This is a genomic window from Alteromonas lipotrueae, from assembly GCF_019249255.1.
Classification (GTDB): Bacteria; Pseudomonadota; Gammaproteobacteria; order Enterobacterales; family Alteromonadaceae; genus Alteromonas; species Alteromonas lipotrueae.
This window is the reverse complement of the sequence record NZ_JAESDJ010000008.1, coordinates 1-209,930: the sequence shown is the minus strand read 5'-3', so window position 1 is coordinate 209,930 and position 209,930 is coordinate 1. Positions and strand designations below refer to the sequence as shown.

The 209,930-nt window shown below is 44.4% G+C and carries 184 protein-coding genes and 1 tRNA gene; 130 read left to right on the top strand and 55 right to left on the bottom strand.

What is annotated here, in order from left to right; genetic code table 11:
* The 3 genes from KYS23_RS13135 to KYS23_RS13125 form a co-directional block, all read left to right on the top strand.
* Positions 1-1,123: AAA family ATPase (locus KYS23_RS13135; protein ID WP_218419003.1), on the top strand; the 1,123-nt coding region annotated here is incomplete at its 5' end.
* 44 nt (positions 1,124-1,167) lie between these two features.
* Positions 1,168-2,052: a DNA adenine methylase gene (locus KYS23_RS13130; RefSeq protein WP_218419002.1), complete on the top strand. Its 885-nt coding sequence runs from the start codon at positions 1,168-1,170 to the stop codon at positions 2,050-2,052.
* Positions 2,053-2,242: 190 nt separating this feature from the next.
* A complete protein-coding gene (locus KYS23_RS13125) occupies positions 2,243-2,902 on the top strand; it encodes a hypothetical protein (protein ID WP_218419000.1) in 660 nt (219 codons plus the stop codon).
* 34 nt (positions 2,903-2,936) lie between these two features.
* On the opposite strand, the gene KYS23_RS13120 is transcribed toward KYS23_RS13125, so the two are convergent.
* Together KYS23_RS13120 and KYS23_RS13115 are read right to left on the bottom strand one after the other, a co-directional pair.
* Entirely contained in the window at positions 2,937-3,617 is a 681-nt protein-coding gene (locus tag KYS23_RS13120; RefSeq protein WP_218418998.1) for a spermidine synthase, read from the bottom strand.
* 183 nt (positions 3,618-3,800) lie between these two features.
* Positions 3,801-5,306: a S10 family peptidase gene (locus KYS23_RS13115; RefSeq protein WP_246604388.1), complete on the bottom strand. Its 1,506-nt coding sequence runs from the start codon at positions 5,304-5,306 to the stop codon at positions 3,801-3,803.
* A gap of 386 nt (positions 5,307-5,692) precedes the next feature.
* Here KYS23_RS13115 and KYS23_RS13110 point away from each other — a divergent pair, with 386 nt between their 5' ends.
* The 4 genes from KYS23_RS13110 (at position 5,693) to KYS23_RS13095 (ending at position 7,492) form a co-directional block, all read left to right on the top strand.
* Positions 5,693-5,911 carry a hypothetical protein gene (locus KYS23_RS13110; RefSeq protein WP_159533941.1) on the top strand — a complete coding sequence of 73 codons (219 nt, stop codon included), beginning with the start codon at positions 5,693-5,695 and terminating at the stop codon, positions 5,909-5,911.
* Positions 5,908-6,330 carry an RNA polymerase-binding protein DksA gene (gene dksA, locus KYS23_RS13105; protein ID WP_218396886.1) on the top strand — a complete coding sequence of 141 codons (423 nt, stop codon included), beginning with the start codon at positions 5,908-5,910 and terminating at the stop codon, positions 6,328-6,330. The genes KYS23_RS13110 and dksA overlap by 4 nt, the downstream gene beginning before the upstream one ends.
* Before the next feature lie 99 nt (positions 6,331-6,429).
* Complete coding sequence (locus tag KYS23_RS13100; RefSeq protein WP_218418995.1) at positions 6,430-7,032, top strand: ZrgA family zinc uptake protein; 603 nt, start codon at positions 6,430-6,432, stop codon at positions 7,030-7,032.
* Between the two features lie 40 nt (positions 7,033-7,072).
* On the top strand, positions 7,073-7,492 hold the full coding sequence (locus KYS23_RS13095; protein WP_218396881.1) for a MerC domain-containing protein: 420 nt from the start codon (positions 7,073-7,075) through the stop codon (positions 7,490-7,492).
* Positions 7,493-7,731: 239 nt separating this feature from the next.
* On the opposite strand, the gene KYS23_RS13090 is transcribed toward KYS23_RS13095, so the two are convergent.
* The 3 genes from KYS23_RS13090 to KYS23_RS13080 are packed head-to-tail and all read right to left on the bottom strand — an operon-like array spanning position 7,732 to position 9,550.
* Positions 7,732-8,487, bottom strand: a complete 756-nt coding sequence (locus KYS23_RS13090) for a DUF3299 domain-containing protein (protein ID WP_218418993.1) — start codon at positions 8,485-8,487, stop codon at positions 7,732-7,734.
* A gap of 16 nt (positions 8,488-8,503) precedes the next feature.
* On the bottom strand, positions 8,504-8,959 hold the full coding sequence (locus KYS23_RS13085; protein WP_218396878.1) for a hypothetical protein: 456 nt from the start codon (positions 8,957-8,959) through the stop codon (positions 8,504-8,506).
* Between the two features lie 3 nt (positions 8,960-8,962).
* Positions 8,963-9,550: a DUF3299 domain-containing protein gene (locus KYS23_RS13080; RefSeq protein WP_218396876.1), complete on the bottom strand. Its 588-nt coding sequence runs from the start codon at positions 9,548-9,550 to the stop codon at positions 8,963-8,965.
* A gap of 203 nt (positions 9,551-9,753) precedes the next feature.
* On the opposite strand from KYS23_RS13080, the gene KYS23_RS13075 reads away from it, so the two are divergent.
* The 4 genes from KYS23_RS13075 to KYS23_RS13060 all read left to right on the top strand — a co-directional run bounded on the left by KYS23_RS13075 (position 9,754) and on the right by KYS23_RS13060 (position 14,300).
* A complete protein-coding gene (locus KYS23_RS13075; protein ID WP_159533927.1) occupies positions 9,754-10,497 on the top strand; it encodes an ABC transporter ATP-binding protein in 744 nt (247 codons plus the stop codon).
* Positions 10,497-11,732, top strand: coding sequence for an ABC transporter permease (locus tag KYS23_RS13070; RefSeq protein WP_159533925.1), 1,236 nt, complete (start codon positions 10,497-10,499; stop codon positions 11,730-11,732). The genes KYS23_RS13075 and KYS23_RS13070 overlap by 1 nt, the downstream gene beginning before the upstream one ends.
* A gap of 143 nt (positions 11,733-11,875) precedes the next feature.
* Positions 11,876-13,213: a serine hydrolase domain-containing protein gene (locus KYS23_RS13065; RefSeq protein ID WP_126874010.1), complete on the top strand. Its 1,338-nt coding sequence runs from the start codon at positions 11,876-11,878 to the stop codon at positions 13,211-13,213.
* 94 nt (positions 13,214-13,307) lie between these two features.
* Positions 13,308-14,300: an LLM class flavin-dependent oxidoreductase gene (locus tag KYS23_RS13060; protein WP_159533921.1), complete on the top strand. Its 993-nt coding sequence runs from the start codon at positions 13,308-13,310 to the stop codon at positions 14,298-14,300.
* A gap of 111 nt (positions 14,301-14,411) precedes the next feature.
* Here KYS23_RS13060 and KYS23_RS13055 read toward each other — a convergent pair whose 3' ends face one another.
* The gene (locus KYS23_RS13055) at positions 14,412-14,927 is read right to left on the bottom strand and encodes a cupin domain-containing protein (RefSeq protein ID WP_201299285.1); all 516 of its coding nucleotides are present in this window, start codon (positions 14,925-14,927) and stop codon (positions 14,412-14,414) included.
* A gap of 407 nt (positions 14,928-15,334) precedes the next feature.
* Between KYS23_RS13055 and KYS23_RS13050 the strand changes: the two genes are divergently transcribed.
* From KYS23_RS13050 to KYS23_RS13040, 3 genes are read left to right on the top strand one after another with little or no spacing between them, the layout of a single operon-like run.
* Entirely contained in the window at positions 15,335-16,357 is a 1,023-nt protein-coding gene (locus KYS23_RS13050) for an ABC transporter substrate-binding protein (RefSeq protein WP_159533916.1), read from the top strand.
* 19 nt (positions 16,358-16,376) lie between these two features.
* Positions 16,377-18,278 carry an ATP-binding protein gene (locus KYS23_RS13045; RefSeq protein WP_159533914.1) on the top strand — a complete coding sequence of 634 codons (1,902 nt, stop codon included), beginning with the start codon at positions 16,377-16,379 and terminating at the stop codon, positions 18,276-18,278.
* A gap of 47 nt (positions 18,279-18,325) precedes the next feature.
* The gene (locus tag KYS23_RS13040) at positions 18,326-19,414 is read left to right on the top strand and encodes a diguanylate cyclase (protein ID WP_218396874.1); all 1,089 of its coding nucleotides are present in this window, start codon (positions 18,326-18,328) and stop codon (positions 19,412-19,414) included.
* Between the two features lie 23 nt (positions 19,415-19,437).
* On the opposite strand, the gene KYS23_RS13035 is transcribed toward KYS23_RS13040, so the two are convergent.
* Positions 19,438-20,436: an NADP-dependent oxidoreductase gene (locus tag KYS23_RS13035; RefSeq protein WP_159533910.1), complete on the bottom strand. Its 999-nt coding sequence runs from the start codon at positions 20,434-20,436 to the stop codon at positions 19,438-19,440.
* 335 nt (positions 20,437-20,771) lie between these two features.
* Here KYS23_RS13035 and KYS23_RS13030 point away from each other — a divergent pair, with 335 nt between their 5' ends.
* Positions 20,772-22,094, top strand: coding sequence for a porin (locus KYS23_RS13030; protein WP_159533908.1), 1,323 nt, complete (start codon positions 20,772-20,774; stop codon positions 22,092-22,094).
* Positions 22,095-22,168: 74 nt separating this feature from the next.
* Here KYS23_RS13030 and KYS23_RS13025 read toward each other — a convergent pair whose 3' ends face one another.
* Positions 22,169-23,053: a LysR family transcriptional regulator gene (locus tag KYS23_RS13025; RefSeq protein ID WP_159533906.1), complete on the bottom strand. Its 885-nt coding sequence runs from the start codon at positions 23,051-23,053 to the stop codon at positions 22,169-22,171.
* 353 nt (positions 23,054-23,406) lie between these two features.
* On the opposite strand from KYS23_RS13025, the gene KYS23_RS13020 reads away from it, so the two are divergent.
* Positions 23,407-24,414 carry a 5'-methylthioadenosine/S-adenosylhomocysteine nucleosidase gene (locus KYS23_RS13020; RefSeq protein WP_218396870.1) on the top strand — a complete coding sequence of 336 codons (1,008 nt, stop codon included), beginning with the start codon at positions 23,407-23,409 and terminating at the stop codon, positions 24,412-24,414.
* A 134-nt stretch (positions 24,415-24,548) separates the two neighbouring features.
* Here KYS23_RS13020 and KYS23_RS13015 read toward each other — a convergent pair whose 3' ends face one another.
* A complete protein-coding gene (locus KYS23_RS13015; RefSeq protein ID WP_159533902.1) occupies positions 24,549-24,992 on the bottom strand; it encodes a DUF2721 domain-containing protein in 444 nt (147 codons plus the stop codon).
* Between the two features lie 279 nt (positions 24,993-25,271).
* Between KYS23_RS13015 and KYS23_RS13010 the strand changes: the two genes are divergently transcribed.
* On the top strand, positions 25,272-27,377 hold the full coding sequence (locus KYS23_RS13010) for a TonB-dependent receptor (protein ID WP_218418992.1): 2,106 nt from the start codon (positions 25,272-25,274) through the stop codon (positions 27,375-27,377).
* Between the two features lie 241 nt (positions 27,378-27,618).
* Entirely contained in the window at positions 27,619-28,911 is a 1,293-nt protein-coding gene (locus KYS23_RS13005; RefSeq protein WP_218418990.1) for an NAD(P)/FAD-dependent oxidoreductase, read from the top strand.
* A 95-nt stretch (positions 28,912-29,006) separates the two neighbouring features.
* Here the strand turns inward: KYS23_RS13005 and KYS23_RS13000 are convergent, their stop codons facing one another.
* On the bottom strand, positions 29,007-29,573 hold the full coding sequence (locus KYS23_RS13000; protein WP_218418989.1) for a YceI family protein: 567 nt from the start codon (positions 29,571-29,573) through the stop codon (positions 29,007-29,009).
* A gap of 22 nt (positions 29,574-29,595) precedes the next feature.
* Entirely contained in the window at positions 29,596-30,123 is a 528-nt protein-coding gene (locus tag KYS23_RS12995) for a cytochrome b (RefSeq protein ID WP_218418985.1), read from the bottom strand.
* Between the two features lie 262 nt (positions 30,124-30,385).
* Here KYS23_RS12995 and KYS23_RS12990 point away from each other — a divergent pair, with 262 nt between their 5' ends.
* The 4 genes from KYS23_RS12990 to KYS23_RS12975 all read left to right on the top strand — a co-directional run bounded on the left by KYS23_RS12990 (position 30,386) and on the right by KYS23_RS12975 (position 32,429).
* Entirely contained in the window at positions 30,386-30,679 is a 294-nt protein-coding gene (locus KYS23_RS12990) for a hypothetical protein (protein ID WP_218396864.1), read from the top strand.
* A gap of 51 nt (positions 30,680-30,730) precedes the next feature.
* Complete coding sequence (locus KYS23_RS12985; protein WP_159533890.1) at positions 30,731-31,294, top strand: CBS domain-containing protein; 564 nt, start codon at positions 30,731-30,733, stop codon at positions 31,292-31,294.
* 173 nt (positions 31,295-31,467) lie between these two features.
* Positions 31,468-31,917 (top strand): hypothetical protein, encoded by a 450-nt coding sequence (locus KYS23_RS12980; protein ID WP_159533888.1) that lies wholly within the window; start codon positions 31,468-31,470, stop codon positions 31,915-31,917.
* Between the two features lie 86 nt (positions 31,918-32,003).
* A complete protein-coding gene (locus tag KYS23_RS12975) occupies positions 32,004-32,429 on the top strand; it encodes a hypothetical protein (RefSeq protein WP_159533886.1) in 426 nt (141 codons plus the stop codon).
* 43 nt (positions 32,430-32,472) lie between these two features.
* On the opposite strand, the gene KYS23_RS12970 is transcribed toward KYS23_RS12975, so the two are convergent.
* Positions 32,473-33,429: an alpha/beta fold hydrolase gene (locus KYS23_RS12970; RefSeq protein ID WP_159533884.1), complete on the bottom strand. Its 957-nt coding sequence runs from the start codon at positions 33,427-33,429 to the stop codon at positions 32,473-32,475.
* 138 nt (positions 33,430-33,567) lie between these two features.
* On the opposite strand from KYS23_RS12970, the gene arfB reads away from it, so the two are divergent.
* The 4 genes from arfB to KYS23_RS12950 all read left to right on the top strand — a co-directional run bounded on the left by arfB (position 33,568) and on the right by KYS23_RS12950 (position 36,793).
* Positions 33,568-33,981, top strand: a complete 414-nt coding sequence (gene arfB, locus KYS23_RS12965; protein ID WP_159533882.1) for an alternative ribosome rescue aminoacyl-tRNA hydrolase ArfB — start codon at positions 33,568-33,570, stop codon at positions 33,979-33,981.
* Positions 33,982-34,131: 150 nt separating this feature from the next.
* Complete coding sequence (locus tag KYS23_RS12960) at positions 34,132-34,809, top strand: hypothetical protein (RefSeq protein ID WP_159533880.1); 678 nt, start codon at positions 34,132-34,134, stop codon at positions 34,807-34,809.
* A gap of 173 nt (positions 34,810-34,982) precedes the next feature.
* Positions 34,983-35,636 carry a hypothetical protein gene (locus tag KYS23_RS12955; RefSeq protein WP_159533878.1) on the top strand — a complete coding sequence of 218 codons (654 nt, stop codon included), beginning with the start codon at positions 34,983-34,985 and terminating at the stop codon, positions 35,634-35,636.
* A gap of 152 nt (positions 35,637-35,788) precedes the next feature.
* Positions 35,789-36,793 (top strand): hypothetical protein, encoded by a 1,005-nt coding sequence (locus KYS23_RS12950; protein ID WP_218418983.1) that lies wholly within the window; start codon positions 35,789-35,791, stop codon positions 36,791-36,793.
* Between the two features lie 29 nt (positions 36,794-36,822).
* Here the strand turns inward: KYS23_RS12950 and KYS23_RS12945 are convergent, their stop codons facing one another.
* Positions 36,823-38,169 carry a S8 family serine peptidase gene (locus KYS23_RS12945; protein WP_218418982.1) on the bottom strand — a complete coding sequence of 449 codons (1,347 nt, stop codon included), beginning with the start codon at positions 38,167-38,169 and terminating at the stop codon, positions 36,823-36,825.
* Between the two features lie 247 nt (positions 38,170-38,416).
* Between KYS23_RS12945 and KYS23_RS12940 the strand changes: the two genes are divergently transcribed.
* Genes KYS23_RS12940 through KYS23_RS12930 form a run of 3 tightly spaced genes read left to right on the top strand, consistent with a single transcriptional unit; the run spans position 38,417 to position 40,261 of the window.
* Positions 38,417-38,905 (top strand): RNA polymerase sigma factor, encoded by a 489-nt coding sequence (locus KYS23_RS12940; protein ID WP_159533872.1) that lies wholly within the window; start codon positions 38,417-38,419, stop codon positions 38,903-38,905.
* On the top strand, positions 38,902-39,750 hold the full coding sequence (locus tag KYS23_RS12935; protein WP_159533870.1) for an anti-sigma factor: 849 nt from the start codon (positions 38,902-38,904) through the stop codon (positions 39,748-39,750). The genes KYS23_RS12940 and KYS23_RS12935 overlap by 4 nt, the downstream gene beginning before the upstream one ends.
* A complete protein-coding gene (locus KYS23_RS12930) occupies positions 39,740-40,261 on the top strand; it encodes a CC0125/CC1285 family lipoprotein (RefSeq protein WP_218418981.1) in 522 nt (173 codons plus the stop codon). The genes KYS23_RS12935 and KYS23_RS12930 overlap by 11 nt, the downstream gene beginning before the upstream one ends.
* Positions 40,262-40,375: 114 nt before the next feature.
* Here KYS23_RS12930 and KYS23_RS12925 read toward each other — a convergent pair whose 3' ends face one another.
* Together KYS23_RS12925 and KYS23_RS12920 are read right to left on the bottom strand one after the other, a co-directional pair.
* The gene (locus tag KYS23_RS12925) at positions 40,376-40,567 is read right to left on the bottom strand and encodes a CsbD family protein (protein WP_126874026.1); all 192 of its coding nucleotides are present in this window, start codon (positions 40,565-40,567) and stop codon (positions 40,376-40,378) included.
* A 196-nt stretch (positions 40,568-40,763) separates the two neighbouring features.
* Positions 40,764-41,543 carry a siderophore-interacting protein gene (locus tag KYS23_RS12920; RefSeq protein WP_159533866.1) on the bottom strand — a complete coding sequence of 260 codons (780 nt, stop codon included), beginning with the start codon at positions 41,541-41,543 and terminating at the stop codon, positions 40,764-40,766.
* 491 nt (positions 41,544-42,034) lie between these two features.
* Here KYS23_RS12920 and KYS23_RS20845 point away from each other — a divergent pair, with 491 nt between their 5' ends.
* From KYS23_RS20845 to KYS23_RS12900, 5 genes are all read left to right on the top strand, one after another.
* Positions 42,035-42,166 (top strand): hypothetical protein, encoded by a 132-nt coding sequence (locus KYS23_RS20845; protein WP_258544374.1) that lies wholly within the window; start codon positions 42,035-42,037, stop codon positions 42,164-42,166.
* A gap of 690 nt (positions 42,167-42,856) precedes the next feature.
* Entirely contained in the window at positions 42,857-45,442 is a 2,586-nt protein-coding gene (locus tag KYS23_RS12915; RefSeq protein WP_218418979.1) for an efflux RND transporter permease subunit, read from the top strand.
* A gap of 1 nt (position 45,443) precedes the next feature.
* Positions 45,444-46,370, top strand: a complete 927-nt coding sequence (locus tag KYS23_RS12910; RefSeq protein ID WP_218418978.1) for an outer membrane lipoprotein-sorting protein — start codon at positions 45,444-45,446, stop codon at positions 46,368-46,370.
* A gap of 83 nt (positions 46,371-46,453) precedes the next feature.
* Positions 46,454-47,914 carry a hypothetical protein gene (locus KYS23_RS12905; RefSeq protein ID WP_246604386.1) on the top strand — a complete coding sequence of 487 codons (1,461 nt, stop codon included), beginning with the start codon at positions 46,454-46,456 and terminating at the stop codon, positions 47,912-47,914.
* 92 nt (positions 47,915-48,006) lie between these two features.
* Positions 48,007-48,225 carry a YgaP family membrane protein gene (locus KYS23_RS12900; RefSeq protein WP_218418977.1) on the top strand — a complete coding sequence of 73 codons (219 nt, stop codon included), beginning with the start codon at positions 48,007-48,009 and terminating at the stop codon, positions 48,223-48,225.
* A 70-nt stretch (positions 48,226-48,295) separates the two neighbouring features.
* Here the strand turns inward: KYS23_RS12900 and KYS23_RS12895 are convergent, their stop codons facing one another.
* A complete protein-coding gene (locus KYS23_RS12895) occupies positions 48,296-49,120 on the bottom strand; it encodes a 5'-nucleotidase, lipoprotein e(P4) family (protein WP_246604384.1) in 825 nt (274 codons plus the stop codon).
* Positions 49,121-49,291: 171 nt separating this feature from the next.
* Positions 49,292-49,681, bottom strand: a complete 390-nt coding sequence (locus KYS23_RS12890) for a YybH family protein (RefSeq protein WP_218418975.1) — start codon at positions 49,679-49,681, stop codon at positions 49,292-49,294.
* A 570-nt stretch (positions 49,682-50,251) separates the two neighbouring features.
* Between KYS23_RS12890 and KYS23_RS12885 the strand changes: the two genes are divergently transcribed.
* The 7 genes from KYS23_RS12885 to KYS23_RS12855 all read left to right on the top strand — a co-directional run bounded on the left by KYS23_RS12885 (position 50,252) and on the right by KYS23_RS12855 (position 55,241).
* Positions 50,252-51,391, top strand: coding sequence for an FG-GAP repeat domain-containing protein (locus KYS23_RS12885; RefSeq protein WP_218418973.1), 1,140 nt, complete (start codon positions 50,252-50,254; stop codon positions 51,389-51,391).
* Positions 51,392-51,469: 78 nt separating this feature from the next.
* Positions 51,470-51,628 carry a hypothetical protein gene (locus KYS23_RS12880; protein WP_013786451.1) on the top strand — a complete coding sequence of 53 codons (159 nt, stop codon included), beginning with the start codon at positions 51,470-51,472 and terminating at the stop codon, positions 51,626-51,628.
* A 39-nt stretch (positions 51,629-51,667) separates the two neighbouring features.
* Positions 51,668-52,261 carry a GNAT family N-acetyltransferase gene (locus tag KYS23_RS12875; protein WP_126874032.1) on the top strand — a complete coding sequence of 198 codons (594 nt, stop codon included), beginning with the start codon at positions 51,668-51,670 and terminating at the stop codon, positions 52,259-52,261.
* A gap of 33 nt (positions 52,262-52,294) precedes the next feature.
* Positions 52,295-52,801, top strand: a complete 507-nt coding sequence (locus KYS23_RS12870) for a P-loop NTPase family protein (protein ID WP_218396850.1) — start codon at positions 52,295-52,297, stop codon at positions 52,799-52,801.
* Positions 52,802-52,817: 16 nt separating this feature from the next.
* Positions 52,818-53,219 carry an MmcQ/YjbR family DNA-binding protein gene (locus tag KYS23_RS12865; protein WP_218418970.1) on the top strand — a complete coding sequence of 134 codons (402 nt, stop codon included), beginning with the start codon at positions 52,818-52,820 and terminating at the stop codon, positions 53,217-53,219.
* Between the two features lie 120 nt (positions 53,220-53,339).
* A complete protein-coding gene (efpL, locus tag KYS23_RS12860; protein ID WP_013786447.1) occupies positions 53,340-53,906 on the top strand; it encodes an elongation factor P-like protein EfpL in 567 nt (188 codons plus the stop codon).
* A 234-nt stretch (positions 53,907-54,140) separates the two neighbouring features.
* On the top strand, positions 54,141-55,241 hold the full coding sequence (locus tag KYS23_RS12855; RefSeq protein ID WP_159533844.1) for a M14 family metallopeptidase: 1,101 nt from the start codon (positions 54,141-54,143) through the stop codon (positions 55,239-55,241).
* A 102-nt stretch (positions 55,242-55,343) separates the two neighbouring features.
* On the opposite strand, the gene KYS23_RS12850 is transcribed toward KYS23_RS12855, so the two are convergent.
* Both KYS23_RS12850 and KYS23_RS12845 read right to left on the bottom strand, forming a co-directional pair.
* A complete protein-coding gene (locus KYS23_RS12850) occupies positions 55,344-55,790 on the bottom strand; it encodes a DUF3015 family protein (protein ID WP_218418968.1) in 447 nt (148 codons plus the stop codon).
* A 22-nt stretch (positions 55,791-55,812) separates the two neighbouring features.
* On the bottom strand, positions 55,813-57,642 hold the full coding sequence (locus KYS23_RS12845) for an Lnb N-terminal periplasmic domain-containing protein (RefSeq protein ID WP_218418966.1): 1,830 nt from the start codon (positions 57,640-57,642) through the stop codon (positions 55,813-55,815).
* Positions 57,643-57,897: 255 nt separating this feature from the next.
* Between KYS23_RS12845 and KYS23_RS12840 the strand changes: the two genes are divergently transcribed.
* Entirely contained in the window at positions 57,898-58,668 is a 771-nt protein-coding gene (locus tag KYS23_RS12840) for a sulfite exporter TauE/SafE family protein (RefSeq protein ID WP_218418965.1), read from the top strand.
* A 126-nt stretch (positions 58,669-58,794) separates the two neighbouring features.
* Here the strand turns inward: KYS23_RS12840 and KYS23_RS12835 are convergent, their stop codons facing one another.
* The 3 genes from KYS23_RS12835 to KYS23_RS12825 all read right to left on the bottom strand — a co-directional run bounded on the left by KYS23_RS12835 (position 58,795) and on the right by KYS23_RS12825 (position 62,735).
* A complete protein-coding gene (locus tag KYS23_RS12835; RefSeq protein WP_218418963.1) occupies positions 58,795-60,888 on the bottom strand; it encodes a TonB-dependent receptor in 2,094 nt (697 codons plus the stop codon).
* Positions 60,889-60,966: 78 nt separating this feature from the next.
* The gene (locus tag KYS23_RS12830) at positions 60,967-61,389 is read right to left on the bottom strand and encodes a hypothetical protein (RefSeq protein WP_232370704.1); all 423 of its coding nucleotides are present in this window, start codon (positions 61,387-61,389) and stop codon (positions 60,967-60,969) included.
* An 83-nt stretch (positions 61,390-61,472) separates the two neighbouring features.
* On the bottom strand, positions 61,473-62,735 hold the full coding sequence (locus KYS23_RS12825; protein ID WP_218419010.1) for a sigma-54 interaction domain-containing protein: 1,263 nt from the start codon (positions 62,733-62,735) through the stop codon (positions 61,473-61,475).
* A 212-nt stretch (positions 62,736-62,947) separates the two neighbouring features.
* Between KYS23_RS12825 and KYS23_RS12820 the strand changes: the two genes are divergently transcribed.
* From KYS23_RS12820 to KYS23_RS12795, 6 genes are all read left to right on the top strand, one after another.
* Entirely contained in the window at positions 62,948-63,565 is a 618-nt protein-coding gene (locus tag KYS23_RS12820; protein ID WP_159533836.1) for a Tll0287-like domain-containing protein, read from the top strand.
* A 412-nt stretch (positions 63,566-63,977) separates the two neighbouring features.
* Positions 63,978-65,558 carry a cytochrome ubiquinol oxidase subunit I gene (locus KYS23_RS12815; protein ID WP_159533834.1) on the top strand — a complete coding sequence of 527 codons (1,581 nt, stop codon included), beginning with the start codon at positions 63,978-63,980 and terminating at the stop codon, positions 65,556-65,558.
* Entirely contained in the window at positions 65,555-66,691 is a 1,137-nt protein-coding gene (cydB, locus tag KYS23_RS12810) for a cytochrome d ubiquinol oxidase subunit II (protein WP_218418962.1), read from the top strand. Before KYS23_RS12815 ends, cydB begins: the two co-directional genes overlap by 4 nt.
* Positions 66,692-66,701: 10 nt before the next feature.
* A complete protein-coding gene (gene cydX, locus KYS23_RS12805) occupies positions 66,702-66,815 on the top strand; it encodes a cytochrome bd-I oxidase subunit CydX (RefSeq protein WP_013786436.1) in 114 nt (37 codons plus the stop codon).
* Positions 66,816-66,948: 133 nt separating this feature from the next.
* Positions 66,949-68,589, top strand: a complete 1,641-nt coding sequence (locus tag KYS23_RS12800; RefSeq protein WP_159533830.1) for an ABC transporter ATP-binding protein/permease — start codon at positions 66,949-66,951, stop codon at positions 68,587-68,589.
* Positions 68,586-70,343: an ATP-binding cassette domain-containing protein gene (locus KYS23_RS12795; RefSeq protein WP_159533828.1), complete on the top strand. Its 1,758-nt coding sequence runs from the start codon at positions 68,586-68,588 to the stop codon at positions 70,341-70,343. The genes KYS23_RS12800 and KYS23_RS12795 overlap by 4 nt, the downstream gene beginning before the upstream one ends.
* Before the next feature lie 108 nt (positions 70,344-70,451).
* Here the strand turns inward: KYS23_RS12795 and KYS23_RS12790 are convergent, their stop codons facing one another.
* Positions 70,452-72,842: a TonB-dependent receptor gene (locus KYS23_RS12790; RefSeq protein ID WP_218418961.1), complete on the bottom strand. Its 2,391-nt coding sequence runs from the start codon at positions 72,840-72,842 to the stop codon at positions 70,452-70,454.
* Positions 72,843-73,375: 533 nt separating this feature from the next.
* On the opposite strand from KYS23_RS12790, the gene KYS23_RS12785 reads away from it, so the two are divergent.
* A complete protein-coding gene (locus tag KYS23_RS12785) occupies positions 73,376-74,677 on the top strand; it encodes an alpha/beta hydrolase family protein (protein ID WP_246604394.1) in 1,302 nt (433 codons plus the stop codon).
* 149 nt (positions 74,678-74,826) lie between these two features.
* Here KYS23_RS12785 and KYS23_RS12780 read toward each other — a convergent pair whose 3' ends face one another.
* The 5 genes from KYS23_RS12780 to KYS23_RS12760 form a co-directional block, all read right to left on the bottom strand.
* The gene (locus KYS23_RS12780; protein WP_218418960.1) at positions 74,827-77,808 is read right to left on the bottom strand and encodes a TonB-dependent receptor; all 2,982 of its coding nucleotides are present in this window, start codon (positions 77,806-77,808) and stop codon (positions 74,827-74,829) included.
* 66 nt (positions 77,809-77,874) lie between these two features.
* On the bottom strand, positions 77,875-80,547 hold the full coding sequence (locus KYS23_RS12775; RefSeq protein WP_218418958.1) for a glycoside hydrolase family 16 protein: 2,673 nt from the start codon (positions 80,545-80,547) through the stop codon (positions 77,875-77,877).
* Positions 80,548-81,057: 510 nt separating this feature from the next.
* Positions 81,058-84,204, bottom strand: coding sequence for a carboxypeptidase-like regulatory domain-containing protein (locus KYS23_RS12770; RefSeq protein ID WP_218418957.1), 3,147 nt, complete (start codon positions 84,202-84,204; stop codon positions 81,058-81,060).
* Between the two features lie 104 nt (positions 84,205-84,308).
* A complete protein-coding gene (locus KYS23_RS12765; protein ID WP_159533818.1) occupies positions 84,309-85,085 on the bottom strand; it encodes a fimbrial biogenesis chaperone in 777 nt (258 codons plus the stop codon).
* 63 nt (positions 85,086-85,148) lie between these two features.
* Positions 85,149-85,658, bottom strand: coding sequence for a hypothetical protein (locus KYS23_RS12760; RefSeq protein WP_159533816.1), 510 nt, complete (start codon positions 85,656-85,658; stop codon positions 85,149-85,151).
* 466 nt (positions 85,659-86,124) lie between these two features.
* On the opposite strand from KYS23_RS12760, the gene KYS23_RS12755 reads away from it, so the two are divergent.
* On the top strand, positions 86,125-87,069 hold the full coding sequence (locus tag KYS23_RS12755) for a cation diffusion facilitator family transporter (RefSeq protein WP_159533814.1): 945 nt from the start codon (positions 86,125-86,127) through the stop codon (positions 87,067-87,069).
* A 25-nt stretch (positions 87,070-87,094) separates the two neighbouring features.
* Here the strand turns inward: KYS23_RS12755 and KYS23_RS12750 are convergent, their stop codons facing one another.
* The 3 genes from KYS23_RS12750 to KYS23_RS12740 form a co-directional block, all read right to left on the bottom strand.
* Entirely contained in the window at positions 87,095-88,819 is a 1,725-nt protein-coding gene (locus KYS23_RS12750; RefSeq protein ID WP_218396827.1) for a solute:sodium symporter family transporter, read from the bottom strand.
* 16 nt (positions 88,820-88,835) lie between these two features.
* A complete protein-coding gene (locus KYS23_RS12745) occupies positions 88,836-90,938 on the bottom strand; it encodes a glycoside hydrolase family 31 protein (RefSeq protein ID WP_218418955.1) in 2,103 nt (700 codons plus the stop codon).
* Between the two features lie 162 nt (positions 90,939-91,100).
* The gene (locus KYS23_RS12740; RefSeq protein WP_159533808.1) at positions 91,101-91,862 is read right to left on the bottom strand and encodes a sulfite exporter TauE/SafE family protein; all 762 of its coding nucleotides are present in this window, start codon (positions 91,860-91,862) and stop codon (positions 91,101-91,103) included.
* A gap of 101 nt (positions 91,863-91,963) precedes the next feature.
* Between KYS23_RS12740 and KYS23_RS12735 the strand changes: the two genes are divergently transcribed.
* The 6 genes from KYS23_RS12735 (at position 91,964) to KYS23_RS12710 (ending at position 97,801) form a co-directional block, all read left to right on the top strand.
* A complete protein-coding gene (locus tag KYS23_RS12735) occupies positions 91,964-92,713 on the top strand; it encodes a GntR family transcriptional regulator (protein ID WP_159533806.1) in 750 nt (249 codons plus the stop codon).
* A 304-nt stretch (positions 92,714-93,017) separates the two neighbouring features.
* Positions 93,018-93,980 carry an aldo/keto reductase gene (locus KYS23_RS12730; protein WP_218418953.1) on the top strand — a complete coding sequence of 321 codons (963 nt, stop codon included), beginning with the start codon at positions 93,018-93,020 and terminating at the stop codon, positions 93,978-93,980.
* Between the two features lie 9 nt (positions 93,981-93,989).
* A complete protein-coding gene (locus KYS23_RS12725; protein ID WP_218418951.1) occupies positions 93,990-94,982 on the top strand; it encodes a TauD/TfdA family dioxygenase in 993 nt (330 codons plus the stop codon).
* Between the two features lie 5 nt (positions 94,983-94,987).
* On the top strand, positions 94,988-95,989 hold the full coding sequence (locus KYS23_RS12720) for a YeiH family protein (RefSeq protein WP_218418942.1): 1,002 nt from the start codon (positions 94,988-94,990) through the stop codon (positions 95,987-95,989).
* 63 nt (positions 95,990-96,052) lie between these two features.
* Positions 96,053-97,432, top strand: a complete 1,380-nt coding sequence (locus KYS23_RS12715; RefSeq protein WP_218418941.1) for a sulfite oxidase — start codon at positions 96,053-96,055, stop codon at positions 97,430-97,432.
* A gap of 3 nt (positions 97,433-97,435) precedes the next feature.
* The gene (locus tag KYS23_RS12710; RefSeq protein WP_218418940.1) at positions 97,436-97,801 is read left to right on the top strand and encodes a hypothetical protein; all 366 of its coding nucleotides are present in this window, start codon (positions 97,436-97,438) and stop codon (positions 97,799-97,801) included.
* A gap of 171 nt (positions 97,802-97,972) precedes the next feature.
* Here the strand turns inward: KYS23_RS12710 and KYS23_RS12705 are convergent, their stop codons facing one another.
* Both KYS23_RS12705 and KYS23_RS12700 read right to left on the bottom strand, forming a co-directional pair.
* Complete coding sequence (locus KYS23_RS12705) at positions 97,973-100,546, bottom strand: glycoside hydrolase family 3 protein (RefSeq protein ID WP_218418938.1); 2,574 nt, start codon at positions 100,544-100,546, stop codon at positions 97,973-97,975.
* 14 nt (positions 100,547-100,560) lie between these two features.
* Positions 100,561-101,805 (bottom strand): sugar MFS transporter, encoded by a 1,245-nt coding sequence (locus KYS23_RS12700; protein WP_159533793.1) that lies wholly within the window; start codon positions 101,803-101,805, stop codon positions 100,561-100,563.
* A gap of 338 nt (positions 101,806-102,143) precedes the next feature.
* On the opposite strand from KYS23_RS12700, the gene KYS23_RS12695 reads away from it, so the two are divergent.
* The 12 genes from KYS23_RS12695 (at position 102,144) to KYS23_RS20925 (ending at position 117,951) form a co-directional block, all read left to right on the top strand.
* The gene (locus KYS23_RS12695; protein WP_218418936.1) at positions 102,144-104,087 is read left to right on the top strand and encodes a TonB-dependent receptor plug domain-containing protein; all 1,944 of its coding nucleotides are present in this window, start codon (positions 102,144-102,146) and stop codon (positions 104,085-104,087) included.
* 176 nt (positions 104,088-104,263) lie between these two features.
* Entirely contained in the window at positions 104,264-105,418 is a 1,155-nt protein-coding gene (locus KYS23_RS12690) for an HmuY family protein (protein ID WP_159533789.1), read from the top strand.
* 3 nt (positions 105,419-105,421) lie between these two features.
* Positions 105,422-106,528 (top strand): heme/hemin ABC transporter substrate-binding protein, encoded by a 1,107-nt coding sequence (locus tag KYS23_RS12685; protein WP_218396807.1) that lies wholly within the window; start codon positions 105,422-105,424, stop codon positions 106,526-106,528.
* Between the two features lie 98 nt (positions 106,529-106,626).
* On the top strand, positions 106,627-107,778 hold the full coding sequence (locus KYS23_RS12680; protein ID WP_159534738.1) for a FecCD family ABC transporter permease: 1,152 nt from the start codon (positions 106,627-106,629) through the stop codon (positions 107,776-107,778).
* Positions 107,765-108,583: an ATP-binding cassette domain-containing protein gene (locus KYS23_RS12675; protein WP_218418925.1), complete on the top strand. Its 819-nt coding sequence runs from the start codon at positions 107,765-107,767 to the stop codon at positions 108,581-108,583. The genes KYS23_RS12680 and KYS23_RS12675 overlap by 14 nt, the downstream gene beginning before the upstream one ends.
* 21 nt (positions 108,584-108,604) lie before the next feature.
* Positions 108,605-109,333: a HugZ family pyridoxamine 5'-phosphate oxidase gene (locus tag KYS23_RS12670; RefSeq protein ID WP_218418923.1), complete on the top strand. Its 729-nt coding sequence runs from the start codon at positions 108,605-108,607 to the stop codon at positions 109,331-109,333.
* Positions 109,334-109,680: 347 nt separating this feature from the next.
* Positions 109,681-111,036, top strand: a complete 1,356-nt coding sequence (locus KYS23_RS12665; RefSeq protein WP_159533781.1) for a GH1 family beta-glucosidase — start codon at positions 109,681-109,683, stop codon at positions 111,034-111,036.
* 52 nt (positions 111,037-111,088) lie between these two features.
* Entirely contained in the window at positions 111,089-112,435 is a 1,347-nt protein-coding gene (locus tag KYS23_RS12660; RefSeq protein WP_218418921.1) for a glycoside-pentoside-hexuronide (GPH):cation symporter, read from the top strand.
* 56 nt (positions 112,436-112,491) lie between these two features.
* The gene (locus KYS23_RS12655; protein WP_159533777.1) at positions 112,492-113,493 is read left to right on the top strand and encodes a LacI family DNA-binding transcriptional regulator; all 1,002 of its coding nucleotides are present in this window, start codon (positions 112,492-112,494) and stop codon (positions 113,491-113,493) included.
* A gap of 79 nt (positions 113,494-113,572) precedes the next feature.
* Entirely contained in the window at positions 113,573-114,655 is a 1,083-nt protein-coding gene (locus tag KYS23_RS12650; protein WP_159533775.1) for a methyl-accepting chemotaxis protein, read from the top strand.
* Positions 114,656-114,714: 59 nt separating this feature from the next.
* Positions 114,715-116,220 carry a sensor histidine kinase gene (locus tag KYS23_RS12645; RefSeq protein WP_159533773.1) on the top strand — a complete coding sequence of 502 codons (1,506 nt, stop codon included), beginning with the start codon at positions 114,715-114,717 and terminating at the stop codon, positions 116,218-116,220.
* A 150-nt stretch (positions 116,221-116,370) separates the two neighbouring features.
* A complete protein-coding gene (locus KYS23_RS20925) occupies positions 116,371-117,951 on the top strand; it encodes a methyl-accepting chemotaxis protein (protein ID WP_218418919.1) in 1,581 nt (526 codons plus the stop codon).
* 88 nt (positions 117,952-118,039) lie between these two features.
* On the opposite strand, the gene KYS23_RS12635 is transcribed toward KYS23_RS20925, so the two are convergent.
* Entirely contained in the window at positions 118,040-118,327 is a 288-nt protein-coding gene (locus KYS23_RS12635; RefSeq protein WP_129740309.1) for a YebG family protein, read from the bottom strand.
* 327 nt (positions 118,328-118,654) lie between these two features.
* On the opposite strand from KYS23_RS12635, the gene KYS23_RS12630 reads away from it, so the two are divergent.
* From KYS23_RS12630 to KYS23_RS12605, 6 genes are all read left to right on the top strand, one after another.
* Entirely contained in the window at positions 118,655-119,827 is a 1,173-nt protein-coding gene (locus tag KYS23_RS12630) for a GAF domain-containing sensor histidine kinase (RefSeq protein WP_218418918.1), read from the top strand.
* Between the two features lie 339 nt (positions 119,828-120,166).
* Positions 120,167-120,565 carry a 30S ribosomal protein S6 gene (gene rpsF, locus KYS23_RS12625; protein ID WP_013786398.1) on the top strand — a complete coding sequence of 133 codons (399 nt, stop codon included), beginning with the start codon at positions 120,167-120,169 and terminating at the stop codon, positions 120,563-120,565.
* 11 nt (positions 120,566-120,576) lie between these two features.
* Positions 120,577-120,804: a 30S ribosomal protein S18 gene (rpsR, locus tag KYS23_RS12620; RefSeq protein WP_013786397.1), complete on the top strand. Its 228-nt coding sequence runs from the start codon at positions 120,577-120,579 to the stop codon at positions 120,802-120,804.
* A gap of 26 nt (positions 120,805-120,830) precedes the next feature.
* On the top strand, positions 120,831-121,283 hold the full coding sequence (gene rplI / locus KYS23_RS12615) for a 50S ribosomal protein L9 (RefSeq protein WP_159533767.1): 453 nt from the start codon (positions 120,831-120,833) through the stop codon (positions 121,281-121,283).
* Between the two features lie 392 nt (positions 121,284-121,675).
* On the top strand, positions 121,676-124,816 hold the full coding sequence (locus KYS23_RS12610; RefSeq protein ID WP_218396796.1) for an efflux RND transporter permease subunit: 3,141 nt from the start codon (positions 121,676-121,678) through the stop codon (positions 124,814-124,816).
* A gap of 14 nt (positions 124,817-124,830) precedes the next feature.
* On the top strand, positions 124,831-125,907 hold the full coding sequence (locus tag KYS23_RS12605) for an efflux RND transporter periplasmic adaptor subunit (protein ID WP_159533763.1): 1,077 nt from the start codon (positions 124,831-124,833) through the stop codon (positions 125,905-125,907).
* On the opposite strand, the gene KYS23_RS12600 is transcribed toward KYS23_RS12605, so the two are convergent.
* Positions 125,904-126,545, bottom strand: a complete 642-nt coding sequence (locus KYS23_RS12600; RefSeq protein ID WP_218418916.1) for an MOSC domain-containing protein — start codon at positions 126,543-126,545, stop codon at positions 125,904-125,906. The two genes, KYS23_RS12605 and KYS23_RS12600, sit on opposite strands and share 4 nt — an antisense overlap.
* Positions 126,546-126,676: 131 nt before the next feature.
* Between KYS23_RS12600 and KYS23_RS12595 the strand changes: the two genes are divergently transcribed.
* From KYS23_RS12595 to dnaB, 5 genes are all read left to right on the top strand, one after another.
* Positions 126,677-127,252 (top strand): RNA polymerase sigma factor, encoded by a 576-nt coding sequence (locus KYS23_RS12595; RefSeq protein ID WP_159533759.1) that lies wholly within the window; start codon positions 126,677-126,679, stop codon positions 127,250-127,252.
* Positions 127,245-127,805: a hypothetical protein gene (locus tag KYS23_RS12590; RefSeq protein WP_218418914.1), complete on the top strand. Its 561-nt coding sequence runs from the start codon at positions 127,245-127,247 to the stop codon at positions 127,803-127,805. The genes KYS23_RS12595 and KYS23_RS12590 overlap by 8 nt, the downstream gene beginning before the upstream one ends.
* Before the next feature lie 11 nt (positions 127,806-127,816).
* Positions 127,817-128,797, top strand: coding sequence for a DUF4097 family beta strand repeat-containing protein (locus KYS23_RS12585; RefSeq protein ID WP_246604382.1), 981 nt, complete (start codon positions 127,817-127,819; stop codon positions 128,795-128,797).
* A gap of 270 nt (positions 128,798-129,067) precedes the next feature.
* Positions 129,068-129,538, top strand: coding sequence for a hypothetical protein (locus KYS23_RS12580; RefSeq protein WP_218396788.1), 471 nt, complete (start codon positions 129,068-129,070; stop codon positions 129,536-129,538).
* A gap of 189 nt (positions 129,539-129,727) precedes the next feature.
* Positions 129,728-131,113, top strand: a complete 1,386-nt coding sequence (gene dnaB, locus KYS23_RS12575) for a replicative DNA helicase (protein WP_013786388.1) — start codon at positions 129,728-129,730, stop codon at positions 131,111-131,113.
* 134 nt (positions 131,114-131,247) lie between these two features.
* Here the strand turns inward: dnaB and KYS23_RS12570 are convergent, their stop codons facing one another.
* The 5 genes from KYS23_RS12570 to rsd all read right to left on the bottom strand — a co-directional run bounded on the left by KYS23_RS12570 (position 131,248) and on the right by rsd (position 134,404).
* On the bottom strand, positions 131,248-132,429 hold the full coding sequence (locus KYS23_RS12570) for an OmpA family protein (RefSeq protein WP_159533751.1): 1,182 nt from the start codon (positions 132,427-132,429) through the stop codon (positions 131,248-131,250).
* A gap of 90 nt (positions 132,430-132,519) precedes the next feature.
* Complete coding sequence (locus tag KYS23_RS12565) at positions 132,520-132,966, bottom strand: secondary thiamine-phosphate synthase enzyme YjbQ (protein ID WP_218396787.1); 447 nt, start codon at positions 132,964-132,966, stop codon at positions 132,520-132,522.
* Complete coding sequence (locus tag KYS23_RS12560) at positions 132,956-133,420, bottom strand: chemotaxis protein CheX (protein ID WP_159533747.1); 465 nt, start codon at positions 133,418-133,420, stop codon at positions 132,956-132,958. The genes KYS23_RS12565 and KYS23_RS12560 overlap by 11 nt, the downstream gene beginning before the upstream one ends.
* The gene (locus KYS23_RS12555; protein WP_159533745.1) at positions 133,410-133,883 is read right to left on the bottom strand and encodes a transcriptional repressor; all 474 of its coding nucleotides are present in this window, start codon (positions 133,881-133,883) and stop codon (positions 133,410-133,412) included. Before KYS23_RS12555 ends, KYS23_RS12560 begins: the two co-directional genes overlap by 11 nt.
* 74 nt (positions 133,884-133,957) lie before the next feature.
* Entirely contained in the window at positions 133,958-134,404 is a 447-nt protein-coding gene (gene rsd, locus KYS23_RS12550) for a sigma D regulator (protein ID WP_159533743.1), read from the bottom strand.
* A 170-nt stretch (positions 134,405-134,574) separates the two neighbouring features.
* On the opposite strand from rsd, the gene nudC reads away from it, so the two are divergent.
* The 3 genes from nudC to KYS23_RS12535 all read left to right on the top strand — a co-directional run bounded on the left by nudC (position 134,575) and on the right by KYS23_RS12535 (position 137,330).
* On the top strand, positions 134,575-135,408 hold the full coding sequence (gene nudC, locus KYS23_RS12545) for an NAD(+) diphosphatase (protein ID WP_159533741.1): 834 nt from the start codon (positions 134,575-134,577) through the stop codon (positions 135,406-135,408).
* A gap of 243 nt (positions 135,409-135,651) precedes the next feature.
* Positions 135,652-136,743, top strand: coding sequence for a uroporphyrinogen decarboxylase (hemE, locus tag KYS23_RS12540; protein ID WP_013786381.1), 1,092 nt, complete (start codon positions 135,652-135,654; stop codon positions 136,741-136,743).
* A 56-nt stretch (positions 136,744-136,799) separates the two neighbouring features.
* Positions 136,800-137,330, top strand: a complete 531-nt coding sequence (locus KYS23_RS12535; protein WP_159533739.1) for a hypothetical protein — start codon at positions 136,800-136,802, stop codon at positions 137,328-137,330.
* Between the two features lie 44 nt (positions 137,331-137,374).
* Here the strand turns inward: KYS23_RS12535 and queG are convergent, their stop codons facing one another.
* Positions 137,375-138,526, bottom strand: coding sequence for a tRNA epoxyqueuosine(34) reductase QueG (queG, locus tag KYS23_RS12530; RefSeq protein ID WP_159533737.1), 1,152 nt, complete (start codon positions 138,524-138,526; stop codon positions 137,375-137,377).
* 6 nt (positions 138,527-138,532) lie between these two features.
* On the opposite strand from queG, the gene KYS23_RS12525 reads away from it, so the two are divergent.
* The 15 genes from KYS23_RS12525 (at position 138,533) to KYS23_RS12455 (ending at position 156,336) form a co-directional block, all read left to right on the top strand.
* The gene (locus KYS23_RS12525; protein ID WP_218418913.1) at positions 138,533-140,032 is read left to right on the top strand and encodes an NAD(P)H-hydrate dehydratase; all 1,500 of its coding nucleotides are present in this window, start codon (positions 138,533-138,535) and stop codon (positions 140,030-140,032) included.
* A gap of 75 nt (positions 140,033-140,107) precedes the next feature.
* Positions 140,108-140,590 (top strand): tRNA (adenosine(37)-N6)-threonylcarbamoyltransferase complex ATPase subunit type 1 TsaE, encoded by a 483-nt coding sequence (tsaE, locus tag KYS23_RS12520; RefSeq protein ID WP_218418910.1) that lies wholly within the window; start codon positions 140,108-140,110, stop codon positions 140,588-140,590.
* A gap of 65 nt (positions 140,591-140,655) precedes the next feature.
* Positions 140,656-142,035 (top strand): N-acetylmuramoyl-L-alanine amidase, encoded by a 1,380-nt coding sequence (locus KYS23_RS12515; protein WP_218396784.1) that lies wholly within the window; start codon positions 140,656-140,658, stop codon positions 142,033-142,035.
* A gap of 35 nt (positions 142,036-142,070) precedes the next feature.
* Positions 142,071-143,831, top strand: a complete 1,761-nt coding sequence (mutL, locus tag KYS23_RS12510) for a DNA mismatch repair endonuclease MutL (RefSeq protein ID WP_218396782.1) — start codon at positions 142,071-142,073, stop codon at positions 143,829-143,831.
* Positions 143,824-144,780, top strand: a complete 957-nt coding sequence (gene miaA, locus KYS23_RS12505) for a tRNA (adenosine(37)-N6)-dimethylallyltransferase MiaA (RefSeq protein ID WP_159533727.1) — start codon at positions 143,824-143,826, stop codon at positions 144,778-144,780. Before mutL ends, miaA begins: the two co-directional genes overlap by 8 nt.
* Before the next feature lie 77 nt (positions 144,781-144,857).
* Complete coding sequence (gene hfq, locus KYS23_RS12500; RefSeq protein WP_013786373.1) at positions 144,858-145,109, top strand: RNA chaperone Hfq; 252 nt, start codon at positions 144,858-144,860, stop codon at positions 145,107-145,109.
* Positions 145,110-145,126: 17 nt separating this feature from the next.
* Positions 145,127-146,416, top strand: coding sequence for a ribosome rescue GTPase HflX (gene hflX, locus KYS23_RS12495; RefSeq protein ID WP_057795589.1), 1,290 nt, complete (start codon positions 145,127-145,129; stop codon positions 146,414-146,416).
* 71 nt (positions 146,417-146,487) lie between these two features.
* The gene (gene hflK, locus KYS23_RS12490) at positions 146,488-147,639 is read left to right on the top strand and encodes an FtsH protease activity modulator HflK (RefSeq protein ID WP_159533725.1); all 1,152 of its coding nucleotides are present in this window, start codon (positions 146,488-146,490) and stop codon (positions 147,637-147,639) included.
* A 5-nt stretch (positions 147,640-147,644) separates the two neighbouring features.
* Positions 147,645-148,526: a protease modulator HflC gene (gene hflC / locus KYS23_RS12485; RefSeq protein WP_013786370.1), complete on the top strand. Its 882-nt coding sequence runs from the start codon at positions 147,645-147,647 to the stop codon at positions 148,524-148,526.
* Between the two features lie 287 nt (positions 148,527-148,813).
* The gene (locus tag KYS23_RS12480) at positions 148,814-150,415 is read left to right on the top strand and encodes an AbgT family transporter (RefSeq protein WP_220100310.1); all 1,602 of its coding nucleotides are present in this window, start codon (positions 148,814-148,816) and stop codon (positions 150,413-150,415) included.
* A gap of 157 nt (positions 150,416-150,572) precedes the next feature.
* Positions 150,573-151,652, top strand: coding sequence for a ferrochelatase (gene hemH, locus KYS23_RS12475; RefSeq protein ID WP_159533723.1), 1,080 nt, complete (start codon positions 150,573-150,575; stop codon positions 151,650-151,652).
* A gap of 36 nt (positions 151,653-151,688) precedes the next feature.
* Positions 151,689-152,102: a DUF4112 domain-containing protein gene (locus KYS23_RS12470; RefSeq protein ID WP_159533721.1), complete on the top strand. Its 414-nt coding sequence runs from the start codon at positions 151,689-151,691 to the stop codon at positions 152,100-152,102.
* A gap of 95 nt (positions 152,103-152,197) precedes the next feature.
* On the top strand, positions 152,198-153,076 hold the full coding sequence (locus KYS23_RS12465) for a dioxygenase family protein (RefSeq protein ID WP_159533719.1): 879 nt from the start codon (positions 152,198-152,200) through the stop codon (positions 153,074-153,076).
* A 179-nt stretch (positions 153,077-153,255) separates the two neighbouring features.
* Positions 153,256-154,896 (top strand): acetolactate synthase large subunit, encoded by a 1,641-nt coding sequence (locus tag KYS23_RS12460; protein WP_159533717.1) that lies wholly within the window; start codon positions 153,256-153,258, stop codon positions 154,894-154,896.
* 9 nt (positions 154,897-154,905) lie between these two features.
* Positions 154,906-156,336, top strand: coding sequence for an aldehyde dehydrogenase family protein (locus KYS23_RS12455; protein WP_218418901.1), 1,431 nt, complete (start codon positions 154,906-154,908; stop codon positions 156,334-156,336).
* Between the two features lie 57 nt (positions 156,337-156,393).
* On the opposite strand, the gene KYS23_RS12450 is transcribed toward KYS23_RS12455, so the two are convergent.
* Positions 156,394-156,753: a DUF2237 family protein gene (locus tag KYS23_RS12450; protein ID WP_159533713.1), complete on the bottom strand. Its 360-nt coding sequence runs from the start codon at positions 156,751-156,753 to the stop codon at positions 156,394-156,396.
* 167 nt (positions 156,754-156,920) lie between these two features.
* Here KYS23_RS12450 and ubiG point away from each other — a divergent pair, with 167 nt between their 5' ends.
* The 5 genes from ubiG (at position 156,921) to KYS23_RS12425 (ending at position 161,421) form a co-directional block, all read left to right on the top strand.
* Entirely contained in the window at positions 156,921-157,733 is an 813-nt protein-coding gene (ubiG, locus tag KYS23_RS12445; RefSeq protein WP_159533711.1) for a bifunctional 2-polyprenyl-6-hydroxyphenol methylase/3-demethylubiquinol 3-O-methyltransferase UbiG, read from the top strand.
* A 346-nt stretch (positions 157,734-158,079) separates the two neighbouring features.
* Positions 158,080-159,021 carry an esterase/lipase family protein gene (locus KYS23_RS12440; RefSeq protein ID WP_420838758.1) on the top strand — a complete coding sequence of 314 codons (942 nt, stop codon included), beginning with the start codon at positions 158,080-158,082 and terminating at the stop codon, positions 159,019-159,021.
* A complete protein-coding gene (locus tag KYS23_RS12435) occupies positions 159,021-160,031 on the top strand; it encodes a lipase chaperone family protein (protein ID WP_159533709.1) in 1,011 nt (336 codons plus the stop codon). The genes KYS23_RS12440 and KYS23_RS12435 overlap by 1 nt, the downstream gene beginning before the upstream one ends.
* A gap of 113 nt (positions 160,032-160,144) precedes the next feature.
* A complete protein-coding gene (locus tag KYS23_RS12430; RefSeq protein WP_159533707.1) occupies positions 160,145-160,762 on the top strand; it encodes a glutathione S-transferase family protein in 618 nt (205 codons plus the stop codon).
* Positions 160,762-161,421: a glutathione S-transferase family protein gene (locus KYS23_RS12425; protein ID WP_218418899.1), complete on the top strand. Its 660-nt coding sequence runs from the start codon at positions 160,762-160,764 to the stop codon at positions 161,419-161,421. The genes KYS23_RS12430 and KYS23_RS12425 overlap by 1 nt, the downstream gene beginning before the upstream one ends.
* A gap of 4 nt (positions 161,422-161,425) precedes the next feature.
* Here KYS23_RS12425 and KYS23_RS12420 read toward each other — a convergent pair whose 3' ends face one another.
* A complete protein-coding gene (locus KYS23_RS12420; RefSeq protein ID WP_338081883.1) occupies positions 161,426-162,367 on the bottom strand; it encodes a homocysteine S-methyltransferase family protein in 942 nt (313 codons plus the stop codon).
* A gap of 31 nt (positions 162,368-162,398) precedes the next feature.
* Positions 162,399-163,622, bottom strand: a complete 1,224-nt coding sequence (locus tag KYS23_RS12415) for an ROK family transcriptional regulator (RefSeq protein ID WP_246604380.1) — start codon at positions 163,620-163,622, stop codon at positions 162,399-162,401.
* Between the two features lie 340 nt (positions 163,623-163,962).
* Here KYS23_RS12415 and KYS23_RS12410 point away from each other — a divergent pair, with 340 nt between their 5' ends.
* Positions 163,963-164,928 (top strand): carbohydrate kinase family protein, encoded by a 966-nt coding sequence (locus KYS23_RS12410; protein ID WP_159533701.1) that lies wholly within the window; start codon positions 163,963-163,965, stop codon positions 164,926-164,928.
* Positions 164,929-165,035: 107 nt separating this feature from the next.
* Here the strand turns inward: KYS23_RS12410 and KYS23_RS12405 are convergent, their stop codons facing one another.
* From KYS23_RS12405 to KYS23_RS12395, 3 genes are all read right to left on the bottom strand, one after another.
* Positions 165,036-165,830 carry a PEP-CTERM sorting domain-containing protein gene (locus tag KYS23_RS12405; protein WP_218418895.1) on the bottom strand — a complete coding sequence of 265 codons (795 nt, stop codon included), beginning with the start codon at positions 165,828-165,830 and terminating at the stop codon, positions 165,036-165,038.
* A 157-nt stretch (positions 165,831-165,987) separates the two neighbouring features.
* A complete protein-coding gene (locus KYS23_RS12400; protein WP_218418886.1) occupies positions 165,988-167,601 on the bottom strand; it encodes a cisplatin damage response ATP-dependent DNA ligase in 1,614 nt (537 codons plus the stop codon).
* 2 nt (positions 167,602-167,603) lie between these two features.
* Positions 167,604-168,686, bottom strand: coding sequence for a ligase-associated DNA damage response exonuclease (locus KYS23_RS12395; RefSeq protein WP_220099905.1), 1,083 nt, complete (start codon positions 168,684-168,686; stop codon positions 167,604-167,606).
* A 222-nt stretch (positions 168,687-168,908) separates the two neighbouring features.
* Here KYS23_RS12395 and KYS23_RS12390 point away from each other — a divergent pair, with 222 nt between their 5' ends.
* On the top strand, positions 168,909-171,392 hold the full coding sequence (locus KYS23_RS12390; protein WP_218419006.1) for a ligase-associated DNA damage response DEXH box helicase: 2,484 nt from the start codon (positions 168,909-168,911) through the stop codon (positions 171,390-171,392).
* 308 nt (positions 171,393-171,700) lie between these two features.
* On the top strand, positions 171,701-172,435 hold the full coding sequence (gene pdeM, locus KYS23_RS12385) for a ligase-associated DNA damage response endonuclease PdeM (protein WP_159533693.1): 735 nt from the start codon (positions 171,701-171,703) through the stop codon (positions 172,433-172,435).
* Between the two features lie 102 nt (positions 172,436-172,537).
* Here the strand turns inward: pdeM and KYS23_RS12380 are convergent, their stop codons facing one another.
* Positions 172,538-173,431 (bottom strand): carbon-nitrogen hydrolase, encoded by an 894-nt coding sequence (locus KYS23_RS12380; protein ID WP_218418884.1) that lies wholly within the window; start codon positions 173,429-173,431, stop codon positions 172,538-172,540.
* A complete protein-coding gene (locus KYS23_RS12375; protein ID WP_159533689.1) occupies positions 173,418-174,482 on the bottom strand; it encodes an agmatine deiminase family protein in 1,065 nt (354 codons plus the stop codon). The genes KYS23_RS12380 and KYS23_RS12375 overlap by 14 nt, the downstream gene beginning before the upstream one ends.
* Positions 174,483-174,875: 393 nt before the next feature.
* Here KYS23_RS12375 and KYS23_RS12370 point away from each other — a divergent pair, with 393 nt between their 5' ends.
* The 4 genes from KYS23_RS12370 (at position 174,876) to folE (ending at position 177,701) form a co-directional block, all read left to right on the top strand.
* Positions 174,876-175,538, top strand: a complete 663-nt coding sequence (locus tag KYS23_RS12370; RefSeq protein ID WP_218419004.1) for a CsgG/HfaB family protein — start codon at positions 174,876-174,878, stop codon at positions 175,536-175,538.
* Between the two features lie 28 nt (positions 175,539-175,566).
* Positions 175,567-175,917 carry a DUF4810 domain-containing protein gene (locus KYS23_RS12365; RefSeq protein WP_159533687.1) on the top strand — a complete coding sequence of 117 codons (351 nt, stop codon included), beginning with the start codon at positions 175,567-175,569 and terminating at the stop codon, positions 175,915-175,917.
* 4 nt (positions 175,918-175,921) lie between these two features.
* Entirely contained in the window at positions 175,922-176,599 is a 678-nt protein-coding gene (locus KYS23_RS12360) for a DUF799 domain-containing protein (protein ID WP_218418883.1), read from the top strand.
* A gap of 418 nt (positions 176,600-177,017) precedes the next feature.
* Complete coding sequence (gene folE / locus KYS23_RS12355; RefSeq protein WP_057795639.1) at positions 177,018-177,701, top strand: GTP cyclohydrolase I FolE; 684 nt, start codon at positions 177,018-177,020, stop codon at positions 177,699-177,701.
* A gap of 55 nt (positions 177,702-177,756) precedes the next feature.
* Here the strand turns inward: folE and KYS23_RS12350 are convergent, their stop codons facing one another.
* The 4 genes from KYS23_RS12350 to KYS23_RS12335 all read right to left on the bottom strand — a co-directional run bounded on the left by KYS23_RS12350 (position 177,757) and on the right by KYS23_RS12335 (position 181,872).
* Positions 177,757-177,966: a hypothetical protein gene (locus KYS23_RS12350; RefSeq protein ID WP_159533683.1), complete on the bottom strand. Its 210-nt coding sequence runs from the start codon at positions 177,964-177,966 to the stop codon at positions 177,757-177,759.
* 250 nt (positions 177,967-178,216) lie between these two features.
* Positions 178,217-180,166: an alpha-amylase family glycosyl hydrolase gene (locus KYS23_RS12345; protein ID WP_159534725.1), complete on the bottom strand. Its 1,950-nt coding sequence runs from the start codon at positions 180,164-180,166 to the stop codon at positions 178,217-178,219.
* Positions 180,167-180,487: 321 nt separating this feature from the next.
* Complete coding sequence (gene gloA2, locus KYS23_RS12340) at positions 180,488-180,871, bottom strand: SMU1112c/YaeR family gloxylase I-like metalloprotein (RefSeq protein WP_159533681.1); 384 nt, start codon at positions 180,869-180,871, stop codon at positions 180,488-180,490.
* Between the two features lie 50 nt (positions 180,872-180,921).
* A complete protein-coding gene (locus KYS23_RS12335; RefSeq protein ID WP_218418882.1) occupies positions 180,922-181,872 on the bottom strand; it encodes an aldo/keto reductase in 951 nt (316 codons plus the stop codon).
* A 179-nt stretch (positions 181,873-182,051) separates the two neighbouring features.
* Between KYS23_RS12335 and KYS23_RS12330 the strand changes: the two genes are divergently transcribed.
* The 6 genes from KYS23_RS12330 to KYS23_RS12305 all read left to right on the top strand — a co-directional run bounded on the left by KYS23_RS12330 (position 182,052) and on the right by KYS23_RS12305 (position 187,479).
* A complete protein-coding gene (locus KYS23_RS12330; protein WP_159534723.1) occupies positions 182,052-182,549 on the top strand; it encodes a lipocalin family protein in 498 nt (165 codons plus the stop codon).
* Positions 182,550-182,633: 84 nt separating this feature from the next.
* On the top strand, positions 182,634-183,191 hold the full coding sequence (locus KYS23_RS12325) for a PhnA domain-containing protein (protein ID WP_159533677.1): 558 nt from the start codon (positions 182,634-182,636) through the stop codon (positions 183,189-183,191).
* Between the two features lie 28 nt (positions 183,192-183,219).
* Positions 183,220-184,269 carry a dihydroorotase gene (pyrC, locus tag KYS23_RS12320; RefSeq protein WP_159533675.1) on the top strand — a complete coding sequence of 350 codons (1,050 nt, stop codon included), beginning with the start codon at positions 183,220-183,222 and terminating at the stop codon, positions 184,267-184,269.
* A complete protein-coding gene (locus tag KYS23_RS12315) occupies positions 184,236-185,609 on the top strand; it encodes a substrate-binding periplasmic protein (protein ID WP_159533673.1) in 1,374 nt (457 codons plus the stop codon). The genes pyrC and KYS23_RS12315 overlap by 34 nt, the downstream gene beginning before the upstream one ends.
* On the top strand, positions 185,606-186,988 hold the full coding sequence (dbpA, locus tag KYS23_RS12310; protein WP_159533671.1) for an ATP-dependent RNA helicase DbpA: 1,383 nt from the start codon (positions 185,606-185,608) through the stop codon (positions 186,986-186,988). Before KYS23_RS12315 ends, dbpA begins: the two co-directional genes overlap by 4 nt.
* 89 nt (positions 186,989-187,077) lie before the next feature.
* On the top strand, positions 187,078-187,479 hold the full coding sequence (locus KYS23_RS12305) for an ACT domain-containing protein (RefSeq protein ID WP_159533669.1): 402 nt from the start codon (positions 187,078-187,080) through the stop codon (positions 187,477-187,479).
* Positions 187,480-187,564: 85 nt separating this feature from the next.
* On the opposite strand, the gene KYS23_RS12300 is transcribed toward KYS23_RS12305, so the two are convergent.
* The gene (locus KYS23_RS12300; RefSeq protein ID WP_159533667.1) at positions 187,565-188,260 is read right to left on the bottom strand and encodes a lysoplasmalogenase; all 696 of its coding nucleotides are present in this window, start codon (positions 188,258-188,260) and stop codon (positions 187,565-187,567) included.
* A gap of 174 nt (positions 188,261-188,434) precedes the next feature.
* Positions 188,435-190,495: a M13 family metallopeptidase gene (locus KYS23_RS12295; RefSeq protein ID WP_159533665.1), complete on the bottom strand. Its 2,061-nt coding sequence runs from the start codon at positions 190,493-190,495 to the stop codon at positions 188,435-188,437.
* A 285-nt stretch (positions 190,496-190,780) separates the two neighbouring features.
* Here KYS23_RS12295 and KYS23_RS12290 point away from each other — a divergent pair, with 285 nt between their 5' ends.
* From KYS23_RS12290 to KYS23_RS12220, 15 genes are all read left to right on the top strand, one after another.
* On the top strand, positions 190,781-191,395 hold the full coding sequence (locus KYS23_RS12290) for an RraA family protein (RefSeq protein ID WP_159533663.1): 615 nt from the start codon (positions 190,781-190,783) through the stop codon (positions 191,393-191,395).
* Between the two features lie 88 nt (positions 191,396-191,483).
* On the top strand, positions 191,484-193,325 hold the full coding sequence (locus KYS23_RS12285; protein ID WP_218418880.1) for an ABC transporter ATP-binding protein: 1,842 nt from the start codon (positions 191,484-191,486) through the stop codon (positions 193,323-193,325).
* Between the two features lie 210 nt (positions 193,326-193,535).
* Positions 193,536-193,612, top strand: a tRNA-Trp gene (locus tag KYS23_RS12280).
* A 58-nt stretch (positions 193,613-193,670) separates the two neighbouring features.
* A complete protein-coding gene (gene secE, locus KYS23_RS12275) occupies positions 193,671-194,048 on the top strand; it encodes a preprotein translocase subunit SecE (protein WP_057795659.1) in 378 nt (125 codons plus the stop codon).
* A 3-nt stretch (positions 194,049-194,051) separates the two neighbouring features.
* Positions 194,052-194,600 (top strand): transcription termination/antitermination protein NusG, encoded by a 549-nt coding sequence (gene nusG / locus KYS23_RS12270; protein WP_013786334.1) that lies wholly within the window; start codon positions 194,052-194,054, stop codon positions 194,598-194,600.
* Positions 194,601-195,336: 736 nt separating this feature from the next.
* The gene (rplK, locus tag KYS23_RS12265; protein WP_159533659.1) at positions 195,337-195,765 is read left to right on the top strand and encodes a 50S ribosomal protein L11; all 429 of its coding nucleotides are present in this window, start codon (positions 195,337-195,339) and stop codon (positions 195,763-195,765) included.
* A gap of 4 nt (positions 195,766-195,769) precedes the next feature.
* Positions 195,770-196,465: a 50S ribosomal protein L1 gene (gene rplA, locus KYS23_RS12260; protein ID WP_159533657.1), complete on the top strand. Its 696-nt coding sequence runs from the start codon at positions 195,770-195,772 to the stop codon at positions 196,463-196,465.
* 302 nt (positions 196,466-196,767) lie between these two features.
* A complete protein-coding gene (rplJ, locus tag KYS23_RS12255; protein WP_013786330.1) occupies positions 196,768-197,286 on the top strand; it encodes a 50S ribosomal protein L10 in 519 nt (172 codons plus the stop codon).
* A 59-nt stretch (positions 197,287-197,345) separates the two neighbouring features.
* Positions 197,346-197,720 (top strand): 50S ribosomal protein L7/L12, encoded by a 375-nt coding sequence (gene rplL / locus KYS23_RS12250; RefSeq protein ID WP_013786329.1) that lies wholly within the window; start codon positions 197,346-197,348, stop codon positions 197,718-197,720.
* 322 nt (positions 197,721-198,042) lie between these two features.
* Positions 198,043-202,071, top strand: a complete 4,029-nt coding sequence (gene rpoB, locus KYS23_RS12245) for a DNA-directed RNA polymerase subunit beta (RefSeq protein ID WP_061093608.1) — start codon at positions 198,043-198,045, stop codon at positions 202,069-202,071.
* A gap of 81 nt (positions 202,072-202,152) precedes the next feature.
* On the top strand, positions 202,153-206,319 hold the full coding sequence (gene rpoC / locus KYS23_RS12240; protein WP_013786327.1) for a DNA-directed RNA polymerase subunit beta': 4,167 nt from the start codon (positions 202,153-202,155) through the stop codon (positions 206,317-206,319).
* A 307-nt stretch (positions 206,320-206,626) separates the two neighbouring features.
* Entirely contained in the window at positions 206,627-207,001 is a 375-nt protein-coding gene (gene rpsL, locus KYS23_RS12235; protein ID WP_013786326.1) for a 30S ribosomal protein S12, read from the top strand.
* Positions 207,002-207,075: 74 nt separating this feature from the next.
* The gene (gene rpsG, locus KYS23_RS12230) at positions 207,076-207,546 is read left to right on the top strand and encodes a 30S ribosomal protein S7 (RefSeq protein ID WP_013786325.1); all 471 of its coding nucleotides are present in this window, start codon (positions 207,076-207,078) and stop codon (positions 207,544-207,546) included.
* A gap of 27 nt (positions 207,547-207,573) precedes the next feature.
* Positions 207,574-209,679 carry an elongation factor G gene (gene fusA / locus KYS23_RS12225; protein WP_159533653.1) on the top strand — a complete coding sequence of 702 codons (2,106 nt, stop codon included), beginning with the start codon at positions 207,574-207,576 and terminating at the stop codon, positions 209,677-209,679.
* A gap of 63 nt (positions 209,680-209,742) precedes the next feature.
* Positions 209,743-209,930: GTP-binding protein (locus KYS23_RS12220; protein ID WP_246604378.1), on the top strand; the 188-nt coding region annotated here is incomplete at its 3' end.

Sequence of the window (209,930 nt, the reverse complement as noted above, 5' to 3'; positions counted from 1 at the left end):
ATTGGTTGAACTGTATAGTAAGCTAATAGGTATAAGCATTGACAATTTGGGTACTGAAAAATCGAATGATATAAAAGTAAGGAGTAACTTCACTACGACATATGAGGGCATTGATTCAAATACAATTTCAGCAGGTGAAGACAACGTATTCATAATTTTAACAGCTCTTACTTGTTTGAAGTGGCTATTTGAAACGACAGAACATGCTAGTACACTTTTAATAGACGAAATAGATGCAACTCTACACCCGTCTCTGCAATATAAACTTGTTTCGATTATCGAAGAGTATTCTTTGAAATATAAAATCCAAGTTTTCTTCACAACCCATAGTCTTTACCTTTTAGAAAAATTATTGAAGAAAAAACATAATGTTCTGTATTTAACAAATAGCACTGGTAACAAGGTAAGGCTATTGGAAGATCCTGATATCTACCGCATAAATATGTTTTTAAAAAGTGAGTTACGAAAAGAAGCACTTTCAGATAAAAAAATAGCTATCTTTACTGAAGATGCTGAAGCTAGAATTCTGCTAATGGAAATATTTAGTAATTTAGCTGGGCATTGTACTAATTTTGCGAAAATACAGCATTACTTCCACCTTGTTGATATCAACCTTGGGTCTGATAGCTTACGAGACCTTTTTAAAGATAGATTTCTCAATAAAACAACTCTCAAATCAATATGCATACTAGATGGTGATAAAACCGACACTGCCAATAACAAGGATGGCAGAATTTTATCTTTACCGGAAGAGGGGGCTCCTGAGCAAATCGTTTTCAAACACCTAGTTGATATGAACTATGATCCAATGTTAACTGGAGATTTTTGGGAACAGCATCAGGTTGAAATGGAAGGGTTTAGCCTTACTTGGCTTCAGCATGAAGAATTAATTAGCAAAGCTAATACATTGCTCGATTCTTATGATCGGGAAAAAGCAAAAAAACTTTTTAATCAATACTTGGACTTTTTTATCCTTATATTCAGACACTGGTTAATCAATAAACGGGAAACCCACATCTATAGAAAATTTGTTAGGGCTCTTAATATAGCTTTTAAAGCAACTGCGACTGAAAATGGTATCAATCCTCATCTTTGGAATCTGGGCAATGTTAGCAGTCAATGATAAAATAGAGGATGCGATCATCTTTAACTCAACTAAGGAAAACAGTGTCTATTTATAACTCACCTTTACGCTACCCAGGTGGTAAGACAAAGCTGGTCGCCTATGTTCTTGAGACTCTTGAGATAAATGAATTAGTAGGTGGTACTTACATTGAGCCATTTGCTGGCGGTGCTGGTATTGCCTGGTATTTGTTGCTCAATGAAAAAGTTAAACATGTATGCATAAATGATATTAACCCCTCTATTTACTCTTTCTGGTATTGTGTTTTGTACAATACTCAAGAATTGAAACAACGTATCATTAACACACCCGTAACCATTGATGAATGGTTTAAACAAAAGCAAGTTCAAGAGTGTCAGGATTCTTCTATATTGGACTTAGGCTTTTCTACTTTCTTCTTAAATCGTACTAATCGCTCCGGTATTATCAAGGGCGGAGTCATGGGGGGTAAAAACCAAGAGGGAAGGTATAAATTAGATTGTCGATATAACAAGGACAAGTTAATAGAACAAATTGAAAATATTGCAAAACTCAGTGATAGAGTTACGTTGACAAGAAAAGACGCAAGAGAATTTTTGATTCGTGATATTCAAAAAATTGAAGAAAAATGTTTAATTAACATTGATCCTCCTTATTATGTGAAAGGAAAAGGGTTATATCAAAACTTTTTTGAACACCTCGATCACTGTGAACTGAGTGATGTAATCCGAACTTTAAACCGCCCTTGGATTGTCACTTACGATAATGCTCCTGAGATTAATGAAATATACGGAGACTTAAAGCCATCGTCTTTTGATTTAACCTACACAGCTCAAGTTAAAAGGAGAGGGTGTGAGGTGATAATTTATTCGCCAATGATTAACAAAAGCCCTCTGAACCCAAACATATCACTAAGTGAGTTAAAGAAAGTTAAGCGTCTACAAGCCTAGGTTCTAGCGATAAAAATATAAACAACTCGTGTGTATTTTTAAGTCAAAGAGGCCATTTGTTTACGTTTTTTGATATAAATTTCTGTCTTGTTGCCAGCAGCTTTTATGCCTCAAAGGCTCGAATATATGTTTACGTTAAAACAAGTCTCATAAGTCGAGTAGTTCTCTATAAGCGGCTGAGGAGTCTCTTTTGTTGTACCATATTTTAGGTACCGTGAGCGCAGCCGCTTTTTTGCTGACGTGGTACGGGTTGGCAAAGCAAATCGCTAATATAGAGACGCTTCGTAAAAGTCATTTGCCTGCTACTCAAAGCTTGTCGGTAAACCAGTTTGCCTCAAGCTTTTTTGCGTTTTATGCCAATTTTATTTTCGGTATTGCGATAGAGCCGCTTAGTCATTATCTCGTCTGGACTCGCTTTGGTGCGCTCCTTCTGATATTGGCAATCCTTTATCAGATTTGGCGAGACAGGCGGTCAATCTCAACTGGTTTTATCGTCAGTTTGTGTGCCGTTGCTGTGGTGATTGGGCTCTGTTCTATAGGCTTTCGTCCTTACCCCAATCTGGCCAAACTTGGGGCTAACAGCCTAATGTTGGTAGTAACAGTGCTACTTATGCAGGGCACACTACACCAAATAATGGTGTTAAGACGCAGTCGCGTTATCGGTGCGCTGTCGCCAACCTTATTTCGCAGTATTCTAATTAAAGATGTCACTACACTCGCGTTCGCGTTTACGATGCCTATTGCCGTCGCTTGGCCACTTATTCTTCTTAATGGGGCCAGTGTAATGACACGTGGCGGCTTACTCATTCAAATGAGTAAAATCAAAAATAATGGGGCCAGATTTAGTTAAAAGGGCGAGTTAAAGGGCTAATTAAATGAGTGAGCTAACCGGCTTTTCTAGCCAAGAATATGGTGTGCTTACTTCCTTTACCCTTGCGGGCTCTGGCAATGCGAGTGGACACTTCATAGCCTACGTTTTTTAGGCGAACAGAAAACAAGTAATCAGGCCCAGCAGACCATATGGCTAGCATGCCATTGGGTTTTAGCACTTCATAAATATCTTCTAAGCCGTCGATTGAATAAATCCAATTATTGTCAGAATGGGTTAACCCTTCAGGGCCATTGTCTACATCAAGTAATATGGCGTCGTAGGTGGGTGTTTTAGTATTTAAAAGGTGTTTTACATCACCTACTTTAACATTCGTTCTAGGGTCTTGAAGTGGGTTTTTAGCGCAGTTACCCAGTGGGCCTTTGTTCCATTCAACCACCTCAGGAATTAATTCGGCCACAGTGACTTGTGAACTAGGTGTCACTGCTTTTAGCGCCGCTGCAAGGGTGTACCCCATTCCTAAACCGCCGACTAAAACGTGTGCGTTAGGTGTGGATTTAAGATGCTCGCAGCCCATTTGAGACAGCTCTTTTTCTGAGTTGTATACACGGCTATTCATCAACTCGCCACGAATACCGGATAGGCGAATACTGAATTCTTCATCTCGCTGAGAAAACGTTAATTCACCACCGTTATTTGGAATTTGAGCTGTACCTAATTTAACCCATGGAACCATGTGAAGGCTTTTCCTTTTGACCGCAATTTGTTGCTTGAACTGAATCTAGGCGCGCAGAATAGCACATTTGCCGAGCATTGATGGAGTTAGCGCCTTTAAAGGCGCAAAGTGAAAATTGAGTAAATAGGGTCAGTGTTAATTAACCTTAAAAGTACACTGACCCCATATTCTTTTTATCGCCTTTTATCGGCGATACATCGCGGGTTCACCCTTTTTAGGTGTGCTGTTATTGATAAACTCACGTAAGTCTTGATTAGACTGTTTTAAATCGTCTCGTCGCAAGTACATCATATGCCCGCTTCTATAGCCTTTAAAGCTTAAACGGTCTTGCAAAATGCCGCTTTGATCAAGCTGCCACATAGTATATTTGGCATCAAAATAGTTGGTGGCGCCGTCGTAGTAACCTGCTTGAATCATCACATTCAAGTATGGGTTTTGTGCCATGGCAAGACGCAGGTTTTCGCCAGATTTATTGCCACTTCTGTCCCACGGGTGAACATCGCCAAACATATTATATTTGGTGTCAGTTTTGTAATTTAACTCTTCTCGCAAGTAGTAATTAATGGCGGGAGTAAACGAATGCAGCCATGAAGTAAGCTCTGCCCAGTAATCTGGTCTATCGCCGCTTTGCTTGGCATCTATACCTAAATAGCGGCTATCTAATCGGCCGAGTGTTTTACCTTCATCACGCAGTAGCGATTTCCAAAAATAGGCGGTGCTGACATCAAGGTTGTTTTGTGAAATCGCGTCTTCTGATAACCCCGAATAGCGCGCCATTTTTTTTAGTACAACTCGTTTTTCCTCAGCACCAATAAAGCCACCTTTTGCTAGCGCTGGAATAAGCGTGTTGATGGTGAAATCTTCCACTTCGGGAAGCAGTTCAGTTAAATCTTTATTTTGGAGTTCACGGTCTAACTTTTTGTGATACCAAGCAGTAGCGGCAAAATAAGGTAGGCGATTCGCGGCTTTTACTGGGCCATTGCGTTCAATACCAATATCGGTAGGTGATACTAATATTACGCCATTTAAATACATCCACTGGCGGTTTTGTAATTCAAGGGCTAAACCCGAAACTCGAGTAGTACCATAGCTTTCACCAATGAGGTATTTAGGCGAACGCCAGCGATTATGGCGAGTGACAAAGGTATTTACCCAATCTGCCAGGTAACTGATATCAGCGTTGACGCCAAAAAACATGCTCTTCTGTGCGTCCTTTGAAGGCATTTCACCTTCTTCATTCTTAAGTACGCGGCTGTACCCAGTATTAACGGGGTTAACAAATACGATGTCTGCTACATCTAATATTGAATATGGGTTGGTTTGCACGCCGTACGGCTGTAAGGGGTAGCCTTCATCATCAATATTTAAAATTCGAGGGCCTGTATAGGCCACGTGCATCCATACTGATGCTGAACCGGGGCCACCATTAAAAGAGATAACAAGCGGGCGAGACTCATTGTCTTTTATATCAGTGCGCTGATAGTAGGTGTAAAACAAGGTGGCGACCGCGTCATCCTTGCTATTCCACACCGGTTGCGTACCTGTTGTAGCGCTGTATTTCACGCGCTTACCTAATATTTTGGTTTCATGCTCGGTTACTACACTACTATCGATATCGATGGTGCGTTTATGTGTTTCTTCTGCTGCATTAGCGGTAATAGCGAACAATGCCACTAAAACAAACCACATAGCTTTGCTTTTGATTATTGAATTTATTGAGTTCATCGCGTTTTCTTTTCGTTGTTATTCATTTAATAAATGCCACGTACCTCACTATACCTTGCCGCAGAGGTATAGTGATATTTGCACGACAAAATAGCTAATATTTCCGACTTATACCTATGAGCCTTCCAGCTGAATAGAAAGTGATGGCATAAGCGAGTGTAGCTAGGAAAGGCGCGAAATCCCAAATACTCGCGCTAAGAAACTCAGCACTAAACTGAGCGAGAAGCTAATTTGCACATTCTACCGATGTGATGTTATAACATAATCAGTGCGGATTGATAAATAGTAAGGCTCTATTAAATGGACCCTTTGAAATCATATTCTTAGTTTACTGTTAATAAGGTAATCGAATGAAAACGCCAATCATTCCATCAAATTACGGGCAATGGGAACATTGCATTATAGAAGAGTGTGGTATTCCACTGACGGTATCTTTTGTCGATGAGCGCATCGCAGCAATGAGCGATGTGAAGAATGAGTACACACGACATTTTTTGAATTGCTACGGTAAAAATCATTACGACAATACGATGCGTTGGTTGATGCAAGCGAAGGAAACATTGTCATGAATCAGATAGTCGATAAGCAACAGCTTTTAGATGCCCCTACAGAAGAATATATGAACGAGGCCCAGCTTGATTTCTTCAAAACGCTACTTACCGATTTAAAGAGGAAAACAATGTTGCATATAGAGGAAATGAAGGTTCAATTAAGTGATCCTCCTGAGATAAATGATGATGTAGATCGAGCGCAATACGAGGAGGATTCGCGCATCGGTTTGCGCATTATGGATAGAGAAAGAAAGCTCATACGTAAAATAGACAAATCACTGAAGCGTATTTCAGATGGTGACTTTGGTTATTGCAAAGAGACGGGTGAACCTATTGGCATACCTCGGCTTTTGATTAGACCAATTTCAGAATATTGTGCAGACGTTAAACAAGTTAATGAAGGAAAAGAGCGCCATTTTCAACGAGAGCGAAAGTAACTTAAAAGGCCATTTATGGATGGCCTTTGTTTATTTTAAAAGCGCTAAGCGTTAGTGTTCACACGTTATGTAGATCAAAATTTATAAAAAGGTATATTCATGAAAAAGCCCTATTTAGCGGTCTCTTTACTCTTTTTTTCTAGTGTAGGGTTTGCAGTAAATGCACAGCAGCATGTGCACGGGCAAGGCGAGCTTTTAGTTTCTCAAGAGGGCAGCATGCTTCACCTTCAGCTTGTATTACCTGCCGCAGATGCCCTTGGTTTTGAGCACGAGCCTGAAACGACCGAGCAACTAAGTAGTCAAAATTTGCTTGCCGAAAGGTTCACCTTAAATACCAACGTGATAGATGTGGAGGGTAAATGCGAGTTAGTGGGTGTTGAGCACACATTAGAAGCGCATGATGACCATCATAAGAGCGACCATGAAGATGCTCACGAAGCGCACTCGGGTGATCACGACGAGGCGCACGAGAGCGAGCATGCTTTGCACAAAGAACATGACGAACATGAAGGGCACGAAGAAGAAAAGCATCAAAATATTGAAGTTGAATATCAATTTCACTGTGATGATGCGGTGTATGGCATTACCGTTACCCTATTTGAATCAATGCCATCGCTAAGTGCTATTCAAGCTCAGTGGATCACTGAACGTGGACAAGGTCTTTCTGAGTTATCTGCCCGTCAGCCAACGTTACGTTGGTAAGCTAAGAATCTGGTAGGTTAAAAATAAGGAACCATACTGAATGAATTTTCAAAAAATAAGCGATAAAACTGCCATAGCACTGTCTATGCTATGCGTGGTGCACTGCTTATTATTGCCTGTTTTATTACTTCTTCTCCCACCGCTAGCGGGTGTATTAGCTTTAGATGACGAGTTGTTTCATAAAACGTTGCTTTTCTTCGTTGTGCCAATCAGTGTTATTGCTCTCATGATGGGGTACTTTTATCACCGAAATCACACCATGCTTTTGGTGGGTGGTGTAGGGCTATCATTGCTTATTTTAGCCGTAGTGTTAGGACACGACGTGTTGGGTGAATACGGCGAAGTGGCGTTAACGATTATAGGGTCTAGCTTTATTGCATTTAGTCATATTCGAAACCTAAGACTACGCCGTCAAACAGATAATGAAACCGATTACCCGCACATCATCACACATAAATAACGGCGTACAGGAAGGGTGTGTATTACAACAAGTAAGCTTGAAAAATTAAGTGCTATTCCAACCAATATTATCAGTGGTTTTTTAGGTGTGGGAGCAACAATTAGTTGCATGCCAGCTAGATGAAAACCAAATGCCCTCTGTACTAAATGCTCACTAAATTCCCTTTAAATGCCTAGGATAATAGCTAACGCATACCTGTCAGCGTTTGTGAAAAATAGCGTCTATTATTCTTGATAAACCTAGTGAGCACGAAAGTCATCAGGCTGACCATGGTAAGCCTCAATGTCGAATACATTTAAGATGTACGCTGAGGTACCAAGGGGGTCTTCAAACATACCCTGTTCTAAAATACCCGTTAACGTAAATGCATCGGCCAAATTGTGATGGGCAAATCCATCGGGCAGTTGTACAAAAACAATTTGATTGGGTGGTGGAGGGGGAAGGTGAATACAAGCGCCGTAGTAAGGCACCACGAAAAAGCTCTGTAATGTGCGATCTTCATTCACTTCTATCGGTACAATAAAGCCGGAAATAGAAATCGCTTTGCCTAAAATGGTGTGTACTATATTGGTTGAGTGAAGGGCTGAAATGTAATTTTCATCGCTACTGGCTTGAATAGATAACAGCAGTTGATTCGTTATAGACTGGACGGTGCCGATTTGGGTAGGCGATAAGTCACTTGTGTCGTTCCCTGATTGATATTGACGTAAGGTGGCTGCTTCTTGTTCTGGCAGTAAGTCTTGCCAACCTAAGCGCATTACACCTTTTTGTTCAACTTCTTGGCTGAATAAGGCCTGTAACTGAGGGTTGCTGGTCTGATAAAGTGCTTCGCTAGTGTATAACTGATGTTTTATACTGGGCCAATATAGTTGAACTAGCCTAGTGAATACACTACCAGCCACTAAGAAAACGAAAAGAAGTAGTACTATCTTCAATGGTTTGCGCTTAGCGATAACTGCAGCCGGCTCGTTTTCTTTAGCAGCGACTTTACTCACTCCCTTATCCACTTTTTTATGCTGAGCGTAGTTCAATTTTCTGACTCAGTGAAAAAGGCTTCCCGTCACTTAACCCATTTATTTGGATGGAAATGTGCGATTGGCCTGGGCGCTTTACCGTAAACGTTAAGTTATAAACGCCAGCGTCTTGTTCCAGTAACACAGCGCTATTTCCCACTATTTCTACGCCATCGCTACCTATAAAACTAACGTTTACATCACGATAGCGTAGCGGTATCACGTAAGATATTTTCGCTGTGGCGGCTTCATCAACAACAACGTCTACCTGTTTAGCGTGTTTAACCGACAGGGTTTGGAAAGCCGACACCTGATAATGTTGCTGAGCAAGGGGGTGTAACCGATTAAAGCCAAAGCCCAAATTACCACCGCCATGCAGGCCGCAAGCATGTGCGGCAGAAACCACTGTCAAAGAGGCTAGCAGGGCAGATAATAGTTTATTAAATCGTGTCATCAATTATCCCTCGTATGGTTTCACATTGACGTGATCTAAACGGTACGCCGCGGTGCCCATCGCATTTTCAGTGGTGTCGATAGCCAAGGTGCCTTCGAACCAGAAAGGATCGTACAAACTTTCTAGTTCAACACCTTGCTCAATACTCACATATATAATCTGATTCGGGGGCGGTGGAGGCATATGAATGCATGCACCGAAGTAAGGTACGATAAAAAATTCTGTGACCATTTGCGATTCGCTGCTTTCAAGAGGAACAATAAAGCCAGGAATACGGATAGGCTTATTCTCAAAGGTTTTAACGACTTGCGTTGATGTCAGCGCTTGCTGAAAGCGGTTGGTAGCTTCGTTATCAAACTCTTGATTACCAAAGGCTTCCACAGAATCTTCTTGAGAGCCGTCTTCAATACCGGCTAAATAATCTGGTGGATTTAGCAGCGCAGCTAAATCTTCTTCAGGCATTAACTGTGTCCATTCCACCTCTTGGTAGTCAGATGCTTCGATATCTTCAGCATATGTTGTAGGATAAAAAAGCATGCCTGCTATCGCGACAAAAATACCAATGCGGGCGCGTAAGAAGAGGTTCATCATTTTATTTAGCCAAGAATTATTATAACAATTAGTGTAAAACGTTATAACATAACATGGTTAAGTTGTATATTTGAAGTCTGGCTGAGCGTACTCCTACAGCAAAGTAGGCTTAGTTTGGCTTGCATGGCGGCCTAATAGAATTAGAGTCAGCGACATCCACTTTTACGCAAGCATCGCGTAACGCATAAAGGAGATGATTCACATTGTCAGCAGCACCAGAGCAACCATTGAAAAATGAAGCACACTCCAAAAACACAGCGCCTAACCAAGGCAATGCTTTTGCGCTTAATGACGTTAAATATCATTATGCAGATTCAAACAGCAGTGGGCTGCATATACCTACGTGGAAGGTGAATTACGGTGATCGTGTTTTCCTACATGGTCATTCAGGCTCTGGCAAAACCACCTTGCTTAATTTGTTAGCAGGGGTGCTAACGCCACAAAGCGGCGAGTTATCGTTACTCGGCAAGCCATTTTCCGCCTTGTCAGCCAGGCAGCGCGATAAGTTTCGCGCGCAGCATATTGGCGTGGTATTTCAGCAATTCAATTTGATTCCCTACCTAAGCGTGCTTAAAAATATTGAGCTGGCCACATATTTCGCAAAAGCTGGCAAAACCAATGTGGCCGATGCGGCCGAAGCGTTGCTGATAGGGCTTAAATTGCCTGCTACTATTCTTCAGCAACCCGCTAATACGCTAAGTGTAGGCCAACAGCAGCGGGTAGCCATTGCCCGTGCGTTAATCAATAAACCAGAAATATTGCTTGTAGATGAACCCACGTCTGCCTTGGATGCTGCCGCACGAGACGCCTTTATGACCATTCTTATCGATATGTGTAAGCAGCACAACACGACACTGATATTTGTAAGTCACGATATGTATTTGAAAAAGTTTTTTGAAACCAGTGTAGAAATGTCCTCTCTAAAACAGCCAGCGGAGAGCATGTAATGTTAGTGTCGTTAGCGTGGAGTAGCTTAGGTAGTCGCAAAAAATCAGTGATATTAACGTTTCTTTCGTTGCTGATTAGTATCAGTGTATTGCTAAGCGTTGAGCACATTCGCCAGCAGGCAAAAGAGAGCTTTAACCGTACGATTTCAGATGTCGACCTTATCGTTGGCGCCCCAAGCGGTCAGCTCAATCTTTTATTGTATTCAGTGTTCAGGATGGGAAGCCCCACCAGTAACATCAACTATGCAAGCTATGAAGCACTGCAAGAAAGTAAATTAGTAGAGTGGGCAATTCCTATCTCTTTAGGAGATTCTCATCGCGGCTTTCGGGTAATGGGGACGAACGACAACTATTTTCAGCATTTCAAGTTTGGTAACAAGCAAGCGCTCAGTTTTCAAAACGGTAATGCCTTCGCGAGCTTATTTGAAGCGGTGATAGGCGCTGATGTGGCCAAAGAGCTGGGTTATAAAGTGGGAGACAGTGTGGTGATTTCTCATGGTATTGGTAACACCAGTTTTACCAATCATGACAATACCCCTTTCACTATCACCGGCATACTTTCAGCCACTGGCACGCCGGTAGATAAAACTGTGCATGTAAGCTTAAACGCGATTGAAGCTATTCATTTATCGGCGTCAAAGCAAAGCCAATTGCTCAACGATGCAACCTCGGTAAATACCACGCCAGACAGCGTAACAGCGGTAATGCTTGGGTTAACCTCAAAGTTTGCAACGTTTAAACTTCAGCGCGATATCAACAACTACAAAACAGATAGGCTTATGGCCATACTGCCTGGCGTGGCGCTAACCGAGCTTTGGCAAATGATGGGTACGGTAGAAAACCTACTGCGAGTGATTAGCATTTTAGTGCTTATATCTTCATTGTTTGGTTTATCGACTATGTTGTTAGCCTCTATGCAGCAGCGTAAAAACGAAATTGCCGTATTGCGAGTATTAGGTGCAGGCCCAGGCGTTATCTTTACCTTGGTATTAGTAGAAGCGTTAATCTTAGTATTGTTAGCGATTGTGGCGGCGATTGGGTTGCTTAGCGCAGCGTTAACCTTATCGAGTGATTGGCTTGCGTCTCAGTATGGTCTATTTTTAAGTGCGAATTTGCTTACCCTGGAAACGCTGAAAGTGGTAAGTGTGATTACCTTGGCGGCTATTGTCACTTCGGCAATCCCAGCCTTTGAAGCGTATAAAAACGCACTGCATAGTTCACTTTCTTCGAAGTAGCGGGTGGTACTGTATACTGATGGGTGACTGGTCAGCAACTTAGTTTACAGCGGCGAGCGTAGTCTTCACAAAGCACGCTTACGCGCTTAGTTAAATGGAATGATTTATATTCGCTCATAGCATGAGCCTGCAAGGAGCAAAAAATGAAAAAGTGCTTTAGTTTACTTCTCTTTATCTGCATTTTTAATGTGTCTGCGCAAAGCTTTGATACCGCTAAATTAGATAAGTATCTAGCTGCGCTTGATGAAAATGAAAAGGCAATGTTTAGTTTGGCAGTGGTAGAAGATGGCAAGCCTGTTTACGAAAATTCAATAGGTTATGCCGATTTAGCCACGAAGAAGAAAGCCAATAAACACACTCAGTATCGCATAGGGTCGATTACTAAAGTGTTTACATCTGTAATGATTTTTCAGCTCATCGAGGAGGGGAAACTTTCTTTAGATACTACATTGGCAGGCTTCTATCCCAATATTAAAAATGCCGATAAGATCACAATCTCTATGTTACTTAGCCACCGAAGTGGGATTCATAATTTCACTAACAAACCTGAATTTAGTCAATATATGACGTCACCCAAGTCAAAGGGTGAAATGATAGGAATTATCGAAGCGCTAGAAAGTGACTTTAAGCCAGGCAGCCAAACGCGCTATTCGAACAGCGGATATTTACTGCTGGGCTTCATCATAGAAGATATTACGAAAGCGACTTACGCCCATCAACTAAAACAGCGTATTAGCATGCCATTAAACCTAACGAGAACGATTTATGGTGCGGCTATTGATGTAAAGCGCAATCAAGCTAACTCATATAAACCTATCTCATCGGGTTGGGCTCCTGCAAGCCTCTCCGATATGAGTATCCCCCATGGCGCAGGTGCAATTGTCTCTACGCCCACCGAGGTCGCCTTGTTTCTCTCTGCCCTTTTTTCCGGTGAGCTAGTTTCTGAGGATTCGCTGAACCAAATGAAACAGGTAAATCAAGGTATAGGGCGTGGCTTGTTGCAATTCCCCTTTCACGACAAAAGGGCTTTTGGACACAACGGGCGAATTGACGGTTTTAATTCAGTCGTGGCTTATTTTGCTGACGATAACGTTGTTTTAAGCCTGGTTTCCAATGGGTTAAATTATGCGCTGAACGATATCAATATAGCCGTATTGAGTATTTATTATGGCCTTGATTATGAAATACCTGACTTGACCCAGATGCCAGTGGAGCTTGCGCAAGAATACCTTGTTAACTACGAAGGTGTGTTTATCTCCCCAGACATTCCTCTGAATATCACGTTAAAAGTCGATGATAGTGTGCTAACGGCGAAAGCTACAGGTCAACCGGTACTTGGTCTTACTCCGTATTCAGCCTCGGAATTTCGTTTCACGCCAGCAGGTATTGTTATTGTGTTTGAAAATGCCGGCGGTCTAGTTGACTATACTCGCTTCGAGTTACAACAAGGCGGCGGGAAGTTTAGGTTTACTCGAGAGTAAACCTAATATCGCGTATCTCGTGTGAACCGTGGCAAAGCCTTTCGGCGTATATTGAGTTTGCGATACACTGCAAAAAACGTTTACGAGGTTAGCCATGTCATTACCCCTTTCACTACTCGATCTTGCCCCTATTTCAGACGGGCAAAGCATAAGCGATGCATTAAGTAACTCGCGAGAGTTAGCTAAGCAAGCTGAGCGTAGTGGATATCAACGTGTGTGGTTGGCAGAACATCACGGTATGCATGGTGTGGCGAGTTCTGCTACCGCCGTTATGTTAGGCAACATTGCCGGCGCTACTAACCACATTCGTGTAGGTGCAGGTGGTGTAATGCTACCAAATCACGCACCATTGGTTATCGCCGAGCAATTCGGTACGTTGGAAACCTTGTACCCAGGTCGCATAGATTTAGGGCTTGGCCGAGCCCCAGGTACCGACATGGCTACCGCAAAAGCATTGCGTCGCAACCTTAGCAGCAACGCGCATGTAGACACCTACCCTGATGACATAAAAGAGCTTCAACATTATTTGGGAGCCCCAGAGCCTGGGCAGAAAATTATCGCGGTGCCGGGTGCCAACACACATATTCCGTTATGGTTGTTGGGTTCAAGTTTATACAGTGCGCAATTGGCTGCATCGGTTGGGTTGCCTTATTCTTTTGCGTCGCACTTTGCACCAGACCAGCTGTTCGATGCCTTGCATGTTTATCGTTCTATGTTTAAACCATCAGCGCAGCAAGAAACGCCTCACGTGATGGCGGGGTTAATGGCGGTTGTAGCCGATACCGATGAAGAAGCTCAGTACTTGTTCACGTCGGTTCAACAGCAGTTTATGAATATGCGGCGCGGGCTGAATAAGCCTTTCGCTAAACCTGTAGATGATTTATCTAATATTTGCAGCGAAGCCGATTACGCTATGCTGTCTCATGTATTGCGTTATGCGTTAGTAGGCTCAAAAGCGACGGTAACCACGCAGTTAGCTAAGTTTGTAGAAGCCACAGAAGTGGATGAGTTAATTGTTTCAATGCCCATTCATAATCTAGAGGCACGACTAAAAAGCGTTGCGCTTTTGGCCGAAGTGAAAATGTAGTCGAAACCAACGTCTAGCAGAAATGCTCCTATCTCTAAATGTGGATATGACACTTTGAATGGAATTAGAAAAGCCTGCTAAGAGCAGGCTTTTTACGTGTAGCAACGGGCATTATTTCTTATTCGCAAGGCGCTCAATAAGCGCTTTATGCTGAGGGAATTTTTCTAACAATTCATGCTGAAAAACTTCAATCATATCTTCAGGCTCCCACCCAGGGGATACCGCTTCGCTCACCAAACCATAGTCGCCATCAGTTAATTCGGCCGCTTTATAAGTGCCACCGGGAACAGCAAGCTGCAACTGCTGGCCGTTGGCAATATCAGGCCCTACTACCACTTTTTCGTAATGGCCATCTGGGTAAATCATATGGTAAGTAATGGGCGAGCCCATATGGTAAAACTCAATGCCATCGGAATACTTAGTATGAAAATGGTCAATACTATTGTCGTTCGTAAGCATATAATAAATAGCGGTCATGGTGGTGCGTTCACCACGCGCCGTTGTTACTTTGTCTCTGTGATCCGCTTTAAAGCTTTGGCGAAAATACCCACCTTCGAAGTGATGAGAGAGGTTGAGTTGTTCAATGACTTGTTCTTTCGTTAACGTCTTCATATTATTGTTCGTCATTTTCTGGTTCCTCATTTCGTTGTTAGCGATAGGCGAAAAGCTTGCCAGGCATAGGCTTAAACCTATACCTAGCGTTGTCATTTTTTTGCTAGAACATATATTTGGGGGAGTACTAGGGATAAGAGATTTTATTCGCCTCATAATATGGTTATTATCCTTGATAGGTTTAGCCGTAACGGGTTAGGCATTTTATATGGCCCTTAAATTATAATGGGCTCCAAATCATAGATGGTTAGTACGCTAGGGCACTTTTTAACGCTTAATCTAGCGCAAACTACCTACAATCACACTGATGGGTGTTTTAAGCCTATATTATACGAACTTCAGCTATGCAGCGAAGTCGATTAACACTATGATATTTCAAACTAATCACCTACTCACAAGCTTAATAGTTGGGCTAAATAAAGATGAAAAAAACGTCACTACTCATTGTGAGTATACTCCTTTGTTTTGTATTTCACGCTCAGGTTAACGCTAAACCACTACGTGTGGTCATAATAGAAACGGGTCCTTTACCGGTAGTGATAAATACAAAAGATGCCTTTATCGATGAACTTACGCTGGTTATGCCCGATCATGAAATAGACGTAGAAATATATAATGCAGAGGGTCTAGAAGAAAAGGCGAGGTCTATTGTGGAAACAATCACCGAGCAAGCAGCGCCGGACCTGTTAGTACCAATTGCTACGCTTGCCACTAGGGCGGTTTACAACTTTTCCGCTGCGGCTGAGATTCCTACTTTATTTATGACAGTGGCAGACCCTGTAAAAGAGGGCATAGTCACTGCGTTTGGCGAACATAGCACGTCAAACATAACCGGTGAATCTCACGTATTAGATGCCAAGGTGAAGTTGGATATGCTTGATGGCTTACTAAAAGCCTCTGCACTGGAGGAACCCATCACTATTGGGCTGGTGCACTCAGAATACCCATCTTCAAAAAGTTCGGTAGAAAGCCTGTTAGCACTCGAGAGTCAGTATGATAACGTGAAGTTTGTGACGGTGAGCACCGCCTATGTTGAAGGCACTTTAGGGTTAGGTGCTATGCGTGCTGGTATAGTGGAAGTGCTTAAAGAAAAAGTAGAAACATCTGGCCTCGATGCTTATTGGCTTTCCACTGGCCCCTTGCTTCAAGCCGACGATCTCATTAATGTTATTTACAAAGAAACTAAACTATTACCGATTTTTGCCGAAAGTATAGAGTCTGTACAGCAAGGTGCGTTACTTGGCGTTGTAGCAGATGAAAAGAGTATCGGTAAATCAGGTGCATTACGCGCCAAGAGGATCTTAAGTGGCGAGAGGGCGAATACCATGGCTGTCACTAGAATGGATAAATACACAATAGGGGTGAATGTATCTACCGCCATAAAGATGCACATTCCTATTCCCTCGACGTATTTAAAGTTATCGAAAGAGCACGTTTATCAATAAAGAGTAGTACCAGATATTTATGCGAATTAAGTCGAAGCTTTTAGCTATTTATATCCCCATTCTGTTTACAGGAATGGCGCTAACGGGCTATTGGGCCTATTTGACGGCTTATGAATCAGTGAGAGAGCGAGAGTATCAGTTACTGACTCAAACTCTGTCATTAACCTTTATTGAGTTTGTGCGAGAGCGGCACGATTTGTTAGTGGATTCGGGGTTAGAAAATGTGCCTGTATTTAGAGATGCCTATCAAAAAGAGGTATTTGACGAGTTAGCAGAGCTTCATCAGTCAACCGGTAAGCATTTTGCGGTAAGCGATAAGTCTACTGGCGCTGAGCTATTTAGTACCTATGAAGAGTGGGCGCCCATCAATACCGCTAACGCTAACATTACCACTATCAATGCTACCGATATTGCATTTGGCGAGTCTGAATGGAGAGACCAAGATGTACTCTTTGCCTGTAGTAAGTTCGACCCTTGGAACTGGAAGCTTACGGTTAGCCAATCTACCGATGAGCTAGAATTATCATTGTCAAAAATAGCCTGGCTGACCATTGCTATTACCTTGTTTACGGTGATTTTGGTGAGTTTATCTATAGGAAAAATTACCCAGTATTTTGTGATTTCCCCTATCGGCAAAATTAAGAATGCGACAAGCAGTATCGCAGGTAATCATAAACGGGTAAGCATTGATGTCAGCGGCAAAGATGAGTTGAGTGAATTAGCCCAAGATGTCGAAGCGATGTCTGCAGACATCGAAAATTATGTGGAACGGGCACAAGCTGCCAATAAAGCCAAAACGGACTTTCTTGCCGTCATGAGCCACGAAATTCGCACGCCGTTAAATGGTATTCAAGGGCTTGCTACTTTATTGCTAGATACGCCGTTAGATGACAAGCAAAAGCAATATGCTTCAGATTTACGCTCTTCAGCTACCATTCTTGCCAATGTGATCAATGACGTACTCGATTTATCCAAAATTGAATCTGGCATGTCAGACGTTGATGTGACTGAATTTAATTTAGATAGCATGCTGAACGATCTTATTACCTTGTTAGGTATTAATGCGAGTGCAAACCACACGCGGTTAGAATATAAAAGTAAGAATTTGGACTCGGTAATGGTCACGAGTGATGTGACTAAACTGCGCCAGATAGTGATTAACCTAGCCAGTAACGCCATCAAATTTACGCACAAAGGCACGGTGACGGTTACAGCGAGTCTTAAAAACGTAGCCGGTCCAACGGTAGAAGAAAACCGTTTAGTCATTTCTGTGAAAGATACAGGAATTGGTATAGAACCAGATAGGCTTGAACATATTTTCGATAAGTTTACTCAATCTGATTCTTCTATTTCCCGTCGTTATGGTGGTACCGGTTTAGGTTTATCCATTGCTAAAGAGCTATCGCAACTATTAGGTGGCGATGTCAAAGTGGCAAGCCAAGTGGGTGAAGGGTCGTGTTTCACAATGTCTGTCATGGTAAGCGCTCGTGTTATTGATAGCGCGTCACTGCAAGAAGCGCAAAGTAACCTAAATAAAAATATAATCCTTAAACCGGGTATTAGTGTATTACTGGCAGAAGACAATGCGATAAATGCTGTGGTGGCTCAAGCACTGTTAGAACAACTTGGGTGCACGGTTACTCATGTCGACAACGGTTTAAAAGCAGCCGTTAAAGTTGAAGAGGAAAAATTCGACGTTATCTTTATGGATATTCATATGCCTGTGATGGATGGTGTTGAAGCCACTAGACGCATTCGAAGTTTACCAAGTGACGCAAGCCAAGTCCCTATTATCGGGCTAACAGCAGAAGCCTTTAAAGAGCGCCATGACGCCTTTAAACAGGATGGTATGAACGACGTGGTCACCAAACCTATCACCATTGAAGCATTAAAAGATAGTCTACTTAAGCTAGTCTTATAGAAGCGTCTATACTTACTGAAAGAGGTTACCCATGTTGGGAGAAGCAGGTGGAAGTGGTTGGAAAGCATAGAGAGATTTTAAGACTTCGTGTTGCTCTTATTATCGGCGCTTTGTTGTTAGCCTCTTTTGTTCTCGCGGATATGGTGATGTTACCGTCCCCCTTGTACGAGTTTTATTTGCAAAACCGTCTTATGTATCAATTGCCCATCATTTTTACGGTTATTGTACTTTCGTTCTTTCGATTCTTTTATGCTGCCAAGAGCTGGATTTTTGCTGGGTTGATGGTGGTGTTAACTTTTGCGAATTATGTGCTTATTTACCAAAGTTGGGTATTACACCAATTTGCTTTTCCTTACGAGGGCACGATTTTATATGCATTCTATTGTGTATTCGCGTTGGGTGTTACTTACAAGCTGGCGCTGGTGGCATCGGTAATAAGCATCGCTGGGTTTATGGGGTTAATGGTAATAGCGCCGGTATATGGCGACCGCGTCATGATTTCAACGTCATTTGTGGTAGGCTCGTTATTTATATGTGCTTATGCAAAATATCGATTAGACAGAATAGTTATTCTTTTAAAATCAACAAATAAAAAGCTAAACACCTTAAGTCGAGAAGATCCGTTAACCAATCTTCTTAATAGACGCGCGCTGATGAAAGAAGGCGAGAGATTACTGTCGCTCAGTAAAAGGCAGAACCTTTCTTTCGCTGTATTTATGCTCGATTTAGACGACTTTAAGAAATACAACGATGCCTTCGGTCACCAACAAGGTGATGATGCCATTGTGGCGCAGGCCGATGTGATGCGCGCTGTATTTCAACGACAAACCGATATTTTGGGGCGTTATGGCGGCGAAGAGTTTATGGTTATTGTTAGTGGATTTTGCGCAAGGCAAGTAGAAAAAAGCTGCCAGCAAATACTCGATACATGGGATGAAAAAGCCTTACCACATGCACCAAATGCGTCAGCGAAAACCGTCTCTTGCTCTATTGGTGCAGTGGTTGTTAATAATGTGAAAGGGCAAACATTAGAAGGCTTAATTAACCAAGCTGATAATGAGCTTTACCAAGCAAAGTCTGCGGGGAAGGGGACTTATTTACTATCGACGCTAAGTGAAATTAGCGTCGATAGTTAATGTAGAAAACATAAGCGTTAGGCTTAAAGTTTAACGATCATTTTTCCTTTGTTATCTCCAGAAAACAGCATCTGCAAACCCGCTACTGCCGACTCGATCCCCTCAACCATATGAGAGCGATATTGAATCTTGCCTTGTTGTACGTAGGGCGATAGCTTTGCAACAAGTTGAGGTACTTCGCCCCAATGATCAGGCATGGCAAACCCGCGAACGTTAATGCGTTTTTTAATTAATGGGATCCAGTTCGGGCCGGGAGCAGGCTGTTCCGATTGATAATCGGCAATCATGCCGCAGACCACAATACGGCCATGCGTATTCATACGATTGAAAATATGATGTTGAATAGGGCCGCCGGTGTTTTCAAAGAACACGTCAATTTTATCGGGGGTGAGCTCAGTTAATTTCGCTTCTAAATCGTCAGTTTTGTAGTTTACGGCACCGTCGAAGCCGAGTTCGTTGATAATCCAGTCTGCTTTTTCATCACTGCCTACTACGCCAATAACGCGAAGGCCGTCTGCTTTTGCGAGCTGACCAACTATCGAGCCTACTGAGCCAGCAGCGCCAGTGACAACCAAGGTTTCACCTTCTTTAGGCTCACCAAAGTTATATAAGCCCGTGGTAGCGGTTAAACCAGGAAGCGCAAATACGCAAAGGGCCATTTCTTCGGTAATACCTGGCTGAAGTTTATTGAAGCCTTCACCACTACTCACCAAGTATTCTCGCCAGCCGGTCATCCCCATGACTTTGTCGCCAACAGAGAAATCCGCGTTATTAGACTCTATTACTTCACCCACACCGCTTGAGCGCATGACTTCACCAAGCTCGACAGGAGGGATGTAACTTTCACGATCTTCACTCATCCAACCTAGCATTGCAGGGTCGAGTGACATGTAAGTTTGTTTGATCAGTATTTCACCTTCACCCGGAGAAGGAATAGCTTGCTCACGAGTTTCGAACAAATGGGGACCAATTTTTCTATCGTTTGGGCGATTGACCAATAGAATTTCTTTATTGTTAGACATGTGAATCTCTCCTAAGACGGTTGAAATTATCTCGTACTATTGTTGTGGGGCTAGAAACTGCTTATACAAGCGTAATCGCTCGATAGGTCAAAAATAGCGTGTTTAATCAAGTCTCCTCCAATTGATTAGGGTGATAGGTAGACTCTCTCATTCACAAATAGTGTCAATTTTTGCAATCTATTATTTTCAAAATGTTTACAACTTCTTTAATTGTGTCGCTAAAATTGTAAAAAATGCGATAAAACAGCGTGAATGGCGTTAACTTGCATTGAACAAAACATACCGTAACCGTAGAATGCGCCACTGCATATTTCCTGTTCTATAAGAGTATTTTTATGAAGCAACATTTTTCTTTACGCGCCTCTGTATGCTTAGCACTCGCCTCTATGGCATCTTCTTCTGTGCTAGCTGCTGGTTTCCAAGTAAACGAGCATAGTGCGAATGGTTTTGGCCGCGCGATGGCGGGCCAAGCGGCAACGCCTGAAAATGCATCAATTCTTGCTACTAACCCTGCTGCTATTACTGAATTTAAAACTGCCCAGTTCAGTGCGCAGGTAAGCTACATCAACCCACAAATTGATATTCGTGGTGATATGGATGTTGCTGTGTATAACGAAAGCGGTGAAGTGCTGTTTGCTAATACTTATGATGCGAGTGAAGAAGATATTGCTACCACTGCTGTAGTGCCTTCTTTTTTCTATACTGCACCGGTTAACGACAAGGTGTCTTGGGGTATCGGCGCGTTCTCTAACTACGGCCTCGCTACCGACTACAGCAATAGCTATAACGGTTTGCACTTTGCTGATGACGCTGAAGTAACTTCATTTACACTAAACCCTGTTGTGGCTTATAAAGTAAACAACACGTTAAGCTTAGGTTTTGGCCTTAATGTGACCTACGCGGAAGCCGAAATTGGTACTGCTATTCCTCAAGCATTTGGTGCGTTGCTTGGCAGCGATGCACTAGGTAATGCAACTATCGTTAAGATGTCTGGTGACGATGTTGGCTTTGGTTGGAATGTTGGCGCGTTATGGCAAGCCACTGAGACGACTAAGTTGGCGTTTAGCTACCGAGCTGAAACTGAACTAGAGCTTGAAGGTGAAATTGAATCAGATCTAGGTGTTATTATTCCTGCAGTGGCAGAGCTATACAACCAAGGCGGTTCACTAGACCTTGATTTAGCTGCAATCACTGAAGTGGCTATTAACCAACAGCTTAACGATGAGTGGTCAGTGCAAGCCAGTGTTGTATTCACTGAGTGGAGTGCATTTGATAAGTTGAATGCAGAGCTTGATAGCGGTGACGATTTGCTACTTAAAGAAGAAGATTTCGAAGATTCATTCCGCGTAAGCGTAGGTGGAACCTACCTTTATAGTGACAAGGTTACCCTTCGTGCTGGCTACGCATACGATGATGGTGCTGTTAGCTACGAACACCGCTCGTTGAGTATTCCAGACACCGATCGTCATTGGTACACTGTAGGTGCAACATACGCATTAACTGAAAGCACCAGCATTGATATGGCTTATGCTTATATTAAAGGTCGTGAAGCGGCAGTTAGCCAGCAGCGCACTATTGGTACTATTGTCAGTGATCTTACGGCTACTGAGCATGCTAAAGCGAACGTATTTAGCTTACAGATAAATACCAGCTTCTAAGCAAATTTGATAAGAAAAAGGGCATCATATTGATGCCCTTTTTTATACTTCAGAAAGCGTCTATTTCGTATAACCTAAATCTCAGAGAACCAGTCTTGCAAGCATGTAATGGCTGCACTTATTTTGGCTGGCACCAGTTCACGTTTGGGCGTAACCGCGTAAACGGTGTAGTCAGGTAAAGACCACTCAGTAAATAGCTGTTTCATTGAACCGTCAGTAAGTAAGTGTCGCACCTCAGGCTCTGGCAGTACGGCATATCCTAGTCCGTCACGCGTAAGCTGAATCAAAGTTTGCATTGAATCCAGTTCAATGCGGCTAGATGTCAATGGGACTTTGCCTAATGTACTGTGTTTTATGACATATTCCTCTATGTGTCGATGAGACATATAGGAATATTCTTGCAATATTGCAGGTGACTCCAAATGGGATTTAGCCAACGGGTGGTCTGCCGATGCACACAGAATACGTCGCCATGTGGCCAATTCCAAACTGCTGAAATTAGTATCAGAAACCGGGGTGAATCCAAGCAGCAAGTCGGCACCAGATACAATAATATCTGTAGGCCTATCGGTAAGGGTTAGCGAGATATCTATTTTCGGAAAATCTTCACTTAACTTACGTAATGGCTGGCTTAGCAAGCCTCCACCAAAACCTTCTGGGGCAATAATATTCACTTTGCCTGAAGGTGCGTCTTGCAACGTTTCAATACGTTCTTGCGCTTCAATCGCGGTATTTAACATCTTTTTGCTGGTGTCGTAATAGATCCTTCCAGCCTCGGTAAGGCTCAAGTTTCGGGTATTACGATTAAATAAACTCAGCCCAATGTCTTGTTCAAGTTTTCTTAGTTGTTGGCTAATTGCCGAAACGGTCATATGCAGGTTTCGGGCTGCAATACTCATGCTACCGCTTTCAGCGACCTCAACAAAAATTTGCAGAGAGCGAAGTAGTTTCATGTTCATTGGTAATTGTATCCTCATCGATACGAGTCAGTTGTTCTCGCGTTGCTTTTTTAAGTCCTTTTATGTCCTATAAATGTAATCCAATAAGGGAAACTCTACATCCGTGTTCAGCTTATGAAACTGCAACTAAGCGCGTTTTATTCTATTGAGGACAAAGATCTAGGTTAAAAAGGAGAATAGAACGCCCCTCGACAAATGGAGTTTGTTAGGGGGTTGTATCCAGTGTTTTTAATATTTGTAAAATGCCGATATAACACTTTCTTTCATACCGAAAGCTGGTACGTTAAGAATTAACAGCGCACAGGCTATTGCCTCTGCCACTTCCAATAAAAAACTGAATAAGAATGGTGATTATGAAACTTCGCGTTATTTCGTTTCTGCTGTGTATGTCATTTGTTGTGGTGATATCAGGGTGTGCCAGCACTTCATCCGTAACTCAGCCTCAATATGGCCCAGTATCTTTTACTGGCGATGAATTTACCGCAGTTATGGTTGCCTACGCACCAGAAATGGAGGGGATTTTGGGAAGAATCGACTCTGATCCTAATGCACAAATTCATACCACCACCACAATAAAAGGTATTACTTATCGCATTGGCACCTACCACGATGAACCTATTCTTGTTTTCGCAACGGGAATGAGTATTGCCAACGCGGCCATGTCGACACAAATGGCGCTCGATTATTTCCCGGTTAAACAGGTGGTTTATATGGGCATAGCAGGAGCCGTAAACCCCAAGTGGCAACCAGGTGATGTTATTGTGCCAGAGCGTTGGTACTACCATGATGAAAGTGTTTACACCAATGAAGACCCTGAAAGTCCAGGTAAGTATGTATTACCAGAATACTACGCTAAGTTTATGGAAGAGCAGCCAGCACGCTTAGCAGAAGATCCACATTATCCTAAATACAAGCCTTTCCAGTTTATTCACCCTGACGAAGTGCTTATTACAAAAGACGGTATGGAAAAGCCAGAAGATACGGCTTACTTTACCGCATCATCTAGATTATTGAACGCAGCAAAAACCGCCATGGATGCGATGCCAGTTCAGCGTATTTTGAACGAACGTGATGCCAAGCTTCATGTAGGTGGAAATGGTGTTACAGGCTCAGTGTTTATGGATAACCGAGAATATCGTAAGTGGGTTCGAGATGTTTTCACGGCTGAAGTCACCGAAATGGAATCTACTGCGATTGGCCAAGTATGCACAATTAACGATGTGGATTGGGTCATTATTCGGGCTATCAGTGATTTAGCGGGTGGCCAAGAAGGCGTAAATACAGAAAATTTGTATGATAAAGAAGTGTCTCGTGTAGGCGCGAATGTATTATTTGCTGTGCTAGACGAGTTAGCTGAATAGATAGATTCTGATCTATTCAGAAGGCTGCATAGAACAGTGGCCGAGGATGAATAACATCCTTTCAAATACAAAGGGCGAGGCAGACTTATTACATTATCGAGTTTGCCTCGCTTTTTTGTTTTCTCTTTAGCTTTTTAGCGAATAGTACGCACCATATTGATGGTGGTGGTAGCCAGTTTTACTTCAACTAGAAAAACAACAAGCGCACAAATTAGAAACATCATTGCCAGTATAAATAGCGAAATAACGGGGGTTTTTAAATCGACAATCCACAAAGAACCAGCAAACAAAGCCACAATAACGGTGCACACCATTAGCCCCGAAGCCACGCATAAGCCAATGGCCCAGTTGATGACTTTCACCCTGCGCCAAAGTACTTTTATTTCTCGCTTTGAACGGTCAACAATATGAGGGTCTGAGAGGGTATGAATTTGTCTTTCCGCTACTCTTACTCTATCTGATATCCTGCCAAGTCGAGACGACATAACGTTTAAAAAACCCGCTATACCTGTCAGTAAAAAAACAGGGGCTACCGCAAATTCAATAAGTTGAGATAGGCTAGGTATTAAGGTATCCAAAAATTACCTCCGGTAATACATTGCTGCTGTGCTATCGCATTGACGCAGCTTATACGTAGATTAGCCCATTAGCGAGAAGAAGTACTGAGTGGTGGGTTAAGGCTTGCAACCAGTTTCCATGCCTCACCATCTTCGTTTTAGTGGCTAAGTCATTACTTTTACTATTCATCGCTAAATAGTTAACGATACAATTGGCGTTATAGCTAGCACCAATGTTGTGGTCGAATGACACACATTATACGTATGTTAATCTCGCCAAATCTATAGAAAGGACAAGCAATGAGCTCCACATTCAGGTTATTTTTACATAGCCTTAGTACCGTGACAGTGGTGTCGTTTTCTTCTTTTGCTGCCGCGCAAATCCCAGATGGCGCAAACAGTGGCAAAAGCATAGCGTCAATAGAACGCGTGGTAACAACGGGAAGTAGAATTGCTAATTCCACTGCAAATTCAGGGTATGTGGTGTCTACGGTTTCAAGCGACGACATAAACTTTGTGTCGCCAAGCCATATACAAGAAGTGTTGAATTTTATTGCAGGCGCTGGTGTTCAGCGAGGTAATGGGCAGGAATACCTACCTGCACTGCGTTCGCCAGTGCTTACCGGGGCGGGGGCGTGTGGCGGTATATTGGCCGCTGAAGATAACATTCCTTTACGCGCAGCAGGTTTTTGTAATATTAACGAGCTGTTTGAAGCGCATGGTGAAATGGCAGAACGCATAGAGGTGTTAAAAGGTCCTGCTTCCCCCTTGTATGGCTCTAACGCTATTCACGGCGTGATTAATGTTATAACCCCCGATGTAACCCAAGATACTGCCTTATATGGAATTGATTATGGTTCTTATGGTTATAGCAGGCTGAAACTGCGGCAAGGAAAAGACTTTGGTGAGTCTGGTATAGGCATTAACGCGAGTATTACCCGCGACGGCGGGTATCGAGACGAAGAAAGTGTAGATCAAGAAAAGGTTAATCTCAGGCATCGATACGAAGTTGATAACCTAAAAGTAACCAGTGGGTTGACGTACACCCATTTAGATCAAGAAACCGCCGGTTACATTACCGGATTTGAAAGCTATAAAGATGAAGATATCGCCCAAGGTAACGACAACCCTGAAGCCTTTCGAAAAGCGAAAAGTTTGCGTGTATGGAGCAAAGTAGATATGGCGTTAAGCGGCGACAACGCACTATCTATTACGCCGTATTATCGCGATCAAAGCATGGAATTTCGCATGCACTTTTTACCTGGTACACCGCTTGAAGAAAATGAACAAGAAGGGTTTGGTGTACTTTCCCAGTATCACCATGTGGTGAACAACACGTTAAGTTTTGATGCTGGGTTAGACGCTGAATATACCCAAGGTAGCTTGGTGCAAGCACAAGACGGCGCTACGACTGGCTCTGCATTCTTAGTGGAAACCGTACCAGCAGGGCTTCATTACGACTACCAAGTAGACGCTACCCTTTATGCGCCGTTCATTGCGCTAAATTGGCAACAAGCGGCGTGGGCAGTGTCATTAGGTGGTCGGTATGAGTATATGGATTACGATTACACCAATAACATGATATCAGGCCGCACTCGTGATGATGGAACCGAATGTGGTTTTGGTGGTTGCCGATACGCAAGGCCTGAAAGCGGCACCAACGATTACAGTAATTTTAGCCCTAAACTCTCGGTGAGCTTTCAAAGCAGTGAAACAACCCAGTGGTATGCAGGGTTATCGAGAGGTTACCGTGCTCCGCAAGCAACCGAACTTTATAGGTTACAGCGCGATCAACAAATTGCCGACTTAGACTCTGTCATCGCCACCAATGTAGAAGTTGGTGTTAAAGGGCAACACCAAGCATTTCGCTATGTGGTATCTGTTTATAGCCTAACCAAAGATAATGTAATTTATCGTGATAGTGATTTTTTCAATGTAAGCAATGGAGAAACCTGGCACAGAGGAGTCGAGTTAACTCTAAACTATCAAATTAGCCAAGGTTTTGATGTTGCATTTGCAGGAAGCTATGCCAAACATACCTATGAGCACAGTGAACGTGTGGGGGAAGTCGATATTAGGGGCAACGATATTGATACTGCGCCAAACCTTACCTTTAATACCCGCTTAGGGTACACGTTCACCGAAAGCACTCGAGCTGAACTTGAGTGGCAGCATATCGATGAATACTATACCGATGCTGAAAACCTCAACGAGTACGAAGGCCATGATTTATTGAATCTACGTGCCTCTTGGGCAATTTCGCCTAAAATCTCAGTGTATGCAAGAGTGAATAACTTACTCGATACCGCCTACGCCGAACGTGCTGATTACACCTCGTTTACCGCAGATAGGTACTTTCCTGGGCGGCCAAGAAACGTGATGTTTAGCGTTGATTATCAGTATTAGTTAAAACCATTATCTACTCTGGTATAAAAAGCGGTAGCCTGTAGTTCACGGTTACCGTTTTTGCTTTTTTGTCGTACGCCCTGCGAGAACCACCCTGTCAGGCTTGCGAGAGTATGCGTTCAGGCGTACTGTTAGCCTCACTCATGCAGCGGATACCGTTAGTCGCGCCAGGTATATCATTTCAATAATCTTGGATTATGAAAGATGAGATACGTGGAATGATTAAATTATAGGTAAACCCATGCAAAAAATAGTTGTTGTCGGCGGTGGCGCTGGAGGTCTTGAACTCGTAAGCCGCTTAAGCCGCACCCTCGGGAGAAAGAACGAAGCAGAAATAACCCTAGTTGATAGAAGTCGTACCCACATTTGGAAGCCCTTGCTTCATGAAGTGGCTGCTGGCGTTATAGACAAGCACTCAGATGGTGTTGATTATGCTATTCATGCTGCTGCAAATCACTACCGTTTTCAGTTAGGGAGTATGTGTGCCATTAACGCAGAAACCAAAACTATTACGCTTGCACCTTTATTTGATGATGAAGGTGTGTCGATTTTACCGGAGCGTGAAATACCTTACGACCAACTAATATTGGCTATTGGTAGTGTCAGCAACGATTTTGGTACCCCCGGTGTTGCGCAACATTGCTACTTTCTTGATTCACTGGTTCAAGCTGAACGCTTTCACAAAGGGTTGCTGAATCAGCTAATTCGTATTAACCAGCAAGAAGATGAGAATAGCTTTATTAAAGTGGCTATTGTGGGCGCGGGAGCGACGGGTACTGAATTAGCCGCTCAGCTACATCATGTTGCTAACTTATCCAAAACTTACGGCATGCCCGGTATGTCAGCATCCCGTTTAAAGATAACCATTGTAGAAGCCGGTGAGCGGATATTGCCCGCACTACCTGAGCGTATCGCCAATTCTGCTCGTAAGGCGCTGCATAAACTCGGTGTAGACATCAAAGAAAGCACGATGGTGGCAGAGGCTGATGAAAATGGCCTTATCACTAAAGATGGAAGCCGTGTGGATGCTGATTTGATGGTATGGGCGGCAGGGGTGAAAGCGCCTGACTTCGTAACCGAAATGGGCATTTTTGAGACCAATCGCGCAAACCAAATTCTTGTTAATGAGCACTTACAAAGCACTGGTGACGGTAATATTTGGGTCATTGGTGATTGCTGTGGCTTCAAGCAAGAAAACGGAAAGTGGGTGCCTCCTAGAGCGCAGTCTGCACATCAAATGGCAAACACGGCGGCAGAAAACATTATTGCATTGCAGCGGGGTAAAGCGCTAAAAGGCTATGTATATAAAGACTATGGTTCGTTAGTGCATTTAAGTAACTACAGTACTGTGGGCAGTTTGATGGGCTCGTTATCAAATTCAAGTATGTTTATTGAAGGTCGTTTAGCCAAATTGGTTTATATCTCTTTATACAACATGCACCAATTTGCGGTACACGGAAAGCTTAGAGGCGCACTTAAGCTGCTACTTAAGAAGCTTAGTTATGCGATTAGCCCTAAGTTAAAGCTACACTGATGTCTCAGGGTAAGACTGATGCCTAGGTAAACATTTTGCCTGTAAACGTAAAAAGCCCGCATCAGCGGGCTTTTTTATTTTATAAGCGAAAAGCGTTACTGTTTAACGCCTTCAACATGAAGTGAAAGCTCAACGGTTTGTGACGCGGGACCTAAGTCGTAGTCGATGCCATAGTCTTTTAGCGCAATAGTGGTAGTGCCTGAGAAGCCGGCGCGGTAACCGCCCCAAGGATCGCTACCTTCACCAATTTTTTTAGCTTCAATAGTCAGAGGCTTAGTGACACCATGCAGCGTTAGGTTACCCATGATGTCTAACATGCCGTTACCCTTGTCAGCCACTTTAGTACTAACGAATTTAGCTTCTGGGAAGTCGTCTGCATTTAAAAAATCATCACCTCTTAAATGCTTATCACGTTCTGAGTGGTTTGAATCTATGCTATCGGTATCGATAGTCACTGACACAGACGCTGCAGCAGGGTTATTTTCATCGTAGCTAAATGTGCCTTTAAAGTCGTTAAAGCGTCCAGTGAGCCATGAATAACCTAAATGCTGAATTTTAAAATTAACTGATGCATGAGCACCTTTTGAGTCAATAATATAATCAGCGGCGTGAGCTGAACTTAGCGACATGGCCGCGACTAACGCAAGTGTTAACTTCTTCATAAAATCTCCTTAATATAAGTATTTAGCGAAGCCTTAACATCTGCTTCAGTGTGTTGTCTTTATCAATAAAATGATGTTTCAATGCCGCCAACCCATGTAAAGAAGTCAGCGCGATTAATGTCCAAGCAAGGTAGAAATGCACCTCGCCAGCAAGGTCTTCTTGATTTTCAATAAACTCTCCAAATCCTGGTACCGCAAACCAGTTGAATACATCTATGGCTCTGCCATCGGCCGTTGAAATAAGATAGCCCGAGGTAAAAAGCGCTAAAAGGACAAGGTAAATAGCACGGTGTCCTAATTTACTGGCCAACGTCTCAAACTTGCTTCCAAAGGTCGGTGGTCTTTGTGTAAATGCACGTGCAATAAGCCTTACTAAAGTCATTGCGAACAATAGTAACCCTGCACTTTTGTGCCAATGGGGCGCGGTTTTGTACCAATCGCTATAGTAGGTCAAATCTACCATCCACAACCCAGAAGCAAACATACCTATCACTACCAGTAAGGTAAGCCAGTGAACTAAGACAAGCCAAAGAGGCCAACGTTTTTTCATAACTGAAATAAGCAATAGAACCAAATTATAGGGATAGTCTACTGGAACAACAGAAGAGTAAATATTGCAAAGCTTATAACAGTGCGTTCTATTTATTAGAATGAACCCGTAAGGTGTAACCAAAGCTATACTTGGTAATTAGAAAATAAGCGATAAATCGTCTAAAAATTGAGGCGGGTTTAAGTGATAGTGAACAAAAAAGCCATATAGTAATAATTAGGGGCAGCTTACCCGCTCACTTAATATCGCTGGAGTTCTTCTTTTGAATCTTTTGCTATTGCTACTAACCATGTCGTTCCTAGTACCTGAAAATGGTGCTGGCAATGTATTGAGCAAAGATTACTCGCAAGTATCGAATGACATCAGCATTCAATATTTAGCCTCTTCAAATCAAGAGCAAGCCAGTGACAAAGACGAGCTTGATGATGGCGCCTACTTTTTAAGTGCTTTCTTCGCGAGCACGACTGTTCCCAGCACTCGTTATTTTGCTTATACCCTTATCAGCGATGCAAACTTTGCAGCGCATCCCATTCGCGCTCCACCCCATCTTAGTTAGACAAAATATTTATCCATCTATTAAATTTGTTAACTATTTAAGGGGAAGGTAATGCATACCTTACAACTTCATAAAACCGATGCCGCCGATCGTCTAGCTTGGCCTGTAGTTGAAAACAAAGTGTCTGTCACATCATCAGCGATGGCGGTATTCACAGACTTCAAACAATACATGCCGCACGTGATTGACGAAAATGCACCCGCCACACGCGTCGAAAAAATCATGCGCCAATCTCATGTGCGTATGATGCTGGTGGTAGATGCCAATAATGCATTCACCGGCATTGTTACGTCACAAGACGTAAGCGAACAGCATATTGTGCAGAAAATTGCTGAATTAAAAGTGCCTAGAGACGGCTTAGTGGTGCGTGATTTCATGCAGGCGAAAACGTCTTTAATGTCATTCGATTTCACAGAATTGACAAAATCGTCAGTGGGAGATGTGGTAGAAACACTTAAAGACTATGGGCAGCATCATTGCCTAGTTCTGGACAGAGACTCTCACGAAGTACGGGGTGTTATTAGCGTTAGCGATATCGCCCGTGAATTGAGAGCACCGCTTGATGTTCAAGATAAGCCCACGTTTTCTCAGTTGATTCGAGTGTTGGCCGCGTAGCTAAGTTCATAATATTACCATGACCGAGGCTTTCGACAATGCCCGCTGTCGCTTGAGATAACCGGTTTTGATATCAGGCCCTCACCATTGTTGAGGGCCCCAAGCTTACTTTATTTCGAATCTTGAAATCATTGTCTATAGTTTGGTTGTGTAGTATTGCAGTGCAGAGAATTATGAAACCAGTACATGGCTCCTTTGTTGTTACTCGGTGTGGGAACGTTATGCTTACTCAAGCTTACGGACCTTGGAACAGTGAGTGTGTTGATGGCTTAGTACTTGATTATAGAGGTAAGTCTATCAATATGCATGGTAGCCGCTGGGGGGATATCGTGATTCTAGAAGGAGAATCCTTGCTAATTCCGGATGCTGAGAGCCTTCTCGCTGAACGTATATCCGCAGTACGTCACCTTGGACTAAGTCATTTGGCGTTAGTACTTGAATCATCATTCGTAAAATCAACAACCCGAAATCAACTTGACGCGGTATACCGCCAAACAGGTGTGGACTTTTCTTTCTATGATACCTATGCAGAAGCAAGGGCGTGGTTAACTCATTTAGGTTACACCCTTGATGAAGAAGCAGAGCGCGGCCACTTTGTGAAAACCAAACAACATTGCCAGTAGTTGCATGAAACTCAGCAAGTTGGAATGATTTTCGCAATGTTCTCGATAAGGAAGATGTTTTAAACGACTTAAATCGAGGCCAAACTATGATCCATAGCACCTATCCACCCAGTGTTGTTATAAAAGCTTTCACTTGGGCTTACCAAGAAGTTGGCTTGAATCAAGCAGAGGCTGCTGATTTACTTGGCGTTTCTGAAACATCCCTATCGCAAACTACTCTGCTTGGATTCGAGCACGGAACAACAGAGTATCGTAGACAGCTCTCTTTCATCCGTATGTATCATTTACTCATTGCGTTGTCAGAAGGGGACAGTGAGGCTATGCAATTATGGTTTCAGCAATACCAGAGTGGAATAAGAACCTCGCCTAAAAACCTGTGTTTTACATCAGACGGTATTGAAAAAGTGACTGATTACTTACGCGAGCTAAAGCAAACGGCTGAGTTAAGGCCAAGTCTGTCACATTTACGAAGTGCTAGCGTAAGCACTGCTGCTAGAGTGGTTACGCATTAGACGTATTACGCGGTGCATAAACAGGACGAGAAACTTAGTTTTGTTAAGAGCGCTTACTCTGTGCGTTTACGCCGTTCACTTTGTTGATAAAATTAAAACAGGCTTCTGGCTGTGTATTAATTATCATGTGCCCCGCGTTGGGGATCACCTCAGCCATACTATTGGGAAGCGACGCAGCAATATAAGACATATGCGCGTCGGGTGATAAAATGGCATCTTGTTCACCGTACAAAATACCCACCGGGCAAGAAATTTTGTCGTAATGTTCGAACTGTTTATACAAACTTTCTGTGGAAGCTACCATGTCACAGCTAGCTTGATAAAAGCTCTCTGAATGAAGCGCCAGTGCACCACCGCTTTCACTTCCAAAATTTGAGGGTACCCGCTCTGGGAAAAAGATTTGAGCGACCTGCTTTTTACCAAGAAATATACGCAGTGGTGCGGCCAGTGTACTACTAATAATACTGCGCAATCCTTGGTAAGGAATGTACAGCACAGACAATGGACCAGGTCCTTTCGTTAAGGGGACGGTTAAGGGGCAAAGCAGCGAGATTGATTTAATTCTATCCGGTGCATCCAGCGCCATGCGTAAAGCAATAGCGCCTCCCATAGAGTGCCCTGCAACAAAAGCTTCATGTATGTTCAACTGCGACATCCAATCTAAAATAGCGGCACTTTGAACGTTAAAATCTGCCGATGTGTTACGATGACGGGTAGAAAAGCCGCTTCCAGGGCGATCAATACTATACACGGTATAATGCTTGGCTAACTGATTCGCTAAGGCAGTAAAATTAAGCGCATTCCCGGATAGGCCGTGGATAAGAATAAGAGTAGGACCATCCCCTTGTTTGGTGTAGTGAATCTTTTCTTGCTGCACGTTTGAAAATTGGCCAGGTGGGCGGAAGCTTTTTTCGATTTTCTTATCGATGTGTTGAGTAAAAAACCATGACGCCAGTAACAGGCAGAAGGCAAATGCGACAACAATATAAATGATCACCACAATGTGTTTCCTTTATTAGTGTAATTAGTAAACTAATAAGAAATGAATAAACAGTCAATGTAAGCCTTTTTCAGAGGCTAAAAGTACAATGTATAAACCGTCAAATAACGTACAAGTGAAGAATTTAACCGTTAAGCTATGATTACGATTACCCCTACTATCACGCTAGAAGATAGCGACATTGAAATGCAAGCCATTAGAGCACAAGGTGCTGGCGGGCAAAATGTGAATAAAGTGAGCAGTGCTATCCATCTGCGCCTCGATATACCTGCTTCATCTTTGTCTCAAGAGGTGAAAGATACGTTGCTAAATACAAAAGACAGTCGAATTTCGAACGACGGTGTTTTTGTTTTAAAAGCACAAAATTCTCGAACCCAAGAACAGAATCGGGAAGATGCCATTGTACGTTTAAAAGCGTGGATAGTCAGTGCCACTAAAAAACAGAAACCAAGGAAGGCAACCCGCATGAGTCGAGCGGTTAAAGCGAGGCGTGGCGAGGCCAAAAAGCAACAAAGTGTGAGAAAGTCTATGCGGAAAAAAGTGGATATTTAACCTTCTTTAGCCTAAAGTATAGCTCTTCAGCGACGTCGTTTCGTAAAATGAATGGAACATTCTACGTATTAATGAGTTAAATACGAAAAATATACGATTAAAGAATACGTTTTGCGCTCAAGCTGTTATGGATATTAGGGAACATCTTCAATGACACGGTCTGACATTATACCAATGGTACTTTTCGCTGCCATCGTTGTATCGCTTGGGATAAATACGCCACAAGCGGCTAACGAAATAATAGCGAAACTCTTCGGTAAATCTATTTCAAATAGCGAACTACAACCTAGTCAAAGTGATGTCGATCGCTTCCAGTCAATTCTTAGTGACAAATCTGAAGTTGAAATCCGCAAACTGTTAGCTCAGCGTGCGTTAGGCACTAAAATTAGCGAATCTGTTATCGCTGACTTCGCCGACGAAAACAATATTGAGCCTTCAAAAAGCGAAGTTGAGTCTGCTTACGCGGTAATTAAAACCTGGACAATCGATTTAAGCCACAATGCTGAATACTCAGATGAAGAAGTTGAACGTTATCGTTTAGCCATGGCAGAGGGTATGGCCAAGAGTTGGAAAGTGTCTAAGTCACTGTATGAAGCCTTTGGTGGAGACGTTGTTTTCCAGCAAAGTAACCCGCTTACGCCTGTTGGTGCCTATAAAGAATTGTTCGAGCAATATCGTTCACAAGGCGAGTTTGTCATTTACGATCCTGTCTTCAAAGCGGCTTTTTGGGAGTCGGTAAGAATGCGTTACTCCAATGTACTTTCTCAAGAAGATATCGATTATTCATCGCCTTGGTGGGAAGCTGGACTCAATGCTTCTGGTGATTAATGTCTTTATATGACATTGTTTTATATAACGTTTATAATATATTGAGTTGAATAAAACGCCCCGCTTTAAGCGGGGTTTTTTTATTTGTGAAAAATTTTTATCGTTTGTTGGGAATAAACTCTGAGGTTCATCCGTTATTTAAGTGTCTTTGATGAAAAACAGGAAATAAACGAATGAACAAACTACATACTGCTTTAATTGTTGCACTAGGTCTTACTTCAAACGTGGCGCTGGCTCAGGCTGTAACAACGTCTGTTTCAGTGTCCAATAGCACCCAAGCTTCAACCAATGTATCTGGTGAGCAAGCAAGTGCTACTCAGTCAATGTCCTCACAAACTTCAGCTTCTGCAAACGTAGATGCACAGTCAAATAGTGTTACAGAAACTGAAACTGAAGCTGGCAGCGAAACGCAAAACGCAGACCAGGCTGATGCTACTGCCACTACTAACGACACATCAGAAACATCTGATGCGGCAAGCGGCGAAATGCTTACTCAACTTACCAGTGCCCAAAGTGCTCTTGTAGGCAGCGGTGCGGCAACGCAAACCATTGCTTCTAATGCTGCAGGCGCCTTAGATATTACCGCTTCAACAGCCACAGATAGGGTATCAGGCGCCGTTGATAGCAGTGTATCGCAGGCGGTTGATATCAATGGGATGGTGTCATCAACACTAACCCAGTCGGTTGAGACGGTAGCGCAATCGCAGGTTGAAGAAAGCGTGGCTAGCCAGGTATCTGGTCAAGTAAGTGGGCAAATCGAAAATACGGTTTCAAGCACTGTTGAAAATACGGTGACTGAAAGTATTACTGGCATTCTAAACCAGTAACAGTCGCGCGGATTAACGTGTTCGACGAACCGTGATCAGCCGCCACCTCTCGTTATTCCTATAACCTTGCAGGTTATAAAAAATAGGAGGGGTGGCGCTATCCTCAGCCACGCTTTTAACCACATCGTTATTCGATTTAGTAGGAAACCTGCATGAGTCATAAAACCCCCACACCAATATTGAGCGTATTGAGCTTGTCTATTGCATTAAGCTTAATTGGCAAAATTGCCATGGCGAGTCAGTCAGAAAACAGTACAGAAACTGACGAGCACAAGGTGGTAAATGTGACTGGAGAAGCCTATATCGGTGCTCATCACGACTCAAATGTGAACGTTAGTGAACTTGATACGAATACCGACACATCCGACTCAGCAATTAAAGGGAATGCGAAGCTTAAGCTAGCGTTAATGCCTACCGATAAATGGCAATTCACTGCGTCTGCACAGCATAGTGAAACGCGCTACAACGCACTGTCAGATTTTGACCTAGCTATCACTACCTTGTCGGGCGAGGCGAGTTACCAATTGTCTTGGACTAAAGTTGGCGTTCATCACTATTACGCAAATGCTGACCTTGATAACAATGCTTTTCTCACTTACCAACAAAGCGGTGTTTCATTGGCCAACAGTGCGTTTACGCAAGGTTACTGGCGATTAAGTGTCGACACCATCGATAAGTCGTTTGAATCGGTGCCAGAGCGCGACGCCGATGCGCTATCTAGCCGCATTGACGGTTTCTGGTTTTTTGAAAACCAAAGCTTTATTCAAATGGGTGTGAAATATCAAAATGAAGAAGCCCTGAACCAAGCGTTCGACTATACCAGCTATGGTATTGACGCCAGTTATACCTACCCCGCCAACTTGTGGGGTAATGCGCTCGACATAAAGCTCGGTTATGAAATGGAGAATAGGCATTATGGTCAAGGTAGCCAGCGCAGTGAGCCAACCTCTTCAGGAGCGCCTTTTAGTGAGTTTGAACAACAAGCAGGCGGTAGAAGGGAGGACGATAGGCATGTCTTTAAAGCGAGCATAGAATATGCTGCTATGGAGAACTTGGATTTTATCGTAAGCACGCAATACAAAGACTATGCATCAACCCTAGTGTCGGCGGACTATCAAGAAACCATTGCTGAAATTGGTGTTAGATTTCATTTTTAATAGCACAATAGCATTCACTGTTGATTTCACTAATGGAGAATACCTACGCCAAACACCGGGTCCCGTCCCGGTGCTCCAGCATCTATAGCTTGGTCGCGCAATGTGGCTAACGCTTGGGCTGGATTTGAACTAGCACGAAATAGGCAGGCATAGCGGGCTGAAACGAGAGGGGTTGCCATCGATGTGCCTGTCTCACGGCTAGTCGTACCATCTGGATGTGCGACTTCCACTGAAACACCGCTGGCAGCAAAATCAACATAATTACCTTGGTTTGCCCATCGATAGATAACGTGCTTACTGTCTACCGCAGTTACCGCAATAGTCGATGGATATGCTGCGGGAAACATGGGTGGTGAGGCGGGTCCTTCGTTCCCAACTGCGGCCAAAATTTGTACCCCTTGCTCACTTATTTTTTGTATAACTTTTGACAGCACTGGGTTTTCTGGTCCTGCTAAACTCATATTAATAGCATCAACTTGCTTGGCGACTAAATAGTTGAGACCATCAATTAATGATAATAAAGTCGCGCCCTGACTAATACTGTTTCGCGTATAAAAGACGCTAGCGTTATAAAGGTGGCTCCCTGCAAGCATGTTATCTGCTAATAAGCCGGCTACTGACGTACCGTGTGCTTGAGTAGTCGGTAACGCTTGTGGAAGAAAAGATTGCTGTTCAATGACAAGGTGTTTCAATAACTCGTGGTTTTGCGCAATGCTGGTATCTATCATTCCTATACGAACAGGCGCTTGGCAAACTTTCGGTTTATCAGTGGGCGTTGTGTTAGCGAGCACGTGTTGGCTGTTATTCTGGCTATCTGGGTTGCCCTTGCTTTGCGCTAAATAAATGTGATTTCGGCCTACCTGAGCTTTTAGAGATTCCGGTAAATTGTTTCTTATTTGAGACAGTTCATCAAGGCTAGTACTTACCTTTAAACGGTAAATCCATTGGCCTATAGCGGTTAAATAGTGAGACGACTCAATGGTGATGTCGGGGTGAGAAAAGTGAGTTCTGTCAGCCTCGCTACCCACAAACAACCACTCTCTTTCCACCGCTAAAAATCCATCAGGGGCTTTTATTTCTTTTAGTACAAGACTGCCTGCAGGCGAAGTGAGGCTAAGGGGAGATGGTACAGTAAATTGTGGGGTAGGTATGTTAGCTAAGGAGCCAAATGTGCTTTCAACGCCTTGTTCTACCTGAGCTTCAAGCACATCTCGCACGGTGCCTACATCGACCGGTACACTATCAATAATAGGTGTAACGGGTTCGATTATTTGACGGCCAATAGTTAGCTGAGCATTGGCATTCGAGCTGGTCACGCTGCCCACTGAAAGTATAAAGCTGCCTACTACGAGCTGACAAAGCGATCTGCACTTCATAATTTTACCTCATTTGCTTTATGGCTGAACCTAAACTGGCATCACACGGCCTAGTGTGCTTTTTACTCACCACGAGTGGTTCACTCAATCCATAAATAAAGCTGGCATAAAACGTGCCCTTATTAATGGATAACCCTTTTCTAGTACTTAGTTAACGTTTGTTGGTGTAAAAAATTCCCTTTTCATGGGAATAAATCACGGCATCAAACGTTAACTAGGTATAAAGCATGATTTCATAGGAAGTTGTATGAAAGAAGAAGTGACTGAACTCGTTCCATCATTGAGAAAATTTGCGTTTTCACTTACCGGCAATATACACGATGCTGATGATTTACTGCAAAATACGATTGAGAAGCTACTGACTAAACCTTTGCCACAAGATGCGACACTGATGGCATGGGCGTTTCGTGTTTGTCGCAACATATGGATTGATGAATATCGTGCGCAAAAAGTGAGGGCAAATGCGGCGGTTAGCCCTGAATTACAGGTGCAGGATGAGGCGCACTTGGATGAAGCGCTTTCAGGTGGCATTACGCTAAAGCAAGTGAGTAAAGCCATGGGGGAATTACCCCCAGAGCAACGAGAGACCTTGTCACTTATTGCTATACAAGGAATGAGCTACGCAGATGCTTCAGAGGTACTTGAGGTGCCTGCTGGGACTATTATGAGCAGACTTGCTAGGGCAAGAAGCAAACTCAGTAATATGCTAAACCCACAACAAGAGGTGGTGTTATGACAATATCTGACGAAATGCTTTGTGCATTTTTAGACGCAGAACTTAGCGATGACGACATGGAACATGTCAGAACTGCTATTGCCAGTGATCTTGCACTGTCAGACCGCTTAGCGTCTTTAGCGCAGGTAGACATGATGGTGAAAGCAGCGGCTGATGCTGCAACGCAAAAACCTTTACCTAATAGCGTAGTGGCATTACTTGCAGATGATGCGACCTCAGAAGCCTATCTTAAGCAAGCGGATTTCGACTCAGACCATGTAAGTGCAAGCCAGGCAAGTGAGAGCATGCCAAGCAATGTTACTTCGTTTAATCGCAAAGCCCAAGACGCTAAACGTAGTGGAAAGTGGAAAGTCCCTTTATCGTTAGCGGCTGGAGTGGCGTTAGTGGCAGGGCTAACCTTGATGCAATCAGAGTATACAGACCCCCTTGACCCTGCTGGCACTTCGTCAACGAATAACCATTGGGCGAATGTATCTACAGCCCTCGATAATAATTTAACGGGTGAGGTGATGGTAACCGATGCGGGCATGGAGATAGTGCCACAACTGTCGTTTATGAATAAACAATCACAGTTGTGCAGACAAGCGCAAATACAAGGTGAAGATGAACTGAATATCATGATTGCGTGTAAAAATGAACAAGGCATTTGGCAACTTCACGCGAGTAAGCTGATGACAGCGGGTCGCAACAAAAGTGAGTATCAAACGGCAAGTGCCAATAAAGTACTTGATGAAGAGATAGATTTGTTAATGGTATCGACGCCATTAAACAGAGAACAAGAGCAGCAAGCTATTAATCATGGATGGCAGTCTAAGACTGCCGAAGGAGTCGTTTATGAAAACTAAATTTATAGCGTTTCTAGCAGTAATGCTAATGGCGGGGTGCGCGAGTCAACCCGATTATCGACAGGCATCTAATGGTGGTTTTGGGTATACCGAAAGTAAATTAAGTGAAACCCAATACCGCGTTCACTTCAAAGGTAGAGGGTCTGATAAGAGTAAGGCTATGGACTATGCCATGTACCGTTCAGCGGAGCTGACCTTACTGAAAGGGTATGATTGGTTTGTAGTAACCGATCGGGAAACCATGGTAGATAAAGAGCGCGTACAAGCATCGCCTCAGGTTGGCTTTAGCCAACGCTATGCACGTGTCACTGAATGTGGTGTCATTACGTGTAGAACGTCTTATCACCCTACAACCCAGTTTGAATCTGGCATCTTCGTAGGCGGCTCGCAAAAGAGCGAAATTGAAAGTATCTTGAATATTGAGATGGGAAAAGGTATACGGCCCACGTCGGCCACCAGTTTTGATGCGAGAGAGATAAGCAACAACTTAAAACCAGACACAGAAACCTGAGGCAAATTCCTGACCCGGAATTTTACCTCTACTGGTTACGTTGTTTTATATATAAAAAAAGCCCCAAATGGGGCTTTTTTTGTACTTCGAGCCATTAAGGCTTAGGTGAAGTGCCTAGTTGAAATGGTTATCCACTTCTTTTTCGGCTTCTTCACGGCTCTTGCCGTATGCTTGCTGAATTTTACCTACTAATTCTTCACGACGACCATCTATTACGTCTAGGTCATCATCGGTAAGTTTACCCCATTGCTGTTGTACCTTACCTTTCATTTCTTTCCAGTTGCCTTCGATACGATCATTGTTCATATGTTGCTCCTTTAAAAAGAATAACCGAGTGGTTATTGTGAACTGCACTAAATAAGTAGCAATCCCCATTCCAAAGATTAACATCATGAAAAATATAGATTTTTACTGGTTTAGAAGAGGGGGCTATTGCCAGCGCTCTGCATTATTTACAGGGCGCTGAAAGTCATACAGGGTTTTATGTTTCAGCGCGCCCTAGTTAGGCAAGTTGTTGTGCAAAGGCTTCAACATCTTGGCGCTTGTCTATCTTATGCTGGTCTTCACTGCGCCCTTCACGCCAATAGCTGCTAATGTACACTTGGCTGTGGGGCACCTCTTTTTCGTCCTTAAGCCACGAACGAATTTTTCTCATTTGAGAAAATTCACAGGCAACCCATACAGCAGGGGTTCCTTGTTGCCAGTCAATACGCTGCAAGGCGTCAGACAATGTTGCTTCTTTTTTAGATATCCACTGAATCGATACGCCTTCAGGCTTTTCTAACGTGGTAGCATCGGTTTCATGTTCAATAGCTATAACTGCAATGCCTTTAGTATGGCTAGGAAGTGCTTGTAAATAGTTTCTAATACTGGGCAGCGCTGTCATGTCGCCTGCGAAAAGTACCCAGTCATAATTCTCTGCTAACGCTTTACTGCTACCAGGGCCTGCAATAGTTAGCTTGTCACCTTCTTTTGCGCTTAGCGCCCATGCGGCGGCGGGGCCAGTTACTCCATCTTTTGCATGGACTACCATATCAATGGACATTTGTGCTTTTTGTCTATCGAAGCTGTTTATCGTGTAGGTACGCATAGCAACGGGTTTATCTTTGGCAGGCTGAACGACAGGGTCACCATTTAAATCAAAAAGTAACTTAACGTAAGCACCAGGGCGAGTGTCTGGAAAGTCTTCTAATGTAGCGCCGCCAAGGACAATACGTTGCATGTTTGGTGTTATACGGAAAGACTCGATAACTTCAACAACACGAGGTGCGGGTTTAGACATGATTTTCTCCAAATACGACAGTGGATATAGCTTATTTGATAATAGTTCTCATTTCCATTTCTAAGATTGGGATGAAATCTAGCTAATAATTCTGGTTTTTAGAAAAGTAATTTTGAAGCAGGAAGTGGCATTTTATTACAGGCAAAAAGAAAGGGGCTAAAGAGCCCCTTAAGAAAAACACAACATAACTTGGAAAACACATTTACACTTCACAAAGCCAACACACTAAATGACTTCATGTATTAGTAAGAGCGGTGAAATAAAGAAAAGTTCAGCAAAATACAAAAATAAATAAAAAGTTTTTAAAACAGTGATTTTTAGGGCTTCTTTGACCTTAGATATAGTTGTTTAAAAAGAAAAAGTAAGTGCATAAAGTCACAAGCAAAAAAATGCCCGCCAAAGGCGGGCTAAAATCAGAGGTATATAAAAGGCCGGGAAGGGCCTTAGAGGGGAGAGGCACGCTGTCGAGTGACAGCACACTAATAATATCTATGATATTATTAGTGTTCCTCGATATGGCCATTGCTGAAGGCATAATGCCGGGTCAACAGAGCCAAATAGGTTACAATCCTTTGTTGCACATGGACATCAATGTCTGTGCCAGTGATGTGGGTATCCAGTAGCAATCGCGATAATAGCGTTTACTACTCTGCATCCTGCAGGCCTTTACGACTTAATCCAAGTCACCATCACATTCAACTGGCGCAAAAACAGATAATCGGTCATTCACGTCAACAAGTCCTTAAAGCAAATCAACCCACTCCGTGGTGATTGCTTTGTCGACATCAATGTCAACCTTGCTCGTCATCAAGACGCATCCTTTTTCAACATCCGTGTTGGCGTTAAACGTATTTAACTTTCCGATAAACAACAGAGCGACGTTAACCTTGCTATCAATCCTTGCATCCTTGGCCGACGAAGTTCCTTTTACGTCCAATGTTGTCAGCCTGCGCAGATAAAGTCTGTAATGTCATGGTTACCTTCGTGGTAACGGTATGCCTTCCTAGCATCATGCTCTACACCTGTTGTTATCCGTTAGTCTAATTAATGCTAAACTTGTGCCAAAACTAAAGGTCGTTCAAGTTTATTTGTAAATTGTTGATGTGTATCTATTTTGATCTATATTTTAAACGTTTGGGGTTTTATAGGCGTATGTTTATAAAACGAGGTGGGAAATTTTTTCCTACTGCTGTGTCGTTTTTTACCGACATGTACATACACAATGTCAATCACGGTTACCTTGCTTGAAAATGTGCTTGTTTACTGCACAATTTACAAATATAATAAAAATCTAATATATTAAGGTTTTTGATATGAAATTAGCAATTGATATGCTTTTGCATGTAAGCACGCACAAAGGGCGATGGGTGTATTTTTTTCTCGCCGTGATAACGGCATTTGCCGCTTTTCAAATGCGGTTAATTCAGATTGATACCGATCCTGAAAACATGCTGGCGGAATCTCATCGTGCTCGTACCTTTCATAATGAGGTAAAGCAAACCTTCGCCATGCACGATGCGATAGTGGTTGGCTTGGTGGTAGCGGACAATCTTGCAAAAAGCGACGAGTCCAAAAACGGCATATACACGCCAGAAACCTTGGCGGCCATCCACCAGGTGACTAACCATGTACTTGCCATAGAGGGTGTTATTAGCCAAGACGTCATGGCATTTTCAACGGTAGACAACATTAAGCAAGGTAGTGACGGTAGTCTTGAATTTTCATGGTTAATGGCCAGCCCACCTGAAACCGAAAGCGCAAGTGCTGAACTACAAAAATCTATCGAAAGACTGCCGTTACTGTACGACACACTGGCTGCGTCTTCAGGTAACGCTGCTGCTATTTATATCCCTATTGCCGACAAGAATGAAAGTTATCGCATTGCCCAAGATATTCGCGCTTATTTAACGAATGTTCACACGGCAGGCCAATGGCACATCACAGGTTTACCTGTTGCTGAAGATCAGTTTGGGGTAGAAATGTTTGTGCAAATGGCCATTGCTGCACCTGCGGCTGGTGCCATGATTTTTATTCTTCTGTTCTTCTTTTTCAGAAATTGGTCGCTTATTACTGCGCCCATGATAGTGGCGATGGCTACAGTTATCATTACCATGGGTGCTCTCATTGGCATGGGATTCACTGTGCACATCATGTCATCCATGATTGCCATTTTTCTCATGCCAATCGCGGTAGTCGACTCAGTACACATATTGTCTGAATTTTCCGACCGTTATAAGCCAGGTGAAAATGCAGGTAAGGTGATCACTCACGTGGTTGAGCACCTGTTTAAGCCCATGCTGTTTACCTCACTCACTTCATCAGCAGGCTTTTTCTCTTTAATGCTAACCCCGATACCGCCCGTGCAGATCTTTGGTGCTTATATTGGCTTTGGCATTTTATTGGCATTTTTAATTACCCTTACGTTTATTCCCGCTTATATATCCCGTATGTCACCTGCGGCATTAAACAAACTTCAAGTCGCGCTGCATCAAAATGAAGAAGCTGACAATAGTGAAGGCAATACCACGTTACTAAAACGTACCGTTAATAAACTACGTTATATTGCGCTGAATCACAGAGCGCTGATTATCGCAGTATTTGGTGCAATTACTCTTGTATCAGCGTGGGGGATTACCCAAATTAATATTAACGACAACCCCGTACGTTGGTTCAAAAAAGACCATGAAATAAGGGTGGCAGACAGGGCCTTAAATACAGAGTTTGCGGGCACGTATAATGCCTATTTGGTGATTACAGATACCAATGAAAACATTGATGCAAGTAAGGTGTTAAATGAGGCAAAACTACCTTCAAGTTTAGATGAATGGGTTGAGCAAACCCAGGCCGCGATAAGCCAGAACGATGACGCTAACAAAATGTCGGAGCTTGCCATGCGCATTGATGATGCGTTGTTTAGCAATCTCAACGATAATGAACAAACGGCGTTAGACAGCTTATTGCAAGTCGTTGATGCCGCGAATGGGAATGCCAATACCTTCCAACAGCCCGCAGTACTTGAGCATATTGAAAGGTTACAAGCGTACTTGGCTACTCAGCCTTTAGTTGGTAAATCACAGTCTTTGGTTGATGTAGTTAAAGTGGTGAATCGTGAGCTTCGCTCTGGTAACGAGGAAGATTATGTATTGCCTGCTAACAACCGAGGCGTGGCACAAACACTAATGCAATATCAGTCTTCCCATCGTCCGCAAGACCTGTGGCACTTTGTCACGCCGGATTATCGCCAAACCCTGATTTGGCTGCAGCTAACCAGCGGTGATAACCAAGATATGACGAATGTGATTTCGCTTGTTGAAGATTATTTTGCGAATAACCCACTACCGGAAGGGCTGAACTACGACTGGGCGGGTAAAGCCTATTTAAATGTGGTGTGGCAAGAAAACATGGTAACAGGCATGTTGGAAAGTTTGCTTAGCGCTTTTGTCATTGTATTTGTGATGATGGTACTGCTATTTCGTTCTTTTGTTTTTGGCGTACTCGCCATGCTCCCCCTTACCATCACGATTACCTTTATTTACGGGCTTATTGGCATTGTGGGAAAAGACTACGACATGCCTATTGCTGTACTTTCGGCGCTTACCTTGGGACTATCTGTCGATTTCGCTATTCACTTCCTTGCTCGGGCGCGGGAAATCTATAAGGAGACGGGCAGTGTGCCAGACACCTTAGACGCTATGTTTGATGAGCCTGCCAGTGCAATAACGCGCAATGCGTTGGTGATAGCACTGGGCTTCACCCCTTTACTGCTAGCGCCGTTAGTGCCTTACATAACGGTGGGTGTTTTCTTGGCGAGTATCATGGCGGTATCAGCCTTGGTTACGTTGTTGGTCTTACCCGCGGCCATGGTATTTCTAAAACGTTGGGTTTTTAAAGGAGCTTAATATGCGTAAATCTGTGCTTCACATCACAAATGTTAATCGCGATTTCCCTGGTATGGCACGCGCTAATACTCACATTAACACTCACATCAACACAAAGACCTCCAACTCGAGTGTTCGTGTTTGGCTAACGAGTATGTTGCTACTTTGCTTTTCTTTTGCCGCGGTGACTCCCGTTACCGCGAATGCGCAAGAAGACGTGGCGAGTATTATTGCGAAGTCAGAAAAGGCCGCCTATTACGCAGGCAATGACGGTAAATCAATGGCGCGAATGATCATTGTAGATAGTCAAGGGCGCAAACAAATGCGTCAGTTCACGATTTTGCGTAAAGACGTGCTAAACAATGAAGGTACTGAAAGCGGCGACCAAAAAATGCTGGTGTTTTTCAGCCGCCCAACCGAAGTAAAAGGCACGGTGTTTAGAGTTGAAAAGCACACCAACATTGATACCGATGATGATCGTTGGTTGTATTTGCCGGCCCTTGATTTAGTAAAGCGCATTGCCGCTGGCGATAAACGCACCTCGTTTGTCGGTTCACACTTTTTTTATGAAGATGTGTCGGGCCGTGCAGTGTCAGAAGACAACTTCACTATGCAAAATACCACCGATACCCACTATGTGTTACGCGCAACGCCTAAAAGCGCCGGTAGCGTAGAGTTCTCACATTATGTCGTAGAGATAGACAAGCAAACCTATTTACCTACGCTAATAAACTTTTTCAAAGGAGATGATAATTACCGCCGTGTTGAAGCGGTATCAGTAGACACAGTTCAAGGGTACCCAACGGTAGTACGAAGCAAGGTGTCTGATTTAGCATCAGGCGGTTATACCTTAATGGAATTTCGCGGTATTCAGTACGATATCGCCTTGCCGGACAGCATATTCAGTGAACGGAGCTTGCGGGTTCCTCCACGAGAGTTTGTGGAGTAATCGTGATGCGGGGAGCACAGCTTTTTTCAGGGAAATGTTTTGATAGCGCACCTTTTGAGACCGAGCCACTGGGAATCGCGCTATTGGGAAAGAAATCACGTGGAGCGGCGCTACTTGCACTAGCGCTGCTGGGAATAAGTGTTTCACTACCGGTGTATTCACAAGAACTGCAGAATGAAATTGCACAAGATATACCCGCTAAAACTGAACAAATCGACAACCCTGAGCCTGCTAGTGACGATAGTTTGGAAAATGAAGGCTGGGAGGATGACAGCTGGGGCAACGAAGGTTGGAGTGACGATAATTGGGATAGCGAAGACTGGGGCGAGAAGGATATTAACGCTACCGCTTACACCTTAAGCGGATTTGTCGAGCTCGCGGCAGGAAACCGAGTGGCTAATGATGCCGCCATTGATGCTAGCAGCACCTTGCGAGATGCAAGAGTGCAATTGCGTGCTGACTATGCGCTAGCAGCATCAAAACTTAGTTTTCGGGGCGATGCGTGGTACGACGGCGTTAAACATCAACGAGAATTTCAGATACGTGAGCTAGCATGGCAAGGCAATCTTGCTGCCTTGGGCCAATGGGGCAATGCTTTTGATCTAAAAATCGGACAGCAGGTGCTTACCTGGGGAACTGGTGATTATGTTTTTCTAAACGATCTTTTTCCAAAAGATTATCAGTCATTTTTTTCTGGCCGTGATGATGAGTATTTAAAAGCGCCCAGTGCTTCTATTAAGCTATCGGGGTATTGGGAGGCCATAAATATAGATGTTGTGGTGACACCTGAATTTGAACCTGATATCGGTATTACAGGAGAAGTATTTTCCTTTTTTAGCCCCCAAGCCAATGAAAATATCGCGCCAGCTTATACCGTAAGTAATGACAATACGCCAAGTGGTAGTGAAGTGGCGTTGCGGGCGCATCGTACATTTAGCAGCTCGTTTGGGAGTATTGAGGCTGCGCTTTACGGATATCGAGGCTATACCAAGCAACCTACGGCCACAGATGAATTGGGTGCGCCGCGTTATAGCCGCTTAAATGCCATTGGCGCCAGCGTAGTTATGCCGTTGGGTAAAGGGATTGCAAATGCAGAGTATGCGTATTACCGGAGTGTAGATGATAGCGAAGGAACTGATCCATCTGTGAGTAACTCCCAGAGCCGGTATTTACTTGGTTATAGCCAAGAAGTAATGGCTAATGTAACGGGCGCTGTGCAGTGGTATACCGAAGCCACTCAACATCATGATGCTTTATTGGTTCACTCACTCTACCCAGAATATGAGCAAGAAGCGTATCGGTATTGGGTTACAGGTCGTATTACATGGCAGGCATGGCGACAAACCCTCACCATCAATAGCTTTCTATTTTATTCGCCTACGGATAATGATGGTTACTTGAAAGCTAGCGCCAGCTATTCCCCTACCGATAAGTGGCAGGTTCGAGGCGGTGTTAATTTATTTAGTGGCGAAGAATCGCATACGTTCTTTGCTCAATTCGAAGACGCCAGTAACGTCTATTTTGCATTTAGGTTTTTTTATTAGTTTGCGCAGCAAACAAATGTAGTCGCGATTTTTGTACGAATTAGCGGTGTACCATTAATTAACTGGGTGCGATTATTTAAGAGGAAATGATAATGTCTCAAGAAAAAGCATTAACCGCTTTTGCGGGTTTCATGGTGTTGTTATCGGTAGTGTTAACGGTGTGGGTTCATCCAAACTTTGTATGGTTTACGGTATTTGTTGGCGCCAACCTATTTCAGCAGAGTTTTACTGGCTTTTGCCCCGCCAGCCTTTTTTTTAAAAAGGTATTGGGGCTAAAAAGCGAAAGAGAGCTGGCTCAACAGCAAAACTAGTTTAACGATAAGCTAATTACAGTACTAGTTAGGGCACCAGTTAGGCTTAAGCGTTTAAGGCTAACTACGCTTACCAAGAACCATACATAGGGTTAGGTAAAATAAACAAGCTAGTACCGACTTCAGGCAGTATCGCTGGCAGATAAGCGTCTTCCTGCGTTACTCCTTGAAAATCTTCAATATTATCGCCAATTTGCATAATAATATTATGCGGTTTGTTCCAACTATCACTTGCTGCTTCATTAGTAAGTGAGCAAGCTGGCGAGCCTTGTTTTACAGCATTACGGCGACGATCTTTATCGTTCACAATGTACTTATGATCAACGGCCTCTTTGTCGGCAGGTAATCTGCCCATAATACAGGTGTTGCTTGGTGTAAGCGGCAAGCCCATAGCAAGCAAGTTATTCCATGTGTGGGCGTCTAAGGTTTTATCGCGATTAGTAATAAGGGCAATTTTCCCGCCTCTTTCAATCACCGTTGCTAGAAACTTGTCTACACCAGGAACCAACGTAGCTTCTTCTCGTTTAATCCATGCATTCCAGCTTTCGCTTGAATAACCCATGCCTTTCGACTCACGCTCTTCTTGATAAAGGCTGTTATCAAGCACAGTTTCATCTACATCTAATACAATCACCGATGGGGTTTGTTGATTATCAAAAGACGCGGGCAATGCAGCGGTAGCTTGTTTGTAAACATAGGCACTAAGGAGTGGATATTCTTTGCTCTGGCGTTGGTATTTCACTGAGTTTGATAGTGAAAACGAAGCTTCTGGTGCGACGGCCGCGGTGTCAGCCTGTTGTGTGGTAACACATGCCGATAGCGCACTTAGCGCTAAACAAGACACGGCAATAGGTCGCAGTGCGGTCTTAAAAGAAATCGAAGCAGTGGTAAACATGTTTATAGTCCTTGCTTAGCGTTAACAGTCTGTATTCGCCAATGAAAATTTTGATGCGTTACTTTGACACAAAACGTTCCGGCTTCAAAATAAAGGTAACTTGCCCGAGCTTCACTTTGTCGTATTACTGATAAAACTGACTAGCGCCGGGCCTAATGCTTCTGCAAAGTCTCAGGCAAAGTCGAGTAAATCGGTGCCAAAGAAGTTATCGATAATGCATCGCCATTCACCGCTGTCGTTTCGCTGCATCACATACACCGCTCGTTTGCCTTCGCAAGGTAATGTGTGGGGAGCGGCTTTTGGCACTAGGTAAAGCTTAGCGATTACTAAGGCTACATCACCCGCCTCAATTACAATTTCATCGCCGGTGGTAACGATATGCTCCGGCATGTATTTGCGTTGGAAAGTTTGTAGTGCGCTAACACAATCGTGCTGGGCTGTGCCTTTCAGCGGCGTAGATACCACCTTGGCATTATCGCCATAGCAGGCGCTAACCGAAGCAGGGTCGTTTTCGTTTACCGCGTTGTGCAAACGGGCTAATAACTGAGTGATGTTGTTCATGGCTGTCGTCTCGTTTGTTTTTACCGCGAAGACAGACTTAAGAAAAACCCGCCTTGGCGGCGGGTTTTAGTGATGTTTTACGTACGCACTAACTTTCCCGCCAATTATTAATAATAATAGCGAGGAGGATAATTGAGTTTAACGCCAAACCTTGGCGCGGTGCTGAAAACAGCAATGTGCGTAATGTCATAACCGCAGTATTTAATTTGCCGAATAAAAAGTCAACGACTTTGTATTGTTTCAATAGTCAGTGAGGGCGAAGCGCATGCCTCATGACACGCCGTAAACCCATCCATGGGGGCTCCGCTGCCGCATCCTTGCGGTAGAGGGTCATGAGGCTCGCTCTCAACCCTCACTCTGAAACATAGCGGGCTACTTCGCCACAGCATCCATGCTGTGGAGGGTTCCGATTGCCCTAGTACACCATCTATACTGAGTTCGTACGGTAGTAATCGGCAAGCCTGTGAATCACATCGTCCACTCTTTGCTAGCGTGCGACAAGATGCGTAGCACTTTTTTATCTCATGGGTATGCTTTTATAAGTGGAGTTACGGTAAATGAGGATGAAACATGAATAAAGTGAGCGTAGCAATTTATTTCCTTTCTATGTCTATTAGCTTACTTTGCGCTTACGCTTTGGCAGATCCTATTAAAATTGACGACATAAACTACACATCAACCATTGTTGAAGTAGGGGCTGGGCAACCAACAATTGTCGCATCTGATATTAACGCCGATGGAAACCAAGATGTGGTTATTGCTAACGCATCCGACAATAATATCATTACCTATCTTTCAGACGGGAAGGGTACCCTAAATCGCGGCGGAATTTTTGCTGCAGGGGATAGCCCTTCGGGGTTAGCGTTATCAGACATAAACGCAGACGGACACGTTGATGTGGTTGTTGCCAATCATGAAACTTCGTACATTACTGTGCTCTTTGGCAAGGGGGGTGGAACCTTTGTCGAGCCGCCGCATTCCCCCTTAAATATTAACGTAAAGCCTCATCCCCACGTTGTGAAATTAAGTGACCTTGATGGTGATGAAACGCCAGATTTAATTGTAGATAACAGAAGCCACAATGGGCTTCTGGTACTAAAAGGCTTAAGTGCAGGAAGATTTAAAACGCCTGGTAAGGTTATTAACGCTGGTGGTGACCCATACCGAGGGTTTGCTGTTCGCGACATCAATAACGATGGTTTTGAAGATATTGTTACTCCAAATCAGCGAGATATTGGCGTATTGCTAAATACTGGCGATAAGCAAATGCGCTTTTCTTTAAGCATGTTAGCCCAACCGGAATCGCCCTTTGCTATTGAACTTGCTGATATGAATGGCGATGGAAACCATGATGTTATCGTAGCGACAAATGGCAGTGTGATTACCATTATGCTGGGCGATGGTCGTGGTAATTTTCTAAAAGTCGCTAAATCAGAATTTAACGCTTCAGCAGGCGCTAAACAAATTGCCACGGGCGATATAAATGATGACGGAATTGATGATGTGTTAATCAGCAGTTGGTCAGGTGAAGTGCTTGCAATATTGGGAACTAAGTCGTCATTTAAGTCTATAAGTTTCAAGCACCCTCAAATTTCAAACCCCTGGAGCCTTGCCATTCTCGATATAAATCAAGATGGTAAAAGTGATTTTGTCATTGGAGATGGTGACAGTAAACGGGCTGCTGTGTATGTTAGTAGCAATGACTTGTAGGCGTTGAGTTATTTAGTGTAGCTTTTAAGTAATCAACAACGTCAGAAATAATATTCGTGCGCTAATAAAAGGGATATTTTGACAGAGCTTACTGTCGAAGATGTTGAAAAGTACCTGAATTCACTTGGTTCGCAGGGCTGGGAAATTATCGACCTAGATTTTCAAATGGACCCGACGATGCTCGTTGGTCCTATGCCTTTGCTTAAAGTGGCCAAAAGACCTAAAAAACAATGCTAACGCTAGTTTAGTTAAACTGAAAAGGAAGCAGGATATACAATGTTTTTACCAGAAAATGAGCTTGATGCCGGATCAGTTGTGCTGGTGCCTTTGCGGGAAGAACATGCTGATGATTTGGCAGACGCTGCGAGTGATGGAAAACTATGGGAGCTCTGGTTTACTTCGGTGCCACGACCAGACGCTATTGACACTTATATTTCTCTGGCATTGCAGCAGCAAAAAGATGGCTTGTCCCAACCCTTCGTGGTGGTTGAAAAACTAAGTGGGAAAGTGATCGGCAGTACCCGTTTTTGCAATCTAGATTATGCAAACAAGCGAGTAGAAATTGGTTATACCTGGTATGCAAAAAGTCATCAGCGCTCGTCGGTAAACACGGAATGTAAATTAGCGCTACTGAACCATGCATTCGAGGTGCTTGACGTTATTGCTGTTGAGTTTAGAACTCACTGGCACAATCTTGAATCGCGTAAGGCAATTGCTCGTCTCGGCGCAAAACAGGATGGGGTACTTAGGCAGCATCAACGTCTACCAGATGGTTCGTTTAGAGACACAGTGGTATTTTCCATTATTAATTCTGAATGGGCGGCGGTAAAAAATAACTTAGTGTACAAGTTGGCAAGTTTTCGACAATAGAGCCACGTGATAGCGCTAATAACAAGGTGAGTCATGACAAAAATTGTCGTTTTTGGAAACTCAGGTTCAGGAAAGTCTACCTTAGCTAAGAATTTGGTAAAGGTGCGCCACATCGCGCATTTAGATTTGGACGCGGTGGCCTGGGCGCCCTCAAATGCGTCCTCTAGCCCACCTAGTCGTTTGCCTATCAGCGAATCAAAGGTGCTTATTGAAACTTTCTTATCTAAAAATACATCGTGGGTTATTGAGGGTTGCTATTCCGATTTGCTCGCTGAAGTCTTGCCTTATGCCGATGAGCTTATCTTCTTAAATCTACCCATTAACCTTTGTGTAGAGAATGCTAAGGCACGCCCATGGGAACCTCATAAGTATGCGTCTAAGCAAGCACAAGATGCTAATTTAAGTATGTTGTTAGACTGGATAAAGGACTATGAAAATAGAACAGATACCTTTTCCAAGCAAAGTCATCAAGCCTTGTACGATAGCTTTGAGGGAACCAAAACCATGTACACCTCAAACAGCCACAGTGAAAGACAATGAAAGATAGTGAAGCACAGTGACCTACGACGAGTTTAATCAGTTTTGTGGTGGCTTAAAGGCTACAACTTATGTAATGCAATGGAATAAGTCCCATGTATGGAAGGTGGGCGGTAAAGTATTTGCCATAGGCGGTTTAGGCAAAAACGGTGAACCCGCTTTTATTTTCAAAACCTCAGAGCTTAATTACCATTTTTTGAGCGAAAAACCCGGGTATCGCCCCGCGCCTTATTTTGCGTCTCGGGGCATGAAATGGATCCAGCAATTTGGTGGCGCTGAAGCTCAACCTAAAATAAACATTGAACAAAGTGTAGAAGATCTCAACGAAGAGTTGAGGTACTACTTACATGAGTCTTACAAAATAGTGTCGCTAGGACTTACTAAGAAAAAACAAAAGGAACTAGGGCTGAACCAAGTGTAGCAGATGTTTGTTCAATAAAGGTGTAACGGCTTTGACTATAACACTCAATTACCGGAAGATAGGGCGATAATTTAACATGGCCCGCCAATCGTTAAAGGCCATTAATAACAGGGTAAGACCATGCCAAAGGCAAGTGAAATTAAAAAGAATCACACCATCGTTTATGGTGGTAAAACGTGTATTGTGAGAGATATCGAACGTTCAGTACCTCAGGGCCGTGCGGGTGGTAGTATTTATCGCATGCGCATGTATGACGTGGTTAGCGGCGCTAAGTTTGATGAAACCTTCAAAGATTCAGACATGCTAGAAATGGCTGATTTAGTGCGTCGCCCTGTGATGTTCTCTTACATTGATGGCGACGAGTATGTATTCCTCGATAACGAAGATTACACGCCATACCACCTAAACAAAGAAAGCATTGCTGACGAAGCTTTGTTTATTAACGAAAAGACTGAGTCTATTCAGGTGTTAATTGTAAGCGATGTGCCAGTGGCGCTAGATTTGCCAATGAGTGTAGAACTCGAGGTAACTGAAACTGACCCTTCTATTAAAGGTGCATCTGCAACCTCGCGGACTAAGCCTGCTACGTTATCGACGGGGCTAGTGGTTCAAGTGCCTGAGTACATCAGTACTGGCGAGTGGATAAAGGTAAATACCGAAGAGCGTAAATTCCAAAGTCGCGCGTAAGTTCACGAATTTTAGTTGCGCCTTAAAGAATACCAAGGCGCAACTATGTCATGTTTTGTTTCCTGCAAGCCTTAGCGTTTAAAAGCAAATACATTACCCAATGTTAGTTTCAAGCTCACATTCCTTATTAAATTAATCGTTTAAGCTGGCATTGGGCAGTGTATAATCACTGGCTAAGGTGATGTTATAGCATTACAAAAACAATCTATTTTATATCGAAAACTAGGTAAAAATATGAAGTTTAAAACGTATTCTTGGGTCAGTATCCTCTCTATTTGTTTTTTATTAGTTGGGTTTGGGGCAAGTGCAAAAGACATAGAAGTTGCAGGCACTTTAGTGGCCGAAGGTAGCCGAGAAAACATTAGTATTCCTGTGGGAACGGGTGGGGGGAACAGCACTGAACCAGAAACCTTTATCCCAGTAACCGTTATCAATGGGGGTAAGTCAGGACCTGTACTTGCTACCATCGCTGGCGTTCATGGCTATGAATATAATTCAATATTGGCCACTGAAAAATGGCTTGCGAATATCGATCCTAGTACGATAGCCGGTACTATCATTGCGGTGCGAGTAGCGCATATACCTGCTTTTGAAGAGAAAAGTATTTACGTAAACCCTTATGATAGAAAGAACCTAAACAGAAGCTTTCCGGGCAAGGTTGAAGGCACGCAGACAGAGCAAATAGCGTGGAATCTATCGAACCACGTTATTGCAAAAGCCGACTTTATTATCGACCTTCATAGTGGTGATGGAGCTGAGTGGCTTGCCGGTTTTGTGGGTGTCTATGGTGGGCCGCTTTCCAGTAATTACGCACAAGCCATGTTAGTGGCAGAAGGGTTTCAATTCCCAAATATCGTAACCTACAAAATGAAAACACAAAAACAAGTTGATACTCGTCGTTCGCTCAATCGCCAAGCGGTAGCCCATGGTGCACCTACCATTTTGGTTGAAATTGGTGAGAACGGCTCAAAAAAAGAAGAGCACATAAATGCGATGGTAACAGGGCTTGAAGAGGCCACTCGTATTTTGGGTATTACTTCGCCTTCTAGTATTAATACCAGCAAAGCTGACTTAGCTTCACAGGGGGCACCTGACCGTCGATATTTTGAAGGTACTTTTTCTGTACCGGTTAACTTTTCGGGTTTATGGTTTCCTGAAATTACTACAGGCCAATTTTTGAAAAAAGGTGATATGTTAGGGGTAGTAAAAGACTATTTTGGCAATACGGTTGAAACTGTTATTGCGCCAGAAAGCGGCTTTGCGCTTTACGGATTATCGGGGCCTTCAGTAAAACAAGGGCAAAGCATTATGACTATTGCCAAGCAAGTAAAATAGGAAGATTTGGCTCAAGAATTAGCTTAAAAATTTGTTTTAATCTTAATATAGCAAGATGAGGCAGTGGCATTCCCGCTTGCGGTAATGTCACTGCCCACAATACTAGATGTTTGCTACAACTGCGTTGTAGAAAGCTTCTGGGCTAGTTGCTTCGTTTGCTGCAACTGATAATGCCATTTCAGCACGAACAGCCGTAACAACATCAGCGCGAGCCGTTTCGTTTACTTCTAAAATATCAAGCATTGCCGTTAGGTGTGCGCCTGAACCTTGGCTAGCTTCTTCAATAACGTTGTTAAAGTTATTTTGAATGAATACAGCAGCAGTAGCCATTTTACCTTCACAAGAATCAGCAGATGATACTTTTGAAGAAACCGCAGTTGTCCCTAAATCCCAAATAATGTTTGAAATTGCAGCAGCTGTGCCATTGTCATCAAAGATAACAGCGCCAATACCACAGTGCTTCCACGGGTTAATGTTGTCATCAGCTGATACGTTCCCAGCAAAAGCGGTAGTCGTAAGAAGAGCGGCAAGTGTTAGTTTTTTAAACATGTTTATATTCCTCTGATTGTTATTAGTAATAATGTGAAATGAGCAAGCCGAAGTCAGTACCATGCTTGTTATCAATATTTGCTCTCACGTCCCAGCGCTGATTAATTGCATATCGCGCGGTAACAGAGAGGTAATGTTGATCCTTCGATGGCTGGTTAACAAACCATTGTTGTCCTACTGCCAATGACATTGCTATTTCTGGCGCAACATGCGCTACGCCACCCACTTCTGAACCCACAGCGATAAAGCCGCCATTCAGATTAGAGCTGGTAATAGAAGTACTAAGCGCCGCGTAACCTACAAGGTTGTGACGAAACGCCCAAGACTTCCCAATAAAACTGTCGATATAACCTGCGCCGCAGTGGGTGCAGTTATTAGCTTGTTCTTTGTAGCCAAAGGCCAGTTTCCAGGCCCAATTGCTATCAAGTGGTAATCCTGATTCAGATGCATTTAAGTTAATAATTCGCACCGGCGTAAATTCTTTTACTGCTAGTCCTTCACCCTCTAGGTAGCGAAGACGAAGATTAAAGGTAGTGAGTTCAGAGTAGGGAATTCGCCCCGCATTTAGCGTGAGTAGGTCGTAATAATTAGCCCGAAAGTTCAACTCCCCCGCTAAGTCGCCTGCTGGTGTGTTATACAAACCAAGGCCAATACGTGTGGTATCTTGTGCCTCATGAGGAGGGCGTCTATCTACGCTTTTCCAGTTTGGTTTACCTGGCGCCATCGCAAACCGCCTTATCATGGCCTGCCGCTTTTGTGCTTGTTGTGTAACGGTGAGGTCGTCTTCTTTTTGTTCAATAAACGCAAAGTAGTCGTAAAGGGTATCGATAACCCGTATCGCCGATGCGTCACCTAAAGCAGCAAGTTGCTGTTGCGTGTCTTTAGGCGCACTTTCTAGAATTTGCAGTAAGGTTTGCTGTTCTTTGCTGGTTAATTGTTGCCAGCGATCATAAAGTGTTTGCTGACGTGAGCCATGGTAGATAACGTCATTAAACATGGGGCGGGTAGCTTGATGGCGCTGCATCATTACCACTAAATCAAACGGCATCACCCATACCTTATTGGGGGCAATCAGGGGGGCATCGAAAACCAAACTGAGTAACTTCGCCAATTGGTAGGCACAGTTTTGCTCAAAAAAGTAATAGGTCATAGTGGCATTTTCTAGCTCCCATAAATGGGCAAGTAGAAATTGAATATCGTCTTGGGATAGGGCAAGTTTATATTCCCACATATCGCGAAGCTCGGTTTCGCTATAAGTTAAATGATGATGGTGGTATTGCTGGTTAGAGAACTTACCTTGATAGCCGCCCAATATGCCTTTAGTGATGTAAACCAACTTGTTTTCGTTATCGGGCACCTTGGCCCCATAAGAGAAGGTGTTATCGAGTAAGCCGTCTTCTGATTCACCATTAAACTTCAAAAATACATGGCCAAACATCGACGCGGGGTTACCTAAGTAGCCTGAAGCAAAAATAAGGCTGGCGCTGTGGGTAGAAAAAGCATCTAAATATTCTTCATACTGTGGGCATGCCACGTCAGGGAAGCTAAGTGTGGGTAACTGTTTTTCTATAAAACGTTTACGTGCGGGAAATTGACACTGGCTTTTGGGGTTTTGCGAAAAGGCGTGAATAGTCGCTTCAAGTTCTGAAAGTGGATTTTCAAAGCCATTTTCTGCTAAATAGAAGTTACTGCCATTGTGGTTTAGCGTTACTGCGGTTTGCTCAGCATGTAATAGCTGCTTCCACACCTTGTGTGATGCTAGGTTATTTATATGTTGAGACGCATCGTTAGCGTAAACTAGCGTTACGGTACAAAAAAATACAATACAACAGCGGCTGAAAAAGGAATACAACGCAACTTCCTAGACTAAATCCATTTAAATTCGCGACAACGACGTAAAATAAACCGTTTCGTTGCGCAATGAAGATTGCAGAATATGCCTTCGCTGCGGGGTATATACAAGTTCCAATTACAGATAATTTGTTACTAATTGCTACTAGGTGCCTTAAATTTCGCTTCAAAAAGGTGAGGTGAAAACCATTTTCTTTCACCTCGTTTGTGCTTAAGGGAAACTAAAAATCAATAAATTAAAAAAGGAGGGCTGTAATTGGATCTCGTTACTTATTGGCTAACCGCTGATGGCGCTATCTCGATAACTACCGCCGCAGTGCTAATAGCAACCTCTACGATGACGTCCTTGATAACCGCCACCTTTGGTATTGGCGGTGGCGTGTTGCTTATTGCGGTAATGGCGGGAAGCTTGCCAGTATCTGCACTTATCCCTGTGCATGGGTTGGTACAGTTAGGTTCAAACGGCAACCGAGCACTAATGACCTTTCGTTATGTTGATTGGTCTATGGTGAAGTTCTTTTCGTTTGGGTCGTTGTTGGGGGCGGTGCTGGCTACGTTTATAGTCGTGCAATTGCCTTTAGTGGTTATTCAATTTGCTGTAGCGGGTTTTATCTTATTTTTGGTGTGGGGCAGCAAACCGAAAGCGCAGGAAATGCAACCCGCAGGGCGAAGTCTAGCGGGGCTGGTCACCACGTTAATTTCTATGTTTGTCGGGGCTACGGGGCCGTTAGTAGCCGCTTTTGTGCATCGAAATAACTACAATAAAATGCAGATAACCGCCACCATGGCCTCGTGCCTTACCTTTCAGCATGGGTTAAAAGCGTTCGTTTTTACCTTTGTTGGATTTTCTTTTTTTCAATGGTTAGGGTTAATTTTTGCCATGATTATAAGTGGCGCAGTGGGGACTTACGTGGGGCTAAAAGTACTCAAGAAAATTCCAGCCGACAAATTTCTCGTGTTATTTAAAGTTATTGTCACCTTATTAGCTTTTCGCTTAATTGTTCAAGCAACAGCTGACTTAGTGTAGGTCAGCCTGTTCGCTATTGTTTGTCTATGAATTACTCAACGTAAGCGTGATAGGCGAATATCTTCGCCTATCACTTTACATTTTTTATCGTAATTTACATGTTAGCTCGCTTTGGGAACGGGCCAGCTAAAAGCGATAGCTTGCTGAGACCTGCCATTCCCTGCCAGTCCCAGGCAGTTTATCCCCTACCGCAATATCGACATCTGATACGCGGTTAACACCCGCGGTATGAGCGGTATAGTACTTATCAAACGCATTTTGAAGCTGTGCCGACACGCTGAAAGCTTGAGTAAGTTGCCAGCGTGCGCCTATATGTATAAGCCCGTAACCTGATGTACTGCTTTCATTTTGGAGGGCAGACGTATGATTTTGCGCACCCGCTAAATGAGAAGTAACCGACAACATAAGCGGCGATTGCATTAGCTCGCTTTGCCACTCGATACGGGTAGTTAGTTGCTCGGGGGCAATGCGAAATAGCGCGTCGTCTATATCGTCACGGTTACCATGGCTAACACTGGCGGTTGAGGTTAACAACAAGTTATTCGATAGCTTAGCGTTAATAGTTACATCAGCTCCTTTAATAACAGCGTCAGTATTAGTCCATTGAAATGGTGTATCTGACCCCATCATGGTTGAGAACATAACTGCGGCTGCATTGCTGCTCGGTGTGCCAGCAATGTAGTCTTTTATGTCTTGGTAATAAAGCCGTGGTGAAACCGTCCAGTTGTTTTTGCTGTAAGTAACACCAAACTCAATTTGACGAGCAGTTTCCTTATCAAGTTCAAGGTTACCAATGTAATTGAGCCCGTCAGCCATGCCGCCTGTAATGCCTAACGGTAACCAGGTGTAACGTTCGTAATAGTTGGGCGCACGGTTTTTTTGTGAGATACCCGTAAATACTGTCATGGTTTCGCTTACGGGTACTTGAATAGTGGCTGCCGCATCTAGCATATTGTAGGTTTCACTACGTTCGGCATTGTTGAAGTTAGACGCTAGCATAGCCACCGCATCGTTCATCATCACCATGTTAGAGCCAATTGCATCAGCGTCCATATCAATTTGGGTATAACGAAGGCCCAGCAAGTAATCAGCGGTGTCGGTTGTTCGATGCCATTCGGTGAAACCACTGTAGGTATCGCGGGTAATATCGCTAAAGTTGTTGATATAAAATGCGCTGTTATTCGGGTTGGTGATAACAGAATTATTTCGGCTGTGTAAATGGCTAAAGCCTACTTCGAGTTCACCATCAAGGGCAGGGGTAATGTAAGTTGCCTCTACACCCTGCGCCACAGAATCGGCGTCGTTTTGTCTAGCCATGCTTGCCATTGAAATCGCGCGTTGGGAAGCATTATCCATGGCGTGTTGGTTGCTATTGCCAAACACGCTCATTTTCAACATACGCTCATCATCGGCTTGATATTGATAACCTAAGCGATACCACGCCGCGTCTATAAACGAAATATCCATTGCAAGCGCCGCAGTGCCGCTGTTGTTAGTGTTCAGTGTTTGGTAGCTGACATCTAGACTATGCTTGCCCCAACTATAGCCCGCGCGCAGTTTTCCGCCGTTTCTTTGGTACTGAGAATTAGGAATAGTTATGTTTGAGGCGGTATTGCTAGAACCAGCCTCGCGATCTTCGCGTTGCTGGTGGGTGAATGCGCCGGTAAAAAAGCCATTGTCTGCGCCATAAAACGCATTGGCTTGGTACTGCTGTGCATCGCCGGGAGAAAATGCACTGGCGCTGGCATTAAACTGCAGGCCGTTAGCTTGTGAAAATAAGTGCTGAGCGTCGGCACGAATGTCTAGCTTACCACCTAAGGTTTCAACCCCTGCACTTACCGGTACTATTCCGCGATACAGCACGGCCTGAAGCCCTGGTTCAGGTAACACGTGTGAAAGCGGGGAGTCCATGGAATTTGGACCTGCGCCCGCTATATCTACTCCATCAATAGTCACGCCGACTCTGTCACCATAAAGGCCACGATACTGGATTAGCCCAGTTACGGGGCCATTTCGCGAAATAGTCACGCCAGGTAGCGTGGCGAGTTGATCACCATAGTCAGCTTCGGTATTGGTAGAGGCTGAAACGGGCGCATTATTGGTGGCGGTGAGCGGTTCGCCAATAACGGTAATCACTTCTGTTGATGAAGTTTCTTGAGCATACAAAAAGGGGGATAAGCCAGCAGAACATACTGCTAGTGCAATGGCTGTTTTTTTCATAATTATTCCATTTCTAATTAAACAACGTCAGCGATAAAGCTGATTAAAGCGCGTTATAAGTAAAGTGTGATGGGAAAACTATGAAAGAGGTGGAGCGCGCGAGAGCGGAGCTGCGTAGGCGTATGCCGTGTAGGGTCGCTGTGCAATGGCAGTAGCTAGGTTGTTAAAGCGAACAAAGGTGATTAAAGGAAGTGAAAAGTCAGGAGCCGTAACCGCATTGGGTAAATCAGAAAGTAGACTGTTGGTACAGTCGATATGTTCTACCGGTACCTTGCTGATATCGACACTAACATAAACAAATTCACCGGCATGCTCAGTAGCGCTTAATGATATCCAGCGCATGGTACTGCCAGTACAAATGAGTTCTATATCGTTACTGCTGTCATTCAATTCAGTAGTCAGTTGCTGCGCCTTTTCCATTGTTACAGCCGCAAGCTTCAATGCCATCGCATTTTGCAATAGCAAGGTTAGGCAAACTAGCAGTGTAAATAATGACTTCAATGGCAAAGCGCTATTCTATTTCTACCGGAACTTACTTAATAATACGTTAAATATAGGATGTTGAAAGGGGTTTTTACCGCGTGTTATTTAATCTTTAGTCCTAACGCTTGAAGCTTACGGTACAAGGTTCGCTGGCTGATACCCAGTGCTATGGCAAGGGAATCTATACTGCCTTCATGTTTTGCTATTACCTCTTCTAGGTACTTAGCTTCAGCAGCTTCCAGAGTGAGAACACTTGCGCTGTTATGGGATGTGGGCTCGCAGACTAACTCGGGTAAGTCTGTGGGGTAAATAACATTTTCATCTGCCAATAAGTACGCTTGCTCCACAATATTCTTAAGCTCACGAATGTTACCTGGATAGGTATAGTGACTTAGCACTTCAAGAGTGGATTTGTGTAAGCGTTTTTTCGAGGGGAGTTCATGCAACATGTGGCTGCACAGCATGGCAATATCGCTTTGACGCTCGCGAAGCGGCGGAAGGTGTATGGGGAAGCCCGCAATTCGGTAGTAGAGGTCTTGTCTAAATTCACCTTTTTCCACCAAGGACTTTAAGTCTTTATGGGTAGCGCATACTAAACGGAAATCGGCTTTTTTAACTTGAACGCTTCCAACTGGGCGGTAGGTTTGAGTTTCAAGCAGCCGCAGTAACTTCACTTGCATGGTAAGAGGAACATCGCCAATTTCGTCAAAAAACAGCGTTCCACCTTGGGCGGCATCAACCAACCCCTTCTTGTTCGATTGCGCGCCTGTAAAAGCACCTTTCTCGTAGCCGAATAACTCCGATTCAAAAAGCGAATCAGCTAACCCAGTACACTCTATTACTACAAAAGGTTTTTCGGCGCGGTGGCTACTGGTATGCAGGGCATGAGAAACCAGCTCTTTACCTGTACCCGTTTCACCTTGAAGCAACACGGCTATATCGGATTTTGCGGCCCGATTAATTTTATTCAGCATCGCTTTAAAGGCGGCAGACTCACCTATCATTTTACCCTTAGTCGGGTAATTTGAGGCGAACGCGAGTTTATCTAATATTTCTAAGTAACCAAGCAGGTCGCCGTTAGCATCGTGAACCGGTCGCATGAGAATATCACAGTAGCTTTGACCGCTTTTTGTGGTGTGAATGTGAACCACACTTGCAGTGCGGCCGGTTTCTTTGCATTGTTGAATAGGGCAACTTTCACCGCATTGATCACAAGGCTTGGTATTACCGTGTGACACCTTAAAGCACTGGCTATCTCCCGGAATAATATCCACAGGATAGGTATTACGATAAGGCTGATTAACCGCTTCTATTACATATTGATGATTGATGAAAATAGCGGGTTTATCGATGGCGTCTATCATGGCTTGAACAATCGAGATATTCATGTAACAGCTTCACCTAGCAATACGGGCTGGGTATGCATGACGTATGCACACAATTCGAACCCACAAGATAACTAATCTAGGTTTAAGGTATCACATTGGCACGCGCCTTGTAGGTCTGTTGATGAACAAGTGTGTAACTTCAAACCCAACATATGTAGGTGGGTAACTCTCCGGTACGAGGAAAAAAAATGAAAATGACATTAACGGTTGGTGTAATAGGTGGATTACTTTTGTCAACTGGGCTGTCGGCCAAAACTCTGCAGCCGCAAGACAGCTTAGCGACACAACAGGAAACGGAAGCCGTCATACTAGCAGGACCCGAAGGCAAGTTAAATCAAGCACGTACCAATGCTAAAGCATTGGGTGGTGCTTTAAAAGCACGGCTGCAACAAGCGATAGCTAAGGGCGGTTTAGAAGAAGGTGTAGAAGCATGTTATGTGGCCGCTGGGCCTATCGCGCAAGCACTCAAGAAGGATGGTTGGACCGTGGGGCGCACCGCGCTGCGGGTGCGTAATCAAGACAACCAACCAGATGGATGGGAAGAAACCCAATTGCACGAGTTTGCAGATGCCTTATCTAAGCAATTGCCTATGCCGTTAGAGGCATCACGTTGGAATGAGGAAACCGGTGAATTACGCTATATGTCAGCGATTGTTACGGGGCAAGTGTGTACGGCTTGTCATGGCAATAACGTGGATCCTGCGGTGTTAGGTATTATTAGGGAAAAATACCCTGAAGACACCGCAACGGGCTTTGCGCCAGGAAGTTTAAGAGGTGCTTTTACACTTACCTATTCACCCGAATAGCCTTTTCTTTTTTCAAGGAAATGCAACGTGTCTTTACCGGCATCCGTTAACGGCACGCCATGCATTTTTTCCTGCATTCCCCACCTTTCCTGTAAACGCCCCACTCTCAAACCTTTCCGCTACTGCTCATATCACTTTTTTGTGTCAAAAATGGCACTGATTGACATTTTTGGCGCATTCTCCTCTCATCTTGTTTGAGGTGGATCAAGGCGGTAAATCCAACTTGATGGAATAATTGCGCCGCATGGTAGGGAATACAGGTGGTGATGGGCAATCGTGCCATAGCTGGCGCAAAGCTTGCTAAACCTCCTTCAGAAGTACAAGTCTTACGGTGCGGCCTTATTTTTAAGGTTATTGATTTAAAAGAATTTTAGCGGCTTGCCGTACTGTTTTTTAACTAGGGAGAAAACCCATGAGCGATACGTTAGTCGAGCTATCGCGGTGGCAATTTGCGCTAACTGCGATGTTCCACTTTATATTTGTGCCCTTAACCTTAGGGTTGAGTTTCATGCTTGCCATTATGGAATCCGTTTATGTAATGACAGGCAAAGAAATTTACAAACAAATGACTCAGTTTTGGGGCAAGTTGTTTGGTATTAACTTCGCCATTGGTGTGGCTACCGGGCTCACTATGGAGTTCCAATTCGGAATGAATTGGTCATACTATTCTCACTATGTTGGGGATATTTTTGGGGCACCGCTGGCTATTGAAGGTCTGATGGCGTTCTTCCTAGAATCTACTTTTGTTGGGCTGTTCTTCTTCGGCTGGGATAAAATGTCAAAGGGAAGGCATTTAATGACCACTTGGTTAGTGGCTATTGGCTCTAACTTCTCAGCACTATGGATCCTCATTGCCAACGGCTGGATGCAATACCCTATAGGGGCTGAATTCAATTTTGAAGCCATGCGCATGGAAATGACAAGCTTTGCTGAGGTTATCTTTAACCCGGTAGCACAAGTTAAGTTTGTGCATACTGTTTCAGCTGGTTACGTAACGGGGGCCATGTTTGTATTGGCTATTTCGAGTTACTACTTACTAAACCATAAGCATATTGCCTTCGCTCGACGTTCCTTTGCCATTGCTGCGAGTTTTGGCTTAGCGGCTACCTTGTCAGTTATTGTGCTTGGTGACGAAAGTGGCTACGAATTAGGAGAAGTGCAAAAAGTAAAATTGGCAGCGGTTGAAGCGGAATATGAGACCCATCCAGCACCTGCGCCTTTTACTGTATTTGGTATTCCTAATGATGACAAAGAAGAAACCGAATACGCACTTCAAATTCCTTGGGCGATGGGCATTATTGCTACTCGTTCACTTACTGAGGAAGTTAAAGGCTTAAAAGACATTAAAGCAGAAAACCGCTTACGTATTCTTGATGGTATTAAAGCGTACGGTTTGCTCGATAGTGTTCGAGATGGAACGGCTTCAGCAGAAGAACTCGCGCTGTTTGAGGCACACAAAGATAATATGGGTTACGCCATGTTGTTAGAGCCATTTACGGACGATGTAACACAGCCTTCTGAAGCAGCCTTACAAAAAGCAGTGGATTACAGTATTCCTCAAGTTGCCCCCTTATTTTGGAGTTTCCGCTTAATGGTGGCATCAGGCTTTATTATGTTAGCTGTGTTCTTAGCTGCCTTCTACTACAGCACCCAACATAAAATTACGCAGCCTCGCTGGTTATTAAAAGCTTCATTGTATAGCTTGCCGCTTCCTTGGGTGGCGTGTGAAGCCGGTTGGTTTGTGGCTGAGTTTGGTCGCCAGCCTTGGTCTATTGCAGAGATTTTACCGGTGCATGCGTCAACGTCTAATTTGTCTATCTCTGACATTGTCACTACGTTAGTCGCTTACTCAGCGTTTTACACTGTGATGTTCATTGTTGCCTTCTACTTAATGAAGAAATTTGCCAAAAAAGGGCCAGTGCCCCCTGAAGATAACCATAGTGATGAAGATGACGATTTAATCGACTTTGATGCAAAAGGAGCAAACGCATGATTGATTATGAATTTCTTCGCGTAGCCTGGTGGTGCCTTATTGGTGTGTTGTTGATTGGTTTCGCAGTAACCGATGGGTTCGATTTAGGTGTAGGTTCATTGCTGACCATTATTGGTAAAACAGACAAAGAACGTCGCGTAATGATTAATACCATTGGGCCGCATTGGGATGGAAACCAAGTGTGGTTCATTACGGCTGGTGGTGCCATTTTTGCAGCATGGCCGATGATTTATGCTACTGCTTTTTCTGGCTTTTACTTAGCCCTAGCACTAACGCTTATTGCGCTTTGGATGCGCCCAATTGGATTTGATTATCGCAGTAAATTGCCAAATGCTCAGTGGCGAAAAGCATGGGATTGGGCGTTATTTGCTGGCGGTTTCATCCCTGCGCTTATTTTTGGCGTGGCATTTGGTAACTTGTTATTAGGTGTGCCGTTTGAATTCGACAACACGCTTAAATCAACGTACACCGGCTCTTTCTTTGGGTTGCTTACCCCATTCGCTTTGTTGTCTGGGTTGTTGTCAGTGGCTATTTTACTTAATCACGGCGCAGCATGGTTACAAATGAAAACGGATGGTTTCATTGAATCTAGAGCACGTGTAACGTCGTTTATACTGAGCCTAGTGGCAGTAGTCTTATTCCTGATTGCCGGTGCGTGGGTAGCATTTGGGTTAGATGGTTTTGTTATTACCTCTACCGTAGATGCCTTAGCCACCTCGAATCCAATGAAAAAAGAAGTCGCTATTGAAGCGGGCGCATGGATGACGAACTACTCACGATATCCATGGATGATTATTGCGCCTGTTTTAGGTGTGTCAGCAGGGCTCGCATGTGCCATGTTTTCTCGCAAAGGAAACGCAGGGATGGCATTTGTTTCAAGTGCACTGCTGATTACTGGCGTTATATTAACTGCGGGCTTCTCAATGTTCCCGTTCTTGATGCCCAGTATCACTATGCCGGAAGCTAGCCTTACGGTATGGGATGCCACCTCTAGTCACTTAACCCTAAATATCATGTTTATTGTGGCTTGTATCTTTGTGCCTATCATCTTGTGCTATACCGCCTATGGCTACTATGTAATGCGTGGGCGAGTCAAAAATAGCGACTTAGATCAATCTCACACTATTTATTAAGGAGTAGCATATGTGGTATTTCACTTGGATCCTCGGCGTACTGCTAGCGTGTTCATTCGGTATTTTAAATGCCATGTGGCTAGAGTCTACCGAAGATATGGACCGCCCTGAAGACGCCGAATAGCTGATTTATTTAATGTTCACGGCGTAATATAAAACGTAAAAGGCAACGAGCTGGTGTATTCAACGCTCGTTGTCTTTAGTTTAACCGTTATTTTAACCAGCTATTTTAAAAGATAGGCAGTGCGATAAAGTCAATGAAAAAGTTAGACAGGCAGACATTTCAAGCTAAGTTTAATCAACTCGACAACACGCACAAGCTTGGCGCGCGCAGGCGGGTTTTGATCATCACTTTGGTGAAGTGTCTGTCTCTTTTTTCACTGATTATCGCTTTTTATTTTTTCGCTCATGCTATGCATGACTGGATAGTAGATACCCATAAAGCAAGCCAATTTCATATTGTAGGTTTATCTGTCGCGTTGTTTATTAGCTGGATAGCTCAAGGGTTGGTAAACACGCTTACGCTGTCATGTAAGAGTCAGTTGATGCAGGCTATGGAGCAAAAGTTACAACTTATTTTCGCCGAGCAACAGCACGCCCTCATTCGTCAACATTCACTTTTTTATTGGCAATCACTTTGGGTGAAGCATATTCGCTCTATTGCCAATTGGGCTTTCGATTACCGCGTACAGCAATATGTTGCAGTACTTGTCCCATTGATGGCGCTAGTCATTATTTTTTACGTTAACCCCGTAATAGGAATGGGGTTAGCTATAGCCCTTCCTATTGTTCCTTTATTTATGGTTATTGTTGGTAAAGGAGCCGCCAGCTTACATCGCAAGCATTTCGTGGCGCTTGAACGGCTAGGTGGGCTTTTTACCGATAGACTTAATGCACTGCCTTTAATGGCGAGTTATCGGGCTCACAATACGCAGATGCGTTTGCTTAATAACGCCAGCGAACAACTCAATAAACGCACCATGCGGGTGGTAGGCGTCGCGTTCTTATCATCGTCAGTATTAGATTTTTTTGCCACTTTATCGGTAGCCTTAGTTGCTGTCTTTATAGGTTTTTCACTGCTCGGCGAGCTTAACTTGGGGCCTGAAATTTCCTTACAGCAAGGGCTTTGGGTGTTACTAACGGTGCCGCTAATTTTAAGTGAAATGAAAAAACTGGGGCAGGTTTATCACCAAAAAGCTGAAGCTGAAGCGGCCAGCGAGTGTTTGTTTTCGTTGTTTGATACGTTGAACGACAATGTGTCTGTGAAGAAAGGGGAAGTGAGCAAAGGCGAAATGAAGAACAAACCATTTTCTGGGTTTGATGCGCAAAATTTCCGTGTATCCAATTTACTTAAAGCCGAGCACCTTAAGGTTGCTTTAGGAGAACATATTCGCCTAAATGGCGTTTCTGGAAGTGGTAAAACGGTATTGCTAGAGGCGTTAGCTGGCCATCGCAAAGCCTCTCACGGCTTTGACGGACATTGTGTCTGGGTGAGTCAAACTCCCGTTGTTTTACCTGGCAGCGTGAGAGAGAACCTCATACTTGATGCCCACTATAGCGATAGTGCGTTGTGCGAGGTGCTAAATTCAGTTGAGCTCGCTGATTGGCTTTCGTCGCTGCCTGATGGCCTCGATACTTTGATGACTGAGTACCCCAACCTTTCCGGTGGTGAAGCGCAACGGCTTGCGTTGGCTCGTGGTCTATTAAGAGATCCAGATATCTGGTTATTAGATGAACCCACCGCGCATATTCCCGATGAACAGCACCATCGTCTTTCGCAGCTTATTTCCCGTGTCACTCAAGGCAAGACTGTGATTTGGGCATCGCATAAGTTATTGCCCGCGCATTGGTTTGACGCGCATTGGCATATTGCAAACGGGGAGGTAACGGTGAAATGAAATACTTACCTTCAAAAGCAGCACCTGATTCATCAAAAGCGCCTTCGTCACTAACCGGGCAGACGTCAATGGCTGCGTATGGTGCTCTGGGTTTGGCCTTGCTTCATGGTATCGCGGGTCTGAGTATTCTTATCATATCATCTTGGTTTATTGCCATTAGCGCGATAGCACCTTTAGGGTTTAACTATGTTATTCCAGCGGTGGTCATAAGGGGGCTTGCGCTACTTCGAATTGCTAGTGGTTACACCACCATGTGGCTTGGTCACAACGATTTATTAACGCGCATTGCCAAAGCGCGCTTAGCCGTGTTTGAACAATTAGCGTCAAAGCGTCTTGAAAGCAAAGCATGGACAGTTGAAGCTCTCGCGAACCATACGGAGCAACTTGCATCAGCCTTTATTGCGTGGGTTTCGCCACTAGCCTCGGTTGCGCTGCTAATGACAGGGTTATTGTTCACTGGGTATCTCATGAATGTGCCGGGTTATGGTTTTTTCATAGCCCTAGCCATGCTGTGGTTGGTGATGAGTGTTATCACCACGCTTTGCGGGCTTAAAACCGTGGCTAAAACGGCGCAGGAAGAGCTTGAGTTTCGGCACCAAAGCGCAACGTTTTTTCAAGCAAGTAGTTTGTGGCACCTTAAATCGAAAACTTCGAAAGGCTTGTTTAATGCCCCCAGTACCCAACAGGCACAAGATGCGCAATTAAAAGAGCAGGCGCTAGTGTCCAGAGCCATGTGGCTTTTTCAAGGTGGCGTATTCAGTTTGGTTGTTCTGGTTGTTGTTAGTGCTAACTCAGCGGCTTATTTCGTTCCGCTCGCATTAATCACGCCTATGGTTCTGTTAGCAGCGCCAGACTGGGCAAACGCCACTTTTAGTAGTGTGGTTAAGTTCGCAAAGTGGCAACATAGCAAAGCAGAGCTACAAGCAATGCACACTCAGTCTTTACCTTTACTAAATGCGCATAAACCTAGGGTATCACTTTCATTAAAAGATTTTATCGCACAAGACAGAAACCTACCTACGGTCAATATGCAGTTTGAGGCTACAGGGCTTAGCGTGCTCAAGGGGTATTCAGGGTGCGGTAAGTCGAGCATTCTACAAGCCATATGTGGGCTAATTCCTTTTGAAGGGCGCCGCTCAATAGACAATGTTGCCACTGTGCAAGGCATGTTAGAAAAATGGATTTACGTTGAACAGCAACCCATTATTTTGGCAGGTACCATTAAACTGAACTTAGATCCTGCTGCCACTGGGATCAGTGAAGAGTCCATGCACGAAGTTTTAGCGCGTGTTGGTTTACAGCACCTTTCTGCGTTAACTGAATGGGTTGGTAAAGGAGGAAGGGCTTTATCAGGCGGTGAAAGTAAACGCTTAGCATTGGCCAGAGCCTTATTAGCAAAACCTGATGTGCTGTTAATCGATGAGCCCTTTGAAGGGCTAGATAGCGAAGCACAGCAGCGAGTCGCTGAGGTCATTAATGAGAGTGCGCTTTCGGGATTAGTTATCGTTGCTACTCATTTTGTTCCGGTGGCCCTGCAGCCTAATGCAGCGTTTACTCTGGATGAAAAAGGTGACCAAAGCAAATCCCATCATTCTCGTCAAAATCACAGTCATCAATACACGTATGGCGATGATGAATTACCTATAACTTCATCGGTCTACTCAACGCTAACGCCTAATGAGCAACAGCAACAAGCGCTAGCAGAACTGCAACGCCATGAACGCAACACGGTACTTGGTTTTAAGCCGCGATAAACTACACGGCGAGGCTTGATACGTATGCGGGCTATTATTTGTTAAGCCAAAAAGCGAACAAAAAAAGGCGCCTTAACGGCGCCTTAAACACACATGTTTAAATTGTCTTTAGAATCTAGCGCGAAGTTGCACGCCAAAGTAACGGTCTGCATCACGCGGGATTTGATAACGGAAGTTATCACCGCTGTAGGTCGTTACATAGCTTTCGTCAGTCAAGTTCTTACCAATAAGGCTGATGCGGTAGTCATCATCTTGGAACGAGAACGCCAAGCTTGCATTCACAATGGCATAGTCTGGTAACACAGCAGGATCGTTTTCCTCTGCAAACGCACCTGGTGCACCAACGAACATTTCGTCAGTGTAAACGTAAGAACCGTTTAAGATAATGTCCATGTTGTCCATCTCCCAAATGTACTCACCGGTTACTGAGTATTTAAGGTCTGGAGAGAAAGGTAAGTCTGCGCCAGAACTGCCAGTACAAGGGTTATCGATATCTGTATCGGTTATTGGGCATAAGAACTCATCCACTTCAGCATCTACTTTCGATAAACCACCGGTTAACGATAGGTTATCTGTTGCTTGCCACATGAAGTCAAACTCGAAACCTTGAGTAGTTACTGAGCCAGCATTGGTTAAGCGGGTAATAGTAACGCCATCTAGCAATTCTGAGTTATTCGCTTGGAAACCGTCGATATCTGTTCTAAAGATAGCGGCATTGAAGATAATGTCACGGCTGGCGTACTTATAACCTAGCTCGTAAGCATCCGAAGTTTCTTCACCAATAGGCAAGGTATCTGAGTCTGACATGTTGTAGAACACGTTAAACGCAGGGCCTTTATAGCCTTGTGAGAAGGTGAAATACGTCATGCTGTTATCAGTTAAGTCATACTGCACACCCAACTTGCCTGATACATTAGTTTCGTCAGTCTTGCCGCTGTAGTCAGTATCGAAGCTCCGTACACCTACACCAGTACGACTGTATTGATCATTACTGCTACGGTTGTGCGAGTAGCTTACTTCGTCATCGGTATAACGAATTCCAAATAGCAGGCGTAAATCGTCATTAATATGGTATTTACCATCAGCAAATAATGCCCAGTTATCAAACTGGGTTTCCATGTAAGCCGTTGCGCTTACAATATCGTTTGAATTACAGCTAAGACCTTCATCAGCAATAAACTGGTTAACTTGATCGTCAGTTGGGTCAGCTATACCTAATGTGTCAGTTAAGTAAGCGCTGATAGCCTTAGGGAATTGTAAATCGTTATTTTGACAACTAGCATCACGGGTAAAATTACGCTCAGATTTTTGTGTCCACCAGAACGCGCCCACTTGATAATCGAATGCCTCACCCACAGGCGATGCAATACGGAATTCTTGTGACGTTTGCTTCCAGTTTTGTGCGCCAATATCGTGTAACTGGAACGGTTCGCCAAACACTGGGAACGGACGTGTGCCCGCTGTTGAGGTGAAGTCACCTTCACGGAATTCAGTATTATCCCAATCACGGTAAGCAGTGATTGAAGTGAATTGGTGATCGCCAAACATGGTATCAACCTGCATAGAGAAACCCGTGGTTTCATCTAACGTACGAGTTTCAAAGTCATGGTCTATAAGGCGCTGTTCTAAATCTAAGTCGCCATCACCAGTACTGTTTGGTAGTGCTTCAGAATCAGGGTGACGGCCACTTGGTGAAAGTTCTAAATCGGCACAGCAGCTATCATCAGATTTCACGTTTTCAAAGATAAACAGAATGTCGGTGTCGTTACCCGCTTCCATATCAAGCATGGCGCGAACGCCTTCTTTGTCGTAGCCGTTAGTCATTTCGTTGTTATAAACGTTTTTAATGTATCCATCGAACTGCGATTTAAGCACCGTTAGACTACCGTTTACATTATCGTTTAATGCACCAGACACACTGGTTTTTAATCGGTATTCATTGTCTTGAAACAGGCTTATTTCGGCTGTCCCTTCAAACTCATCAGTAGGGCGCTTGGTCGTGATATTTACCACACCCGCCGATGCATTCTTACCGAATAATGTACCCTGTGGGCCACGTAAAACTTCAATGCGCTCAAGGTCATATAAGTCAACAAACGCTTGACCGGCACGGCCTAACACAACGCCGTCTACTACGGTAGAGACACTCGGCTCAGCAGCCACACTAAATGAAATAGTTCCAATACCACGAACGGTAATGGCGGAGTTTCGTGTTGTATTGCCTTTACGGAAACTGACCGATGGGACTAATGCTTGTAGACCTTCAATGTTGTTAGAAAATGCAGCGTTAATTTGATCTTCGCGTAAAACCGAAACCGCAACAGGCACTTCATTTAGGCTTTCCACTCGTTTTTGTGATGTAACTGTTATTTTTTCCAAGCCCTTTGGCTCGGCAGTTTCTGCTTCTTGCGCGCTGGCTGCAAAGCCAATAGTCATACAAGTACCAATGGCTAATGCCCGAGTAATACTTGAATGTAGTGTGCTAGGTCTTAGTAACATGGTGTTCTCCACGAATTCTCTTTTATGGGTTTTATCCAGTTTTATCTGCCGTGTGTCCGACGGTCTTTTCTTAGGTCTTATTAATTTTATATAAACTAGGTATTGCTCATTTGTCTTATATAAGACAGAAGATAGTCAAAATTTAACCAAAAAGTAAATCAATTGCAATCTTTTTGTTAATTAAGTTTTGGGGGTCTTTGAATTGTTATGCAAGTAAATGATTTTAGATTAACTGTTTGTTTTAATTGGCTTTATTTTGCTTCTTGCTGAGTTTTTCCAACTCATTAATAGTCGCTATATATTTTATTAATACAAGTTTATAACAATAAGGGTGCTGGTTTGTCTTGCATTAGACCGTTAAGTTTAGGGGCTGGTGAGTCGCGAAAGTAGGCAAGTCTAAAATTAACAGGTAATTCGGTTAATGGCTTTTAATGCTATCCCTAAAGTGTCACAGTTATGTGAGCATAATTATTGATTTAACTAGAAATATCGAAATGGATGGAAGGAAGTTAGGTATGGGTGTGAGTAAAAGTATGTTGTTTAAAGGTCTATGGACTATGTTGTGCATAGGCAGCGCTACAAGTGGGTACGCAGAGAATAGAATTGATACCCAACGCTCTGATGCGCCAGCGCTTTCGGCCTACGGCGAGTATGATATTGGGGTTCGTAAGCTTGAGGTGGTCAATCCCAAGCAGATTGATATTCTAGCGCTTGATGCTAGCCAACCTAAACCAAGCACTCTTCCTACTTATGACCGCCCACTAACCCTAGAGGTTTGGTATCCAGCACAAAAAGGCAGTACTGGCGATACAGTGCTAAATGCGTTTATTCGCGATGGCAAACAGCAAGTTGAATTGCATGGCAAAGCGGTAAGGGATGCTGCGCCTTTAGAAACTAAAAAGGCGTTCCCATTAGTATTGGTATCTCATGGGTATCCTGGTAACCGTTTTTTATTAGCACATTTAGCGGAAAACATTGCCTCGAAAGGCTATGTGGTGGTGTCGATTGATCACACCGACTCTACCTATCGTACACAAGCGGCCTTTGCATCTACGTTAGTGAATCGCTCTGTCGATCAGTTATTCGTGCTATCGCAAATTGAAACCATGGCAAAAGAGGAAGGTTCATTCTTATACCAATTAGCCGATGCCAGTAACACAGGTATTATTGGCTATTCTATGGGGGGATATGGTGCGGTAATTAACGCGGGTGCTGGCATTACCGAACAAGCGGTAAATAGCAAATTGAGTGCGCCCTTTGGTACCTTAGCTCGCCATCAAACTGGTATTAGAGACAAGGTCGACCCTCGTGTAAAAACGATTATTGGTTTTGCGCCTTGGGGTATGAACTACCGTATGTTTAATTTAGACAGTGTGGCTATTCCTATGATGCTGGTGGCAGGTTCTCAAGATGATGTGTCAGGGTATGAAAACGGCGTGAGAGCCATTTGGGAAGGGGCAAAAAACGTAGACCGCACTTTGTTAACCTACGATAACGCCAATCATAATGCGGGAGCAGTAATGCCAGCCCCTGAAGAGTCTTTCGTATTTGATGAAGCATTAGGTTTCGATGTAAGTTCACATTATATCGACGCGGTATGGGGTAACGCACGCATGAACAACATTGCACAGCATTTTGTTACCGCGTGGTTAGGTAAATACCTTAAAAATGAAAGCCGCATGCAAGCTTATTTAGACGTAGTACCGGTATCAAATGACGGCGTGTGGGCTATGGATGAAGATGGCAATCCGAAGGCAGAGCATACTTATTGGGAAGGTTTCCCTCATCGCACCGCAAAAGGCTTAAGATTAGAGCAACTGCCAGCATGGCAATAGTACTTTCGAAGTTTTATACGGCGCTTTGAAGTAGCGAATGTGAAAAATTAACTATAAAAAAGCGGCGTAGAGGTTAACTCTACGGCGCTTTGTTTTTCTAGCTAGTGCTTTTAATTATAGCTTCCAAATACTGCTTTAAACCTGCAATGTTAGAATGAGTAACGTGCACCAAAGGTGTAGCGAGGCCCGTATTGACGAGCAAATAAGAACTGCTCTTCAAAACGCCCGTAACCTTGCTCAGTTTCATCGTTGATATTCACACCCTCAAGGAACACGGTTAGGTTTTCATTTACATCGTAGTTCACGCTGGCATCAACCTGCCCGTATGTATCGAACTGTGTCGCTGGATTATCAGCAGACCCTTGATCTTGACCCATACCGACGAGGTAGTCCGAACGCCATGCGTAAGTCACTTTCACAGATAAGCCATCTTTTTCGTAAAACACTTGGAAGTTAGCTGAGTCACTAATACCCGCAAGTGGGTTTTGCTCAGCGCTTAAATCGTAAGGGTCATACTTAACATCGCCGTCAACGAAAGTCGCATTTGCACCTACGCCAAACCCAGTATCACCGAAGGTATGTTGAACGGCTAATTCGACACCCTCAACCGAGCGGGTATCGCTTAGGTTACGAGGTTTGGTTACCCGCCAGGTAATTAAAGGGTCATCAGCGTTAGGGGTTACTACGCCATCAGCATCCGCATAACCGTTATCTACAAAGTATCCGTAGATGGCGCTATCAGTTGCTTGCACGCCTGCTGCTTCTAACGCAGACACAGCTTCGTTCCAGCGTGGGCCTTGGTAAATGTCGTTTAAGCCTTCAAAGGTTTCTTCTTGTGCTGAGTAAGCAATGTAGTTTTTAACAGACTTTTTGAATAAACCGACAGAGGCGTAACTCGCTTCGTCGTAATACCACTCAAAAGAAAGGTCAATATTCGTCGATTCATATGGCAGCAAACTTGTGTTTCCTTCGGAAACCGTTCGAGAACCAATTTTAGGGCTTCCACTGAAAGCTCGGCCGCCTTGTAGTTCACCGATAGGCGCACGAGTAATCGATTTGCCCCAAGAGAAACGAGCAACAACATCGTCGGTGACATCGACTTTGACATCTAGCATAGGCAGTAAGATATCGTACTTACCCGTAAAGTCTTGAAGTTGTAAGTCAGCCTCAAATTGTGTTATCCACTCTGATGCCGCTACCCAATTGACCTGTGTTGGTACGCGAACTTCGGCTGCACTTGGTACTTCTGTTTCTTCATAGCGCAGGCCTGCGTTCACTTGAACATAATAATCGCTGACTTCGAATTCCCACTCTGATTGTACATAAATAGAGTCGGTGGTCTCTTCAACATTACTCACTGACGGGGCGCCACTAAAATAAGGGTCAATGGAGTAAGCGTTACTTTCACCTACCACGTCAGCGGTAAGGTAAGCTAGCTGACGAGCAATGGCTTCGTCAAAGTCAAACGTGTAATAGTACCCAGGATTCATGCTAGCGCCGCCACCAGAGAATGCGTCTAGGAAGCCACTGGTGTCGTTTCTCACGAACATATCATCAGGAAAAATTTCAGTGAAAGAAGGGCTAAAGCCCGGTCCACCACGTAAGCCACTCCACGCGGTAAATCCTGATAGGGCTTGCTCAGTACGGGCAATACCAAAATCGATTTTTACTAGTGGAATATCAAAGGCTGAGTTGAACCAGGTTCCATCTATTTGAAGCTGCTCAATGTCAGAGCGGCCTGGGGAATAAATAAACTGGCTAAAGTTGGAGTCAATTTCACCCGGGTTAATTTCATTGGTGCCATTGTTCCAGTTAATATAGACCTGTGGAATTTCGCCTTCTCGGTAGTCATATACTTTAGAGCTAAGCTGATTAGAACCCAAAATAACTTGGCCTGCACTACCTAACCCTTCATCGTAGCCATTGTCTGTTTCATTGTACGAATCATGGTAATCAAGAGTGAAAAACCAGTCGTCATTCATTTCCCAATCTAAATTCACGCCAAACGAACGAGCATCAACCCGCGTTGTATCCCGGCTGGCAGTATATGAGCCATCGTCACCACTGATATCAGCATAAACAGCGGTACCATTGGCATCGAGTTCGTAGGCATTTATGTTAGAGCCAAAGTTATTCCATATGCCCCAGCCAACCGTATTTGTTCCAGTCGTGGCGCGGGTAGCGGTATAATCAACAGTGGCAGTAAAATTATCTACGGGGCGAAATTGAAAGGTAACCTGACCATTTGAACGTTCGCGCTGTACATCATTAATGCTGTAATTCATATCTTTTGGGAAGAATGCAGCGTCAGTGATATTGGTGCGATTATCGATAACGTTAGCAGCATCTAAATCTGGTAAATCTGCGTTTTCTTGCAACACCCAGCCTTGAACACTGGCAGCCTGTTGTTGGAAATCACGCTCTTGATGAGAAAAAGACACCCCAAAACCAAACATATCGTCAGCGAAGGTGTTGCTGTAAACCCCAGCAATTTCTGGTGTTACATCATCGCCTTCAACATTCGAGGTATCGTGAATACCTTTTACAGAAAACGAGGCTTGTTGACCAGGGCGAGCAAGGGGCTTCATGGTAATGATATTTACCGTTGCACCTAACCCACCACTTGGGTTTTCAGCGCGCGCTGTCTTGTGTAGCTCAAGGGTATTAACCCCTTCAGAAGACAAGTTTTCCAAGTTAAAAGAACGGGTGAAACCTGTGCCTGGCATTTGACGACCGTTAAGCGTCACCAAGTTAAATTCTGGGCCAAAGCCACGTACGGTAATTTGGCTACCCTCACCGTTTGAACGGCTGATAGTTACACCGGTAATACGCTGTAATGATTCTGCAAGGTTAGTATCAGGAAACTTCCCTAACTCTTCTGCCGAAATGGCATCTACAACACCGCTCGAGCTGCGTTTTACGTCCATTGAACGAATCATACTGCCGCGAATACCACTAACCTGTATAACTTCAACTTCGCTAGGTACGCTATTGTCAGAGACGGCAGCTTCTGTCGTTTGAGTTTCTGGTCTTTCTACTTCTTGTGCATAAGAGGGAATTGCCAAGGTTGAACCCATCAACAAAGCCATTGATGTGGCGAGCTGGGTCTTTTTAAATGTTGTATTTTTCATAATTGACCTACTAAATCTTTATCAATTTATTGCTGCCGCTTGAGTGTGCAAACGGCAGAAGCTTTGTTATTGCGCTGCAATTTCAGCATTATCTATACGGTATACCGCACCTTCACCGGTGCCCCACGCTGGGAACACCATCACAACATCGATAGCGCTGATGTCTAACCCAGCGTCGTACAAGGTTTGAAGTGGGAAGGTGTAGGTTTGCCATTCGCCAGTAATTGGATCTGCGCCTTCTAGACTCTCTGAAATAGCAAGCTCAACCGCGGTGGAGGTATCGCCTGATTCAATCTTAAATAGCCAAGGTGCTGATGCATCGTTAGGCGCCGAGCTTACCTTCATTTCGAAGCGGACTACGCCTGTTGAAAGCAATGAAGAGGCATCAAAATAAACATCGTCGTCGGCAAGAAAGCCCATTACGGTAGGTGTCGCACCAATGCGGAATTCAGCTACTGTACCGTGGTCGGTATCATCCACTTCTTCTGTGGGTGTAGAACCGCCACAGCAATCCCAAATTGACCATTGGTCAGCCGCTGTATCAGCGAATATAGTTAATTCGGTTGCAGCAGGTGTGTCACCATCTGGGTGGTAAAATTTCACGTTATCTAAGCGATATACCGCGCCTTCACCTGCGCCCCAGGCTGGAAATACCATAATCACATCTATGGCACTTAGGTCTAGGCCTGCCGCTTGTAGGTCAGCAATAGGAAAGGTATAAGTTTGCCACTCACCGGCAGTTGGCGCTTGTCCTTCAACGCTATCAGAGATGGGTAACTCAACCGCAGTGGCACCGTCGCTAGATTCAACTTTAAATAACCAGCCGGCACTCGCATCGTTTGGCATGTTGACAACGCGCATATCAAATTGCAGTAAACCGCCATCGGCTAAGGCAGAAGCATCAAACGGCGTGTCGCCACCGCCTGACGCTGAACGGGTGATAAAGCCCATAACAGTAGGCTCTGCGCCAATACGAAACTCGGCCGTTAAACCATGTTCTTCATTGTCGATTTCTTCTGTAGGGGTTGAGCCACCACAGCAATCCCACATCGGCCAGTCAGGGTTCATTTCATCTTCAAATATCACTAATTCCGGATACGCAGACTCTTGCGAAATTTCAACATTGTTTACACGGTATACCGCACCTTCACCGGCACCCCATGCTGGGAATATCATGATGACATCAATAGCGCTGGTGTCTAAACCGGCATCAGCTAAAGCGCTTAATGGAAATTCATAAGACTCCCATACGCCTTGCTCAGGTGTATCGCCACCGGTATCAGCAGGACCGACATAGCCAGTCATTAAAGGTAGCTCGACGGCGGTAGTACCTTCACCACTTTCAATCTTAAACAACCAAGTAGCAGTCGTGTCGTTAGGGGCAGACATCACCTTCAGGTCGAATTTTACGCTACCGTTTTCTTCCATAGGCGAGGCATCGAAGGGTGATGCTTGACCTGCTGGGTCGGTAATAAATAGCTCGCGGCTAATAAAGCCCATGACAGTAGGTTCTGCACCAATGCTGAATTCATATACCTGACCTTCAGCACTATCTTCTACTAACGCAGGTGTTGAACCTCCGCAGCAATCCCATGCTGGCCAATTAGGGTTGGTGGTACCTTCAAAAATAGTGAGGTTTTCTGCAATGCCTGTTGAAGGTGGAGAAGGAATAGGGGCGGCGCCTTCCACTAGCGCATCGTCTAGTGAGTCGTAGCCTGGACGAACGGTTTCACATCCTGCACCCGTATCTGGGTTTGAGGCACATTCGTAAACCCGAACATAGTCGATCTCAAAGCGCTGGCCATTTTCAAACGCACTGGCATCAATACCCGTTTCGTTTACCGCTTCAGGCCATTCTCCACCTACTGCTAGGTTCAAAATAAGATAGAATTCTTGATCGTATGGCGCGTTATCCCAATGGGTAACTAGTTCTCCAGTACCTTGCTCGAAGTATTCGGTGTACCAACCACGATGTGACAAGCCTGTGGCGTCGCCATTGCTGTTGTAACGTACTTCAGAACGACGCTGAGTGGCATACAAGTAGTCGTCCATATACCAACGAATTTCACCTTCTTGCCATTCTATCGCGTAGGTATGAAAGTCATCTGCTGGGTTAGCGCCATCAGGCAATGAATAGGCTTGGCCTGAGCTGTCGTTGTTTGGCCATTCTTGCCCATAATGCAAGGTGCCGTAGATATGCGCTTCAGGGTTGCCATCTGCATCGGCAGCTTTAAGGTTAACTGCTTCAAAAATATCGATTTCACCGGAACGCGGCCAGCCACCATACACTTCGTCGGTAGGCATCATCCAAAATGCAGGCCAACTGCCTTGACCCGATGGCATTTTAGCGCGCATTTCAATGCGGCCATATTTAAAGTCTGCTTTGTAACGAGTAATTAAGCGGGCTGAGGTATAAGGCTTTTGTGCACCGTCTTCAGCAGGTAATGCAACAATGCTTAATGCGCCATCACTAACGAATGCGTTTTCGTCGCTGTCGGTATAGCACTGTGCCTCGTTATTGCCACCGCCATCGCAGTTAACTTCGTGTGTCCAGTTATTATCGTCAATGGTCGCGTCTTCGAATTCGTCGCTCCACACTAGTTCCCAGCCTGTGGTAGGGGCGCTAGTGTCAACGGCGTCTATGTCGGTAGAAGTGGTTGCTCCACCGCCACAGCCAACCAAAGCTGTGACCGTTAACGCGGCAGCAATCCGAGAAAGTTGAGTTACATTTTTAGTCATTATCTTCAGCCCTAATGCTAAGTAAATGGTTATCTAAAACGCCGCGTTGGCCACGTCGAGTTATGTTTTGTAAGCGCTTCCATTTAAAGTTGTTATTTTTCTTTTTGAAAGCGCTTACATAAGGTTAATGCACGTTAATTGAAAGATCAACAACCCTCTTTGATATTTTTAACATTTGGTTTACTTGATACAAGTAAAAGTACGCAGGTTATGTAATTAACCTTATGTAAATTAGGAATTTTATTTTTCGCAATGCATGGTTATTGCATTTAATACAAAAATTTAACCTTGTATTCTGGTGAATAAAAATAAAATGTTAATTAATTCGCCGGGGCGTTATTAGTGCAAAACTCTCAGGAATGTTGCGCTTGCAAATTAAAATGTAAAGACAGCTATGCCAGCAGGTAAAAGTGTTTATGGTATTTCATGAAACGTTAGGCGTTGAGGTGAGTTCTTATCTTTCTAATAAAATGGGCAATACGTGTAGGGAAGCGGCTTCGACAAAAGCTTCTATTGTTTTGTTAGCAAGCTTTCTCGAGTGACCGAATACGGGCCGCTACGGTATTCGGTATCGTAATAATGGTCATGACAAACTGAAGTAGAAGCAGCGGGAGCGACAAGGCGGTAAAACGAAGGAGACGCATTGTTATTAGGCAATAGCATCAGTTCAGGATGTTGGATAAAAATCGTTGGATTAATTGAGCTAAGTGCTTGATAAGCGGCAAGCTGACAAAGGCGTTCGGCGGAACTCGATTCTAATCGATGAAGTGAGTTTTGAATAAGTTCTTGTACATCCTCTAATATAAATTCTAATCGCCAATGCGCTCCTGTGAATCGTGCTGATGGACTTATGAAAGCGTGACTAAAAGTTGGGTGTTGATTGAGTTTTTGTAATATCATTTTTGCTTCGCTAAATAGGTCAAACCTTCCAACTGTCACATAGGTTAATCCCGCACTATGATTGCGATGAAATTGGATTGACTCAGGTGCGATGGGCAAATGTTTCATCACTTCAAAAATAGAACGAGAATGCCTGAATATACCAATTTGAATTTCATATTTGCCGGTGGTGTCGGGGCTCGAAACCGGCTGAACGGTTGCAGAATGGTTTGCAAGGTTTTCGTTCGGTAATGCCGTTTCTCGCGCAAGCAAAATATCATCTACGAAAACGGAATCACCTTTTGCAGGTGCTGTAAATGAAAGGGCATCTGATTGAATAGTTAAACCTTGCTGAATGAGATAATCATTATCTATTTCAATGTGATAATCACCAGGGGGGATAGCGTTAACATAAAAATAGCCATCGCTCTCCGTTCGCGTTTTAACGACTATTTGTTCGGTATTGTCGATAATCGCTATATCAACATAAGCCGCACCACGGCTAGAAGAATCACCTACTACGTAAATGGTTCCTTCAACATCATTAAAGGTATGTACTGGGAATTGTGCTGTATTAACTCCGCCTGGGTGGGTTAATACTTGAACTTTTCCAGCGGCTGGCAACATATATGGGTCAGGCAGCGAATCAGATTTTAAGATGAGATTTTGTGTTCTAGCCCCAGTATTGAGCCTGACCATTCCATTGGCGTCGGTACTTTTATCACGCCACAGTGAACTTCCGGCAAACATGACTCCTTCTATGGGAGCTTCATTGGTGTCTTGGCGTAAATTTCGATTCTCGTCTAAGTAGGCAAACGCATCTATACGCCCAGCAGTGGCACCCGCTGAACGTTCAAAATTCAAACTTTGCGTATACGGGTTAACATTGGTATTACCCGTTAAAGAAAGGTTTACTGACCAATCTCCGCCCTCCATTACGCTGGCTGCCAACCCAATATTCAACGACTCAAAACGCCAGTTGTGTTGGTGTCTAATTTCCAAAGCATTGTCAGTATCGCCTCTATAACGTAAGCGAGTTTCGCGATGTTGGGAGAGTGTTTGCGGCCATCGCATCGACACATAGAAGTTGTCAGTTGAAAAGCGATCAGAGGGAATAAAGTTCCAAGCACTGGAAAGATTCCATCCATTAACGTCTTTGGCGTAATACAATCGACCAGTGACCGCAGCACTACTGTTGTTAGACACGCTGAACCCTGAAGCAAATGTGCCCCCCAGAAAGTTGTCATTTAAATTTACGTTTAGCGCACTTTGGGGATCATCGAATTCATAGGCTCGGTGGGTCATACTGGTGTTCCAACCAAAACGTCCAAGCCACTCAGTTTTGCCGTTCAAACGCAACGAGGAAATATACTTAATATCATCATCTTGTGAGTATGCATCACTATAAAAATTGTTGAAGTAGCGAGTAGAAAAGTTCAAATTGAGGCTATTGCTGAACCTGCCGTTCCAGCCTAAAAACATACCGTAACCACCAGTATTCTGATCTGATACCTCAAATTTAAGCGCCGATCCGAAAAGCTGGGTGTTAATACCCGCAGTGACATACGAGGCAATTCCATCTTCCAGCCAAAGGCGTTGAACGCTAGCAGATAAGGTAGCGCTATCGGTAAGACCGTAGCCGAGCCTTGCGACAGTGGCTTTTCCTACCCCTGTTGTAGATACTTGACCATCAAGTAAGCGAAATTGATTGTCGGTAAGCCCAAATAAGAAGTCGAATTTTCCCTGCCTTAGCTGGTTATTACCAACATTGACGGTTTTAGTTCGAACCTCTTGCTGGCCTTCAGGTCCATATAACTTTAACTCAAATAAGTTTGCCCCGTAGAACGTTTCAATATCTTCGAAAAGTACCTTATTCTCCTCGTTACTGAATTGCTCATCGATAAATTGCCCATTTCTGAAGAGCTGTATTCGCCAGCCAGGTAATACGAACTCTTCAATGCTAGTGCTTGAAAAACTGCGCCGTTGCCGCGTGTCGCCATTGTGTACAATCAAGCCGAGTGACTGTCCAGAGCGTGTAATAAGTTCATCCCTTTGCAGCTGTATATCGCCAAATTCATAGGCAAAACTATTTAAGGCGTTGTCAGTGTTTTGGTAGTTTTCGTTTAAGGTTTTGCCAAACCGAAGGTAATGAATACTCGTGTCATCAACTCTGCTTACACGAAGGTTGGCTGAATGATATAAAAAATCGAATCCTGCATTTATATTGGCGGAAAAGCGATTATCGCTGCTCGCGCTATCCTGCTTAGATAAACGGTATGTAACCAGTGGCGAAGTGAAAAGTTGATATTGATCTTCAACAACTTTACTTGCAGGTACTACGCTAGGCGTAAAGTGTAGAGGCGGATTATCAGCGCTTGCGTTTGTAGATGAATTTAAGGGAAGACGGCCAGTGAGGTTGAGTTGAAGCAATGTATAATTAAATTTTTGTTCAATCTGCAATAATGCAGCAATCATGCGTGTATCGATATAAATATCGAATTCATCGGCTGCCCAAAGAAATGCATCAGGCCTTGTATTACTTAGAATGGGCAAGGTTTGATTAAATGTATGGTTGAAGCTGCAGAAATCTTCACTACCCTCTGACTGAATCGACCCCTGAGCCATTGATACTTCCCAATCTAGGGAAAGCGCGTCGGCGAACAGTGATGCGGGAACGAGGTATCGTTCACCTACAGGGTAAACGTCAAAGCCGTCCCAAAGGGGGCGGCCGTTAACGCGTAACACACTGATCAATAACTGGTCTTCGTCTAATGCCACCCGACTCGTGGAAGAAATGGGAGGGCAGGGTTCCGCCCATGAGACGAATACCGTAAGACACAAGAAGATGAAGGATAGTATCCTCATGACACGTTAGCGGGCTGCTATTTTATGACGTGATCAATAGATAGCGCTATATCACCACCGAATTTATCAATTTCAGTAAACCGAATAACAACAGGCCCTTTTTTTACGTTCTGCAGGGGAATTAGCACTTTTCGACGTTCAAGAGGGCGATACACAGCTACGTTGTTCAGTACACCGATTTCTTCGCCTTTAGCATCTTCTATGATGAAGTTTCCAAATAACGAACGGTTGCCCGAACGTTTAAGCCACACTTGTACGTGTGGTTTCCCGTTATAAATAATGGTGGATGGATTCACCATTGAAGCCTCAGCAGTAATGCGTCCATGACGCACTATAATCGGAATGTTGTATGCAAGTTTGCTGGCAAGGTTTACATTCCCGTTCGTACTAGGTGCTATTTCTGTTATTAAGCGAAGGTTAGCGCGGTACTCACCATCTGCAAGTCCAGCTGGCTTTCGCAAAGCGAAGCGTAGTGCTTGACGTTCTCCGGGTAGAATATTGCCGCGTTTTGGAGAGTACCTAATAAAGGATGATGCAGTGAGTGGGTCTTCTGTTACGGCGTAGACTAATCCCTCTTCAGTCATCGCATTAATAGATAGCTCTGCTCGGTAAGACATTTGCGTTGAGCTTGTGTTACGAATCTGGATAGAGTCTGAACGGGATTTTGAGTCAAAATAAATGCGAAATTTAGATAGCGAAACATCTGCATTAGCGACATTGGAAACAAATAGAGCAACAGAGATAATAAGAAAAGTAGAAAGGCGAATAGGTGTTAACAGCCGTATCAGTATCATATTTACTTTTGATTTCGAATATAGAAAAGAATAGGCGAACGCAGTTCGCTCGCCTCAAAACGATTACTGGAACGTAACGTCAACTATGTAGTTTGCAGTATAAGAGTCACCTGGCGTTAACGCCGAATCAACCGTCATATCACCATATACATCGATAGTAAGATCAGTACCTGATGCGTCTGTAGTAACCGCAGTCAAAGTGCCATCTGCGATATTATCGTGTGTTGCCGCAGCGGCGTTGATATCGTAGTTAGCTTCAAAAGTAACATTGGTGCCAGATGCACCTGTCACTGTTACATTCACAGGAACATTTGAAGCTAAGCCTGAAACGGTAATTAGACCAATAGCAATGTTTGCATTAGAAACATCGCAATCGCCTGATACTGTGCCCGCATTATCCATAGTACACACAGAACCTACAGTCGGTTGCATTGCACCGAAGTGAAGCGTAGCCGTCTCTGCAATAGTGGCATCGGACATTGCGTCTACATTCGCCTGAAATGTTTCACTTGCTGCTAATGTTGACGCAGAAATAGTAGAAAGTAGCGCTATTGTCATTATTCTTTTTTTCATTTTATTTCCTCTCATACCTTTAGTCGGGGCTGTCTAACGAATTATTTTACAATTGTTCTAAAATCAGTGAGTTGCTTGGAAGTTATTATTCGAACTCAATTGACAGCGAAAATATATAACCACAGTATTTACGCTTTTAAAAGACGTTAAACCTTATGCTTACTTATTGAATTTAATAACTATTCTAGAGAAGAAAAAAAACAAGTATTCAAGGTGTTGATTATAGTTAAGTTTTTTTTAATTCACTTTTTAAAGTTATACTTTTGTATACAGGCATAATTTTTTAAATTTTCAACTTTTTTTATAAGAAATATTTTTTTATGTAGGCTAGAAGAGCGTTTTTATCATTTTATTGCGCCATTGAACTGATTTTGAACCGCATGTTTTTTTACAAGCATCGTGTTTTCAAGGAAGCGGTTTATAATTTCAGTATGAAGTGGGCATGCTATTTAAGGAGCGACAGATCATGCACCATCATTCTCACGATCATGAACATAGTCACGCAGAAACCGACAGTGGCCGCATAGGTTGGGCATTCTGGTTAAACTTCTGCTTTACCATTATTGAATTTATCGGCGGTTGGCTTACCAATAGTGTCGCTATTATGGCTGATGCGGTTCACGATTTGGGCGATACTCTATCTATTGGCCTTGCGTGGTACTTAAGTAAGCTTGGTCATAAAGCGGCCACCGACAAATATTCTTATGGGTTCAAGCGATTGAGCCTACTGGGCGCCATGATTAATGGACTCATTCTTGTCGCAGGTTCGGTGTGGATATTATCTGAGGCTATCCCTCGCCTAGCAAACCCAGAAATGCCGATGACAGAGGGTATGATTGGCCTAGCGATAATGGGCATTGTCGTAAATGGATTTGCTGCCTATAAACTAAGTGGAGGCCATTCAATGAATGAGAAGGTGCTTAATTGGCACCTTATCGAAGACACTATGGGGTGGGTGGCTGTACTTGTTGTGGCTATCGTTTTACATTTTGTAGAATGGCCTATTCTCGACCCAATCCTATCTATTCTATTTACCCTATTTATCTTATTCAACGTGCTGAGATATGTGGTGCAAACCATGAAGTTGTTTTTGCAGGGGTCGCCAGATGATAACCAAAAGCAGGCTATTTCTGACGTATTGCTAAGCATAGAACATGTTGAAGAATTGCATCATGTTCACTTTTGGTCTCTTGATGGCGAGCAGCATGTGCTAACGGCGCATGTGGTGATTAATTGCAGTATCGATAACCCAAAAATTCTGTCTCTAAAGCAAGAGGTGTCACATCGATTAGCCCCGTTTAATTTGGCACATACCACCATTGAATTTGAATTGCCTGGTGAGCCTTGTCGCGATGACACAGACAATTTGCACGTTCATCCACACCATCATGAACATGTTCATCTTAAATAAAAAAGGCGGCCAAGGCCGCCTGATTTTATGATTGATGCGCTAAGCGCTTTAACCCTAATTCATATCTGGTACGCCACCATTTAAGGCTTATACCGATGGCTACGAAGCATGTGCTCCAAAGACCAATCAATGAAGGGATAAAGGCGTTACTGATACCGCCCACAAAACCCACAGGTGAGAACATCAGGTACAAAGTTACAATTAAGCCAACCAATACAATTGCGCAAGGTATAGCGTAGCGCCACGGTGTCATATCCACTTCCGCTTTAGGCACAAAACGCCATGGTTTTGCCATAGGGTAGAAATGGCCAATTGCCAACATAATACCTAGCTCGATAGCAAACAAAATGGCATAGATATGGATGAAATTAATCTCAACTTGCCATACAAACTTCAGTAACCCGTAAGCAATAACATGAAAAATAATAGCGACTTTTGCCGCAAGAGCGGGCACGTTTTTGGTAAATAAACCGACCAATACGATAGTAATAACCGGAATATTATAAAAGCCTGTGAAGATACGAATAATCTGCCATAACCCTTCAGGTGCCAGCATTAGTAAAGGCGCAGTAACGAAAGACATCACCGCAATCACTAAGCTGGTAATTTTGGCTACGCGGATAAGCTGAGAATCAGTGACGTTATCTTTCTTAAACGGCTTATACACGTCTAGACAAAACAGTGTGGCGGCACTATTTAATAGTGAGTTAAATGAACTAAATACGGCACCTAACAACACGGCTAAGAAAAAACCAGACAAGTATTGTGGTAGTACTTCTTTCACTAAGTGAGGGTAAGCGAGGTCGATGGTTTGAAGATTTTCGTTTTGGTACAAGTGATAAGCAATCACCCCAGGTAACATCATCATAAAGGGTACGAGAACTTTAAAGTAGCCGGAAAACAACACGCCCTTTTGCCCTTCAATTAAGTTCTTAGCACCAAGTGTGCGTTGAATCACATATTGGTTGGTACCCCAGTAAAACAGATTCGCCAATATCATACCGGTAAAAATAGTCCCAAAGGGCACGGGATCATCCGCCCCGCCTATGGCGTTAAGCTTTTCAGTTTCGGTTGTCGCAATAGTGGTTAGGCCGGCCGCGAAGCTGCCATCACCCAATGCAATTAAGCCTAAAATTGGCACCAATAACCCAACAATAAGAAGGCCTACACCGTTAATGGTATCTGACACTGCCACCGCTTTTAAGCCACCAAATATGGCGTACAAGGCACCGATACTGCCTACCATTATAATGGTGACAATAAGACTGGCTTCATAACTTAAATTCAATAACCCAGGCACATCAAACAACCGAAGAACGGCAATAGAGCCTGAATAGAGCACAGAAGGAATAGTAATTAAGGTGTAACCCACCATAAATAACACCACGGTCATTCTTCTTACGTTATCGTCAAAACGGTCACGTAAAAACTCAGGTAGGGTGGAGAAAGCGCCCGCTAAGTATCGGGGCAAGAATATCAGCGCCATAATAATGGTGGATATACCTGCGGTAACCTCCCATGCCATCGCGCTTAAATTGTACCCGAAAGCAGAGCCGTTAAGCCCAATAAGCTGCTCTGCCGACAGGTTGGTCAGGATCATCGAGCCTGCAATGAAGGTGCCGGTTAACCCCCTACCGGCTAAAAAATAGCCGTCTTGTGTATTCACTTCGCCTTTCGTTTTTATGTACGAAATAATGGCGACCACGGCCATAAAGGCCATACAGGTCAGTAAGGTAAGCGTCACATTCATGCTAATACTCCGACGACTACTGCGGCCACATAGTGGTAGCAGACATATCCATTTCGGTATGCTCTACCTCAGGGCCTAGAATCACTTGTTCACCTTTGCGAACAAATACCGCTAGCTCATTTAAACTTAAAATTTGCTCGTAGTACTTGCCGCCTTGGTAGGTGTCTTCGTCTATTGGTGAAGTGCTATCGGCATTAAAACGAACCCAATCACCTTCTGGTAAATAGAACTTCACTTTTCCACCAGGCACAATACAAGGCACCACTAACAAACTTTCACCGCACATGAATTGTTGTTCAAACTGACGGGCAAGTGGGTCGTTAGGGAACGCAAGCGCCATAGAACGCTGTACAGGCAAGCCGGTTTCACTGGCTTGTTGTGTGGCTTTTTCTAAATAGGGCAGTAAGCGATAACGAAGTTTTAACGCACTAAAAACAGCATCAGACGCTGCTTCGCCATATGACCAAGGTTCGCGAGGGCCAATACCATGCAGGCGCATATGGGCAGAGAATACAGATGCCTGTGCCCAACGAACGTATAATTCAGCGTCACGAGTATCTTTATAGAAACCGCCGATGTCGGTGGCAAAGAAGGGACCACCTGACATGCCCCACGATAAGCTACCGCGAATACTAGCGGCTAGTCCATGCCAGTCGGCTTGAGGATCGCCGCCCCACTGGGCAGGAAAACGCTGGCTGCCTGTCCATGCTGAACGACTGAACAAAAATGGTCCGGTTTTACAGTATTTCTCAGCCGCCTCGTAAACACAGCGGTTATACAGCATGCTGTATACGTTATGCAGTCGGTCGCCAGAATCGCCGCTGTAAGAGAGCATGTTGTCATCTTCTAACTGCTCACCAAAGTCGGCTTTAATCATATCAACACCCAATTCGAACAAGGGCTTGTGTGATTCTTTCCAAAATTCGTACGCATCTGGGTGGGTAAAATCTAAAATACCTGAATCGGGTAGTGGGGTAAGTACTTCACCGAAGGGGCTTAAATCCCATTCGTAGCGATAAGCTTCACCTGTGCGTTTGTCTTTAATTAACCAGCCTTTTTCTGCGGCCTTTGCATACAGTGGGTTTTTCACTGAAATCATGGGGTATTCCCATACGCAAATCTTAAAGTCCATTGCTTTTAGTTCATCAATAACCGGCTTAGGATCGGCATAGCGAGTTGGGTCCCATTCAAATGCAAAACGCGTATCGGTATCTTGCCACGCGCGGCCATCTAGGGTAATGACATCGCAAGGCATGTTCTTTTCACGCACTTCGCGGGCCACGGCTAATAGCTCTTCTGAATCTTTGTAGTAGGCCTTAGAAAGAATAACCCCTAGGCTCCACTTTGGTGGAACAGGGGCGAACCCTGTGAGGCTGCTGTAAGTATGAATACTTTGCGCTGGGCTATCACAATGATACAAGAACATATCTAGCAAGGTGTCTTCGACCACGCAAACGTACGCGCGCTGCGACCATGGCGCATAGCCCACACCATGAGTCACAGGCGTTGGCGTGTGAACAAAAAGGTTCCAGCCTTCAGAGCTCCATGCGTAAGGGGTATTTTTATAAGACTTTTCAGTGTTTACGCCAAGTGCATCATGATTATATGAACGAACCAACTGGCCGCGTTTATCTAGCTTGCCCCATTTTTCACCTAAGCCGTATATGGATTCATCGTCGCCAAGTTCTAAGCAAACCATCCAGCCCGCATCGGTTTTCGCGAAAGGCGGTAGGCGATGTTGGCGAACAAAGTGACCGTCGGTAGCCGATTCTTGTACTACCTTATCGTTTCGATAAAGTTTGAAATGAAGCGGAGCAGAAAAAAGCGCTAAACGATATTCACCGGCATTAATGGTGCAGTGCTTATCGTCTCCAGAAAACACGAGTTGCTGAGCATCCGGTGTGGCAACCAGCATGCCATAGTCAAAGCCATCAACTAGGGTCGCATTTTCACCGCACGACTGAATACGTAAGCCGAATTGGCTGATAGAAAATAGTAAACTACCATATTGGGTAGGCACCGCTAGGTGGTGATCGTCTACTAGATAAGGGCTAGCGGTAATATCCGCCGCTTTTATGCTGTTCCAGTCAGGTTCGGTTACCGAAAATGCATTGCTCATATCACTTCACTCTTAATGTCTTATATAAGACATAAGTTAATGAAATGTAACTTGGCTGTCAACGAGCAATTACAGTTTTCAGTGCAAATTATTACAAGTGGGCGTGATATGAGAAGCGGTGAATGGCGTTATTACTATCAGTAGCGGCTTCCCAACCAGTACTTAGCTGAATACGTGGGGCACGTTTTGAAGAATCAAGGTTAGCCCACTAAGCGCTAATGTACTAATGGCCAGTAATCTTACCACGCTAGGCTCAATCCGCGCAGCTAGCAGCCTACCAAGGCGTGTAAATACCAATATCAAGGGGATAGCAAAGAGGGTAGATATAACCGTAGTATGATCGGGCAGTGTACCAAACGGCACCATGGCTAAACGGATAAGCGCGGTAACACTGAAGATTGCAAGCAGGGTGTATCGCACTTCGTGCACAGACCAATTTTGGCGATAACACTGAAATACAACGGGTGGACCAAAAGTAGAAAACAGCCCACCTAATATGCCGCCCAATGCACCAGACACCAAAAATCCCCAGCCTTTGCCTGAGGCGGCAGATTGGCTTCTTTTCACAATAAGTAGCAAACAGCAGGTTAATATTGCCAGCCCAAGCAGAATATTTAACCAAACCGACAATCCAGCGGACAGATATTCAAGCAGAGCATAGCCTACTGCGATAAAAGGTATGCCGCCAATCAACACAAGCGTGAAGGCTTTGCGGTGGATAAGGTGAACATTCTTCAAGACAATACTGGTTGAATTAACTAACCCTAAAACGCTAATTAAAAAAGTGGTCGCCGTAAGGGGAAGTAAATTAAACAAGGTGAAACTAGATACCACCATCAACCCAAAGCCAAACCCGCTTAAGGTTTGCAGTACAGTAGCAAAGCCCAATAGAATGAACATAGGTACTAGGGTTTCAAGTAACATTTTGCATCTACACCTGTAGTTGTATGTGATTTACATCAAAAATGCGCTATAACTCTTGTGTATGATATAACAACAAAAATTAAGCATTAGGTTAGGGTTTCATGTCTTCATCTCAGTTCGACCACAAATTAAGTGGTCCCAGTCTTGCGTTCCAACCGCTCTATCAGCAAGTTGCCGAGTATATCAAGCAGCTCATTGTGGAACGTCGGTGGCAGCCTGGTGAAATGTTGCCAAGCGAGTTTCGACTGGCTGATGAATTTAATGTTAGCCAAGGCACGGTTCGTAAAGCGTTAACCTTGCTTACCGACACTAAAATTGTAACACGCCGTCAAGGTGTAGGTACTTTCGTTTCCGAGCATACTGCACAAGATGCCCTGTTTCGATTTTTCCCGCTGCAAGCTGATGGCAAGGGTGCAGACCTACCTAAAGCCGAGTTGCTTGGCATGGAATTAATATCCCCAGATAAAAGCGTACAAGCCGCGTTAAAGCTATCGGGCAAAGAGCGAGTGACAAAACTTGAACGTCGACGCATTTTAGATAACGAATTTTGTATGTTGGAAACGATTTTCCTACCTGCTAAATATTTTGCCGGCATGCACGAACGCAAAGATATTCCTCATACTTTGTACCATTTCTATCAAACCGATTTTAATCAAACCGTGTTTAAAACCCGAGACGGTATTAAAGCAGTACTCGCGTCAGATAACGATGCCAAGCTTCTACAAATAAAGGCCGGCGAGCCGCTGTTACTGGTAACACGGGTGACAGAATCTATAGACGGCAAACTGATTGAATATCGTGAAAGCAAATGTAGAAGCGATCATTATCATTACCAAGTAGAACTTGATTAAAGCAGGCCGCAGGCCTAGCCACCCCTATACTCGCTTAACGCATGGCAGTGTGAAATCGCTATGCTCTTGTTAACGCTGTTCCCGCCAAAGCTCTACTCTTTAATACTAGCCCTTTAACGCTAGGGCTTGGGCACATCGTTATTCGATAACGTCACTTCGCAATAAGCAAAAAGATAACGTCGAGAGTATCAAAAAGTAAGTGCCTCATTAATTTTGTTAACACTTTGTTGACATGGCATTCCTCCTATAATAACTTATATCTTATACAAGACTAAAGTCTTTTCTATTAAACAGGATTAAAGATATGAACGCGTTGGAAAAAATCCCTGAAGTCGGGTTTGGCTTCTGGAAAGTCGATACGGCTATCTGTGCTGATACTGCGTACGAAGCGATTAAAGCGGGCTATCGACACTTAGACTGCGCTTCTGATTATGGCAACGAGAAAGAAGTGGGCGAAGGTATTCAGCGTGCTATTAACAATGGCCTTTGTACCCGTGAAGAGCTTTGGATCACGTCTAAACTGTGGAATACCTTTCACGCGCCAGAGCATGTGCCGCTAGCACTTGAAAAAACATTGAGCGATTTACAACTCGACTATCTCGATTTGTATCTGATTCATTTCCCTATAGCGCAAAAATTTGTGCCGATAGAAACCCGCTATCCACCTGAGTGGTTTTACGATACCACGCAAGACAACCCAACAATGGAGTTGGCGCCTGTTCCACTTTATAAAACATGGGAAGCCATGGAAGGTTTGGTAGATAGCAAGAAAGTAAGCCGTATTGGTGTGTGTAATTACAATACTGGGCTACTTCACGACCTAATGGGCTATGCCCGTATCAAGCCTGCCATGTTGCAAATTGAGTCACACCCTTACCTAACACAAGAACGATTGATTCGTTTAGCGAAAGACTACGACATGAACGTTACTGCGTTCTCGCCACTTGGTGCACTGTCTTATCTTGAGCTAGAAATGGCGGATAAAACGGAGTCGGTACTAGAGCAAGACGTCGTGAAAAAAGCAGCTACGGCTCATGGAAGAACACCTGCACAAGTGGTACTTCGCTGGGGCGTACAACGTGGCAATGCCATTGTCCCTAAAACGTCGAAGCCTGAAAGAATGCGTGAGAACTTAGCGTTGTTTGATTTTGAACTTACCGACGAAGAAATGCAGGCTATTTGTGCGCTTAACATGAATCGACGTTTTAACGATCCGGGGCACTTCTGTGAAGCAGCCTTTAATCGTTTCCACCCTATTTACGACTAGGAGAGTACTATGAGCAACGCAATCGAATATGCCAATGTGCCAACCCAACACCGCTATAACGGTCAAGTCTTCCCGCAAATTGTGGTGAATAACGATGGCTGTAAAACCGTTGAAGAAACGGTGATGTTTATTCAACAAAATCAGGCTGAGCTAGAAGCACAACTCGCCATATCGGGGGCGTTGTTGTTTAGAGGGTTTCCTTTAAACTCTGCGGAAACCTTTGATATTTTTTCAGCCGGTTTTGGTTATGCAAACTTCACCTACAAAGAGTCGCTATCTAATGCAGTTCGCATTAATTTCACAGAACGGGTTTTTACTGCAAACGAAGCGCCTAAAGATGTAGAAATTTTCTTACATCACGAAATGGCACAAACGCCAATTTCACCTAGCAAAGTATTCTTTTACTGCCAGTCAGCAGCCGACGAGGGTGGTGCGACACCCTTATGCCGTTCAGATAAATTGTTTGAAGCATTAAAGGCTGAAAACCCAACGCTTGCTAGCGATTTTGCTGAAAAAGGCTTGAAGTACACTACCACCATGCCTGCTGCCGATGATGCTAATTCTGGTCAAGGCCGCAGCTGGAAAAGCACGTTAAGTGTAGAAAGTACAGCAGAAGGCGAAGCCAAATTAAAAGAGCTCGGCTACAGCTGGGAATGGTTGGAAGATGGTAGCTTACGCGCCGTTACTCCTGTGTTACCCGCGGTTATTGATTTAGGCGATGGTTCACATTCATTTTATAACCAATTAATCGCGGCTTACATGGGGTGGAAAGGTGTGCGTGAAAATCCATCTTCAGCCATCACCTTTGGCGATGGCTCTGCTATTCCAAAAGAAGGGTTAGAGCGAATTGCTGAACTATCGCAGCAGTTTACTTTCGACCTCGAGTGGCAAGATGGGGATGTTGCCTTGGTTGATAACTATCGTGCTATGCATGGCCGCCGCCCCTTCTCTGGTGAAAGAAAGCGCCAAGTGTTAGTGGCACTTGTGGCCGCTGAGCGTTAATTGTTATGACCGAGTTTGCCGCAAAGTGTAAATCGATTTGGCCTGGTTTTGGTATTGCTACAATAACCGGTATGGCAGCGCTTTTTTTAAGTGAGCATTATGGCGCGCCCGCCATGTTGTTCGCGCTGCTACTGGGTATGGCAATCTCATTTTTGTATCAGGCCGATGGGGTGTGCAAGTGCGGCATTGATTTTACTGCCAGTACGCTATTGCGTGCAGGCGTGGTGTTGCTGGGGTTGCGTATTGCTTTGGGCGACTTAGTCGTTCTTGGCTGGCAAACCGCAGCCATGCTAGCCTTTGCGATTTTCTCAACCATAGTGTTGGGTGTGGTAATGGCAAAAAGTGTAGGTATGCAAAAGCGCTTCGGTGCACTCACCGGTGGCTCGGTAGCTATTTGCGGTGCGTCTGCGGCATTAGCGATTTCTACTATTCTGCCTGCTGGGAAAAACCACGAGCGAGATACCTTGCTTACGGTGATTGGCGTAACGGCCATGTCTACTATTGCCATGATTGTTTACCCTATTATCGCTGGGCAATTGGGTATGAACGATATCGAAGCGGGTATTTTTCTAGGTGGCACGATTCACGATGTGGCGCAAGTAGTAGGCGCCGGTTATTCGGTGTCTGAAGACGCGGGCGATATGGCTACGTTAACTAAATTAGTCCGCGTTGCCATGTTGTTACCCGTTGTTATGATCATGATGGTGATAGTAAAACGTGCGCACAGTAGCGTGCAGGATTTAGATGGCGAGATGCCTAAGCTACCCGTGTTCTTAGTGGGATTTGTGGCACTTATGCTATTAAATAGTTTTGTTACCCTACCTGAAGTGGTTATCGATTCAGGTTCACAGATATCACGATTTTTCCTTGTGGTATCAATCACTGCCATTGGTATGAAATCAAACTTAGGTAAGCTGGCTGAAGTGGGCATGTTACCTATAGTACTTATCGTGACGGAAACCCTGTGGATAGCTTTACTCATTTTAGGGTACCTGTTTTTGAGCTAGTTCTTGAGTTAGCTTTTTTAAGTTAGTTTTTCGTCAAAAATGCACTCGTAAAGGAGGCAATGCGTGCCTATCTCAAACAAATCTAAGCAGGGTGTGAGCACGCATTCTGAATCATCAGACCAACAGCCTTCAGTAAACAAAACCGGTATACATGCCCTTTACGCCGAAAATCCTATCGCCGCCGACGAACAGGTATTTGGGCGTAAAACCGATGGCCTTACACGCCGTGGTTTTCTATCAGGATTTAAAACCCTCTCATTGTTACTAGGCGCAGAAATTGTTTATGGCCGGTTTATGCCAGCAGGGCTTATTCCCGCTGCATTAGCACAAACAGAAACGCCTTTTAGCATTGAAGGCAAAGATGGGTTAGTGGTGCTAAACGACAGACCGATTAACGCCGAAACACCCGCGCATTTACTTGACGATAAGATTACGCCAGCGTCGAAATTATTTGTGCGAAACAACGGGATTGTACCTGAAATAACGCCTAAAGATTTTGATGAAAATGCGTGGACACTCACTATTGAAGGGGAGTCGGCAGCAACATCACGCACTTTCACATTAAGTGAGCTTAAAGCCAATTTTAAACACTACACCTATCAATTAACGCTTGAGTGCGGTGGTAATGGTAGAGCTGAATTTTCGCCTGCGGCCAGCGGAAATCAATGGACTACCGGCGCGGTAGGCTGCCCGTCATGGACGGGAGTACGTTTAAAAGACGTACTTAACGCAGTAGGTATCAAAGATGATGCTGTCTACATCGGTTATTACGGTGAAGACTTACATTTGAGTCGAACGCCGGGCAAAGCAGCGATCTCTCGTGGCGTACCTATTAGCAAAGCGCTAGAAGATGAATCGTTAATTGCTTTTGAAATGAATGGCGAACCGTTACCGCTAATGAACGGCTTCCCTATGCGGTTAATGTTTGGCGGCTGGCCTGCTTCTACGTCGGGAAAGTGGTTGTCGAAAATTGTTATTCGCGATCGTGTACACGATGGCGCGAAAATGGGCGGTAATGCATATCGCATTCCCTGCAAGCCCGTTGCCCCGGGGACGAGCGTCCCAGAAGACGAAATGTGCATTATTGAAGCTATGCCGGTGAAATCCTTAATTACCCATCCTAAGTCAGGTGCCGAGCACAGCAAAGGTAAAGCATTGGCAGTGCGTGGGCATGCATGGAGCGGCGAAGCCGAGATAGCCAAGGTTTTTACTTCCATTGATTTTGGACAAACTTGGCAGCAAAGCGCGTTGTCGAAACCCGTTAATCGCCACGCGTGGCAACATTTCAACGCCGATATAAGTTTTAAACAAGCCGGGTATTACGAAATTTGGGCGCGAGCTGAAGATGCAAATGGCCGGTCTCAGCCAATGGTACTGCCTGGTTGGAACCCTAAAGGCTACCTAAACAATGCGTGTCATCGCGTTGCAGTGAAGGTGGTGTAGCCAATGAGCAGGCTGACAAACCGTTTAATGCTATCAGTGCTTACATCCGTCTTAAGCATAGCACCTGTGCTAGGCCAAGCTAACGAACATAAGTTGAACCCTGCGACAGGACTTATTGATACCACGGGGCATAACATGGTGGCTGCACATTGTACGGCCTGTCATTCCGCTAAGCTTATTTCGCAAAATAAAATGAGCCGTGAACGTTGGCTTGATACCATTCGCTGGATGCAAAGCACACAAAAGTTATGGCCCTTAGGTGATGCTGAACCTGTCATTTTAGATTATCTAACTACGTGGTATGGACCTAAAACACAGAGTCGCCGTGCACCCATTCCGGCCCATTTAATGCCGAAAGAATCTGACTAGTTTTATCGCAATTAAAAGCTAAAACACCTAGATGACAAACATAAAAAACGGGAGCCTAGGCTCCCGTTTTTAATATTTATATTGCAAGTGCTAACTTAAGGCTAGCTTAGGGCTAACTTAAGCCAAGATAGGCCAAGATAAGCACTAGCCCGTTAGCCCTGCAATCATGCACTATGGGCACGCAATGTCTGACACTGCCGCATCATCGCTAGATGCATTCGCTTCCAAACGTACATTGGACACCAATAGTGACGCCGAGGTGTGAGCGTTAAGCGCAAATGGTGAGAAAAGCTCAGCAAATGACGCGCCTGCTTCTACGAAACAGCGTGAAGGAATAACAACCGTTTGCCATTCGTTTGAATTCGCCGCGAAGCTATTTAACGGCAAAGACACACCGCAATCACTGCTACTACAACCAATAGAAACACTAAGGTTATCTCGGCCTTCTGCTAATTTCACATCTAGAACAAGCGCAGATTCATCTTCACTGTAATCACGCATATCTTCAGGGAAGGGCGAATAGAAGCCTACAGTCGCTTGGTCAGTAAACGTTAGCGATAGGCTATCTTCTTGCACCATGCGGTCAGTGGTACGCACGCTTGCGCCTTCAGATTCCACCGTATTGCTTGCTACCGTAGTATCACCCGAGGCGTCTTTAATCATTAGCTGCCAAGGCTTTTGTGTAGAAAGTACGTAAATATCATGAGCAGGTAACGGTGCGTTTGCATCAACGCCAGTCGACTCAGACAGCGGCGCTTCGATAGGATCAGACTCGCCGAATGCTAAACCATAACCGTAAGCAAATTGTGCAGTATTGCCGTCATCTTTATTCACAATTTGGGTCGGCGTTGCTGGCCATGAGAATGACAATTTACCGTGCATAGGATAGTTAATTTCACCGTTTTGCTTGGTGAATAATACATCGGCAACACCTTGGCCTTCAGAGCCAGGTAACCAGGCTACTACAAATGCATCACTGGCGTTAATTTCTGGGTTTACCCACAGTGGACGGCCGGTAATGAAAACAGACACAACAGGAATACCTTGGGCTTGGAAAGATTTCAACAGCGCAAGATCTGACTTGTCGCCACGTTGATATTCAACATTTGAAATATCGCCATTGCCTTCAGCATAAGGATTTTCACCAAATACGATAATCGCCACATCAGGTTTTGCTTTTGAAGCGGTTTCAATCACACCTGCTTCAAACGCTGTTCCTTCAAATAGCGTAGCGGTTCCGCCGGCTTCGCTAACCGCTTGCTCAATACCCTCAAAAATAGAGGTTGCACCTGGGAAGTCGCTGTTCTGATTACCCGTGCCTTGCCACGTTATAGTCCAGCCGCCTGATTGCTTACCTATATTATGGGCAGCATCACCAGCCACAACCACGTTCATATTTGGCGCTAGGGGCAGCAAGTTATCTTGGTTTTTAAGCATCACTAGCGACTTTCGAACCGCTGCACGAGCAATATCGCGATGTGCTTGTGCACCAATAATTTCGCTATTACCCGACAACGCACGGTTAGCCGGAGAGGGTTGCTCAAACAGACCCATGCGCACTTTAACCCGCAATACGCGGCGTACCGCATCGTCTAAACGAGACTGTGGAATAATGCCTGATTTAACCTGTGCAATGGTGTTTTCGTACAAAGGTTTCCAAGCACTGGTAGGCACCATAAAGACATCAAGCCCTGCATTCATAGCTTGTGGGCAGCTTTCGTTAGTACAGCCTTCAATTTGACCGTGACCATTCCAATCACCGACTACAAAACCGTCAAAGCCCATCTTGTCTTTAAGTACATCGGTTAGCAGGTATTTGCTGCCGTGAATTTTCTTGCCATGCCAGCTGTTGAATGAGGCCATTACCGACTGTGAGCCAGCATTTAAGCCTTCAACGTAGCCTTGTGCGTGAATGCGAAATAAGGTTTCTTCGTCGGCAATGTTGTTACCTTGATCGTCGCCACCTTGTGTTCCGCCATCACCAATAAAGTGCTTTACCGTTGAGATAACATGGTTATCGTCAATGCTGCCACTGGCAATATCGCCTTGCATGCCAGATACAATAGCCTTGGCATAAGCGCCTACAATGGCAGGGTCTTCTGAATAGCTTTCATAAGTTCTACCCCAACGATCATCACGGGCTACCGCAACAGTTGGCGCGAATATCCAATCAATGCCAGTTGCACGTACTTCTTTGGCAGTCGCTTCGGCAATTTGAGTGATAATGGCAGGGTCGTTCATCGCACCCAAACCAATATTATGTGGAAACAAGGTAGCGCCAATGACATTGTTGTGACCATGTACTGCATCGGTTCCCCACATAGTAGGAATGGTGCTTCCGTCAATAGAGTCGTCTATTGATGCTTGATACATGGCATCCGCAATGGCAATCCAATCTTGAGGTGTAGCGTGCTTATCATTATTGGGAAATGCACCACCGCCATTTAAGTACGAACCAAACCCGTAGGTACGCATGTCTTCTAGAGTCACATCGCGAATTTCAGGCTGTATAGTTTGCGCCACTTTTTGCTCAAGGGTCATGGTGGCTAAAATAGCGTTTACTTTTTCTTCTACCGCTTCGCTGTTTTCTGTACTAAAAGTAATTTCAGGCCAAAAGTCGGGGACTGATTTTTGTGATGCTTGCTCAATCAGCTCAGTTTTCGGCGTGCTAGCCTCGTCTGTCGCTGGCTGACAACCTGCCATAACCAATGCTGCGGCAATTAATGAATATGAACTTAGTTTCATAGCAAATCCCTTGTTTATTTGTGGCTAGCAGCCAAGTTAACGGTAGCACCACGAAGCCCGTAATAAGCAATATATAAATAGCAAATAACCGGCAATAAGAAAGAAAGTTGTACACCCGCGTTGTCAGCAATAACACCTTGTAGTAGTGGCACAATAGCGCCGCCCACTATGGCTAAACACAACATGCCAGAGGCTTGTGCGGTTTTTTGGCCTAGCCCTTTAAGTGCAAGACTGAAAATGGTGGGGAACATAATAGAGTTGCAAAGACCTACTGCTAAAATTGACCACATGGCGATATTGCCGCTGCTGCATACTGACACAACAATGAGTGTACATGAGGCAAATGAATTAACGGCGAGTAGTTTACCCGCGGCCACTTTTTGCATTACCGCAGCACCAATGAAACGCCCTACCATAGCGCCACCCCAATAATAGGCTATGTACTTAGATGCTTGGCTTTCGCTCATGCCTTTAATGCTTTCTAGTCCAAAGTAGTTGACTAAAAAGCTGCCAATCGCAACTTCAGCGCCTACGTATAAAAACAAACCTAGCGCACCCAATGACAGGTGGCGATGTTTTAATAAACCGGTATCTGTCGTGGTAGCGACATCCATTTCACTATGCGTGGGTGAGGGAAGCTTCACTTTAACCATAACTACAGCCATGGCCACTAATACAGCGGCCAATGTTAAATAGGGAAGGACTACCGCATTTGCATCTACTGCTGCGTTTTCCATTCCTTCATGGGCACCAAATAATACGATGCCACCAATAATTGGCGCGACTGTAGTACCCAACGAGTTAAACCCTTGGGTCATGGTGAGTCGACTAGAAGCGGTATCTGGGTTACCCATAATGGTTACCAAGGGGTTTGCAGCCACTTGCAAAATAGTGATACCTGAAGCCAATACAAACAATGCCCCTAAGAACATCCAATACTGAGTGAAAAGCGCAGAAGGAATAAACAAGACACAGCCCACTGCAGCAGTGATTAACCCCACACCAATGCCTTTTTGATACCCAGTCGCACTCACTAACTTTCCGGCTGGAATAGAAATAAGAAAGTAGGCGCCAAAGAAGCACGATTGCACCAGCATAGCTTGTGTATAAGAGAGCGAAAATAAGGCTTTCAAATGGGGTATTAGAATGTCATTAAGTGCGGTAATAAAACCCCACATGAAAAATAACGATGTTAGCGTAGCTAGCGCAAGTTGACTGGTGGTTGTCGACCCGGCCGTGGTTTTTATTGTTTGATTCATAGGTAACGCCCTGAACTCACTTATTAGTAGACGGAATTTCGTGTTCGCATTTGGCTTATTGGTTACTTTGCGTTAACGAATTAGTTCGGTATTTGTTAACACTTTGTTGGTCAGTATAGGGTGCGAAAATGAAAATGCAAGCGCTTACATTGTTTGATTGTATGCGTTTACATTTTTAGTTAAATATTACAAATACCTGCTGTCTTTTCCCACTTTTTTAACAGTTTGACATCGTAACGTTTAGATTATTTTCCATTAGCGCTTGCTTTTTTTGTTCAAACAAATAAGATCAAATGCAAATTGTTATCATTTGCATTATCAGGTAAGAGCTGAATTAAATGACTTATTTTTATACGGTTACCTTGTTGTTAACGGGCTCGCTATTGCCATCACTTGCATTAGCTGACGTAGAGGCGCCGGTTGAACACGTAGTCGTTACGGGAACACGTACACCCAAGCTTTTAGGTGCATCACCGGTAAAAATCGATGTGGTAGATAAAGCGGAAATTTCCAGGCTTAGCAAGGGAACGCTAAGGCAAGTGTTAGAAGTTATGCCCGGTGTGGTAGTTCGGCGCAGCCAAAAAGACGGCTACAACGTACAGCTGAATGGGTTTAACGGCGACCATGTCTTGGTGTTAATTAACGGACAGCCAGTTATTTCTCCTACAGGCTCTTCGGTCGATTTAGATCAAATTAGCGTTGCCAACATTCGACAGATTGAAATTGTACGCGGCGCAGCATCGGTTCTTTATGGTAGTTCGGCCATGGGAGGCGTTATTAATATTATTACTGATGTGCCAGAAGGCGCACAGTTATCCGCCGACTATGAACTTTCTCACTACAGTGATGATGGGCTCGACGGCGATACCCTAGGGCATACGGCTAAGGTTAGTGCGGCTAAAGCGATAAAGCACTGGCAGCTAGGATTGACCGCACAGCATATTACGAACCCCGGCTTCGATTATGACCCAGAATCCGTGTCTCAGGATGGTGGTGCGGTGGATAAATCCTTTGTGCAGTTTTCCTTATCAACAGGTATCAGAGACCTTGATTTTAGTTACAAAGGCCAATGGCTGGATGAACAGAAAGACAAACCTCAGTCCTCTATTCCAGGGCAAGTCAGCATTATCAGCTATGTGTCTAGCGTTACCCAGTGGCAGCACGATGTAAAATTTGCTCAACAGCAGAATTGGCATATTAATGGGCGCTATTTGTCTCACGATGAACAAAGCGGAAACACCAACGGCCTGCGCCAAACCGATATTCAATTAGCAGAAATTGAAGCGCAGAAAATTCTATCTTTGGGCGATGTTGAGTGGGTAGGGGGATTGGTAGCCCATGCTGATAACTTAGATCAGCAAAATGTGGCAACGGGAACGGTAGAAGTTGACGACGTTAGCCGAGAAAGTACCGAAGCCTACTTGCAAGCCAATTGGCAGCAAAACGACACCCAAGCATTGCTGGGCCTTCGAGTACAAAATGATTCTGATTTTGGTTGGCATACGGCGGCAAAGCTTAGTGGTAGTCAAAGCTGGAAACTTGATGAAACCACATTCCAAGTGCGTGGCGGTGGTGGTACTAGTTATCGAGTACCTAATTTAAAAGAACGTTACTACGTGTTCGATCACAGTAACTTAGGCTACATGGTTTTGGGCAATGAAGACCTTGTGCCGGAAACTGCGCTAAGTGCCAATGTAGGGGTGAATGCGCGATTAGCATCTAAACAAAGTCGCTGGTGGTATCAGGCCGATATCGATTTTCACTACACAGAAGCAGAAGACTTTATTACCACCGCGGTAGATGTGGAAGCGTCGCAAGAAGCAGGTCTTGATATTTCTATGTACGAAAACCTTGATGAAGCCACGCTTTATGGTGCTGATTTGAGCGTAAGCGCGCAAAACGATAACTGGCAGTGGCAACTTAATTATAGCTACTTGCATGCCGTAGATGGTGATTCTGAGCGTTTGCCTGAACGACCCACTCATCTAGTGAAAGCCTCAGTGACCTATCAATTTGAAAAAAGTGATACCAGCGTTCAACTGTATGGCGTGCATGAAAACGACGTCTCTCCAACTTCTGGTTACACCATTACCGTGAAAGACAGCTACACCACCTTAAATGCCGTGGTTCAGCACGACTTTTCTCGCCATTGGCAAACCCGTTTGGGGGTTGAAAACCTTACCGATGAACATCGCTCACCAGATTCACTCGCGGTGGGGGCTTTTGATGCTCGGCCTATTTCAGCTCGCCGAGTTTATTTGGGCGTGAGTTACCAATACTAACCCTCTGGAAAGATCCAGTACTTAAAAACAAAAAACTTAAAAATAGAGAACTTAGGAACCAATATCTAAAGACAGAAAAAGCCAGCAATAAGAAACAATAACAGAATTAGATCATAGCGCCGTTTACTCAATTAATCCCAACGGCTAAACACACAATATAGAAAAGGAAAGAACACATGAATAAAAAATACTTAGCATTATTACTTGCTGTGTCTCTGGGGCTTGTGGCCTGTGGTGGCTCTGATAGTAGCGATCCAATCGTTGAAACGCCTGACCAAAGCGGTGAAGACAGTGACGAGGAAGCAGATGACAGCTCGGGTGATGAAGGTGAAAGCAGCAATGAAGTGGCCACAATTTACGGGCCATATAGCACAGGCAGTACATCTGAACCTGTTGCTGTTTATTTTGATTTAGATACACAAACCCAAGTGACCCTGACTGAAGAAGAAGCCGCAAGCGACACCACCTGGGATATAGGCTTTAAACGCACTTCGGTATTTTTAAACACAGCACAAGAGACGCCGGTAAGCGTCTACTTTACTGCCAACAACAGTGATTTCTACGACGAAAATGGCGCAGCTGTGGCAGATTTATTTCTAAATGCGACCGCTGATAGCGAACTTGATGATTATTTAGCGGTGACAACGAGCGACGTGCCAGATGCAGAGGCATTTTCTACTGATGCTGAGTCTGCCGTTATTGGCGATACCTTTTATAATTATGACACCACAACCCATGTAGTAAGCGCGGCTAGCGATATCTACTACGTAGTGTCATCCGATGAAAACTACACCAAATTCCATGTGACTGACATTGTGACTGAAGGGCGCGGTATTGGTGAAATCACATTGGGCGTCATGCATCAAAGTGTACTCGATGGACAAACTACGTTTGCTGAAGAAGTGTCGCTAAGTGTTAATGCAGTAGGCTGTACTGCGCCTATTTACATCGATTTCGATGTGCAGCAAGAGGTGACTGAAACCGATGCATGGGATATCACTATCCCTTGCGCTGATGAAGCGGGTGAATTTACCCTGTCTATTGCCGACGATGCTACTGTACTTCGTACCGATGCTGACACCTATGCCGGAATAGATACCGAAGCCGCTGCATTTTATGGTTTCAGTGCTGAAACCGTTAGTGACTATGCGTTTACGGCTAACAACTGGTACTACTACGACAGCACAAGTCACTTACTGTATTCCCAGTTTGGGGTATACCTTATTCAAGCGGGCGACAGCGTATTTAAATTCCAAATAACTAGCTACTACGATGAAGACGGTACATCAGGCGCATACAGTTTCCGCGCCGATCCCGTTACCGAGGAATAAGTAATGGCGAAAACCAAATTGCCCAGCTTATTCAGCACGAGAAAAATGCTATATGTACTAAGCGTAATGAGTGTATTTTGGTGTTTAAGTAGTGGCAGCGTTCATGCTGCCACTACGTTCTCAGCACTCACAGCCTCCTCAGCACCTATGGCTCACAACCATCAGCAACCTGAAACGCCCCGAATTATTGCTGCAGGTGGCAGTGTAACGGAAATCATTTATGCGCTAGGGCGGGGTGATTGGGTGGTGGCGACAGACAGCACAAGTATGTTTCCCGCCGCGGCAACTGAGGTCCCAAAACTAGGCTATTTTCGCCAACTTAGTACCGAAGGTGTATTAGCTCAACAGCCTTCTTTGCTATTGGGGGCAAGTGCTACAGGCCCCGAACCCATGTTAGAGCAGGTGGCAAATGCAGGGGTTGATGTACACGTTTATCATGTCTCGAAAGACCTCGACGGCTTAAACAAGATGATTCTTGATATCGGTCACAGAGTATCGGCGGTGGAAAAAGCCAAGCAGCTTGTTACTGACTTACATCGTCAAGTGGACGCACAGCGAGTGCAATATTCTGAAGCAATAGCGTCTTACGGAAGTACAGATTATTCCAACACCATTAGTGCACTTTTCGTGGTTGCGAATAATGATAGAGGCATTACTGTGGCAGGGGCCGATACTGTGCCGCAAGCACTGTTTGATACCTTGGGTATGACCAATATTGCAAGCGATCTCAATGGCTACAAGTTAATGGATGCTGAGTCGGTACTCACCCGTAACCCTGATATTGTGTTTGCTGCAGGGCATATGCTGCATGGCGAGAGTGCGCTGAATTCTCTGTGTTCACACCATGCGATTGCCGCAACATTTGCAGGTCAACATTGTTTAGTCAAAGCAATGGATAGCAATATTGGGTTAGGACTGTCCCCCCGTTTTGCTATTGCGCTAAAAACGGTTGCTGAACATGGGTTACGTGCTTTATCTATAAAAGCGCCAAATACCGCAATTCAAGAGCAGGCTATTCAAGAGAGTATTGTTAAAAGACCTATTAAAGAAAGTACGGCCGTAGATAAAAGCACAAAGACAGAAACTCAGGGTATGGGAAGGTTCGAGTGACAGCGTCTACCTCAACCCACGACTCTGCCACTAGCTCACCGCTGGCAAAAGCGTCGCCGACAAAGCCCCGGGTGACAAATAACACGCTGTCAAAAAAGATGCAGAAACATAATGCATCAGCAGTCATAGTAAACCTACTTGTAACGAGGGCAAAGCGTAAACAACATGGTCTAGCACTCCTCGGTGCGATGTTGCTGTTAAGCGTTTACGTAGGCGTTGTGAGTGGTAGTTTATCGATTAACGTGGGCGAGCTTTTGTGGCACGAACTTTCTCAGCTAACTGGGCAGTTTTTCTCTCAAGGCGCGTTGATTGAAGAAAGCGGCGCTAATCGACAGGCAACGCCATTAGGCGTTTCAACAACATTTAATAGCACGCACTGGTATGTGCTTACTGAACTGCGACTACCACGGGTTATTATGACCCTATTTATTGGCGCGCTATTGGCAGTGTCAGGTTGTGCTATGCAGGGCTTGGTGAGAAACCCATTGGCGGATCCAGGTTTAATCGGTATTGCCGGCGGCGCGGCAGCGGCAGCAGCAGTCAGCATGGCTATCGTGCCACCACTTGTACCCGCGCTTGCCTCTGTTTGGGTGGCACTTTGGGCGTTTGGCGGGGCGTTATTGTCCGTGTGGACCGTGTTACGTTTTGCTAATAGTGCGCAAGGTGTATCGGTGGCTACGCTAATACTTGCTGGGGTAGCAATAAATGCGTTCACCGGCACCATTATTGGCGCCATTAGCTATGTGGCTAGCGACGATGCACTTCGCCAAATCACCTATTGGACAATGGGCAGTTTAGCAGGCGCTAGCTGGACAATATGCGCGCTGGTGGCGGCGGCCGGCGTTATCGCTATTACAGGCTTAATGGTGTCTCGAAATGCACTTAATTTATTAGCCTTAGGTGAAAACGAGGCGGCTTACATGGGGCTGAATGTAGCGCGTTATAAGCAAATTATACTGTGGTTGGTGGCATTTGCTGTCGCCCTAGCAACCGCTCTGTGCGGCATTATCGGGTTTGTGGGTTTAGTTGTGCCGCACATGTGTCGCACACTGTTTGGCGTTAATCACAATGTACTCATTCCTGCTTGTGCATTAATGGGGGCTCTGTTGTTGACGGTTGCCGATACGTTGTCTCGTACATTATTCACTCCAATGGAAATCCCTATAGGTATTGTCACATCCGCCATAGGAGCACCTTTTTTCTTGTATCTGTTATGGCAACAAAAAGGGGTATTTAATGGCTCGCTGTAACCAAACTGAATCACAGACGCATGAAACGCTACTCACCCTCATTAATGTCGATGTTATCAGGGGAAAACGACAGCTATTGTGCAACCTCAACCTTGTCTTTAATGCGGGTGAATTTATTGCCCTTGCGGGCGAAAACGGCTGCGGGAAATCATCCCTGCTTACTGTGATAGGCGGCTTAGCGCCACTTGAGAAAGGCGCGCTTTTGTTTAACGGTGAGCCCCTAAGTGAAATAGGTTTGCGAAATCTTGCAGACTATCGCGCAGTCATGGCGCAAAGTGCCTCAACTCCTTTTGGCTTTTTGGTCGATGAAATATTGCAGTTAGCGCGTCATCACATTGTTGAGTCACCTGAAAATCGACATCACATTATCGGCAAGATTGCTGAGCAGTTTGACATTACTCACTTGTTGTCACGAAATATTCAAACCTTGTCAGGGGGAGAGCGACAAAGGGTATTTTTAAGCAAAGCAATATTGCAGTTACTGCCAGTAAACCCACAGAGCAGCTTAGTGGGAAAGTTGTTGTTGCTTGATGAGCCTACCTCGGCACTAGACTTACGCCATCAAAAGTTGGTGATGCAGCAATTGGTCAGTCTCAGTAACCAGGGGCTATGCATAGTTTGTGTGAGTCACGATCTCAATTTAATTTCACCCTATTGCAGCAGAATGATTTTACTGGCTGAGCAGGGGTGTATAGCCGATGATAAGCCGGAAAATGTGCTAACGATAGACACATTAGCACGCTGCTATCACACCCAATTAAACGTTATTCGTAACCAAGAGCACGATGTGTTTGTTACGCATTAATTTGAACAGAAGGAGTTTCTTATGAGCATGCGAGATATTGCATTTTCAGCAAAACAATTAAGCCGAACTCACCACAGTGGTGTGCTAGGAACCCATTCCACTTCAATGCCTGGGTATCCTTTTGGCTCGGTTGTTCCCTATTACCTTACCCCTGCCGGTGATGCCATTATCTACATTAGTGATATTGCCCTGCACACTCGTAATATTAAAGCGAATGATAAAGTTAGTTTGACCATATTCGATGCTGGTGAGGATGACTCTCAAGCCAATGGTCGAGTGACTATTATGGGTAACGCAGAACTGGCTAAAAAAGAGGATGTGAAAGCACAATATCTAAGATTGTTTCCACAGGCTAAAGGTTATGAGCAAACCCACGACTTTAATTTTTACGTTATCCGCGCTGAGCGTGTGAGATTTATCGGCGGGTTCGGGAAAATTCATTGGATCGATAAAGCGTACTGGCAGGTTGAAGAGCAAGAGTGGCATAAGTCGCCAGACGGTATGATTACTCACATGAATGAAGATCATCAAAATGCCATGCAGTTAATTTTACAGCATAAAATCGGGGTGAATATTGAGCATCCTATTATGCACAGTGCCTTTCCAGAAGGTATGCATTGTGGCAGCGAAGAAGCGACCTGGTTTATTCCATTTGAAGCCACCTGTGAAACCTCCACCGATGTTCGAAAAGCCCTTGTCAAACTGACTAACGATGCACGCACGGCATTGAACATACCCAAAGCGAGCTAAAAGATTCGCGCTATCGAAACGTCGTGTTCTTTTATCGCCGCATGTGCTAGACAGCCTGCCATTAATGATAACCCAGCGAAGTGCTTCGCTGGGTTATCATCTGTGAATGAAATGTAAAATTCTTCCCTGTTACTACTTGTCGCTATATGAAAGCGCTTACATATAATGCTACACTTCGTTTCGTAGGGTGGCACTATACACAAGCTGCCAATAGAGCACCTTACATATAGTGCTAATACAACTTGGCTTCACACAATCTCAACATCGTTAGTGACCGTCGTATTTATTTTTTTAACGACTGCTTTAGACAGGCGCTGATACATTCATTCGAATAAGGTTTTGTACACATGGAAATTTTAGCCCAACCAGGCTCTCCCTTTATGCAATCAGATTTCACCATGGGTGTGGCGACATCGTCATTTCAAATTGAGGGCGATGCAGACAACAGAGAGCCAAGCATTTGGGATACCTTTTGCAATACACCTGGAAAGATTGCCGATGGCAGTCACGGCCTCGTGGCATGTGATCATGTGAACCGTTTGGAAGAAGACTTAAGCATTATTGATTCGTTAAATGTAGACGCTTATCGGTTCTCTATCAGCTGGCCACGAATTATTAGAAAAGATGGTTCGGTCAATCAGCAAGGGCTTGATTTCTACCTTGCTTTGCTAGCAAAGTTAAAGCAAAACAACATTAAGCCATATGTCACTCTGTATCACTGGGATTTGCCTCAGTATTTAGAAGATGACGGAGGCTGGCTAAATAGAAAAACGGCCTATGCGTTTGCTGAATATGTGGATGTGGTGAGTAAAGCTTTTGGTGATAAGGTTTACTCATACGCCACATTAAACGAACCCTTTTGTAGTGCCTATTTAGGTTACGAAGTAGGGGTTCATGCTCCAGGGAAAGTGGGCAAAGAATTTGGAAAAAAAGCGATACATCACTTGTTGTTGGCCCACGGTTTAGGCATGCGCGTTCTACGCAAAAATGCACCCAATATCGAGGCTGGCGTAGTACTTAACTTTACGCCGTTCTACGCAAATTCTAGTGATGAAAAAGATATTCGCGCCACAAAATTAGCACATGATCATCATAACGACTGGTACATTAAACCGTTAATGCATGGTTGTTACCCTGCTCTTATCGATGACATTCCGGCAGCTCACCGGCCAGATATTCTCGATGGCGATATGGATATCATTTCTGAGAAAATAGATTACTTAGGTGTGAATTATTACACTCGCGCTAAAGTCACCGATGATGGCTCTGAAGATCCTTGTCAATTGCCAGCCCCAGAGGAAAGTGAAACTACCGCAATGGGCTGGGAAGTTTACCCGCAAGGGTTAACTGATTTACTGCTACAGTTGCATAATGACTACCAACTACCACCGCTTATTATCACTGAAAATGGCTTGGCCAGTGATGATACGTTATCGATGGATGGTGTCGTGAACGATGAGCAGCGTATTCGATATCTAACCACTCACTTGCAGGCGGTAGCTGATGCAATTGAAGCAGGGGTCAATATAACAGGCTATTTTGTTTGGAGCTTGTTAGATAATTTTGAATGGGCGCTGGGTTACGAGAAACGCTTTGGTATTATTTACGTTGATTACGATACGCAAAAACGAACGTTAAAAGCCAGTGCACTAAGACTACAACAATTGCTAGAAGAAAGACGAAAAGCGTTAAACGCAGCCTGATAGATGCGCAATTGATTAAAAGTATAAAATAATAAAGATAACGGTGAAGCCAATGGTAAGTGCAAAGGAAAAGATTGCCTACGGGTTAGGCGATACGGCAAGTAATTTCATTTTTCAAACCGTCATGCTGTTTTTGACATTTTATTATACCGACGTTGTTGGCATACCGGCTGCAGCGGTAGGGAGTATGTTTTTACTCGTACGAGTATTTGATGCCGTTACCGACCCTTTAATGGGTTCTTTGGCCGACAGAACAAGAACGCGGTGGGGCGCATACCGCCCCTATTTATTATGGTTGGCTTTGCCTTTTGCGCTTTGCAGCGTGCTTGCGTTTACCTCTCCTGAATGGCTTACCGAAGAAGGTAAGCTTTACTATGCATTTATCACCTACGCACTGCTAATGATAATGTATACCGCCATTAATATTCCTTATTCTGCATTAGGCGGCGTGCTAAGTGCCGATGCTTCAGAACGCGTATCTATTCAGTCTTATCGATTTGTATTTGCCATGGGCGGAGGCCTGCTGGTGACATCATTTATGCTGCCATTGGTTGATTACTTAGGTAATGGCAACGAAGCACTTGGGTATCAGCGCGCCATGATAGTGATGAGCATAGTGGGGATGGTACTTTTTCTGCTTTGCTTTGCCGGTACTAAAGAGCGGGTGAAACCTGCCAATGAAACGCCTGCGCCTTACAAAACCCAGTTAGCGGCTATTTGGCAAAATGATCAGTGCCGAGTGCTTTGTATGGTAGCTATCGTGTTACTCACCGGCATGGTAATGCGAAACACGCTAGCGCTCTACTATGTGAAGTACGTGTTGCAGCGGCCAGAGTCGGCCACATTATTTGTTACCGCCGGTATGGTGGGAAGCATTATAGGCTGTGCGTTGGCGAACCCAGTAGCTAAACGATTTTGTAAAATCAAAGTTTACACCTGGCTTCAGTTAGCCAGCGCAGTAGTGTGTATCGTGAATTATTTTGTGCCTTATCAAGAGTGGTTTACGGCCATTTCACTGCATTTCCTTTGGGGCCTTATCTTGCAAATGGCTACGCCGCTACTGTGGGCAAAAATTGCTGATGTGGTGGACTATGGCGAAGATAAAACGGGGCTTCGTATGACTGGGTTAACGTATTCAACTGTGGTCTTTTTCATTAAAGTTGGACTGGCCTTGGGCGGCGCACTTGCGGGGTGGTTACTCGCATCAGTTAACTATCAACCAGACGCCTTTTCACCGGATGTGGCAAAAGGCATAGTGGCGTTATTTTGTATCGGGCCAGCAATCGCTTCGATAGGTGTTGCGATTATTATGCGCTGGTATACATTAGATAACCAAAAAATGTTGGCAATTCAGCAGCGACTTGGGTTGACCACAGAAGACGCGCATCGCGGGTCGTAATAATAACTACGCAAAGCAAGGATATACACAGCGCACGTATGCACTGTTAATGCTCTATGGTAACGATTAAGCAAGTAAGTGAACTAGCTGGCGTGTCGTCAGCAACAGTATCTCGAGTTATAAACAACACAGATACCGTTAAAGAGAAAACGCGCCAGCAAGTGCTTGATGCGATGGAGAAGCTTGGCTATCGACACAATGTCATAGCGGCTTCCCTTGCCTCAAATAAAACCCATACCGTGGGGTATGTGGTACCTGAACTACATGGCTCATTCTTTGGTGCCATGATGGCGGGCTCTGAAAAAGTGCTTAGACAAGCCAATAAGCATATGTTTGTGGTGACCGGACACAGTGATGAAGCTTTAGAGAAAAAAGAAATTGAAGCCTTGCTGAGTCGCCGTTGCGATGCGCTTATTCTGCATGTTGAGGCGGTCAGCGATGAGTACCTTGTAGACCTTGCCAGCCAAGATGTTCCTATTGTTGTGGTTAACCGCTATATAGAAGCTATTGGTGAAAAATGTATCAGCCTAGACAATGTGCTCGGCGCATATCTAGCCACTAAGCACCTTATCGATTTGGGCCATACTCAAATTGCTTACGCCGCCGGTGCCTTGTTTAAAGCGGATGGTATCAACCGTTTACTTGGGCATAAAAAAGCATTAAAAGAGGCCAGCTTTCATTTCGATGAAGACTCTGTAGCAGAAGGGAATTTCCAAGCTTTCTCTGGTGAGAAGTGTGTGGATGAACTGTTTAGTCGCAACGTAAGTTTTAGTGCAATCGCCTGTGCAAATGATGAAATGGCATCAGGCGCCATTAACTCACTAAGAAAGCATGGTAAACGCGTACCGGAAGATATCTCTGTCATTGGGTTCGATAACGTCGATTTTGCTAGTTACCTTACCCCTAAGTTAACGACTGTGAACTACCCTGTGCGCGAGATTGGTGCTATGGCATCACGCTGGATTTTAAATCAGGCTTATGGCGATAGGAAAATGACAATGGAACATATTTTATCGCCTAAATTGATTATTCGAGGGACCACCAGAAAATTTGAGTAAATTCAACCAACGACGAATGGTGAAGTTACGCTTTTTTCTGTTATGCTAAATTTTCACACAAATAAAATTTGGTCACCCTATGTTCGTTTCTCGAAGCAAATACTTAGAAAAAGAGTCTCAGGCCTCTCAACTTGAAAGCCGCTATCAAGTTGCCCTTGATAAAATATCAGACTTAGAGTCTGAAAATGCAGAACTTCATCGGCAAGTTACCGAGTTAAGCGATGCCTCAAGGCAAATTGATGACGATGTGGTAACACGTTGTTTAGTTACCTCTTTGAACCAAGTGGAAGGTATACGAGAAACCGTTTTAGGGTCTTATCAAAAAATAAACGCCGAAAACCAATCAATATCAGATATTAATGAATTGTTTGAGCAATCTTCCCACGTACTTACTAAAATTGTTAAAGACATGAGCGGTTTGAATACTCAAATGGTGAGTATGAGCGAGCGCATTTCTGGCTTATCAAGCACAGCCGATAACATTAATAAGTTTGTTTCTACCATTACCAGTATATCGGATCAAACCAACCTACTGGCATTGAATGCCGCTATTGAAGCGGCGCGAGCAGGTGATGCTGGTCGCGGTTTCAGTGTAGTTGCCGATGAGGTGCGCGCACTGGCAACTGAAACAAACAAATCAGCCACAGAAGTGTCTGAACTGGTAAACGATATTATTCAATCTACGGCAAAAGCGGTTTCGGGTGTCAACGAATTAAGAGGTAATAACGAAGAGCTAGAAGAGGGAATTAGCACCCTTAATAGCAGCTATGAAACCATGGTTTCTCATTGCGATAGTATGAAAACGACTATCAACGAGGGCTCCTTAAGTACCTTTATACAGACGGTTAAGCTCGATCACGTAGTGTGGAAGTCTGATGTATATGCGGTTTTATTTGGTTTCAGCGATAAAAAACCAAGTGATTTTGCTGATCACGCCAGTTGCCGTTTAGGAAAATGGTACAGCGAAAATCAAGGTGCTGCTATTGGTAAGTCGTCGTCATTTAGAGAATTAGAAACACCTCATGCGGCAGTACATCGTGCGGGTGTGGCTGCTATCAACGCAAAAGCAGAAGGTGATACTTCAACACTAGAATCAAAAGTAGTTGAAATGGAACGCTCTAGCGAGAAAGTAATGTTGTTACTAGATAAGATAGCCAGCTAACCAGTTAACTCATATACCTTGAATGTGTTTAAAGCGGTATAGACTAAAAGGCTTTTATATTGAGCGATGCTTCAATACCCCCTAGCCCTAAGGAAGTTGCTGACTTAAAAGCTCAAGTGAAAACACTTGAGCGACAACTTAAGCGCCAAAAAGTAGCGAGGGAAAACGCTGAGTGGTTTTTAGAAAGCTACTCAAGCGATGCCTATTCGGCAACCCAAGCCCTGCGTAAAGCATTACATGAATCGAAAAAAAGAGAGCGGGAATTAATTTTTCTAAATCGCTCCGCTTCCCACCTTAAATCTTCCGATAGCGGTGCTAGTTTTATCTTTTCAGCCATTGAATCAGCAGTTGAATTCAGTGATGCCTATTGTGGTCTGGCCTTCATTACGAAAGCGGGAAAGGTGATTCAGGGAGGTGACAACAAGGTTTGGCAAATAGAGAACGGTTGGGTTGATGGCAATGATTTTGCCAAGGTTATTTTAAATGAGCTGCCACTCTCTGTAACAGATAATTATAGCCAATGGTGTGTAAATATCGTTGAAAGGCCAGACACTCATGAAGAAGCTTACGTATTACACTTCATGCAGAATTTGGGCAACGGCGAGCAGGCTTGGCTTGCATTGCTGACCAAAAACAGCGAATTAGATGAAGAGATGTTGTATGTGCTTGATGCAAATAAGCACTACTTACAGTTTGGAATAGGCTACAGAAGTTCCAAACACGAAATCAAGCATCATAAAGCCGCCCTCTCATCGATGGAAAAAGACCAACGCTATTTGCAAGAAAAGCTAATAACTGCAGATAAAATGGCCATGCTGGGTCAGTTGGCGGCAGGTATAGCTCATGAGATTAACAATCCTATAGGTTACGTACGCAGTAACACGTCAGTGGCTGGCGATATTTTTAAGGATTATCAAAGTGCTTTATCGGAAATAAAGGTACTTTGTAAAGACGCAGGTGGAGAAATAGAAGCCCGTTATTTGGCGCTTGAAAACACTTACTCATTAAAAGAGAGTGCCGAGGCTATCTCTGAAATGTTTGAAGAGTCTTCAGAGGGTATCGAAAGAATTATCGATATCGTTAAAGCGCTAAGAGGCTTTTCCTATCCCAGCGGTGGAAAGCGTGTCGCCATCAATGTTGCCGAAGCGATAAACTCAGCCTTGCGAATTACTAACAATCTGCATAAGTACAAAAATAAAGTCATATTCACGCCCCCTGAGACCGCTGTAGAAGTCATTGGCAATGCGGGGCAAATACAGCAAGTACTTGTCAATCTGCTCACTAACGCCATTTACGCCACGGATGAAGGCAAATGCATTAAGTTTGATGTTGAATCAGTAGAAGGGGATGCGGTCATTACTTTGCAAGATGAGGGCAAAGGTATGTCAGAGGAAGTCATTGGCAAAATGTTTACGCCATTTTTCACCACTAAACCGCCTGGCGATGGTACTGGTCTTGGCATGTCTATTTCACTCACTATTATTGAAGAACACGGCGGCCAGTTTGAAGTAACTAGTGAAATCGATAAGGGAACCACAATTAAGGTGCGCCTACCGCTCGCGTAACTTTTTAGATTATATCAATATAATTATTATCTTATTCTTTTGCTACTTTAGTATTAATCTTCCCAATAATGTTCTACGCTTTTAGGCAATTACCAAGAAATAGGGTTCTCCTATTTACTTTTAACACCGCTATAGCAATGGATCTTATTAGTGAAGAAAAGCCAGTCTGTCACCCAACGCGAATACAAATTCCCTTCTCATTACCGCCTTATCTCTTCTACTGACAAACGTGGTGTTATACAACATTGCAATGACGAATTTGTGGAGGCAAGCGGGTATAAACGAGAAGACTTGATAGGAAAAAACCACAACATTATTCGTCATCCGGATATGCCCTCTGGTGTGTTTAAAGAAATGTGGCGAACCCTAGAGTCGGGACAAAGCTGGGCTGGGTTGGTCAAAAATAGAAGAGAAAATGGCGACCACTATTGGGTGTCAGCATTCGTCACTCCCGTATACGAGGGGGGGAACGCGGTGGGTTATGAGTCAGTTAGAATTCATGCCGCCGATAAAGAGATAATACGCGCGTCGAGCATATATGGCAGACTATCTGCCGGAAAATCGCCAATTCCCTTTGCTGCAAAGCTTGGTCAAACACTTTCACCCATGTCACCCATGATAGTGGTAACTTTACTATTGTTGGTAGCGATTGGCTTTACCGCTGGTTTTGTACCCCTAGGTGTTACTTTCATTGCATTACTGACTATGATGTTTTGGCAATCGGCAAAAAGCCGGAGCTACTGGCGGGAATTTCTTTCGTTAAGCCCTGCCAGTTACAGTAATGCACTTGTGGCACAAACATATTATGCCGATGTGGATTATATCGCTCAGGCTAAGTTGGCGTTAGGTTGCGAACTAGCGCGTACTCGCACGGCATTAACCCGTATTAAAGATGCATCTGACGGGTTAGAAGGTATTGCGGTTTCAACTCACAGCCAAGCTGAGTTAACCAGTAAAACGATTATTCAGCAGAATCTTGCCACCCAGCAAATTGCCACAGCAGTAACTCAAATGAGCCAGGCTATTCAAGAAGTGGCTGAACGGGTAGAGAGCAATGCGGTTAGCGCTAGAACTGCCGCGACTAACGTACAAATGGGTAACGACAAAGCTGAAGAAGCGATGCAGGCCATACTGTCATTAAAAGGCGCGGTGGAGTCAATTTCCGATACCGTTACCGAGCTTGCTCAGTCCACCAGTGATATTGGCGAAGCCGCTAGCATCATTTCTAGCATCGCTGATCAAACTAACCTGCTAGCACTAAATGCTGCTATAGAAGCTGCTCGTGCTGGTGAGCAAGGGCGCGGCTTTGCTGTTGTTGCCGATGAGGTGCGTACGCTGGCTTCTAAAACTCGCGTGTCCACTGATAAAATTCACAACATTATTCAAGAGCTTGTTGATAGAACGGAACGGGCCGTAAAGGTGTCTTCGGAAGGATTGGTGTCTGCTGAGCACGGCAGTGCAATTGTTGAAGAAACCCGAGGCGCACTACAAGAAATCAATAATGCAGTAAGCGGTATTGCCTCTGCAACCGTTGAAATGTCCTCTGCTGTAGAAGAACAAAGTACCGTGGCCGAGCATATTAATCAGCAGCTCGTAGATGTAGCTGATAGTGCGGAAGAAACGCAGAAGTCATCAGAAGCCTCGCTCAAAGTTGGTCGAGATCTTCGTGACACCGTAAATCAAGTTAACGGGTTAATTGCTCGTTTTAACACGGATAAACGCACAGGATAATCTGTGCTGATTGTTTTTGAGCGTGCTTTTAACCATTTTATATTTACGTTAGCTCCACGTAAAAGCACGCCGAGCTTTTCTGCAACGCCTATCCGTTGGCTTTAAGCTTTACCACGTCGGCACTCTCATCTTCTAGTACACTCTGGGCTGTCGCACCTTTAAAAATTTTGCTCACCTTGTCTTTATTCTTAGACAACATGATAGTGAGTTCTTCAACAAGGCTATCTTCAATGCCTAAGCCCTTTGCTTGAATGTATTCAGCAAGGTTGTCGGCAGCGTCGAGCATTTTATCGTACTGATCTGCTTCTTTTTTATCGGTAGTTACCAATTTTTCTACCCCTTTGTGCGTGACAACATACTGCGTGGTAATGGCCATGTTAGGTCCCCTTAAATGAATAGACCATAAAACTGTACAATATTTAACTGGATAAATAAACAGTATTTAAGGTTTTTTGATATTATTTTTTTTCAACTTAAGTATAGTGACTACATGGGCGAAAAAACCGCTTTAACATCGCTACGCCCAAGGTCAAAAATTTACGTTTTTCTTTTTAATTGCAGTCTTCAATTAGTCTTTATCTAGCAATGTAACATCGAATAACAGTAAATTTATCAAGAGGTGCGTCACTGTTTCTTATTAGAGCGTGAAATCGAGTGCCGAAAATCGGCGTGATAAAGATGACTTAGATACGAAGAGGATGTAATGAATTCTTCAATTGAGCGAGATATTCGCACTATTCAATCGATAGAAGCTGTTCCACATATTATGAAAATGTTATCAGACGCCACAGGTCTTCGCTTTATTTGCGTGGCCAGAGTGACTGAAGATAATTGGACAATGTGTGCTGTTCTCGACGAGGTGAATTTTAATTTAATACCTGGCGATGAACTCGATATCAAAACCACCTTTTGCAATCAGGTAAGAAAATCTACGAAACCAGTAGTGATTGAGCACACTAAAGAAGATACCGTTTATCGAGAAAGCGAAATACCCATCATGTATGGCTTCGAAAGTTACTTTTCTTACCCCATTTACAACAAAAATGGTGACTTTTTCGGTACGCTTTGTGGTTTAGACCCACTTCCTGCGGTATTAAAAACCGATAAAATTGAAAATCAAATAAAGTCTTTCGCCGAGCTGATTTCAAGGCAGATGGAAGTGGATGAGCGCCTAATCGCGGCTGAAACTAATCTTATCAGCGAGCAAGCTGCCGCTAAATTGCGTGAGCAATATATTGCTATTTTAGGCCACGATTTGAGAACACCATTATCGGCGCTTAAAATGGGTGTAGACTTCCTTGTTGACCATGCCAGCGATGCCACTTCCCAAAAAGTGCTATCTCGAATGGATAACAGCGCTAAACGCATGACGCGACTCATTAGTGACGTGATGGATTTTACGCACGGGCAAATGGGCAAGGGGATTCAATTAAACGTTAAGCCAGTGAGCGATTTAGAAAGCGTTTTAGCTCATACGGTAACTGAACTATCGAGCTTGCATTCAGACCGAGACATACGTGCGAATATCAATATAGACGGCACCTTTTCATGTGACCCGGAGCGTATCAGCCAGTTACTGTCTAACTTGCTGATTAACGCGATCGTACACGGCGATAGAGCGCAGCCTATTAAAGTGATAGCCAATGTAGAACAAGAAACACTTACAGTTAGCGTGTCTAATGGGGGGGCCCCAATAAGCGCTGATGTTATCGATAAGCTATTTCATCCATTTTGGCGAAATGAAAACAACAAAAAAAACGGTGGCTTGGGTTTAGGTTTGTTTATCGCCTCGCAAATTGCTGAAGCACATAAAGGCAGCTTGATGGTGCATTCCGATGAGAATGAAACCGTGTTTTCTTTTAAGGCAGCATTGTAAACTACAAGGTTAAGCATCGGGCTTAGCCTTTTAAACACCTAAACTTTTAAACAATTAGCTCGGTTTTATTGCAGTTATAGTTTTGCTCTCTACCTGAATCAACCATGGCTTTTGATAGCCGCTTCAAAAGGTCGACGAGTCCCGCTACCAACCTCATTATTAAGCGTATTTAGCCCTATATCATCAAAACATGCGCAAACATAAAATTTGCCGGTGATTAATGCTTGTACAAAAGCAGGTATGTGCGTATAATCCGCGCCCTTACAGCCACCCTAACTAGGTTCCTTGTCTCTATACAGTCTGGCTGTACTGTCGAGGCTACAACCGTAAGGAGCAATAATGCGTCATTACGAAATCGTATTTATGGTTCACCCTGATCAGAGTGAACAAGTACCTGGTATGATCGAACGTTATACCACTATTCTTAAGCAAAACGATGGTCAGATTCATCGTTTAGAAGATTGGGGCCGTCGTCAATTGGCATACCCAATTGAAAAGCTGCACAAAGCCCACTATGTATTGATCAATGCTGAAGCGACTGCTGAAGCTGTTGACGAGCTGGAAAATGCTTTCCGCTACAACGACGTTATCTTACGTAACATGGTAATGCGCACTAAAAACGCTGTAACCGAGCCTTCTCCTATGACTAAAGAAGAGCGTCGTGAGCGTCGTGACGATTCTGCACCTCGTACAGAGCGCGCAGAAAGAAGACCTGAATCCACTGAAGATAACGCTTAAGGAGATCACCCATGGCTCGTTTTTTCAGACGTCGTAAATTCTGCCGTTTCACTGCAGATGGTGTGACTGAAATCGATTATAAAGATATCGCTACTCTTAAGAATTATATCACAGAGAGCGGTAAGATTGTCCCTAGCCGTATCACTGGTACAAGCGCAAAATATCAGCGTCAGCTGTCTTCTGCGATTAAGCGCGCACGTTTTCTTGCGTTGCTTCCGTACACTGATTCACACAAGTAATTTGGCGTAATTAAGGGGTAGTTAAGATGAACATCATCCTACTAGATAAAGTCGCCAATCTTGGCGGTCTGGGCGACCAAGTAGCTGTTAAAGCTGGTTACGCTCGTAATTTCCTGTTTCCACAGGGTAAAGCAGTTCCTGCAACTAAAGCGAACGTTGAAAAGTTTGAAGCACGTCGTGCTGAACTTGAAGCGAAAATCGCTGAGCAGCTTGATGCTGCTAATACACGTGCTGAAAAACTAAATGAACTTGCAGAAGTAACTCTTGCGGCGCCAGCTGGCGACGAAGGTAAACTTTTCGGTTCTATCGGTACACGTGACATTGCTGATGCAATCACAGCAGCTGGTGTTGAAGTAGCTAAAGCGGAAGTTAAACTTCCTACTGGCACACTTCGCGACACTGGCGAATATGACATCGACTTACAACTTCATTCTGATGTAACCACTTCTATTAAAGTGATCATCATTGCTGAAGCATAAGCGCTGACGTATACGAAAAAACCGCTCTTATGAGCGGTTTTTTTATATCTGCATGCATCTCAACCACCTCAAGGTTATTCGCATTACATACTTCCTCATAAAAGACTCACTATACTTTCGCGTTTTCTAGATTTTCCCACGTACTCTTCTTATGATCTCATACACAAATATGATGCTCATCAACATCGGTCGTCAATATGTAACAAGTTATTAATTATTTCGTTAAATTAATGATAAATTACGACCGTTGGTCGTCGATAGATTGCTGTTTTTTACAGCATTAAACGAAAATGTCGGTTAACCCATAAATTGTTCTTAATATAGCTTTAAACTTTTCCTGTCACAGTTGCGACCTATAGTAATCCAAACTACAAAAAGCATAGTGCTTCATTATGGACATTACACGTGCAGCAATAAAAAATGCGTCTGGGGTAGGAATTGGCATCGCAATATTAGTCTTTCTTGGGCTATATAGCTTATTCAATTTGCCAGTTCAGCTTTTTCCAGACATTGAAAGACCCAATATCAATATCCAAACTTCCTGGCGGGCAGCGTCTCCTCAAGAAATTGAATCGGAAATAATAGAACCACAAGAAGAGGTGCTTCAGGGAATACCTGGGCTGGTCTCGATGAACGCGTGGTCGAATCAGGGAAATGCGTGGATTAACCTCCAATTTAGTTTGGGTACAGACATGCAAAAAACCCTTATTGAAGTGATAAGCCGCATGAACAGAGTGCCGCCATTACCTAGGGATGCGTTGTCACCCAATATTATGTTGGCAGGCAGCGGGGGGGATGCGCCTGCGCTAACCTACTTTTTTATGCAGCGACTGCCCGGCAACCCTAACGAAATAAATACCTACGTTACCTACTTCTCGGACGTGATAAAACCTCAGCTAGAATCTATACCCGGCGTAGCCCGTGCCCGTATGGAAAGTGGGGTAGGTGGCGAAGAAGAATTCCAAATTGTGTTCGACCCTTTCAAGGCGGCGCAACTCGGTATCGATTTAACCGCTATCACTACCGCATTGGGGCAAGCTAACGATGTTTCTGGTGGGTTTGTGGATGTTGGACGCCGCCGGTATACCCTGCGTTTTGAGGGGCGTTACGAACCGCAAAAAATGGGCGAAATGATTTTAGAATGGCGTGATGGCAGCCCAATTACACTAAGTGATATTGCTGAAATTACTATTACCCGCGCAGATGGAGCTAATTATAGTGTACAAAACGGCAACCCCGCTATTTCTATTCGCGTTGATAGACGAAACGACGCTAATGTTCTCGCTACGCTGGATGCGGTAAAGAAAAAAGTTACCGAGATAAACAAAACTTACCTAGAAGCTGAACAATTGGTAATGGTTCAGTCCTTTGATGCTTCTATATTTATTAAGCGAGCGGTGCAATTGGTTACCAGTAACCTGTTCATCGGGGTTATGCTCGCTATCGGCATCTTGTGGTTGTTTATGCGCCAATTAAAAGCCACGCTCATTGTCGCGCTTGCTATTCCTATCTCTTTACTCAGCACGTTTGTTGTACTTCAAATCACGGGGCGTTCACTGAATATCATTTCTCTTGCTGGGTTAGCGTTTGCGGTAGGAATGGTCTTAGATGCCGCCATTGTGGTGCTAGAGAATATTGTTCGCTTAAATAAAAAGGCCATGTGTCGCCAGGAAAGTGCTTATTTAGCCACAAAGGAAGTATTCGGGGCCTTAATGGCTTCGACAGCCACAACGGTTGCTATTTTTATTCCGGTGATGTTCTTAAATGATGTTGAAGGACAGTTGTTTGCAGACTTAGCCTTAACCATCGCTATTGCCGTATGTATGTCGTTAGTGGTTGCCGTAACGGTTTTACCCGTTGTGGCTAGCCGTTGGCTTATAGAAGATGTACCCGAAGACAAATTATTGCCACTGTGGAAATCCATCACCACTAAAATTATGACCTTATCATCAACAGGTATGCGTCGAATTATTATGATAGTGGCTCTGATGGGCATTCCCATCACAGGCAGCTACTTGTTAATGCCATCAATGGACTATTTGCCCCCCGTTAAGCGAGATGCGGTAGATGCCTTCTTAATGTTACCCGCAGGTGCGAGTGAAAATTTTGTCGCTGAAGAGGTGATGCCGGTCATTGTCGAGCGATTAAAGCCCTACATGGAGGGTGAAAAATCTCCGGCGCTTAAAAACTACTACATCATCACTTGGCCCAACGGCGGCACTTTAGGGGTAAGGGCTAAAGATCAGTCTCAAGTAAAAGCGTTAGAGGCCATTGTGCGAGATGAGGTACTAAAAGATTTACCTGATACTCAAGCGTTCGCGCAACAAGGTAATTTATTCGGTGGCTTTGGTAACGGTCGCTCGATTGATATTCATTTACAGGGTACAGATCAAGCCATGCTGAGCGTAGCGGCGCAAGCGGGCATTGATAAACTAAGAAGTATTTTCCCCACCGCCAATGCGCGGGCGAATCCACCGTTGGAACAGTCTGAGCCTGAACTGCAATTTTATCCCAACGACAGTCGATTAGTTGAGGTAGGGTTAAATCGCGGGCGTATGGCGGGTTTAGTGCGCGCAATGGGCGATGGAATGTATGTGGGTGAGTATTTTAATGGCACAAAGCGGATGAATATCATTTTCCGCTCAGAACCATGGTCAACCCCTGAAGATTTAAGTGCTACGCCAATAATGACCCCCATGGGGGAAGTGGTGCAATTAGGTGAGCTTGTCGAGATGAAACGAACGGTAGGGCCTAGTCGCATTCAGCGTATTGATGGTAAACGCACACTTACGCTCAATTTTAATCCGCCTGACGGTATGAGTTTAGAAGATGCCATGACGGTGATTAAAGCCGATGTTGAACCGGCTATTATGGCGATGATGCCAACCGATGGGGCAATTCATTATGGCGGCAGTGCCGATAGCTTGAAAGGGGCAATTGCCTCAATGGCAGATAATTTCTTGTTTGCTATGTTATTGCTTCTTCTTTTAATGGCAGGGCTATTCAAATCGCTTAAAGACAGCGTGTTAGTGGTACTGTCTATTCCACTGGCCACCGTGGGCGGCGTGGCGGCCATTAAAATCATGAATAGTTTTACCTTTCAACCGATGGATTTACTTACCATGATTGGTTTCATTATTCTGCTTGGGCTAGTGGTAAATAATGCCATTTTATTGGTGCACCAAACCCGAGTGGGGCAAGCTAATGGGCTCAATCGTGACGATGCCGTGGAGCAGGCAATCCAATTGCGGCTTCGACCTATTTTTATGAGCACACTGACGTCTATTTTCGGCATGCTCCCTCTTTTATTACTCCCTGGCGCTGGCAGTGTTATCTATCGCGGGTTGGCAGCGGTGATAGTCGGAGGGATGTCAATTAGCACGGTGTTCACCTTAGTGTTGCTGCCCACTCTACTTAGACTGACAAGAGCCGACTTTGGCTTCAAAGACAAAGTAAAAGTCCCGATTGATGGTACGCCGAGCGGTATGCCAACAAAAATCGTAAAACTAAGCAAATTTTCAGACTTAAATTAAAGGATGCAACCACTATGAACATTAAAATAGCCCTCGTAGGCATTAGCGTGTGTTGCTTGTCGCTGAACCTTATTGCACAAGAAGCGGAGCAAGTGCCTCCTGCGATGTTGGTTCAAGTTGATGAAGCTAGAGAAGAGGCGATAACCGCATTAACTTGGGTGCCTGGTACCGTAATGAGTCGAACTGATTCAGATGTCGCCTCTGAGGTTGATGGCCGAATCACGTGGATGGCGAATGTAGGAGATAGTGTCGCAGCGGGTGAGGCTTTAGCAAAAATTGATGATACCCGATTGCAAATCACGCTCAGTCAAAATCAATCTAATATTGCAAGGTGGCGCGCTCAGGTTACCTTGTTCGAAAAGCGCTTGGCACGTTACGAAAATTTGGAAGCCAGTAAAAACACGTCGCGAGGAGAATTGGAAACCGTAGTGGCTGATTTAGAAAATGCACGTCAGGAGCTAGAGCAAGCCACACTGGCAAAAAATTTAACTGAATATCACATTCGACAAAGTAGTGTAAAAGCGCCATTTAACGCCTTGGTGGTTGACCGCATACAAACCCCAGGGGAATACACGAGTATTGGTCAAACACTGATTCGGGTGGTAAATCCCAATAATATCGAGGTGCAGGTGAAGGCGCCGCTCTCCGTATTACCCTTTATCGAGAGTGGCATGCAGGTTAATGTGCTAAGTAAAACCCACGGGGTAATGGAGTCGGTGCGGGCTATTGTCCCTGTGGGCAATGAAAATTCTCGCATGATGGAAATGCGTATCGCGCTTAAACCTGGAGACTTTCCAATTGGAAGTGCGGTAAGGGTGGCGGTGCCGAGTAGTGAGGAGCATGGTGGCGTGACTATTCCTAGAGATGCACTCGTTTTAAGAAAATCCGGTACTTACATTTACCAGCTCAATCAAGACAATGAGGCTCAGCAAGTTAAAGTAGAAACCGGTATAGGTATGGGGAGTAGAATTGAAGTATTTGGTGAAGTAGACCCCACTCAATTAGTTGTCATTCGCGGGGCCGAGCGTTTAAAACAAGGACAAAAAGTGCGTCACGAGTGGGAGGGGGATAGCCTGACAGCGCGCAACTAGCCTTTTCGGCTTATGCGTGCGCATTTATCCCGCCATTCATCATCAATAATGGTTAAGTTAGCCAAGTTGGTCGCTAATTCGACATCGGTTTTTGTGTGCGCACAGCGCATGAGTGTTTGCACATTAACGGTGTCGTCCTCTCTGTTAACCAAGGTTACTGAGTCACCGACGTTAATTGCACCGGTTTCAAGCACGCGGTAATACCAACCTGTTATCCCTCGCTCGCCTACAAATTTGTCTAGGTTTTGAATATTGAAACGCTGGGATATTTTACTGCATGGTGCTCGCGGTGCACTCACTTGCAGCACAACCTCACCAAACTTCCATACGTCGCCGATATAAACCGTGGCATCGTCCATACCATCCACACTGATATTTTCCCCAATACTACCGGGTTCAAACACACCCTCTGGGAAATGTTTGCGCAGCGTGAAGTAATGAAGGGGGCTAAATTGATGCAAAACCTTTTCAGGCCCACCATGAAGTTTCTTGTTTGATTGTTGATCTTCATCGGTACAATCAAGATGAACGGTTAGCTGTGAAACCGCGCTTTTTACAATACTACTCGGGGCACCACGAGGGCCAAGTGGTTGGGGCTGACCTGCGAATAAAGCATCAACTTTCAAGGGTGAGGACATACAAACTCCAAAAATAAGTTATTGCTAATTTAAACCTTTATCACATAGGGTACGACTAACCTTTTAAGAATAACAAGAAGGTAAGCCAAAAATGTTGAAAAAATCGGTTTACGAAAAAAAATGAGATTGTCATGGAGCGCACTTTAGCAAAGGTTACCAACTTGACTAACGATGATGAAAGCCAGCACGAAGCCGCGGTTCTCCTCGCGGCTAAGCAGGGTGATAAAGTGGCCTACAAAACCTTGTATCATAACCATGTCGGGCGAGTGTACGCGCTGTGCTTCCGTTTAACAGGCGACCGTGGTCTCGCCGAAGACGCCACACAAGAAGTATTTATTCAGTTATGGTCAAAGTTAGACAGATTTGACGGACAAAGCCAGTTTTCAACTTGGTTACATAGTGTATCAGCCAATGTGACCGTGTCGTATTTGCGCAAACAGCGCAATTGGGTGCAGCGTATGTTTAATATTGAAACCAGTCCAGCGATGGAGATGCCAGCAGAGGCAGACAGTAGCCAAGTCGATTTAGAAGCATTAGTGGTTAGATTGCCACAAAGAGCACGAATGGTCTTCGTACTGCACGCTATTGAAGGCTATAGGCATGAAGAAATTGCACAAATGTTAGACATGGCAGTAGGCACCAGCAAAGCGCAGTTTCACCGCGCTAAACAACTGCTAAAAACCTGGATGGGGTGTGAAGATGAATAAGTTTGATAACGCCTTAGAGGCTGAGATTCAACGCCTACCTAAAACTCGTGAGCCTGAAAGAGATTTATGGCGCGGTATTGAATTGTCACTACACAGCCAAGTAAGCGGCAAAGCCGATGAAAATGGGCTAAATAACGAGCCCTCAGGCCAAGACAAGCGCGGCACAATTGCTCGCTTATCTACCAAACCTTGGTTGGCGATGGCAGCGAGTGCGATGCTAGTCAGTGTTATATGGTTTTTCTCGCCAGCTTTTACCACGGATGAAACAAGTGGTGAACAACCTAAGCTCGCAGGCTATGCGTTAGTTGATGCACTAAGTGAGCAGCAAGATGATCAGATGACATCCTTGCTAGCAAGTTACGACAGTGCGCCAGAATTAAGTGAAAACTGGCAGGCGCAATTAAAAGAATTAGACGATGCTGCTGGCGTGATAAAAGCAGCATTAAAAGATGATCCAAATAATCGAGCACTATTAAAGATGTTAAAACACGTATATCAACAGCAAATCACATTAATTGAGCGAGTGCACGCGCCCAAATGGCAACAAATTTAAGGAGTTTTATTATGACTATCATTCGCAAAACCTTAGCTAGTGTACTTTTTCATGGTGTACTTTTAAGTAGCACAATGTTGGCGTTTACTGCGCATGCCGGCGAGAAAATAGACCGCGTACTTGATGCCCCAAATAACGTTAAAATTGATATAGAGCACGTCAACGGTGACGCTGAAATTAGAGGTTGGGATAAACCTCAAGTACACGTTACCGGTGAACTGGGTGAAAACACCGATGAGTTTATATTCGAACAACGTGGCAATGTTATCGTTATTCATGTTGAAGTGGAGCGTAGCGGCAAGCACTGGTGGAAAAACAAAGATGAAGGCGATGACCTGATTATTTTTGTGCCCAAATCCAGCGACGTTAACTACACCGCGATTAATGCTGATGTGCAAATAAACGACATTATCCAAAGTGTTAATGTTGAAGTGGTAAACGGAGATGTAGACCTAACCGACATTGGAAATCGGGTTAAAGTAGAGTCGGTAAACGGTGACATTGTGTTAAATAATGTTAAAGGAAAACTGGATATTGAAACGGTAAATGGCGATGTAGAAGCCGTTCATTCAGGTAAGGAAGGTGTGTCTTTCGTTGCCGTTAATGGTGACCTAAGGTTAAGTACATCCAGTCCTGACGTAGCTGTGGAAACGGTTAATGGTGGCATAGATTTAACCCTAGAGAAGATAGACTCTCTTAGTGTGACCACCGTGAATGGTACCACGAATGCGCGCCTGCATTTAAATGAAAACGGGCGACTGAAAGCCAGTTCAGTAGGCGGAGAGTTACGTTTTAATCTTCAACCTAAAGTATCTGCACAATTTGATATTGAGACCCATGCAGGTGGCAAGATTATTAATAACGTTAGTAGCGATGCGGTTAAAAAACCAAAATACGGCCCCAGCAGCTGGCTGCGATTTATCAATAATGGTGGTTCTGCGAGTGTTGATATCTCAACGGTAAATGGGCGTATTACCTTAGATACTCAGTAGCAACAGCAGCCGAGGGAAGCAAAGCATTGGCGTTTTTGCTTGAAATAAGCACTAACGCCCCCATATATAAATTAAGTTAAGGCAGATTAGTACCAGATTGCGACAGGGTGCTAATCCATATTGCGCATAATTAATACGCAATTGATCTGCCTGCCGCAGTTTTGTGTCTATTTACCCCACGCTAGTGAACGTAACGAATCTCCCCACGTCAAAATAGCAACGTCGATATCCGCAAATAGCGCTAAATTATCAATAATTAGGGAAAGAGCTTTGAATATTCTTAGCCATTTAAAACGCTTTTGGCGCTTTCACGGTCTGATAGCCGGTGCAATAAGCATTAGCGTATTAACATTAGGGTGCGCAGTACAAGATCCTGCTTTCTTTGAAGGCACATGGGTGGTAACCCAAGTTTACCAGCCAGGTATCTCAGCACACAGCGCTACAGAAGCTAACGACGTGTTAGGTAGTTCGTTGGTTTACCATTCAGATGGTGCACATTTAAATCAGCAGGCATGTGAATTACCCGAGTATACCGAGAAGAAAATTGATTCTGACGAAATAGCCGCTAGTTTTAAAATAGAGGGAAATGCGTTAGGTTTCGACGAGGGGAAAATCTCGCAGGTCGAGCTTTCTTGTGCAAATGGCCCGCAGGCGTTAGGCTCAGTGCTGCTGTTTCAAGAGCATAATGTTGCTTATACCGTTTTTGACGGCACCTTTTTTCGCATTGAAAAAACGCTCTAAGATAACCATCTTGGGGTGAAGTTGTTGGAAGAGCCCTTACAAGACAAGCGCTTCACAAACGTTAGGATTTCGCTAGTCGTTAATAATTTTTGTTAACCTTCATTTATGATCCCTTCCTCCATTGTTCAACGTTGCGCAAAAGCGCATAATAGTGAGCCGTGCTTCAAGTAAACAGAGTAGGTAGTGTAAGTGGTATCCCCTCCAAAAGGCGATAATAATGTAGAGAAGTTGAAAGTTCCCCCTCATAGTATTGAGGCAGAACAGTCTGTTCTTGGCAGTATGCTTATTGATCCAGAAAGTTGGGACAAAGTAGCGGAACTTGTTACCGATACCGATTTTTACAACCGCTCGCATCAAACCATATATAGCGCCATAACTCGTTTATTAAACAGAAGCGCACCGGTCGACCTCATCACGGTTTCTGAAGAGCTTGAAAAGCACGATGAACTTGAAAATGCAGGTGGCTTTGCTTATCTCGGAGAGCTCGCAAAAAATACGCCAAGTTCTGCGAATGTGGTGTCATATGCGCAAATTATCAGTGAACGTGCAATTACACGTGAGCTTATCGGTGTAGCCCATGAAATCGCAGAAGTTGGATATAACCCCGAGGGTCGTGACAGCGCTGATATTCTCGACTTAGCGGAAAGCAAAGTATTTGAAATAGCAGAGCGTCGCACCGGCGAAAATGAAGGCCCCCGTGATGTAGAAGCGGTTTTAGGTAAGACCATTGACCGTCTTGAAGTCTTGGTTAAAACCAACAAAGAAGTAACCGGTGTTACTACAGGTTTCACGGACTTAGATAAAAAGACCAGTGGTTTACAGCCCTCAGACCTTATTATTGTTGCGGCGCGTCCCTCAATGGGTAAAACCACCTTTGCGATGAACTTGGTTGAAAATGCCATGATGTCCGAGGAAAAGCCGGTTTTAGTGTTTAGTTTAGAGATGCCCTCTGAACAAATCATGATGCGTATGCTGGCGTCACTTAGTCGAGTGGATCAAACCAAAATTCGTACCGCTCAGTTAGATGACGAAGATTGGGCGCGTATCTCTAACACCATGGCGATGCTCAAAGACAAAGACAGATTATTTGTTGATGATTCATCTGGCCTTACGCCCATGGATGTGAGAAGCCGTGCGCGTAAACTCGCTCGCGAACGTGGTGGTATAAGCTTGATCATGATTGATTACCTTCAACTTATGCGTGTGCCCTCACTAAGTGACAACAGAACCTTGGAAATTGCTGAAATTTCTCGCTCACTCAAAGCATTAGCAAAAGAATTAGAAGTGCCAGTAGTTGCCCTATCGCAGCTTAACCGAAGTCTAGAGCAACGAGCAGATAAACGCCCAGTAAACTCAGACTTGCGTGAATCTGGCTCTATCGAGCAGGATGCCGACCTTATTATGTTTATCTATCGTGATGAGGTTTATCATGAGAACAGTGAAGAGAAAGGCGTAGCAGAGATTATTATAGGTAAACAGCGTAATGGTCCTATCGGAACCAGTCGCCTTACGTTCCAAGGCCAGTTCTCTCGTTTTGACAATTATGCCGGCCCAGCAATGCCTGACGAATATTAACCAAGTATAAACGTTTGCTGTCGATGAATGGCAACAAGGTTAATTGTTGAAAAGAAAAGAAAAGAAAAGAAAAGAAAAGAAAAAAGCAATAAAAAAGGCGCCATTAGGCGCCTTTTTTTGTGTCTGAAAGAAGCTTACTTCTCTTCAGGAACCTTAACAGTATCTTTAACAGTCACAGAGATGCGACGGTTAACACGATGTGCTTCGGCATTTTTAGCTGTATCTAGTAAACGAGTCTCACCGTAACCAACAGTTTCTAAACGGCTAGCATCGATATCGTACATGTCTACCATTACTTCTTTGAAAGATGCAGCACGGTCTTCAGAAAGATCCATGTTGTATGCTTCAGAACCTGGTGCAGAAGTGTGACCTTCAATTACTGCAGTAGTGTTAGTGTACTGCTTCATGAATTCAGCGAATTCAGAGATTTCTGGGTCACGAGGTGCTTTAACAACAGAACTTTCATTGTCGAAAAGAACGCGTAGTGTAATTTCTACCGTTTCTTCGTCAAATACTGTACAACCTTTAGCGTCAACTTTAACGCCAGCAGCTGTGTCTGGGCACATGTCTTTCGCATCTACAACGCCGTCGTTGTCAGCATCTTTAAGTGCACAACCTTTAGCATCAACAGTAGTACCTGCTGGCGTGTTAGGGCACTGATCTACACTGTTAAGTACGCCATCGTTGTCGTTATCCACGCTACAACCCGTTGCGTCAACACGAACACCAGCTGGTGTCATAGGGCACTGATCACGGCTGTCGATTACACCATCGTTGTCTGCGTCTTTTGGCGCAGAAGGTGTAGATTTACCGAAAGGAATAGCTAAACCAAGTTTCACACTGTAGTCGTTATAGTCTTCACCAAAGTCATGGTAAGTAGCAATCTCTGTAACAATCTTAACAGACTCAGAGATATCCCAGTGTTTACCAATACCGATGTTACCTAGTGTTGTTGACTCGCCGACTGATTGGCGTTTAACACCACCGAATAAGTACCATGCATCGTTAGGCATGAAATAAAGTGCATCTACACCTACCATTTCGCCATCATCGCTAGAACCACCAACGTAGTCTAGTTCTAGAGCCGTAAATTCAACACGTGCTGCCCAGCTTTGAGTGAAACGGAAACCGTATTCGAATGATACGCCTTGACCGTCATCTAGCACTTCAGTAGTAGGACGTTCAACGTCAGTGTTGTAATACAGACCAGAAATACCAAACCAGTTTTTGTACTCTGGCTCAGAAGAATCTTGTGCAAAGGCAGTTGATGAAAGTACGGCAAGCGAAAGCGCCGCTAATTTAAAGTGTTTTTTCATAGTCACATCCTGTTAAACGTTGAGTGATTATCGATTTATGATAATTCTAGCTTGTGCTTAGTTGTTCTAAGCAATTAATATGCCGCTTTGTTATATAGGCGATGTCGCTAGCCCTTGTAATGTGGCAATAATCGTTCGTTGGCCGCCAATATCTCGGTGCTCGCCTAGCATGATGCCCTGCCAAGTACCAAGTTGTAGCCTCCCTTTTTCCACCGGTATTGAAACCTGACACCCCAATAAACTTGATTTCAAGTGAGCTGGCATATCATCACTACCTTCGTAAGTATGCCGGAAAAAGGGCAAGTTTTCTTTTACACTATAGTTAAAGAAGGCCTCCATATCCGACCTAACAGTCGGATCTGCATTTTCATTTATTGTTAAGCTAGCACTGGTGTGTTTCAGCCATAAATGAAGAAGGCCTACCTCCATACTTTCCAGCATGGGCAAAGCGTTAATTATATACTCTGTTACTAAATGAAAGCCACGAGGAAATTCAGGTAATGTAATTTTTTCAGAGTACCAGGAATTATTTGTCAAAGCAGATCTCTAAGTGCGCCAATCCTTCATCGCACATAAATGGAAGGATGATTTTCGCGCCGCTGACCTGATGGCTAATGGTGTGCTGCTTACCAGACACAACAATTGGTGTCGCCATTCCAAATTCAAAACCGCGATCTGCAAGGTCGCGTTTTGCATTTCCGCATATCATGTTGGTGACTTCACCAACCATATCCCCAACCTCTGCATCGAGTTTTTCAGGGCGTTCTCCAACCATGCGCTCCATAATTGTTAGCGCTAACGACTCTTCGAAGGTAATAGACATAGAGCCACGTACGTTAGGGCCCACCATACCAATTAATCCAGATACATCACCTTTAGCTACTTCACCTTGCTTACGCTTAGGTTTACCTGGAGTAAGCTTGGTTTGCGCCATGGTTTCTAACACATTGAGTAAACCCGAGATAAACGGATTAACGAACTCAGCATTCATGGGAGTGCTCCTTTGCAACGGTATTTTCCGTTTGTTGACAATCAGCACAAAGACCATGCGCCTCTATTGTTTGTTTAGATACTTTGAAGCCATTGGCCTCTGCCTGACTATCTAATGTTTCTTTCAAACCTTCAGACTGTATCTCTGCAACGTCACCACAACTGTCGCAAATAAGAAACTGTACAGGATGGTTACAACCAAAATGATAACAGGCGACAAATGCATTGGTCGACTCAAGACGGTGAATAAAACCGAAATCGAGTAAAAAATCAAGCGCTCGGTATACGGTGGCAGGTTTTGCACCGGACTCTGTCTCTTTTAGCGCATCTAATAATTCATAGGCCCCCATTGGACCATGCTTAGCGACTAATATTTCGTACACTTTCTCTCTAAGAGGGGTAAATCTAGCGCCTCTTTGCTCGCAGTATGCGCGAGCTTTGTGGATAAGCGTGGCTTTATTCATTTATTGTTACCGTGGCTATTTTACTAATTATATTGATAATGACGTCATTAATGACAGATGTTCGCCTACTTTACTTACTCTACATTGGCGTACATGTGTGCGATTAATTGATCCTCTAAAGCAAAGCGCTCTTCAAGAGTTTCACCAATATTCGCAAGCTCACTGTCAAAAACAGCAGCTTGTTCAATAGTAAGTGCCTCTGCGAATTTATCATTAAACTGTAGGGCTGAGTCGGTGGTTTGCGTAAGTTTTGGGTAAAGACGCTGTTTTAACGCTTTTCCTTCTACCTCATCGTCAACCAACATATCAAAGACCTCGAAGTGCCCAGCGGAAAGGTAATCCATTAGGTTTTCACAAAAATTAGCAATGTCATTTGCCTCAGGCAATGACTCGCCTTGCTGGTCTAAACCGGCTAAGTGACAATAGGACACAAGCAGTGACTGTCTGGCTAACAGCCAATTATCGACAGTGTCACTTTTACCGCCCCATTTTACTTTTACCTTCTCTAACTGCTGTAACATTTCATGATCCTTTCAATCAGCGCTTGTTCTAATTCAGCGCCTGTTATTTACCAGCATTTTAACCTAGTATAACACTCAGCCTATACGACACAAATTGAACCCACTGAGTTGTCGTAATTAAATATATGTTACCTTACCTTGTATATCTTTAATGGGTGGATGACAGTTTTATGATGATAAAGCGTAGTGACAGTGAAATCGAGACTGAAATCGGGCAGTGGATCATTTTTACCAAAGGTCGGATAGTCATTCGTAAGGGCGAAATAAACGTTCCTTTAGCGCATATCAATGAGTTTACCTTTCTCGAAAATTATCGCGAAGAGGTTCATCAACTCCCTCCATTGCACGAATCTGCTCAGAGAAACGAACCTGTCTTTGTTGTAGATCTTGGCGCTGAAACGATAGAAGATGAACAATGGGAGTCGGTTTCGTTACGGCAATTATTGTTCGAGCAACAAGATATTGGTTTTTCAGTCATAGGTCGCGCTTGGCAATATGTCCATTTTTTAAGAACTCATCAGTTCTGTGGGCAATGTGGTTCGCACACCGAAAGAGTAAATTGGGAAATGGCAGTACATTGCCATCGGTGTCATCACAGAAGTTATCCTCGCGTATCGCCATGCATTATTGTGTCAATTCACAACAATGAAAAGCTGCTACTGGCAAAAGGCGTCAGGCATAAAGAAGCGAATATGTATTCTACCCTTGCTGGATTTGTAGAAAGTGGCGAAAGCTTAGAAGAAGCCGTCCATCGGGAAGTATTCGAAGAAGTAGGGGTAAAAGTAAAGAACCTACGTTACATCGATAGCCAGCCTTGGCCATTTCCACACTCAATAATGGTTGGATTTATTGCTGAGTATGAAAGTGGTGAAATTCGGTGTCAGGAAAACGAAATTGATGATGCACAGTGGTTTAGCGTTGATGCATTGCCAACTATTCCACCGCCATTCTCGATTGCAGGCCAGCTCATCGCTAAAACACTGTCGCAATTAGAAGACAAATAAAAAACCCTGCCGAAGCAGGGTTTCAATGAGTTTAGCACGGTCCCTTTGCGGGCTTCTTTCTCGTTGCTGTATATATTAGTAGCAAACACTTACTATTAGTGCAAGCCCCTTTTTCAAGTATTGTTCGTCGCAATATTAGGCATAAGTGTCGCAAGTTGCCAAATTACGACAGCTTTTTAGCACAAAAGGAAATGAATACTGGTATAATTTCGCCGTTTTATTTTTCTAATTTCAGGTGAACATATGTCGCAAAAAGCTACCAGTGCTGCTAAACCCGCTTTAAAGAATGATCGTTACCTACGGGCGTTATCAAAGCAACCTGTCGATGTCACGCCTGTATGGATGATGCGACAAGCTGGTCGCTATTTACCTGAATACAAAGCAACTCGTGCTGTTGCTGGCGACTTTATGTCTTTATGCAAAAATGCCGAGCTTGCCTGTGAGGTTACCTTACAGCCTCTTCGTCGTTTTCCCTTAGATGCTGCTATTTTATTTTCAGACATCCTAACGATTCCAGATGCGATGGGCTTAGAGCTCTATTTTGAAACGGGGGAAGGTCCGCGATTCAAAAAACCGATCACCTGCAAAGCTGACGTAGATAAAATTGGTTTGCCAGACCCAGAAGGCGAACTGCAGTATGTAATGAATGCAGTGCGCACCATCCGCCGTGAACTGAATGGCGACGTGCCTTTAATTGGTTTCTCTGGCAGCCCATGGACACTTGCTACCTATATGGTAGAAGGTGGCTCTAGTAAAGCCTTCACTAAAATCAAAAAAATGGCGTTTGCTGAACCGGCGATATTGCATGCTTTATTAGAGAAACTGGCCGATTCCGTAACGGAATACCTGAATGCCCAAATAGCAGCAGGTGCACAATCAGTCATGATTTTCGATACATGGGGCGGTGTGTTGTCACCACGAGACTATAAAGACTTTTCATTGCAATATATGGCGCGTATTGTTGATGGACTTACCCGTGAAGCCGATGGCAGAAAAGTACCGGTTACTTTGTTTACCAAGAACGGTGGCATGTGGTTAGAGTCTATTGCTGCTACTGGTTGCGATGCAGTCGGCCTTGATTGGACTATTGATATTGCAGAAGCTCGTGCGCGCATTGGCGACAAAGTAGCGTTACAAGGCAATATGGACCCTTCCATGCTTTATGCCTCACCAGAAAGAATTCGTGAAGAAGTGGGCACTATCTTATCGGGCTATGGCGAAGGTTCTGGCCATGTATTCAATCTAGGCCACGGTATTCACTTAGATGTACCACCAGAAAATGCAGGTGTGTTTGTGAATTCAGTTCACGAACTCAGTGCGCCTTATCATAAGTAGTTATATGAGTAGCTATATCAGTAGCTACGATTCGCCAACAAGCTGGTAAGGAAATCATGAAACCCTGGGTTGTTATTGTACTCATCCTCTTTATTGCCGTGACAGGTTATCAGTTCGGCTTTTACCACGGAAAGTTGGCAAGTTCCAACGTGGAGAAAGAGCGCTTGAATACTGTGCTGGAGCGTTCGCGTACCACTGCAAGTAGCAATCTCAGGGTGATTAAAGCCACCCCTCAAATGTCTGGCGAATCAAACATTCAGACCCCAGAAAACAGTCACAATTTTGCTATGAATGAAGGCCTATCAGACTTTCAGGTTCAAAACGAAATAACGGAATTTTTAGCGTTTCACCCGAGTGGGCAAAAACTGACCCTGAATACGTTTCAATGCACGCAATCCGAATGTGAGTTTACTGGGGAATATTTAGGCAGTCATGCGGGCTTCGAGCAAATGCTTATCGACTTGAAAGCCCAGTCGTGGTGGCAATTTGGTGAAATGCTTGAAGTAAGTAATATTGAAGAGGGAAACACCCAAGTTGGTGTTAAGTTTTCATCTAGGTCCGTGCTCATCAGCGATGCAACTACCTAGTAGATTTTAATATAACCTGCTTTATTTAACCAGTACCTTCGTGCTTAAGCGTCTCTTGGTAACCCTTTCTCTACTGCTCTGGTTAATCTTTTTTGTTGTCTATTGGCCTTCTCTTCGAACGCTACGCCTGCTTTCTTATTCTCTTGTTGTGCTAACGCCCACAAAATGTGCCGATCCACTTTATCGCTTACCTTTCCAAGGTTTGTCTGAAGGGCGTTAACAGTTTGTGCACTATAATTGGCGTTGCCCAGTGCAACGGCAATATTACGTTGCCATTTTTCAAACCCAATTCGGCGAATGGGGGAACCTTCGGTATTGGTCAAAAAGGTTGCTTCATCCCATGAAAAAAGCGTGGTTAGGCTTTGCCCATGCAATACCTTTCTTGGGTGAAAGTCTTCTTCTTCAGTAATATTGGCATAACGATTCCACGGGCAAATTAGCTGACAATCGTCACAACCATAAATTCGATTTCCCATTAAGGGGCGAAGGTCCTCGGGAATATCCTTGTCTGATTCAATAGTAAGATAGGAAATACAACGTCGAGCATCCACTTTATAAGGAGCGACAATGGCATTAGTAGGGCAGATTGTTAAACATGCTGTACATGTACCACAGCCTTCTTCTACTGGTGAATCAACGGGTAAAGGTAAGTTGATAAAAAGCTCACCTAAAAAGAACCAAGACCCCGCTTCTTTGTTAATGGTTAAGCTGTGCTTCCCTGTCCAGCCTATGCCGGCTTTCTCAGCAATTGCGTGCTCTAAAACAGGCGCTGAATCTACAAACGGCCGGTATTCCGTGTTGCTCAGCGCGGTGGTAATTTTATCACCTAGTTGCTTTAGGCGTTTTCGCAGCACCTTATGATAATCACGGCCGAGTGCATATCGACTGATATATCCTGTGTCTGATTGGCTTAAATGTTTTGCAAATGAAGCATCTGGAGGGAGATAGTTCATTCGCACACTAATAACCCGCAGTGTGCCCGGCACAAGTTCATCGGGGCGAGCCCGTTTCATGCCATGGTTAGCCATAAAGGCCATGTCACCGTGATAGCCGTTCTCTAACCATTCGGTTAAATAGGCTTCATGCTGATGTAAATCAATGTCGCTAATGCCAACTTGCTGAAAGCCTAGCGCGCGGCCCCAAGCCTTGATATCTTGGGTCAATTGAATTAGGTCGATAGAATTAATAGTGGACATGTACTTATGCTAGATACTCAACTCACCTCAAGTTTATCATACAAACTGTTTCGGGCCGATCAGGTCAGAGAAAATGAAGCCGAAGCGGCTGCTCAGTCTGGCTGTGATATGTTCACGTTAATGCAACGCGCCGGTGGTGCGGTATTTGAACAATGCCAAAGCTTATTCGCAAATTCTGACGTGTATTTAGTCTTACTAGGTCAAGGTAACAATGCTGGCGACGGTTACATTACCGCACAAAAGGCGAAAAAAGCGGGTAAAAAAGTACATGTATGCGCCATTGAGCCTGATCGTGTTTTGGAAGGCGATGCGGGCAAAGCACAGCAGCAATGGATAGATGCTGGCGGAAATATAAAACCTTTCGATGATTCCTTGATTGAAAAAGCAGACGTGGTAATCGATGCACTATTAGGTACGGGAATTAACAGCTACATTCGCAATGAATTCGCCGACGTTATCGATGCTATCAACGAATCATCAACTCCTGTGGTAAGTATCGACGTACCATCAGGATTAGACGCGAACACAGGTCAAAGTTTAGGGCGCTGTGTGCAAGCTGATGTCACTGTCACCTTTGTGGGAATAAAGCCTGGTTTGGTCACAGGGGCTGGTAAACAGTCTTGCGGAAAGCTGGTGTACGCTGATTTAGGCATAGGTAAAGCTTTTCAAACTTTAGCGAAAGCCAGTGCAACCTTATTGAATATTGAGCATTTCAAGGGCATGGGGCCTCGCGATGTTCACAGCCATAAAGGTACCTATGGCAGGTTGCTGTGTGTGGGCGGAAATCGCGGAACGGCGGGCGCTATTAGGCTGGCTGGAGAGGCAGCCCTTAGAAGTGGTGCCGGTATGGTACGAGTTTATACCCATGAGGCCTCTACTATCCAAGTAAGCGCAGGTCGCCCTGAATTGATGGTGACATCAAGCCATTTAGATGAGGCCCTAGCGTGGGCGTCATGCGTAGTGATAGGTCCTGGGCTTGGTCAAGATGAATGGTCACAAAGTGTATTCGCTGCTGTACTCAAACACTGTCAAAGTGAGAATAAACCTATTGTCATCGATGCTGACGCGCTAAACCTTTTATGCAAACAGTCAACCGCATTCACACTAGAACACTGCGTGCTGACCCCTCACGCGGGAGAGGCAAGTCGACTGCTGGGTGTGTCGGTTGAAGATGTAGAAAGTGACCGTTTTAATTACGCCAGACAATGTTCACAGCGCTACCATGCGGTATGTGTTTTAAAAGGGGCTGGTACGCTTATCGACAACGAAAAGAAAACATGGGTTTGCCGCCATGGTAACCCTGGCATGGCAACGGCGGGCAGCGGTGATGTACTAAGCGGCATATTAGGGGCGCTTATGGCACAAGGCCTTAGTGTTGATATTGCCGCTAAGTACGGCGTGGTGCTCCATGCTAAAGCGGGCGATGATATTGCCCAGCTTTATGGACAACGTGGTATGATAGCCAGTGATCTATTTGATGCAGTACGTGCATTAATTAATCAGTAAATCTGTTGGCATAGGCTGGTTTGGGCTTAATGCCGATATCAGCCTTTTAGTTTGATTATGTGGAACGTTAAAAAGATGTCTTACCCACACTCTTCATTTTTTGCTGCAACGCCTGAAGATACGTCAGCAATGGCAAATGATCTGGCGAATGCTGTAGCGGCTCAACAGCCAATAGATGCCATTATATTTTTAAACGGTGACTTGGGCGCAGGAAAGACCACCTTCAGCCGGTATTTCATTCAAGCACTAGGGCATGACGGAAATGTAAAAAGTCCGACGTATACCTTGGTGGAACCTTACGAATTAGAAAATGTCTCAATATATCATTTCGACCTGTATCGTTTATCCGACCCAGAAGAGCTTGAGTTCATGGGGATTCGAGATTATTTCGGCACAGGAAACATTGCCCTTATAGAATGGTCAGAAAATGGCGCTGAATACTTGGCATCGCCAGATATAGTGATTAGTATAAATATTGTGCCAACTGGTCGTCAGTTCAGTGTTGAAGCGACAAGCGTGAAAGGCGCAAAGATATTGCAAGGTTGTAAAACGCTATAAATAGTGAGCTGTGATAAACAATAACGACTATAAGCTTGTGGCAACAAGCAAAATAAAGGCGAAGCATGGTACGTAAAATTCTATCGGTTATGTGCATTTGGGTTGTAGTGCAAACTGTCCATGCAGCCCAAAATCAAATTGATGGGCTAAGAATTTGGCCATCGCCAGACAACACGCGAATTGTTCTCGATATGTCGTCTGCGCCTGAATTCACCTACTTCCCCCTTAAAAACCCACATCGCTTAGTTATCGATTTATCGAATACGAGTGATAGCAAGGTGTTATCGCTTCAATCTGAGTCTGGCGATTTAGTGCGCAAGGTACGCTATTCAACACCGAAAAATAAACATTCTGCGCGGGTAGTAATTGAGTTAAACCGTGCGGCGTCGCCGTCTTTGTTTGCCATGACGCCCACTAAACCCTACGGGCATAGGCTAGTCATTGATTTGAAAGACAGTGGTGCGCCAGCTGCGAGTTCAAGCAGTTCAAATACTTCCGCATCTAGCAAGTCACCGTCAAATAGCTCAACCTCCTCTGTCGTAATGGATGGCTCGAGTAGCCATCGAAATCGGGATATTATTGTGGCCATCGATGCGGGCCATGGCGGTGAGGACCCTGGTTCCATAGGGCCTGCCGGAACGTATGAAAAGCACATTACGCTAAGCATCGCCAAAAAACTTGAAGCCATGATTAATGGGGAGCGTGGTATGCGGGCCATAATGACTCGCAGTGGTGATTACTACGTATCGCCGAACAAACGTCCTGAGCTGGCTCGCAAGAAAAAAGCCGATTTATTGATATCTATTCACGCCGACGCATTTAGCCAACCACAACCCAAAGGTGGGTCTGTGTGGGTATTATCGATGCGCCGCGCTGATACAGAACTAGGTCGCTGGCTAGAAAAATCAGAGCGTCACTCTGAATTACTGGGTGGTGCCGCAGAAGTGATCAGCGACAAATCGAGTGAGCGTTATTTAGCGGAAACTATTCTTGGGCTGTCGATGGACCACAGTATGGCAACCAGCCATGATTTGGGCAACAAAGTGATTGAGGAAATGAAGCAGGTGACTTCTCTGCACAAGCGTTCACCTCAAGCGGCCAGCTTTGCTGTGCTTACAGCGCCAGATATTCCATCAATTTTGGTTGAAGTAGGGTTCATTTCTAACCCGCAAGAAGAGAAAAACCTTAACTGGGGTAAACATAGGGAAAAACTGGCGAAAGCCATGTTTACCGCAGCAAAACGCTATTTCAAACAAGTCCCCCCAGATGGTACATTATGGGCACTGGAACGTGCTGATAGTCGAACCCATACGGTAAGAAGTGGAGAGTCGCTTTCGCTTCTTGCTCAGCGCTACAATGTGAATGTTAGCCGCTTAAAAGCTGCCAATAATTTAAATAGTGATGTGGTGAGAATAGGGCAAATACTAACTATTCCAAGAACCTAGCATCACGTTAATCAATTTCTACCTACGAGTGTCTTTTGTCTATACAATTATTATCGCCACAATTGGCCAACCAGATTGCCGCAGGGGAAGTGGTTGAACGCCCTGCGTCAGTGGTTAAAGAGTTACTAGAAAATAGCCTAGATGCAGGCGCCGATAGAATTGAAATAGATATTGAGAAAGGTGGCCATAAACGCATTCGTCTTAAAGATAACGGCGGAGGCATTGCCAAAGATGAGTTGCAGCTTGCGCTTAGCCGTCACGCTACCAGTAAAATTTCAACATTAGATGATTTAGAGCGCATCTTATCATTAGGCTTTCGGGGCGAGGCCCTTGCTAGTATAAGTTCAGTTAGCCGTTTAACGTTAACCTCAAAAACCGAATCACAAAGCGAAGCGTGGCAAGCCTACTGTGAAGGCCGGGAAATGGCGGTTAATGTTCAGCCAGCCGCACACCCAAAAGGGACCACCATTGATGTGGCTGACCTTTTTTACAATACGCCGGCTAGGCGCAAGTTTCTGCGCGCCGAAAAAACGGAGTTTCAACATATTGAAGATGTGGTGAAGCGCATTGCCCTTAGTTATCCCCATGCTAGTTTTATTCTGAAACACAACGGTAAGACGACTAAGCGCTATATTGCCGATAAACACGGCTCACTTGCCCCTCGTATTGCCGCTGTAGTAGGGCAAAAGTTTATTGATAACGCAGTGCATATCAATGTGGAATACGAAGGAATTACCATGAATGCGTGGCTAGGCAGCGAAGTAATGCTGCGTAGCAGTAACGATTGCCAGTTTAGCTTCGTAAACGGGCGCGGTATGCGAGATAAGTTAATTATGCACGCTATTAGGCAAGCTTACGAAAGTGTGTGGGGTGTACTAGAGCAGCCTTCATTTGTTGTTTATCTAACACTGGATCCAAAAGACGTGGACGTGAACGTACACCCGGCAAAGCATGAAGTTCGCTTTCAGCAAGGGCGCTTGGTACATGATTTTATTTGTAAGACAGTGTGTGATGCATTGCACTCAATTACTAATGAGCGTGAAACTCACCATCATGGTGAAGCTGAAAGCTGTGATGAACCTGTGAGATTTAATCCACCGCAACAAAGTCATGACTATATACGTCCTTTAAGTCATTCTCCGGCCTCGTCATCGCAATCAGGGGGGAGGGCCTCAGGTGGCAACGCTTTATCGGGGCATAGGCAATCGAAAGCACCAACTGCAGCTTATCAATCTAACTTTAATCGATTAATGACGCCAAATAGCGACACGCCAGCATCAAGCGGTCGTGAGCAAAGTCAGCATCTTACACTAAACTCATATTGTAGAATTTACGTACATAATGAAAATGTTTACCTGCTGGACGTAAAATCTTTCGCGAACGTGTATTTACAAAATGTATTTGAAACAGCTGAACATTCACAACCTTTGTTAATGCCAGTGGCGCTTGAAGTTGCCCACGTTGAGCCTGAAAAAATTGCGGCACTTAACGCTCTTAACTTTGAAATTAATCAAGTGGCGGGTAAATACCGATTGCAGCAAGTCCCCGCGGGTACTAGGCACTTCCCATGGATACGTTGGTTTGAAAGGCTGTTAGAGAGCGACGTTGTAAATGATGATAAACGCTATCAATTAGTTTCAACTGACGACCAAGATTTAGATGAAATGTTGTGCGAACAATTATGGCACTGGTTGGATGAGAGAAACGACGTGAAACAATGGGAATATATAGAGCGATTTGGTAAAGTGCGCTCCCTAGAGAGCCTGCTTTCATCATGGGGAAATAACCATGGTTGATGGCATAAAATCTGCATCGAACCAGTATCAGTCTCAATTACCTGTTATTTCCATTATGGGGCCAACAGCGTCAGGCAAGACGGGTTTGTCACTGGCGCTAGCTGAAACAATGGACTGTGAAATTATCAGTGTTGATTCAGCATTGGTCTACACTGAAATGGATATAGGAACGGCGAAACCCACGGCTGCCGAGAAATCGTTAGTTCCCCACCACCTTATTGATATTATTGACCCCGCACAAAGTTACTCTGTCTCACAGTTTTGTAACGATGCGATTAGGCTTATAGAAGAAATTCATGGTCGAAATAGGGTACCAATATTGGCGGGGGGAACAATGATGTACTTTAATGCCTTGATAAATGGAATTTCGCCACTACCTAAGTCAGATGAAAAGATTCGCAGTGAAATCGCCAGTGAAGCAGAAGCTTCTGGTTGGCAAAAATTGCACGACGAGCTTTGCCGAGTGGATCCTATTAGTGGTGACAGAATTCACCCTAACGACCCTCAAAGATTGACCAGAGCATTAGAAGTATTTCGTGGAACGGGCAAAACGCTAACAGACTGGCAAAACGAGAAAGGCAGTCCTTGCCCCTACGATATTAGCCAATTTGCTATTGCTCCAAAAGATAGAAGCGTCTTACATGAGCGGATTGCCCAGCGATTCGACATGATGCTAGGCGATGGATTTGAACAAGAGGTTAAGCGACTGTTTGAACGGGGCGATCTTCATGAAGACCTCCCGTCAATTCGTTCGGTTGGCTATAGGCAAATGTGGCAATATTTAGAGGGCCAATTGTCCTATGAGCAAATGCGCGAAAGGGGCATCATTGCAACTAGGCAACTCGCTAAGCGTCAGCTTACGTGGCTTAGAGGGTGGGAAAACCTCACTTGGCTAGACACATTTTGTAAAGATAATTTGACTAAAATTACAGCGAAAGTCACACTCTAATAAGTTGAGTGTGGTATACATTAGACGTGCAGTGGCCGTGAGTAAGGGCCACGAATAATAAAAACTAAGGATATCAAATGGCTAAAGGGCAATCTTTACAAGACCCATTCTTAAATGCATTACGCAAGGAGCGTATTCCAGTATCTATTTATCTGGTAAACGGCATTAAATTACAGGGACAAGTTGAATCATTTGATCAGTTCGTGATTCTACTTAAAAATACAGTAAGCCAAATGGTGTATAAGCACGCTATTTCCACCGTTGTTCCCGCTCGTGCTATTACTATGCCGAGTGCTACAGGAGAATCTGAAAATACTAAAGCTGAATAAATTAAAAGGTAACGCGCTTGTTTGACCGTTATGAAGCCGGTGAACAGGCTGTACTAGTTCATGTTAATTTTACTGATGAAAACAGCAAAGAAGATTTAGCTGAGCTCGAATTGCTTGTGTCTTCTGCGGGTGTAAACGCGGTAGAAGTTATTACAACTTCGCGAAGTGCACCCCAAGCTAAATTCTTTGTGGGTTCGGGTAAAGCGGAAGAAATTGCAGCAGCAGTTAAAGCGCACGACGCTAATGTCGTAATCTTTAACCATAGTTTGTCGCCCTCTCAAGAGCGGAACTTAGAAGCGGTCTGCCAATGTAGAGTGCTAGATAGAACGGGGCTGATCCTCGATATATTTGCGCAAAGAGCAAGAACACATGAAGGTAAGCTTCAAGTTGAACTCGCTCAGCTGCGTCACATCTCTACCCGTCTTATTCGAGGTTGGACTCACTTAGAGCGTCAAAAAGGGGGTATAGGTTTGCGTGGGCCGGGTGAAACCCAGCTTGAAACTGACCGCCGATTACTCCGTGGGCGCATAAAAGCCATTCTTCGTCGTTTAGAAAAAGTACAAAAACAGCGCGAACAAGGACGTAGGTCTAGAAAGCGTGCTGAAATTCCCACAGTATCCTTAGTGGGCTATACCAATGCTGGTAAGTCTACCCTTTTCAATACTATTACCGATGCGCACGTGTATGCGGCAGACCAATTGTTTGCTACGTTAGACCCTACGCTTAGAAAAATAGATTTGAAAGACGTAGGCCCTGCCATTTTAGCCGATACGGTAGGCTTTATTAGGCATCTTCCACATGACCTCGTGGCGGCATTTAAAGCCACGCTTCAAGAAACCCAAGAAGCTGATCTCTTGCTTCATGTGGTGGATATTGCAGACGCGAAATATCGCGAAACCATTGATGAAGTGAACGCGGTATTGGAAGAAATAGACGCCAGCGAGATTCAACAATTACTAATATGTAATAAGATTGATAAACTAGATGACATAAACCCTCGTATTGAAAGAAACGAGGAAGGTGTTCCAACCCGAGTTTGGCTATCAGCACAAACCGGTGAAGGCACCGAATTGCTGGGGCAAGCGTTAACAGAATGCCTGAGCAAAAGTATGGTTAACTACACGCTTAAAATACCCCCAGCACAAAGTAGTCTGCGTGGTGTACTATTTGAATTGAATTGTATATCTAGCGAGGAATACGATAATCAAGGTGATTGGGTGGTAGATGTTCGAATGCCAATGGCAGATTGGAACAGGCTTGAAAAGCGTTTAGAAAACGGAATATCAGAGTATGTTGTGCGACATTAACCGCTGCTAAATTTTAGCACGGCAATGCATGCGAATTTCAAAAATAAAACTGTAATCTATGGAGTATCAGCATGGCTTGGAATGAGCCGGGTGGCAATAATAACGACCCGTGGAAAAATCGCGGCGGACGTGATCAAGGTCCACCCGATTTAGATGATGTATTCAAGAACTTATTCGGTAAGTTCGGAAAGTCTGGCGGCGGTAGCGGTGGCTCGGGTAAGAGCTTGGGCGGTATCGGTGCTGGTATTTTAATTGGCTTGGTAGTGATCATTTGGGCTGTAAGCGGTTTTTACACCATTCGTGAAGCTGAGCGAGGCGTAGTATTACGTTTCGGTGAGTACGCTAAGCAAGTTGAACCTGGATTACGTTGGGCACCAACGTTTATCGACAGAGTTATTCCTGTGGATGTGCAATCTATTCGCGACCAATCATCGTCAGGCTCTATGCTAACGGAAGACGAGAACGTGGTTAGCGTACAGATGGAAATGCAATTTCGCGTTGTAGATCCGTACCGCTGGACGTTTGCTGTCGAAAGCCCGGAAACGAGCTTAAGCCAGTCTTTAGACAGTGCGATTCGCTACGTAGTAGGCCATTCAACAATGGATGATGTGCTTACTGACGGTCGTGAAGTGGCTCGCCAACGTGTTTGGGAAGAGCTTCAAGCTATTATTGAACCTTACAACATGGGGGTGTCGATTATCGACATGAACTTCCGTGATGCACGCCCACCTGAGCAAGTGAAAGATGCATTTGATGATGCAATTTCAGCACAGGAAGATGAACAGCGTTTCATTCGAGAAGCCGAAGCCTACGCACGAGAGATTGAACCTCGCGCTCGTGGTCAAGTTAATCGTATGAACGAAGAAGCGCAGGCATATAAAGAGCGTGTAACGCTTGAAGCGCAGGGTGAAGTTGCTCGCTTTGAAGAGTTGCTACCTCAATACGAGAGAGCACCTGTAGTAACACGTGAACGTATCTACATCGAAACAATGGAAGAGGTATTAAGCAATACCAGCAAAATCCTTGTGGATAGTAAAGGTGGGAACAACATGATGTATCTTCCTTTAGATAAAATCATGGAACGCCAGCAAGGCAGTTCAACACCGCGTTCACGCAGCACCTTAGAAGGCTTACAAATGCCAGTGGCTGACGAAGGTCAAAACAGCCGTAATTCATCATCCACCTCTGGTGTGCGTGGTGACAGCTACAGAGAGGGGAGATAATCATGATGAAGAATTTAGCTATTGCAGTATTAGTACTTCTAGTGGTTCTTGCTTCGGGCTCTTTGTTCGTAGTAACTGAGGGCGAACGTGCCATTGTTATTCAATTTGGTAAAGTTCAACGAGATGATGCTACAGGTGACACAAAAGTATTTGAACCTGGTCTTCATTTCAAATTGCCATTCATTGACTCTGTTCGTCACTTAGACGCACGTGTACAAACGTTGGATGACACACCTGACCGTTTCGTTACCAGTGAAAAGAAAGACTTAATTGTTGATTCATACGTGAAATGGCGCATTGACGACTTTGCCCGTTATTACCTATCAACAGGTGGTAATAAGTTGCAAGCTGAAGCGCTATTGAAGCAAAAAGTGAATAACGGATTACGTTCTGAATTTGGTACTCGTACTATTGCACAGATTGTATCTGGTGAGCGCTCAGCATTAATGAACCAAGCAATGGAGCAGGCTTCAACGTCTTCTGATGAGCTTGGTATCGAAATTGTTGATGTACGTGTTAAGCAAATCAACCTACCTACGGAAGTGAGTAACTCAATCTTCCAACGTATGCGTGCTGAGCGTGCTGCAGTAGCAAGAGAACACCGTTCAGAAGGTCAAGAGCAAGCTGAAGTTATCCGCGCTGATATAGACGCAAAGGTAACGGTAATGCTTGCTGATGCTGAACGTAATGCTCGTCAGCTTAAAGGTGAAGGTGATGCCTTAGCAGCAGAAATTTATGCAGATGTTTATTCTAAAAATGCTGATTTTTACAGCTTCTTAAGAAGTATGGATGCATACAAAGCCAGCTTCAATAATAAGCAAGATGTGATGGTGATCGCGCCTGATAGCGACTTTTTCCGCTACATGAACGCATCTAAAGGTAATTAATACCTAACATCGTTTTTCTGTTAAAAAGCCAGTCTTTAGACTGGCTTTTTTGTGCCTGCTGTAAAGTGCATAATTAATTGAAATTTATAGGTTTTACTGAGTTTTTTCGGCGATTTACAAAGGTTTTAAATTGTTCAATTTACCCACCTACTGCCAAAATTGCTCAAAATACGTTAAAATAAGCGCGAATTTATTATTATAAAACGCAGCATTATTGAACTTCATGGCAGATATCACTGCTGCTTAGTGAGTAATGACTGGGTAATAAAAACGACAGAGGGAATGTTTTGATTCCGGAAAATACAAAAGATAAATTTGCCCAAAATCGGGGCGGACAGGGTGGTTTATTCTCCCGATTCCTCGCCACTGTGGAATTTCTTGGAAATTTGCTACCACACCCCGTGACTTTATTCGCGATGTTAGCCTGCTTTATCGTGGTGTTAAGCGGTATTCTTGGCTATTTCGATTTAGCGGTAGTTGACCCTCGTCCTGAAGGAGCAAAAGGTCGCGAAGCTGATGGCATGATAGAAGTCATCTCATTAATGAGCGCGGAAGGCTTGCAGCGTATTGTTACTGGTTTGGTGACTAACTTTACCGGCTTTGCTCCTCTTGGCACTGTGTTGGTTGCATTGCTTGGTGTGTCGGTTGCTGAGCATTCAGGCTTGTTGTCAGCCACCATGCGTTCATTAGTGATGAATGCTTCAAAGCGCACGGTTACTTTTGCTGTCGTGTTTGCAGGTATTATTTCAAATACCGCCTCAGAGCTTGGCTATGTGGTGTTAATACCGCTTGCCGCTATGATATTTCATTCGTTAGGTCGCCACCCTCTCGCGGGTCTTGCCGCCGCCTTCGCCGGTGTATCCGCAGGTTACAGTGCTAACTTGTTGCTTGGCACGGTAGATCCCTTGCTCTCAGGTATTACCGAAGCCGCTGCTCACATGATTGATCCTGATTATGTCGTAGGGCCAGAAGTTAACTGGTATTTCATGTTTATCAGTACCTTTGTGGTGGCCACTATGGGTGCTTTGGTTACTGAGAAAGTCGTAGAGCCTCGACTCGGTAAGTTCGACGAATCAGAAGCTTCTGTAGATTTAAGTAAGCAATCAATGGATGCGCCTTCTGATATTGAGAAGAAAGGGCTTCGTTGGGCAGGCATCGCCTTTGTAGCGGTATGCGGTATTTTGGCGCTCACTATTGTGCCTGAAAACGGTATTTTGCGTCACCCTGAAACCGGCGCGGTAGCGGGTTCTCCTTTCTTAAAAGGCATAGTTGCCTTTATCTTTGTTTCTTTTGCCGTGCCTGGCTTTGTTTATGGCCGTGTTACAGGCTCGATGAAAAATGATCGTGATGTAATTGATGCCATGGCAAAAAGCATGGGCGCAATGGGGTTGTATATTACCCTGGTCTTCTTTGCTGCGCAGTTTGTGGCTTTCTTTAAATGGACTAACTTGGGCACAGTGTTAGCCGTTAAAGGCGCAGCGCTTCTTCAAGCGGCTGGCCTAGATGGCCCGTCAGTGTTTATTTTATTCATCTTAATGTGTGGTGTGGTTAACTTATCGTTAGGTAGCGCCTCGGCGCAATGGGCAGTAACTGCCCCTATTTTTGTGCCTATGCTGATGTTGATTGGCTATTCACCAGAGGTTATTCAGGCGGCGTATCGTATCGGAGATTCAGTAACGAATGTTATTGCGCCAATGATGAGTTACTTCGGGCTTATTTTAGCCATGGCAGCACGGTATAAGAAGGACCTAGGTATGGGCACCTTGATTGCGATGATGCTGCCTTATTCCATGGTATTTATCGTGGGTTGGACCATACTGTTTTATCTGTGGGTCTTTGTATTAGGTATGCCTGTTGGGCCAGGTGCAGCCACCTACTATCAGCCTTAACTGGTTGAAAATATTAAGACTAAAAAGGTGGCAAAGGCCACCTTTTTTAATCGCTAAATTTAATTGCGCCAATCGTGCTAAATTTGTGGTCTATTCACCCAAAATTGCCGTAAATTCAGTATACTAGTTATATTGTTTTTTCAGTGCGGAATAGTTGATGAAGTTCAAAAGCAATCAGGGTTTTACTCACAGTCAATCAGACAAAATAGGCGTGTTGGTTACCAATTTAGGTACACCTGAAAGCCCCACTGCGGCCGCCTTGCGCCCTTACTTAAAAGAGTTTCTTTCAGACCCACGGGTAGTAGAGATCCCTCGTGCGCTTTGGTGGTTCATTTTAAACCTCATTATATTAAATACTCGCCCTAAGCGTTCAGCTGAAGCTTATAAAACCGTTTGGACGGAAGAAGGTTCACCGTTACTGACTATTACGAAAGCCCAAGCAACGGCAATAGAGGCGCGTTGCAAAGCAGAATATGGCGACGATGTCGTGGTTGATTTTGCTATGCGCTACGGCAACCCTGCTATTAGCGACACCATTGAACGTATGTTGTCGCAAGGTGTAAGAAAGTTAGTGGTATTGCCTTTGTACCCTCAATATAGCGCCTCTACTACGGCGTCTACCTTTGATGCTATTGCGAAAGACTTTACTAAGCGCCGCTGGTTACCAGAACTACGTTTTGTGAATCATTACAACGACAGGCCTGATTATATTAAAGCGTTGGCAAATAAAGTGCGCGCATATTGGGAAGAACATGGAAGAGCTGACAAGCTTATTCTTTCTTATCATGGTATTCCAAAGCGTTACTTGTTGAACGGCGACCCCTATCACTGTGAATGTCATAAGACATCACGCTTGTTAGCAGAAGAACTCGGGCTAACTCATGACGAGTACATGACTACCTTCCAGTCTCGTTTTGGTAAAGCAGAGTGGTTAAAACCCTATACTGACGAAACGATGAAGTCTTTGCCAGGCAATGGGGTGAAATCAATTCAAGTGATGTGCCCAGGTTTTTCTGCAGACTGCTTAGAAACTATTGAAGAGATAGGTGAAGAAAATCGTGAATACTTCATGGAAGCGGGTGGTGAAAAATACGAGTATATTCCTGCGCTGAACAGTGACGAAGAACATATCGATATGCTGTTTGATTTAGTTAAAGAGAATTTACATGGTTGGACTGTGAATAAAGATACTGCACTACGAGCTGGCTTAGCTCGCGCCTTAGGTGCCGATAAATAGCCAGTATTTGTTATTACGTTAATAAGGTAGCTAAACATGGATAGTAAAGCCCCAAAGGCACTGTTAAAAGCACAAAAGTTAGCAAATTTACTTGATACCGCTGTTAAGTTACCGATTATTCCTATTCGGATAGGCCTAGACTCTATCGTTGGCCTTATTCCAGGTGCGGGTGATGCACTAATGCTGCTCGTTTCTTTACGCATTGTGTGGCTGGGGAAATCATTGGGAATGCCCAGTGCATTGGTTGCGCAAATGGTAAAGAATTCCGCTATCGATTTTGGCTTAGGCTTTGTTCCCTTCATTGGCGATATCGTTGACGTATTTTATAAAGCAAACCAAAAGAACGTACGCTTAATGGAAAAGTGGTGGATAAGCGAAAATAAAGCCGATGTAGATAGTGCAACCCAAAAGAAGCTGGCGAAGTGGAGCGCCGCGCTAGATAAAGAATAACTTTTCGACTGTAAAGGTAGAGTAAAGAATAAAACTTTATCTGAGATTTTGAATCAAGATTATGCAATCGATGGTTCAACATTCTCAGGTGGGTTATGACAAAAATAGACAATGTCTTGCTGGTAAATCGGCGAACAATAATAAAGGCGGTAGCAGGTGTTTCTGCCATTCCCTTAGTATTTTCGTTTATGGGATGTGGCGGTTCAAGTTCTGATTCGTCTTCAAATCTCAATACGGGTACCTCCGACGATACGTCTGATGATGTATCGGACGATATCGCTGATACGACAGATGGTTGGGCTTCTGGCGGAACGTCCTCAATGACCGACGACTTTCCTGATGATTCGCTTTTTGACGACACTTCCGCCTGCTCGATTACTCTTACTCAGGCGCTAACAGAAGGTCCATGTTATTTTCAAAGTGAATACTTAGACGATATTTCAGATGAGCAAACTGGCCTGCCAATGATGCTTTGTTTACAACTGGTAGACGAAAGCTGTGCCCCGTTATCAGGATATGAAATTGAAGTATGGCATTGCGATGTAGATGGGATTTATTCTGGCGATACCAGCAGTAGTGCAGATAGCAGCAATTTTAATACCTCATTTTGCACAGGAAACGATAGCGACGCTTTACAGTCACAGTGGTTTAGAGGTATCGCCGTTACCGATGCGAGCGGGCGTATTAATCTTAAAAGTTGCTTCCCTGGTTGGTATAGCAGTCGCGCTATTCATATTCACTTTAGAATAAAGCAAAATAATAGCGATGAACTTATCTCTCAATTTGGTTTCTCAGATACGTTTGTGCAAGACATTTGCGTCAATCACACTGATTACGAACATCGAGGCGCGCCTGATACCTTGCTTGGAAGCGACACTGTGTTTAGCAGTGATTCCGACAGTTATTTATTCAATACCGCACAAAACAGCGATGGCTCTCTGCTGGCCTATAAACGAATTATGCTGAGCGCTTAGCATTATTGAATAGGCTTCATGGCATTAACTGGCTATGAAGCCTAGATCAGCGTTTAAATTAAGTAATTATCCTAGATTCATAAATACCACACTAATCGTTATCTATACTCATTGCGTAGCAACCTTTACTAATACGTGTTTGCCACGTAAAAATTAACGGAAAATGGAGTGTAGGATTAATGAAAGCGTCTGACCTTTTCGTAAAAGCGTTGGAAGCTGAAGGTGTAGAGTACATCTTTGGTATTCCTGGCGAAGAAAACCTCGACTTGCTTGAGTCGTTAAGAACCTCCTCAATTAAACTCGTACTCACCCGCCATGAACAAGGCGCGGGCTTTATGGCCGCCACTTACGGTAGATTAACCGGTAAAGTGGGTGTGTGCTTATCTACTTTAGGGCCCGGTGCCACAAACCTCGTTACTCCAGCCGCGTATGCACAGCTTGGCGCTATGCCCATGTTAATGATCACGGGGCAAAAGCCAATTAAAACCAGTAAACAAGGCCGATTTCAGGTTATCGATATTGTCGACATGATGCGCCCCATTACTAAATTTACTACGCAAGTGGTCAGCGGTGACCGTATTCCCTCGGTAGTACGCGAAGCATTTCGGTTAGCATCGGAAGAGCGCCCTGGTGCTGTCCATATAGAGCTTCCGGAAGATGTTGCTGATGAGCACACCTCAGTACCATTGTTAACGCCTAGTACATCAAGACGCCCCATCGCCGAATACAAAGCAATTTCATCAGCCATTTCAATGATTGAAGAAGCTACCTCTCCGTTGTTGTTAATTGGAGCGGGGGCAAATAGGAAATTAACCGCAAAAATGCTGCGCGAGTTTGTCGATAAAACGTGTATACCGTTCGTGACTACGCAAATGGGTAAAGGGGTGCTAAATGAAAGTGACCCTAGATTCGCTGGAAATACGGCATTATCTGATCATGACTTTGTGCACAGAGCGATAGAGAGAGCCGACCTTATCATTAATGTTGGCCATGACGTGGTGGAAAAGCCGCCATTCTTTATGCATGACAATGGCAAGAAAGTGATTCATATGAACTTCGAGTCAGCCGCCGTGGACCCTGTGTATTTTCCACAGCTTGAGGTAGTGGGGGATATTGCCAATAGCATTTGGCAAATTAAAGAAGGAATTACACCGCAAAGTGACTGGAAGCTCGACTTTTACAAAGACGTGCACGATGCCTATGAAAGACACAGAGCGGAAGCAGAAAACGATAATCGATTCCCCATTCTGCCGGAACGCTTTGTGCGTGACATCAGGAAGGTCATGCCAGATGATGGCATAGTGACCCTAGACAACGGTGTGTACAAAATCTGGTTTGCTCGCAATTACCCCGCGTACCACCCCAATACCTTGTTGCTAGATAATGCGTTAGCATCAATGGGCGCTGGTTTACCGTCGGCAATAGCAGCAAAGCTGGTGAAGCCTGATGTGCCTGTTATGAGCGTATGCGGCGATGGCGGCTTCATGATGAACAGCCAAGAAATAGAAACCGCGGTTCGTCTTAAGCTTGACCTAGTTGTGATCATCCTGCGTGACGATGCGTACGGAATGATTAAGTGGAAACAAGCTAATATGCAGTTTGATGAATTTGGTTTGGATTACGGCAATCCGGATTTTGTGAAGTATGCAAAAAGTTACGGTGCTCATGGTTGGCGTGTAGACAGCACAGAATTGCTCATTCCTATGGTGGAGAGTTGTTTAAGGACACCAGGTGTTCACGTTATTGATTGCCCCGTAGACTACAGCATGAACGATAAAACACTGAACCAGACGATTGCCGAGTTAAGCGCGAAATTATAAGGAGTGATCATGTTAAAAGGCAGCTATCCCTATTACCTTGCAAGCGAACCTTGTTTTGCAAATACCGATTTAGACGTAACCAATAAATACACAGGCGAAGTGGCCACAAAAGTGGCATTAGCCGATGCACAAGTCATTGATAAGGCCATTGAGGCTGCCGAAAAAGCACAGCCTGCAATGACGGCATTGGCGCCCTACGAGCGCCAAGCGATATTAGAACATTGCGTTAAGCGATTCACTGAACGTGCGGATGAACTAGGTAAAGCTCTGTGTATTGAAGCAGGTAAGCCGATTAAGGATGCTAAAGGCGAGGTCAGTCGGCTAATTGATACTTTTAAAATAGCCGCTGAGGAATCGGTGAGAATTAACGGGGAAGTGGTTAATTTAGAAATCTCTGCCCGCGCCAAAGGCTACCAAGGTATGACGAAGAAAGTGCCTATTGGCCCTTGTTCGTTTATCTCTCCGTTTAACTTTCCGCTGAACCTAGCCGCGCACAAAGTGGCGCCGGCTATTGCTGCTGGGTGTACGTTTGTGCTTAAGCCCGCTTCTCGCACCCCCATTGGTGCATTGATTATTGGCGAAGTGTTAGCCGAGTGCGAGTTGATGCCCAAAGGGGCATTTTCAATTCTTCCTTGTAGCCGCGATGGTGCCGATTTATTTACGACCGATGAGCGATTGAAGCTACTTAGTTTTACGGGTTCACCTGATGTAGGTTGGGCGCTAAAAGCGAAAGCAGGCAAGAAGCCTGTGGTGTTGGAACTTGGTGGTAACGCCGCTTGTATAGTAGATGAAGATGCTAACATAAGTGATGCTATCGACCGAATTATCATTGGGGCCTATTACCAGTCTGGTCAAAGCTGTATTTCTGTGCAGCGCTTATTGGTGCATTCTTCAATCTACGATGAATTTAAGTCTCGCTATGTAGAACGGGTTGAAGGCTTAGTGTCTGGCGATCCTAGCGATGAAGATACTTTCATTGGCCCCATGATTTCAGAAGGTGAGGCCAAGCGTTTGGAAGGTTGGGTTAATGACGCGAAAGAAGCTGGCGCAAGTTTGCTATGCGGCGGTGAAAGAGACGGTGCCATGCTGCAAGCGACAGTCATGGAGAACGTGCCAAAAGGCTGTGATGCCAACGCTGAAGAAGCGTTTGGTCCGTTATCTATTTTGCAGCCGTTCGACGATTACGACAGTGCCTTAGAGGAAGTGAATAACAGTCGATATGGGCTACAAGCGGGTATTTTTACTCGTGATATCTATAAAGCCCATAAAGCTTGGAACGTGCTTGAAGTGGGTGGAGTAGTAATAGGTGATGTTCCCAGCTGGCGTGTAGATAATATGCCTTATGGCGGTGTAAAAGATTCAGGTCTTGGCCGCGAAGGTATTCGCTATGCCATAGAAGACATGACAGAAACACGCCTAATGGTTATTCGAACGCCCTAGGCTTTAATAGGCAACATAGTTAATAAGCGGGCGCTTCTGATGGCAGCCCCCGCTTTTTTACTCCGCTGCAAAGGCTTCAAGGGTGGTTAGAGGAATAATATCAAGCGCACGCTCGTGGGTTGCTTCTAATCTAACTTTGGGCGCAACCCCCGCTTCATAAGCCTGTAACCATCTGGCGGCGCACAAGCACCATCTATCGCCGGGAAGTAAGCCTGCAAAGTCCATACTGGGCCAAGGCGTGATCAAGTCATTGCCTTGGCGGAGGGAAAATTGTAAAAATTCATTGGTAACTACCGCACACACACTGTGGTTACCCACATCTGCATCGGGCACATAGCAAAAGCCTTCTCTGGTGTAACCTGTGTTACCGCAACACAGTTGTAGTGGTCGTCCATAGACATTTTTAGCATTAGCCAAAACGAATACCTCTTTTTGCGCGTATAAGCATTGATTGTATACCTATTTCTAGTAAAACTCAGGCACCTGCAAGGCGGTGCTTGCACAATGCCCCAAGTGTTCTAGTTACGGGAACCTAGCGTAGATAGATTTGAATGACTTCCTATTTTGTAAACTGGTGTTAGTGCATGTTAGATAAAAGCCAAAAATCAGCGCCCATTAATTTTTCTCAGCAGGAAATTGACCGCTTTGATGCGCTAGCAGAAAGCTGGTGGGATCCCAATGGAAATTACAAAACCGCGTTAGATTTTAATCGTGCACGGCTATCTGTGATTGAGTCTCAAATAACCAGTCACTTTTTACAAAGTGGGCAAGCGCAGGGCTTTTCTCAAAATGCGTCTACAGCAAATTCCCAAACGAATTCCATTGATAAAACAAAGCCTTTCACAGGGCTTTCAATCGTAGATATTGGATGTGGTGGTGGGCTCATCAGTGAACCGCTTGCATTAAAGGGGGCGGATGTCACAGGCATAGATGCAAGCGCCATGAGTATTGAAGTGGCGAAACGGCACGCGAAGCGAAGCAATGTGAAGGTTAACTACATACATGGGCTTTCGTCCGACTTAGTAAGTCAAGATCGCCAATTTGATATAGTAGTTAATGCGGAAGTTGTTGAACATGTGCCTGACCAAGCGCAATTAGTACAAGAGTGTGCAAGCCTAGTGAAGCCAGGCGGATTATTGGTGCTTGCCACGTTAAATAGAACCATTAAAAGTTTTATTATTGCGATTGTAGGCGCTGAATATGTCATGCGATATTTACCCATTGGTACTCACGACTGGCAAAAATTTGTTAAACCCACTGAACTCAACCAATGGGTAGGTAAAGAGTTTACGCTTAGTCATGAGACCGGCATGGCATTAAATCCACTCACCAATGTATGGAAACTTACGCCTAGCCTCAGTGTAAATTATCTCCAAGTTTACCTTCGTACGTTATAAACCCAATAGTAGGTACATTGCCCTCTCGTCGTAGGCCTATTTAAATGCGACCTATTATAAATGTGGCCGCTACTTACTATTTACTTTCGTCAGCTATTCACTCTCGCTATTTTCTTTATTCGCGCATTAAATAGTATGAGGGCGCATACCCTTTCAGAGGACTAGCCCTCTGAATATAAAGTGTTTTACATTTATGCTCCTCGATAACCAAGCTCGCCACTAAAACCTTAAACCAAATCAGCTGAGCATGACTCTCTCATTTTCCTTGTTATTTACATTAATTTAACATAGAAATAACACAGGTCTGGCCTCAGACCACTAATGTTTATAATTCAAGGAACATGCAATGAAACTAAGAACGAAAATAACAACGCTCATGCTGTTTTTGCTTGTCGCAGTATTGCCATCTCAATCTTGGGCAGGCAACTATGCTAAAACACAATACCCTATTGTACTGGTTCACGGTCTCTTCGGCTTTGATGACATCTTGTTTGTAGATTACTTTTACAAGGTGCCTCAAAAACTATCTCGAAACGGCGCAGTAGTTTATATCGCAGAAGTGTCTCCTTCTAATTCAACCGAAGTGAGGGGAGAGCAGTTGCTCAACTATATTGACGATGTACTTGCACTTTCTGGCGCCCAGAAAGTTAACCTAATTGGCCATAGCCATGGGGGCCCAACAGCAAGGTATGCCGCGAGCGTAGCACCAAGTAAAGTGGCGTCAGTGACATCGGTAGCTGGTGTGAACTGGGGAAGCGCTGTGGCAGATGTATTAAAAAGTGGTCTTACGGAAGGGTCTGTACAAGAAGGTACGGTGGGGTTGATCACCGACGCTTTTGCTAATCTTATCGAACTTGCATCGGGTTCAGATCCTCGAGATAAACCCACAGATTCTGTGGCGGCACTAACCTCGCTATCCACCTCTGGTTCAGTGGCCTTCAACGCTCGTTACCCCGAAGGCATGCCCTCGGCCTACTGCCGCAATGACGGCAAACAGGTAGGCGAGAATGGTGTTTACTATTATTCTTGGAGTGGTGGTAGAACTTACACAAATGCGCTGGACGTGGTTGACCCTTTTCTTGCCATCACTGGATTAGCATTTGGTGAAACCAATGATGGGTTAGTGTCTTCGTGCAGTTCTCATTTAGGTAAAGTGCTTAAAGATAACTACAAGATGAACCACCTAGATGAAGTTAACCAAAGCTTTGGCATCACCCATTGGTTTGAAACGAATCCAGTGGATGTATTTGTTGACCAAGCCAACCGTTTGAAAAACCAAGGCTTATAATGAGCAGGTGGGTATTAATGGGAGGGGGCGTTGCCCTCTTTTTCGTACTCGTAGTTATTATTTCAATAAGCGAGAGTCAGAATGTTGGTGATGGGGAGATACGTGAAAATCGCCAACTTTCAACGTCAGCATTACCCAATAAAGAAGCGACAGAAACTGAAATTAAAAAAGCGCTTCAGCCAGTCAAGAAACTCAATGACCACGGCTCAAAATTGCCAGTATTCACCTTATATTTTGGTGTAAAAGACAATTTCGATCGCTTTATTTTTGCTAATAAAGGTGCTTCAGATAGCGAGGTTACTGAACGGTTTGCTGTAAATGCTAATAATATGTATGAGATTAGGTCGGCCATATACGCCGCTGATGTATTCACCCGATATGTTGAATATAAAGTGGCATTGGCAACTACCGATGCCGAAATCGAAAAGGTGCTCACTGTATCAAAAGAGAGCACCGTCACCGATGTTACTTATGCTGGTATTTCGTTAAGTGACGTTGAACAAAAGCTAGCAACGAGAGACAAGCTGCGACTTAGTTACTTTTCTCAACAAGAGTATGAGTACTTGTTTTCTGCCGATACGGCCATTGACGCAAGGGCTCTTGCCCGTCTTGCTATTGCTAACGATCGGGGCCTCTCGAGGGAGCAAAAACGCAATGAAATCTTTGGTCAATTAAACGCATTAGATAAGCAAGCAAAAGCGGCATTTCAACCTACCTTAAACATGGAGAAAATTAATCAACTTAAGCAAAAACTTGTAGATTCAGAGTCTCGTTACCACGCCATTGCAGCTGAATTTGGCCATCAGACAGCCGAGCGGTTTTCGGCATTATGGGAGGCGCAAGCACTATGGCAACAACGCGTAGATGCCTACCGCAAATATCAGCAACTCATAAGCGCTAGCGGAATGAAAGAGGATGCACGGCAAGATGCCTTGTCAACGTACAGGCACACTCACTTCTCGAAGACCGAACAAAAGCGGCTGCGAGTGTTAATCGACGCAAATCCGTGAACAGGTATAACCATTCAAACTTTTAATAGTTGTACCCTAATGGAATATGATTTGAACCCATGCGCAAGCAGTACTAGTCTGGTTGTTTACATCCTAACAATACGATATTGCCCATGAAAATTTACGAGACCAAAACAGCGCCTAATCCTCGCCGTGTTCGCATGTTCCTTGCCGAAAAAGGGATAGATAAGTCACAAATAGAGTATGTACAAGTAGATATTCAAAAGGGTGAAAATTTAAGCGCAGAAATGCGCGCTAAAAATCCACTAGGTAAAATTCCTATTTTAGAGTTGGATGACGGTACTTGTATTGCAGAAACCGACGCTATTTGTACTTACTTTGAAGCCATTCATCCTGAGCCTTCATTATTAGGCGCTACCCCTATTGAAAAAGCCACTATTTCGATGTGGCAACGGCAAGTTGAAATGGCGCTAATGTTACAAGTAGGCATGTGCTTTCAACACACCACAGGTTATTTTAAAGACAGAATGGTGCCGGTACCGGAATACGGTAAAGAAGCCGGTATCAATGCCTCGAAGTACTTTAATATTCTCGAACGCCGACTCGAACTACACGAGTTCATAGCGGGAGATACTTTTTCCATTGCGGATATTACTGCGCTATGTGCCATCGATTTTGCACGGGTGATCAATATTCGAATTAAAGATGAACAAACTAATCTACAACGTTGGTACGACAACGTTAGCAGCAGAGCGAGTGCAAAAGCCTAATGATAGATTTATACACCGCAGCCACACCCAATGGTTGGAAAGCGTCAGTAGCACTAGAAGAAATGGAACTCGATTATACTGTGCACGCCGTAAATTTAATGAAAGGCGAGCAAAAAAACGCTGAGTTCCTCGCCATGAACCCGAATGGCAGAATCCCCGTTATTGTGGATAAAAGCGAAGGCGACCATGTGGTTTTTGAATCTGGCGCTATCATGCTTTACCTAGCTGAAAAGACGGGTAAATTTTTACCCACAGATGCCAAAGGCCGAAGCCAAGTAATGCAATGGGTTATGTTTCAAATGGGGGGTGTTGGGCCAATGATGGGGCAGGCGAATGTGTTCCATCGCTATTTAGAAGAAAAAATCCCCATTGCTATCGACCGATATCAAAATGAAGTACGCCGATTGTTTACGGTGCTAGATGGTCGATTGAAAGACAACGAATATTTAGCCGGTGATTACAGCATTGCCGATATGGCGAACTGGTGCTGGGTGCGAACCTATGAATGGTCGGGCGTGAGCATTGAAGGGCTAGATAATTTAACTCGCTGGAAAAACAGTATCGAGGCACGCCCTGCGGCGCGCCGTGGCGTTGAAGTTCCCAATAAAATCGATAAAGAAGCGTTAATAAAAGGCGCTAAAAACGTGGTAACCCGATAGCACGTTACTCTAATGTGTTAACGAATCCCTGCGCCAGTACTTTTATGTGCGCAGGGCCTATGCCGCAACATCCGCCCACAATCGAAGCGCCAGCGTTCACCCACGTTTGTGCGTACGCTAAATATTTTTCAGGGGTGACATCCTCACGCAACGTAGACAGCATTTCATTAGCATCGTGCTTTCTAACATGCTCTGAAAAACTATTGGCATAAACACCAATGGGAATATCGGCATTGTGCGAGTGCGTAAACGTAATGGCTGCTTCCATCTCTTCAGGCTGCGAGCAGTTAAACAACACGGCATCCAAGTTTTCTAGTGTGGGCAGTATTGCATTCAGTGGCTCACTAGAACGTAAGGTCACAGGGTTTGAAAAGTCATGACGATTACTGAGTGAGTAAGAAAGCCAAATTGGTTTAGATGAGTGTTTTTTTATTAAAGAGGTTACGGCGATGGCTTCTTCTACCGAAGATACGGTTTCTACAAGCCAAAAGTCGATGTAGGGTGTTTGTGCTTCAATCAACGGCCGCAAAATAGCAGCGAGTTTCTCGGCACAGAATAGCTCAGGTTTGTAAGAGCCAAAAGCCGGAGGAATACAGCCAGCAACAGACACATCACGCTTCTTAGCCATATTGCTGGCAATAGTAGCCGCGCGCTCTGCGAGCGAAAATGCTTGCTCATCAAACTGTTTTTGCCCTATATGAAAAGGCACTAACGCGTAAGTGTTGGTGGTAATAATTTTTGCACCCGCATCCACGAAGTTCTGATGTACTTGGGCTACTAAATCGGGCGCTTCGATTAATGAAAGAGCCGACCATTCAGGTTGCCTAAAGGGGGCTCCAACTTTTTCTAATTCTCGGCCTAATCCACCATCAAGAATTATAACGTTTGACGATGTCCCTACCGATGAGGCTTTTGTAGCCTTGCCTGTGAGTGAAGTTGTAACCACGTTACCCCTGCTTTTGTTTAACATATATACACTAATAGTAGTTCGCGATTAGCGACAAGTTTGCGCTGCCGATAGACTGCGCTTTGCTCCCTACGTTACCTGCACTAATACTACCTTGAGTAACGCCTCGAAGATCAGCATCTTTTAACGCGCTTTGCACGCAGGTAACCAATTCTTGTTTTATATTCTGTGGCATGGCTCCATCGATAATAATGCCATCTAGGTCGAGCATGCTAAATGCGCAATGTGTGGCAAAGGCAATACCCTTGGCTGCCTGTTCCATCCACACTTGAACGATGTGCATAAATTCTGGATTAGTTTTTAATCCAGACCAATGTTCCGGAGCCTCATATAATTTATTGCCATTTAGTCCCGCGTCATTCAGTTGTTTTTCTAGCAAGTATAGCGATGACTGGGTTATTAGTTGTTGCTGTTGGATTTGGGCGTTGGATAAAAAAGGTAAAGAACCAATTGCGCCTGCATTCCCCGATTTTCCAGTAAATAGCTGATTGTTAATGACCAAGCCGCCGCCAAGAAAAGTGCCAACAAATACATAGAGGAAGTGGTTAAATCGATGCGGGTTGCCGAAAGCCATTTCTGCACTACACGCCGCCGTTGCATCGTTACTCACATAGATGGGTAACTCTAGAAGCTCAAAGAGCGCAGCCTGAATATCAAGACGCTTCCATGCTTCTAACGCGTCAGCAGGAGCCCCGGCTTCTTCTGCCCAACTCCAGATTTCAAACGGCATGGCAATGCCTAGTCCGCGGATACGGGTTCGTTGCTCGTTACTGAGCTGTTGCGTTATTACCGACACACCGCGCTGGGTAAATGACAATAAGTGATCGACGGTGGGGTAGTCGACTTTTTCGTGAAGCGACGATCTTACATTGCCAGCCAAGTCTAGCAAGGTCATGTCAAAACTGCGGCGACCAATTTTTAAACCCAATCCAAACGCACCCTCTGCATTCAATCCAAAAGGCACTTTAGGTTGCCCAACACCACCGCGAACCGGCGGCAATCTCTTAACGAGGTCGTCAGATTCTAGTTTCTTAATAATGACCGTTGCCGACTGCGCAGATAAACCTGTGCGTTGCGCGATGTCGGCTTTTGGAATGGCGCCATCTTGACGAATAAGGGTGAGTATATCCCGTTCATTTTGAGTACGGTTGTCTAGTGGGGCAGTTGCACAGTAGTGCATGTCTCTTTCTAATGCGCTTTCTGATGAACCCGTGTGCTCGTGGGATTTTGTCATTTACAGTGTACCTGAATCATTATGGAGTGAATGTTATAACAAACAGCATCAATAAGTCATGGATAGATACTAATTCAATATCTTCAACATAATTCACCGAGGCGAGTTTTTCTCTACCAATCAAGCCGATAGATTACGCATTCATCACTATGGATGTCAAAGTGATAAAATAATAAATCAACAAGGTTGATTTATCTGTGGTGCTAGTTAATACTATGCCCCAATTAATTAACTATAATTTAACGTGCCCGTCGGAATATCCTTCGGCTACGCTTATTATCCATGACTACAGCGGCATGAAGACTAATGTCATCGCTGTTAGCTTCAGCCAGAGGTGTTTATGAAAATTTTATGTTTAGGCGAAGTACTTATCGATATGTTAAGTGCGGGTGCGGCGGACCAAAGCGAAATGCCAGCAATGAATTCATTTCAGCCATATGCTGGTGGTGCGCCCGCAAATGTAGCGGTTGCTGTTGCTAAGCTTGGCGGCCAAGGCGCTATGGTGTCTAAAGTAGGGGACGATACCTTTGGCCGTTTTCTTCAAGATATGCTTAGCTATCACAATGTAAACACTGATTATGTTTGGAGTACGAAAGACGCCAATACGGCACTGGCCTTTGTTAATCTAGATAAAGACGGTGAACGTTCTTTCGACTTCTATGTTGATAATGCCGCACATAAGCACATTGGCGAAGATGACTTAGCCACGGTTGCCTGTGACGATACTAGCGTGCTGCATTTTTGTTCTGGCTCAATTTCAGGCCCAGAATTGCTACCTGGCACCGACTATATTCTAAATAAAGCCAAGCAAGAAAATATGCTTGTCTGTTTAGATATAAACTATCGCTCAGCGTTTTGGGACGACACAGCTAATGCCCCAGGCCGAATTGACGACGTGGCTAAGAAAGTGAGTATCTTGAAAGCAAGCCGCGAAGAGTTGTCAGAGCTTTACGGTGAAGAAAATGCCCAGACTCACGTACAACAATGGCTAGATAGCGGCGTTAAAGTGGTATTAGTGACTGATGGCGGAGAACCTATTCAGTACATAACAAAAGATTTCAGCGGTACCTTGGCTTCGCCAAAAATGGACGTAAAAGATACGACTGCCGCGGGCGACTCATTCATTGGTGGCTTTTTGTATTTCTTATCTACTAAAGTGGCTAACAGTGCAGAATTCGATAAGTGGGCAAGCAGCTTCGAAAACGTAAGCGAAGCCACCGAGTTTGCTATTCGTTGTGGTGCATACACAGTAACGCAATACGGCGCGTTTAGTGCACTGCCTACCATGGAACATATTGCGAAATAGGGAATGTATTGGCGCACAAAGTGTTGATATGAATATAGAGATATTATTAAAAAAGCAAGGCGAGTATGCCTTGCTTTTTTATTGCCGGAAATACATAGCGATACAATTTAAGCGAAGAGAGTAGGGCTTCTCACCTCTATACCGTTTCGTCTAGATTTAGTTTTGATGGAAAGAGCCATACAAATCGAAAGTAGCAAAATGACTAATGAACTTGGCTCGGGAACGAAATAGTTATCTACGCCACTGTCTGCAACTAAAGCTAGAGATGCGACCCCCGAATTAATTTGCGCCCATTCTAAGAAGGCATCGAAGTGATCTGTGCGAGGTAAAGATAGATTTCGACCCATTATACTGTTGTTTCTGATGAGCTCTTCTGGGTTTAGTGCGCCGCCGCTGTATTCATCGAATAAACCTATCATATGGCCGAACTCATGAGCAGCTATTACCCCTTGACGATTATACGAATAACCTGATGGGCTACCCGTATACCAATGAGTCAAGTTCACATTTCCATCACCTTCAGTGACATAAACAGTATGGTCAGCGCCCGCATTCGTGCTTAACCAATCCACATTAAATACAGTGTCGTAAAAATAAGTACCGTCAGATAAATCAAAGGCATTACTCCAAATGGATTCAATGCCTTCTTCCCATATGTCCCGCAGTGCGCTACCGGGGTCATCATCAGTGAGAAAAACGTCAACATCAATAAGTAAATCCTGATCAACAAAGCCAATATCGTAACTTGCCGTCCACGTAAAATTACCCCAAGGGTTTTGAGATAAAATACTATAGCTGACAGTCTCAGTTGCGATATTAGTAATTAGGCCAGCGTTACTCGCTGTGGAAAAAAGGAAAAGGAAACCAATAAGGCAATGTTTGAACGATCGCGAATACAGCATTATTTTTTGTCCTTGGCGAAGCATTAATTTAGGCTCGCGCACATTTAAAATGTATAACAATTTCTTTTCTAACAGTAAGTTAGATGAAATAGAAAAAGCTAATATACATTAAGTGTAAGCCAAAACTAGCGTTTGTAAAAAAAATGTTTCATTCAGCTCATGATTCAATAAGCGCTTTCACGTTGATAAGTGAGTCAGCCTCGTTGGCAGGCTTATCCCAACGGATACGGTGTATGCGAGGAAATCGTAATGCCACCCCTGATTTATGCCGTTTGGACGGGTGAACCGCATCGAAAGCAACTTCTAGGACCAGCTCTTTTTTTACTTCTCGAACAGGGCCAAAACGGCCTATCGCGTTTCTTCTTACCCAGTTATCTAGCTTCTTAAGCTCTTCATCGGTAAAGCCTGAGTAGGCTTTACCGATAGGCAGTAATTGCTCATCTTGCCATGCGCCAAAGGTGTAATCGGAATAAAAGCTAGAGCGCTTACCGTGCCCTCGCTGGGCATACATCACCACGGCATCGACCACCAGAGGATCTCGCTTCCACTTATACCATTGTCCTTTTGGTCTGCCAGGTACATAGTGGCTACTTGAACGTTTTATCATCAACCCTTCTACAGCACGGTTTTCACACACCTTTTTGTGTAGCGTTCGAAGCCCTTTAGGTGAATCGGCATATAAACGCACTGACAGATGCAAGCGAGAGGGCGTATCTTTGTCTTGAGTACCATTGTGATAAAACCAATCTTCGAGTGCTTGACGTCGCGCACTAAGGGGGGAGTCGGTTAAATGCTTCCCCTCTAACACCAATGCATCGTAAACAATAAGCCCCGCGGGGTTTGTTTTCATTAACGCGGCAGTGGGCTTCTTCTTATTTAACCTTTGTTGTAGGGCGTTGAAGGTATCTACTTCTTGGTTATGCATCACCAACAGTTCGCCGTCTAGCACCATGTTGCCACTAACACTGTCGAGAAGGTCGGGAAATGCGTGACTGATGTCATCACCAGTGCGGGAAAACAGGGCCTTTTCAGGCTTTTCTTTTGTGGTGTTGCAAACGAGTTGCACCCGAATACCGTCAAACTTATGTTCTATTTGCCATGCTTCGGGGTCGAAATTGTCAATATCGCTTTGTTCAATGGGATGAGACAGCATGACTGGGTGGAAGGTAACCGCGTTACTGATATCAGGTTTAGCCCCGTTACCTTCTAGCCATTCGAGAAGGTCGGTATAAGGCGGTGCGACGCCATGCCATAACTTTTCTATTTCAATGATATCTTGGTTGCCGTAGTCAGCCAAAATCTGTTTGATAGAGCGAGCAGATACACCAATTCGTAGCCCCCGTGTACCAAGTTTTAAGAGTGCCCAGCGCTGAGGTGGGGTCATTATAGTGAGGTAATTCGCCAACGTTGCTGCGACTTTTTGTTTACTTATACTCGCAAACGTATCTACCACTTCAGACAAGCTAGGCAGTGCTTCATCAGGTGCATTTTCAGGCGCTAGTTCGGGCCACAAGTGGGCTACGGTTTCACTAACTTCGCCCACATAATCGTAGCTCATTGCAAATAGCTCTGGGTCTACCCGCTCGGTGATCAGCTTTTTAACTGTATTTCGTTTGAAGAAATCAAACTTAAGCGTACCTGCCATAGCGGCGATTGCCCAGCCCCTATCGGGGTCAGGCGTAGTAGCAAGGTATTGCAGAATAAGCTGTGCTTTGGCTTTAGTGCCTGAGGTGTAGTAAAGCTGTTCTAATAATTCGCTAAACGCCTGCATTACTATTCCTCCTGCGCCGCTTCATCGTAACCTACCAGCGATAGCGCTCGTGCTTTAAACCCCATTTTCTGTGCCTGATATATTAAGGCATCTTCACGACCGTGGGTCACCCATACCTCACTAGGGTTGACTTCGGTAAGGGTTTGCAATAACTCTGGCCAATCACAATGATCTGAAATAATAAGTGGCAACTCAGCGTTGCGCTGCTTAGCTCTGGCGCGAATTTGCATCCAGCCAGACGCCAACACAGCACGAACGTGGGGTAAGCTTCTCGACCACCTATCGGCCAAGGCTGAAGGGGGCGCCAACACGATTTCGCCCGCTAATAACGCCTTATCCTCTACCTCGCTAACCGGAATAATACGACCAAGGGCGATACCTTCTCGTTCATATAAGTCACATAACTTTAGTAGCGCACCGTGAAGATAAATAGGTTTGGCATAGCCGGCTTCACGAAGCGCTAAAATAACCCGCTGGCATTTTCCTAGCGCATAAGTGCCAACTAGATGGCAGCGTGTTGGAAACACCTCAAGGGAGTGCAACAGCTTTTGCATTTCTTGTTCAATTGGCGGGTGGGCAAATACCGGTAAACCAAAAGTAGCTTCGGTAATGAGTACATCGCAAGGTACTACCTCAAACGGTGGGCATGTAGGATCGTGCCTACGTTTGTAATCGCCAGATATCACCAGCCGATAACCCGCATACTCAATGAGCAATTGTGACGACCCTAAAATATGGCCAGCAGGGTAAAAGGTGACCTTTATCTTGCGTTGGCCTTCTTTACTTGGGTCACTGTGACTTTCAGTAGTGGCTACTTCATCAAATTCTACGCTTTCACGATAGGGCACGGCTATCTGTTCTTCAGCCATATCATCACCGTACCGAGTGGTCATAATAGCCATGGTTTGCGGGTGGGCGAATACTCGTTTGTGACCGGCTCTAGCATGATCAGCATGACCATGTGTAACAAGTGCGGTTTCAACGGGCTGCATAGGATCGATATAAAAATTGCCCGGCACACAATACAAACCTGCGTCGTCTGTCTTCATCCACTTTGAAGGGTGTATTGTATTTTCAGCCGTCATATAAAACCTGCATGCTCTTCGTTAGCGTTTCATATGACTACGGTGGTTTTACGTAATTGGTTGAGCGTAGTGGAAAATTAAACTCTTCTGCCGAATGAACGTATACGTACTATTGCTTACCATCGAAACAGCAGAGTAACGAAAAAATTATGGCGCAGGAGAAGTTCGGGCGATGGCATAAAGTTGTGCGCAGTTTTTATATCAGAAGACATGTCTGTAAATATGCCTAAGACCAAAGCATCACCTAAGAAAGCAATTGAAACCGGTAGTGGTATTTTGCCCCCGGCGTTTAGCCAATGGTTCAACAATAAAGGCTGGGCGCTTCGAGATTACCAAAAGCAGATGCTTGCGCAAGATAGTTACAATACGACATTATTGATTGCCCCAACCGGAGCTGGTAAAACTTTATCGGGCTTTCTACCTAGCTTAGTCGAGTTAGCTCAATCGCCACAGCAAGGGCTTCACACCTTATACATTTCACCGCTTAAAGCACTAACCCAAGATATTCATCGCAACTTATTGCAACCTATTGAAGAAATGGAATTGCCGATAACGGCAGAAACCCGAACAGGCGATACACCTTCGCATAAAAGACAGCGCCAACGAAAAAAACCGCCAAATTTGCTGCTCACTACCCCTGAATCGCTCATGTTAATGCTGAGCTATGCTGATGCTGACAAACTATTTGGAAAATTAAAGCGAGTCATTATTGATGAAACCCATAGCCTAGTAGCAAACAAGCGAGGAGACTTTTTGTCATTAGCGCTAGCACGGCTTTCAGTATTGTCACCCGACATGAAGCGGGTAGGGTTGTCGGCCACGGTCGCTTACCCAGAAACGCTAGGTGCATGGCTTGCTGGCACAGAAGGTACCGCTAATATCATCAGCGTGAAAGCGGGTGAAAAACCAAAAGTAGACATGCTGCAATCTGAAAACCGTATGCCCTTCGGTGGCTTTATGGCGCGCTATGCCATTACCGATATATATAAGGCCATTGAAGACGCAAAAACCACTTTGGTGTTCGTGAATACGCGGGCCCAATCCGAACTGATTTTTCAAATGCTGTGGGAACATAACACCGCTGCCTTACCCATAGCCTTATACCATGGCAGTTTAAGTAAAGAGCAGCGGCGTAAAACAGAAGCCATGATGTCTAGCGGATTGTTAAGGGCAGTAGTGTGCACCTCGGCGCTAGAGCTAGGCATTGATTGGGGCGATGTAGACAAGGTAATACAAGTTGGAGCCCCAAAAGGGGTAAGCCGATTGCTACAGCGAATAGGGCGAGCAAATCATAGATTAGACGAACCCAGCGAAGCTTTGCTGGTGCCCGCTAATCGCTTTGAAGCCCTTGAATGCCAAGCCGCTATTGATGCAATTAACAAAGGCGAGCTAGATGGCGATGCGCCGCAATCGGGGGCATTGGATATTATCCCCCAGTTTATTGTGAACTGCCTATGCAGCAATGCTGACACGCCAGATACCCTTTACGAGCAAATACTTATGGCGTCGCCTTATCAAGGGCTCAACAAACAAGATTTTGAGAAGTTATGGCAGTTCGCATTGGATGGCGGTAGTGCGCTTAATGCCTACGAGCGATATCAGCGCCTAATGCAAAACGATGACGGTACGTTTTCACCGGCCAACAGGCGGGTAATACAAAGGCATCGGCAGAACATAGGCACTATTGTTGAAGCGGGTAGGCTAAAAGTGAAGCGTATTCGCCGTGGTAATCAAGGCAAAATTATTGGTGAAGTGGAAGAGTACTTTGCCCAGCAACTTACCCCAGGCGACACCTTTTACTTTGCTGGCGAAGTGCTTAAATACGAAGCCATTCGCGATATGCAGCTGCACGCTCGCCCTGCGAAGGCAAAAGAGCCTAAAATTCCTAGCTATTCTGGTGGTCAAATGCCACTGTCGACGTACCTGGCTGATGGGGTTAGAGCAATATTAGCGAATCCCAAGAGTTGGCGTAAATTGCCCGCGCAAGTACGAGAATGGTTGAATTTACAACAACTGTTCTCACAGCTTCCTGAGCCTGAAAAAGTATTGGTGGAGCAGTTTCCTTTTCGTAACGTGAACCATACGTTGTACTACACCTTTGAAGGACGAAAAGCGAACCAAACCTTGGGCATGCTGGTTACCCGTAGAATGGAAAAAATGGGAATAAAGCCATTGAGTTTCAGCGTGACCGACTATGGTTTGTCGATAAGTGCGGTTAAACAGATTACCGATAAGCAACTGCAGCAACTGTTTCAGCCAGATATATTAGGCGATGAGCTAGAAGATTGGATGCTACAAGCGCCGATGTTAAAGCGTTCTTTCAGGCAGGTGGCGGTAGTAAGTGGCTTAACCGAACAGCGTTATCATGCTAGTCAGAAAACCATGAAACAGGTAACGTTTTCTACTGATTTAATTTACGACACGCTGCGTGAGCACGACCCCGATCATATCCTTTTAGCGGTAGCGCGGGCTGATGCTGAACGGGAGTTGCTAGATTTACAGCGCTTAGCAAATTTACTTATTCGCTTTGTTGATAGAACCACGTTAGTAAACTTAGAAAAAGTATCGCCCATGGCGATCCCTATTGTGCTGAACATGCGAAGTGAACAAATTAAAGGGGCGGGTGCTCAGGCGATACTCGAGCAAGCCGATTTATATGCAGAAGCAGAAAATATGCTAGATGAAGTACGGGCATTGTTGTCCTAAAAGCTAAAAGCTAAAAGCGGTGGCGTGGGGTTGGAACTGGAACTCGCCGTAAATACATCCATGTAGGCTCGGATGCCGCATCTATGCTGCATAAGGTTCTATACCCAACCCCACGCCACCGCTATAGGTTAGTTCCTAAGTAGGTGTGTGTAGTAAGTAATACGCCGTGAATCCATTTATGTAGTCTCTGATGCCGCATCTATGCTACATAAGATTCGATACCCAACCCTACGCCATCGTTATAGGCGAGTGCGTTTGGGAGTTTGGAGGTGGTGGGAGGTGTTAAATATTATGAAAGAGGTTAGTAAGTGGCAATAAGTGAGCAGTGGCTGTCGGCACAGGTGGCGTTGCGTAGTATTAGTATTGTGAAATTTGCAGAGCTCCTTTGGTTGCTAGATGCCAGAGGTGTGGCGTATTTGCCGTCGCTTGATTGGCTGGTGGTATCAGATTTACACCTTGAAAAAGGCAGTTACTTGCGTAGTTATGGTAATCCGCTGCCAAGTGTCGATTCAGTTGCTACGCTTAAACGCCTGCAGCACATTATTCGCGATTATAATCCTGCTCGGGTGATTAATTTAGGTGACAGTTTCCACGATAAACACAGTATGTCTCGGATGACCGCTGAAGACAGAAGCCTCTTATGTGAGATTATAAATAGCGTTCCTTGCTGGGATTGGGTGGAAGGTAATCATGACCCTGATTTACCCGAAGGAATTCCCGGTAATCCATGTCATGAAATAGTGCAAAATAATGTGGTGTTTCGCCATGAACCAGAAATGCACGGAACCGATCTAAGTACGAAGGGCAAGGTTCAAATCAAGCAGCAAGTCATTGGTCATTACCACCCTAAAATACGTAAAACCATTTCCCGCCGTAGATTTTCCGGTAAGTGTTTCGTGGTTACTGAAAACTTATTTATCATGCCAGCGTTCGGGCAATTTACGGGGGGCTTAGATGTGGATGAAGAGGTCATGTTATCGCTAGCATCCAAAAAATCCCGCGCTTGCTATATGTTGTATGACGGTACGATTTTTAAAGCTTAATCGGCAAATTTTCATAATGCTGAGCGCCATAAAAAAACGGGCAACTAAGTGCCCGTTTTAATTCGTGGTAAAGCCTTGTAAAAGAATATAAGGCCGTTAGTGCTAATCGCGCCAGCGTTTGGTTAAGTCTTCGTATGCATCAATGCGACGGTCACGGAAATAAGGCCAAATACGTTTTACTTTTTCAGTGCGGGTTAAATCTAGCTCTACCGAAAGGGTAGTTTCACCTTCGGCTTCTGCTTTCGCTAGAATTTCACCTTGCGGGCCCGTAATAAAGCTTTGCCCCCAAAACTGAATGCCTGGGTCGCCATCAACAGGTGATGCTTCAAAGCCTGTGCGGTTTGCTACGATGACCGGCACCGAGTTTGCTACCGCATGTGAGCGCTGAATGGTTTCCCATGCGCCATGCTGGCGGCTACGCTCTTCTTCGGTATCTGTGCTATCCCAGCCAATTGCCGTTGGGTAAAACAATAAATCAGCGCCAGCCATTGCCATCAAGCGTGCGGCTTCTGGATACCATTGATCCCAACACACTAATACGCCCAATTTACCCACGCTGGTTTCAATTGGCGTAAAGCCCATGTCGCCCGGTGTGAAGTAAAACTTCTCGTAAAAGCCTGGGTCGTCAGGAATATGCATTTTGCGATATTTACCGGCAATCTCTTTGCTTCTATCAAATACCACAGCGGTATTGTGATAAAGACCAGAACCGCGCTTTTCAAATAAAGAGGTTACTAACACAATATTGTGTTTTTCAGCCAGCTCACCAAAGAAATCTGTTGCAGCACCTGGAATCGGTTCGGCTAAATCAAAGGCGTCGGTATCTTCCTGCTGGCAAAAATAAAGGGTGCTATGAAGTTCTTGCAGCAAAATACACTCACAGCCTTCGGCGGCGAGTTTTGCAACTTGCTCAGCACTTTTGTTCCAGTTAGTTGCTTTGTCGTTATCAGCAACAGACTGTTGTACCAAGCCTATCTTTAGCTTAGTTCGTTGCATGTACAGACACTCCTTTTGAGAAGGTGGAAATAACAGATTCTTTCAACGTATTTGTGGGTACCTGCATGGAAATACAATGTAAACTGCCAAATTGCTTTACCAACACCGAGCAATCTATAGGCTCGATAATATGGTCGGGGTAAGCCTGCTGCATTTGGCTAATCGCCGCTTCATCTTCAGGTTGCCCGTAAATAGGTAAGAGCACCGCACGATTACAGATCAAAAAGTTGGCATACGATGCAGGTAAACGCTCGCCCTCGTCGTTAACAATATTGGGTAGTGGTAATCGATATTGTTCGTGCTCAGGCATTGCACTGGCGCACTCATCACAAAGCGCACTTAACCCTGCATAATGACTGTCGGTTTTGCGATTATCAGCCGCTTGAATAACTAGGCCTTTATTTGGCGTGAAACGCACAAGGGTATCTATATGCCCGTCAGTATCGTCACCTTCAAGGTGACCATGTTCTAACACGGTAAACGTTTTGCAGCCTAGCATGTCGTTAAAGGTTTCAGCGTAATCATTGATAGTCATATCACCGTTGCGCTTAGGGTTTAATAAACACTGAGAGGTGCTAAGCAAGTGGCCTAGGTCGTCAATTTCTAACGCGCCACCTTCAGCCACTACTGGGCTACTTCGAAGGGGCAATTTACACAATGAAGCAAGGTAGCGTTGGTTAGCCATATTGTCTTCACTGGCATCAAACTTTTCACCCCAACCATTAAAGCGAAATTCTACTGGCGCCCCAAAACCTTCTGTATCGCGACAGGTTAAAAAACCGTAGTCACGCACCCAAGTGTCGTTATAAGACGCAGGCACAATCAGCACACGTGCGTGATCGCCTAAACGCGATTGCACATTATCAACATCGTCAGGGGCGCACAGCAATATCACACCCGCATGATAACGGTTGACCGCCGCAATCACGTTCAAGTAGGTCTCACGGGCTTCTTCTAGCCATGGCGCCCAGTCGGTTTCTGCATGCGGCCACGCCAGCATTACAGCATCAACGGTTTCCCATTCAGGAACCAGTTTACGACTACCTTGCATGTTTATTCTCGATAGAAATAAATAATGCGTGGATTATAACTATCCTACTCACGCCAACCAATAGCAAACTTGATGAAATTCTTTGGCTGTCACGATTACAACAGCGACTTGTTCTTTCGACACATTTTGTGACAATTCTTCTGCTGCTCCTATCAAGCTAAGCTTTCTGATGTTTATGAGGTGAGCTTCCTAGTATTTCTAGCCTGTATTTCGATGATCAGGTTTGCAACATCAATTCATGCATTATTCGACATTTTATTTTAATTGGCACCTATATCAGAGGCTGGTATAACGGGGCAACAACGTATTTAATGTGCTTAGCTTGCAGGAAATATAAATTTCACCAAGGTGAATTTGATAATAAAAGGATGTGATATGCAATTTCAAAAATTAATGAGTATTAAGGTTCTTACCTTAGCTGTTGTCGCTATTGCCGTAGTCTCTGGTTGCGCTAGTACCTCTTCAAAAGTGGTTGAAACCCCAAAAGTGGAAAGCTTCAACTCTCAGTATACGGGCACCAAAAGTAAGCTGGTTGTGGGGCAATTTGTAAATCGTTCTAACTTTCAAAATGGCATCTTTTCAAATGGTCAGGACCGGTTAGGCAACCAAGCAAAAACTACCTTGATAGGGCATTTGCAGCAAACAAATCGCTTTAGTGTTCTCGATCGCGACAATATGGATTTGCTTGCCACTGAAGCATCTCGCTCAGGTACTACGCAATCGATAGCTGGCGCACGATTTGTAGTAACAGGTGATGTTACCGAATTTGGACGCAAAGCCATCGGTGATAAGCAATTATTTGGTCTTCTAGGTAAAGGGAAATCTCAAATTGCTTATGCAAAAGTCACTCTAAATGTAGTAGATGTAACAACATCTGAAGTAGTTTACTCCGTAGCAGGAGCTGGCGAATATAGTTTGTCTGAACGTGAAGTTATTGGGTTTGGGAGTACCGCTAGCTACGACGCAACGCTTAATGGAAAAGTGCTTGATTTAGCCATTCGCGAAGTAGTGAACAATTTAGTTGATGGCTTAGAGTCTGGTGCTTGGGCAATTTAAAACAATAAAAGGTCGTGAGTAAAAAATAATGAAAAAAATGATACTAATAACCTTACTTGCTCTAGGTATAGTTGGTTGTAAAACCACTGAGCCGCTTTATTACTATGGCGAATACAATAGTGCCGTGTATAGCTACTTTAAATCTGAAGATGTATCGCTGGAGGCGCAGATTACTGTGCTTCAACAAGCAATAGAGCAAGCGGCCGCACAAGATAAAGCCATTGCTCCTGGTATTCATGCACACTTAGGAATGTTGTATTTCGAAAGCGGGAATGGGGATAGAGGGACACTGCATTTTGAACAAGAAAAGGCGTTGTTTCCGGAGTCTGCGCAATATATCGACTTTTTATTAAACGCATCTAACGCCAAAGGAGTCTAGTAAAATGAATGTATTTAAATTAGCTGCTTCATTTATGGCGATAAGTTTATTAACAGCCTGTGTTAGTGCTCCACCAGCATATGATTACACTGCATTTAAAAATGCTGCGCCTGCGTCAGTTGTGGTATTACCTCCAATTAACAATACGCCTGAAGTTATCGCACCTTACAGCGTGATGTCTCAACTTGCTCGACCCATTGCAGAGTCTGGCTTTTATGTCTTTCCAGTAGCGTTAGTAGACCAGACGTTTAAAAACAATGGGCTTACGGTAGCAGAAGATATTCATGCTGTTCCGACAACGAAATTACATGAAATATTTGGTGCTGATACAGCGCTTTACGTCACGATCACAGATTATGGCACAAGCTACGTAGTTATCTCGAGCGAAACGAGAGTCACAGTATCTGCGTCGTTAATGGATTTAAAAGGCAATACTGTGCTTTGGGAAGGAATGGCAACGGCTTCATCAGCTGAGACCCAGAACGCCAACTCAGGTGGCCTTGTGGGTATGTTAGTTCAAGCTGCCGTTAGTCAGATTTTCGAAACAGTAACTGATAGAGGTTTTGATATTGCAGCATTAACGTCTAACCGTTTGCTGTCGGCAGAAAGTCACAACGGTTTATTGTACGGTCCTCGCTCACCGAAGTATGGCCAACCTACCCCAAGTGAAAGTGCTAATTAATATTGCTTGAATTTTGGTCTGTTTTTCATGGCGCTTTGTTTTCATAAACGAAGCGCTATTTGAGTGAGTGACACTGTGCCACTATTCCTAGTGGCTATTACTAGTCGTTTGTTTTTTGATCTTATTCCCCTTAAAGAGCGTTTTATCTGAATAACTATAAAACACGCCCTTAATAGCATTTTCAGATGAGGCTAATCTCAGCATTTGCTCGATCAATAGCCGCTAGAATGCTAAAATATGGCCATTAGATGTCGCCAAACCTTTGCCAAAGCGTAGTTATATGCCTTGGCCGTAATCATGCTATTCAGTAGTCTTGCGTTGGCTTTCAGGCGGTATTGTCATTTGCATCTTGGTATCAAGTTAGCCTTAATCGTGTTGATTACGTTTAAGGGTAAAGAAGTATTTACGGATAGGGTTAATGTTAGCAAAAGAAGCGGTAATTGTGCGTGACGCACTAGAGCCATCAATTTCTGAATCGGCACAACGTGTCAGAGCAGCGCTTGAAGAAAAAGGGCTTGAAACGCCTATGGTGGCGAACGGTTTGTCCGACGAGCAAAAACGTCAGAAGATTGAAATCGCAATGCGTGACGTGATGAATACGCTTGGGCTCGATCTTACCGATGACAGTTTGCACGACACGCCAACCCGAATTGCTAAGATGTACGTGAACGAAGTTTTTGGCGGTTTGGATTATCGTAATTTTCCCAAAATAACCCAAATCGAAAATAAGATGCGTCTTGATCAGCCTGTTCAAGTGTCAGATATTAGTTTAACAAGCACATGCGAACACCACTTTGTGACTATTGATGGTCTCGCTACCGTTTCTTATATCCCCAAAGATACTATTATCGGGTTATCGAAATTAAACCGCTTAGTAAGTTTTTTTGCACAGCGCCCTCAAGTGCAAGAGCGATTAACGCAGCAAGTACTTGTTGCCATCCAGACCTTAGCATCCACCGATGACGTAGCAGTAAGCATTAATGCTACGCATTATTGTGTGAAAGCCAGAGGGATACGCGATACTAATTCGTACACTAAGACGTCTGCGTTAGGTGGAAAATTTTTGTCTGATGTGGAATTGCGAAGAGCATTTTTTAGTTAACCTTCTTTTAGAAACACGAACGACAGTCACTAAAAACCGCTCTTAGAGCGGTTTTTTATTTTGAATGAAACTCTGTTTCTAGTTCGCTGATAATAAGGTTGATACGACCTTCTACACCATTTGCTGCGATAAGGCTTAAGTTCTTTTTGCAACACCCACAAGTTTCAACTTGCTCTTGATACATATCGCGAATGGTGTGCTCAGAAAAGTCGTTGAAAGCGCCGCAGTAAGGGCACATGTATTCTAGGGTTGTTTCGGGCTTCATATATTGTCCTTTTAAGCTTCATCCATATCCATATGGTGACTGCATATTTTAAGCTTCAGTGTTGAATGACTGCGTCTATTCGTACAGTAATACGATGCTATTTAGCAAATCGATTACTCTTACTAAATTATAGTCGTAAATTGATAGGTTGCCTGAGGAATACGCTAGAATCTCGCTAAGTTGCGGCAGAGTAAAAGAAAATACATTGTCCATTACTGGCCGCCGAAAAGAATAGGGGCTGAAAGTACCGTTATTGCTTTAGCCAATACTGTTGAAAGGGGGCGAGGGAGATTGTTGATTCGTTGCCGTTCAGTACGTTGCCGGTAAGTAAGTCGGTGGCGGGCTTGTGCCCAAGCGCACCGAGTAAGCCACCGGTTATTTGCTGTGATTGTTCGCTAAAATTACAAATAGCCAATAGCTTTTCACCCGAATCGTTTTCTCTTATATAAGCGAAGCAATGTTGATTGTCATTGTCCACAATGGTAGTACGTGATGCACCGAAGATAGGGTTACTACGTCTTATCGCTAACATGTTTTGCAGGCCTCGAAATACCAGCAAGCTGGCATCTTGTTCTGCCGTTAGCTGACTGCTTGGCTCAGAAAGCGCAAGTTCAGTATCTTGTTGAGTTATAGCAATCCTATTAACCCATCTGTCATCGTGGCGCTTTGATGGGTCGTTCAAATAATCATAGTCGTTTAACTTAGCGAGCTCGTCACTTGAATACAGCAAGGGAATACCGCCGATACTAAAGGTAATGCCGTACATAAGAAGCATGCGCTTAATAGCATCTTCAATGCCTTGTTGGTCATTGGTGTCAAGTGCCCCTTCTAAGCCGCAAAGTGAGGCTAGAGAGCCACATACACGGCAATCGCCGTTAGATGGATTTTCAGCAAATGGTACACCATTAGCAAAGCTACCTTCGAACCTACCCGTAAAAAATTGATTTAAAAAGAAACGGTGGTCATGCGGGTTCACGCCAAGCTCGTTGGCAATATTATCGTCAAACGTCCACCCAATATCATCATGGCAACGCACATAGTTAACCCAAGTGCATTCATCGCTAATCGAAAAGCTTTTTTGCATTGAGCGCGTCAACAGGCGTGTTTTACGGGTAGCCAAACTGTTCCACAACAATGCCATTAATAACGGGTTATAGGAAAGTTGGCACTCGTTTTTACCAATGTATTTAACCACTTCATCGGGGTGCACAATGGCCTCAGACTTAAACACCACCGCTGGCGCAACAATTTGCAAGCAGGTGTTAAAGGCTTGAATGAGCAGATGGGCTTTTTCTTGATTTTCACAGTCAGTTCCCATTTCTTTCCAAATGAATGCAAGGGCATCTAGTCGCAGTGCTGCACAACCAATATTCGCAAGAAATAGCATTTCTCCGGTAATGGCATTAAACACCTCGGGGTTACTGTAATTTAAATCCCATTGAAAACTATTAAATGTGGTCCATACCCACTTTTGCATGTGTTCATTAAAAGTGAAGCTTCCACGCCTAACCTGAGGAAATATTTCTCGAAGCGTGTGCTCGAACTGATCTGGCAACGTGCGGTCGTTGAACAAGTAGTAGTAATGTTGGAACTGTTTGTTTCCCGCTAATGCTTCTTTCGCCCAATGATGCTCGTCTGACGTATGATTAAACACAAAATCGAGGACGAGATTTATTCCCTCTTTTTGTAGTGTGGCCGCTAGCGACTCAAGATCTTCCATAGTCCCTAAGCAAGGGTTCACTTTACGATAATCAGATACAGCATAACCGCCATCGCTGTCTCCTTTAGGTGAATCGTAAAGCGGCATTAAGTGTAGATAGGTTATCCCGAGCGCTTTGTAATAAGGAATACGCGTGTGTAAATCTTTGATGGTTGGGCCAGCAAGGTCTACGTAAAGCGCCATACCTACTTGGTTTTCATCTTTGTACCAGTTAGGAGATTGAAGTCGAAGGTTATCTATTTTTTTCAGCGCAGGTTTGCGGTTTTTAACACCGTCACGCAGCACATTGATAAGCTGTTGAAGATGAAAGTAACAGTCGAACTGGTGGCCGTAAATAGTGATGTATTTATCGAATAAGTCGCCAAAATGCGTTTTAACTCGGCGAGTAAATAAGGCGGCATCTTTTTTAGTTAGCATAGATAAATCAGTGCTTGCCATAATACGATTTAGGCAAACATTACTATCAGCGGCATAGTTCATAGCTTGTTCCATTTTATTACCTTAAAACTACCTTACAAAAAGCGTGGCAAAGTAAACTCAGTTTAATTTGCGTTTTCGACAATTCTAGCGAAAATTGTCACGACGAACTTAATCGATTAAGTTGTATTGTAGTTTAGGTTTGCAAATGAATCTACTTATCTGTTTAGTACCATACCCTTCATTGTTTGATGTACTGCGAAAACCTTTAAATATTAGCGGCATAAAGTCTTAAAAAAAGCAGGCTAAGCCTGCTTTTTTTTATCTAATAGTGCAGAGGTACATTTCGTACCAAGCCGGTTACACAGAAACACTTACATAAAACTACATTTCATAGAGTTCAAGCGGTAAACCGTCGGGGTCAGCGAAAAAGGTAAACCGTTTCCCGGTGTATTCATCTGCGCGAATGGGCTCACATTCCACCTTATTTGTGGCTAAATGCGCAATGACCTCATCAATGTCGTCTACCCTGAACGCCAAGTGACGCAACCCCTGAGCCTCCGGCCTTGAGGGCCTCGCTGGCGCACCAGGAAACGAAAATAGTTCAAGTTGACCGCCATCGGGTAATGCTAAATCGCACTTGTATGATTTTCTCGCTTCGCGATAATTTTCAGCAATAACGCTAAGGCCAAGAATGTCGGTATAAAAGCGTTTAGACGCAGGGTAGTCGCTACAAATTAGCGCGACGTGGTGAATTCCTTTTAACATAAGTAAACTCCGTTAAAGCATGACCCGAGGGTGCTGCACACAATCATACCCTATGGCATCTCTTGTCCACGAGCGGTTTCAAGCAACAAGTACCAATGTTCGCGAGTCAGTTTAACATTCATTGCTTTATGACAAGCTTTTATACGCTCAATATTGGTTGTACCGAGCACCGGTTGAATATTGGTAGGATGGCGCATTAACCAAGCTAATACGATGGCTTCTGGGCTAGTCTCGTATTCGGCGGCCAGAGAGTTGACTAATGCAGCCGTAGCGGCATCAGTATCGTTGTGGGTACTGGCGCCCGTATACTTGCCTTGTGCCAAGCTTCCCCATGCTTGAAGTTGCACTTTGTTCATCATGCAATACTCAAGTGTACCTGGTGCATAACCAGAGTTACGGTTTGCCGGGCTATTAGTGGTAACACCATCTTCTAGCCAGTCTCGAAACGCTAAGCTCATCTCCAATTGGTTCGCCACAATTGGGCTTGAAAGCGCCGATTGAAGGTACGCCATTTGATGCCCATGCATGTTTGAAACGCCAACGTGCTTTATCTTACCTTGTTGTTGCAAGGAAGAAAGCGTGGTAGCAACTTCGTCCAATTCCATTAACGGATCGGGGCGATGAAGCAGCAAAATATCAAGTTGCTCAATGTTCAAACGCTGCAAGATACCTTCTACCGAAGATTCAATCCATTTTGCTGAGAAATCGTAGCGCTTTGGTCCTAAATCATCTTCGAACCGTATCGCACACTTAGATTGCAGAATCATAAGTTCTTTCAGCGACGGGTTTTCTTTTAAAACCTTGCCAAACACTGTTTCAGCTTTGCCAAAAGTATAGATATCTGCATGATCGAACACATTTATATCAAGAGCCAATGCTTGTTCTATTACCTGGTGTGCTTGTAACACATGTTCTTTTGTTGCTGCTTCGTTGTTCCAGCCACCACCAAGGCCCATGCAGCCATAGACGAGTCTGCTTGCGTTTGGGAAATAGTTTTGCATCTTATACTCCAAATAAATGTGCAACTGCGTTGGCAGTCACAATAACGTGCTATTTTGCTAAAGTAAGCCATATATAGATGAAGCTAGGGGATTAGTCGATGTTTAACACATTGAATACGTATGAAGGTATTTTTCGCCGATTGTTTAGCCAGCATAGTAAAAAATGGTTTAGTGTAACCATGTTATTTACGTTGGTTGGATGTACATCAATACCAGATGGCATCAAGCCGGTGGAAGGATTTGAGTTAGACCGCTATTTAGGTCAGTGGTACGAAGTAGCGCGCTACGATCACAGTTTTGAAGAGGGGCTATCCAATGTGACGGCCACCTACGCTATGCGCGGCGATGGTGGCGTAAAGGTTATCAACCGAGGTTATTCTCAAGAAGAAGCAAAGTGGGATGAGGCTGAAGGGAAAGCTTATTTTGTATCAACGGCCGATACTGCGCATTTGAAAGTATCATTTTTTGGTCCTTTCTATGCCAGTTATGTTGTGATGGCATTAGACAAAGAAGACTATCAATATGCCATGATAACAGGGCCTGATAGAGACTATTTGTGGATATTAGCGAGAGAAAAGACCTTACCTCAAGAAACTATCGACGCCCTTTTAGCCCAAGCTACGCAGAACGGCTTCGATACTAGCAAATTGATTTGGGTCTCTCACGACACGCCTTGATAGTGAGAAGCAGACGTTTTTGCCAGCCCCTATTTAGTCGAATTGTGGTATACTTTGCGGCAAAATATTGTAGGGACATTTGCTGTGCTTCAAGAAGCTGTTTTCAATCGAGCGGATAACGCTTGCGAGTTGTGTAAGAACACCGAAAATTTAGACGTTTACATGGTACCCGAGTCACCAGATGAAACTGCTGGCTGCGCGATACTTACTTGCCAAACCTGCCGAGATCAACTTAACAGTGAAGCCGACATAGACGCCAACCACTGGCGTTGTCTTAATGACGCCATGTGGTCACCCACACCCGCAGTTCAAGTGGTTGCTTACCGTATGCTTAATAAAATAAGCGGTGAAAGCTGGGCACAAGATTTGTTAGACATGGCCTACTTAGAAGACGATGTTAAACAGTGGGCTGAAGCGGGACTTATTGAGCAAGAAGCGACGCTTGATTGTAACGGTGCTGCACTGCAAGCTGGTGATAATGTGCACCTTGTTAAAGATCTTACCGTGAAGGGAGCTGGCTTTACGGCGAAGCGCGGTACACCAGTAAGAGGCATTAGCCTAAGCGATAACCCTTTGCATATTGAAGGTAAAGTGAATGGTACCCGCATTGTTATTATTGCGGCTTATACAAAAAAATCTTAATTGGTCTTAAAGAAGAGAGCTTTCGGTTATGCAAACGCTAACGATTAGAACCCCCGATGATTGGCACTTACATTTTCGTGACAACGAAATGTTAGCGGAAACTGTCCCAGCTACAGCCCGTTGTTTCCAGCGTGCCATTGTTATGCCCAACTTAGTTCCACCTGTGGTGAATGCAAGTATGGCGGTTGATTACAAACAGCGGATAGAAGCGGCTCGCCCAGCCGGCAGCAACTTTGAACCTCTAATGACTCTCTTTTTGACGAACACCACATCAGTACAAGATATTGCTGATGCGAAGTCCGCTGGCGTAACGGCGTGTAAGCTATACCCAGCTGGCGCAACGACCAATTCAGATGCTGCAGTAAAAGGTATCGAGGCGTTATACCCTGTTTTTGAAGCCATGGAGGCTCACGGGTTACTACTGCTTATCCATGGTGAAGTTACCGAATCGCATATTGATATCTTCGACCGTGAAAAAGTGTTCATCGATACGCACTTGTCACCTATCGTGGCGGCTTTTCCGAACTTAAAAGTAGTGTTTGAGCATATTACTACCGCAGACGCAGCAGCTTTTGTGGTAGATGCTAGCGCCAACGTAGGAGCGACAATCACTCCGCAGCATTTATTGTTAAATCGCAATGACTTACTGGTTGGTGGGGTTCGACCACACAACTATTGCTTGCCAGTGTTAAAGCGAAATACACATCAAAAAGCACTGCAAGATGTGGTCGCCAGCGGTAACAGCAAATTCTTCTTAGGTACTGATTCAGCACCTCATGCAAAGCATAAAAAAGAGAACGCGTGTGGTTGTGCAGGTTGCTACAGCGCATGGTCTGCCATCGAACTTTATGCCGAAGTGTTCGAGCAGTTGGGCGCATTAGATAAGTTAGAAGGGTTCGCCAGTAACTACGGTGCCGATTTCTACGGATTACCAAGAAACAACACAACAATGACGTTAGTAAAAGAAGCGTGGACAGTACCTGAAGAGGTCACGTTGGCTGATGGTACCGATATGGTGCCTTTCTATGCAGGGCAGACGCTTCAATGGAAACTAAAAGATACTTTCCAAACACGTTAGCCAGACTAACCAAATGCCTTGTACTGCTTGTGCTAGTGATAAATTCGGTAGCGCATCCAGCAGTTCGGGCAGAAAACGCAGTAATACAGGTGTCTTCTGTTGAAGACGCCAGTACGCATTTTGAATGGCTAAGTCATTATCAGCAACGTTTAGTCAAAGAGATTGCCTTATTAGCGGGTTATCAAACGCAGTTCGATTTACCTGAATCTTCAGTTATCGGTGCAACTACCGATTCAAAAGCCGCTGGTCATTTTGAGGGGCTCATGCCTTCGCCCCGTCTATATGCTGGAGTGCGAAGAACCCCAGAAAATGAGCATCAGTATTACTGGGTGACCGCCATTGCGGCATTTGCATGTGAAAAAGCGGTGTCAGTGTGTAGTAATAATACAGGGGCAGGTAACGGAAACGTTAGTCTAAGCTACGTAGCCTTAAAAAATAGCGAAGAAAATAAAACGTTAGCAGAATCTCTCTCCTTAGCGGCGAGTGAATATAAAGTGTCTGCTGACTATAAAGAACTACAACATAGCGTTGCTGAGAAACTCGGCACATCAAAGCATGTGTTTTCATTCGGTATTTTGAGCTTTGTTGGCGAGTTGAACGTTGATTCCAGCGATTTGTGGATCATTTCAGATTTGGTTCCGCTTTTCAGTGAAGTGGGTGAGCATAATGAGTTAGAAGGTATTGCTGCTGATTTCGTTAGAGATGTATTGGATGATGCGGGTATTGCTTCACCCATACTCTACGCCCCTTGGCAGCGCATCGCGAAAGAAGCGATTTCCAAGCCAAATGTACTGGTTTTTTCTATCGTTCTCACTGCGCAAAGAGAGCCTGTATTTCATTGGATTTCACCTATATCCCGTAATCTGCATGGTTTGTTTGGTATAGATCAACACTCATACCGCAATATCGATGACGTTCCTTCTACAATGCGGGTGGGTACGTTAAAGAATGATTACCGTTTCGAGGTGGCTAGTGCAAGGGGCTTCCACACGGTGGCGTACGGTAGCTGGAAGGAAATAGTGAATGCGCTTTTAAGCAATGAGGTGGATGTCATCTTTGCTTCTCAAGGTGCTATAGATTTCGGGTGTGTTGATAAGACACGGTGTAACGATATAAAACAAGTCGCACCATATAAAGTGTCTTCAGCCTACTTGGCATTATCTAAACTCGATACGTCGCTGGTGTTAGTAGAAATGCTTAAACTCACGTCAGCGAAAATTAAGAAAAGTAAGAAATTTAGGCAAACTTCTCAACAATGGAGTGAAGCCGTTCATAATAATCACAATGTTGCCCATCATATTGAAAATGGTGTTGTGCATCTTTGGAAAAAACAGAAATGACAATTGAAACAATAAAGCAGTTGGAAATAAATCCAGCGATTACAAAAGCGTTAGATGCACAAGGTATTTTTACCTTATCGCCTATTCAAGCACAGTCTTTACCTCATGCATTAGCGGGAAGCGATGTTATTGGGCAAGCGCAAACAGGCAGTGGTAAAACGCTTTGCTTCGTAATACCGGCGCTTGAAAAGATTGACCCTACATTATTTGCCACTCAAGTACTGGTATTGTGCCCCACGCGAGAGTTGGCAGATCAAGTTGCCGTGCAGTATAGAAATGCTGCAAAGCAAATTGGCAATATAAAAGTGATGACCATTTGTGGCGGCCAACCTATGGGTCCTCAAATTCAGTCGCTTAAGCACGGCGCTCATGTTGTAGTGGGCACGCCTGGTCGCGTGATGGAGCACGTAGAGAAGCGCAGGCTGATGCTAAAAGATGTACGTTTACGCGTGCTTGATGAAGCCGACCGCATGCTAGACATGGGCTTTGAAGATGACTTAAAAGTCATTTTTTCACCGATGAAGAAGGGCGTACAAACGTTACTGTTTTCTGCTACTTATACGGAAGAAATTGAGCGTATTGCCGATCAGTATTTAACCGAACCAGTGATTTGTAAGGTTGAAAGTGATGAGTCGAACAAACCGTCGATTACTCAAATTGGTTACAACGTACTTGCGCACACACGAATACAAACGCTCAAAGCAATTCTTACCGATTCTCAGCCTAAAACGGCTATCGTGTTTTGTAACCGTCGGGTACAAGTGACCGAAGTGGTCGCGTCGTTACTTGAAGATGGCTTTAGCGCAGCAGGTTTACAAGGCGAAATGGAGCAGTACGAGCGTACAGCAGTTCTTAATCAGTTCGCTAGTGACGCACTACAAGTGCTGGTTGCTACTGATGTAGCCGCACGTGGGCTTGATATTGATGATATTCCTTGTGTAATTAACTACACAGTGAGCGAAGAGCCGGAAACACATATTCACCGTATTGGGCGTACCGCTCGTGCGGGCGCTGAAGGTACAGCAATAACGTTAGTGGGCGACGAGGAAGAACATTTCTTGCGTAAAATTGAAGTGCTACAAGGTACTGATATTCCGCTAAAAGGTGCACAAGGCTTACGTTTCCATAAAAATCGAATCATCCAACCTGAATTTAGCTGCATTTCACTGAGTGCAGGTAAAAAACAAAAGCTTCGTCCTGGCGACTTAGTTGGTGCGCTTACTAAAGATGCAGGCATACCAGGCGATGATGTAGGCAAAATTGCGGTGCAAAATAGCCAAAGCTTTATTGCGGTTAAGTTGCGTAGTGTAAAGCGTGCTATGAATCACTTCCGCGAAGGTAAAATTAAAGGCAAACGAGTAAGAGCGCGTAAGTTATAGGTGATATCAACTATAATAGCCTAAGCGTATAGAACAAATGCTATGCAAGTATATTTAACGAGTTCAATAGGCAGAGTAAAGGCGATTTCATGTCAGGCGAAACAGATTTAAATACCTTATTGCAAACACTTCAGCCAGTGTTAAGCATTGAAGCGTTTGTATTTGTGAGCGTGCCTTACGCTGTTTCGCCAACTCAACTGGCCAATGCCTTAATGGTGTATAAAGAAGATGAAGGTACAACCCTTATTCTTGAATCATCTTTTGCAAGTAACGAAGGCTTTGCTGTAGACATTACCTTTAAGCGCATCACGTGCAATGTCCATTCAAGTTTAGATGCGGTAGGTATGACCGCAGCAATGTCGGCTGCTCTTACGCGGGCTAATATTAGCGCGAATGTGGTAGCTGGCTATTATCACGACCATATTTTCGTTCCGGTTGGCCGAGCCGATGAAGCCATTGCAGTATTGCTTGAATTGGCCAATCCTTCATAAGCCATAAGCCATAAGCCATAAGCCATAAGCCTCACGCATTCCCCCTAAAGCGCAAACCCTTAATCCGTCAGATTCAGAACAAAAGCTAGCTAGCGCTCGAACCTTGATAACTAACCGCCCCTTTCACGATAAAAAATTGTGCAAGGTAGTATGTTGTCATTACTAGGAAGCTAGATAAGGGAAAGGGTTCTTTAAATAGGGAATGCGCCAGAATACTGTCAGAGCAAATAAAGCAAAAAGCGCCTAATACGATGGTGTTACTCATGTTAAATACTAGCGCAGTGATCCCCATTAAAGATATAGCCGCTAAGTACACGCACACAGGTACAAATAGCTGCCCAGTACTGGGCAATATATGGCGTCCAATAATGAGAGCAAAGACAATAACCCCGAGCACGCCTACTAAGCGCCATCGGTTTAACGAGTTGTTCATAGTCGACAAGCTCATAGTCCCCTGCGTGCAAAAACTCACGATGTAAATAATGTGGGCAACTAAAAAGCTAATTAGCCCAAATATAAACCCGTTTTCAAGCTGTATTGCTAGGAATACATCGCCACATCCACTGGCAATAATAGCCAACGAAATGAGCTGGCGAAAGCGACCTTGTAGCATCGTTATGCTAGTAACGAGCAATATGCAAATAGGCAATACCTTAGGCAAAAACTGAAAAGGGTAAGAAGCTAACGTGAGGGTGAGGAGATAAAAGCAACTTGTTATTAAAAATAGAAGATAAAGGTTTGCGCCGTTCAAGTAGTGGCGTAAATGCGAGGCAAACTTCATAGTATTAAGCTCCGAAAAACCATAGTAAATCTGCAGCTATCAGGCCAACGTGGCTAGCGAATCAATGCTATCGATTTTCGTACGATTTAGGCACGATTCAAACATTCAATGCAGATATAAAAAAGGCGACAATGAATGAATTGCCGCCTCTTCAATAACACTAACCAATACCTATTACCAAATTTTTACGCGCTCTTCTGGCGGTAAATACAAATCATTTTCCTCGGTAACATCAAACGCCTCGTAAAATTCAGGAACGTTGCGCAATGCACCGTTAGTACGGAATTTTGTTGGTGAGTGGGTGTCGGTTTGAATTTGGTTGCGTAAGGCTTCATCACGATACTTGCTTGCCCATACTTGGCCGTAACCAATAAATACGCGCTGATCGCCAGTGTAACCGTCAATAACAGGGGCTTCTTCACCCTCTAAGGTTAAGTGATAGGCTTTAAGCGCAATACTAATACCGCCCAAGTCGCCAATGTTTTCCCCAAGGGTGTATTCACCGTTAACGAAGAGTTCTGGCAGGGCTTCGAATTCGTTGAATTGCTCGACAAGTTTCGCCGTTCTCGCTTCAAATTCTTGTCGGTCTGTATCAGTCCACCAGTTTCGTAACGCGCCATCGCCATCAAACGTCGAACCTGAATCATCAAAACCATGACCAATTTCATGTCCGATAACGGCACCAATACCACCGTAGTTTACCGCGTCTTCTGCATTCATATCGAAAAATGGCGGCTGAAGTATGGCTGCTGGGAAAACAATTTCATTCGCCGTTGGGTTGTAGTAAGCATTAACGGTTTGAGGCGTCATACCCCACTCATGCTTCCATACTGGGCCGCCTTGTTTCTTGAGCATTTCTTCGTAGGCAACATCAGCCGAGCGCTTTAAGTTACCAAATAAATCACTGCCTTTAACGACCAGCTGAGAATAGTCTTTCCACGTATCGGGGTAACCAATCTTCACGGTAAATTTAGATAGTTTGTCTAACGCCTGCTCACGGGTTTCATCTGTCATCCAATCTAGTTTTTCAATACTGTCTTTATATGCCAGTAAAAGATTGCTCACCATCTCGGTCATGCGCTCTTTTGCTTCAGGCGGGAAGTATTGTTTCACGTAAACTTTACCGATAACTTCACCTACATGGGCATTAGAAAGGCTAACAGCTCTGCGCCAGCGTGGCTCAGGCTCTTCAACTCCGCGTAATGTCTTGCTGTAAAAATTGAAATTAGCGGTGTCGAAATCTTCACTCAAACGGCTGGCTGAGGCATTAAGTAAGCCCCATTTTAAGAATACCTTCCAATCTTCCAATGAGGTTTCAGTAATGAAAGTATCCATTTGCTTCATGAAATCAGTTTGAAGAAATACAATACTGTCTACATCGTCTAATTCCATTTTTTTAAGAAATAATGACCACGGGAAGTTAGGCATAAGAGTGCTTAGTTCTGACACAGGCACTTTGTTGTAGTTAGCCGCCCAATTACGTACTTCCTCTTTCTTCATATGAAGCTCAGCAATACGGCTTTCCATATCAAACAACATTTGTGCGTTATCTGATGGCGCATCAAATTCAGCGAGGGTAAACATGGTTTCAATATGTTTAACGTAGGCATCGCGGATTTCTTGTGATTTGGTGTCGTCTTTAAAATAGTAATCGCGCTCAGGCAGGCCAAGGCCAGACTGCCATGTATAAATCATATAAGATTCTGGCGATTTGAAATCTGCATTTTGACCAACGTTGAAAGGGGTCACATAGCCGTACCGGATGGCATAGGCAAAGTATGCAGCTAATTCATCGTAATTAGTGATATCTTCAATTTTTTCAATGTCGGCATTAATTGGACTTATACCCAACTCATTAAGCGTATCCGTGTCCATGTAAGCACGGTAGAAGTCGCCCACTTTTTGCTCATCGGTACCATCTGCGAAGTCGCCTTCGGCAGAGCTTTTAATAATTTTCATCACATGGTCTTGAGATTCATCACGCAAAATCGTGAAAGCGCCATAACTTGATTTGTCGGCTGGGATCTCAAGGTTATCCACCCACGTGCCATTCACGTATTGGAAAAAGTCGTTGCCTGGATCGGCCGTTAAATCCATGTTTTCTTTGTTCACGCCTGACTTCAACTCTTGCTGTTGCGATACAGCGGTTGGCGCTTGGCTTTCTGGTTGTGTGTTTTGCGGACTACATGCGGTTAGTGCTAATGCAACACTTAAGCTAACTACGCTTTTCAACATGGATTGTTATTCCTATTTTATAAGCTTGTGTGTGAACCAAGTCGTTATTAATTTATGTCGTTAAGTTCATATCTCGTTGGCTGAATACTGACCCATGGCCTATCGAATAAGACATGAAAGACAGTATTCTCTTACGTTAATATTTATCACGCCCCTTCCATTAGAAAAAGCACTTATAGTGAAAATACATAGCTTGTAACAACTTCTGTGTGTAATTTCGATATATTGACCACATAGGGCAGGCAAATCCACCTTTACACTCCATTTAACGCTGAAGGAATTTACATGATTCAATTCGATACCGTGTCACCTTGCGAGTACGCCGATGCATTGCCACGGGAGCAGTTTATGGATTATAGAATTAAGCCGTTATGGCAGCCTATACCACGTATTGCTGGCCCTGCGTTTACAGTGAAATGTGAGGCAGGAGATCACCTTATGCTTCACGCGGCCATTTATCGCGCTAACGCCGGCGATATCATCGTGGTTGAGGCTGATGATAAATTCGCGGTGGCGGGCGGTAACGTGTGTGCAATTGCGCAGTCTAGAGGCATTAAAGGGTTTGTTATCGACGGTGTTATTAGAGACTTAGCAGAAACTAGAGAAAATCAATTCCCTGTCTTTGCCCGTGGTGTAGTGCCTAAGCCAGGTGCTAAAAAGTGTACATCGCCCCTTAATCAGCCCATTCAATGTGGTGGCGTGACAGTGAATGCCGGTGACATTATTGTGGCTGACGAAGAGGGTATTGCGGTAATTCCACAAGCGCAAGCACAAGAAGCTTTTGATATAGCCTTTGCCCGTGGTGAGAAAGATGCAGCCATGACACTTGAGCAGTGGCAAGCGCAGCATAGTGCAAAGGTAGAGAGCATTCTGACAAACTTAGGCTACAAAGAGGAGTAAGCCGATGTTTTAAACCCGAGCATTGATCATATCGTGTAGAATGATGTAATTAAACGCAGTTGATGTAGAACGACACGAGTTATGTTGCATGTTTTCATTTTTTGAACGATTAACACAGCCTTTCCCTAAAGCCCCACCAGGGCAACCTCCAACAGGTATTGTTGCCTTTTGTAAGTACTACACCCAAGGAATGTGGGGCGTTATCGCAACCGTCTCTATTTTAAGTGCCATTGTTGCGGTACTTGAAGTCGCGCTGTTCGGTTTCTTGGGCCAATTGGTAGATTGGTTTTCAGAACAAAATCGAGAAACTTTTTTAGCCGAGCAAAAATGGACCTTAATTGGCATGGCGGTTACCGTGCTGGTGCTGATTCCAGGCTTTATCCTGTTACGCTCACTGTTTTCACGCCAATCGCTTATGGGAAATTTCCCGATGCGTATTCGCTGGCAAGCCCACCGCTATTTATTAGGCCAAAGCTTAACTTTTTTTCACGATGAGTTTGCGGGTCGCGTGGCCACTAAAGTCATGCAAACCGCGCTATCGGTACGTGAAACCGTAACCAAAGTCCTCGATTTACTGGTATACATTAGCGTTTACTTTATTTCTATGGTGGTACTGGTGTTCAGTACCGATTGGCGCTTAGCGGTGCCGCTTGTGGTGTGGTTCTTTGTGTACATGTTCATCTTGCGCATGCTGGTACCCAAGCTTAAAGAAGTGTCACAAAAACAGGCCGATGCTCGCTCTATGATGACGGGTCGAATTGTTGACAGTTACACCAATATCACGACAGTAAAGTTATTTTCTCATAGCCGCCGCGAAGCTGACTACGCCAGAGAAAGCATGGATGGCTTTTTAAAAACGGTGTATCCACAAATGCGTTTGGTAACGGTATTAGAGTTTTGTGTAGAAATGTCGAATGCCATATTGGTATTTACCATTGGCGCACTGTCTGTGTATTTGTGGATGGAAAACTTGGCTACCCCTGGGGATATTGCCATTGCGATTAGTTTGTCTCTTCGCCTAAATGGTATGTCGCATTGGATCATGTGGGAAGTATCGGGCCTGTTTGAAAATCTAGGCACGGTGCAAGATGGTATGAATACCCTAGCCCAACCTATTGCAGTGAAAGATAATCCTAAAGCCACGGCGCTTAGTGTGCAGGGCGGTGGTATTAAGTTCGATAATGTGGACTTTAACTACGCAGGTGCAGATAACCAACCCATCGATGTATTTTCTAATCTAGAGCTTGCCATTCACCCGGGTGAGAAAGTGGGCTTGGTAGGGCGCTCAGGCTCAGGCAAGTCCACGTTAGTTAATTTGCTGATGCGATTTTACGATACCCAATCGGGGCGCATTGTTATTGATGGGCAAGATATAACCCAAGTTGGCCAAGAAACCTTGCGGGCTAAAATTAGCATGGTGACGCAAGATACGTCGCTTATGCACAGGTCAGTACGTGACAACATTCTTTATGGGCGCACCAATGCCAGCGAAGAAGAAATGATAAACGCCGCCAAGCTATCAGAAGCTCATGAGTTTATTCTTACGCTCACTGACAGCCTAGGAAGAACAGGCTACGACGCCCATGTTGGGGAGCGTGGCGTGAAGCTATCCGGCGGGCAACGACAACGTATTGCGATTGCTCGCGTGCTATTGAAAGACGCACCTGTACTAATCTTAGATGAAGCCACTTCTGCCTTAGACTCAGAAGCTGAAGCCGCTATTCAAGCAAGCCTAGATAAAGTGATGGAAGGTAAAACTGTATTGGCTATCGCGCATAGGCTTTCAACGATTGCGCAAATGGACCGATTATTAGTGTTAGAAAAAGGGCAGATAGTAGAGCAGGGTACACATGCCGAATTAATTGCGCATAATGGTATTTACGCCAAGTTATGGGCACATCAAACAGGCGGCTTTATTGGCGTGGAATAGTTTTTCACTGAGATAACGAGTTAAACGGCACAGTAAGTTGCAGAACAACTTGCACTGAGGGAATTACCACCAACATGGTTAACAAAAACCTTGTGCCGCTTGTTATCTTGAGTATAATACGCCTCCCTCCCTTGCGATACCGCACTTTCCATTGAAATGACGCTGAATTCCCAAGGGTAGTGTAAGTAAAATTTGTGAGTTAAACACCACAGGGGTGTAGTTCGAATTGGTAGAACAGCGGTCTCCAAAACCGATGGTTGGGGGTTCGAGTCCCTCCACCCCTGCCAAATTACAAGTTCGCGTATTAGCGCGAGCAAAACGACGCTGTAGTGCTAGGATCGTGACATGAGCGAAAAGACGGAAAATCAGTCCAATGCATTGGACATGTTTAAATGGGTAGTGGTATTTGCCCTACTTGCTGGATTGGTTACGGCCAACACAGTGTTCGGTGAAATTTCAGTATTATACCGTGCAGTTACCGCAGTAGTGGTAGTGGTTATTGCTGGCTTCATCGCAGCATCAACGGTGAAAGGCAGCACTTTCCTTAGCTTTGCTAAAGAGTCGCGCACTGAAGTTCGCAAAGTAGTATGGCCGACCCGTCAAGAAGCAAACCAAACTACTATCATCGTACTAGCGGCTACGTTGGTAATGGCATTAATCCTTTGGGGATTAGACGGCATTATCGTTCGTGTTGTTGGATACATTACTGGAATAGGAGCATAACGTATGTCTGAAGAAGAAATTAAAAAAAGATGGTACGTAGTACAAGCATATTCTCAGTACGAAGGTCGCGTTCAAAAAACGCTACTTGAATATATCAAGATGCACGGTATGGAAGAGCACTTCGGTCAGATTCTAGTTCCGACTGAAGAAGTTGTTGAAATGCGTGCTGGCCAAAAGCGTAAATCTGAGCGTAAGTTCTACCCAGGTTACGTATTGGTAGAAATGGCAATGAACGAAGAATCTTGGCACTTAGTGAAAAGCGTTCCTCGTGTACTTGGTTTCATCGGTGGTACTTCTGACCGCCCAATGCCAATTACCCAAAAAGAAGCAGACGCCATTCTTAACCGTCTTGAAGAGTCAGTTGATAAGCCTAAGCCGAAGACATTGTTCGAGCCAGGCGAAGTGGTTCGCGTTACAGACGGTCCATTTGCAGACTTCAATGGTGTGGTAGAAGAAGTAGACTACGAAAAGAGCCGCGTAAAAGTGTCGGTACTTATCTTCGGTCGTTCTACACCGGTAGATCTAGAATTCGGACAAGTAGAAAAAGGCTAGGTCTTTTTTTCTACCTCCAAATTCATAAAAAAGCCCCTTAATAGGGGCTTTTTTGTGCGAGGAGCTTTTGTGGGATTCAGATAGTAATGGGTGAAACATCATTACTTCTTTTTTGTAAAAAATAGATTGTTAATTCACCCATACAAACACGCTTAAAAAAGCAAAAAATGAAAATAAAAATTGCAGAATTAGGCTCGTGTTTTTGGATATTTTTTTGCTACTACTAAAAGAGTCCCAAAATCCGACAGTTAGAGCGCGCTTTAAAATGAAGTTAACGATGATAAGGCAAATCATCCAGACTAGAAATTTAGTGGCATGTTCCATTTTTTATTCATTTTTTGTTGCTGCATGTTCGGCGGATGAAAGTACGTTGACAATTGCACCTGAAGCCCCTCACACCGACGGAGGTAACAAGTGAGCGAAAACCTGTTACTGGACTGATTGCACCTACAACCATTCCGGAAATTGGTCCCAGCGCATTTCCCCACAACGCTCCAAACACTTCTTCTTTGCTAAAATTAAGGCTTAGTGCAACTTACACAAAGCCGCGTTAATTTTGACAACCCTGAATATTTAATAAAACTGGCCATGAGATCGTTTTTTAGTCACATTTATGCTTGCATACCATTTGAACACCTTATATAATGCGCGCCCTTTTAAACGGAAACGGGAAGCCGATTGAGCAGGTAATCTCTGTACTTGCAAGGCGCTATACCCAAACAAGAGAGCATTTAAAATGGCTAAAAAAGTAAGCGGTATTATTAAGCTTCAGGTTGCAGCAGGCGCTGCTAACCCAAGTCCACCAGTTGGTCCTGCACTAGGTCAACACGGTGTGAACATCATGGAATTCTGTAAAGCGTTTAACGCAAAAACAGATAGCCTTGAGAAAGGTGCTCCGGTACCTGTAGAAATTACGGTTTATGAAGATCGTTCTTTCACATTCGAAACTAAGACTCCTCCTGCGTCTTACCTGCTTAAGAAAGCAGCGGGCATCAAGAGCGGTTCTGGCCGTCCTAACACTGAAAAAGTGGGTACTGTTACTCGCGCTCAGTTGGAAGAAATTGCCAAAAGTAAAGAACCAGACTTAACTGCAGCTGACTTAGATGCAGCGGTTCGTACTATCGCGGGTTCTGCTCGCTCAATGGGCTTGAACGTAGAGGACTAATCGAATGGCTAAATTATCTAAACGCGCTCGCATTATCCGCGAAAAAACAGACGCGACTAAAGAATACGAAATCAACGAAGCAGTTGCTTTGCTTAAAGAATTAGCGACAGCTAAATTCGCTGAAAGCATTGACGTTGCAGTAAACCTTGGTATCGACGCTAAGAAATCTGACCAAAACGTTCGTGGTGCTACTGTACTACCTAACGGTACTGGTAAAGACGTTCGCGTTGCAGTATTTACACAAGGTGCTAACGCTGAAGCCGCTAAAGAAGCTGGTGCTGACATCGTTGGTATGGAAGATCTTGCTGAGCAAGTGAAGAAAGGCGAAATGAACTTTGACGTTGTTGTTGCCAGCCCAGACGCGATGCGTGTTGTTGGTCAACTAGGTCAAATCTTAGGTCCACGTGGCCTAATGCCTAACCCTAAAACGGGTACAGTAACGCCAGACGTTGCTACTGCTGTTAAGAACGCTAAAGCTGGTCAGGTTCGCTACCGTAACGATAAGAACGGTATCATCCATGCTAGCATTGGTAAGATTGCGTTCGAAACAAACCAAATTCAAGAGAACCTTGAAGCATTACTAGAAGCATTGAAGAAAGCTAAGCCTTCTTCTGCTAAAGGTACTTATATCCAGAAGATCAGCCTAAGCACCACTATGGGCGCTGGCGTATCTCTAGATAAAGCTTCAGTAGGTCTTTAATAGCCTGCCGAGGCAACTCGGCTTCTCTGTAAAGGTAATGGGTTGGAGTCGTCAATACAGCAGTGCTGATTGGCAACTCCCGTCCAAGACCGCAGGTGCGATGTGGTGATAGAGGTAAGAGAACTATCACATTAAACATATCGCTTAATACAACAACCTGCGCAGACGGTGGTTTGACTCAGACTCTCTGGGGTAACAAACACCGTAGAGCGGTATCATCAATTATGTTGATATCAATCTGTGAACCCTGATGGCGTAAACAGGTAACTGTATACAAAGTCAGATACAAAGAGGTGAACTCAGTGGCACTAGGTTTAGCAGCAAAAAAAGAGATCGTAGCAGAAGTTTCTGAAGTTGCGTCTCGCGCTCTATCCGTTGCCGTCGCTGAATACCGTGGGATGGAAGTTGCAGAACTGACTGACCTTCGCGTAAAAGCTCGTGAGCAAGGCGTATACCTTAAGGTTATACGTAACACTCTAGCTAAGCGTGCATTGGCAGACAGTAAATTTGCAGACTTAGATAGCGCCCTTACTGGTCCTCTTATCTACGGCTTCTCAGTTGAGGCACCTGGTGGTGCAGCACGTCTTTTCAAAGACTTTGCGAAGCAAAACGATAAGTTGAACGTAACCGCTCTATCTATTGGTAGTGGTCTTCTTGGTCCAGATAAATTGGACGCAGTTGCTTCACTTCCTACTCGCGACGAAGCGCTTGCAAAACTTCTTGCAACCTTCAAAGCACCGGTTGGGAAATTCGTTCGTACTATCAACGAAGTACCTACCAAGTTTGTGCGCGTATTGGCGGCGATCAAAGACGAGAAGTAATTCCCGTTTTTGGCATATTGATTTTTTTAACATTTTAAAAACCCAGGAGTTTAGACCACATGGCTCTAACTAAAGAAGATATCTTAAACGCGATTGCTGAAATGCCAGTTATGGAATTGGTTGAGCTTATCGAAGCAGCTGAAGAAAAATTCGGTGTTGACGCATCTGCAGCAGTAGCTGTAGCTGGTCCAGCAGCGGGCGAAGCAGCAGCAGTAGAAGAAAAGACTGAGTTTGACGTTGTAATGACTTCATTCGGCGCAAACAAAGTTGCAGTAATCAAAGCAGTTCGCGCAGCGACTGGCCTAGGTCTTAAAGAAGCTAAAGAAGTAGTTGAATCTGCTCCTAAAGCTATCAAAGAAGGCGTAAGCAAAGAAGAAGCTGAAGAACTTAAAGCACAGCTAACTGAAGCTGGTGCTGAAGTTGAAGTTAAGTAATCTATTTGTTTAGATTATTTGCCTGAGACGGCAAGGCTGGTGGTTTTTTAAACCACCAGCCTTTTTGCGCTGTACAGTGTGTAGATTCTAACCCTTGACTACACTACTAAATGCGCACCTCGGAAATGACACATAAAAGCATAAAACCAACAAGTTAACTAATAATTGGTTGAATTTTGTTGTATGCTGTGGAATTGCCCCGAAAAAGGGTTGTGGAAGTTTGTTGCTTATGCGCAATTCAACACGAAGCTCATAGCTTGAAGCACTCGTCGCGATGCATAATGCAGCAGGTTGGGTCATAAATCAGCAGGCTGAGGAACCCATGGTTTACTCTTATAGCGAAAAGAAACGTATCCGTAAGGATTTTGGCAAACGCCCACAGGTATTGGAAATTCCATACCTTCTTTCAATTCAGCTTGATTCTTTCAAAAAGTTTATTGAGATCGACGCCGATGCTCAATACGGCTTGGAAGCAGCATTTCGTTCCGTTTTTCCGATAAAAAGCTACTCAGGTAACTCGGAGCTTCAATATGTTAGCTACCGTTTGGGAGAGCCAGTATTCGACGTTAAAGAATGTCAAATTCGTGGCGTCACATTCTCTGCTCCATTAAGAGTAAAACTACGGTTAGTATTGTTTGATAAAGACGCTGCACCAGGTACCGTAAAAGACATTAAAGAACAAGAAGTGTACATGGGCGAAATTCCATTGATGACTCAGAACGGTACGTTCGTTATCAATGGTACAGAGCGTGTTATCGTGTCACAACTACACCGTTCACCTGGTGTGTTCTTCGATCACGATAAAGGCAAAACTCACTCGTCAGGTAAAGTGCTTTATAATGCACGTGTAATTCCTTACCGTGGTTCATGGCTAGACTTCGAGTTCGATCCTAAAGATAACCTGTTTGTTCGTATTGACCGTCGTCGTAAGTTGCCAGCAACTATCATCTTACGCGCGCTTGAAATGACGTCAGAAGAAATCTTGGATACGTTCTTTGAGAAAGTCAGTGTACGTATCGATAAAGACAAGTTAATGATGGAAGTGGTGCCAGATCGTCTTCGTGGCGAAACAGCGGCATTTGATATCATTGATGGCGAAGGTAATGTTGTCGTTGAAACTGGTCGTCGTGTATCTGCACGTCATACTCGTGCGCTTGAAAAAGCGGGTTTAACTGAACTTGAAGTTCCAGCAGATTACCTAATTGGTCGCGTATTCGCGGCAACGTACGTAAATGAAGATACTGGCGAAGTTATCGTTAGCGCTAACGAAGAGTTAACGCTTGAGAACTTAGCGGCACTAAGCCAAGCTGGTATTAAAGAGTTCGAAACGCTTTACATTAATGAATTGGACCACGGCTCATACATTTCTGACACATTGCGTATCGACTCTTCAACAAACCGCCTAGAAGCGCTTGTTGAAATTTACCGCATGATGCGTCCTGGTGAGCCACCAACAAAAGACGCAGCAGAAACCTTATTCCAAAACCTTTTCTTCTCAGATGAGCGTTATGACCTATCTTCTGTAGGTCGTATGAAGTTCAACCGCCGTTTAGGCCGTGAAGAATTGATTGGTTCAGGCACCCTAGATAAAGACGATATTGTTTCAGTAATGAAGCAACTTATCGAGATTCGTGACGGTAAAGACGAAGTGGACGATATCGACCACTTGGGTAACCGCCGTATCCGTTCTGTGGGTGAAATGGCTGAAAACCAATTCCGTGTTGGTTTAGTACGTGTTGAGCGTGCTGTTAAAGAGCGTCTAAGCTTAGGCGACCTTGATAGCATTATGCCGCAAGACCTTATTAACGCTAAGCCTATCTCGGCTGCAGTTAAAGAGTTCTTCGGTTCATCACAGCTCTCTCAGTTCATGGACCAAAACAACCCGTTATCAGAAGTAACGCATAAGCGTCGTATTTCTGCATTAGGCCCGGGTGGTCTTACGCGTGAGCGTGCAGGCTTCGAAGTACGTGACGTACACCCTACGCACTACGGTCGTCTGTGTCCTATCGAGACCCCTGAAGGTCCAAACATCGGTTTGATCAACTCATTGGCAAGCTTCGCGCGTACCAATGACTTTGGTTTCCTTGAAACGCCGTTCCGTCGCATTGTTGATGGTGTGGTAAGTGAAGAAATCGATTACTTGTCTGCAATTGAAGAAGGTCAATTCGCAATTGCACAGGCAAACATTGTTTTAACCGCAAACGGTGAGCTAGTAGACGACCTTATTCCATGTCGTCACCGTGGTGAAACCACCTTGATGCCGAAAGAAGACATCAAGTACATGGACGTTTCTCCACAGCAAATCGTTTCAATCGCTGCGAGTATCATTCCGTTCCTAGAACACGATGATGCTAACCGCGCATTGATGGGTGCGAACATGCAACGTCAGGCTGTACCTACATTACGTGCTGATAAGCCGCTTGTTGGTACCGGTATGGAAAGAACCATTGCTGTTGACTCAGGTGTTACTGTAGTTGCTAAGCGTGGTGGTAGAGTTGACTATGTTGACGCTAGCCGTATCGTTATTAAAGTAGAAGAAGATGAAATGCTTCCTGGTGAAGCAGGTATCGACATCTACAACCTGACTAAATACACACGTTCAAACCAGAACACCTGTATCAATCAGCGCCCTACTTGTAGTGTAGGCGACCCGATTGTTGCTGGCGATGTATTGGCTGACGGTCCATCTACTGACTTGGGCGATCTTGCGCTTGGTCAGAACATGCGTATCGCGTTCATGCCTTGGAACGGTTATAACTTCGAGGATTCAATCCTTATCTCTGAGCGTGTAGCTCAGGAAGACCGTTTCACCACTATCCACATTCAAGAACTAAGCTGTATTGCTCGTGATACTAAGCTTGGGCCAGAAGAGATTTCTTCTGATATTCCGAATGTTGGCGAATCTGCACTAAGCAAACTTGATGAATCAGGTGTTGTTTACATTGGTGCGGAAGTGAAAGGCGGCGACATTCTGGTAGGTAAAGTAACACCTAAAGGTGAAACTCAGCTTACGCCAGAAGAAAAACTATTAAGAGCTATCTTCGGTGAAAAAGCGTCTGACGTAAAAGATACGTCACTACGTGTGCCTAACTCTGTTCACGGTACGGTTATCGACGTTCAAGTCTTTACCCGTGACGGCGTAGAGAAAGACAAACGTGCGCTTGAAATTGAAGACATGCAACTTCGTCAGGTTAAGAAAGACCTTACTGACGAATTTGAAATTCTTGCAGACGGTATCTTTGCTCGTGCACAAAACGCATTACTACGCTCTGGTGTTGAACAAGCTAAGCTTGACAGCCTACCGCGTGAGAAGTGGTTTGAAATTGCATTAAACGACGAAGACGTTCAGCTTGAGATCGACCAAATTGCTGATCAGCACGCAGAAATCAAAGAAGACTTCGATAAGAAGTTTGAAACTAAGCGTCGCAAGATCACACAAGGCGATGACCTAGCACCTGGTGTCCTTAAGATTGTTAAGGTTTACCTAGCTGTTAAGCGTCACATCCAGCCTGGTGATAAGATGGCCGGTCGTCACGGTAACAAAGGTGTAATTTCAACGATTCAGCCTGTGGAAGACATGCCATATGATGCTAACGGTACGCCGGTAGACATCGTATTGAACCCACTAGGTGTACCATCGCGGATGAACATCGGTCAGATCCTAGAAACACATATGGGTATGGCTGCTCACGGTCTTGGTGTGAAAATCGACCGCATGCTCAAAGAGCATGAAGAGATGCAAAAGCTTCGTAATTTCTTAAAAGAAATTTATGAGCTTGGCGAAAATCACCAAGAAGTGGACATCGATAACTTCACCGACCACGAAATTACACGTCTTGCAAACAACCTACGTAAGGGTGTTCCAATTGCAACACCTGTATTCGACGGTGCACGTGAATCTGAAATTAAGGAAATGTTGAAGTTAGCTGACATTCCTGAAAGCGGTCAGATTTCGTTGTTCGACGGTCGTACTGGTCGCGAGTTTGAGCGTCCTGTTACGGTTGGTTACATGTACATGCTGAAACTGAACCACTTGGTTGACGACAAAATGCACGCTCGTTCAACTGGTTCGTACAGCCTTGTTACACAACAGCCGCTGGGTGGTAAAGCTCAGTTCGGTGGTCAGCGCTTCGGAGAGATGGAAGTGTGGGCCCTTGAAGCTTACGGTGCAGCATATACCCTTCAGGAAATGCTTACTGTTAAGTCGGATGATGTTAACGGCCGTACTAAGATGTACAAGAACATCGTCGATGGTGACCACAGAATGGAACCTGGCATGCCAGAATCATTCAACGTATTACTTAAAGAAATCCGCTCGTTGGGTATTAACATCGAGTTGGAAGAGAAGTAACACGGCAATCGCCACGTTATGACAAGAGATGGCCCGGCGCTTGCGCCGGGTTCTAGAGACTGACTCCGCTGGGAGAGTAATGTGAAAGACTTATTAAAGTTTCTAAAGCAACAAAACAAGACTGAAGAATTCGATAATATTCGAATCGGTCTTGCTTCACCTGACATGATTCGTTCATGGTCTTTTGGTGAAGTTAAGAAGCCAGAAACAATTAACTACCGTACGTTCAAACCAGAACGTGACGGCCTGTTTTGTGCGCGTATTTTCGGACCAGTTAAAGACTACGAATGTCTTTGTGGTAAGTATAAGCGCCTGAAGCACCGTGGTGTTATCTGTGAAAAATGTGGTGTTGAAGTAACCCTAACTAAAGTACGTCGTGAGCGTATGGGTCACATTGAACTGGCAAGCCCAGTTGCACACATCTGGTTCCTTAAATCACTTCCGTCTCGTATCGGCTTAATGCTTGATATGACACTTCGTGATATTGAACGTGTACTATATTTTGAATCTTACGTAGTAACCGAGCCGGGTATGACTACCCTTGAGCGCAGCCAACTTCTTAACGAAGAAGATTACTTGGATGCACTTGAAGAGCACGGTGACGAGTTTGACGCAAAAATGGGTGCTGAAGCCGTATTTGACCTTTTAAAAGTGTTAGATGTAGATGCTGACGTAGCTTCCATGCGTGAAGAGTTGCCTTCAATCAACTCTGAAACTAAGCGTAAGAAAATCACCAAGCGTCTTAAGTTGCTTGAATCATTCCAACAGTCTGGCAACAAGCCAGAGTGGATGATCTTGACTGTACTTCCAGTACTTCCGCCGGATCTTCGTCCGTTGGTACCTCTGGATGGTGGTCGATTTGCAACGTCTGACCTGAACGATTTATACCGTCGTGTTATCAACCGTAACAACCGTCTTAAGCGTCTTCTAGACCTTGCGGCGCCTGACATTATCGTACGTAACGAAAAACGTATGCTTCAGGAAGCGGTAGATGCACTACTAGATAACGGTCGTCGTGGCCGCGCTATCACAGGTTCTAACAAACGTCCTCTTAAATCACTTGCCGATATGATTAAAGGTAAGCAAGGTCGTTTCCGTCAGAACTTACTTGGTAAGCGTGTTGACTACTCTGGTCGTTCTGTAATTACCGTTGGTCCTACATTACGTCTTCACCAATGTGGTCTTCCTAAGAAAATGGCACTTGAGTTATTCAAGCCGTTTATCTACGGAAAACTTGAAGGTCGTGGTTTAGCAACAACTATCAAAGCAGCGAAGAAGCTGGTTGAACGTGAAGCACCAGAGGTATGGGACGTACTCGATGACGTTATCCGTGAACACCCTGTTATGCTTAACCGTGCACCAACACTTCACCGTTTGGGTATCCAGGCATTTGAACCAACCCTTATCGAAGGTAAAGCGATACAGCTTCACCCACTAGTATGTGCGGCCTACAACGCCGATTTCGATGGTGACCAAATGGCTGTACACGTGCCGCTGACTATTGAAGCTCAGCTTGAAGCACGTGCGTTGATGATGTCGACCAACAACATTCTGTCACCTGCAAATGGTGAACCTATCATCGTTCCTTCACAGGACGTTGTATTAGGTCTTTATTACCTAACCCGTGACAAAGTGAACGGTTTGGGCGAGGCAATGGTATTTACCAGCCCGAATGAAGCAGAAAAAGCATACCGCACAGGTAACGCAGAACTTCACTCACGCGTTAAAGTACGTATCACTGAATACGACATTGACGAAGATGGCGTGAAAACTGAGAAAGTAACGCTAACAGATACTACTGTTGGTCGTGCGATTTTCTCACTAATGCTACCTAAAGGTTTGCCGTTTGAAATTATCAACCAGGCAATGGGCAAAAAGCAGATTTCACGTTTGCTAAACGCTTGTTACCGTACACTGGGTCTTAAAGACACAGTAATCGCTGCTGACCAAATCATGTATACCGGTTTCCACTACGCAATGATTGCGGGTGCATCTGTTGGTATCGATGACATGGTAATCCCAGCTGCGAAGAAAGATATTATCGACGCTGCAGAAGCGGAAGTTATCGAGATCCAGGAACAGTTCCAAAATGGTCTTGTAACCGCTGGTGAGCGCTACAACAAAGTTATCGATATCTGGTCAAATGCCAACGAAAAAGTTGCCAAGGCCATGATGGATAACCTTAAGACTGACATCGTAATTAACCGCGATGGCGAAGAAGAAGAGCAAACCTCATTTAACTCTGTTTATATGATGGCCGACTCGGGTGCTCGTGGTAGTGCCGCTCAGATTCGTCAGCTAGCGGGTATGCGTGGTCTGATGGCTAAGCCAGATGGCTCAATCATCGAAACGCCAATCACGGCTAACTTCCGTGAAGGTCTTAACGTACTTCAGTACTTCATCTCTACTCACGGTGCGCGTAAAGGTCTAGCCGATACAGCACTTAAGACTGCGAACTCGGGTTATCTAACTCGTCGTCTAGTAGATGTTGCACAAGATTTGGTTATTACTAACGACGACTGTGGCACCTTCGGTGGTGTTCAGATGACACCGCTAATTGAAGGTGGTGACGTTGTAGAACCACTTCGTGAGCGTGTACTAGGTCGTGTAGTTGCAGAAGATGTTGTTAAACCAGGTACTACAGAGGTATTGGTTGAGCGTAATGTGTTACTAGACGAAGCGCTAGTAGACATGCTTGAAGCTAACTCTGTTGACCAAATTCAAGTACGCTCGGTTATCACATGTGATAACGACTTCGGTGTGTGTGCAAACTGTTATGGTCGTGACCTTGCTCGCGGACATATGGTTGGAAGCGGTGAGTCTGTGGGTGTTATTGCCGCACAGTCAATCGGTGAACCAGGTACACAGCTTACCATGCGTACGTTCCACATCGGTGGTGCGGCATCACGAGCTTCTGCTGAGAACAGCGTTCAGGTTAAAACAGCGGGTAGCCTTAAGCTACACAATGAAAAATCTGTACGTAACTCAGACGGCAAAGTGGTTATTGTTTCTCGTTCAACAGAACTTACTGTTATCGATGAACAAGGTCGTGAGAAAGAGCGCTATAAAGTACCTTACGGTGCTGTACTTAGCGTGGATGACGGTGCAACTATTGCAGCTGGCGACGTTGTTGCTAACTGGGATCCGCATAGTCACCCAATCGTTACTGAACGTGCAGCTAAGATTAGCTTCGCCGACATCGACGACTCTAACACCGAGATGCAACAAGACGAACTAACTGGTCTTACGCGTATCGTAGTTAAAGATCTTGCGAAGAGTAACTCTAAAGAACCTAAACTTATCCTAGAAAGTGATGAGTTCGGTCTTCAAGAGATTCGCTTACCAAGCTTTACCACTATCGAAGCGAAAGAAGGTAAGGTTGCTAACGAAGGTGACGTGTTAGCACGTATACCTCAAGAAAGCTCGAAGACACGTGATATCACGGGTGGTCTACCTCGCGTAGCCGACTTGTTTGAAGCACGTAAGCCTAAAGAGCCAGCTATCCTTGCTGAAGTTTCAGGTACTATTGGTTTCGGTAAAGAAACCAAAGGTAAGAAACGTTTGGTTATCACGCCGCCAGAGGGTGATGCATACGAAGAGATGATTCCAAAATGGCGTCAGCTTAACGTGTTTGAAGGTGAAAAAGTGGAACGCGGTGAAGTTATTGCAGATGGCCCTGAGTCTCCGCATGACATCTTGCGTCTACGTGGTATCTCTGCTGTAGCAAACTACATCGTGAACGAAGTTCAGGAAGTTTACCGTCTACAGGGTGTAAAAATTAACGATAAGCACATCGAAGTTGTTATTCGTCAGATGTTGCGTAAGTGCGTTATTACCCATTCAGGTGATACTCAGTTCCTTGAAGGCGAACAAGTTGAAGTGTCTAACGTGAAAGTGACCAACCGTGAAGTTGAAAAACACGGTAAGATCCCAGCGCAGTATGAAACACAACTGCTTGGTATCACTAAGGCGTCACTATCTACTGAGTCATTCATCTCAGCTGCATCGTTCCAAGAGACAACACGTGTTCTTACCGAAGCTGCAGTTCAAGGTAAAGAAGATGACCTTCGCGGTCTGAAAGAAAACGTAATCGTGGGTCGATTGATTCCAGCGGGTACAGGTTTCGCTTACCATGAACGTCGTGCACAACGTCGTAAAGAAGAAATCGAAGAAATGTCAGTTTCTGCTGCTGATGCAGAACAGGCACTAACCGAAGCACTTAACGCCGGTGACGACTCAGCCGAATAAGGCATGATCGTAGGAGTACGTTAACGTACTCCTAACAAATTGGCATGTTAAGCTGACAGATTGCAGTTAAATGGCTGCTTAACCTTTGTACAGCTTGACACGCCGAGCTATGATCATTAATATTCCGCGACCCGATTTTGGATGACCTCTAAAAGGCAGAAGAAAATGGGCGCGGTTTTTTGTATCAGAGCTCAGTTAATGCTGACAAGCACAGTATTAACATCAAATGAGTGACGTTAGAAAAGTCGCTTTAATGGACCCAATCAGAGTGATTGGGTTTTTGTAGTTTTTAATCAGGAGCTAGTTAATGGCAACAGTTAACCAGTTAGTCCGCAAGCCGCGCAAAAAGCCCGTTGAAAAAAGCAACGTAGCTGCATTGCAAGCTTGTCCTCAAAGACGCGGTGTATGTACTCGTGTATATACTACTACGCCTAAGAAACCAAACTCTGCACTACGTAAAGTATGTCGTGTACGTCTAACTAACGGTTTTGAAGTTTCTTCATACATCGGTGGTGAAGGTCACAACCTACAAGAGCACAGTGTAGTACTTATCCGTGGTGGTCGTGTTAAAGATCTACCAGGTGTTCGTTATCACACAGTTCGCGGTACATTAGACTGCGCAGGTGTAAACGATCGTAAGCAAGCCCGTTCTAAGTACGGTGCGAAGAAGCCTAAGTCTTAACGGTTCTCCGTTAGTAAGGCCAAACTGAAGTTTAAGAGTTTTGGGTAATTCCTGAATTCATACGGAGAATAGAAATGCCAAGAAGAAGAGTCGTAGGTCAACGTAAAATCCTACCAGAGCCAAAATTTAGCTCACAACTGCTTGCAAAATTCATGAATGTCGTAATGCTTGACGGCAAGAAGTCAGTCGCTGAAAAAATCGTTTACGGTGCGCTCGATATTGTTGCTGAAAAAACCAGCAAAGCTCACCTAGATGTATTCGAAGAAGCACTTGATAACATCCGTCCTACTGTAGAGGTTAAATCTCGTCGTGTAGGTGGTTCAACTTATCAAGTACCAGTAGAAGTTCGTCCAGTTCGTCGTAATGCCCTAGGTATGCGTTGGTTGGTAGATGCTGCTCGTAAACGTGGCGAGAAGTCAATGGCTCAACGCCTGGCTGCTGAAATGATTGATGCATCAGAAAATAAAGGTTCTGCGGTTAAGAAACGTGAAGACGTTCACCGTATGGCCGAAGCAAACAAAGCGTTTGCTCATTACCGTTGGTAATAAACGTAATATAACTGAGAGAGATGTATGCCTCGTAAGACCTCGATTGAGCGTTACCGCAATATTGGTATTGTGGCTCATGTGGACGCGGGTAAAACCACGACCACAGAGAGAGTCCTGTTTTATACAGGGTTGTCTCATAAAATCGGTGAAGTGCATGATGGTGCTGCAACCATGGACTGGATGGAACAAGAGCAGGAGCGTGGTATTACTATCACGTCTGCTGCAACCACTTGTTTCTGGTCAGGCATGGAAAAGCAGTTCGATCAGCATCGCATAAACATTATAGACACGCCAGGACACGTGGACTTTACCATTGAGGTAGAACGTTCACTACGGGTACTGGATGGGGCTGTAGTGGTTTTTTGCGGGTCTTCTGGGGTTGAACCTCAATCAGAGACAGTCTGGCGACAGGCTGACAAATATGAGGTGCCACGTCTCGTGTTCATCAATAAGATGGACCGAGCTGGCGCCGATTTTGAGCGTGTTGTGGGTCAAATCCGTAAACGCTTAGGCGCAAACTGTGTTCCTATTCAATTGAACATGGGCGCTGAAGAAGAATTCCATGGCGTTATCGATCTTATTAAGATGAAAGCCATAAACTGGAATGCCGCAGACATGGGTATGACGTTTACCTATGAAGATATTCCAGCGCAATATTTAGAAAACGCGGAAAAGTATCGTACAGAGATGATTGAAGCAGCCGCTGAAGCCTCTGACGAGCTAATGGATAAGTATTTAGAAGGCGAAGAGCTAACTGAAGCTGAAATCCGACTTGGTTTACGTACCCGTACACTGAACAACGAAATTGTTCTTGCCACCTGTGGCAGTGCCTTCAAAAACAAAGGTGTTCAGGCAGTACTAGACGCGGTAGTAGAATACTTACCGTCACCAAGTGAAGTAAAAGCTATTACGGGTGTTTTAGACGATAAAGATGAAACTGAAGCTGAGCGTCATGCAGACGACAGCGAGCCATTCTCGGCCCTTGCATTTAAAATCGCTACCGACCCATTCGTAGGAACGCTAACTTTCTTCCGTTGTTACTCTGGCGTTGTTAATACTGGTGATACGGTATACAACCCAGTGAAAGGTAAACGCGAGCGTTTTGGACGTATCGTTCAAATGCACGCTAAAGACCGTGAAGAAATTAAAGAAGTTCGTGCAGGCGATATCGCCGCGGCCATTGGTCTTAAAGATGTGACCACAGGTGATACGCTTTGCGATCCGAATAATGTCATTACACTAGAGCGTATGGAATTTCCTGACCCGGTAATTTCTATCGCAGTTGAGCCTCGCTCTCAGGCTGACCAAGAAAAGATGGGACTCGCGTTAGGTAAACTAGCCGCTGAAGACCCGTCATTCAAGGTTAAGACTGATGAAGAGTCGGGCCAAACGATTATCTCTGGTATGGGTGAGCTTCACCTTGATATCATTGTTGATCGTATGAAACGCGAATTTAAAGTTGAATGTAACGTGGGTAAACCTCAGGTTGCTTATCGTGAGACTATTCGCAAGAAAGTAGAAGTTGAAGGTAAATTCGTACGTCAGTCTGGCGGCCGTGGCCAATTTGGTCATGTTTGGCTTCGTATTGAGCCACAAGCAGAAGAAGGCGCAGGCTACGAATTTGTAAATGACATCGTCGGTGGTGTGGTACCAAAAGAGTTCATACCAGCGGTTGATAAAGGAATTCAGGAGCAGTTGCAAAGTGGTGTTGTAGCAGGGTATCCGGTACTAGATGTAAAGGTAACTTTGTTCGACGGTTCGTACCATGATGTTGACTCTTCTGAAATGGCGTTTAAGATCGCCGGCTCTATGGGTTTCAAAAAAGGTGCCGCAGAAGCAAATCCGGTGTTGCTTGAACCCATGATGAAAGTTGAAGTAACTACTCCAGAAGACTGGATGGGTGATGTGGTTGGTGACCTAAATCGTCGTCGCGGCATGATCGAAGGTATGGAAGAAGGCGTAGCAGGTATTAAAATAATACGTGCTAAGGTGCCGCTTTCAGAAATGTTCGGGTATGCTACCGACTTGCGTTCTCAAACGCAGGGTCGCGCATCATACTCTATGGAGTTCTTCAATTATTCTGAGGCGCCGAACAATGTGGCGCAGGCTATTATTGAATCTAGAATTTAATCTAAATGAAGGTTCGGTCCGGTCTATGTTTGGGTCGGACTTTTAACTTAGGAAACGAGAAAAATGGCAAAAGAAAAGTTTGAACGTACGAAACCCCATGTAAACGTGGGTACAATCGGCCACGTTGACCACGGTAAAACAACCCTTACTGCAGCTATCACTACTGTTCTTTCAAAGACATACGGTGGTTCAGCTCAGGCTTTCGATCAAATCGATAACGCGCCTGAAGAAAAAGCTCGTGGTATTACCAT

Excerpts from the sequence above, each read along its gene's own strand:
- KYS23_RS13120 (WP_218418998.1), bottom strand. The coding sequence starts at position 3,617 with ATGGTTCCATGGGTTAAATTAGGTACAGCTCAAATTCCAAATAACGGT.
- KYS23_RS13115 (WP_246604388.1), bottom strand. The coding sequence starts at position 5,306 with ATGTGGTTTGTTTTAGTGGCATTGTTCGCTATTACCGCTAATGCAGCA.
- KYS23_RS13110 (WP_159533941.1), top strand. The coding sequence starts at position 5,693 with ATGAAAACGCCAATCATTCCATCAAATTACGGGCAATGGGAACATTGC.
- dksA (WP_218396886.1), top strand. The coding sequence starts at position 5,908 with ATGAATCAGATAGTCGATAAGCAACAGCTTTTAGATGCCCCTACAGAA.
- KYS23_RS13100 (WP_218418995.1), top strand. The coding sequence starts at position 6,430 with ATGAAAAAGCCCTATTTAGCGGTCTCTTTACTCTTTTTTTCTAGTGTA.
- KYS23_RS13095 (WP_218396881.1), top strand. The coding sequence starts at position 7,073 with ATGAATTTTCAAAAAATAAGCGATAAAACTGCCATAGCACTGTCTATG.
- KYS23_RS13085 (WP_218396878.1), bottom strand. The coding sequence starts at position 8,959 with ATGACACGATTTAATAAACTATTATCTGCCCTGCTAGCCTCTTTGACA.
- KYS23_RS13080 (WP_218396876.1), bottom strand. The coding sequence starts at position 9,550 with ATGATGAACCTCTTCTTACGCGCCCGCATTGGTATTTTTGTCGCGATA.
- KYS23_RS13070 (WP_159533925.1), top strand. The coding sequence starts at position 10,497 with ATGTTAGTGTCGTTAGCGTGGAGTAGCTTAGGTAGTCGCAAAAAATCA.
- KYS23_RS13065 (WP_126874010.1), top strand. The coding sequence starts at position 11,876 with ATGAAAAAGTGCTTTAGTTTACTTCTCTTTATCTGCATTTTTAATGTG.
- KYS23_RS13060 (WP_159533921.1), top strand. The coding sequence starts at position 13,308 with ATGTCATTACCCCTTTCACTACTCGATCTTGCCCCTATTTCAGACGGG.
- KYS23_RS13055 (WP_201299285.1), bottom strand. The coding sequence starts at position 14,927 with ATGACGAACAATAATATGAAGACGTTAACGAAAGAACAAGTCATTGAA.
- KYS23_RS13050 (WP_159533916.1), top strand. The coding sequence starts at position 15,335 with ATGAAAAAAACGTCACTACTCATTGTGAGTATACTCCTTTGTTTTGTA.
- KYS23_RS13045 (WP_159533914.1), top strand. The coding sequence starts at position 16,377 with ATGCGAATTAAGTCGAAGCTTTTAGCTATTTATATCCCCATTCTGTTT.
- KYS23_RS13035 (WP_159533910.1), bottom strand. The coding sequence starts at position 20,436 with ATGTCTAACAATAAAGAAATTCTATTGGTCAATCGCCCAAACGATAGA.
- KYS23_RS13030 (WP_159533908.1), top strand. The coding sequence starts at position 20,772 with ATGAAGCAACATTTTTCTTTACGCGCCTCTGTATGCTTAGCACTCGCC.
- KYS23_RS13025 (WP_159533906.1), bottom strand. The coding sequence starts at position 23,053 with ATGAACATGAAACTACTTCGCTCTCTGCAAATTTTTGTTGAGGTCGCT.
- KYS23_RS13020 (WP_218396870.1), top strand. The coding sequence starts at position 23,407 with ATGAAACTTCGCGTTATTTCGTTTCTGCTGTGTATGTCATTTGTTGTG.
- KYS23_RS13010 (WP_218418992.1), top strand. The coding sequence starts at position 25,272 with ATGAGCTCCACATTCAGGTTATTTTTACATAGCCTTAGTACCGTGACA.
- KYS23_RS13005 (WP_218418990.1), top strand. The coding sequence starts at position 27,619 with ATGCAAAAAATAGTTGTTGTCGGCGGTGGCGCTGGAGGTCTTGAACTC.
- KYS23_RS13000 (WP_218418989.1), bottom strand. The coding sequence starts at position 29,573 with ATGAAGAAGTTAACACTTGCGTTAGTCGCGGCCATGTCGCTAAGTTCA.
- KYS23_RS12995 (WP_218418985.1), bottom strand. The coding sequence starts at position 30,123 with ATGAAAAAACGTTGGCCTCTTTGGCTTGTCTTAGTTCACTGGCTTACC.
- KYS23_RS12985 (WP_159533890.1), top strand. The coding sequence starts at position 30,731 with ATGCATACCTTACAACTTCATAAAACCGATGCCGCCGATCGTCTAGCT.
- KYS23_RS12980 (WP_159533888.1), top strand. The coding sequence starts at position 31,468 with ATGAAACCAGTACATGGCTCCTTTGTTGTTACTCGGTGTGGGAACGTT.
- KYS23_RS12975 (WP_159533886.1), top strand. The coding sequence starts at position 32,004 with ATGATCCATAGCACCTATCCACCCAGTGTTGTTATAAAAGCTTTCACT.
- arfB (WP_159533882.1), top strand. The coding sequence starts at position 33,568 with ATGATTACGATTACCCCTACTATCACGCTAGAAGATAGCGACATTGAA.
- KYS23_RS12960 (WP_159533880.1), top strand. The coding sequence starts at position 34,132 with ATGACACGGTCTGACATTATACCAATGGTACTTTTCGCTGCCATCGTT.
- KYS23_RS12955 (WP_159533878.1), top strand. The coding sequence starts at position 34,983 with ATGAACAAACTACATACTGCTTTAATTGTTGCACTAGGTCTTACTTCA.
- KYS23_RS12950 (WP_218418983.1), top strand. The coding sequence starts at position 35,789 with ATGAGTCATAAAACCCCCACACCAATATTGAGCGTATTGAGCTTGTCT.
- KYS23_RS12945 (WP_218418982.1), bottom strand. The coding sequence starts at position 38,169 with ATGAAGTGCAGATCGCTTTGTCAGCTCGTAGTAGGCAGCTTTATACTT.
- KYS23_RS12940 (WP_159533872.1), top strand. The coding sequence starts at position 38,417 with ATGAAAGAAGAAGTGACTGAACTCGTTCCATCATTGAGAAAATTTGCG.
- KYS23_RS12935 (WP_159533870.1), top strand. The coding sequence starts at position 38,902 with ATGACAATATCTGACGAAATGCTTTGTGCATTTTTAGACGCAGAACTT.
- KYS23_RS12930 (WP_218418981.1), top strand. The coding sequence starts at position 39,740 with ATGAAAACTAAATTTATAGCGTTTCTAGCAGTAATGCTAATGGCGGGG.
- KYS23_RS12925 (WP_126874026.1), bottom strand. The coding sequence starts at position 40,567 with ATGAACAATGATCGTATCGAAGGCAACTGGAAAGAAATGAAAGGTAAG.
- KYS23_RS12920 (WP_159533866.1), bottom strand. The coding sequence starts at position 41,543 with ATGTCTAAACCCGCACCTCGTGTTGTTGAAGTTATCGAGTCTTTCCGT.
- KYS23_RS20845 (WP_258544374.1), top strand. The coding sequence starts at position 42,035 with ATGATATTATTAGTGTTCCTCGATATGGCCATTGCTGAAGGCATAATG.
- KYS23_RS12915 (WP_218418979.1), top strand. The coding sequence starts at position 42,857 with ATGAAATTAGCAATTGATATGCTTTTGCATGTAAGCACGCACAAAGGG.
- KYS23_RS12910 (WP_218418978.1), top strand. The coding sequence starts at position 45,444 with ATGCGTAAATCTGTGCTTCACATCACAAATGTTAATCGCGATTTCCCT.
- KYS23_RS12900 (WP_218418977.1), top strand. The coding sequence starts at position 48,007 with ATGTCTCAAGAAAAAGCATTAACCGCTTTTGCGGGTTTCATGGTGTTG.
- KYS23_RS12895 (WP_246604384.1), bottom strand. The coding sequence starts at position 49,120 with ATGTTTACCACTGCTTCGATTTCTTTTAAGACCGCACTGCGACCTATT.
- KYS23_RS12890 (WP_218418975.1), bottom strand. The coding sequence starts at position 49,681 with ATGAACAACATCACTCAGTTATTAGCCCGTTTGCACAACGCGGTAAAC.
- KYS23_RS12885 (WP_218418973.1), top strand. The coding sequence starts at position 50,252 with ATGAATAAAGTGAGCGTAGCAATTTATTTCCTTTCTATGTCTATTAGC.
- KYS23_RS12875 (WP_126874032.1), top strand. The coding sequence starts at position 51,668 with ATGTTTTTACCAGAAAATGAGCTTGATGCCGGATCAGTTGTGCTGGTG.
- KYS23_RS12870 (WP_218396850.1), top strand. The coding sequence starts at position 52,295 with ATGACAAAAATTGTCGTTTTTGGAAACTCAGGTTCAGGAAAGTCTACC.
- efpL (WP_013786447.1), top strand. The coding sequence starts at position 53,340 with ATGCCAAAGGCAAGTGAAATTAAAAAGAATCACACCATCGTTTATGGT.
- KYS23_RS12855 (WP_159533844.1), top strand. The coding sequence starts at position 54,141 with ATGAAGTTTAAAACGTATTCTTGGGTCAGTATCCTCTCTATTTGTTTT.
- KYS23_RS12850 (WP_218418968.1), bottom strand. The coding sequence starts at position 55,790 with ATGTTTAAAAAACTAACACTTGCCGCTCTTCTTACGACTACCGCTTTT.
- KYS23_RS12835 (WP_218418963.1), bottom strand. The coding sequence starts at position 60,888 with ATGAAAAAAACAGCCATTGCACTAGCAGTATGTTCTGCTGGCTTATCC.
- KYS23_RS12825 (WP_218419010.1), bottom strand. The coding sequence starts at position 62,735 with ATGATAGACGCCATCGATAAACCCGCTATTTTCATCAATCATCAATAT.
- KYS23_RS12820 (WP_159533836.1), top strand. The coding sequence starts at position 62,948 with ATGAAAATGACATTAACGGTTGGTGTAATAGGTGGATTACTTTTGTCA.
- KYS23_RS12815 (WP_159533834.1), top strand. The coding sequence starts at position 63,978 with ATGAGCGATACGTTAGTCGAGCTATCGCGGTGGCAATTTGCGCTAACT.
- cydB (WP_218418962.1), top strand. The coding sequence starts at position 65,555 with ATGATTGATTATGAATTTCTTCGCGTAGCCTGGTGGTGCCTTATTGGT.
- cydX (WP_013786436.1), top strand. The coding sequence starts at position 66,702 with ATGTGGTATTTCACTTGGATCCTCGGCGTACTGCTAGCGTGTTCATTC.
- KYS23_RS12800 (WP_159533830.1), top strand. The coding sequence starts at position 66,949 with ATGAAAAAGTTAGACAGGCAGACATTTCAAGCTAAGTTTAATCAACTC.
- KYS23_RS12795 (WP_159533828.1), top strand. The coding sequence starts at position 68,586 with ATGAAATACTTACCTTCAAAAGCAGCACCTGATTCATCAAAAGCGCCT.
- KYS23_RS12790 (WP_218418961.1), bottom strand. The coding sequence starts at position 72,842 with ATGTTACTAAGACCTAGCACACTACATTCAAGTATTACTCGGGCATTA.
- KYS23_RS12785 (WP_246604394.1), top strand. The coding sequence starts at position 73,376 with ATGTTGTTTAAAGGTCTATGGACTATGTTGTGCATAGGCAGCGCTACA.
- KYS23_RS12780 (WP_218418960.1), bottom strand. The coding sequence starts at position 77,808 with ATGAAAAATACAACATTTAAAAAGACCCAGCTCGCCACATCAATGGCT.
- KYS23_RS12775 (WP_218418958.1), bottom strand. The coding sequence starts at position 80,547 with ATGACTAAAAATGTAACTCAACTTTCTCGGATTGCTGCCGCGTTAACG.
- KYS23_RS12765 (WP_159533818.1), bottom strand. The coding sequence starts at position 85,085 with ATGATACTGATACGGCTGTTAACACCTATTCGCCTTTCTACTTTTCTT.
- KYS23_RS12760 (WP_159533816.1), bottom strand. The coding sequence starts at position 85,658 with ATGAAAAAAAGAATAATGACAATAGCGCTACTTTCTACTATTTCTGCG.
- KYS23_RS12755 (WP_159533814.1), top strand. The coding sequence starts at position 86,125 with ATGCACCATCATTCTCACGATCATGAACATAGTCACGCAGAAACCGAC.
- KYS23_RS12750 (WP_218396827.1), bottom strand. The coding sequence starts at position 88,819 with ATGAATGTGACGCTTACCTTACTGACCTGTATGGCCTTTATGGCCGTG.
- KYS23_RS12745 (WP_218418955.1), bottom strand. The coding sequence starts at position 90,938 with ATGAGCAATGCATTTTCGGTAACCGAACCTGACTGGAACAGCATAAAA.
- KYS23_RS12740 (WP_159533808.1), bottom strand. The coding sequence starts at position 91,862 with ATGTTACTTGAAACCCTAGTACCTATGTTCATTCTATTGGGCTTTGCT.
- KYS23_RS12735 (WP_159533806.1), top strand. The coding sequence starts at position 91,964 with ATGTCTTCATCTCAGTTCGACCACAAATTAAGTGGTCCCAGTCTTGCG.
- KYS23_RS12730 (WP_218418953.1), top strand. The coding sequence starts at position 93,018 with ATGAACGCGTTGGAAAAAATCCCTGAAGTCGGGTTTGGCTTCTGGAAA.
- KYS23_RS12725 (WP_218418951.1), top strand. The coding sequence starts at position 93,990 with ATGAGCAACGCAATCGAATATGCCAATGTGCCAACCCAACACCGCTAT.
- KYS23_RS12720 (WP_218418942.1), top strand. The coding sequence starts at position 94,988 with ATGACCGAGTTTGCCGCAAAGTGTAAATCGATTTGGCCTGGTTTTGGT.
- KYS23_RS12710 (WP_218418940.1), top strand. The coding sequence starts at position 97,436 with ATGAGCAGGCTGACAAACCGTTTAATGCTATCAGTGCTTACATCCGTC.
- KYS23_RS12705 (WP_218418938.1), bottom strand. The coding sequence starts at position 100,546 with ATGAAACTAAGTTCATATTCATTAATTGCCGCAGCATTGGTTATGGCA.
- KYS23_RS12700 (WP_159533793.1), bottom strand. The coding sequence starts at position 101,805 with ATGAATCAAACAATAAAAACCACGGCCGGGTCGACAACCACCAGTCAA.
- KYS23_RS12695 (WP_218418936.1), top strand. The coding sequence starts at position 102,144 with ATGACTTATTTTTATACGGTTACCTTGTTGTTAACGGGCTCGCTATTG.
- KYS23_RS12690 (WP_159533789.1), top strand. The coding sequence starts at position 104,264 with ATGAATAAAAAATACTTAGCATTATTACTTGCTGTGTCTCTGGGGCTT.
- KYS23_RS12685 (WP_218396807.1), top strand. The coding sequence starts at position 105,422 with ATGGCGAAAACCAAATTGCCCAGCTTATTCAGCACGAGAAAAATGCTA.
- KYS23_RS12680 (WP_159534738.1), top strand. The coding sequence starts at position 106,627 with ATGCAGAAACATAATGCATCAGCAGTCATAGTAAACCTACTTGTAACG.
- KYS23_RS12675 (WP_218418925.1), top strand. The coding sequence starts at position 107,765 with ATGGCTCGCTGTAACCAAACTGAATCACAGACGCATGAAACGCTACTC.
- KYS23_RS12670 (WP_218418923.1), top strand. The coding sequence starts at position 108,605 with ATGAGCATGCGAGATATTGCATTTTCAGCAAAACAATTAAGCCGAACT.
- KYS23_RS12665 (WP_159533781.1), top strand. The coding sequence starts at position 109,681 with ATGGAAATTTTAGCCCAACCAGGCTCTCCCTTTATGCAATCAGATTTC.
- KYS23_RS12660 (WP_218418921.1), top strand. The coding sequence starts at position 111,089 with ATGGTAAGTGCAAAGGAAAAGATTGCCTACGGGTTAGGCGATACGGCA.
- KYS23_RS12655 (WP_159533777.1), top strand. The coding sequence starts at position 112,492 with ATGGTAACGATTAAGCAAGTAAGTGAACTAGCTGGCGTGTCGTCAGCA.
- KYS23_RS12650 (WP_159533775.1), top strand. The coding sequence starts at position 113,573 with ATGTTCGTTTCTCGAAGCAAATACTTAGAAAAAGAGTCTCAGGCCTCT.
- KYS23_RS12635 (WP_129740309.1), bottom strand. The coding sequence starts at position 118,327 with ATGGCCATTACCACGCAGTATGTTGTCACGCACAAAGGGGTAGAAAAA.
- KYS23_RS12630 (WP_218418918.1), top strand. The coding sequence starts at position 118,655 with ATGAATTCTTCAATTGAGCGAGATATTCGCACTATTCAATCGATAGAA.
- rpsF (WP_013786398.1), top strand. The coding sequence starts at position 120,167 with ATGCGTCATTACGAAATCGTATTTATGGTTCACCCTGATCAGAGTGAA.
- rpsR (WP_013786397.1), top strand. The coding sequence starts at position 120,577 with ATGGCTCGTTTTTTCAGACGTCGTAAATTCTGCCGTTTCACTGCAGAT.
- rplI (WP_159533767.1), top strand. The coding sequence starts at position 120,831 with ATGAACATCATCCTACTAGATAAAGTCGCCAATCTTGGCGGTCTGGGC.
- KYS23_RS12610 (WP_218396796.1), top strand. The coding sequence starts at position 121,676 with ATGGACATTACACGTGCAGCAATAAAAAATGCGTCTGGGGTAGGAATT.
- KYS23_RS12605 (WP_159533763.1), top strand. The coding sequence starts at position 124,831 with ATGAACATTAAAATAGCCCTCGTAGGCATTAGCGTGTGTTGCTTGTCG.
- KYS23_RS12600 (WP_218418916.1), bottom strand. The coding sequence starts at position 126,545 with ATGTCCTCACCCTTGAAAGTTGATGCTTTATTCGCAGGTCAGCCCCAA.
- KYS23_RS12595 (WP_159533759.1), top strand. The coding sequence starts at position 126,677 with ATGGAGCGCACTTTAGCAAAGGTTACCAACTTGACTAACGATGATGAA.
- KYS23_RS12590 (WP_218418914.1), top strand. The coding sequence starts at position 127,245 with ATGAATAAGTTTGATAACGCCTTAGAGGCTGAGATTCAACGCCTACCT.
- KYS23_RS12585 (WP_246604382.1), top strand. The coding sequence starts at position 127,817 with ATGACTATCATTCGCAAAACCTTAGCTAGTGTACTTTTTCATGGTGTA.
- KYS23_RS12570 (WP_159533751.1), bottom strand. The coding sequence starts at position 132,429 with ATGAAAAAACACTTTAAATTAGCGGCGCTTTCGCTTGCCGTACTTTCA.
- KYS23_RS12560 (WP_159533747.1), bottom strand. The coding sequence starts at position 133,420 with ATGAATGCTGAGTTCGTTAATCCGTTTATCTCGGGTTTACTCAATGTG.
- KYS23_RS12555 (WP_159533745.1), bottom strand. The coding sequence starts at position 133,883 with ATGAATAAAGCCACGCTTATCCACAAAGCTCGCGCATACTGCGAGCAA.
- rsd (WP_159533743.1), bottom strand. The coding sequence starts at position 134,404 with ATGTTACAGCAGTTAGAGAAGGTAAAAGTAAAATGGGGCGGTAAAAGT.
- nudC (WP_159533741.1), top strand. The coding sequence starts at position 134,575 with ATGATGATAAAGCGTAGTGACAGTGAAATCGAGACTGAAATCGGGCAG.
- hemE (WP_013786381.1), top strand. The coding sequence starts at position 135,652 with ATGTCGCAAAAAGCTACCAGTGCTGCTAAACCCGCTTTAAAGAATGAT.
- KYS23_RS12535 (WP_159533739.1), top strand. The coding sequence starts at position 136,800 with ATGAAACCCTGGGTTGTTATTGTACTCATCCTCTTTATTGCCGTGACA.
- queG (WP_159533737.1), bottom strand. The coding sequence starts at position 138,526 with ATGTCCACTATTAATTCTATCGACCTAATTCAATTGACCCAAGATATC.
- KYS23_RS12525 (WP_218418913.1), top strand. The coding sequence starts at position 138,533 with ATGCTAGATACTCAACTCACCTCAAGTTTATCATACAAACTGTTTCGG.
- tsaE (WP_218418910.1), top strand. The coding sequence starts at position 140,108 with ATGTCTTACCCACACTCTTCATTTTTTGCTGCAACGCCTGAAGATACG.
- KYS23_RS12515 (WP_218396784.1), top strand. The coding sequence starts at position 140,656 with ATGGTACGTAAAATTCTATCGGTTATGTGCATTTGGGTTGTAGTGCAA.
- miaA (WP_159533727.1), top strand. The coding sequence starts at position 143,824 with ATGGTTGATGGCATAAAATCTGCATCGAACCAGTATCAGTCTCAATTA.
- hfq (WP_013786373.1), top strand. The coding sequence starts at position 144,858 with ATGGCTAAAGGGCAATCTTTACAAGACCCATTCTTAAATGCATTACGC.
- hflK (WP_159533725.1), top strand. The coding sequence starts at position 146,488 with ATGGCTTGGAATGAGCCGGGTGGCAATAATAACGACCCGTGGAAAAAT.
- hflC (WP_013786370.1), top strand. The coding sequence starts at position 147,645 with ATGAAGAATTTAGCTATTGCAGTATTAGTACTTCTAGTGGTTCTTGCT.
- hemH (WP_159533723.1), top strand. The coding sequence starts at position 150,573 with ATGAAGTTCAAAAGCAATCAGGGTTTTACTCACAGTCAATCAGACAAA.
- KYS23_RS12470 (WP_159533721.1), top strand. The coding sequence starts at position 151,689 with ATGGATAGTAAAGCCCCAAAGGCACTGTTAAAAGCACAAAAGTTAGCA.
- KYS23_RS12465 (WP_159533719.1), top strand. The coding sequence starts at position 152,198 with ATGACAAAAATAGACAATGTCTTGCTGGTAAATCGGCGAACAATAATA.
- KYS23_RS12460 (WP_159533717.1), top strand. The coding sequence starts at position 153,256 with ATGAAAGCGTCTGACCTTTTCGTAAAAGCGTTGGAAGCTGAAGGTGTA.
- KYS23_RS12455 (WP_218418901.1), top strand. The coding sequence starts at position 154,906 with ATGTTAAAAGGCAGCTATCCCTATTACCTTGCAAGCGAACCTTGTTTT.
- ubiG (WP_159533711.1), top strand. The coding sequence starts at position 156,921 with ATGTTAGATAAAAGCCAAAAATCAGCGCCCATTAATTTTTCTCAGCAG.
- KYS23_RS12440 (WP_420838758.1), top strand. The coding sequence starts at position 158,080 with ATGAAACTAAGAACGAAAATAACAACGCTCATGCTGTTTTTGCTTGTC.
- KYS23_RS12435 (WP_159533709.1), top strand. The coding sequence starts at position 159,021 with ATGAGCAGGTGGGTATTAATGGGAGGGGGCGTTGCCCTCTTTTTCGTA.
- KYS23_RS12430 (WP_159533707.1), top strand. The coding sequence starts at position 160,145 with ATGAAAATTTACGAGACCAAAACAGCGCCTAATCCTCGCCGTGTTCGC.
- KYS23_RS12425 (WP_218418899.1), top strand. The coding sequence starts at position 160,762 with ATGATAGATTTATACACCGCAGCCACACCCAATGGTTGGAAAGCGTCA.
- KYS23_RS12415 (WP_246604380.1), bottom strand. The coding sequence starts at position 163,622 with ATGACAAAATCCCACGAGCACACGGGTTCATCAGAAAGCGCATTAGAA.
- KYS23_RS12410 (WP_159533701.1), top strand. The coding sequence starts at position 163,963 with ATGAAAATTTTATGTTTAGGCGAAGTACTTATCGATATGTTAAGTGCG.
- KYS23_RS12405 (WP_218418895.1), bottom strand. The coding sequence starts at position 165,830 with ATGCTGTATTCGCGATCGTTCAAACATTGCCTTATTGGTTTCCTTTTC.
- KYS23_RS12400 (WP_218418886.1), bottom strand. The coding sequence starts at position 167,601 with ATGCAGGCGTTTAGCGAATTATTAGAACAGCTTTACTACACCTCAGGC.
- KYS23_RS12395 (WP_220099905.1), bottom strand. The coding sequence starts at position 168,686 with ATGACGGCTGAAAATACAATACACCCTTCAAAGTGGATGAAGACAGAC.
- KYS23_RS12390 (WP_218419006.1), top strand. The coding sequence starts at position 168,909 with ATGCCTAAGACCAAAGCATCACCTAAGAAAGCAATTGAAACCGGTAGT.
- KYS23_RS12380 (WP_218418884.1), bottom strand. The coding sequence starts at position 173,431 with ATGCAACGAACTAAGCTAAAGATAGGCTTGGTACAACAGTCTGTTGCT.
- KYS23_RS12375 (WP_159533689.1), bottom strand. The coding sequence starts at position 174,482 with ATGCAAGGTAGTCGTAAACTGGTTCCTGAATGGGAAACCGTTGATGCT.
- KYS23_RS12370 (WP_218419004.1), top strand. The coding sequence starts at position 174,876 with ATGAGTATTAAGGTTCTTACCTTAGCTGTTGTCGCTATTGCCGTAGTC.
- KYS23_RS12365 (WP_159533687.1), top strand. The coding sequence starts at position 175,567 with ATGAAAAAAATGATACTAATAACCTTACTTGCTCTAGGTATAGTTGGT.
- KYS23_RS12360 (WP_218418883.1), top strand. The coding sequence starts at position 175,922 with ATGAATGTATTTAAATTAGCTGCTTCATTTATGGCGATAAGTTTATTA.
- folE (WP_057795639.1), top strand. The coding sequence starts at position 177,018 with ATGTTAGCAAAAGAAGCGGTAATTGTGCGTGACGCACTAGAGCCATCA.
- KYS23_RS12350 (WP_159533683.1), bottom strand. The coding sequence starts at position 177,966 with ATGAAGCCCGAAACAACCCTAGAATACATGTGCCCTTACTGCGGCGCT.
- KYS23_RS12345 (WP_159534725.1), bottom strand. The coding sequence starts at position 180,166 with ATGAACTATGCCGCTGATAGTAATGTTTGCCTAAATCGTATTATGGCA.
- gloA2 (WP_159533681.1), bottom strand. The coding sequence starts at position 180,871 with ATGTTAAAAGGAATTCACCACGTCGCGCTAATTTGTAGCGACTACCCT.
- KYS23_RS12335 (WP_218418882.1), bottom strand. The coding sequence starts at position 181,872 with ATGCAAAACTATTTCCCAAACGCAAGCAGACTCGTCTATGGCTGCATG.
- KYS23_RS12330 (WP_159534723.1), top strand. The coding sequence starts at position 182,052 with ATGTTATTTACGTTGGTTGGATGTACATCAATACCAGATGGCATCAAG.
- pyrC (WP_159533675.1), top strand. The coding sequence starts at position 183,220 with ATGCAAACGCTAACGATTAGAACCCCCGATGATTGGCACTTACATTTT.
- KYS23_RS12315 (WP_159533673.1), top strand. The coding sequence starts at position 184,236 with ATGGAAACTAAAAGATACTTTCCAAACACGTTAGCCAGACTAACCAAA.
- dbpA (WP_159533671.1), top strand. The coding sequence starts at position 185,606 with ATGACAATTGAAACAATAAAGCAGTTGGAAATAAATCCAGCGATTACA.
- KYS23_RS12305 (WP_159533669.1), top strand. The coding sequence starts at position 187,078 with ATGTCAGGCGAAACAGATTTAAATACCTTATTGCAAACACTTCAGCCA.
- KYS23_RS12300 (WP_159533667.1), bottom strand. The coding sequence starts at position 188,260 with ATGAAGTTTGCCTCGCATTTACGCCACTACTTGAACGGCGCAAACCTT.
- KYS23_RS12295 (WP_159533665.1), bottom strand. The coding sequence starts at position 190,495 with ATGTTGAAAAGCGTAGTTAGCTTAAGTGTTGCATTAGCACTAACCGCA.
- KYS23_RS12290 (WP_159533663.1), top strand. The coding sequence starts at position 190,781 with ATGATTCAATTCGATACCGTGTCACCTTGCGAGTACGCCGATGCATTG.
- KYS23_RS12285 (WP_218418880.1), top strand. The coding sequence starts at position 191,484 with ATGTTTTCATTTTTTGAACGATTAACACAGCCTTTCCCTAAAGCCCCA.
- secE (WP_057795659.1), top strand. The coding sequence starts at position 193,671 with ATGAGCGAAAAGACGGAAAATCAGTCCAATGCATTGGACATGTTTAAA.
- nusG (WP_013786334.1), top strand. The coding sequence starts at position 194,052 with ATGTCTGAAGAAGAAATTAAAAAAAGATGGTACGTAGTACAAGCATAT.
- rplK (WP_159533659.1), top strand. The coding sequence starts at position 195,337 with ATGGCTAAAAAAGTAAGCGGTATTATTAAGCTTCAGGTTGCAGCAGGC.
- rplA (WP_159533657.1), top strand. The coding sequence starts at position 195,770 with ATGGCTAAATTATCTAAACGCGCTCGCATTATCCGCGAAAAAACAGAC.
- rplL (WP_013786329.1), top strand. The coding sequence starts at position 197,346 with ATGGCTCTAACTAAAGAAGATATCTTAAACGCGATTGCTGAAATGCCA.
- rpoB (WP_061093608.1), top strand. The coding sequence starts at position 198,043 with ATGGTTTACTCTTATAGCGAAAAGAAACGTATCCGTAAGGATTTTGGC.
- rpsL (WP_013786326.1), top strand. The coding sequence starts at position 206,627 with ATGGCAACAGTTAACCAGTTAGTCCGCAAGCCGCGCAAAAAGCCCGTT.
- rpsG (WP_013786325.1), top strand. The coding sequence starts at position 207,076 with ATGCCAAGAAGAAGAGTCGTAGGTCAACGTAAAATCCTACCAGAGCCA.
- fusA (WP_159533653.1), top strand. The coding sequence starts at position 207,574 with ATGCCTCGTAAGACCTCGATTGAGCGTTACCGCAATATTGGTATTGTG.